Source organism: Serratia sp. BNK-4 (genome assembly GCF_048685115.1).
GTDB lineage: Bacteria > Pseudomonadota > Gammaproteobacteria > Enterobacterales > Enterobacteriaceae > Serratia > Serratia bockelmannii.
This window is the reverse complement of the sequence record NZ_JBLQTM010000001.1, coordinates 4,704,966-4,933,433: the sequence shown is the minus strand read 5'-3', so window position 1 is coordinate 4,933,433 and position 228,468 is coordinate 4,704,966. Positions and strand designations below refer to the sequence as shown.

At 58.5% G+C, this 228,468-nt stretch carries 206 protein-coding genes, 3 tRNA genes, 3 rRNA genes, 2 other RNA genes and 1 pseudogene (2 of these 215 running past the window's edge); 96 read left to right on the top strand and 119 right to left on the bottom strand.

What is annotated here, in order from left to right; translation table 11 throughout:
* From dppA to ACMGGW_RS23365, 11 genes are all read right to left on the bottom strand, one after another.
* Positions 1-1,158: the 5' portion of a dipeptide ABC transporter periplasmic-binding protein DppA gene (gene dppA, locus ACMGGW_RS23415; protein ID WP_025304836.1), read on the bottom strand. The gene continues 450 nt to the left of window position 1, outside the view; 1,158 of the gene's 1,608 nt are visible here — the first part of the coding sequence; it begins with the start codon at positions 1,156-1,158; its stop codon lies off the left edge, out of view.
* A 601-nt stretch (positions 1,159-1,759) separates the two neighbouring features.
* On the bottom strand, positions 1,760-3,451 hold the full coding sequence (locus ACMGGW_RS23410) for a glycosyl hydrolase family 18 protein (protein ID WP_043142281.1): 1,692 nt from the start codon (positions 3,449-3,451) through the stop codon (positions 1,760-1,762).
* Positions 3,452-3,875: 424 nt separating this feature from the next.
* A non-coding RNA gene (locus ACMGGW_RS23405) (RtT sRNA) lies at positions 3,876-4,004 on the bottom strand.
* 36 nt (positions 4,005-4,040) lie between these two features.
* A non-coding RNA gene (locus tag ACMGGW_RS23400) (RtT sRNA) lies at positions 4,041-4,169 on the bottom strand.
* 36 nt (positions 4,170-4,205) lie between these two features.
* Positions 4,206-4,282 (bottom strand) — tRNA-Pro (locus ACMGGW_RS23395).
* A 120-nt stretch (positions 4,283-4,402) separates the two neighbouring features.
* Positions 4,403-5,734: an MFS transporter gene (locus tag ACMGGW_RS23390; protein ID WP_049209000.1), complete on the bottom strand. Its 1,332-nt coding sequence runs from the start codon at positions 5,732-5,734 to the stop codon at positions 4,403-4,405.
* Positions 5,735-5,829: 95 nt separating this feature from the next.
* The gene (gene uhpB / locus ACMGGW_RS23385) at positions 5,830-7,374 is read right to left on the bottom strand and encodes a signal transduction histidine-protein kinase/phosphatase UhpB (RefSeq protein WP_147823436.1); all 1,545 of its coding nucleotides are present in this window, start codon (positions 7,372-7,374) and stop codon (positions 5,830-5,832) included.
* Entirely contained in the window at positions 7,371-7,961 is a 591-nt protein-coding gene (gene uhpA, locus ACMGGW_RS23380) for a transcriptional regulator UhpA (protein ID WP_033645065.1), read from the bottom strand. The genes uhpB and uhpA overlap by 4 nt, the downstream gene beginning before the upstream one ends.
* 123 nt (positions 7,962-8,084) lie before the next feature.
* Positions 8,085-9,779: a kdo(2)-lipid A phosphoethanolamine 7''-transferase gene (gene eptB, locus ACMGGW_RS23375; RefSeq protein ID WP_060434831.1), complete on the bottom strand. Its 1,695-nt coding sequence runs from the start codon at positions 9,777-9,779 to the stop codon at positions 8,085-8,087.
* A 225-nt stretch (positions 9,780-10,004) separates the two neighbouring features.
* Entirely contained in the window at positions 10,005-10,430 is a 426-nt protein-coding gene (locus ACMGGW_RS23370) for an organic hydroperoxide resistance protein (RefSeq protein ID WP_004934114.1), read from the bottom strand.
* A gap of 160 nt (positions 10,431-10,590) precedes the next feature.
* The gene (locus ACMGGW_RS23365; RefSeq protein WP_025304830.1) at positions 10,591-11,055 is read right to left on the bottom strand and encodes a MarR family winged helix-turn-helix transcriptional regulator; all 465 of its coding nucleotides are present in this window, start codon (positions 11,053-11,055) and stop codon (positions 10,591-10,593) included.
* Positions 11,056-11,151: 96 nt separating this feature from the next.
* Between ACMGGW_RS23365 and ACMGGW_RS23360 the strand changes: the two genes are divergently transcribed.
* Positions 11,152-11,751: an HD domain-containing protein gene (locus ACMGGW_RS23360; protein ID WP_025304829.1), complete on the top strand. Its 600-nt coding sequence runs from the start codon at positions 11,152-11,154 to the stop codon at positions 11,749-11,751.
* Here the strand turns inward: ACMGGW_RS23360 and ACMGGW_RS23355 are convergent, their stop codons facing one another.
* The 4 genes from ACMGGW_RS23355 to ACMGGW_RS23340 form a co-directional block, all read right to left on the bottom strand.
* Positions 11,752-13,122 (bottom strand): carbohydrate porin, encoded by a 1,371-nt coding sequence (locus ACMGGW_RS23355; protein ID WP_414711587.1) that lies wholly within the window; start codon positions 13,120-13,122, stop codon positions 11,752-11,754.
* Between the two features lie 151 nt (positions 13,123-13,273).
* Positions 13,274-14,677 carry a glycoside hydrolase family 1 protein gene (locus ACMGGW_RS23350; protein WP_049295046.1) on the bottom strand — a complete coding sequence of 468 codons (1,404 nt, stop codon included), beginning with the start codon at positions 14,675-14,677 and terminating at the stop codon, positions 13,274-13,276.
* Positions 14,678-14,691: 14 nt separating this feature from the next.
* Positions 14,692-16,554, bottom strand: a complete 1,863-nt coding sequence (bglF, locus tag ACMGGW_RS23345) for a PTS beta-glucoside transporter subunit IIABC (protein ID WP_043142315.1) — start codon at positions 16,552-16,554, stop codon at positions 14,692-14,694.
* Between the two features lie 260 nt (positions 16,555-16,814).
* Positions 16,815-17,573 carry an SDR family oxidoreductase gene (locus ACMGGW_RS23340; protein ID WP_197832510.1) on the bottom strand — a complete coding sequence of 253 codons (759 nt, stop codon included), beginning with the start codon at positions 17,571-17,573 and terminating at the stop codon, positions 16,815-16,817.
* A gap of 114 nt (positions 17,574-17,687) precedes the next feature.
* Here ACMGGW_RS23340 and ACMGGW_RS23335 point away from each other — a divergent pair, with 114 nt between their 5' ends.
* The gene (locus ACMGGW_RS23335) at positions 17,688-18,551 is read left to right on the top strand and encodes a LysR family transcriptional regulator (RefSeq protein WP_043142318.1); all 864 of its coding nucleotides are present in this window, start codon (positions 17,688-17,690) and stop codon (positions 18,549-18,551) included.
* A gap of 93 nt (positions 18,552-18,644) precedes the next feature.
* Complete coding sequence (locus ACMGGW_RS23330) at positions 18,645-19,394, top strand: NAD-dependent epimerase/dehydratase family protein (protein WP_043142321.1); 750 nt, start codon at positions 18,645-18,647, stop codon at positions 19,392-19,394.
* A 32-nt stretch (positions 19,395-19,426) separates the two neighbouring features.
* On the opposite strand, the gene ACMGGW_RS23325 is transcribed toward ACMGGW_RS23330, so the two are convergent.
* Entirely contained in the window at positions 19,427-20,593 is a 1,167-nt protein-coding gene (locus ACMGGW_RS23325) for an MFS transporter (RefSeq protein ID WP_149570503.1), read from the bottom strand.
* 379 nt (positions 20,594-20,972) lie between these two features.
* Here ACMGGW_RS23325 and ACMGGW_RS23320 point away from each other — a divergent pair, with 379 nt between their 5' ends.
* A complete protein-coding gene (locus ACMGGW_RS23320; RefSeq protein ID WP_025304821.1) occupies positions 20,973-22,073 on the top strand; it encodes an alkene reductase in 1,101 nt (366 codons plus the stop codon).
* 31 nt (positions 22,074-22,104) lie between these two features.
* Here the strand turns inward: ACMGGW_RS23320 and ACMGGW_RS23315 are convergent, their stop codons facing one another.
* Positions 22,105-22,848 (bottom strand): nucleotidyltransferase domain-containing protein, encoded by a 744-nt coding sequence (locus ACMGGW_RS23315; RefSeq protein WP_060434838.1) that lies wholly within the window; start codon positions 22,846-22,848, stop codon positions 22,105-22,107.
* Position 22,849: 1 nt separating this feature from the next.
* Positions 22,850-23,362, bottom strand: a complete 513-nt coding sequence (locus ACMGGW_RS23310) for a DUF962 domain-containing protein (protein ID WP_049205736.1) — start codon at positions 23,360-23,362, stop codon at positions 22,850-22,852.
* 409 nt (positions 23,363-23,771) lie between these two features.
* Between ACMGGW_RS23310 and ACMGGW_RS23305 the strand changes: the two genes are divergently transcribed.
* The 16 genes from ACMGGW_RS23305 (at position 23,772) to ACMGGW_RS23230 (ending at position 36,743) form a co-directional block, all read left to right on the top strand.
* Complete coding sequence (locus ACMGGW_RS23305; protein WP_197832509.1) at positions 23,772-24,497, top strand: winged helix-turn-helix domain-containing protein; 726 nt, start codon at positions 23,772-23,774, stop codon at positions 24,495-24,497.
* Positions 24,439-24,951, top strand: coding sequence for a hypothetical protein (locus ACMGGW_RS23300; protein ID WP_147823438.1), 513 nt, complete (start codon positions 24,439-24,441; stop codon positions 24,949-24,951). The genes ACMGGW_RS23305 and ACMGGW_RS23300 overlap by 59 nt, the downstream gene beginning before the upstream one ends.
* A 145-nt stretch (positions 24,952-25,096) precedes the next feature.
* Positions 25,097-25,327: a Flp family type IVb pilin gene (locus tag ACMGGW_RS23295; RefSeq protein WP_049205753.1), complete on the top strand. Its 231-nt coding sequence runs from the start codon at positions 25,097-25,099 to the stop codon at positions 25,325-25,327.
* Complete coding sequence (locus ACMGGW_RS23290; protein WP_080352627.1) at positions 25,276-25,827, top strand: A24 family peptidase; 552 nt, start codon at positions 25,276-25,278, stop codon at positions 25,825-25,827. Before ACMGGW_RS23295 ends, ACMGGW_RS23290 begins: the two co-directional genes overlap by 52 nt.
* Before the next feature lie 12 nt (positions 25,828-25,839).
* Entirely contained in the window at positions 25,840-26,799 is a 960-nt protein-coding gene (locus tag ACMGGW_RS23285; RefSeq protein ID WP_049205749.1) for a hypothetical protein, read from the top strand.
* Positions 26,780-28,051 (top strand): type II and III secretion system protein family protein, encoded by a 1,272-nt coding sequence (locus ACMGGW_RS23280; RefSeq protein WP_142105465.1) that lies wholly within the window; start codon positions 26,780-26,782, stop codon positions 28,049-28,051. Before ACMGGW_RS23285 ends, ACMGGW_RS23280 begins: the two co-directional genes overlap by 20 nt.
* Entirely contained in the window at positions 28,038-28,502 is a 465-nt protein-coding gene (locus ACMGGW_RS23275) for a hypothetical protein (protein WP_043140909.1), read from the top strand. The genes ACMGGW_RS23280 and ACMGGW_RS23275 overlap by 14 nt, the downstream gene beginning before the upstream one ends.
* Positions 28,502-29,644 (top strand): hypothetical protein, encoded by a 1,143-nt coding sequence (locus tag ACMGGW_RS23270; RefSeq protein WP_142105463.1) that lies wholly within the window; start codon positions 28,502-28,504, stop codon positions 29,642-29,644. The genes ACMGGW_RS23275 and ACMGGW_RS23270 overlap by 1 nt, the downstream gene beginning before the upstream one ends.
* Before the next feature lie 4 nt (positions 29,645-29,648).
* A complete protein-coding gene (locus ACMGGW_RS23265) occupies positions 29,649-30,902 on the top strand; it encodes a CpaF family protein (protein WP_043140903.1) in 1,254 nt (417 codons plus the stop codon).
* Positions 30,895-31,800 (top strand): type II secretion system F family protein, encoded by a 906-nt coding sequence (locus ACMGGW_RS23260; RefSeq protein ID WP_049205748.1) that lies wholly within the window; start codon positions 30,895-30,897, stop codon positions 31,798-31,800. Before ACMGGW_RS23265 ends, ACMGGW_RS23260 begins: the two co-directional genes overlap by 8 nt.
* Complete coding sequence (locus ACMGGW_RS23255) at positions 31,797-32,708, top strand: type II secretion system F family protein (protein ID WP_197832506.1); 912 nt, start codon at positions 31,797-31,799, stop codon at positions 32,706-32,708. The genes ACMGGW_RS23260 and ACMGGW_RS23255 overlap by 4 nt, the downstream gene beginning before the upstream one ends.
* Positions 32,708-33,466 carry a tetratricopeptide repeat protein gene (locus ACMGGW_RS23250; RefSeq protein WP_043140893.1) on the top strand — a complete coding sequence of 253 codons (759 nt, stop codon included), beginning with the start codon at positions 32,708-32,710 and terminating at the stop codon, positions 33,464-33,466. Before ACMGGW_RS23255 ends, ACMGGW_RS23250 begins: the two co-directional genes overlap by 1 nt.
* 59 nt (positions 33,467-33,525) lie before the next feature.
* A complete protein-coding gene (locus ACMGGW_RS23245) occupies positions 33,526-33,930 on the top strand; it encodes a hypothetical protein (protein ID WP_197832505.1) in 405 nt (134 codons plus the stop codon).
* Positions 33,914-34,441, top strand: a complete 528-nt coding sequence (gene tadF, locus ACMGGW_RS23240; protein ID WP_197832504.1) for a tight adherence pilus pseudopilin TadF — start codon at positions 33,914-33,916, stop codon at positions 34,439-34,441. The genes ACMGGW_RS23245 and tadF overlap by 17 nt, the downstream gene beginning before the upstream one ends.
* A 12-nt stretch (positions 34,442-34,453) precedes the next feature.
* Positions 34,454-36,121 carry a hypothetical protein gene (locus ACMGGW_RS23235; protein ID WP_049205744.1) on the top strand — a complete coding sequence of 556 codons (1,668 nt, stop codon included), beginning with the start codon at positions 34,454-34,456 and terminating at the stop codon, positions 36,119-36,121.
* A complete protein-coding gene (locus ACMGGW_RS23230; RefSeq protein WP_060434853.1) occupies positions 36,114-36,743 on the top strand; it encodes a hypothetical protein in 630 nt (209 codons plus the stop codon). The genes ACMGGW_RS23235 and ACMGGW_RS23230 overlap by 8 nt, the downstream gene beginning before the upstream one ends.
* A gap of 14 nt (positions 36,744-36,757) precedes the next feature.
* On the opposite strand, the gene ACMGGW_RS23225 is transcribed toward ACMGGW_RS23230, so the two are convergent.
* Genes ACMGGW_RS23225 through ACMGGW_RS23205 form a run of 5 tightly spaced genes read right to left on the bottom strand, consistent with a single transcriptional unit; the run spans position 36,758 to position 42,039 of the window.
* Positions 36,758-37,201 carry a universal stress protein gene (locus ACMGGW_RS23225; RefSeq protein WP_089181708.1) on the bottom strand — a complete coding sequence of 148 codons (444 nt, stop codon included), beginning with the start codon at positions 37,199-37,201 and terminating at the stop codon, positions 36,758-36,760.
* A 21-nt stretch (positions 37,202-37,222) separates the two neighbouring features.
* Complete coding sequence (locus ACMGGW_RS23220; protein WP_025304817.1) at positions 37,223-37,996, bottom strand: siderophore-interacting protein; 774 nt, start codon at positions 37,994-37,996, stop codon at positions 37,223-37,225.
* Positions 37,977-39,422 (bottom strand): efflux transporter outer membrane subunit, encoded by a 1,446-nt coding sequence (locus ACMGGW_RS23215; protein WP_049204730.1) that lies wholly within the window; start codon positions 39,420-39,422, stop codon positions 37,977-37,979. Before ACMGGW_RS23215 ends, ACMGGW_RS23220 begins: the two co-directional genes overlap by 20 nt.
* The gene (locus ACMGGW_RS23210; RefSeq protein ID WP_043140870.1) at positions 39,419-40,462 is read right to left on the bottom strand and encodes an HlyD family secretion protein; all 1,044 of its coding nucleotides are present in this window, start codon (positions 40,460-40,462) and stop codon (positions 39,419-39,421) included. Before ACMGGW_RS23210 ends, ACMGGW_RS23215 begins: the two co-directional genes overlap by 4 nt.
* 41 nt (positions 40,463-40,503) lie before the next feature.
* On the bottom strand, positions 40,504-42,039 hold the full coding sequence (locus ACMGGW_RS23205) for an MFS transporter (RefSeq protein ID WP_099816921.1): 1,536 nt from the start codon (positions 42,037-42,039) through the stop codon (positions 40,504-40,506).
* 141 nt (positions 42,040-42,180) lie between these two features.
* Here ACMGGW_RS23205 and ACMGGW_RS23200 point away from each other — a divergent pair, with 141 nt between their 5' ends.
* Positions 42,181-43,083, top strand: a complete 903-nt coding sequence (locus tag ACMGGW_RS23200) for a LysR family transcriptional regulator (protein WP_025304814.1) — start codon at positions 42,181-42,183, stop codon at positions 43,081-43,083.
* A 35-nt stretch (positions 43,084-43,118) separates the two neighbouring features.
* Here the strand turns inward: ACMGGW_RS23200 and ACMGGW_RS23195 are convergent, their stop codons facing one another.
* Positions 43,119-44,294: a sensor histidine kinase gene (locus ACMGGW_RS23195; protein WP_420279535.1), complete on the bottom strand. Its 1,176-nt coding sequence runs from the start codon at positions 44,292-44,294 to the stop codon at positions 43,119-43,121.
* Positions 44,291-44,989 carry a response regulator gene (locus ACMGGW_RS23190; protein WP_151428690.1) on the bottom strand — a complete coding sequence of 233 codons (699 nt, stop codon included), beginning with the start codon at positions 44,987-44,989 and terminating at the stop codon, positions 44,291-44,293. The genes ACMGGW_RS23195 and ACMGGW_RS23190 overlap by 4 nt, the downstream gene beginning before the upstream one ends.
* Positions 44,990-45,116: 127 nt before the next feature.
* Between ACMGGW_RS23190 and ACMGGW_RS23185 the strand changes: the two genes are divergently transcribed.
* The 3 genes from ACMGGW_RS23185 to ACMGGW_RS23175 all read left to right on the top strand — a co-directional run bounded on the left by ACMGGW_RS23185 (position 45,117) and on the right by ACMGGW_RS23175 (position 50,280).
* Positions 45,117-45,905 carry a MipA/OmpV family protein gene (locus tag ACMGGW_RS23185; RefSeq protein ID WP_197832503.1) on the top strand — a complete coding sequence of 263 codons (789 nt, stop codon included), beginning with the start codon at positions 45,117-45,119 and terminating at the stop codon, positions 45,903-45,905.
* Between the two features lie 1,577 nt (positions 45,906-47,482).
* A complete protein-coding gene (locus tag ACMGGW_RS23180; protein ID WP_197832502.1) occupies positions 47,483-50,011 on the top strand; it encodes a colicin-like bacteriocin tRNase domain-containing protein in 2,529 nt (842 codons plus the stop codon).
* Positions 50,012-50,022: 11 nt separating this feature from the next.
* Complete coding sequence (locus ACMGGW_RS23175) at positions 50,023-50,280, top strand: colicin E3-like toxin immunity protein (RefSeq protein WP_025304809.1); 258 nt, start codon at positions 50,023-50,025, stop codon at positions 50,278-50,280.
* Positions 50,281-50,475: 195 nt separating this feature from the next.
* On the opposite strand, the gene ACMGGW_RS23170 is transcribed toward ACMGGW_RS23175, so the two are convergent.
* The 5 genes from ACMGGW_RS23170 to ACMGGW_RS23150 all read right to left on the bottom strand — a co-directional run bounded on the left by ACMGGW_RS23170 (position 50,476) and on the right by ACMGGW_RS23150 (position 55,920).
* A complete protein-coding gene (locus tag ACMGGW_RS23170) occupies positions 50,476-51,792 on the bottom strand; it encodes an IS4 family transposase (protein WP_025304808.1) in 1,317 nt (438 codons plus the stop codon).
* Between the two features lie 103 nt (positions 51,793-51,895).
* Complete coding sequence (locus ACMGGW_RS23165) at positions 51,896-52,939, bottom strand: virulence RhuM family protein (protein ID WP_025304807.1); 1,044 nt, start codon at positions 52,937-52,939, stop codon at positions 51,896-51,898.
* A gap of 169 nt (positions 52,940-53,108) precedes the next feature.
* Positions 53,109-53,203, bottom strand: a tRNA-Sec gene (locus tag ACMGGW_RS23160).
* A gap of 98 nt (positions 53,204-53,301) precedes the next feature.
* Positions 53,302-54,645 (bottom strand): esterase-like activity of phytase family protein, encoded by a 1,344-nt coding sequence (locus ACMGGW_RS23155; RefSeq protein ID WP_141971770.1) that lies wholly within the window; start codon positions 54,643-54,645, stop codon positions 53,302-53,304.
* Between the two features lie 75 nt (positions 54,646-54,720).
* Complete coding sequence (locus ACMGGW_RS23150) at positions 54,721-55,920, bottom strand: cyanate transporter (RefSeq protein ID WP_197832573.1); 1,200 nt, start codon at positions 55,918-55,920, stop codon at positions 54,721-54,723.
* 126 nt (positions 55,921-56,046) lie between these two features.
* Here ACMGGW_RS23150 and ACMGGW_RS23145 point away from each other — a divergent pair, with 126 nt between their 5' ends.
* Positions 56,047-56,901: a LysR family transcriptional regulator gene (locus ACMGGW_RS23145; protein ID WP_089181502.1), complete on the top strand. Its 855-nt coding sequence runs from the start codon at positions 56,047-56,049 to the stop codon at positions 56,899-56,901.
* Between the two features lie 6 nt (positions 56,902-56,907).
* On the opposite strand, the gene ACMGGW_RS23140 is transcribed toward ACMGGW_RS23145, so the two are convergent.
* Together ACMGGW_RS23140 and ACMGGW_RS23135 are read right to left on the bottom strand one after the other, a co-directional pair.
* Positions 56,908-57,348 (bottom strand): hypothetical protein, encoded by a 441-nt coding sequence (locus ACMGGW_RS23140; protein ID WP_049204702.1) that lies wholly within the window; start codon positions 57,346-57,348, stop codon positions 56,908-56,910.
* Positions 57,299-57,871: a nucleotidyltransferase domain-containing protein gene (locus ACMGGW_RS23135; RefSeq protein ID WP_420279534.1), complete on the bottom strand. Its 573-nt coding sequence runs from the start codon at positions 57,869-57,871 to the stop codon at positions 57,299-57,301. Before ACMGGW_RS23135 ends, ACMGGW_RS23140 begins: the two co-directional genes overlap by 50 nt.
* Positions 57,872-58,125: 254 nt before the next feature.
* Here ACMGGW_RS23135 and ACMGGW_RS23130 point away from each other — a divergent pair, with 254 nt between their 5' ends.
* The 3 genes from ACMGGW_RS23130 to ACMGGW_RS23120 all read left to right on the top strand — a co-directional run bounded on the left by ACMGGW_RS23130 (position 58,126) and on the right by ACMGGW_RS23120 (position 61,092).
* Positions 58,126-59,514 carry an amidohydrolase gene (locus tag ACMGGW_RS23130; RefSeq protein ID WP_197832572.1) on the top strand — a complete coding sequence of 463 codons (1,389 nt, stop codon included), beginning with the start codon at positions 58,126-58,128 and terminating at the stop codon, positions 59,512-59,514.
* Between the two features lie 100 nt (positions 59,515-59,614).
* The gene (locus ACMGGW_RS23125) at positions 59,615-60,166 is read left to right on the top strand and encodes an isochorismatase family protein (protein WP_069100550.1); all 552 of its coding nucleotides are present in this window, start codon (positions 59,615-59,617) and stop codon (positions 60,164-60,166) included.
* A 2-nt stretch (positions 60,167-60,168) separates the two neighbouring features.
* Positions 60,169-61,092, top strand: a complete 924-nt coding sequence (locus ACMGGW_RS23120; RefSeq protein ID WP_197832571.1) for a helix-turn-helix domain-containing protein — start codon at positions 60,169-60,171, stop codon at positions 61,090-61,092.
* Here the strand turns inward: ACMGGW_RS23120 and ACMGGW_RS23115 are convergent.
* Positions 61,087-62,079 (bottom strand): acyltransferase, encoded by a 993-nt coding sequence (locus ACMGGW_RS23115; protein WP_141996941.1) that lies wholly within the window; start codon positions 62,077-62,079, stop codon positions 61,087-61,089. The two genes, ACMGGW_RS23120 and ACMGGW_RS23115, sit on opposite strands and share 6 nt — an antisense overlap.
* A gap of 217 nt (positions 62,080-62,296) precedes the next feature.
* Here ACMGGW_RS23115 and ACMGGW_RS23110 point away from each other — a divergent pair, with 217 nt between their 5' ends.
* Positions 62,297-63,544 carry an MFS transporter gene (locus ACMGGW_RS23110; protein WP_049204735.1) on the top strand — a complete coding sequence of 416 codons (1,248 nt, stop codon included), beginning with the start codon at positions 62,297-62,299 and terminating at the stop codon, positions 63,542-63,544.
* Between the two features lie 54 nt (positions 63,545-63,598).
* Here the strand turns inward: ACMGGW_RS23110 and ACMGGW_RS23105 are convergent, their stop codons facing one another.
* Positions 63,599-64,225, bottom strand: coding sequence for a LysE family translocator (locus ACMGGW_RS23105; RefSeq protein ID WP_089181480.1), 627 nt, complete (start codon positions 64,223-64,225; stop codon positions 63,599-63,601).
* A 121-nt stretch (positions 64,226-64,346) separates the two neighbouring features.
* Here ACMGGW_RS23105 and ACMGGW_RS23100 point away from each other — a divergent pair, with 121 nt between their 5' ends.
* On the top strand, positions 64,347-65,258 hold the full coding sequence (locus ACMGGW_RS23100; protein WP_164068297.1) for a LysR family transcriptional regulator: 912 nt from the start codon (positions 64,347-64,349) through the stop codon (positions 65,256-65,258).
* Here ACMGGW_RS23100 and selB read toward each other — a convergent pair.
* The 8 genes from selB to fdnG form a co-directional block, all read right to left on the bottom strand.
* Positions 65,248-67,104, bottom strand: a complete 1,857-nt coding sequence (selB, locus tag ACMGGW_RS23095) for a selenocysteine-specific translation elongation factor (protein ID WP_197832570.1) — start codon at positions 67,102-67,104, stop codon at positions 65,248-65,250. The genes ACMGGW_RS23100 and selB overlap by 11 nt on opposite strands.
* Positions 67,101-68,495 (bottom strand): L-seryl-tRNA(Sec) selenium transferase, encoded by a 1,395-nt coding sequence (gene selA, locus ACMGGW_RS23090; RefSeq protein WP_197765114.1) that lies wholly within the window; start codon positions 68,493-68,495, stop codon positions 67,101-67,103. The genes selB and selA overlap by 4 nt, the downstream gene beginning before the upstream one ends.
* 69 nt (positions 68,496-68,564) lie before the next feature.
* A complete protein-coding gene (locus tag ACMGGW_RS23085; RefSeq protein ID WP_025304792.1) occupies positions 68,565-69,170 on the bottom strand; it encodes a glutathione S-transferase in 606 nt (201 codons plus the stop codon).
* A 40-nt stretch (positions 69,171-69,210) separates the two neighbouring features.
* A complete protein-coding gene (locus ACMGGW_RS23080; protein WP_089181476.1) occupies positions 69,211-69,858 on the bottom strand; it encodes a DcrB-related protein in 648 nt (215 codons plus the stop codon).
* 114 nt (positions 69,859-69,972) lie between these two features.
* Positions 69,973-70,902, bottom strand: coding sequence for a formate dehydrogenase accessory protein FdhE (gene fdhE / locus ACMGGW_RS23075; RefSeq protein ID WP_043140774.1), 930 nt, complete (start codon positions 70,900-70,902; stop codon positions 69,973-69,975).
* Positions 70,902-71,537 carry a formate dehydrogenase cytochrome b556 subunit gene (fdoI, locus tag ACMGGW_RS23070; protein WP_004934017.1) on the bottom strand — a complete coding sequence of 212 codons (636 nt, stop codon included), beginning with the start codon at positions 71,535-71,537 and terminating at the stop codon, positions 70,902-70,904. Before fdoI ends, fdhE begins: the two co-directional genes overlap by 1 nt.
* Positions 71,534-72,436 carry a formate dehydrogenase subunit beta gene (gene fdxH / locus ACMGGW_RS23065; protein ID WP_004934014.1) on the bottom strand — a complete coding sequence of 301 codons (903 nt, stop codon included), beginning with the start codon at positions 72,434-72,436 and terminating at the stop codon, positions 71,534-71,536. The genes fdoI and fdxH overlap by 4 nt, the downstream gene beginning before the upstream one ends.
* Positions 72,437-72,448: 12 nt before the next feature.
* Entirely contained in the window at positions 72,449-75,496 is a 3,048-nt protein-coding gene (fdnG, locus tag ACMGGW_RS23060; protein WP_141971798.1) for a formate dehydrogenase-N subunit alpha, read from the bottom strand.
* Between the two features lie 417 nt (positions 75,497-75,913).
* Here fdnG and sodA point away from each other — a divergent pair, with 417 nt between their 5' ends.
* From sodA to ACMGGW_RS23040, 4 genes are all read left to right on the top strand, one after another.
* Positions 75,914-76,534, top strand: a complete 621-nt coding sequence (gene sodA, locus ACMGGW_RS23055) for a superoxide dismutase [Mn] (RefSeq protein ID WP_004934003.1) — start codon at positions 75,914-75,916, stop codon at positions 76,532-76,534.
* A gap of 125 nt (positions 76,535-76,659) precedes the next feature.
* A complete protein-coding gene (locus tag ACMGGW_RS23050) occupies positions 76,660-78,588 on the top strand; it encodes a methyl-accepting chemotaxis protein (protein ID WP_025304788.1) in 1,929 nt (642 codons plus the stop codon).
* 98 nt (positions 78,589-78,686) lie between these two features.
* Positions 78,687-79,358, top strand: a complete 672-nt coding sequence (gene yiiM, locus ACMGGW_RS23045) for a 6-hydroxyaminopurine reductase (protein WP_025304787.1) — start codon at positions 78,687-78,689, stop codon at positions 79,356-79,358.
* A gap of 101 nt (positions 79,359-79,459) precedes the next feature.
* Positions 79,460-80,239, top strand: coding sequence for a class I SAM-dependent methyltransferase (locus ACMGGW_RS23040; RefSeq protein ID WP_043140768.1), 780 nt, complete (start codon positions 79,460-79,462; stop codon positions 80,237-80,239).
* An 11-nt stretch (positions 80,240-80,250) separates the two neighbouring features.
* Here ACMGGW_RS23040 and ACMGGW_RS23035 read toward each other — a convergent pair whose 3' ends face one another.
* Entirely contained in the window at positions 80,251-80,613 is a 363-nt protein-coding gene (locus ACMGGW_RS23035; protein WP_025304785.1) for a YibL family ribosome-associated protein, read from the bottom strand.
* Positions 80,614-80,686: 73 nt separating this feature from the next.
* Positions 80,687-82,153, bottom strand: a complete 1,467-nt coding sequence (locus tag ACMGGW_RS23030; protein ID WP_025304784.1) for a PLP-dependent aminotransferase family protein — start codon at positions 82,151-82,153, stop codon at positions 80,687-80,689.
* A 142-nt stretch (positions 82,154-82,295) separates the two neighbouring features.
* On the opposite strand from ACMGGW_RS23030, the gene ACMGGW_RS23025 reads away from it, so the two are divergent.
* Complete coding sequence (locus tag ACMGGW_RS23025) at positions 82,296-82,904, top strand: LysE family translocator (RefSeq protein ID WP_025304783.1); 609 nt, start codon at positions 82,296-82,298, stop codon at positions 82,902-82,904.
* Here ACMGGW_RS23025 and ACMGGW_RS23020 read toward each other — a convergent pair.
* The 7 genes from ACMGGW_RS23020 to ACMGGW_RS22990 form a co-directional block, all read right to left on the bottom strand.
* Positions 82,901-83,452, bottom strand: coding sequence for an MltR family transcriptional regulator (locus ACMGGW_RS23020; RefSeq protein ID WP_016929575.1), 552 nt, complete (start codon positions 83,450-83,452; stop codon positions 82,901-82,903). The genes ACMGGW_RS23025 and ACMGGW_RS23020 overlap by 4 nt on opposite strands.
* 94 nt (positions 83,453-83,546) lie before the next feature.
* The gene (locus ACMGGW_RS23015) at positions 83,547-84,692 is read right to left on the bottom strand and encodes a mannitol-1-phosphate 5-dehydrogenase (protein ID WP_197828563.1); all 1,146 of its coding nucleotides are present in this window, start codon (positions 84,690-84,692) and stop codon (positions 83,547-83,549) included.
* A gap of 58 nt (positions 84,693-84,750) precedes the next feature.
* Positions 84,751-86,670, bottom strand: coding sequence for a PTS mannitol transporter subunit IICBA (locus tag ACMGGW_RS23010; RefSeq protein WP_025304781.1), 1,920 nt, complete (start codon positions 86,668-86,670; stop codon positions 84,751-84,753).
* A 542-nt stretch (positions 86,671-87,212) separates the two neighbouring features.
* Positions 87,213-87,932 (bottom strand): DUF3053 domain-containing protein, encoded by a 720-nt coding sequence (locus ACMGGW_RS23005; RefSeq protein WP_025304780.1) that lies wholly within the window; start codon positions 87,930-87,932, stop codon positions 87,213-87,215.
* A 331-nt stretch (positions 87,933-88,263) separates the two neighbouring features.
* Positions 88,264-90,333, bottom strand: a complete 2,070-nt coding sequence (gene glyS / locus ACMGGW_RS23000; RefSeq protein ID WP_049207117.1) for a glycine--tRNA ligase subunit beta — start codon at positions 90,331-90,333, stop codon at positions 88,264-88,266.
* Between the two features lie 9 nt (positions 90,334-90,342).
* Positions 90,343-91,260 carry a glycine--tRNA ligase subunit alpha gene (gene glyQ / locus ACMGGW_RS22995; RefSeq protein ID WP_043140757.1) on the bottom strand — a complete coding sequence of 306 codons (918 nt, stop codon included), beginning with the start codon at positions 91,258-91,260 and terminating at the stop codon, positions 90,343-90,345.
* Positions 91,261-91,991: 731 nt separating this feature from the next.
* Positions 91,992-93,980, bottom strand: coding sequence for an autotransporter outer membrane beta-barrel domain-containing protein (locus ACMGGW_RS22990; RefSeq protein ID WP_164099862.1), 1,989 nt, complete (start codon positions 93,978-93,980; stop codon positions 91,992-91,994).
* Positions 93,981-94,176: 196 nt separating this feature from the next.
* On the opposite strand from ACMGGW_RS22990, the gene ACMGGW_RS22985 reads away from it, so the two are divergent.
* The 8 genes from ACMGGW_RS22985 to ghrB all read left to right on the top strand — a co-directional run bounded on the left by ACMGGW_RS22985 (position 94,177) and on the right by ghrB (position 101,618).
* On the top strand, positions 94,177-94,743 hold the full coding sequence (locus ACMGGW_RS22985; RefSeq protein WP_141996917.1) for a DNA-3-methyladenine glycosylase I: 567 nt from the start codon (positions 94,177-94,179) through the stop codon (positions 94,741-94,743).
* Positions 94,740-95,192: an N-acetyltransferase gene (locus ACMGGW_RS22980; protein WP_025304775.1), complete on the top strand. Its 453-nt coding sequence runs from the start codon at positions 94,740-94,742 to the stop codon at positions 95,190-95,192. The genes ACMGGW_RS22985 and ACMGGW_RS22980 overlap by 4 nt, the downstream gene beginning before the upstream one ends.
* Before the next feature lie 246 nt (positions 95,193-95,438).
* Entirely contained in the window at positions 95,439-96,101 is a 663-nt protein-coding gene (locus tag ACMGGW_RS22975; protein WP_016929583.1) for an OmpA family lipoprotein, read from the top strand.
* A gap of 124 nt (positions 96,102-96,225) precedes the next feature.
* Entirely contained in the window at positions 96,226-97,260 is a 1,035-nt protein-coding gene (locus ACMGGW_RS22970; RefSeq protein WP_025304774.1) for a LacI family DNA-binding transcriptional regulator, read from the top strand.
* 172 nt (positions 97,261-97,432) lie between these two features.
* Positions 97,433-98,185 carry a sugar phosphate isomerase/epimerase family protein gene (locus tag ACMGGW_RS22965; protein WP_025304773.1) on the top strand — a complete coding sequence of 251 codons (753 nt, stop codon included), beginning with the start codon at positions 97,433-97,435 and terminating at the stop codon, positions 98,183-98,185.
* A 7-nt stretch (positions 98,186-98,192) separates the two neighbouring features.
* Positions 98,193-99,158, top strand: coding sequence for a sugar kinase (locus ACMGGW_RS22960; RefSeq protein ID WP_025304772.1), 966 nt, complete (start codon positions 98,193-98,195; stop codon positions 99,156-99,158).
* A gap of 140 nt (positions 99,159-99,298) precedes the next feature.
* Positions 99,299-100,567, top strand: coding sequence for an MFS transporter (locus tag ACMGGW_RS22955; protein ID WP_033639091.1), 1,269 nt, complete (start codon positions 99,299-99,301; stop codon positions 100,565-100,567).
* 73 nt (positions 100,568-100,640) lie between these two features.
* Entirely contained in the window at positions 100,641-101,618 is a 978-nt protein-coding gene (ghrB, locus tag ACMGGW_RS22950; RefSeq protein WP_049204664.1) for a glyoxylate/hydroxypyruvate reductase GhrB, read from the top strand.
* A gap of 1 nt (position 101,619) precedes the next feature.
* Here ghrB and ACMGGW_RS22945 read toward each other — a convergent pair whose 3' ends face one another.
* On the bottom strand, positions 101,620-101,772 hold the full coding sequence (locus ACMGGW_RS22945; RefSeq protein ID WP_162837931.1) for a hypothetical protein: 153 nt from the start codon (positions 101,770-101,772) through the stop codon (positions 101,620-101,622).
* 196 nt (positions 101,773-101,968) lie between these two features.
* Here ACMGGW_RS22945 and ACMGGW_RS22940 point away from each other — a divergent pair, with 196 nt between their 5' ends.
* The 4 genes from ACMGGW_RS22940 to ACMGGW_RS22925 all read left to right on the top strand — a co-directional run bounded on the left by ACMGGW_RS22940 (position 101,969) and on the right by ACMGGW_RS22925 (position 106,094).
* Positions 101,969-104,032, top strand: coding sequence for an alpha-amylase (locus tag ACMGGW_RS22940; protein ID WP_197833618.1), 2,064 nt, complete (start codon positions 101,969-101,971; stop codon positions 104,030-104,032).
* Positions 104,033-104,167: 135 nt separating this feature from the next.
* Positions 104,168-105,418, top strand: coding sequence for a valine--pyruvate transaminase (locus tag ACMGGW_RS22935; RefSeq protein ID WP_089181469.1), 1,251 nt, complete (start codon positions 104,168-104,170; stop codon positions 105,416-105,418).
* Between the two features lie 74 nt (positions 105,419-105,492).
* Positions 105,493-105,714 carry a ribbon-helix-helix domain-containing protein gene (locus ACMGGW_RS22930; RefSeq protein ID WP_025304767.1) on the top strand — a complete coding sequence of 74 codons (222 nt, stop codon included), beginning with the start codon at positions 105,493-105,495 and terminating at the stop codon, positions 105,712-105,714.
* The gene (locus tag ACMGGW_RS22925) at positions 105,714-106,094 is read left to right on the top strand and encodes a type II toxin-antitoxin system VapC family toxin (protein WP_025304766.1); all 381 of its coding nucleotides are present in this window, start codon (positions 105,714-105,716) and stop codon (positions 106,092-106,094) included. Before ACMGGW_RS22930 ends, ACMGGW_RS22925 begins: the two co-directional genes overlap by 1 nt.
* Before the next feature lie 10 nt (positions 106,095-106,104).
* Here the strand turns inward: ACMGGW_RS22925 and ACMGGW_RS22920 are convergent, their stop codons facing one another.
* The 3 genes from ACMGGW_RS22920 to ibpA all read right to left on the bottom strand — a co-directional run bounded on the left by ACMGGW_RS22920 (position 106,105) and on the right by ibpA (position 108,879).
* Entirely contained in the window at positions 106,105-107,763 is a 1,659-nt protein-coding gene (locus ACMGGW_RS22920; protein WP_049204658.1) for a putative transporter, read from the bottom strand.
* 167 nt (positions 107,764-107,930) lie between these two features.
* Positions 107,931-108,359: a small heat shock chaperone IbpB gene (ibpB, locus tag ACMGGW_RS22915; protein WP_004933922.1), complete on the bottom strand. Its 429-nt coding sequence runs from the start codon at positions 108,357-108,359 to the stop codon at positions 107,931-107,933.
* A gap of 106 nt (positions 108,360-108,465) precedes the next feature.
* A complete protein-coding gene (gene ibpA / locus ACMGGW_RS22910; protein WP_004933919.1) occupies positions 108,466-108,879 on the bottom strand; it encodes a small heat shock chaperone IbpA in 414 nt (137 codons plus the stop codon).
* 309 nt (positions 108,880-109,188) lie between these two features.
* Here ibpA and ACMGGW_RS22905 point away from each other — a divergent pair, with 309 nt between their 5' ends.
* A complete protein-coding gene (locus tag ACMGGW_RS22905) occupies positions 109,189-109,536 on the top strand; it encodes a YceK/YidQ family lipoprotein (protein ID WP_016929593.1) in 348 nt (115 codons plus the stop codon).
* 30 nt (positions 109,537-109,566) lie between these two features.
* On the opposite strand, the gene ACMGGW_RS22900 is transcribed toward ACMGGW_RS22905, so the two are convergent.
* On the bottom strand, positions 109,567-110,847 hold the full coding sequence (locus ACMGGW_RS22900) for a DUF3748 domain-containing protein (RefSeq protein ID WP_197832567.1): 1,281 nt from the start codon (positions 110,845-110,847) through the stop codon (positions 109,567-109,569).
* Between the two features lie 38 nt (positions 110,848-110,885).
* Entirely contained in the window at positions 110,886-111,287 is a 402-nt protein-coding gene (locus ACMGGW_RS22895; protein WP_197826758.1) for a hypothetical protein, read from the bottom strand.
* A gap of 36 nt (positions 111,288-111,323) precedes the next feature.
* Between ACMGGW_RS22895 and ACMGGW_RS22890 the strand changes: the two genes are divergently transcribed.
* Complete coding sequence (locus ACMGGW_RS22890; protein WP_089181466.1) at positions 111,324-112,292, top strand: threonine/serine dehydratase; 969 nt, start codon at positions 111,324-111,326, stop codon at positions 112,290-112,292.
* Positions 112,279-113,220 carry an ornithine cyclodeaminase family protein gene (locus tag ACMGGW_RS22885; protein ID WP_025304761.1) on the top strand — a complete coding sequence of 314 codons (942 nt, stop codon included), beginning with the start codon at positions 112,279-112,281 and terminating at the stop codon, positions 113,218-113,220. Before ACMGGW_RS22890 ends, ACMGGW_RS22885 begins: the two co-directional genes overlap by 14 nt.
* 26 nt (positions 113,221-113,246) lie before the next feature.
* Here the strand turns inward: ACMGGW_RS22885 and yidA are convergent, their stop codons facing one another.
* The 5 genes from yidA to dnaA form a co-directional block, all read right to left on the bottom strand.
* A complete protein-coding gene (yidA, locus tag ACMGGW_RS22880; RefSeq protein WP_025304760.1) occupies positions 113,247-114,062 on the bottom strand; it encodes a sugar-phosphatase in 816 nt (271 codons plus the stop codon).
* Between the two features lie 125 nt (positions 114,063-114,187).
* Positions 114,188-116,602: a DNA topoisomerase (ATP-hydrolyzing) subunit B gene (gene gyrB / locus ACMGGW_RS22875; protein WP_025304759.1), complete on the bottom strand. Its 2,415-nt coding sequence runs from the start codon at positions 116,600-116,602 to the stop codon at positions 114,188-114,190.
* An 18-nt stretch (positions 116,603-116,620) separates the two neighbouring features.
* Positions 116,621-117,706 (bottom strand): DNA replication/repair protein RecF, encoded by a 1,086-nt coding sequence (recF, locus tag ACMGGW_RS22870; protein ID WP_025304758.1) that lies wholly within the window; start codon positions 117,704-117,706, stop codon positions 116,621-116,623.
* Between the two features lie 45 nt (positions 117,707-117,751).
* Positions 117,752-118,852, bottom strand: a complete 1,101-nt coding sequence (dnaN, locus tag ACMGGW_RS22865; RefSeq protein ID WP_004933892.1) for a DNA polymerase III subunit beta — start codon at positions 118,850-118,852, stop codon at positions 117,752-117,754.
* A gap of 4 nt (positions 118,853-118,856) precedes the next feature.
* Positions 118,857-120,251, bottom strand: a complete 1,395-nt coding sequence (gene dnaA, locus ACMGGW_RS22860) for a chromosomal replication initiator protein DnaA (RefSeq protein ID WP_071826153.1) — start codon at positions 120,249-120,251, stop codon at positions 118,857-118,859.
* A 682-nt stretch (positions 120,252-120,933) separates the two neighbouring features.
* Here dnaA and rpmH point away from each other — a divergent pair.
* The 9 genes and pseudogenes from rpmH (at position 120,934) to ACMGGW_RS22815 (ending at position 128,876) form a co-directional block, all read left to right on the top strand.
* The gene (gene rpmH, locus ACMGGW_RS22855) at positions 120,934-121,074 is read left to right on the top strand and encodes a 50S ribosomal protein L34 (RefSeq protein WP_000831330.1); all 141 of its coding nucleotides are present in this window, start codon (positions 120,934-120,936) and stop codon (positions 121,072-121,074) included.
* Between the two features lie 17 nt (positions 121,075-121,091).
* Entirely contained in the window at positions 121,092-121,451 is a 360-nt protein-coding gene (rnpA, locus tag ACMGGW_RS22850; protein WP_004933883.1) for a ribonuclease P protein component, read from the top strand.
* Positions 121,415-121,672 carry a membrane protein insertion efficiency factor YidD gene (yidD, locus tag ACMGGW_RS22845; RefSeq protein WP_004933881.1) on the top strand — a complete coding sequence of 86 codons (258 nt, stop codon included), beginning with the start codon at positions 121,415-121,417 and terminating at the stop codon, positions 121,670-121,672. The genes rnpA and yidD overlap by 37 nt, the downstream gene beginning before the upstream one ends.
* Before the next feature lie 2 nt (positions 121,673-121,674).
* Positions 121,675-123,312 (top strand): membrane protein insertase YidC, encoded by a 1,638-nt coding sequence (gene yidC, locus ACMGGW_RS22840; RefSeq protein ID WP_025304756.1) that lies wholly within the window; start codon positions 121,675-121,677, stop codon positions 123,310-123,312.
* A gap of 96 nt (positions 123,313-123,408) precedes the next feature.
* Complete coding sequence (gene mnmE / locus ACMGGW_RS22835; RefSeq protein ID WP_197832566.1) at positions 123,409-124,773, top strand: tRNA uridine-5-carboxymethylaminomethyl(34) synthesis GTPase MnmE; 1,365 nt, start codon at positions 123,409-123,411, stop codon at positions 124,771-124,773.
* A 111-nt stretch (positions 124,774-124,884) separates the two neighbouring features.
* The gene (locus tag ACMGGW_RS22830) at positions 124,885-126,198 is read left to right on the top strand and encodes a lysine N(6)-hydroxylase/L-ornithine N(5)-oxygenase family protein (protein WP_025304754.1); all 1,314 of its coding nucleotides are present in this window, start codon (positions 124,885-124,887) and stop codon (positions 126,196-126,198) included.
* 95 nt (positions 126,199-126,293) lie between these two features.
* Positions 126,294-127,018 (top strand): annotated as a pseudogene (locus tag ACMGGW_RS22825) (4'-phosphopantetheinyl transferase family protein).
* A 161-nt stretch (positions 127,019-127,179) separates the two neighbouring features.
* Complete coding sequence (locus tag ACMGGW_RS22820) at positions 127,180-127,746, top strand: NADPH-dependent FMN reductase (protein ID WP_025304752.1); 567 nt, start codon at positions 127,180-127,182, stop codon at positions 127,744-127,746.
* A 77-nt stretch (positions 127,747-127,823) separates the two neighbouring features.
* Positions 127,824-128,876 (top strand): hypothetical protein, encoded by a 1,053-nt coding sequence (locus ACMGGW_RS22815; RefSeq protein ID WP_025304751.1) that lies wholly within the window; start codon positions 127,824-127,826, stop codon positions 128,874-128,876.
* A gap of 34 nt (positions 128,877-128,910) precedes the next feature.
* Here the strand turns inward: ACMGGW_RS22815 and ACMGGW_RS22810 are convergent, their stop codons facing one another.
* Positions 128,911-130,248: an NCS2 family permease gene (locus ACMGGW_RS22810; protein ID WP_004933851.1), complete on the bottom strand. Its 1,338-nt coding sequence runs from the start codon at positions 130,246-130,248 to the stop codon at positions 128,911-128,913.
* Between the two features lie 232 nt (positions 130,249-130,480).
* On the opposite strand from ACMGGW_RS22810, the gene ACMGGW_RS22805 reads away from it, so the two are divergent.
* Entirely contained in the window at positions 130,481-130,885 is a 405-nt protein-coding gene (locus tag ACMGGW_RS22805) for an NUDIX hydrolase (protein WP_016929609.1), read from the top strand.
* 46 nt (positions 130,886-130,931) lie between these two features.
* Positions 130,932-131,600 (top strand): 6-phosphogluconate phosphatase, encoded by a 669-nt coding sequence (yieH, locus tag ACMGGW_RS22800; RefSeq protein WP_060448294.1) that lies wholly within the window; start codon positions 130,932-130,934, stop codon positions 131,598-131,600.
* Here the strand turns inward: yieH and ACMGGW_RS22795 are convergent.
* The 23 genes from ACMGGW_RS22795 to asnC all read right to left on the bottom strand — a co-directional run bounded on the left by ACMGGW_RS22795 (position 131,597) and on the right by asnC (position 154,225).
* Positions 131,597-132,337, bottom strand: a complete 741-nt coding sequence (locus ACMGGW_RS22795; RefSeq protein ID WP_004933841.1) for an amino acid ABC transporter permease — start codon at positions 132,335-132,337, stop codon at positions 131,597-131,599. The genes yieH and ACMGGW_RS22795 overlap by 4 nt on opposite strands.
* Position 132,338: 1 nt before the next feature.
* Positions 132,339-133,052 (bottom strand): amino acid ABC transporter permease, encoded by a 714-nt coding sequence (locus ACMGGW_RS22790; protein WP_025304748.1) that lies wholly within the window; start codon positions 133,050-133,052, stop codon positions 132,339-132,341.
* An 81-nt stretch (positions 133,053-133,133) separates the two neighbouring features.
* Positions 133,134-133,973: an ABC transporter substrate-binding protein gene (locus tag ACMGGW_RS22785; protein WP_015376136.1), complete on the bottom strand. Its 840-nt coding sequence runs from the start codon at positions 133,971-133,973 to the stop codon at positions 133,134-133,136.
* A 168-nt stretch (positions 133,974-134,141) separates the two neighbouring features.
* Entirely contained in the window at positions 134,142-134,876 is a 735-nt protein-coding gene (gene phoU / locus ACMGGW_RS22780; RefSeq protein ID WP_004933833.1) for a phosphate signaling complex protein PhoU, read from the bottom strand.
* Positions 134,877-134,887: 11 nt separating this feature from the next.
* Positions 134,888-135,658, bottom strand: a complete 771-nt coding sequence (gene pstB / locus ACMGGW_RS22775; protein WP_016929614.1) for a phosphate ABC transporter ATP-binding protein PstB — start codon at positions 135,656-135,658, stop codon at positions 134,888-134,890.
* Positions 135,659-135,712: 54 nt separating this feature from the next.
* Positions 135,713-136,603, bottom strand: a complete 891-nt coding sequence (pstA, locus tag ACMGGW_RS22770) for a phosphate ABC transporter permease PstA (RefSeq protein ID WP_025304746.1) — start codon at positions 136,601-136,603, stop codon at positions 135,713-135,715.
* Between the two features lies 1 nt (position 136,604).
* Entirely contained in the window at positions 136,605-137,561 is a 957-nt protein-coding gene (gene pstC, locus ACMGGW_RS22765) for a phosphate ABC transporter permease PstC (RefSeq protein ID WP_016929615.1), read from the bottom strand.
* A 91-nt stretch (positions 137,562-137,652) separates the two neighbouring features.
* Positions 137,653-138,693, bottom strand: coding sequence for a phosphate ABC transporter substrate-binding protein PstS (gene pstS / locus ACMGGW_RS22760; protein ID WP_043140725.1), 1,041 nt, complete (start codon positions 138,691-138,693; stop codon positions 137,653-137,655).
* A 336-nt stretch (positions 138,694-139,029) separates the two neighbouring features.
* The gene (glmS, locus tag ACMGGW_RS22755; protein WP_043140722.1) at positions 139,030-140,859 is read right to left on the bottom strand and encodes a glutamine--fructose-6-phosphate transaminase (isomerizing); all 1,830 of its coding nucleotides are present in this window, start codon (positions 140,857-140,859) and stop codon (positions 139,030-139,032) included.
* Between the two features lie 152 nt (positions 140,860-141,011).
* Positions 141,012-142,385 (bottom strand): bifunctional UDP-N-acetylglucosamine diphosphorylase/glucosamine-1-phosphate N-acetyltransferase GlmU, encoded by a 1,374-nt coding sequence (glmU, locus tag ACMGGW_RS22750; protein WP_197832565.1) that lies wholly within the window; start codon positions 142,383-142,385, stop codon positions 141,012-141,014.
* A 289-nt stretch (positions 142,386-142,674) separates the two neighbouring features.
* The gene (locus tag ACMGGW_RS22745) at positions 142,675-143,094 is read right to left on the bottom strand and encodes a F0F1 ATP synthase subunit epsilon (RefSeq protein ID WP_004933814.1); all 420 of its coding nucleotides are present in this window, start codon (positions 143,092-143,094) and stop codon (positions 142,675-142,677) included.
* A gap of 20 nt (positions 143,095-143,114) precedes the next feature.
* Positions 143,115-144,497, bottom strand: coding sequence for a F0F1 ATP synthase subunit beta (atpD, locus tag ACMGGW_RS22740; protein WP_004933813.1), 1,383 nt, complete (start codon positions 144,495-144,497; stop codon positions 143,115-143,117).
* A 32-nt stretch (positions 144,498-144,529) separates the two neighbouring features.
* Complete coding sequence (atpG, locus tag ACMGGW_RS22735; RefSeq protein WP_004933811.1) at positions 144,530-145,393, bottom strand: F0F1 ATP synthase subunit gamma; 864 nt, start codon at positions 145,391-145,393, stop codon at positions 144,530-144,532.
* Between the two features lie 59 nt (positions 145,394-145,452).
* Positions 145,453-146,994 carry a F0F1 ATP synthase subunit alpha gene (atpA, locus tag ACMGGW_RS22730; RefSeq protein ID WP_025304742.1) on the bottom strand — a complete coding sequence of 514 codons (1,542 nt, stop codon included), beginning with the start codon at positions 146,992-146,994 and terminating at the stop codon, positions 145,453-145,455.
* A 12-nt stretch (positions 146,995-147,006) separates the two neighbouring features.
* Positions 147,007-147,540, bottom strand: coding sequence for a F0F1 ATP synthase subunit delta (atpH, locus tag ACMGGW_RS22725; protein WP_127146949.1), 534 nt, complete (start codon positions 147,538-147,540; stop codon positions 147,007-147,009).
* A 14-nt stretch (positions 147,541-147,554) separates the two neighbouring features.
* Complete coding sequence (atpF, locus tag ACMGGW_RS22720) at positions 147,555-148,025, bottom strand: F0F1 ATP synthase subunit B (RefSeq protein ID WP_004933804.1); 471 nt, start codon at positions 148,023-148,025, stop codon at positions 147,555-147,557.
* Positions 148,026-148,082: 57 nt separating this feature from the next.
* The gene (gene atpE, locus ACMGGW_RS22715; protein ID WP_004093904.1) at positions 148,083-148,322 is read right to left on the bottom strand and encodes a F0F1 ATP synthase subunit C; all 240 of its coding nucleotides are present in this window, start codon (positions 148,320-148,322) and stop codon (positions 148,083-148,085) included.
* Between the two features lie 49 nt (positions 148,323-148,371).
* Entirely contained in the window at positions 148,372-149,148 is a 777-nt protein-coding gene (atpB, locus tag ACMGGW_RS22710; RefSeq protein ID WP_025304740.1) for a F0F1 ATP synthase subunit A, read from the bottom strand.
* Between the two features lie 22 nt (positions 149,149-149,170).
* The gene (atpI, locus tag ACMGGW_RS22705; RefSeq protein WP_025304739.1) at positions 149,171-149,554 is read right to left on the bottom strand and encodes a F0F1 ATP synthase subunit I; all 384 of its coding nucleotides are present in this window, start codon (positions 149,552-149,554) and stop codon (positions 149,171-149,173) included.
* Between the two features lie 639 nt (positions 149,555-150,193).
* On the bottom strand, positions 150,194-150,814 hold the full coding sequence (rsmG, locus tag ACMGGW_RS22700) for a 16S rRNA (guanine(527)-N(7))-methyltransferase RsmG (protein ID WP_025304738.1): 621 nt from the start codon (positions 150,812-150,814) through the stop codon (positions 150,194-150,196).
* 138 nt (positions 150,815-150,952) lie between these two features.
* Positions 150,953-152,842: a tRNA uridine-5-carboxymethylaminomethyl(34) synthesis enzyme MnmG gene (mnmG, locus tag ACMGGW_RS22695; RefSeq protein ID WP_043140713.1), complete on the bottom strand. Its 1,890-nt coding sequence runs from the start codon at positions 152,840-152,842 to the stop codon at positions 150,953-150,955.
* A gap of 380 nt (positions 152,843-153,222) precedes the next feature.
* Positions 153,223-153,663 carry an FMN-binding protein MioC gene (gene mioC, locus ACMGGW_RS22690; RefSeq protein WP_049207101.1) on the bottom strand — a complete coding sequence of 147 codons (441 nt, stop codon included), beginning with the start codon at positions 153,661-153,663 and terminating at the stop codon, positions 153,223-153,225.
* 100 nt (positions 153,664-153,763) lie between these two features.
* Positions 153,764-154,225, bottom strand: a complete 462-nt coding sequence (gene asnC, locus ACMGGW_RS22685; RefSeq protein WP_004933786.1) for a transcriptional regulator AsnC — start codon at positions 154,223-154,225, stop codon at positions 153,764-153,766.
* Between the two features lie 155 nt (positions 154,226-154,380).
* Here asnC and asnA point away from each other — a divergent pair, with 155 nt between their 5' ends.
* Positions 154,381-155,373 (top strand): aspartate--ammonia ligase, encoded by a 993-nt coding sequence (gene asnA / locus ACMGGW_RS22680; RefSeq protein WP_060434930.1) that lies wholly within the window; start codon positions 154,381-154,383, stop codon positions 155,371-155,373.
* A gap of 4 nt (positions 155,374-155,377) precedes the next feature.
* Here the strand turns inward: asnA and viaA are convergent, their stop codons facing one another.
* On the bottom strand, positions 155,378-156,841 hold the full coding sequence (gene viaA, locus ACMGGW_RS22675) for an ATPase RavA stimulator ViaA (protein WP_004933781.1): 1,464 nt from the start codon (positions 156,839-156,841) through the stop codon (positions 155,378-155,380).
* 2 nt (positions 156,842-156,843) lie between these two features.
* Positions 156,844-158,352 carry an ATPase RavA gene (gene ravA, locus ACMGGW_RS22670; RefSeq protein WP_025304733.1) on the bottom strand — a complete coding sequence of 503 codons (1,509 nt, stop codon included), beginning with the start codon at positions 158,350-158,352 and terminating at the stop codon, positions 156,844-156,846.
* Between the two features lie 283 nt (positions 158,353-158,635).
* On the opposite strand from ravA, the gene kup reads away from it, so the two are divergent.
* From kup to rbsR, 7 genes are all read left to right on the top strand, one after another.
* Positions 158,636-160,504, top strand: a complete 1,869-nt coding sequence (gene kup / locus ACMGGW_RS22665; protein WP_089196370.1) for a low affinity potassium transporter Kup — start codon at positions 158,636-158,638, stop codon at positions 160,502-160,504.
* Positions 160,505-160,674: 170 nt separating this feature from the next.
* Entirely contained in the window at positions 160,675-161,094 is a 420-nt protein-coding gene (rbsD, locus tag ACMGGW_RS22660; RefSeq protein WP_147823466.1) for a D-ribose pyranase, read from the top strand.
* A 7-nt stretch (positions 161,095-161,101) separates the two neighbouring features.
* Positions 161,102-162,607: a ribose ABC transporter ATP-binding protein RbsA gene (rbsA, locus tag ACMGGW_RS22655; RefSeq protein ID WP_025304731.1), complete on the top strand. Its 1,506-nt coding sequence runs from the start codon at positions 161,102-161,104 to the stop codon at positions 162,605-162,607.
* A gap of 6 nt (positions 162,608-162,613) precedes the next feature.
* Positions 162,614-163,582: a ribose ABC transporter permease gene (rbsC, locus tag ACMGGW_RS22650; protein ID WP_025304730.1), complete on the top strand. Its 969-nt coding sequence runs from the start codon at positions 162,614-162,616 to the stop codon at positions 163,580-163,582.
* Positions 163,583-163,606: 24 nt separating this feature from the next.
* Positions 163,607-164,494, top strand: coding sequence for a ribose ABC transporter substrate-binding protein RbsB (rbsB, locus tag ACMGGW_RS22645; RefSeq protein WP_025304729.1), 888 nt, complete (start codon positions 163,607-163,609; stop codon positions 164,492-164,494).
* Between the two features lie 61 nt (positions 164,495-164,555).
* Complete coding sequence (gene rbsK / locus ACMGGW_RS22640; protein WP_089181458.1) at positions 164,556-165,482, top strand: ribokinase; 927 nt, start codon at positions 164,556-164,558, stop codon at positions 165,480-165,482.
* A 4-nt stretch (positions 165,483-165,486) separates the two neighbouring features.
* A complete protein-coding gene (rbsR, locus tag ACMGGW_RS22635; protein ID WP_025304727.1) occupies positions 165,487-166,488 on the top strand; it encodes a ribose operon transcriptional repressor RbsR in 1,002 nt (333 codons plus the stop codon).
* Here the strand turns inward: rbsR and mdtD are convergent.
* A complete protein-coding gene (gene mdtD, locus ACMGGW_RS22630) occupies positions 166,485-167,900 on the bottom strand; it encodes a multidrug transporter subunit MdtD (RefSeq protein WP_099816895.1) in 1,416 nt (471 codons plus the stop codon). The genes rbsR and mdtD overlap by 4 nt on opposite strands.
* A 67-nt stretch (positions 167,901-167,967) precedes the next feature.
* Positions 167,968-168,657 (bottom strand): FCD domain-containing protein, encoded by a 690-nt coding sequence (locus ACMGGW_RS22625; RefSeq protein ID WP_197832564.1) that lies wholly within the window; start codon positions 168,655-168,657, stop codon positions 167,968-167,970.
* A gap of 483 nt (positions 168,658-169,140) precedes the next feature.
* On the opposite strand from ACMGGW_RS22625, the gene ACMGGW_RS22620 reads away from it, so the two are divergent.
* The 4 genes from ACMGGW_RS22620 (at position 169,141) to rrf (ending at position 174,254) form a co-directional block, all read left to right on the top strand.
* A 16S ribosomal RNA gene (locus tag ACMGGW_RS22620) occupies positions 169,141-170,682 on the top strand.
* 139 nt (positions 170,683-170,821) lie between these two features.
* Positions 170,822-170,897: transfer RNA gene (locus tag ACMGGW_RS22615), tRNA-Glu, on the top strand.
* Between the two features lie 234 nt (positions 170,898-171,131).
* Positions 171,132-174,039: ribosomal RNA gene (locus ACMGGW_RS22610) — 23S ribosomal RNA — on the top strand.
* A gap of 99 nt (positions 174,040-174,138) precedes the next feature.
* Positions 174,139-174,254, top strand: a 5S ribosomal RNA gene (rrf, locus tag ACMGGW_RS22605).
* The 16S, 23S and 5S rRNA genes sit together here with 1 tRNA gene alongside, the layout of an rRNA operon.
* A gap of 72 nt (positions 174,255-174,326) precedes the next feature.
* On the opposite strand, the gene mobB is transcribed toward rrf, so the two are convergent.
* Together mobB and mobA are read right to left on the bottom strand one after the other, a co-directional pair.
* Positions 174,327-174,845, bottom strand: coding sequence for a molybdopterin-guanine dinucleotide biosynthesis protein MobB (mobB, locus tag ACMGGW_RS22600; RefSeq protein ID WP_167324688.1), 519 nt, complete (start codon positions 174,843-174,845; stop codon positions 174,327-174,329).
* On the bottom strand, positions 174,845-175,432 hold the full coding sequence (gene mobA, locus ACMGGW_RS22595) for a molybdenum cofactor guanylyltransferase MobA (RefSeq protein WP_025304724.1): 588 nt from the start codon (positions 175,430-175,432) through the stop codon (positions 174,845-174,847). Before mobA ends, mobB begins: the two co-directional genes overlap by 1 nt.
* A gap of 148 nt (positions 175,433-175,580) precedes the next feature.
* Here mobA and ACMGGW_RS22590 point away from each other — a divergent pair, with 148 nt between their 5' ends.
* From ACMGGW_RS22590 to dsbA, 3 genes are all read left to right on the top strand, one after another.
* Positions 175,581-175,850 (top strand): YihD family protein, encoded by a 270-nt coding sequence (locus ACMGGW_RS22590; protein WP_004931268.1) that lies wholly within the window; start codon positions 175,581-175,583, stop codon positions 175,848-175,850.
* A gap of 98 nt (positions 175,851-175,948) precedes the next feature.
* Positions 175,949-176,935 carry a serine/threonine protein kinase gene (locus tag ACMGGW_RS22585; protein WP_049295011.1) on the top strand — a complete coding sequence of 329 codons (987 nt, stop codon included), beginning with the start codon at positions 175,949-175,951 and terminating at the stop codon, positions 176,933-176,935.
* A 29-nt stretch (positions 176,936-176,964) separates the two neighbouring features.
* Positions 176,965-177,588, top strand: coding sequence for a thiol:disulfide interchange protein DsbA (dsbA, locus tag ACMGGW_RS22580; protein ID WP_025304721.1), 624 nt, complete (start codon positions 176,965-176,967; stop codon positions 177,586-177,588).
* Between the two features lie 43 nt (positions 177,589-177,631).
* Here dsbA and ACMGGW_RS22575 read toward each other — a convergent pair whose 3' ends face one another.
* Positions 177,632-178,528 carry an acyltransferase gene (locus ACMGGW_RS22575; RefSeq protein WP_025304720.1) on the bottom strand — a complete coding sequence of 299 codons (897 nt, stop codon included), beginning with the start codon at positions 178,526-178,528 and terminating at the stop codon, positions 177,632-177,634.
* Between the two features lie 497 nt (positions 178,529-179,025).
* On the opposite strand from ACMGGW_RS22575, the gene polA reads away from it, so the two are divergent.
* On the top strand, positions 179,026-181,824 hold the full coding sequence (gene polA, locus ACMGGW_RS22570) for a DNA polymerase I (RefSeq protein WP_038630023.1): 2,799 nt from the start codon (positions 179,026-179,028) through the stop codon (positions 181,822-181,824).
* A 517-nt stretch (positions 181,825-182,341) separates the two neighbouring features.
* On the opposite strand, the gene yihA is transcribed toward polA, so the two are convergent.
* Complete coding sequence (yihA, locus tag ACMGGW_RS22565) at positions 182,342-182,986, bottom strand: ribosome biogenesis GTP-binding protein YihA/YsxC (protein WP_019452177.1); 645 nt, start codon at positions 182,984-182,986, stop codon at positions 182,342-182,344.
* A gap of 733 nt (positions 182,987-183,719) precedes the next feature.
* Here yihA and yihI point away from each other — a divergent pair.
* Entirely contained in the window at positions 183,720-184,259 is a 540-nt protein-coding gene (gene yihI / locus ACMGGW_RS22560; RefSeq protein WP_072008264.1) for a Der GTPase-activating protein YihI, read from the top strand.
* Positions 184,260-184,441: 182 nt separating this feature from the next.
* Complete coding sequence (gene hemN, locus ACMGGW_RS22555; RefSeq protein ID WP_197832633.1) at positions 184,442-185,815, top strand: oxygen-independent coproporphyrinogen III oxidase; 1,374 nt, start codon at positions 184,442-184,444, stop codon at positions 185,813-185,815.
* A 34-nt stretch (positions 185,816-185,849) separates the two neighbouring features.
* Here the strand turns inward: hemN and ACMGGW_RS22550 are convergent, their stop codons facing one another.
* From ACMGGW_RS22550 to glnA, 4 genes are all read right to left on the bottom strand, one after another.
* On the bottom strand, positions 185,850-185,972 hold the full coding sequence (locus ACMGGW_RS22550) for a YshB family small membrane protein (RefSeq protein WP_015379453.1): 123 nt from the start codon (positions 185,970-185,972) through the stop codon (positions 185,850-185,852).
* A gap of 113 nt (positions 185,973-186,085) precedes the next feature.
* Positions 186,086-187,498 carry a nitrogen regulation protein NR(I) gene (gene glnG, locus ACMGGW_RS22545; protein WP_025304716.1) on the bottom strand — a complete coding sequence of 471 codons (1,413 nt, stop codon included), beginning with the start codon at positions 187,496-187,498 and terminating at the stop codon, positions 186,086-186,088.
* Positions 187,499-187,506: 8 nt separating this feature from the next.
* A complete protein-coding gene (gene glnL / locus ACMGGW_RS22540) occupies positions 187,507-188,556 on the bottom strand; it encodes a nitrogen regulation protein NR(II) (RefSeq protein ID WP_004931246.1) in 1,050 nt (349 codons plus the stop codon).
* A gap of 193 nt (positions 188,557-188,749) precedes the next feature.
* Positions 188,750-190,159 carry a glutamate--ammonia ligase gene (glnA, locus tag ACMGGW_RS22535; protein ID WP_025304715.1) on the bottom strand — a complete coding sequence of 470 codons (1,410 nt, stop codon included), beginning with the start codon at positions 190,157-190,159 and terminating at the stop codon, positions 188,750-188,752.
* 370 nt (positions 190,160-190,529) lie between these two features.
* On the opposite strand from glnA, the gene typA reads away from it, so the two are divergent.
* The 5 genes from typA to fabY all read left to right on the top strand — a co-directional run bounded on the left by typA (position 190,530) and on the right by fabY (position 195,457).
* A complete protein-coding gene (gene typA / locus ACMGGW_RS22530) occupies positions 190,530-192,353 on the top strand; it encodes a ribosome-dependent GTPase TypA (RefSeq protein ID WP_004931243.1) in 1,824 nt (607 codons plus the stop codon).
* Positions 192,354-192,518: 165 nt separating this feature from the next.
* Positions 192,519-193,109 (top strand): glucose-1-phosphatase, encoded by a 591-nt coding sequence (gene yihX, locus ACMGGW_RS22525; protein WP_025304714.1) that lies wholly within the window; start codon positions 192,519-192,521, stop codon positions 193,107-193,109.
* 51 nt (positions 193,110-193,160) lie between these two features.
* Positions 193,161-194,054: a virulence factor BrkB family protein gene (locus tag ACMGGW_RS22520; protein WP_025304713.1), complete on the top strand. Its 894-nt coding sequence runs from the start codon at positions 193,161-193,163 to the stop codon at positions 194,052-194,054.
* Positions 194,051-194,488 carry a D-aminoacyl-tRNA deacylase gene (gene dtd / locus ACMGGW_RS22515; protein WP_025304712.1) on the top strand — a complete coding sequence of 146 codons (438 nt, stop codon included), beginning with the start codon at positions 194,051-194,053 and terminating at the stop codon, positions 194,486-194,488. Before ACMGGW_RS22520 ends, dtd begins: the two co-directional genes overlap by 4 nt.
* A 21-nt stretch (positions 194,489-194,509) precedes the next feature.
* Complete coding sequence (gene fabY, locus ACMGGW_RS22510) at positions 194,510-195,457, top strand: fatty acid biosynthesis protein FabY (RefSeq protein WP_025304711.1); 948 nt, start codon at positions 194,510-194,512, stop codon at positions 195,455-195,457.
* 38 nt (positions 195,458-195,495) lie between these two features.
* On the opposite strand, the gene ACMGGW_RS22505 is transcribed toward fabY, so the two are convergent.
* Both ACMGGW_RS22505 and ACMGGW_RS22500 read right to left on the bottom strand, forming a co-directional pair.
* On the bottom strand, positions 195,496-197,157 hold the full coding sequence (locus tag ACMGGW_RS22505) for an AsmA family protein (protein WP_049295009.1): 1,662 nt from the start codon (positions 197,155-197,157) through the stop codon (positions 195,496-195,498).
* Between the two features lie 128 nt (positions 197,158-197,285).
* Positions 197,286-198,686, bottom strand: coding sequence for a solute carrier family 23 protein (locus ACMGGW_RS22500; RefSeq protein ID WP_197832634.1), 1,401 nt, complete (start codon positions 198,684-198,686; stop codon positions 197,286-197,288).
* Positions 198,687-198,926: 240 nt separating this feature from the next.
* Between ACMGGW_RS22500 and gltS the strand changes: the two genes are divergently transcribed.
* Complete coding sequence (gene gltS / locus ACMGGW_RS22495) at positions 198,927-200,138, top strand: sodium/glutamate symporter (protein ID WP_025304708.1); 1,212 nt, start codon at positions 198,927-198,929, stop codon at positions 200,136-200,138.
* Between the two features lie 42 nt (positions 200,139-200,180).
* Here the strand turns inward: gltS and recG are convergent, their stop codons facing one another.
* From recG to ACMGGW_RS22465, 6 genes are all read right to left on the bottom strand, one after another.
* Complete coding sequence (gene recG, locus ACMGGW_RS22490) at positions 200,181-202,262, bottom strand: ATP-dependent DNA helicase RecG (protein ID WP_043141057.1); 2,082 nt, start codon at positions 202,260-202,262, stop codon at positions 200,181-200,183.
* Complete coding sequence (gene trmH, locus ACMGGW_RS22485) at positions 202,259-202,954, bottom strand: tRNA (guanosine(18)-2'-O)-methyltransferase TrmH (RefSeq protein WP_033639122.1); 696 nt, start codon at positions 202,952-202,954, stop codon at positions 202,259-202,261. Before trmH ends, recG begins: the two co-directional genes overlap by 4 nt.
* Positions 202,955-202,959: 5 nt before the next feature.
* On the bottom strand, positions 202,960-205,071 hold the full coding sequence (gene spoT / locus ACMGGW_RS22480) for a bifunctional GTP diphosphokinase/guanosine-3',5'-bis pyrophosphate 3'-pyrophosphohydrolase (RefSeq protein ID WP_015379445.1): 2,112 nt from the start codon (positions 205,069-205,071) through the stop codon (positions 202,960-202,962).
* Positions 205,072-205,089: 18 nt separating this feature from the next.
* Positions 205,090-205,365, bottom strand: coding sequence for a DNA-directed RNA polymerase subunit omega (gene rpoZ / locus ACMGGW_RS22475; RefSeq protein ID WP_004931221.1), 276 nt, complete (start codon positions 205,363-205,365; stop codon positions 205,090-205,092).
* Positions 205,366-205,419: 54 nt separating this feature from the next.
* A complete protein-coding gene (gmk, locus tag ACMGGW_RS22470; RefSeq protein WP_164068503.1) occupies positions 205,420-206,043 on the bottom strand; it encodes a guanylate kinase in 624 nt (207 codons plus the stop codon).
* Positions 206,044-206,254: 211 nt separating this feature from the next.
* The gene (locus tag ACMGGW_RS22465) at positions 206,255-206,872 is read right to left on the bottom strand and encodes a trimeric intracellular cation channel family protein (RefSeq protein WP_025304704.1); all 618 of its coding nucleotides are present in this window, start codon (positions 206,870-206,872) and stop codon (positions 206,255-206,257) included.
* Positions 206,873-207,125: 253 nt separating this feature from the next.
* On the opposite strand from ACMGGW_RS22465, the gene ACMGGW_RS22460 reads away from it, so the two are divergent.
* A complete protein-coding gene (locus tag ACMGGW_RS22460) occupies positions 207,126-207,560 on the top strand; it encodes a DUF3574 domain-containing protein (RefSeq protein ID WP_197832635.1) in 435 nt (144 codons plus the stop codon).
* Between the two features lie 34 nt (positions 207,561-207,594).
* On the opposite strand, the gene ACMGGW_RS22455 is transcribed toward ACMGGW_RS22460, so the two are convergent.
* Positions 207,595-208,779, bottom strand: coding sequence for a NupC/NupG family nucleoside CNT transporter (locus ACMGGW_RS22455; RefSeq protein WP_004931212.1), 1,185 nt, complete (start codon positions 208,777-208,779; stop codon positions 207,595-207,597).
* A 361-nt stretch (positions 208,780-209,140) separates the two neighbouring features.
* Between ACMGGW_RS22455 and ACMGGW_RS22450 the strand changes: the two genes are divergently transcribed.
* Positions 209,141-209,530 (top strand): hypothetical protein, encoded by a 390-nt coding sequence (locus ACMGGW_RS22450; RefSeq protein ID WP_197832636.1) that lies wholly within the window; start codon positions 209,141-209,143, stop codon positions 209,528-209,530.
* Between the two features lie 55 nt (positions 209,531-209,585).
* On the opposite strand, the gene ACMGGW_RS22445 is transcribed toward ACMGGW_RS22450, so the two are convergent.
* Positions 209,586-210,449, bottom strand: a complete 864-nt coding sequence (locus ACMGGW_RS22445; RefSeq protein ID WP_025304701.1) for a YicC/YloC family endoribonuclease — start codon at positions 210,447-210,449, stop codon at positions 209,586-209,588.
* Positions 210,450-210,575: 126 nt separating this feature from the next.
* On the opposite strand from ACMGGW_RS22445, the gene rph reads away from it, so the two are divergent.
* Together rph and pyrE are read left to right on the top strand one after the other, a co-directional pair.
* Positions 210,576-211,292: a ribonuclease PH gene (rph, locus tag ACMGGW_RS22440; RefSeq protein ID WP_025160305.1), complete on the top strand. Its 717-nt coding sequence runs from the start codon at positions 210,576-210,578 to the stop codon at positions 211,290-211,292.
* 96 nt (positions 211,293-211,388) lie between these two features.
* Positions 211,389-212,030 carry an orotate phosphoribosyltransferase gene (gene pyrE / locus ACMGGW_RS22435; protein ID WP_004931204.1) on the top strand — a complete coding sequence of 214 codons (642 nt, stop codon included), beginning with the start codon at positions 211,389-211,391 and terminating at the stop codon, positions 212,028-212,030.
* A 31-nt stretch (positions 212,031-212,061) separates the two neighbouring features.
* Here the strand turns inward: pyrE and slmA are convergent, their stop codons facing one another.
* The 3 genes from slmA to coaBC all read right to left on the bottom strand — a co-directional run bounded on the left by slmA (position 212,062) and on the right by coaBC (position 214,563).
* Positions 212,062-212,658, bottom strand: coding sequence for a nucleoid occlusion factor SlmA (slmA, locus tag ACMGGW_RS22430; protein WP_025304700.1), 597 nt, complete (start codon positions 212,656-212,658; stop codon positions 212,062-212,064).
* Between the two features lie 251 nt (positions 212,659-212,909).
* Positions 212,910-213,368, bottom strand: coding sequence for a dUTP diphosphatase (gene dut / locus ACMGGW_RS22425; protein ID WP_016929680.1), 459 nt, complete (start codon positions 213,366-213,368; stop codon positions 212,910-212,912).
* Positions 213,346-214,563: a bifunctional phosphopantothenoylcysteine decarboxylase/phosphopantothenate--cysteine ligase CoaBC gene (coaBC, locus tag ACMGGW_RS22420; RefSeq protein ID WP_197832637.1), complete on the bottom strand. Its 1,218-nt coding sequence runs from the start codon at positions 214,561-214,563 to the stop codon at positions 213,346-213,348. Before coaBC ends, dut begins: the two co-directional genes overlap by 23 nt.
* 183 nt (positions 214,564-214,746) lie before the next feature.
* On the opposite strand from coaBC, the gene radC reads away from it, so the two are divergent.
* The 4 genes from radC (at position 214,747) to mutM (ending at position 217,005) form a co-directional block, all read left to right on the top strand.
* On the top strand, positions 214,747-215,430 hold the full coding sequence (gene radC / locus ACMGGW_RS22415) for a RadC family protein (protein ID WP_025304698.1): 684 nt from the start codon (positions 214,747-214,749) through the stop codon (positions 215,428-215,430).
* A gap of 262 nt (positions 215,431-215,692) precedes the next feature.
* Positions 215,693-215,929 (top strand): 50S ribosomal protein L28, encoded by a 237-nt coding sequence (rpmB, locus tag ACMGGW_RS22410; RefSeq protein WP_004931195.1) that lies wholly within the window; start codon positions 215,693-215,695, stop codon positions 215,927-215,929.
* A gap of 11 nt (positions 215,930-215,940) precedes the next feature.
* Complete coding sequence (rpmG, locus tag ACMGGW_RS22405; RefSeq protein WP_002442576.1) at positions 215,941-216,108, top strand: 50S ribosomal protein L33; 168 nt, start codon at positions 215,941-215,943, stop codon at positions 216,106-216,108.
* A gap of 81 nt (positions 216,109-216,189) precedes the next feature.
* Positions 216,190-217,005: a bifunctional DNA-formamidopyrimidine glycosylase/DNA-(apurinic or apyrimidinic site) lyase gene (mutM, locus tag ACMGGW_RS22400; protein ID WP_025304697.1), complete on the top strand. Its 816-nt coding sequence runs from the start codon at positions 216,190-216,192 to the stop codon at positions 217,003-217,005.
* A gap of 3 nt (positions 217,006-217,008) precedes the next feature.
* On the opposite strand, the gene coaD is transcribed toward mutM, so the two are convergent.
* Genes coaD through waaA form a run of 3 tightly spaced genes read right to left on the bottom strand, consistent with a single transcriptional unit; the run spans position 217,009 to position 219,549 of the window.
* A complete protein-coding gene (coaD, locus tag ACMGGW_RS22395) occupies positions 217,009-217,494 on the bottom strand; it encodes a pantetheine-phosphate adenylyltransferase (RefSeq protein ID WP_004931181.1) in 486 nt (161 codons plus the stop codon).
* A gap of 3 nt (positions 217,495-217,497) precedes the next feature.
* Complete coding sequence (locus ACMGGW_RS22390) at positions 217,498-218,271, bottom strand: glycosyltransferase (RefSeq protein WP_197832638.1); 774 nt, start codon at positions 218,269-218,271, stop codon at positions 217,498-217,500.
* Positions 218,272-219,549 (bottom strand): lipid IV(A) 3-deoxy-D-manno-octulosonic acid transferase, encoded by a 1,278-nt coding sequence (gene waaA, locus ACMGGW_RS22385; protein ID WP_025304695.1) that lies wholly within the window; start codon positions 219,547-219,549, stop codon positions 218,272-218,274.
* Positions 219,550-219,674: 125 nt separating this feature from the next.
* On the opposite strand from waaA, the gene ACMGGW_RS22380 reads away from it, so the two are divergent.
* Positions 219,675-220,688 carry a glycosyltransferase family 9 protein gene (locus tag ACMGGW_RS22380; RefSeq protein ID WP_043141040.1) on the top strand — a complete coding sequence of 338 codons (1,014 nt, stop codon included), beginning with the start codon at positions 219,675-219,677 and terminating at the stop codon, positions 220,686-220,688.
* A gap of 44 nt (positions 220,689-220,732) precedes the next feature.
* Here ACMGGW_RS22380 and ACMGGW_RS22375 read toward each other — a convergent pair whose 3' ends face one another.
* From ACMGGW_RS22375 to rfaQ, 3 genes are read right to left on the bottom strand one after another with little or no spacing between them, the layout of a single operon-like run.
* On the bottom strand, positions 220,733-221,833 hold the full coding sequence (locus ACMGGW_RS22375; protein WP_197832639.1) for a glycosyltransferase: 1,101 nt from the start codon (positions 221,831-221,833) through the stop codon (positions 220,733-220,735).
* A 2-nt stretch (positions 221,834-221,835) separates the two neighbouring features.
* The gene (locus ACMGGW_RS22370) at positions 221,836-222,963 is read right to left on the bottom strand and encodes a glycosyltransferase family 4 protein (protein WP_025304692.1); all 1,128 of its coding nucleotides are present in this window, start codon (positions 222,961-222,963) and stop codon (positions 221,836-221,838) included.
* Entirely contained in the window at positions 222,960-224,042 is a 1,083-nt protein-coding gene (rfaQ, locus tag ACMGGW_RS22365; RefSeq protein ID WP_420279533.1) for a putative lipopolysaccharide heptosyltransferase III, read from the bottom strand. Before rfaQ ends, ACMGGW_RS22370 begins: the two co-directional genes overlap by 4 nt.
* Positions 224,043-224,252: 210 nt before the next feature.
* On the opposite strand from rfaQ, the gene ACMGGW_RS22360 reads away from it, so the two are divergent.
* Positions 224,253-225,209, top strand: a complete 957-nt coding sequence (locus ACMGGW_RS22360) for a polysaccharide deacetylase family protein (protein WP_197770301.1) — start codon at positions 224,253-224,255, stop codon at positions 225,207-225,209.
* 8 nt (positions 225,210-225,217) lie between these two features.
* The gene (locus tag ACMGGW_RS22355; protein WP_149570926.1) at positions 225,218-226,312 is read left to right on the top strand and encodes a glycosyltransferase family 9 protein; all 1,095 of its coding nucleotides are present in this window, start codon (positions 225,218-225,220) and stop codon (positions 226,310-226,312) included.
* 36 nt (positions 226,313-226,348) lie between these two features.
* On the opposite strand, the gene ACMGGW_RS22350 is transcribed toward ACMGGW_RS22355, so the two are convergent.
* Positions 226,349-227,326 carry a glycosyltransferase gene (locus tag ACMGGW_RS22350; protein WP_197832605.1) on the bottom strand — a complete coding sequence of 326 codons (978 nt, stop codon included), beginning with the start codon at positions 227,324-227,326 and terminating at the stop codon, positions 226,349-226,351.
* Positions 227,323-228,468 carry the 3' portion of an O-antigen ligase family protein gene (locus ACMGGW_RS22345; RefSeq protein ID WP_043141024.1) on the bottom strand. It continues 96 nt past the right edge of the window, so only the last 1,146 of its 1,242 coding nucleotides appear in the window; its start codon lies beyond the right edge, outside the window; the stop codon is at positions 227,323-227,325. Before ACMGGW_RS22345 ends, ACMGGW_RS22350 begins: the two co-directional genes overlap by 4 nt.

Here is a 228,468-nt window from a genome sequence, read left to right as displayed (position 1 = left end):
GTTGTAAGGACGCTGTACCGGCATCGCCCACAGGTCGATGCTGAAACCGTCGGCCATGCCCGCTTCTTTCAGCAACTCTTTCGCCTTGGCCGGATCGTAAGCGTAATCCTGCACCGCGTCGTTATAGCCCCACATGGTTGGCGGGATCAGGTTCTTGGCCGCCTGGCCCGCGCCCTGATAAACCGCGTCGATGATCGCCTGCTTGTTGACCGCCATGGTCAACGCCTGGCGCACCTTCAGGTTATCCAGCGGCTTTTTCTCGACGTTGAACGACAGGTAACCCACGTTCAGGCCCGGCTGTTCCATCAGGTTGATGGACTTGTCTTGCTTCATGCGGGCGATATCGGCCGGGTTCGGGTACGGCATCACCTGACATTCGTTTTTCTGCAGTTTGGCGTAGCGCACGGAGGCGTCAGGCGTGATGGAGAACACCAGGCGATCGATCTTCGGCTTGGTGCCCCAGAAACCGTCGAATGCCTTGTACAGGATCTTGGAGTCTTTCTGGTATTGCAGCAGCTGGAACGGACCGGTGCCGATCGGATTCAGGTCGACTTTCTCCGGCGTGCCGGCTTTCATCATCACGTCGGCGTATTCGGCGGACAGGATGGACGCGAAGTCCATGCCCAGGTCAGCCAGGAACGGCGCCTCCGGGCGGTTCAGCACGAAGCGCACGGTGTTGTCGTCCACTTTTTCAATCTTGGCGATCAGCTTAGGCATGTCCATGCCTTCAAAGTATTCGTAGCTGCCGCCGGACACTTTGTGGTAGGCGTTGTTCGCATCCAACTGGCGCTCAAAGGAGAACACCACGTCGTCGGCGTTGAAATCGCGCGTCGGTTTGAAGTCTTTGTTGCTCTGCCACTTCACGCCTTTGCGCAGGTGGAAGGTGTAGGTTTTGCCGTCTTCGCTGACGTCCCACTTCTCAGCCAGGCCCGGCTGCAGTTCGGTGGTGCCGATTTTGAATTCGACCAAGCGGTTGTAGATCGGTACCGAGCTGGCGTCGTAGGTGGTGCCGGAGGTAAACAGCTGCGGGTTGAACCCTTCCGGGGAACCTTCAGAACAGTAAACCAACGTCTTGGCCTGTACGCTGGCCGCCACGGTCAGCGCGATCAGCCCAATACCGAATTTCAGAATCCCCGATTTACCCAAGGAACGTGTCATCGTTAGTGCTCCATTGTGTGATGTGATGTGTGTAATTGCCGCCAGACCTGTATTTTTTATTGCGTGGCCTGTGCGATCGGCGCCCGAAGGCAGAAGGCGTACGAGGAGAGAATGCCGGATGGAACGCATCGCGGCGGGGACGTCTGAGCGCGTGGAATTCACTCAAACAACTCTCGCTCTTACCCCTGAGGCTATCAAGTTGCCAACTGTTTGGGGTGTCGTCAATATAACCAGTGGGGATTTACGCAGACTGTGAGAAACAGCAAACAAACATAAAAAAAACCTTTTGTTAACAGTTACAGCATGAAAATTTATGCTAAGCGGCCATTTTTAGCGCATTGGTCTGACCCTAACAAAGTTACTGGTTTTTAACTCCGTTAAAAAACGCCAAAACTTTGTTGCTGAATGATGAATATCTGAACGGTTATTTTTGTGATCGCCGTTAAAGACAGGAGGAAATGCTGAAGGATTACCCAAAAGGGTGAGTCCGATGAGCGCGTTTTGCACCGGGCAGGCCCACAATCTGTGCGGCGTAAAAAAACTTTCGGCTGCGAAAAAGCCGGGGGCGAAAGGATATCCCCCGGCAACGCACTGCAACCGATTATTGAACGCCGGCGCTATTGCCCAGGCTGGCGTTCATGCTGTTAAGAATATCGCCATTGTCCGCGTCGATCTCCCAGGAGAACAGGCCACCTAACTGCTTATCCAACACGTACTTGCCTTTGGCCTGCACCGAGCGGGCATCGTCGAAGGTGATCAGATCGCCGGTGGAAGGTTTGAACACGTAAGGCGCTTCCGCCGTGGCGTCGTAGGTATACTGCCACTCGCCGCTCATGAACTGGCTGGCGATTTGGCGGTAGTCCACGATGCCATTCTCCCAGGTGCCTTTAACCGGCCCGGTGGCGGTACCGGTGAACGGAATGTTGTTCTGGTAGCCGTTCACCCCGGTCCAGCCGCGGCCATACATGGCGGTGCCGACGACGATCTTGCCCGGCTTGACGCCCTGCGTCAGCAGCGCATTCACGCCGTTCACCGTGGTGTAGGCGGTATCCGGTTTCCAGGCCGGCGCATTCAGCGCGGTCTGATGCCCCAGGTTCTTCAGATCGAAGGCGCCATAGAAGTCGTAGCTCATCAGGAAGATGTGATCCATCGAGTTCTGCGCAACGTTGTAAGCCACCTTGTCGATCTTGTCCTTGCCAGCGCTGATGGCGGAGGTCAGCTCATACTTGCGGCCGGTTTCCGCCGACAGCTGATCCAGCATCGCCCGCAGCTCCTTCATCAGCAGCACATAGGTTTCCCCGTCTTGCGGGCTGCCCAGGTTAGGGTTGGCGCCTTTGCCGCCCGGGAACTCCCAGTCGATATCCACGCCGTCGAAGAACTTCCAGGTTTGCAGGAACTCTTTTACCGAACCGACGAAGCGATCGCGCTTCACCTTGTCGCCCATGAAGAAGAACGGGTCGGACAGCGTCCAGCCGCCGATCGACGGCAGAATTTTCAGGTCAGGATGCGCCTGCTTCAGCGCCATCAGCTGGCCGAAGTTGCCCTTGTAAGGGTCATCCCAGGCGGTCACGCCCTTCTGCGCTTTTTGCAGCGCGGCGAACGGATCGTGGATCGAGACTTTGAAGTCCTCGCGGCCCTGACAGGAGCGCTGCAAGGCCTGGAAACTGCCTTCGATCTCTTTCAGGCTGTCGTTGATGCCATTGCCGCCGCAGATCGGGATAAAGCCGTACAGCAGGTGGGTCAGGTTTTGCGCCGGGATCTTGTCGACGGTGAAATTGCGCCCGTAAACGCCCCACTCGACGAAATAAGAACCGACCACTTTGCCGGAGTTCTGTTTATACGGTTTATTCTTTTCCAGCAGCGGCTCTTTCAACGGCGCCAAATGGCTGCCGTCGGTGTCGGCCACCACAATTTCGGTGGCGTCGCTGGCGGTGCAGCCGTCGGCATTGCACAATGCCACCTGCATTTGATAACGGCCGCCTTTATTCACTTTAAAATTCGCCGTACCGGAAGAACCGGTTGAAGGGCCGCTCCACGCCTCTTTGCCATTTAATAAAATTTTTGCCGTCGTGCCGGTGTCGCCATTCCATAAATTCCAGGAGACAGAAACGTCGGCGGCATTTTTTACCTTCACCAGATTATTATAAGCGGTGGCCGCCTGATCGACTTCGACAATGGCGAACTTGGTGTTGCCCCAGGCGATGGTCGGCTTGCCCGGTGCGGCGGCCTGCGCCGCGGAACACAGCGTACTGCCGATCAACAGCGCCAACAGCGGTTTATTAAATTTGCGCATAACTGATTCCTTTATTCCGAGAGGATAAACATAAAAGAGTTAATCGTCGCTACGCATTGCCGAAGCGAAAAAACTCCGCAATAATCCACGAAGATTAACGTTAATAAATAATCACGGTATTTCCCACGCGACGGGAATAAGAGTTCCCGCGTTGTCCATTTAGACTATAGGTAAAAAAAACGTGAAAACAAGAGCGCTATCAATCGGGTTTTATTTGGCAAGCATGAATTTATTTAAACATGAAAATAAGAACCTAATGGGAATAAGGAATGTGAATTAATTAAGCGTAAAGGATAAATATATTTCACGAGGACGGCAGATTGAGGCACGCCATAAAGCGAAGCCGGTCGTAGCGAGGAGGTACTCATCCTCATAAACGACAGGCGAAAAAAAACCTGCTTTAAAAAGCAGGTTTTTCGAATGGTGGTCGGCGAGAGAGGATTACGCGCATCTTTGATGCGCGCCCTGCGGGCCGTTGCTAAAGCAACGTTGTCTCGCTTCGCGAGGCTCGAACCTCCTGCGGAGGTACTCATCCTCATAAACTACGGGCGAAAAAAAACCTGCTTTAAAAAGCAGGTTTTTCGAATGGTGGTCGGCGAGAGAGGATTACGCGCATCTTTGATGCGCGCCCTGCGGGCCGTTGCTAAAGCAACGTTGTCTCGCTTCGCGAGGCTCGAACCTCCTGCGGAGGTACTCATCCTCATAAACGACAGGCGAAAAAAAACCTGCTTTAAAAAGCAGGTTTTTCGAATGGTGGTCGGCGAGAGAGGATTCGAACCTCCGACCCACTGGTCCCAAACCAGTTGCGCTACCAAGCTGCGCTACTCGCCGATGCGGGGCGCATCTTACTGCTGGCGGTTATAGGCGTCAATCACTTTTTTGCCCCTGCATTTCAAGTGGTGATAAAAGCGCCATAATGCGCTGCGCCGGGGGCTGCGCAGCAAATTTTACTCAGGCCTTGGCCGGTTTCAGCGCCGGCGTCTGCGCACGCAGGAACGGCAGCAGGAACAGCGCCGACAGGCAGGCGGCGATAGAAATCACCACGAAGAAGCCGTTCCAGTGCCAGACTTCCATCACTCGCGCAATCGGATAGCCGGACAGCGCTGCGCCCAGGTAGGCGAACAGGCCGACGAAACCGGTCGCCGCGCCCGCCGCATCCTTGTGCGAGCACTCCGCCGCCGCCATGCCGATCAGCATCTGCGGGCCAAAGATGAAGAAGCCGATGGCGAAGAAGCAGCAGGCCTGCAGCAGGTAGGTCACGCCCGGCATCAGCCACAGCGCCGCCACCGACAGGAAGATACCGATGGCGAAAATCAGGTTCATCGGGCCGCGGTTGCCGCGGAACAGCTTATCGGAACCCCAACCGGCCACCAGTGAACCGATAAAACCGCCCACTTCAAACAGCGAGATGGCTGAGTTGGCGGTCATCAGCGAATAGCCCTTTTCCTGCGTCAGATAGAGGTTGCCCCAGTCGTTGATCGCGGTACGCACGATGTACACCAGCACGTAAGAGACCGCCAACAGCCAGATGTACTTGTTGGTCAGCACGTAGCGTTTGATGATCTCGCGGTTGCTCAGCCCCTGGCCTTCCGATTCCTGCACCAGCTCCATGGCGTCGTTACGCCATTTGCCGACGCTCGGCAGCCCCAGGGTGGATGGCTTGTCGCGCAAGCGCCAGCACATCAGCAGGCCAAGCACCACGCCGATGATACCGGGAATGATCATGCCGTAACGCCAGCTGAAGTGCAGCGAGATAAAGCCCACCAGCAGCGGGATCAGCGCCCCACCGACGTTGTGCGAGGTGTTCCAGATCGCCCACCAACTGCCGCGCTCGGAACGCGAATACCAGCTGGTGAGGATTTTGGAGCACGGCGGCCAGCCCCAACCCTGGAAGAAGGCGTTGAGGATCCACAGCGTGCCCAGCATCAGCAGCGACGAGCTGAGGCCGAAGAAGATATTCAGCACCCCGGTCATGATCAGGCCCAACCCCATAAAGTAACGCGGGTTGGAGCGATCGCTGATCATGCCGGAAATGAATTTCGAGCAGCCGTAGGTGATGTAGAACAGCGTGCCGAGGATACCGACGTCGGACATCGTCAGACCCAGATCGCTCAGCATCGCCGGCATGATGAAGTTGAAGCTTTTGCGCGTGAAGTAAAACGCAGCGTAGCCGATGTACATGGTGCACATCAGCTGGATGCGCCAGTATTTGTAGCTGGCGTCGATCTGCCGTTGATCGGTGACCTGCGGCGCGTCCGAGCGGCTTTTAAGGAAAGACCACATGTGGAACCTCAGAGGATTGAATAAAGTGCCGCTATGATGCTCCCCGCGCGCGCGGGAGGCTTACGCCGGATTCCCGACGCAGTTAGGAGTTTTTCCTAGTTTTGCGCTTGCTCCGGTGAAACTGTGGGCAAGATCACACTCAAACAGGCGCCCCGCTCCGAGGTGAGCCGCAGGCTGCCGCCGAGGGCGCTGATGCGCTCCTGCATGCCGCGCAGGCCATACCCCGGCTGATGGTTTTCCGCCTCAAAGCCCACGCCGTTGTCGCGGATGGTCAGGGCGATCAGCGGCGCGGCGCCTTTGCGCGGCTGCAGGCGTGCGTCCAGCTCCAGGCGGCTGGCGCCGGCGTGGCGGCACACATTGGTCACCCCTTCCTGACACACCCGGTACAGCGTGATTTTCAGCGTTTCATCCAGCAGCTCGTCCGGTACCTGCCACTGCAGGCTGCTCACCAGCGACGCGTCCTGCGGCAGCGATTCCCGCAGCATCGCCGCCACCGCCGCCGACAGCGGCAGGTTGTTCAGCGCCGCCGGCCACAGCTGGGTCAGCACGTCGTGCACCCCGTCGTAGACCCGCAGCGCCAACGCATCGATGGTGTCGGCGCAGCCGATCACCGCCGGTTCCGGCGCCAGGCGTTTGACGATGCTGGCTTGGGTGCGGATCACGGTGATAGTCTGCCCCACTTCATCGTGCAGCTCGCGCGCCACCTCGCGCCGGGTTTGCTCCTCCGCCGTCACCAGCGCCCGCGCCAGCTGGCGGTTCTCCGCCAGCCGCAGCCGCAACTGTTGATTCAGTTCGCGCTGGCGCTGAATGCCGGCGCCCAGCAGCAGCCCGGTCAGGCTTTGAGCCAGCAGCGACAGCAGCAGATCGCGGTGCGACTCCGGCTGCGGCGGCTCGTTGACCATCAGCGCCACGCCGTTGAGCAGCGTCGCCAACAACGCGCCCTGCCAGCCATAGCGATAAGACATGAACACGATAGGAATGGCCAGGCAGAACGGTGCGAAACGCCGCAGCTCGGCGGCGTTCACCTGCTGCTGCAGCCAGATGCTGAATGCAAACAGCAGCAGATAGCTGGCCAGGTGGCCCAGACGCAGCTCCACCGGCTTGTGGATCAGTCCCGGCTCCAGCGGCACCCAGATTTGGCGTGCCAGATAGTGCCACAACAGCAGGCAGGTCGGCGCGATGGTGAAACCGCCGGTCAGGCCGAGCAGCAGCGCACGGGCGCCTTCGCCGCTCACCAGCTGCCACACCAGCGCCTGCAGCAAGGCGGCGGTGGCCACCACCGCGCCCTGCAACAGCGGCCATCGCCATTCGCTGTCGCTCTGCTGATGGCGCAACAGCCACGGCGAGGCCAGCAGGCTGAGCAGCACCGTCAGCACCAGCACCGCCACCGACGCCCACAGCGCCGGGCCGTAACCGAACTGGTCCGCCAGCAGCGCCATCAGCAGCAGGTCGGCCAGCAGGATCCCCGGCCAGAAACGGTACGGGCTCTGCAGCAAAATGCCCATGCGCAAGCCGAACGGGAACAACAGCAGCGCCTGCCAGGGCGGGTCGATCAGCGCGGTGCCGATGCCCCACAGGCAAAACGAGCTGGCGGCGTAGATGAAAAACAGCGCCAGCTGGGTGATCAGACGCTGCGTCACAGGTTCAGCATCCGTCTGGCCAGCTCAACGTTGTTGGTGATGCCCAGCTTGGCGAACAGGTTGGCGCGATGCACATGCACCGTCTTCGGCGACAGCCCCAAGGCGGCGGCGATCTCGCGCACCTCCTGGCCCTGCGCCAGCAATAGCGCGATCTCGCGCTCGCGGCGGGTCAATGGATCCACCTTCACCCGCGCCAACTGCTGCGCGATTTCCGGCATCAGGTAGACGCCGCCGCCGGCGACGGTGCGCACCGCGGTGATCAGATCTTCCGGTTTGCAACGCTTGGAGAGGAAACCGCTGGCGCCGCGTTCCAGCGCCATTTCCACCAGCGCCGGGTTATCGTGCATCGACAGCATCACCACGCGGATGCCGGAAGGAATGTCCGCCAGCAGATCCAGCCCGCTGCCGTCCGGCATCGAAATGTCGCAAATGCAGATTTCCGCCTCCAGCCCCGGCAGGCCGGCGCGCGCCTGCGCCGCGCTGCTGAACTCGCCCACCACCTGAATATCGGCCTCCAGCGACAGCAGCTGCACAAAGCCCGAACGCACAATGTCATGATCGTCGATAAACGCCACGCGCAGGGTCATGGAAATCTCCGGTTAGAAGGGGAAGTGCGCAAGTATACCGTATGCACACACCGGAATAATTGATGAAGAGAATGTATTGGGTGAAATTACCGGGTGCGCAAGGCAGGCACCCGGCGGGAGGGATCACAGACGGGCAGGCGCCGTTTTATCCTGCGGCAGATGGCACCAGTTGTTTTTATCCACGATGCCGCCATCGGGAGACGTGTAGCCGAGGCAGCCGAGGATGGTGTCGAACAGCTCGACGTGGCGATGCGTTTTGCCGATGCGCTGCTGCGCCTGCAGCTGCTCAAAGGCGCTGAGGTGCTGCGGGTTTTCGAGGAACTTGTCCGACGCCCACACGATCATCGGCACGCGGAACTGCTCCGGCGGCGCCATTTCGCGCGGCGTGCCGTGCAGGTGCGTATTCTCACCGATCGATTCGCCGTGATCGGCGGCATAGAACACGATGGCCTTCTTGTCCCGCACCTGGTCGATCACATTACTGATAAAGCTGTCGGTATACAGCACCGTATTGTCGAAGGCGTTGATCAACTGGGCCTTGGTGCACGAATCATCCACCCCCATGCACTCCGGCTGATAGCGCGCATAGCTGCGCGGATAGCGCTGCGAGTACAGGTAGTGCGAGCCTTTGGTATGCAGGATCACCAGGTGTTTGCCCTTCGGATAACGCGCCAGCGACTCCTTCATTTCGTCCACCAGCAGCATATCGTCGACCGCCTTACCGTCGTTGCGCTTCTCGGACGCGATCATCTCGCGGAACGAATAGTTGTTCACCTCGGTGTTGTTGTAGAACCACACCTCGCTCTGCATGGCGAACAGCTCGGAAGAGAAGCCCAGATCCTTCAGCACCGCGAACACGTTCTGCTCTTTCAGCGTGCGCTGCGGGTTGTCTTCGGTGCCGCCTTCGCGCACGAACATGCAGCGCAGCGACAGCTTGGTAGCGGTGTCACACGACTCGCCGCGGAACGCCACCAGATTCTTCTCTTTAGACAGCCGCGGCGTGGTATCACGCTCATAGCCCAGCATGCCCATGTGATCCCAGCGCGTGGTCTCACCGATGATGAACACCACGTAGGTATCGTCGATATCCGCCGGTGGTACATAAGTGAAGTGTTTGCCCGGATCGAACATCGTGCTCTGGTCCTGGCTTTCGTCATAGCGGGTGTAGGCAAACAGCCCCAGCGCCGACAGCCAGTTGGACGGCAGATACGAGTGCGCTACCACGCCGCCGTAGCTCGGCAGATCGACGTTGGAGAGCTTCTCTTGCACGCTTTGCTCATCGTCCAGCATGCGCAGCGGCAGCCAGACCAACGCCACCACCGCCAGCAACACCATCAGCGGTTTGATGCGATGGCCGGGGGTTTTCAGCTGTTCGATCAGGGTGTAACGCAGGCTGTTTTTCCAGATCAGCAGCAGCGGCAAGGCGCTGAGCGCCACCATCCACAGCACAAAGTGCAGGCCAACCACCTCTTTCGACAGATCGATGTCGGTGGTCATCACCGACACCACGATGCCGTAGCCAATCACCACGTTGAAAAACGTCATGTAGTAGCTGGCAGCCACCGAAATCAACACCAGCAGCGAGGCGACGATGCGATAAAACAGCCGGCCGCCGAGCGATACCAGCCGCATGATGAAGAATGTGAACAGGACGATAGCGATGACTTCCGTCACCGCCGAAATAAGCTTAATCCCCTGAATGCCATGCGCCAACGAATCAAAACGGCGATAGAAAACGGACAGGTTGAGAAAGATGCCGATATAGATCGCTAACAATAACGATAAATTCTGCTGCGATAGCGATTTAACTTTGTTCATGTAACGCGGTGGCTCCGGGGGCGGTGTAGCGGTTCTGACTCAGTCAGACACTGATTGCGGCTTCTGGTTCAGCCAACCGGCAATAAGCGTTATTTTGCGGGTAATAATCAAGAGAATTCTCACAAAACGGACAAAATTTACCGTTTTTTTGAACGATTTTCAGGCAGGGCACGCAAGAAAATGGAGGGACAAACCCTCCATTTTTTCCATATTTCGGCAAAAATCTTACTTAACGTTCAGAGTCACATCGATATTTCCACGGGTAGCGTTGGAGTATGGGCACACCACGTGCGCCTTTTTCACCAGATCTTCCGCCACGCTGCGCTCGATGCCCGGCAGCGAGATATCCAGCTGCACTTCGATGCCGAAGCCGTTCGGGATCTCACCGATGCCGACGGTGCCGTCGATCTTGGCTTCGGCCGGGATTTTGACCTTTTCCTTCGCCGCGACAAACTTCAACGCGCCGAGGAAACAGGCCGAGTAACCGGCAGCGAACAGCTGCTCGGGATTGGTAACTTCGCCGCCGGCGCCGCCCATCTCTTTCGGCACGCCCAATTTCACGTCCAACACGCCGTCGGAGGAGGTCGCACGGCCGTCGCGGCCGCCGGTTGCGGTGGCGTGAGCGCGGTAAACCACTTTCTCAATAGACATCGTTCATTCCTTCTTGCTGGTTGGCGAGATGACTACGGCTTCCACGAGGTAAAGCCGGTCACATATTTATCTTTTGCGATTAAATCGCGCACTACTTATTTTTGACACTTATTAACCAGTGTAGACCACCCGTGCCGTTCTTGCGTCCGGCGGCGGTGGGTCAAATCTGATCGATCAGGCTGCCGCGCAGCTTTTCCAGCTGCTGTTTGAGCGAGACGATCTCGTCCAGGCTGCAGTCGGTAGCGCACATCACCGCCTCGGGCACCGATTGCGCCCGCTCGCGCAGCGCGCGGCCGGCTTCGGTCAGGGCGATGATCACCTGCCGCTCGTCGGTGGTGGCGCGATAGCGCACCAGCAAACCGGCGGTTTCCAGCCGCTTCAGCAGCGGCGTCAGCGTGGCGGAATCGAGGAACAGCCGCTCGCCGATATCCGATACCGTCACCCGATCGCGTTCCCACAGCACCATCATCACCAGGTATTGCGGGTAGGTGAGTTCGAGCTGACTCAACAGCTTGCGGTAGACTTTGTGCAACGCCAGATTGGCGGAGTACAGCGCGAAACAGAGCTGCTGATCGAGCTGTAGCAGGTTCTTCGCCTTGGGTTGTTCGGTATCGGTGCTTTTCATGTGTACGAATATAGATAGCGCACGATGTAATCGCAAGCTATTTCTTGTGAGGTATGCTACCTTTTTTTATGCAGAGGATGCTCGGAGGGAAAGGAAATGACGAACACGCTTGTAGAACGCGCGCGCCGCTACGCCACCAAGGCGCATGCGGCCATCGATCAGCGCCGCAAATACACCGACGATCCGTATATCGTCCACCCGCAGGCGGTGATGGAGCTGGTGCGCAGCGTGCCGCACACCGAAGAGATGCTGGCGGCCGCCTGGCTGCATGATACGGTGGAAGACACACCCACCACCCTCGGCGATATCGACAGCCACTTTGGGCCAAAAGTGGCGGAACTGGTGCGGATGTTGACCAACGTCAGCCACGCCGAGGACGGCAACCGCTTCGAGCGTAAAAACCGCGATCGGCGCCACAGCGCCGGCGCGTCGCCGCAGGCCAAAACCATCAAGCTGGCGGATCTAATCGACAACACCCGCTCGCTGCTGGACTACGACAGCCACTTCGCCCAGACCTACCTGATCGAGAAACAGCGCCTGCTGGAGGTGCTGACCGAAGGCGACCCGACGCTGTGGCGCCAAGCCAGCCATATCGTTGAACAGGGGCTGCTCAGGTTGCAGCAGCCACCGCACAACGTGCCGGCCAGCTGGTTCGAACACGCCCGCCGGCGCTACCGCGAGAGCGACGCGGCCTGATCAGAAGGTCACCACCGTTTTCAACGCCGTCACCCAGGCGTCCTGCGTCTCGCTGACGCCCGCCGGGTGATGCCAGTACTGCAGGCCCGGCTGCAGCTGTAGCCACGGCGTGACGTTAACGCGGTAATACAGCTCCGCCGTCACCGAATGGCCCGGCACTGGCCGGTAGTTCGGATCGTGATAATCACTGATGCCGCTCATCTGGTTGAGATACCGCTGATTGTCTTTATAGCGGTCGCTCAGTTTCACCACCGAGACGCCGAGCCCCAGCCAGTCGTCCGGCCGCGCATCGAACAGCCCACGATAGCGAATGCCGGTCGAGGTAGACCAGTGCAGGTAGTTACTGCGCTGATCTCCCAGCCCCAGGCTGTAAAACACGCTCAAGCCGCGGTTGACGTTATCCGCATGGCGCGTCACCTGCTGGTTGAAACCGGTATACATGAACCAGGTGCGATCGTGGTTGCGATAGCCCTGCGGATCGCTGGCGCCCGGCCCGCCGGACACCCCTTCATAAAGATCGCTCTGGCGCGCGTTGGTGAACAGCACGCCCAGGTTATACACCCCCGGCAGCTGGTTGACGGCGTGGGTTTTCAGCTCCAGCTCCATCGGCAACAGGAAGCCTTTGCTGCCCTTGGTGGACCAACTCCAGGCGTGGCTGCGGCTGGGGGCGCTCGGGTTCTGCTCCATCACCCCGCCCTTGAGCGTCAGGCCATCGGTCAGCTTGTACTGCAGCGTGGTGCCCCAGTAATGCACGTTCCAGTTGTACCAGGTCAACGAGTTGGCGGACTTGCCGCCGCACAGCGTCAGCGTCTGAAAATCGCAGGGGATGATCTGATCGAAATCCTGCACCTTGTTCATCATGCCGATGCGCCACTGCAGCCGGCTGTCGAGGAAAGAACGGCTGAAGGTCAACCAACCCAGCCGGGTAATCGACTGCCCGCCATAGCTCTCCTGCGACAGATCGGTCAGGCCGACGCGCGGATCCTGCAGCCGATCGCGGGTCAGGTTGTTGTCATGGTTGCGGTTGACGATATTGCCTTCGATCGCCGCGTCCGGAATGCCGGTCAGCGCCTGCAAATCCTGGCTGAAGGTCAGCGAAAATTGGTCGATATACGACGCCTGTTTATCGTGGTTGTAACCGCCGCCGGCGTTATACGACAGCTGGCTGAGGTAGCCGAGGTTATAGTGGAAGCCATGATCCTCCAGGATCGGCCTGATCCCCAGCATATCCCCCAACAGCCCAGGCTGCGGCGGTTCAAAACCGAGCGCCACCCCTTCCCATTTAGCGGTGGGGGCTTCAACGTCCTTGCCGGTTTGCAGCGTTTCCGCCTGCGCCTGGCTGCACCACAGCGCCAGCGCCGCCAGGGTCATGGAACGAGGTAATAAGCTTTTCATCATTATTATATTTCTCCGCATAACGGCTGACTGCGGGCAACAGCATTCCCTGGGAGAGAATTTCCCATCATGAACAGCAGCGAATAACGTTAGGTTAACGCCCGGCGCTTGCCGCCGGGCTGAAGGGTTAGCGTCGGTCTTTCAGACTGGCGCCATTGCTGTGGATCACATCGCGGTACCAGTAGAAACTCTTCTTGCGGCGGCGCTCGAGGCTGCCGTTGCCGGCATCGTCTCTGTCGACGTGAATGAAGCCGTAGCGCTTCGACATTTCGGCCTTCGAGGCGCTGACCAGATCGATCGGCCCCCAGCTGGTGTAGCCCATCACCTCGACGCCGTCGTCGATGGCTTCCGCCACCTGCACCAGATGGTCATTGAGGTAGTTGATGCGGTAGTCGTCGTTGATACTGCCGTCCGCCTCGACGCGGTCTTTGGCGCCCAGCCCGTTCTCGACGATGAACAGCGGCTTCTGATAGCGGTCGTACAGCACGTTGAGCAGGTAGCGCAGCCCGATCGGGTCGATTTGCCACCCCCACTCCGAGCTGGCCAAGTGCGGGTTCGGCACCATATCGAGAATGTTGCCGCGCGCCGTCTCGTACTGCTCCGGGTCGGCGGTGACGCAGCCGCTCATGTAATAGCTGAACGAGATGAAGTCGATGGTTTCGCGCAGCGTTTGCCGATCTTCCTCGGTGATCGTCACCTGAATGCCGTTTTCACGGAAAAAGCGCTGCATATAGGCCGGGTAATAGCCGCGCGCCTGCACGTCGCCGAAAAACAGCCAGTCGCGGTTTTGCCGCTGGGTTTCCAGTAGATCTTCCGGCTTGCAGCTCAGCGGGTACAGAATGCCGCCCAGCAGCATGTTGCCGATTTGGCCCTCCGGCACGATCTCGTGACAGGCCTTCACCGCTTTGGCGCTGGCCACCAACTGATGGTGGATCGCCTGATAGACGGCGCTCTTGTCGCTCTCCTGCGGCAGGCCAACCCCGGTGAAGGGCGCGTGCAGCGACATGTTGATTTCGTTGAAGGTCAGCCAGCGTTTGACCTTGTGCTTATAACGTTCGAATACGGTGCGCGCATAGCGCTCGAAGAAATCGATGGTGCGCCGATCGCCCCAGCCGCCGTAGCGCTTCACCAGACCGTAAGGCATCTCATAGTGCGACAGCGTGATCAGCGGCTGAATGCCGTATTTCGCCATCTCGTCGAACAGCCGATCGTAAAACGCCAGCCCGGCTTCGTTCGGCGTCTCTTCGTCGCCCTGCGGGAAAATGCGCGTCCAGGCGATCGAGGTGCGCAGGCACTTGAAGCCCATTTCAGCGAACAGCGCGATGTCCTCCGGGTAACGATGATAGAAATCGATTGCCACGTCCTTGATGCCGCTGTCGCCCGCCGTGCGCGGCGTGATGGCGCCGAAGATGCCCTGCGGCTGCAGATCGGAGGTCGACAGCCCCTTGCCGTCGGCCTGATAAGCGCCTTCTACCTGGTTCGCCGCTACCGCGCCGCCCCACAGAAAATGTTGCGGAAACTTGCCGTTCATCGCTTGCTCCTCAATTAGCGTAGTAAAGTCAGCAGCGGCGCCTGTTCCTGCACCGGAGACAGGCCGCTGGTCAACACGTCCACGTAGTCATCGCTGTTGCTGATGATGATCGGCGTGGTGGTGTCATAGCCGGCGGCATGGATCGCCGCCTGGTCGAACTCGATCAGCAGATCGCCCGGGGCGACCCGCTCGCCTTCCCGCACGTGGGCGGTGAAATGCGCCCCGTCGAGCTTCACGGTATCGATGCCGACGTGGATAAGAATCTCCGCGCCGTCGTCCGATTCGATGCCGATGGCGTGTTTGGTTTTGAACAGCGACGCCACGCTGCCGCTGACCGGCGCCACTACGCGCCCCTGCTGCGGCGCAATCGCCACCCCTTTCCCCAGCAGGCCGCTGGCGAAGGTCGCGTCGTTCACCTGATCCAGCGGCACGATATCGCCGGCGATCGGGCTGAGAATGACCTGTTTGCGGTTAAGCGGCGCGGCGGCTTCAGGCTGTACCGTCTCTTCCGCCGGTGCGACGCCGAACAGATAGCTGGCCAGCGCGGCGAACACGAACGACAGCAGGGTGCCGCCGATCGCGCCCCATACCGTGGCGTCGATGCCGCCGCCGGGGATAATCTGCGCAAAGGTGAATACGCTCACCAGGCCGAACGAGTAGACCGAGGTATGGAAGTAGCCAATCACCGCACCGCCCAGCGCGCCGCCGATGCAGCCGAAGATGAATGGGCGTTTGTTCGGCAGCGTGACGCCGTACACCGCCGGTTCGGTGATGCCGAAGATCCCGGCGCCGATGGCTGAAGCGGACAGCGCCCGCAGCTTGGCGTCGCGGGTGCGCAGCATCACGCCCAGCGTGGCGCCGACCTGCCCCATCACCGCCGGCAACAGCAGCGGCACCATGGTGTCGCGCCCCAGCACACTCAGGTTGTTGATCATCAACGGCACCAGCCCCCAATGCAGGCCGAAGATCACGCACACCTGCCACATCGCCCCCATAAAGGCGCCGGCGATGATCGGGTTAAAGGCGTAAATGCTCTGATAGCCGTTGGCCAGCAGGTGGCTGAGCCAGGTTGCCGCCGGGCCGATCAGCAGGAAGGTCAAGGGAACGGTGATCGCCAGGCACAGCAGCGGCGTGATGAAATTGCGCAGCGCGCTGTGGATCACCCGGTTAAACAACGGCTCCAGGCGGCAGGACACCCAGGCCGCAAAGATGATAGGGATCACCGACGAGCTGTAGTTGATAAAAGTCAGCGGAATGCCGAAGAAATATTCGCGCACCGCGCCCGGCTGCTGCGCCGCTTCGAACGCCGCCATCATCAGCGGATGCGTCAATGCGCCGCCGATCGCCATGGTGACGAAGGGGTTGCCGCCGAATTTTTTCCCGGCGGTGTAGCCGAGCATGATCGGGAAGAAGTAGAACAGCGAGTCGCTGGCGGCGAACAGCATTTTGAAGGTGCCACCGCTCTCCAGCAGCCAGCCGCAGGCCAGGCTCAGCGCCAGGAAGCCTTTCAGGATCCCCGAAGCGGCCATCACCCCGAGCAGCGGGGTAAAAATGCCGGACACCAGATCGATAAAGCGGCTGAGCAGGTTGTCTTTTTTACCGCCCGCGTCGTCGCTCGGCGCGCCCTCGGCCAATCCGCCGACCCGATTGACCGCGTCGAACACCTCCGCCACGTGGTTGCCCACCACCACCTGGAACTGGCCGCCGCTCTCCACCACCATGATGACGCCCGGGTTTTTCTTCAGCGCTGCCGCGTTGGCACGATTGTCGTCGCGCAGCTTGAACCGCAGGCGGGTGGCGCAGTGCACCAAGCTTTTCACATTGTCGCGGCCACCGACGCCGGCCAAAATCTCACTGGCTAATGTGTCATATTTCATACGGTTATCCTTAGACTTCGTGTTCTGCCGCTCCTCTCCCCGCACTGGCCTGGCGCCGGGGCGAAATGCGGCGCAAAAAAAAACCTAAACCTCGCGGCCTCTGTCCCATCGGGGAACAGAAACGCGAGGTTTAGGTTTTGCCTGCCGCAGCAGTAACAACCCTAAATCGGTTGAGCTATGACGTTAACACCGTGGATTTTGCCGGGGCAAGGCTTTGCGCCGGCAAATTGCCGAACTGTGATCGCGAGGGCAAAACGGCCTCAATGCGCGAAATAATGCATGCCGCCATCTACCGGGATCACCGCGCCGGTGATATATCGCGCGAGCGGGGAACAAAGAAACGCCGCCAGATAGGCCATATCTTCCGGTTCGCCGAAGTAGCCAATCGGGATATGTTGCGCAATGAACGCCCGGCGCACTTCATCGCAAGCGTATAAGCGCTCGCGGATCTGTTCACTGTTGATGCGCCCCGGCTGTAACGTATTGACGGTAATCCCCTGCGCAGCCACGTCGCTGGCCAATCCTTTGGCCCACAGATGCAGCGCGCCCTTGGCGGCGCTGGCGGCGCTCAGGCTGCGCGGCTCCATCGATCCGCTGATATTGATCACCCGGCCCCAGCCTTGCGCCTGCATGGCCGGCAACAGCGCCTGAGTCAACCGCCGGGCCGGTGTGAAGTTCAAAGCAAAGGCGTCATCCCAGCTGCGATCGCTGTCGTTCAGCGTCGTGGGGTGAAACGCACCGACCGCGTTGATCAGAATATCGACTGTCCCCGCCTGGCGCAGCGCCTGCGCCGCCAGCTGGGTTATCGCGTCGGGGTCGGTCACGTCTGCAACGGCTACCCACGGGCGCACCGCCCCTTGCCGTTCAACCTCATCCGCCAGCGCCTGCAGCCGATCACCGCGTCGTGCGGTAGCCACCACCTTGACCCCTTGAGCAGCCAATACCCTGACCATGCCGGCACCGATCCCTTCGCTGGCGCCCGTGACCAATGCCGTACGGTGTTGCAACTGTAGATTCATAAGAAAACCTAACCTAATTTTTCGGTTTTAAAGGGAACGTTCACACATTGAATCACGGCGCGCTCTGTGTGAATATTCCTGAAAATTACGTCGATACCGTGCAGGAATTCACTGATGTTTGACTGGCAGGATTTAAAACACTTCGTGGCGCTGGCGCGTACCGGTTCCTTGTCGGCGGCAGCGCGGGAGCTGGGTTGCGATCACGCCACCGTCGGGCGACGCGTAGCGGCGCTGGAACAGGCGCTCGGCCTGCGTTTGATCGTGCGTCGGCCACGCAGCACGCCCTTGACCCAGGACGGGCAGGCGATTGCCGGGCTGGCGGCGGAGATCGAGGCGCAAAGCCAGGCTATTGCCCGCCATGCGCGCAGCGCCGGCGCAACGCCACAGGCCGGGGTGCGCATCAGTGCGCCGCCGTCGATCGCCGCGCATATTCTCGCGCCGCGCATTGCCGCATTTAACCAGGCTTTTCCACAGATCGTCGTCACGCTGTCGGGTGAATCGGCGCTCGCCGAGCTGGATCGCGGCGAAGCCGACATCGCCGTGCGCATGGTGCGCCCACAGCAACCGGAGCTGTTGACGCAGCGCATCGGCATGATGCGCTACGCGCTGTATGCCGCACCGGAGCACGCGGCTCTGCCCGACGCGGCGCGCCGCTTTCTCGCCTATGACCATCACTATCGGCAGCAGCCGCATCAGCAATGGTTGGTGCAGCTGTTGCAGGGGCGTCCGGTGGTCTTTCAGGCCAGCGATCTGTTTTCACTGCAACAGGCGGCGCGTTCAGGGCTGGGCGCCGCCGTTTTGCCGACGTTCGTCGCCGATGGCGATCCGGATCTGGTCGCATTGCCAACGGCCAACGCCGCGCCAACGCGTGAGCTTTGGCTGGTGACGTATCCCGATTTAGCGCGCACCGCAGCCGTGCGTGCGGTGATGAATTTCCTGGTCGAAACGCTCGGCACAACGTGCCCATTACCGGCATAAAGCATCAGAATGACTAATATAAATACTGGACAAAAGTCACGCAGGGGATTATTACTGGTCAACGCTTAATCGAGAGTAGGGATGGCAGTCACCATGGTGTTGCGTACTGATGTAGGACGGATTCTGATCACCGGCGCCGGCGGCCGGGTAGCCACGGCGTTTCGTCAGGCGATGGGCGATCGCTACCCGCTACGGTTGGCGGAACGGGATGTCAGCCTGCTGCGCGATCGGCAGCCCGGCGACGAAGTCATCAGCTTCAACATCGCCGATCTCGACGCCTGCCGCGCGGCCTGCGCCAATATCGACACCGTGTTGCATCTGGCGGCCGATCCCTCCCCCGATGCCGACTTCTGCGGTTCGTTGATGGACAACAACATTCTGGGCACCTTCAATATCTTCCGCGCGGCGAAAGACGCCGGCTGCCGCCGGGTGGTGTTCGCCAGCAGCGCGCAGGCGGTGGAAGGCTATCCGCTCGACTATCAAATCCGCCCGGATGACGCACCAAAGCCGAAAAACCTGTACGGCGCCAGCAAGGCCTTCGGCGAAGGCATCGCCGCCTACTTCGCCCATCAGGAAGGGCTTTCCGCCCTGTCGGTGCGCATCGCCAACTTCACCACCCTGAGCCGGGGCGAACAGCTTAGCGCCCGCGACATGAGCGCTTTTCTCAGCCATCGCGACGCCGCCGATCTGCTGGAGCGCTGCATTCGTGTCGAAGGGGTGCAATATGCGGTGGTGCACGGGGTTTCCAACAACCGCTACAAACGTTTATCGCTGGAAGAGACCCGACGCCTGCTCGGCTACGCCCCGCAGGACGATGCGTTCAGCCTGCTGGGCTTTGAGTGAGCGCGGCGGGGAACCCCGCCGCACGTTATCGTTTAACCGTTGACGTAGGCCACTTTTTCGGCCTGACGGTGGGTGAACAGCACCAGCAGCAACGCCAATCCGGCAATAATTGCACCCATCACCGGCACGAAGCTGTATCCCAGCCCGGCGGAGACGACCGCGCCACCGGCGGCGGCGCCCAGCGCATTGCCCAGGTTAAAGGCACCGATGTTGACCGAGGACGACAGGCCCGGCGCTTCGCTGGCGACACGCATCACGCGCATCTGCAGCGGCGGCACCACGGCAAAGGTCGCCGCGCCCCAAATCACCATGCTGACTGCCGCGCCGATTTCACTGCGCGCCAGGAACGGGATCACCAGCATAATGACCACCAACAGCAGCAAGAAGCCCTTCAGCGTCGCGCTCTCGGAACGGTCGGCGAATTTGCCGCCCAGGTAGTTGCCGATGGAGAAACCGACGCCGATCAACACCAGCATGGACGTCACGAACAGCGGCGTCGCATCGGTGATGTGCTGCAATACCGGCGAGATATAGGTATAGAGCGTGAACATCGCGCCCGCGCCCAGCACGGTCGTCAGCAAGGCGGACAGCACCTGCGGGCGTACCAATACCGACAGTTCGCGCTTCACATCCGGGCGCGCGCCGGCGCTGCCTTTCGGCAACGAGAACCACAGCCCCAACATGGCGATCACCCCTAACCCTGCGGTGGCCAGGAACGACATACGCCAGCCGATGGTTTCACCCAGCCAGGTCGCGGCAGGCACCCCGCCGATATTGGCGATGGTCAACCCCATAAACATGGTCGCCACGGCGCTAGCCTGTTTCTCCTTCGGCACCACGCTGGCGGCCACCACGGAACCGAGGCCAAAGAACGCGCCGTGGTTCAGGCTGGTGATGATGCGCGACAGCATCAGGGTGGTGTAGTCAGGCGCAATGGCCGACAGCACGTTACCCAGGGTAAAGATCGCCATCAGGAAGATCAGCGCGCTTCTGCGCGCCCGGTGCGAGAGCAGCAGCGTCATCAGCGGTGCGCCGACCATCACGCCAACGGCGTAGGCGCTGATCAACATGCCGGCCATCGGGATGGAGACATCCACCCCTTTGGCGATGGTCGGCAGCAACCCCATCGGGGAAAACTCGGTCGTGCCGATGCCGAACGCCCCCACCGCCAGGGCTAATAAGGGAAAGTTAATTTTCATTCAACAACTCCGGTTAACCGCTGCCGAAGCGCGGGAAAGTTAAGATGCCAAAAGTATGACATTGATCACACCAAAGATAAGCAGGCAGGAGGCTAAAAGACTTTTGCGATTTTGTTAAAAATCGTGGGGAAAAACAGCCGCCGACTCTATCTCAGCAATGCGCCGACAAGCAATAGCCGCCGTCGCCCGAGCGCACATCGGGTTCATTCTCACCACCTGTGCAAGCCGCCATACCGGCCCATCGGCGGCTGCCGCAACTATTGAACACAGAGCAAAAGTGTTTTGTTATTGTGCGCGTTTTTAGAATTAAACGACGAAATATAATGGCCTCAGTAAAACATCAATGCCCTACGACCTAATTCACATAGAGGGAAGCGCCATGCTTTTTGACTCGTATTCTTTAAACGGTTTATCGCTGAACAATCGCATCGTCATGCCGCCAATGACCCGCTCTCGGGCCGGCGCCGGCGACGTCGCCACCGACATGATGGCTGAATATTATGCCCAGCGCGCCAGCGCCGGGCTGATCGTCAGTGAAGGCACGCAGATCAGCCAGCAGGGCCAGGGTTATGCCTGGACACCCGGCATTTACTCCCCGGAACACATCGCCGGTTGGAAAAAAGTGACCGACGCCGTACATCAGGCCGGCGGCAAGATCTTCGCGCAGCTTTGGCACGTCGGCCGCGTGTCGCATACCATTTTACAGCCTGGCCACGCCGCGCCGGTCTCCTCCTCCGCCATCCAGGCCGACGGGGTCAAGGTGTTCGTGGATGTCGAAGGTCGCGGGCCGGAACATGGCGTGGGTGAAATGGTGCAGCACTCCGCACCGCGCGCCTTAACGCGGGAAGAAATTCCGGCGATCGTTAACGACTACGCTCAGGCGGCACGCAACGCCATCGCCGCCGGTTTCGACGGCGTAGAGCTGCACGGTGCGAATGGTTATCTGATCAATCAGTTTATCGACTCGCGGGAAAACCAGCGCGACGACGAATACGGCGGTTCACTGCAAAATCGCCTGCGTTTCCTGCGGGAAGTCGCGCAGGCGGTAGCGGATGCCATCGGCAAAGAGAAACTGGGCGTGCGCCTGGCGCCGCTGACCACCCTGATGGGCTCGCAGGACGATACCCCGGAAGCCACCTATCTGGCAGCGGCCAGCGTGCTGAACGATATCGGCGCCGCTTACATTCACATCGCCGAAGCGGACTGGGATGATGCCCCGGTGATGCCGGCAGCGTTCAAAGAATCGCTGCGCCTGATTTTCCGCGGCACGCTGATTTACTCCGGCAAATACACGCGTGAACGCGCTGAAGAAGCGCTGGCCAAAGGCTGGGCGGATCTGATCGGCTTCGGTCGCCCGTTCATCGCCAACCCGGATCTGCCCCACCGCCTGCAACACGGGCTGGCGCTGAATGCGCCAATCAAAGAGAAATTCTTCGGCGGCAGCCGGGAAGGCTACACCGATTACCCGACGGTCGGGTAACGATTGCCGACAACGCCGGCTCAAGCCGGCGTTATTTTTTCTGTGCTTCGATCCAGTCGAGAAATCGCATCATTCTGTCGCTAAAATCCGCGTCATTCGCCTCTCCCACCGCGTGCGCTAACCAATAGTCCATTTCACCTCGCTGCTCTGCATAAAGCGCCAACAGCTGTTCGGCATAGTCGGTTAACGTTATCGGCCAGAACGAGCTTCCCTCGGCGCGCAGCATATTGGTGGCTCGGATCAGTTTTCTGGCCGCTTCGCGCTTTAAGCGCCTCTCATCCGATACCGTCCTGGCCTGCAGCAGTTGCTCCCGATAACGCGCCAATACGCGGGGCAAATCGGCATTGACCGCCAACGCGATGCGCCGATCGGGCTGAAACAGCGGAAAAGCGGCGGACAGGTCTTCGCCCCACAGGCAGCGGCAGTGATGCTTCAGCCAAAATCCCCAGGAATCGTGATGCTCCGGCGCCAACGCCTCATCAACGCTGCCGATATCAAAGTCGACCTTGCTCACGATCCGCTGCTCCAGCTGAAAGGCTTGCCGCCACGCCTCAAGGCGCTGTAACGCCTCACTATCGGCTGGCTTGTTGAGCAACAGCGTGATGTCCAGATCGGACACGCCGGGAAGGGCTTCGCCACGCGCGACGCTGCCGTAGAGGTAAATGCTGTGGATGAGTGCCGGGAATTGGCGTGGCAGCCCCGCCGTCAGCGCTTCCAGCAGCGGGATAAAAGCCCGCTGCAGCGGAAATGCCGCCACCGTGGGAATCAGCGCCACCTCATGCCCTCCCGTTGCGCACTTTGCCCGAGCGCATTTCGATGTTCCGCTGCAGTTCGCGCAGCCCGCCGGCCAGGAAGCAAGCTTCCGCCAGCACGAACAGCGGGCCGATGATCAGGCCCGTCACGTCGTCCATAAACGCCGGTTTTCGTCCCTCCCAGAAATGCCCGACAAACTGAAACAGCCAGCCGATGACGAAGCCGCCGATGCCGACGCTCAGCCACGCCGCCGTCGACAGCGACGCCACCCAGGCGCCGACCCCGAGGCACAGCAGCAGCAACGCCAACATCATGACGCCAAGGCGCAGGCTCAGCCGCAGGTAATAGAGAGCCGAAACGATAACCACCGCGCAGGCCGGCGAGAACGGCAGCCACCCCGCACCCCATGCCGGCCGGGAGAGCAGCGTCAGCAGGCTGACGACGATCAGGGGGATGCCGATAAAGTGCGTGACGATATTGCGCGCATCACGATGATAGGCGGCGTAAGCGGCAAGTTGATCTTCCAGACTTCGCATGTTGACCTCCGGTATGTACGGCCTTCGTCGCCGAACGCGCGCAGCCGCATGCGGCTGCCCTTACCCATAGCTTAGCGCGGGATCACCAATACCGGTTGGCCAATCTCATCCAGCAGGCCGCGCCTATCTGCCAGAATTATAGAAAGCAATAGAGGTAGATGGATAATATAAAATATAAAATAAAACATCCAAAAACACTAACAAGAAAAAATATCCTCCAAGATAAAACACACCGCCCGCCTTGTTTTATCTTAAAAAAAATATTATTTATAATAATAATAAAATTAAAATGAAAAACATATCAAACATACCGATTAATATAAAATAAAATATAAATAAAAAACTTAAATTAGTATTTACAATAAAAAACAGGATTGTATTATAAGAAGTCACAGTCAAGGAAGGTGTCATGATGATCGTTTATTACCGGGAAAGAATGGCTATTTTAATACCAGAAAACAATCAGCAGATTATTTTAAGGAATAAAGAATTGAAGCTATGGCATTTTCTTATTGAACAAAGCCCTAATGTATCATCAAGAAAAGATCTCGGTATACATATATGGGAAGGGCGTTATGTGACAGATTTCGCCATCAACCAAACGATAAATTCATTGAGAAGAAAGATTGGTGATGCATCACGTGAAATTATCATTACCGTTCCTAAAAAAGGGTATACGATTAATGCAGAGAAGGTCATCATTAAAGTTGATGATGAAACCGAGTTAATACCCAATACGAGCACTGGCACAGAGGAACTGGGGAGCAATTCGGATAATGATTCAAAACATAAAGAAGAGATATCTCCTCACCGATTTAAGAAGACTCGTGAGGTTCACGAAACTGCATCAGAAAAAGCGACATCCAAACGTGATAAAGTAAAAAGAAGCATGCTGATGATAGCCGTATTGATATGCAGCTATATTATAGGCGTTTGGTTTTCCGTAAAAATAAATGAAGATAAAAATGAAGAAACCTTATACCTTGATGGATACAGGATTCACTCTACTGGCGATCGCATAGAATACGTTCACGGTGAAAAAAAAACCGTTTGTTATCGAATGAAGAGCAATATAAATGACAATAAAAAAAGAGACTACCTTACAGAAATCACGACTTGTAAAAATGAAGGTTAAGGGATTATTTTTAATTGCTTGCATATTACTTTTCATCTGTGGAACTCTAAGTTATAAACAATATATTTTAGAATCAATGAGCAATAGTTACCATGGGTTATTATTTCTGGACGGCGAAGAAAAAATAAAGCTAAACCTATACTTAAACAAAGATAGAGAAACCGCCTACATCAGATTGATTCAAAGTGATGGCAATCACTTACGTTATATCACTGCCGAAATGGAACTCAATGCATTGTTAACGCATTCAATAGCCACAGCAAAAGTGGATTGGCATGAGCGAAATATGACAGAGAGCGCATTCAGCTCCGACAGTCGCAATCGTCTGGTATCGGTTTTGTTGCACAAGAACAGCAAACAATATTTTTTGGTTATAAACAAGGATGACTTCTATATTCCAACAGGTAACAATGATATTAATGAACTGATTTTCCTCATTTTTCCTGATAAATGATGCAATTTTATATTTCATTATTAAATATGATATGACGTTTTTTTTATCACTGAGTAGGATACCCCCGGCCTAAACAACACGCTTCAATTAAAAGCGAGTTTTTAGCGTCATAACCATCCTACTAATATATTTAAAGGAATAAAAAATGTTGAAAAATGTAGCTCTGAAAGCGTATGTCTCTATGGCTTGCCGCAACGTCAAAAACGCAGAACAAAACGAGCGTGGCATCACCGCTATCGAATACGCCATCATCGGTGTAGCGATGGCCTCTGCCCTGTTCTTCATCTTTGACAAAGGCGGGTTCATTGAATCCCTGAGCGCGGCATGGAACACCATGGCCACGAAGATCACTGCTTCAGGCAACATCCTGAAGTAATAGTAAACTTTCGTCATATAGCCTTCGACTCTTCGAGGGCTATATTTAAAACCTATATGTTCATAGCGATAATAATCATATCTTTATACATATCACTTAAAGATATCACAGAAAGAAGAATACCTAACGTAGCGCATTTTATGATACTTACGGTGGCATACTGCTATATTTTTTCCCACCCAGGCATTATTGGTGCGGGCCAGGTGCTGATATGGCCGTTTGCCATGCTCTTGGTTGGTATCATTCTTTCGTCTTGCAACATACTGGGGTTTGGCGATACCAAACTGCTGTTCATCACCATGCTGGTGGTGCCGCCGGAACAATACGTTAACGTTATTTACCTGACTGTTTTTATGGGTGGCGTATGGGCAATCTTATGGACATATGCCCTGTCAAAAATTTCGCTGATCAAGCGCTATGATAAAGTAAGGAGCGGCGTACCCTACGCCATCCCTATTTTAATCAGTTTATGTACCTATACGTTTATCGGTGCAGTTTGATAAGGAGCATCTGTGCGCTTTAAATTTATTGCAATAGTCGCACTGCTAACCATGTTAGCCGGCGTAGTAGGTATATACAGCGATAAAGGCAACGAGGACGAGGAAAAGACTAAGAACCTCATAGTGAATAAAAGCCTTATCTATTATACCGCAAAGCATAATATTGATGTGGGTGCTATCGTCACCACGGATGACTTCGCCGAGAAAGAGATAAAATATCCACCAGGCTCGCCCCCCGCCTGGCTAGACACGATTTTTGGCGAAAAGGACTTTCGCGGACTAATGGCGTCCGGCGGCGTGGCATATCAAAATATTGCCTCCGGCGAACGGGCCTCGAAAGATAACCTTGGCAACCTGTTGCAGAAAATCGATTCGAGCTATTCGATATTGCCTATTTCTGTCACCACCGCCAGCCTGAAGAACCCTAACATCGCGGACTTTGGTTTTATCGATCTGTTCCTGGTCTCCAATGATAACAAAGCCTACCGGGACGATCTTTATCAAAAATCGCGCAGCGATAACGGTACCACGGGGAAAGACTACAAGGACACGCGGGTCAAACAGTTCGCCAGCAAGGTGTGGTTCTTTATGGGCAACGGCAACCTCAATAAGCTGCAAAAGTTCGATCAGTCGGGGCTGGTTTCCAGCCTGATGAAAACAACCAGCGGGGAGAATTCGCTGGCGAATGAGGTGCACAGCAACCGGGCCGTCAGCGATGACAAGTCCTCAACGACCATCGTCTATGCCTACTTCAAGCCCGAGGACGTGGATAAAGTCATTCAGGCGCAAATTATGGGGATGTTCTTCATCACGCCCACCAAGGTTCACAATATCAATGAGGGCATCGCCAAAATAAATAACAGCACAAGAGAGATTACCCCGTCAGACATTGTCTCTGGGGCGCCAATTTCGGAAAGGCAAAGCCGCGTGGTTGAAATCAGGGGAGCGCAAAGTGAAATTCGTAAATATTAACAGGCTGGCGGTTTTTCTTATTGTGATGTTAACCGCCAGCTTTAACGCTGCGGCGCTCGACGTGGACATCAATAAAACGACCGATCTTGAGATTGACTTCAGCGTGAAGTCAATCGTCGTTGGCTCACCGGAAATTGCCGACTTCCGGGTGGTCGATGAGAACCACATCTATGTCTTCGGTAAAAAAAGCGGGCAAACCAATCTCTCCGTTAATGGTACCAACGGTGAGAGTCAAACGCTGCTGATCACCGTGAACGATCTGCAAAAGAAATCCGTCATGTTGAATACCTTGCTGATCAGCGAGGGGTTTAAAGACGTGAAGGTCATCGACATGAGCGACTCGCTGCTGGTCAGCGGCCCGGTATTTTCCACTGAAGATGGCGCACGGATCAAGTCGCTGATCGAAGAGTACGTGGATAGCGATCAGGTCAGGTACTCCTTAGTAACCCAAAAAAATCAGCAAATTAAGATCAGGGTTACGGTCGCGGAAGTCTCGAAGGACGTGACGGAAACCCTGGGCATTGACTGGGGGCGGGGCAAGATCAGCACCGGCGTGAGTAACGATCTGACTATCAACAACGGCATCTACAGCAGCCTAGTTAAGGGGTTTAACTTCGACTCTCTGGGCGTAGCCATCAACGCCCTGGCGAAAAACAGCCTGGCTAACGTGCTGACCACGCCAAGTATCACGGTCACCAACGGGAAGACCGCATCATTTCACGGCGGCGGGCAGATACCTATTTTTCAGCGCAGTGAAAATGGCTCAACGGTTGAATGGAAAAACTATGGCGTCATGCTGAACTTTGCACCGGTGATCAATTCGGACTCCTCGATTAGCATGGACGTGAGCGTCGAATCATCTCAGATCGGCGGGTACTATAAATATGAGAACACCGAGCTGCCGACGATTAACGTGCGTAACGTGAAGACCTCAGTACGAATGCGGGATGGAGAGAGCTTCGTCCTCGGCGGACTGATCGACAACAGCCAAACGCAATATGTTAATAAAGTTCCAGGATTTGCCGACATTCCAGTGCTGGGCGCCTTGTTCAAGTCAACCGGGTTCACATCTGGGCGCAGTGAATTAGTCATCTTCGCCACCGTTGAGTATGTCAAACCCGTAGAGAGAAACTACATCAAGCTCCCCTACGCCAAATTCTCCAGCCCGTGGGAGGTCTTTTTCGATCTCGGGCACAGTGATAACAGCATTACCGATGTCTTTGTCAAAGGAGCCGACTATGTCATTAACTAATTCGCTGCTCCTTATTTTTATCTGCCTGGGCTTAAACGGCTGCGCGTTCGAAAGGCAGCCCGACGAAAGAAAGGCGTATTACGTTAAGTTTGTCGGCAACCCCGACCGCACCAAGATGGCAAAGCTTGAAAACTTTGTTTTAAGCAAGAAAATCGGCTCCATCAGCAGCTTGGCGATTATTTATAGCGATAACCACTATGACCGTGCGATCAGGCTGCAAGAAGAAATACAGAAACAGTATGGCATTAATGCTGTATTACAAGAGAGCGTGAACCAGCTTGACGCAAACTATATTGCCATCGGTAACCGGCATAAAACCGAGCGAGGTTGCTATCGGTTCCGGCTCTCTGATTTTAACTGGTACAGCTCCGACGAGCAGGCTCTGGATAACTATTCGGAGCGAGAAGTTTGCTCGACCAATGGTAATGATTTCGCTGAGAGAGCACGTTAATGTTCATAGAAAAACTAAAGAGAAAAAACGAGGCCAAAAAGAAAAAGGCCAGCGTGATTGTTTTAACCAAAACTGAGACTGATTTTTTATCACTCTCAGAACCACTCTCATTGTACGACGTCGATACGATGATCAAGCACATCCCCGCTGGCGACCTGCTGGAGTTTATTAATAACGCCCTGACGGGGAAAAATTATTTTGTGCTGGATGCCCAGAGCTACAGCGAGACTGAAATCGCGGACATCGCCATGATGCTGCGTGGTCGCTATCCCTCCATGCTGATCGGCAACGAGGATTCGATCCAGGCAACGTGGCAGGCTCGCGAGCTGGGGTTCAGCAGCTATTTTACCCGCACCAGTGAGATCCGCCTGCTGCTGCTGGGGATAGTGGAACACTTCGGCTATGTGCGCTCCAGAACTTCTCTGGTGATTGGGTTGTGCAATACCTCGCCTGATATCGACATTAATTATCGCGTTTTTCACGATCTCTGTAACAGCGAAATGATGAAAGGCTATTCAATGCTGTTTGTTAACTGCGACATCGCAAACATTTTCTTTGATGCCGCATTGGGGGTAAAGGCCAATAAAAACACCGTTGAGCACGTGCTGGGCTATGAGAATGAACTGGATACCACCTCGTCCCTGAAACTGGTGATGAAAATAAAAGATCACTTCGACTACGTTTCCTTCAACATTGCCAACGACGAGGCGCACGTTGACAACGTTGACGCCTTCCTCAACGGCGTTGAGAAATTCATCGAATCGCTGGCAAACTCCTATGGATTTATTTTTATTAATATCCCCTACTATTTTCTCACGCTGCACGGCGGAATTAATTTGCTCAATGAGAGCGACATCCGTGTGCTGATGACCAATGGGCAGATCGAGTCTATCTATAACCTTAACTATCTCAAGAACCGAATTGGCTTTAAGCAGGATAAAGGGGAGAAAAGAAGGGACAAGCTGATCTCCATCCGAAAACAGGCCGGTAAGCTGGCAACTGAAATCACGGATAAAGAAATCCACACCAAGCTGGGCATCAAGGTGGACTTCAACAATAACGCCAACCTGCTGGGGGGGTTGTTAACCGCTTTCAACCGTAAGAAAGAAAGCAAAAACATTATAGACAGCATATTTAGGTGATGACATGGATATAAAAACCTATGAAAAAATCAGAAACGCGCTGTTAGAGCAAATAAAAATAGAAAACTATGACAGCTCTGCCACTCATGAAGCGCTGATGAAAATTGAAGAACTGCTCATACCGGCGCTCGATCTGGAAAATATTATATTAACCAGAAGAAAGTTTGATGAGCTGATCAAAAGCTATTATGACGACATCTTCGGGCTGGGGCCCATCGAAGATCTGCTGGCCGATCCCAGCGTTAACGACATCATGGTTAACGGGTGTAAATCCATCTACATCGAACGGGCGGGCAAACTCATCAAGCAAGATTCTCAGTTTAAATCTAATGAGCAGATCCTGCGTATCGCGCAGCGTATTGTTGCGCCGATTGGGCGTCGGGTAGATGAAAGCTCGCCGATGGTCGATGCCCGCCTGGCCGACGGTAGCCGCGTCAACATCATCATTCCGCCCGTGGCCCTAGATGGCTGCACCATCTCCATCCGAAAGTTTAAAGAGGATAAATTAGACCTGATCGACCTGATCAACTTTGGCTCGATGAGTGAGGCGATGGGGCACTACCTGAGCCTGATGGTCAGGGCCAAGGCGAACATCATCATCTCGGGGGGGACGGGTTCAGGGAAAACCACCCTGCTCAATGCAATTTCGAACGAAATCGATGATGGCGACCGCATCGTCACAATCGAAGATGCCGCCGAGCTGCAGCTGCAAAAAGATCACGTCGTGCGCCTGGAGTCGCGCCCTAAGGGTGTTGACGGCGGCGGTGAAGTCTCGATTCGTGACCTGGTGATCAACGCGTTGCGTATGCGCCCAGACCGGATCATCGTGGGCGAGTGTCGTGGCGATGAAACCTTTGAAATGCTTCAGGCCATGAACACCGGCCACGAAGGTTCGCTCTCAACCATTCACGCCAATACGCCAAAAGACGCGCTGGTGCGCCTGGAAAGCATGCTCTCCATGGCGAACTCCAATATCTCGGCCAAAACCATTCGCGGCCAAATATCGCAGGCCGTTGATATTATTATTCAATGCGCAAGGTTGCCCTGCGGCTCGAGGAAGATTACCAACATTACGGAAATCGGCACGCTGGAGGGTGAGGTCATTCAAAGCCAGGACGTATTCCTGCTCGAAAGGCGAAAAGAGTCGGATACGGTCACGAAGTATGCGCATAAGCAGAATATCGCCTACTCCATTCTGGAATCAAAGGCCGCGTTCGCCGGGCTGCTCCCAGAGCTCAAAGGCATCCTGCATGACTAACCTGACGGGCTTCCTCATCACCCTGCTGCTTCTGCTGCTGATGTTCTCATACGTCAGGCAAAAGGCCGCGAAGAAGAAAAAGTGGGAGAACTTTTTCGGTAAAGCGAAGCCGGCTGAGAAAGAGAAAACCAAGGAAATAAAAAAGCTCATCGGCAAGTCTTACCTACCCGACTTCGTGTTTATTTTTGGCACCAAAAGCCTGGTGATGTCTCTGGTGGTCAGCGGCGGCTACATCCTGTTTTGGTGGTTCTGCTGCCTGACCTTCAGCGCCTCGTCGTTTGCCTATGTATTTGGCACCGTGATCCTGGTAGCTATTTCGTTTGCCGCGTTGTACGGCATCTACCAGAGCCGTTTCAGCGACTATTTCGAAGCACAGTTCCCCTATGCGCTGCGGCTTATCAGCCGCAACCTGGCCGTGGGCCAGACGATATACGCGGCCATTGATGCAGCGGCGGAGAACCTGAGCGATATCATGAAGCGAGAATTTACCCGCATCTCATTCCAACTGAAAAACGGCGTGTCCTTTGATGACATACTCAGCCGGGGTGAGAAAATCTACCCCTATAAAGGCTACTTTGTTTTTAGTTCGTATATTCGTATCTCCATACAAAAAGGCAGCAGTCTGAAAGATACCCTGCTGTCCCTGGCCAATGACCTGGTCGCCGCTCAAGTCATTAAGAAAAAAACCAAGGCGTTAACCTCAGAGGCACGCGGGGCGGCAAAGATCCTGGCGCTTTTACCGCTGCTGATGCTGGTCGTACTCTATAAGTTCGCCTTTTGGAACTTCGTTTACCTCTTCGATGAGCTTTATGGCCGCTACGTGGTGATTTACGTGGTCATTAGCGTCAGCATCGGGTTTTTCATTATTTCACGCATGATTAAGGGAGTTGAACTGTGATTTTCTTTATCTCAACCTCGCTCTTTATCGTCGGCGTTATTGTGTTTATCTGGGGATTAAAGAGCCACAAGAAAGAAGAAGAGTATTATGATAAATTTTACTTTATCGTTTCCTCACACGAGAACCTCGATGACTACCTCAGCCTGAAAAACAGGATTAAAGACCTGTTCTCTTTATTAATGAGAAAGCTATCATTCTACGTTGAAAACAACCTGTCCCATACGGAATACCATGCTCTCATTAATAAGGCAGGATATTACTCGCTGCAAGAAAGCACCCTATTTTATATTTATATCTCTAGCATATTTCTCTTTTCAACTCTGTCCCTAACGCTGTTAGCCTACCTGGGTAATCTGTCATTCTATGTCATTCCTGTTTTCATGATCGTGTACTACATTGGCTCAAAGATTTATCTCGAGAGAAAACATAAGAACGAGATCAAAAAGTTCAGGATCAACTTCGTCTACTTTCTCGATCTGTGCGCCACCTGTATCAAAACTGGCATGACGCTGACGGCCGCTTTAGAAACCGTTTCCCCGGTGCTCTATCGCTTCTCCGGTCTGTTAGGCAACAGCATGCAGAACTTTTCACGCACGCTGAAATACAGCGATATAAACATCGCCTGCGAAAAGCTCTATGAAGAGGTTCCCCTAAGCGAGGTCAAGGAGTTTATCGCAACCGTGCGTAACTCCGCCCAGTTCGGCGCTGGCATGCAGTCCGGTCTGCAAGAGTTATCTAAAGAGATCCGCCAGTTTCACTTTATAGAAACCGAAGAAAAAATTGGCTCCGTCAACGCCAAGATGGGGATACCGCTCATTCTCTTTATCATGTTCCCGGTTATTGTTGAAATCATTGCTCCTGGCCTGCTACGCGCCATGGGCAGCCTGTCATTGGAGATGATCTCGTAATGAAAAAGTTAGTCCTCACTTCGATAGTCTTTCTTGCTGCCTGCGTCAACGGCACGCCCGATATGTTGAGAAACGATCGGGAAACGGCTCAGCTGGCGGTCCGCGTCGGCGCCTTTGAAAAGGCCAGGGAGATCGCGGTAGATAGTCTGCAAGCGCAACCGGACAATATCGAGACACGCTTCTACCTGGCCGATATCTATTCCAAGATGAATAAATATGATATGGAGGGCCAGGAACTGGAGATTATTCAGGGAAAAATTAGCCGCGCAGATGAGAATTACCCAAGGGTGATTATCGAACTAATGAAGAACAGTCTGATGCGACATCAATATCAGGAAACTATCTCTCTGTATAAACAGAATTTTGCCGAAGGGAAAATGGCGCTTGCCCAAAGCGCTACTATGCGCGGCAAATCGCTGATGTATGCCGCCATTGCCTACTGTAAGCAGAATAAGTATGAAACCTGCATCGCCGAACTGAAGCGCGCCAGAACCTACCTGCCGGGAGACCCGGCGCTGGCCGACAACCTGAAGATTGCACAATACATGGCCAAGGCCAGCACAGGGGATATAGACCCTTCTCTGCTGTATGCCGGCTATAGCAATACGGAATCTAAAGAGATGTATGCCAACCTGATCATGGCGCTGATTCGCGGTGACCAAGAGACCCGCGCCTTTGAGCTGCTCAGCATGCGCTATTCCCGCGAGGATTCCATGACGATCATCAACGATCTTAACGGTATGAAAATCGCAAAATGATAAGTCTATTCACTAGAGTAGGGAGTGAGGAGCGAGGTATCTCAACCATCGAGGCCAGCGTGCTGCTGCCGATCCTCTTTATCATATTGATGATGATTTATGAGGTGCTGAGGTTTCAGAACGATATCTCAATCATTTATTTCAACGAAGAGTTTGCGTCACAGCGCGTCGATCTCTCGTTTTTAGACAACGATGTCGAAAAGATAAATGAAAACTTCCTGGCCGATTTAAAAAAGAGCGGCAGTGAGTTTTATTTCAGCGCGCTGATCTATTCGGAGCCAAAGATAACCTGCTATGAGGATGTCAATATCAAAGTCAGCAAAAAGTGCGGAAAGAAAACCAAGCTGATTAACATCGCCTATCAGATCCAACGTGAATACAGCAGCGATTGGATAAGCGACCTACTGTCTTTCCCACAACAATTTGATCGCGAGGTATTTATCGTCAATGATTACTTCCATTAACAGGCTTGTTGATAAGGAGGATGGCAGCGTCGCCGTTGAAGGCACCTTTGTTACCCTATTCTTGTCCGTGCTGCTGATTTATACCATGCAGCAGGCTTTGGTCATGTCAGTACAGTTTAGTATTAATAAACTGGCCGATCAAATGGTGAATATTATTTCCCATCGTGACAGCCTGTTTGGCAATGCCAATTTAAGCCAAGGCGACGTCGTTAACGTCGCTAAAATGTTTAGCCAGATCAAGAACGGCGGAGAAGCGCCGTTTTTCGACGTTTTCGTTGAGGAAATCGCCTACGCAACGGGGCAATACAGCATGTATAAGCTACCCGGGAGCAAAGAAGGCTGCCAGCTCACCAAGCGGCTGACTGACTATGGCATCGATATCAAAACCTCATTCGGCAAATCTAACTCGGTGTATCGGGTTTCCATCTGTAAAAAAACAGAACCGGGATTATTCTCTAAAAATAAAACGCTGCTGGCAGAAAGTGCCATCCAAATTGGCCATCATCATTAGAAGATAATAATCATGAAGAATAAATTCGAGCGTTTTTTAGGTGATGAACAGGGTGGATTAATGCCGCTGTGGGCGATTGGCGGCATGATGGTGGTGATCTCTATTTTTTGGGTCGAAAACTACTCCTCCACCATCATGGAAAAAACGCGAGAAATGCGGCTGACCTCCGTCGTGACCCGTACCTCGATGGTAGAAAGAGGAACGGTGACCGCCAATGCTGGGCGGCTAGCCGAAGCGACAGGCGCCAATATGAATCAGGCAACCCATGCCTTCTCAGCGGAGCTGCAAGAAACCACGCTGGAAAAGCTTCAGGAGCTAAAAGAAAATAAGCGGATCAGCGAACTGCTCGCGACCACTTCCAACGTCAGTCAAAACACTAACGTTCCCTTCGATGAAATAAACAAAACCATTGGCCTCGACCCAGAGGTCAGGATCTCCACGGCGGATAACGCCGTCAAAGTTTTCAGACCGTTACACGTGATTATCGCCGTCGAGGCCAGCAGTCTTAACCGTGCAAACGTGATGCAGGCGCGGGCGGCGCTAATGAGCTCACTATCCCGCCTGTATGCCGAAGCGCCGGCTACCCGAACGACGGTGATCCCATACTCTTTTCGCGTCAACTCCGGGGGCAAATGCTATACCGGGATCGCCCGGAGCGATGCCTTTTCATTTGTCTGGTGGGAAAGCTTCTTTGCGCAAGAAGATTACCTGGCTGAACTTGCAAATACATTAAGAATGGCCGAGGAATATCTCGGAAGATTAAACGCAGAGATTGATTATAGTAATCAGATGATAATATATTTGAATAATGAGCTTAGTCAACATGATCCCGGCACTCAGGAATATAAAGAGCTGACAGAACAAATAAGTTATTATCAACAAGAGATAAGACTTGCTGAGGCGATGCTGCCAATGGCTAATGAAAACATAAAGATTGCCAAAGAAAATGTCGATGCACAGAAAGAAGTTATAGACAACCTTAAGCAACAACAACAGTATATTGATTACTTTCCTCTGGCCAAGCATTACGCAAAAAGGTACGATAACTATTATCTTCTGGATGATTATACCGATAATTTTGCTAACTCTGGAATATTTTCAATTACGCAGAGTGATTTTGAACGCGCCGCAAAGACGACTTACCAAAGTGCGGAATATCTATCCTCCCTCGCGGTGAAACGCGGCGTTTATTTTGGCGATGCCGGCACCTGCCCCGCCAGCACCGTAAAGTATGGCCTGACCTCATCCCAAAATGTGAATAGCGCGCTTTCCGGCATCGACTTTAGCACCAATAAGATTAAAACGCTGGAAGGGCTACTGTGGGCGGGGCGCACCGCGTTTTCTGCCTCTCGCGGCATGGCACGCAACGTCATTATTCTGTTTGCGTCGGACACAAAAGAAGTTATCGATCCCGACGAGGTCACCGGCATCCGACAGAGCTGCGCAGCCATTAAGACCGGCTTTATCAATAATAAGTCGGCCAAGCTGATCGTCGTTACCCAGAATCAGGATGGCCGAGATAAGTTCGAAGAGCTGAGCTGCGCTACCCAGTGGTTCACCGATCCGGGCTATATCAACCTTGAAGATATAAACAACGAATCCACGCCAACGCTGGAAGAGCAATTCAACTTTATCTTCTCGCAAGAATCCACCACCAGGAACATTAACGCACATGAATAAAGTTATAACGATCGCGCTGATGCTGCTCTGCGCCCCTTTTTCCTATGCTAAAAGCAGCGACGAGCTCAATCAGTCCAGCTGCCAAACCGGCCCGATATATGAACGCTTCGGCGACGCAAAACGCCAGGCCGGCCTGCTCCGGTTCGACGGCCGCACCAACGCACGGCTGAGCCGTAGCCAGCTGGTGCAGTATCGATTCGTCACCGTGTTGCACGAGTACCTGGGCACACTGTGCCACCAGGAAAACGCTTACGACGCCAACAGCCTCGGCGCTTTGCTACTGACCAAGGAAAACATCGTCATGAGCCATGTCGGCACGGTGCATTTCGCAAGCGGTAGCGCCCTGGTTGATGAGGCGACGCTGGCGCGTTGCTGCTCGCACATCAGCCAGACGTCCGACTACGACGGCATATTTATTGTCAGCCGCACAGACTCAATAGGCAACGCGAGCCATAACCGAGCACTGTCATATCAACGCGGCTACCGTATCGCCGAGCGCTTACCTCAGGCCAGCCCCATTCACCTGATTGCGCTCGGCGCCAGGCCAGCGCGCAGCGGCCAGAGGCCGATCGCCAACCCCAACGATCGGCGCGCCGACATTTATCTCTATCAGCGCCAGTGAGATCCCCCTCCGGCTTAGCGCGGGATCACCAATACCGGTTGGCCAATCTCATCCAGCAGGCCGCGCGTGACGGAGGCGTTCAGCCAGCGCCCCAACGAAGACAGGTGGCGGTGCGAGATGATCAGCAAATCGCAGTTGAACAGCGCCATCTGTTCCGGGATCACCTCGATGGGCGTCCCCGCTGCCAGCAAGCCCTGGGCGTTGAAACCCTGCTGCTTCAGCGCCCGCGTCACCTGACCGACCTGCTTTTCCGCCAGCGCCTCTTCCCGTAGCGCGGCGGGGTACTCCTCGCGCTCATCGCTGTCGAAACGCAGGCCGCTGCGGCTGAGCGTAAAGGCATTGTCTACCACCGTCAGCACGATCACGTCGCCGATGCTGCCTTGCAGGCGCACCATAAAATCCAGGGCATTGCCGCTGTGTTCAAAGCAGTCCACCGCCAATAATACTCTCTCAATCATAACCATCCTCACTCGCCTGAGTTAAATCGCGCCCTTGAAGTTGGCTTCGCCCTTTTTCCAATACCCCTTGGCAAACAGCGCAGCGCGGGAGATACCCATTTCGTTGATAAAGCGCGCCTTCAGGTACGCGGCAATCTGGTGTTCGCAGGCCAGCCATACCTGCCCTTCGCCGGACGGCAGTTCGCAATGGCTGACGGCCTGCACCAGCGGGCTGTTCATCACGCTGTCAAAATGTCGGGTGCGAATTTGCCAGCTGTTCACCTGCAAAAAGGAATAATCGACATCCTGAATCTCCTGCGCATCGCCCACTTCGGCGAACCACAGCACCGGCAACGGGTCGGACAGCGAGGCGAGAATGGTGCGCATGGCGGGCAACGCGGTCTCATCGCCCAGCAACAGCAGCCAGCGAGTTTGCGGCAACAACCGGAAGCCGCCGGAGCAAGGGCCGGCGAACCCCAGCTTGTCGCCCGGCATCGCGTCGCGCGCCCAGTTCGACGCCGGGCCTTCGCCGTGCAGCACCATATCGATATCGAAAGTGCGGGCGAGTTTGTCGATGCCGCTCAGGGTGTAAGCCCGTCCGGCCAGCGTGTCGCGCCACGGGAAGAACACTTTGACCCAACTGGCCGGCTCCTGCGCGCGCGGATCGGCGATAAACTTATCCACATCGTCGCCGCTCAACGTGATGCGGCGGATCCGGGCGGTGACTTGCCGCACGGCGCTCACCCGGGCCTCCCGTTTGCGGCGGGTGTCTCTTTCCAGCATCTCGTCGACAATCTTATTCAGCGTGTTGTGCATCAGCCTTCTCCTGTGGCGCCGCCGACGGGTAGGTGTGTTCCCAGCCGCCGCCCAGCGCTCGATAGATATTCACCACGGCGATCGCCGTCTCCTCCTCTGAAACAATTTGCGCGGACTGCAGATCCAGCAGCGCACGCTGCGTGCTCAGAACGTGGATAAAATCGCTCGCACCGTTCAGATAGCTGTCGCGCGCCAGCGCAAACGCGTGTCGGTTGGCGGCCAGCGCCTCGGTCAGGTGCGTCTGGCGGCGCTGCTGGGCGCGATAGCCGGAAAGCGCGTCGTCGATCTCGTGCCAGGCGCGCAACACCGTTTGCTGGTAGGCGATGGCCATTTCCTGCTGCCGGTATTCGCTCAGGCGCACCCGTTGGGTGATTTTCCCCCCGTCGAACAGCGGCAAATACAGGGCGGGGCCGATGGCGAAGGTATGCGTGGACCAACTGCCCATATCCGCCAGTGCCAGTGCCTGATAGCCCGCATTGCCGGTCAGCGTGATGCGCGGATAGTAGTCGGCGGTGGCGATGCCGATCTCGGCGGTTGCCTGATGCAAACGCTCCGCCGCTTCGCGAATATCCGGCCTGCGCAGCGCCAGATCCGACGGCACGCCCATCGGCACCGCGCGCGCCAGCGTCGGCAGGGGCTTCGTCGGCGCCAACATCGCTTTCAGCGCGCCCGGCCGCTCGCCCAACAGCAGGCTGATGGCGTTGATCAAGCGTTCCTGCCGATCGAACAGCGCCGGCAGCAGGGCATCCACCTGCGCCAACTGCACCTGCGCCTGATCGACATCCAGTTCGTTGCCCGCGCCGCTCTGATAACGACTTTGCGTCAGCTGCAGCGTGCGCAGCGCCGTGGCGCGGTTTTCCTGCGCCACCGCCAGCTGTTGCTGCGTGGCGCGCAGGCGTAGATAGTCGCTCGCCACCTCCGCCGTCACCGACGTCAGCAGTGCGCGCCGGTTCTCCTGCGAAGCGGCAAAGCCGGCGCGCGCACTTTCCGACGCGCGACGCAGCTTGCCCCACATGTCCAGCTCCCAGGTGGCGCTGGATCCGCCGCGCCAGAGGTTATAATCCGCCTCTCCGCCGTTGCCGGACGGATCCATGCTGCCCACCGAGGTGGCGCGCTGGCGCTGATAGGCGCCGTCCAGGCTCAGATCCGGCATCAGCGCCGCCTCTGTCACGCCCAGCAAGGCGCGGCTTTGCTGCATGCGCGCCGTGGCGAGCTGCAGATCCAGGTTGCCGGCCGCCGCGCGCTGCACCAGTTGCGACAGCGACGCATCGTTGAATATCGACCACCAGGCCACCGGCAGCGCCCCGCCGCCGGCCTGCTCACCCCAGCTCTCGGGCAGCGCGTTCTGCGGCCGAGCGTAGTCCGGCCCCACCGCCCGGCAGCCGCTCAGCGCAATCAACAGCAGCGGGATCACGGCTCTGTTCATTGCAGGCCCCCGTCCAGCGTATTGATGCTGACGTCCGCAGACATGCCGACGCGCAGGGCGCTCAACAAAGCGGCGTGCTCTTTGTTGATATCAAATACAATTTTCACCGGGATGCGCTGAACGATCTTGGTGAAGTTGCCGGTGGCGTTCTCCGGCGCCACGGCCGCGAAACTGACGCCGGAAGCCGGCGCGATGCTGTCCACCTGCCCTTTCAGCGTTTGGCCGGGAAAGGTATCGATATGGATGTCCACCGACTGCCCGTGCGCAATGTTTTCCAACTGGGTTTCCTGGTAGTTGGCGATGATGTACAGCTTGTCCTGCGGCACGATGGCCAGCAGCGCATCGCCCGGTTTGACGAACTCCCCGACCCGCAGGCTTTTCTTGCCGATCACGCCGCCGATCGGCGCGGTGATGCGGGTGTAAGACAGGTTCAGCTCGGCCATCGCTTTCTTCGCCTGCGCCAGCATCAGCTCGGCATCGCTGTCCGCCAGCTTGGCTTGCAGCACCTGCTCCATGTTTCGCGCCGCTTTAAGCGTCGCCTCCGCCTGCGCCACATTGGCGGAAAGCGTGTGCACTCGCGTTGTCGCCTGCTGCGCCGCCTGCTGTGAACCCGCGCCGCTGCTGGCCATTCTCTGGTAGCGGTTCTGTTCCTGGCGCGCAAACGCCAGCTCCGCCTGCGCCGCCTGCCGCTCCGCCTGCGCGGCGGCGATCAGCGCGCTCTGTCGGGTCAGGTTGGCCCTGGCGTCGTCCTGGCGGGCGCGGGCGGATTGCTCCTGCGCCGTCGCCTGCGCCAATGCGACGTTGAATTCACGCGGATCGATCACCGCCAGCAATTCCCCCTGTTTGACCCACTGGTTGTCCCTGACCAACACCTGCGCAATTTCACCGGCAATCTGCGGAGAAATACGCGAGATATCGGCGCGAATATAGGCGTCGTTGGTATTCTGCTGTGTCTCTTTAATAAAGAACTTATTGATTAATAACCCCAGCGTAATGACGGCAACCGCCAATACGGCGACGGCGACTTTCTTGTTAGCCATAAAAGTGACTCCAATTAATATTTATTTCTGATGATAAAATGTCAGGCAGCGACCGAACGCGGCGGATAAATACGGGTCGGCATAACTAAAATCAGCGCGGTCAGTAATAACGCCAGGCCGGCAACCAACAGATAAAGATCGGCGCTGGCCAGCACGTGGCCCTGCCGGGCGGCAAGCTGCGCCAGCTGCTCCGCCGACCCCGATGCGCGGCTGTAGGCCGAGCCGAAGCCGTCGGCGATCGTACCGGCGTGATAATCCCCGCGCTGCCGGCTGAGCAGCGCGATGGCGCCGCCGGCAGCGGTGGCGGCGAAACCTTTCACCGCGTTGAACCAGGCCGCCGCAAACGGCCCGTCGGTCGGCAACAGCCCGCCGGTCGCCTGCATCAGCAACGGGATGATCGCCATCGGTTGAGCGACCGCCTGCAACAGCGCGATGACGCGGAACGTGTCGCCGTTCCATTCCGGCGTCAGCTGAGCCGCCAGCACGCAGGCGGTGGCCATCAACAGCAGGCTGATCGCCAGCACCCAGCGGCAATCCACCCGCGGCGTATTGCAAATTATGGCGACGATCGGCAGCGTAATTAATTGCGGCAATGCGACCCACAGCATTAAGTCGGAGGTTTGTTCCTGACGATAACCCTGAATCGCGGCTAAATATCCCGACGTGATATTAACCAGCGACACCATAATTAACAGCACGCCACCCAGCGTAATTAAGGAGAAAGACAAATTCCTTTTGCTTAATAGCTGCAAATTAAAAAAAGGCAGCGGGTGATACCATTCGTTAATCAGAAATAACGCCAATAATCCGCCGCCGCCCAATAATAAAACGTAGATCAGCGGCGAGTTCAGCCAGTCGAGGCGCTCCCCCTGTGAAATGCCCACCGTCAACATGCCGAGCGCCATGCCGCCGAGCAGCAGGCCGCGCCAGTTGAACTGCCGCAGGCGCTCCAGCCGCAACGGATCCTGCGGCAGGCCGTAACCGATGCACACGGCGGCGATCGCCATCAGCGGCAGGTTCCAGTAGAAATACCCGCTCCAGCCCCAGTGAAAGGCAAAGGCGGCGGCGGTAGCGCCCAACGTAGCGCTCCAGGCCGAGACCCAGCCGTAGGCACCCAGCCCCAGCACCTTGATCAGCGGCGGCATAAAACGCAGCACCACCGTCATCAGCATCGGCGGCAACGCGCCGCCGGCGAAGCCCTGCAGGCTGCGCACCGCCAGCAGCACGCCATACTGATCTCCCAACCAGGGCGTCAACAGCCCACCGGCCAGGTAAATGCCGCACATCGTCAACGCCACCCGGCGCAGCGAAAAGGTCGGCCAAAAACAGGGCGTGAACCCGGAACCGATCACAAAGCCGGTGACGTAGCATGTGGTCAGCCAGCTGCCGACATCGAAGCTCAGCAGCATGCCACCCTGTATATCCGCCAGCGCAAACTTGCTGGCGTTTTCCCCCACGCCGCTGGCCATCACCGCCAAAAACACGCCGAACAACCCCAGCCAGGTACGGCCGTTGATTTCACCGGCGCTGGCGAGCCATCGATTTTTGTGGTGCGGCGTAACAGACACCTCAACCATTCCCCACTCCTGCTGTTTCAGCCTCAATCTTTGTTGTCGTGGGCAGTATCCGGAGTTATTTCGATTGTTTAAAATGAAATGATGTAATTAACTAGTTGCACAAAACGCAACCCATTGAGCGCACCCCCCCCCGGAGAGGCCATGCCGCAAAAAATTGATTTCAACCTGATCTATGCGCTGAATCTGCTGCTGGAAGAAGGGAGCGTGAGCGGCGCCGCCGAGAAGATGAATCTGAGCGCGCCGGCAATGAGCCGCATTCTCGGGCGCATCCGCCGGCAGTTCGACGACCCGATCATGGTCAGAGCCGGTAAGCATCTGGTGCCGACGCCGCGTGCGCTGGAGTTGAAACGCCAGCTCGGCGACATCATCGAGCAGGCCACTGCGCTGATCGCACCGAGTGATGCGTTCGAACCCGGCAAGCTGACCAGAACCTTCACCATTCGCGCCAACGATATCTTTATCGGCGCGCTGGCGGGCGGATTGCTGGAGACGCTGCGGGAATCGGCGCCGCTGAGCGGCCTGAAATTCATCGCCGAAAGCGACGGCGAGGATGACGCGCTGCGCAGCGGCAAAGTGGATCTGGTGATCGGTTCCTCACGCGACTGGCACCCGGAAATCAAGACGCAGAGCCTGTTCACCAGCACCTTTCAGGCGCTGGTGCGCCCTGGGCACCCGATCATCGGCCGGGTAACGCCCGAAACCCTGACCCATTACCCGCATATCAGCGTTTCTCGCCGCGGACGCACGCAGGGGCCGATCGACGACGCGCTGCGCGATCTCGGCCTGCAGCGCAACGTCGCCCTGACCCTGCCGGGCTTTCATTCGGCGATGATGCTGACCATGAAATCGGACTTTATCCTGCCGCTGCCGCGCCACGTGCTGCAGGGGGTGAGCAACATCCACCTGCCGTTGGCGGAGCTCGAGCTGCCGCTCGAGCTGGAATCGGTGTTTATCGTCCAGGCCTGGCACCCGCGCCTGGATCGCGATCCGGCGCACCGCTGGCTGCGGCAGACCATCAAGCAGTTCTTTTTGCAGCGGGAGTGAGGGGGTTCGCCGCCCATAATGCCCCCTTCAGCGCATTATGACACTGCCGGCAGGGGCAAGTTTATCGTGATTAACAGCCCTTTGCCGGCCGGCAGACTGGCCTTTATCGTTCCATGATGGGCAGCGCAAATCGCTTTCGCAATGGAGAGCCCGAGCCCGCTGCCGCCGGAATCGCGCGCGCGGGAAGTCTCACCGCGAGTAAAACGCTCAAACATTTGCGGCAAATAATCCTGTGCAACGCCAGGCCCCGTATCTTGAAAAGCCAACACGATTTCCTGTGCGGTCTGTTCGAGACGAATGCACATTCGATCGCCCTGGCTACAATAACGAAGCATATTTTCGATAAGTATGCTGAATACCTGACCTAGTCTGAATTCATCCCCAATAAAATGAAGCGGCCCGCCCTCCTCGATAGAGATGGACATGCCCGCAGCCTCCAACTGAGGTTTAAGCCAGGCGACTCTCTCCTTTAACACGCTATTGATAGTAAAAACGTTTTTACTTAATTTCAGTTGGCCCGCACTGGCCAGAGAGAGGAAATACAGATCGTCAGTCAAATAACTCAGGTTTTTTAATTGCGTCATCACCATATTCAGCTGTGCCTGACTTGCAGGAAACACGTTGTCTATCATGCCCTGAAGGCGGCCCATAGCCCCGGTCAACGGTGAACGCAACTCATGGGCCAACGCCACATGCGACGCTTTTATTTCACGCTCGTATAAAGCGAGTTTATTGACCATCTCATTGAAATTTATTGAGAACCTTATTATTTCATCAGGACACGCCTGGACCAGCTCGGCTTGTTGCTTAAAATTTCCCTGAGCCACGGTTTCCGCAACGTCGGTGAGATTTCGGAATTGGGCGGTAAGAGGGCGTGCGATGCGCACGCACATTAACGTTATCAATGGAACGACAACGATCAGGAAAATAAGCAGCCATCCCCAATTTAAAGAAGTCAGCGAAGGTGTACTGTAATCCAGCCCCCAATACGTATCGACGATCTCATGAAACGCCTCTATGTCCAGGCTGGGGCTCTCGCGCAGCACCAAGAATCTTTCGTAAACCGATGCCGGCATTTCATGAATGACATAAAAATACTGGGCAGCAAAAATGCCCCACATCGCCAGAATAATGGTAAAAAGCGTCACGATGGCGACGATGACGATGCGAACAGACACCCAAAACAAAAGAGATTTATTTTTCCTTTTCATGATTTGCAAAACCTATAGCCGACGCCGCGCACATTAAAAATCACGTTATCAACGCCTGCCGCTTCAAGCTTTCGTCTTAGATTATAAACATGCGTATCCACCACTCTTTCGAGCGCATCGCTTTCAGGTAAACATTTTTCAAGTAATAGCTGACGACTCAGTGGCCGTGTCGACGCTTTCATTAACGTACTGAGAATGGAAAATTCGGTTAATGTTAAATCCAGAACATGGGCGCCGTCCTCGCTCGTGATGACTCTCGCTACCATATTAGCGATATCCAGTTCGAGCCTTTCCCAGCGCAATATTTCTTCGCCAGCCAGCTGACTTCCGCCGCTTCGTCTTAACACTGCCTGCACACGTGCCATAACTTCACCGGGGTTATAGGGTTTAACGATATAATCATCCGCACCATAGCGAAGAGCGCCAATTTTATCATGAGGTTCCCCCATGGCCGTGATCATGATAACCGGCGTATTCACCTTGCGCCTGAGCGCCGCCAATATTTCCGTTCCATTCATATCAGGCAACATCACATCTAGTAATATAAGATCGGGCTTCCAGGTTAAAGCCGTATTCAAACCCATCAGCCCATTCCCCACCACCGCGACATTATAGCCTTCACGCTTAAGGTAAGCCTCCAGTACATTTGCCGCATCGACATCGTCTTCAATGACTAGAACCCGTTTATTTTGCATCTCATTCCCCTGAAGGATCTTGGCTATTTATTGATTATTCATTGACGGTTAATTGACAAATCATCGGCATACTCCGCCTTGCGTGAACAGTCTTATCATACCGATACACATAATACCGAGGCTAATAATGTTAGAAAAGAAAATCATTAAAAATACGTTGGCTCTGCTGATAATATCCAGCATTCCACCCAGCCATGCAAGTAATAACGATAACAGCGGAACGGCATTTACCGTAAGCCTTGGCGCGGCATCATCGCCTAAATACAGCGGCTCAAATGAACAAACCTGGGGAGCCGCGCCGCAATTTCATTTCCAACAGGATAACTTTTTTGTCGATTCAATGAATGGTGCTGGTTTTCGTTTCCAAAGCAAGAACGGTTTATATTTCATTCCAACGATAGGCTATGATTCAGGGCGAACCGATGAAGATTCAGGTTGGCGTAAAGGATCTGACACGCTTAAAGGCATGGGAGATATTTCAGCTACCGTTAACACTGGCTTAGCTTTGGGATGGGCGGTAACGCCATGGTTGGTCTTAGAGGGAAAAGCCACCCTGCCGCTGAGTGATGGCCAGGGGATATCTTACGCGACCTCCGTCGATTTCATTCCTGTTCTGGATGAGGAGGATACCGTTGCGCTAAAAATCAGCGCATTATTTGCAGACTCTCGCTATATGAACACGTGGTACGGCGTTAATAGCACGCAAAGCGCTAACTCGGGTTACTCTCGTTATACCAGCTCAGGCGGTTATTACGGCACCGACGTGAGCCTGACGTGGGCGCATCAGTTTACCGAAACCTGGGGTGGATGGGTTGGCATTAACCATACCTGGCTGGGGGATAACGCCGCCAGTAGCCCTATCGTTAAACAAAAGGAGGGGACAACGGGAGTCGTGGCAATAAGCTACACGTTCTAAGCCAGTGCAAAAACCTGAAACCGCAAAGTGACGTTCAGAAGAGTAATGGGACTTTAAAGATCCTCCACTCAATAGCTTGCTGTAATTAAAGTTTCATTACTCTTCAACCGACGATTCAGGAAAATTTGACTGATGAAGTTAAAAACTGGGGTTTTAACGCGGTTTTCAAACGCTTTAGTAACGGTTTGAATATATAAAGCCTGGGGGCATTAACGCATTGCGGTACATCATGAGAAGAGCACGACTTGAAATCACAGGTTATTGCTCCTGCTCCGTTGCCGAGTATGGCAATACCGCTTTGAATGCCGGAACATGGGCTTTCATGACAATGAATCGCGGTGATGAATATTGATACCAGTAAAAAGATTAACGACATGGTTTTCACGATGACTTTCCTCATCACAGTTTAACTGTCTGAATGGTTTATTCACCCAAAATGAAAGCATGCCAAAAAATCATCAACCCAGTGTCAATCCACTGCAAAGAAACGCTCAACATGGCGCCAAAGTGAAAACACCCCGGTCTTCCAGACCCGGATAGCCGGATAGCCGGATTAAATATGCAGTTATTCATTTTCTACAAAATGAATCAGACGTTATCAAACCGAGAGTCGATACCGCAAAAACAGGATGAATTTATGTTTCTAAAGATTGCCTATTACCTTTTAACCCTATCATCAACGCTTGCGTTATCCGGCTGCGTTTCGCTTTTCTAATCGTCAGAGGCCTGAATGAAGTCACTCATTTACATTTCTATTCTGTCATCCATTTTTTTACTCAGCGGCTGTTTATCCATCGGCACGCACCTATTCAATAAGTAGCCGTAATAATCCCTCGCGCAGCCGGACAATCTCATTGTCTGGCTGCAAGATCTCATATCCATCTAGGTGGACGGTCATTTATGCTGCAGAGCTCGGCTAACACAGAAGAACAAGGGAGACGATGATTGGCGGAAGATCACAGGAGTCGCATTTGATAGCCAATTAATTTGAATTTACTCAGTTTTATCAATTTCGATTTTGAACCATGCCCCCTATTATGCCCCCAAATGATTTTGCTTGTAGGGTTTAAGGGGTCAGTTTGGATAACTTCCCATTTATGCTCCATAAAATCTCCTTTTTGATATCTGTCATTTTGCACACAAACACTGTGTTTATATAGTGTTTGATGCTAAACCATCCTCTCAAGCCCGCCAATCAAATGATAATTATTCTCGTCTATACCAAGCGTGACACAAAAAAGCAGCCGCCTGCGACAGCTGTCACACTGACAAATGTGGGTTAATCCCGGCTGCGCGTCCGTTCCCACTCCAGCTTCTGCAACCAGTCATACTCCCGGAGGATATTTTGAAGGGAGAGTAGGGAGCATTAATTTTCAAATTAAACAATTAATTATCTACTTGACGTACGTTTTCGTTCCATTGGCCCTCAAACCCCATTCACCCCAAACCTCCTCTCTGTTTTGTTTGATATACAGCACAACAACCAGCTGGGTTAATGACTTGTAAACTCCTTTAATTCTCGCTAAAAACTGGATATGCATACAGTATTTGTGTGCAATTTCAACAGGAGATGAGTTATGAGTGGTGGTGATGGTAAAGACAGCCGCGGTCCTGGCGGTGGGGTGAATGGTGGGCCGACGGGGCTGGGTGGGGGTGTGGATGCATCCGATCACTCTGGCTGGAGTTCAGAAAACAACCCATGGGGAGGCAAGGATAAGGACACTGGCGGGCATACTGGTGGTGGCAACAATGGTGGGGACAGGGATCCCGCCAACAGTGGCGGCAATGTTAACCTAAGCCTGTTTCCGGAAGCACAAGCGTCTGTCGCTGTGGGGGCACAGTTCAATCTTTCACTGTTCGATGGCGCATGGGGATTCAGCCTACTGAAATCCCAAAAGGTACAATCGTTTATCACAAAATCGATAACCAAAGTGAAAACGCTCGGTATTCCCACGGTAGGCACATTGTGGCGAACTAGTCTGTGGGGATTGGTCGTGGAAGGCATTACGCCAACCAAGATCGCTCCTGATGATATGTCTATGGTGCGACATATTGTGACGACACTCCCTGCGGATTTGGTCACTCAGACGCCGCCGGGCCAACTTCCCACTCAACCGGCAACCCTGGTCAGCGCTCGTATTGCTGACCTCGTTGATGAGGGGCAGCAAAAAGTAGCCGTTGTTCGTTCACCGTCGTTACCGATGAGCGTTCCGGTTGTGGAGGCCAAGCCCACCAAGCGACCGGACGTCTATACGGTAGGAATTGTACCGGGCATGCCTGATATTCATATTCGCGTCAATGCGCCGGCGCCGCCAACCACGGCGAAACCTGTGGACGGTGTTACCGAGATAAATAATGCTGAAGCCAAACCGTTGCCAGCGACGCAACCGGGTGGCAATACGCACGATGGTATCGTGGTGTTCCCTCCAGGCAGTAATCTGCCGCCGGCTTATGTGGCCGTGGTGGAGATCATTCCGCAAAATGAAGTCAATGCACGCGAAGCCGAACGCAAGGCATTTCTGACTTATCAGGATGCACGCCAACGTCGTGAGTCAGTTCAAACGGATGAGTACCGAAAGTCACACAGTTATCAATGGTTGCTGCCTGAACGGACTATCAACCAGCGACAGATTGAGGAAAAGCAGGCTCAAATCACCCTCAATCAGCGAATTGCTGAACGTCAATCTATCCAGGAAGCCAATGCGCGCGCTCGCCGTCAGGCGGGACGAGCCGAACAATTTCATCGTGACGTGGAAAGAACCAATGGCACCATTGCTGCATTAAACGAAGATCTTTCCCGGCTGCGTAAGGAAGAAAAGGATCTAGCGGCTCAGGTTGCTGAATTTGATCGCATTGCCAAAGACAATATGAGCAAAATTCGCGCACGGCAGCCGACCGATCCGGATATTGCTTCGTTGTCACCGCAAGCGCAAGCGGCGTTCTGGCGCAACCAGGCGAAGAAAGAATTCGTTCTTACGGTTGGCGATGGCGATTTGCCCAAATATCCGCCGGTCATGGGCAGCAAACCCAGTCCGCTGTTTCTGGAGCAGACTGCCTACTTCTGGCGTGAAAGCGGGTTTGCTATCAGCAACTATAATTCGGTGGCGACGACGGAGACACTGGAAGCCGGTATCCGTGGCGCGTTTGCCCGGGCCTCGGCGGCGTTGACGAGGACACCTGCGGAAAAACTGTATGCCAACGGGCAGGTCACCACGGCTGAGTTTGCTCAGCTCTCTTTTGTTTTTTCCGAGAGTTTGGACGTGCCGGCATTGACCGTCATGTCATCCCTGGGTGTTGGTCGGTTCGGATTGACGCGAGACGATGTGAGGAATTCGCTCGGCAACTATAATTCGGTGCGGTTACCTTATCGGCTGGTTTCTCGTGAGACGGGGGATGTCGGGGAAGAGAAAATCCACATCAACATCGTTCGCCCTGATGAGCGGAACGTAAAAGGTGCGGTGCCACTAAGGCCACTATCATGGGATGCGGTGAAAAGGGAGTTACGCTTTACCACTGATGACGGTGCTATCTCTCTGACCTGGACACCGGCGAATGACAAGAGCGTATCCGGTTATATTATTACCGTCACGCCGGTTGGTGCGCCTGCAGGCAAGCTTTCGACGGGGGGCAGTGTCGATGTGTCAGGGAAAGGAACGCTGACTGCATTGCCCAATGGTGATGTTCAGCAGATCCATGACTATATTTTGGTTCCACCGGTTGAAAGTGGTCTTGATCCGATTTATGTCATGTTCAACAAACCACGAAAAAAACCGGCCAAGGAGGATAAGCCTGAGCTTGTCAAACCCCGCAAAGGGCTAACAGAATTTGGGCATGATTATCATCGGCCTCCAAAAACAGAGGATATACACGGGCTGGGTGAACTCAAAAAAGGTGAGTCGAAGAATCCAGTTCAGGGGGGAGGAGGCCTTCGAGCACGCTGGTATGGCGACAAGGGCCGTAAATTCTATGAATGGGATTCACGGCACGGCGAGCTGGAGGGATATCGAGCCAGCGACGGTACGCACCTAGGTGCATTTGATCCCACCACCGGCGTACGTACTAAAGAGCCGAGACCTGAACGCAACATTAAAAAGAAATATCTGTAAGGAGAGTTATCATGGGACTAAAATTAAATCTTGTTTGGTTTGAAATTGATTCACGTCAATTTGTAGGGGAAGAATACTCTAAGGACTTTGGGGATGATGGCTCAGTTATCGAAGGCTTAGGGTTGCCATTGGAAGATAATATTAATAATGGTGGGTTCAATGTTGAACGTGGTTGGATTCCATTGCTTCAACCGTATTTCAAGACAAAAATTTCCCCTGAAAAATTTGCCTACCAGATCTCGTTCGATTATCAGGATGGCAATTGGTAATCTGACATTTTACCCATAACAAATAACGCCCAACAATTGCAATATTGTTGGGTTTTTTTGTTATTAAGATCAATCCCCTAAGAATACCGTATAGTGCAGGAGTGACCCTATTGCGATAACGGATTATGTTTAAAAAACATCCTTACCGTACAATAATTTCCGATCTCCAAACTCCCCCCTTTAAGGTAACACCGTTCACTTAAGATGTTTTGAGTGAACGGGGTACTGGGTTTTTGAGATACGAACGGTCCTCTTTTTGGGCCGTTTTCTCTTTTCTGGCAGGATGAACTGCTTCACATTCTCCCGCATTTTCTTCAGCTTCGTCGGGATTGTCCCCGGTTTTCCCAGTGAGCACCAGATGAGTTCATCCTGGATCAGTCTCATCGCCATCACGAAGCTTATTCGTAACGGAGACACCCTGGCTTCCCGTGCTATCTGGCTCATCTCCATTCTGATCAGATTATAGGCCGTCAACAGACCCCATATTTCCTGATATATTCCGCTCATTTTCTGACTGCGCAACAGCGTGGCTGTACTCAACTGGAACTGTTTCAGCTCGCCGTAGCCGTTTTCTATGCTCCAACGCGCTTGGTACACATAACGCAACGCGTCTGCCGGATACAGCTCCGGAGCGGTCAGAGAGCTGATAAAACCTTTGTAATCAACTGATTCATCTTCATATTCTATTAGTCGGACCTGCCAGTATTCAGGGAGCGAGCTGTCCTGTTTTCGGGCCTGTGGTGAGACCTGCATCTCCACAAGATGATCTCCTTTACCGAACGTTTCCACTACCCGGTATTTCGTGTTCCCTTTCAGGGGAACCAGCCAGTGCGCATCATTCTGTCTACGTTGCCAGTTAATCAGTAACTCTGCTGATAAATAGCAGCGGTCAAACAATGTCAGGCTCTTCGCCTGCGGCGATAACTGCTTCGCGTAGTTGACTTCGCCAGTGTTTGCCGGCCCGAATTTCACGTCATGGATCAACCGGCTGCGCAGCGACATCATGGCGCACAACCTGACCATCGGGTATTCAGTGTGTCTGTCTGGACGATGTTTTATGTACTCAAAATGGTCTGCAAGTTCGGGCGTATCGGGTGTGCGAAAAAGCGTGCCATCAACAGCGAACAGCCGTAGCCCGTGCCAGAGGTCATCCTTATCTTCCTGTTGAGTCCAGTGTCCGGCCGTCAGCGTAAAGAGTTCGCGAAGCGGTTCATCGCTAAGCCGCTGGCGGGCCTGGGCAATAGAGCTGGCAGCCAGAGTCTCACTTTCCTGCGAACCCAGGACGAGGTCGAGTTTTGTCACAACGTCCGTGATGGAGCGGTCGCGGTACAGGCCCATGCCGACAATGAGCCACACCACGAGTTCTGCGGGGAACTTACGCTTACGAATACTGGCTTTATTGGTAGAATCAAGCACCTGAGAAATCCACTCAAGGGGAATGGCACGCTGAAAACAGGAAAGTGAAGCGGGTTCAGCCCATGTCTGTGTATCGTCAAGCCAGGTCGAAAGCATAAAAAAGCCCCATCAGAGAATTGATGAGGCTATTGTCGTCTACCTACCGGATCGTTCAACCGATCATTTTGCTTAACCGATCGGTGTTACCCTTTAAGGGGCTTTATGGACGCTTTTTGGTGTCTGTTTTCCACTGCAGTAAACCGGCAATATCCTGTTCCCCCGCCGCTTCTTTTAAGCGGCGCTGCTGCTCGGCATACAGGACGTATTCAGCCTGCGCTTTTTCATCTGCCGCTTTCTTACTGACTGTGCCAGCCCCTTGTAGAACGTCACGGTCGTTAAATTGCAGAAACTGATCCAGCTTATCCTGCCAATCACGCAGGAACACCTGTTGACGACGCCGCGCCTGATCTTCAGCGAAATCTAACCACATGTTGACCACGCGATTGAGTTCGCTGACTTCGTCTTGATTGAGGTAATTTTTCGCCACCGTCACGTCGCTTTTGCGCACCTCTTCACCCTTATAGCTGCTCAAGCCCATATGGGGCTGGCTGGCGTCAGCCCGCTGATGGATAAGTTCGGCAGCGGTGTGGCCGGTGCAGGCAAAATGCAGCTTGTTTTGGATTGTTTGGAAAAACAACGTTGTCTCTTTAAGTGACGGCTGATAGTCGGCAGCTAATGCGAAGATCTCCCTAACCCGCAAATAAACCCGACGCTCACTGGCACGGATATCACGGATGCGCTCTAGCATCTCATCAAAGTAATCAGGCACAGCGGATGAACCTACGGGCGGATTTTTAAGCCGCTCGTCATCCATCACGAAGCCTTTGATTAGGTATTCCTGGAGCGTTTGGGTCGCCCACTGGCGAAATTGGGTGCCGCGAGCGGAACGAACACGATAACCGACGGCAAGAATAACGGGCAGACTATAGTGCAGGATATTGCGACTTACCTGACGGCCCCCTTCCTGCTGAACCTGTAAGTAAGACTTACAGGTTGCGTTTTGTTCAAGTTCCGCTTCTTCGTAGATCGCTTTGATGTGCTGCGTAATCGCCTGGGGAGTCACTTGATAAAGATTCGCGATGGTCGCCTGGGGCAGCCACAGCGTTTCTTGCTCAAAACGACATTCAACGCGCACTTCGCCGTCATCGCTGGCAAACATGACAAACTCACCTGCCGGTGATTGGGTTAAGTGCTTGTCTGTCATGTCGCCTCCGCTTTAATCTGACTTACAACGCTGTAATTCGCTTAGTATGCCAGAGAAGCCCATCGAAGCTCATTACTCGATCAACGGTTATTTTCCCAAAAAATGTCTGCGAGGTGAATCGCTCGGATAGGATTTTGTTGAATTCAAGAAAGTGTGGAAAACAGTAATTTGGCGGAAGATCACAGGAGTCGAACCTGCCCAGGACCGCTGGCGGCCCCAACCGGATTTGAAGTCCGGCCGCCCCACCGGGGACGAGGATCTTCCTTGGAGAAGAGAAGAAGCAAGGCGCTGATTATAGCGCAGTTTGTTCGCTGCGCTAAGCGGGAAATGGCGGCCGCCGGCGATTCGGCGGCCGGGGAGCGCTACTTCAGGAAATCCTTCACGTCCAGCAGGATGAACTCGTTGTCATCCGCCATATTGGGTTGGCGGCTGGAGGAGAACGGGAAGTTGTTGTCGTTGCCGACGATGATGTGGTTGGCGTCCACCACGTCCACGTTCTCGATGGTGAAGAACGGGAAGGTCAGCACGCCGTCGTTCAGCGGCTTGCGCGCCAGCTTGTTCGGATCCTGAATGTTCATCAGGTCGATATAGCCCAGTTTTTCGACCGGTTTGCCGACGTTGGCGTCCGAGAAGGCGATTTTATACACTCGCTTGAACTTGGCCACCTGGCTGAAGCAGTTGTCGGTCGGCGCACCGGCGGCGCAGGCCTTATCCGGCGTGCCTTCGCCGTTGTCGCGCTCGATCACCAGCCCGTGGGTGGCGTCGATCATGTTGAAGTCGCCGATGGCGTTCTGGTTGTCTTCCAGCACGTACTGCCAGCTGCGGCCGGTCCAGGCCTGCTGTTTCACGTCAAACTCCAGCACCCGCAGGTAGCGTTTGCCGCCGACGTTCTCGAACTGCTCGCCGTCCCACAGCGCCCCTTCCAGCAGCGGGTACAGCTTGCTGCCGTCCGGCGAGGCGGCCATGCCTTCAAAGCCTTTGGAACGCGCCACCTGGAAGTTCTGCTTGCCGTCCGGCGCGCCCGGCAGGGTCAGCGTCGGGTTGTCCGGCGATTTCACCACCTTGCCGTCTACCTGGGTGTCGAATACCGCCAGCACTTTGCCGTTCAGGTCGGCCTTGATCAGGTAAGGCCCGAACTCTTCACCGATCCATAAGGCATCGTCGGCAAACTGGAAGCTTTCCGGATCGAAATCGCTGCCGGTCAGATAACGCTTCTCGGTGCTCTCGTTGATGATGTGGAACGGCACCTTTTTATCCGGATCGTGCAGGAACACCGTCTTCAGCGGCGCGACCGTGCCGTCTTTGAAATCGATCTTGTAGTGATTGAGGTACAGCATGGCGTCCGGCGAATTGGCCTTGCTGCCGAAGCCGTTATCGGTCAGCACCCAGTAGGTGCCGTCGGGCATGTGTTTGATGCCGGAGTGGCCCTGCAGCGGCTGGCCGTCGATCGGCAGGCCGAGGCCGGTCAGGCGATCGGCGGATTTGCCCGCCACGCTGCCCAGCTCGGTGATGCGTTTGCCGCTGGTGTATTTGCCGCTCTGCTGCAGATCGCTCGGCGCGTCCTTCGGTGTGGAAACGGCGGATTTCACCGGCAGCAGCGCATGCCCGGCCAGCGTCGCTTGCACCGGCTGCGCGTCGGCCCACAGGTTGGCGCTCAGCGCCATGCAGCCGACCAGCAGCGCCAGCCGGGTTTTGGTGTTGTGCATGTCATTGTCCCTTTTCGTTGTTATCGCCCAGAAGTAAAAGCAACGTCACTATAGGGAGCGGCAATGACAGAAATATTATTCGGCGAACGCCCGTCGGTAGCTGTGCGGATGGAAGCGCCAGGTGATGGCGATCAACACCACCACCAGCAGCGCGTGGATCTGCCAGTCCAGCACGAAGCCGCCGCTGTAGTCGCGCAGCAGGCCGGAAAGGTAGGGCGTCACACCCGCCAGCAGGAAGCCGACGCCCTGCATAAAGGCCACCAGTCGCCCGGCCGCCGCCGGCTGGTGCAGGTGATCGAGCGCCAGCACCAGGCACAGCGGGAACGCGCCGCCCAGCCCCAGCCCGGAAACCAACACCCACAGCCACGGCAGCGTCTGCGGCAGATAAATCAGGCCGATAAAGCCGATCAGTTGCATCATCAGCGCCAGCAACAGCAGCGGCCGCCGGTCATGATTGCGCGCCAGCGCCGGCAGCAGCAGCGCCCCCACCACCTGGCCAAAGGTCATCAACGCCAGCAGCGAACCGCTGGCCTGCGGCTGCCAGCCGAGCTGCATGTAATACGGCGGCAGCCAGGCGATCAGGCTGGTATAGCCGCCGTTGATCAGGCCGAAATAGGCGCCGAGCAGCCAGGCGCGCCGGTTGCGCAGCAGGCCTGGCCCGCGGTGTTCTCCCGCCGCGCCCAGGCGAGACAGCCCGCGGCTGACCGGCCACCAGGCCACTAGCGCCACCAGGGCCGGCAACGCCCACCAGGCCAGCGCGCTGTGCCAGTCGTGCCCTACGCTCATCAGCCACGGGGTGATCGCCGCCCCCAACCCGCCGCCGCCCATCAGCGCCGCCGACCACAGCCCGGCCACCAGCGCCATGCTTTTAAGGAAGTGATGCTTGATGATGCCGGGCATCACCGCCTGGATCACCCCGATACCGAGCCCGCCCAGCACCGCGCTCATCAGCAGCTGCACGCTGCCGGGAGCCAGTTCGCGCCAAAGCGCGCCCAGCCCGATCGCCAGCAGGCTCAACGTCACGGCGCTGCGTTCGCTGAACAGCCGATTGATGGCGCCGCCCGCCAGCGCCATCAGCCCCATCATCAGCACCGGCAGCGTGGTCAACAGCGCCGCGCCGCCAAAACTCAGCCCGGTGGCCTGGCGCAACGTCGGCAGCAACGGACCAATCGAGGTCAACAGCGGCCGCATGTTCAGGCCGATCAACACCAGCGCCAGCAGTAGAGGATTGAGCCAGCGGCGCGGGGAAGGTGAATTAACAGAATGATTTAACACGGCATATTCCTGGTACTGCGAAATGAAGAGTGCGGCGTCACAGCGCGATCGCCGCAGCGTTGCGTTACTGTAGGCAACGCCGCTAGTATTGGGAAATTAAATAATAAAATAGCCAACAGTGGGAAAATGAATCGCTACCCGATGTTCAATCCGCAGCTGCTGCTCAGCTTCGTCGCCGTGTGCGACAGCAACAGCTTCACCCGCGCCGCAGAGCGGGTGTTTTTGTCGCAGTCCACCGTTAGCCAGCAGGTACGCCGGCTGGAAGAGATGCTGGGCAAGCCGCTGTTTGAGCGCTCCTCGCATCAGGTGCTGCTGACCGAAGAAGGCGTCAAGCTGTTGAGCTACGCGCGCCGCATTATCGCGCTAAATGAAGAAGCCCACGACGCGCTGACCGGCATCTGGCGCGACGGCGTGCTGCGGATCGGCATGCCGGAGGATTTCGCCGTGCCCACCACCGAGCTGCTGGCCGACTTCAGCCGTGAGCACCCGCACCTGCGGCTGGACGTCGCCAGCGGCCTGAGCGCCGATCTGCACAGCGCCTACGCGCGTGAAGAGCTGGATCTGATCCTGGTGAAACAGCGCCGCCGGCAACCGCCGCGCGCCGCGCGGCCGGAACCGCTGCTGTGGCTGGACAGCCTGGCCTTCCCGGCCATCGTGCAATCGCCGGTGCCGCTGGCGGTGTTCCCGCTCAACGGCCTGTACCGCGACGAGCTGTGCCAGGCGCTCGACAACCTCGGCAAACGCTGGCGCATCGGCTACAGCAGCGCCAGCCTGGCGGCGCTGACCGCCGCTTCGGCCGCCGGGCTGGGCGTCACCCTGCTGCCGGCCGGCTGCCGTCTGCCCGCGCACCGGGTGCTGGGCGAGGCCGAAGGATTGCCGCCGATAGACAGCTTCGAACTGGCGCTCTACTACCGCGACGGCGCCCCTGCCGCCACGCTGGCGCTGGCCCAGCGGCTAACGGTGTTTTGCGGGTTGAAATGAGGCCGCTTACGCCACTATCTGCGGATGTTCGCGCTGCAGCCAGTCGATAGTCCGTACCCATAGCGCTTCTGTCTGCTCAAGGCAAGCTTGTACCGCCGCGTCCGTCACCAAGTCGCCGGAATAATCCGCCACGTTGCGCTGTTTTCGCAATGCATCCAGGCAGATCATTGCCTCGCGCGGCAACCCTACAGTGAGCGGCAACGTTTGGATCATGGTCTGGTGATGGCCAGGCCTGCTGGCCAGCGTGCGGTATCTTTTGGCTTGCAAAGCGGCATTCGCCATTTGCATGACCGCTTTATATGCCGTGTCGAAACGGCTCTCATTGCTGAGCTGAGTGATACCCGCATCGCGTCGGTTGCGAGCGGCGGCGGCCAGCAAGTTTTTAATCGCCCCCGCGTCAGGCGTTATCACCTCCAGTCCCAGCCCGACCAGATTGTCCAGCGTCATCCTTGTCTCCCGCAATCCAGAGTTGGGGTTTCTGCATAATGTCCTGAATAAACGCGGAGTTCTCGGCCAAAGCCGCTCGCCACTCTTCCGGCGAGTACAGTTTGGGGTTAATTTCCCGACCCAGCGTTGCCTGCAGCGGATAAACCGCCTGAATTACATCCGCAAAAGACAGTTTACCGACGATCAGAACATCGATATCACTGGCCGCCGTCGCTTTGCCACTGGCGACGGAACCAAAGATGAAAGCCCGTTCAATGTCCTCCCCAAATCCTGCCAGCACCTGCCGTAAGCGCGCAGCCGGGCCGCAGGTCTTGCGGAAAATCGCCGCCAGCTCGGGAAAAATCAGGCAATCGGCGTTAGCCTGATAGCAAATTTGGTTGCCCTGCCGCTGCCTGAGCAAGATGCCGCCTTCAGCCAGCCGGCTCAACTCTTTATGTAAAGTCCCGGCCTGAGTTGCGGTGCGCCGCGCAATTTCTCGCACATGAAACGCCTGCCCGGCTTCAATAAACAGCAGGCTTAGCACTTTCTACGGTATTCGCTGAACAGTAATTCGAGCATCGGATCGTGCATCACGCTGACCTCAATGTAGCTTTAATGACTACAAATGTAGCCATTAAAGCTGCGAAAGAGCAAGCCAAGAGCACCATTCCGCCGGCAGACGCCGATCATTACCAAATCGAATAGTCACCAGTGGCAAATGTCGCTGCCAACCTGTCGGTTCCTCTCCTAAATTGGAGGATGTTTTCACTCCCTCACCTCTGGATTAAGGAACCGAACGTGGAAAACCCTCAGCAACCGGGCCGCAGAGCCTTCCTCAGCCAAACCGGCAAACTCACCACCGCCTGCGCGGTGATCGGCCTGACCGGCGGCATGGCGCAGGCCGCTTCGCCTGGCGGCGAGCCGTGTGCGCCAACGCCGATGACCCTGACCGATCGTCACTACTGCCTGAGTGAGGTGCGGCTGGAAGACGGCTTTGAATACGACGGCGAAACGGTGATCGGCACCCGCACCGCGCTGTATACGCTTGAGATCAAAGACGGCAAGATCGCCGCCATTCACGCCGCCAACGCCGCGTTGCCCGCCGGCGTGCCCCGCTATAAGGCACAGGGCCAGCTGCTGCTGCCGGCGTTTCGCGATATGCACATCCATCTGGACAAAACCTTCTACAGCGGCCCGTGGCAGGCACCGCGCCCGCGCCGGGGCAAGACCATCATGGACATGATCGCGCTGGAGCAGACGCTGATCCCGACACTGCTGCCCACCTCGCAGCAGCGGGCGGAAAACCTGATCGCCCTGCTGCAGTCCAAAGGCAGCACCGTGGCACGCAGCCACTGCAATATCGATCCGGTCAGCGGCCTGAAAAGCCTGGAACACCTGCAGCGCGCGCTGGAAAACCACCGGGCGGATTTTAGCTGTGAAATCGTCGCCTTCCCGCAGCACGGTCTGTTGCACTCCAAGGTCGATGCGCTGATGCGCGAAGCGATGCAGATGGGCGTGCAGTACGTCGGCGGTCTCGATCCGACCAACGTCGACGGTGCGATGGAGAAATCGCTCGACGCCATGTTCCAGATCGCCCTCGATACCGGCAAAGGCGTGGATATCCACCTGCATGAAACCAGCCCGGCTGGGGTCGCCGCCATTAACTACATGATCGCCACCGTGGAGAAAAACCCGGCGCTGCGCGGCAAGGTCACCATCAGCCACGCTTTCGCCCTGACCACGCTGACGCCGGGCGAACTGGCGGAAACCGCCACCCGGCTGGCGGCGCAGCAGATCGCCATCGCCTCCACGGTGCCGATCGGCGGCCTGATGATGCCGCTGCCACAGCTCAGTGAGAAAGGGGTATTCGTGATGACCGGCACCGACAGCGTAATCGACCACTGGTCGCCTTTCGGCACCGGCGACATCCTGGAGAAGGCCAATCTGTACGCCCAGCTGTACCGCGGTTCCGACGAGTATCACCTGTCGCGTGCCATGGCCATCTCCACCGGCGGCGTGCTGCCGCTGGACGATAAGGGGCTGCGCGCCTGGCCGAAAGCCGGCGATGCCGCCGAGTTCGTGCTGGTCAACGCCAGCTGTTCCGCCGAGGCGGTCGCCCGTCTGCCGGCGCGCAGCGCCACCTTCCATCAGGGGCGCCTGGTCGCCGGCCAGGTGAGCAAAGCCTAAGGTCGGTCCGTTGTTGTCATCATGATGGCCGTTTTTGGCCTTCTGCCAGAGTAAGGCGCGGCGCAAGATGGTCGCAACACACACTGGCGGAGGGCCGAAAATGTCACAGAGCGCGTTATTGATCATCGATGTCCAGCAATCATTCCAGCACCGTCCATTCTGGCAGGAGGACGATCTGCCGGCGTTTCAACAGGCGCTGACCCGCCTGATTGCGGGCTGCCGACAGCGCGGCGCGGCCCTGGTCGACGTGCTGCACGTTTCACCGCAGGGCCCGTTCTCACTGGCTTCGGGCCATGTGCAGCGCCTGCCGTTCCTCACCCACCAGGCGGATATCACCGTACACAAGCATGTGCACAATGCGCTGACCGAATCCGGCCTCAACGCCTGGCTGCGCGAGCGGGACATCAACCACCTGATCGTCTCCGGCATCCGCACCGAGCAGTGCTGCGAAACCACCACCCGGGTGGCGTCCGATCTCGGTTATCGGGTGACTTTCGTCACCGAGGCGACGTTAACCTTCCCGATGCGCCATCCCGACGGCGAAGTCTTTACCCCCGCGCAGTTGAAGCGGCATACTGAAACCGTACTGGTCGATCGTTTCGCCCGCATCGCCAGCGTGGATGAGGCGCTGGCGCAACTCGCACAGGAGTAATCATGTCGCAGGCCGTCTATTTTCTGCTGTTGCCCAACGTGCTGTCGCTGGACGTCAGCGGCCCGGCGGAAACCCTGCGCCTCGCCGGGCAGTTCAGCCTGCGTTACCTCAGCCCGGCGCCGCAGATCGTCTGCTCCATCGGCATGACGCTGAGCGGCCTGCAGCCGTTGCCCGAACGCCTGGAAGACGGCGCCATCCTGGTGCTGCCGGGCGTCGGCGATTCGCAGCGCTATTTCGCCGGAGAGGAGGCCGAGCAGGCGCGCCGCTGGCTGGCGACGCTGCGGCCCGATCTGCAACGGCAGCGCATCACCCTGGTGTGCATCTGTTCCGGCGCGCTGCTGGCGGCGCAGGCCGGGCTGCTCGACGGCTATCAGTGCACCACCCACCACGACGTCATCGAACGTATCCGTCTCCAGGCGCCGGCGGCGCAGGTGAAAGAGAACCGCATCTTCGTCGAAGACCGTGGCGTCTACACCAGCGCGGGCATCACCACCGGCATCGATTTGGCGCTGCACCTGGTCCACCGCCACTGCGGCTCCGGCCGGGCGCGCGACGTCGCACGCGACATGGTGGTTTATTTCCGCCGCGCCGGCGACGATCCGCAGCTGTCGCCCTGGCTGCGCTACCGCAACCACCTGCACCCGGCGGTGCACCGCGCGCAGGACGTGATGGCCGCCGAGCCGGAGGCCGACTGGTCAGTGCCGCAGATAGCGGAGAAAGCGCACGTCAGCAGCCGCCACCTGGCGCGGCTGTTTCGCAACCACGTTGGCATCAGCGTGCGGGAGTATCATGAGCAGCTGCGGCTGGCGGTGGCGCAACAGCGCCTGCAGCAAGGATATGGCTTGGAGAAGGCCGCGCTGGCGGCCGGTTTTTCCTCCGGGCGGCAGCTGCGCCGCGCCCAGCAGCGCCAGCACTCGCCGCTATGACACCAGCCGGCGGGTATCCAGCCGCTGCAGGCCGACAGACAGCAGCAGGCTGAGCCCCAGCGCCACGCCGAACACCCAGAAGATATCCAGCAGCGGGTGGCCGGTGAAGTCCAGGTGCCGGCTGCGCATCACGTTGACGATCAGGGCGTGAAAACCGTAGATCGCCAGCGAATGGCGGGAGAACGCGCTCAGCCAGCCGATCGGCTGCGGCAAACAGTGTTTCACCCACACCAGCAGCGCCACCGCCGCCATAAATACCAGCGGGCCGCTGTAGATGTAGTAGGTATCGGCGAAGTTGCCGTTGATGAACAATTGGTGTTTGGTGCCGCGAGCGATCAGCGCCACGCACAGCGCAAATCCCAATGCCGCCAGCCAGCCCACGGCGCGCCCGCGCGCCTCCATCATGCCAATCGCCCGCCCGGCCAGCGCATACAGCAGGTAGTAGAAGGTATCGCCGTAGATATACAGGTTAACCGGCAGCAGGTGCGCGTTGCCGAAGGTCAGCTTGTCGGTATTCGGGTTGGCGATCACCGCCAACACCACCAGCGCGGCGGCCAGGGCGTAGCGCGACACCGGTTTGACGCTGATCAGCGGCGACAGCAGGTAAATCACCGCGATGGCGTAGAAAAACCACAGATGATAGAACACCGGCTTTTGCAACATGCCGCGCAGCGATGGCCAGAAACCGATCTTGGTAAAGGCCGCGATATAGATCAGCGCGATGGCGCTGTAGAACAGAATGCAGCAGATGATGCGGGTGAAATGCCGGCGGCCGGCGCTCTTTTCGCCGAAGAACAGGTAGCCGGAAATCATAAAGAACAGCGGCACCGATACGCGCGACAGCGAGTTCAGCACGTTGGCGATATCCCAGTTGTGCAGCCCTATCGCCGCGCCGTTGGTGACGTAATAGGTGGTGGCGTGGATCATCACCACCATCATGCACGCCATCGCCCGCAGGTTGTCTATCCAGCCGATTTTCTCGCTCAAACGCTCGCCCGATCTTGTGTCATATTGATATGTTAAGAAGAGGTTATCGGGCACGGCGTTCGGCGACAACCCAAAAGCGAAATATCAGAATGCACTTAAACAACACCTTATGATTGCGAAGGTGAACAATTGGCGGCAAAATAGCCGCCATAACTCGCTCAGTTTGCGCTTCCCGCCCTGGCAGTTCCTTTTTCTCTTTTACTATCAGTACAATAATATGAAAACGACATTACCACCTGCGGCACGTTTGGGCCGGCAGGCGCTTTTATTCCCTCTTTGTCTGGTGCTGTTCGAGTTCGCCACCTATATCGGCAACGATATGATTCAGCCGGGCATGCTGGCCGTCGTGGCGGATTTCAACGCCGGCGAAGAGTGGGTACCGACCTCGATGACCGCCTATCTGGCCGGCGGCATCTTCCTGCAGTGGCTGCTCGGGCCGCTGTCGGATCGCCGCGGCCGTCGCCCAGTGATGCTGGCCGGGGTGGCGTTCTTTATCGTCTCCTGCCTGGCGATCCTGCTGGTCACCACCATCGAGCAGTTCATCGCCATGCGTTTCCTGCAGGGCATCGGCCTGTGCTTTATCGGCGCGGTCGGCTACGCCACCATCCAGGAGTCGTTTGAAGAATCGGTGTGCATCAAAATCACCGCCCTGATGGCCAACGTGGCGCTGATCGCCCCGCTGCTCGGGCCGCTGGCCGGCGCGGCGCTGATCCACGTCGCGCCGTGGCAGAGCATGTTCGTGCTGTTTGCGGCGCTGGCGGCCATCGCCTTCTACGGCCTGTGGAAAGCCATGCCGGAAACCGCCACGCTGCAGGGCGAGGCGTTTTCTGCCGCCAACCTATGGCGCGACTACCGCCAGGTGTTGGGCAACCGCCGCTTCCTGTGCGGCGCGCTGGCGATCGGTTTCGCCAGCCTGCCGCTGCTGGCCTGGATCGCCCAGTCACCGGTGATCCTGATCAGCGGGGAGTCGCTGTCGACCCTGGACTACGGCCTGCTGCAAATCCCGGTGTTCGGCGCGCTGATCCTCGGCAACCTGACGCTGGCGCGCCTGACCGGCAAGAACAGCGTGGAGCGCCTGATCAAGCTGGGCGCAGGCCCGATGCTGCTGGGGCTGCTGATCGCCGCGCTGGCAACCCAGTTCTCCAGCCACGCCTACCTGTGGATGACCGCCGGCCTGAGCCTGTACGCTTTCGGCATCGGCCTCGCCAACGCCGGGCTGTACCGCCTGACGCTGTTCTCCAGCAACGTCAGCAAAGGCACCGTGTCGGCCACTATGGGCATGCTGAGCATGATGGTATTCACCGTCGGCATCGAGCTGGCCAAGGTCGCCTACGTCTGGGGCGGCAGCGGGCTGTTCAACCTGTTCAACCTCATCAGCGGCCTGTGCTGGCTGACGCTGGTGGCGCTGTTCCTCGGCAAACGCCGCAACGGCGACCCCACACCGCAGCCGACCGGCGCGGTGTAAACGCGACGATAAAACGCCGGTCCGGTTTCCCGACCGGCGTTTTTTTATGCGGCCTCAGCCGAGCAGCTCCCACAGCGCATACCCCGCTCCCACTACCGCCACCCCCAACAGCAGCAACGCCGACAGGACAGAGATCGCCCGCCGCGCGCGCTGTAGCGCCGTTCCCGACAGCAGAGTGATATAGGCCAGCAAGATGGCGAAATCCGCCAGCACCCACAGCGCGGTCAGCAGCGTCAGGCTGGCGCCGATCGAGGGAGTGACGGCGATGAACTGCGGGAAAAAGGCGACGAAGAAGATGATGTCCTTGGGGTTAGCGATGCCTACCAGAAAACCGTTTGCGATCGCCGAGCGTTTTTGCGACGGTGCAACGGGCTGCGCATCGGGGGTTCGTGCGGATAAATCCTCATACAGCGAGACGATCGCCATGCGGCCGATAAACAGGCAACCCAGCAGGCCTATCCACTGCAGCAAGCGCATATCCACCGCGAACAGCCCGGTGACAACCAGCGCGGCAATACCGATCAGCAACAAAGAGGCCCCATTGCTGCCCAGCGCGGTCAACAGCGCGCGCCGGGCGCCAAAGCGCGCCGCGGTGTTGGCGACCATCATCACCACCGGCCCTGGCGTGGCGATCAGCAAGAAAATGGCGGCGAAATACGCCGCCAGCAACGACAGGTTCATCTTTATTTCACTCACATTCAGGCGGTTGGCGTCGGATCATTATGATGCCGTAGCCCCCGCCTTGAAAAAGGAGTAATCCTGTCGTTTACTGTGAGCCAGACTCATTCTTAGAGACGCCGCGATGGCCAGTTCCCTTCCGCCGCTTTACGCTCTGCGCGCCTTCGAGAGCGCCGCCCGCACCGGCTCGTTCACGCTGGCCGCCGACGAGCTGCATCTCACCCCCAGCGCCGTCAGCAAGCACATCAAAACGCTGGAGCAGCACTTCGGCTGTCGGCTGTTCCAGCGCAACGGCCCACGCATCGAGGTCACCCCGCAGGGAAAAATCTTCGCCGCCGAGCTGCAGCAAGGGTTTGGCCGCATCGAACAAGCCTGCGAGCTGTTCAGAAGCCACCGCGATCTGCTGCGGATGAAGGCGCCCTCCACCCTGACCCTACGCTGGCTGCTGGACTGCCTGAGCCGATTCCGGCAAACGGCGCAGGCGTTCGAGGTGCAGGCAGCCAGCGTGTGGATGGACATCGACAGCGTGGATTTTTTCAGCGAACCCTACGACTGCGCCATCCTGCTCGGCAACGGCCATTTCGGCGCCAATACCGCCGCCGCCAAGCTGTTCGACGAATGGCTGATCCCAATTTGCGCCCCCGCGCTGCTCGCCGACGCGCAGCGCGATCTCGCCACCTGCCCGCTGATCCATCCTTCGCCCGATCGGCGCGACTGGCGACGCTGGCTGCAAAAAAGCGGCATCGCAGCCCCGATCGATCTCACACGCGGCCAGGTATTTGATTCACTGGAACAGGGCAACGCGGCGGCCATCGCCGGGCACGGCGTCTCGATCGGCGATCTGGCGCTGAGCCTGCGGACGATTGAGGAGGGGTTATTGGCGCTGCCTTGTGACGCCGCCGTGCGTACCGGCGACGGTTACTATCTGGTATGGCCGGAAGAATCGGCAAAACGGCCGCTGATCGAACGTTTACAGGCGTTTCTCACCGCCCAAACGCCCGACATCAGCCGGGCCGCCGTCAGGTTTATCGGGTAGGGGACTCGCTACCGAACAGCCCGCCGTCGCGCAGCAGATGCTCGTTGCCCTTGCGCCGGGTAAAGCCGCTGCGATCGAAGAACTCCAGCACCTGGATCGCCAGCTTGCGCCCGACGCCGAGCCGATCGCGGAAGTCGGCGGCGTTGGCACCCCCGCGCTCCGCATCCAGCTCGCGGATCAGCGCCGCGAACTGATCGATGCGTCGGCTGAGGTAGTAGCGATCCACCACCACCGCCGTCACATGGCCCAGCTGAGCCGCCTTGCGCAGCAGCGCGCGCACCCGGCTCTCTTCCTCGCCCAGTTCGCTCGCCAGATCGCGCACCCACCACGGCTCGTCGCCGAACAGCGGTTCGATGCGCGCCCACAGCGGCGCCTCGTCGGCGCTGAACGCCAGGCCGTGTTCCGGCAAGTGCAGCCAGCCGCGCGTATTGCGCAGCACGCCGGCCTTCAGCAGCCGATCGATCATCATAAACACCAGCGCTTCCTGCTGCTGAGGCAGCGCCATGCGCCGCAGGCGGGCGCGTCCTAAGCCCAGCTGATCGGCGTGCTGTTGGTGATACTCCGCCAGCACCTGCAGCAGGCGGCTTTCCGCCTGTTGCACCTGATCCTGCGCCAGAGCCCGGTCACCGACGATCAGCAGATCGCGGTTCGCCAGCAGTGCCGCCAGGCCGTCGTCGGTCAACTGACGCGCCCAGGCGAACGCCGCCAGAGACAGCGCGCCCTGCGGCAACTCAAGCGCCAGCGCCCGCACGTCGTCTTGCGCCTGCGCCAAGGCCTGCAGCCATGCCAGATAGTCCGGCTGACGCTTGCCGCGCTTGGGCGCATTCAGCCTGAGCACCCGGGCCGCGCCCAGCGTTTGCCGCGCGCCGATATCGCGCAGCACCAGCCGATCGTTTTCCGCCAGCCACAGCGGGCGATCGAGGATCAGTTCCGCCAGTCCGTCGTTCAGCAGCGAAATGCGCCCGGTGATGTGGCTGGCGGCATGGTGCAGATGCAGCGGCTGCCAATGGCGGATCGGCCGATCCGTCTCAAGCGCCACCAGAATGCGTTCCGCCGCTTCGGGCGGACGCTGCGCCAGCAGCCAATCACCGCGCGCGATCCGCTCTTTATCGACATCGCCGCTGATGTTAAGCGCGATGCGTTGCCCGGCCAGCGCCTGTTCCACGGTTTGATTCTGGGCATGCAGGCCGCGCACCCGCACCGGCGCGTCGGCGCCAGTCAGCCACAGCGTATCCCCCACCTTCACCCGGCCGCCGAGCGCGGTGCCGGTCACCACCAGCCCCGCCCCTTTGACGCTGAACGCACGGTCTACCGCCAGGCGAAAACGGCGCGTCAGCGCGTGCTCGCCGGGCGACAACGCCAGCAAATGCGCGCGCAGCGCCTCGATGCCCTCTCCCGCCGCCGCCGCGGTGACAAACAGCGGCGCATCGGGCCAGCCCTGGCGCGCCAGCTCATCACGCACTTGGCGGCGTACCTCGTCAACACGCGCCGCCTCCACCCGGTCGGCCTTGGTCAGCGCCACCGTCAGCGCCGGGCGCCCGCTCAGGCGCAGGATCGCCAGATGCTCGCGGGTCTGCGCCATCACGCCATCATCGCAGGCCACCACCAGCAGCGCATGGTCAATGCCGCCGACACCCGCCAGCATATTGGCGAGGAATTTTTCGTGGCCGGGCACGTCGATAAAGCCCAGTACCCGGCCGTCCGGCTGCGGCCAGTAGGCGTAGCCCAGATCGATGGTCATGCCGCGGCGCTTCTCTTCCGGCAGGCGATCCGCATTGATCCCCGAGATCGCCTGCAGCAGGGTGGTTTTGCCATGATCGACATGGCCGGCGGTGGCGATGATCATGATGCGCTCAACGCGTCGATCAGCGCCCCTTCCTGTTCCAGACAGCGCAGATCCAGCCACAGCCGGCCGTCGCCGAGGCGGCCGATCACCGGCTGCGGCAGGCGGCGCCAGCGCTCAGCCAACGCTTCCAGCGTGGCGCCGCGGCCGTCGCGCGGCGTGAAGGTCAGCGCATAGCTGGGCAGGCGATCCACCGGCAGCGAACCGCTGCCAATCTGCGACCAGCACGGTTCGGCGCGCAGGTCGAAATCGGCGGTGAACCGTGGTCTCAGCGCCGCCAGCAGCCGCTCGGCCGCCTGTTGCATCTCCTGCTGCGGGCGGGTCAGCAGCCGCAGCGTCGGCAGCTGCTCAGCCAGTTTTTCCGGCTGCAGATAGAGCCGCAGCGTGGCCTCCAGGGCCGCCAGCGTCAGCTTGCCGACGCGCAGCGCGCGCTTGAGCGGGTGCTGCTGCAGGCGCGCGATCAGCGCCTTCTTGCCGACGATGATGCCGGCCTGCGGGCCACCCAGCAGCTTATCGCCGGAGAACGTCACCAGATCGACGCCGGCGGCCAGCAGCCGCTGCGGCATCGGTTCGGCGGGCAGGCCGTACTGCGCCATATCGATCAGTGAGCCGCTGCCCAGATCGGTGGCGGTCGGCACGCCCTGTTCGGCCCCGAGCAGCGCCAGTTCAGCCTCGTCGACCGCCGCGGTAAAGCCCTGAATGCTGTAGTTGCTGGTGTGCACTTTCATCAACAGGCCAGTCTGCTCGCTGATGGCCTGGCGGTAATCTTTCAGATGGGTGCGGTTGGTGGTGCCGACTTCCACCAATTGGCAGCCGGCCTGACGCATCACGTCGGGAATGCGAAACGCGCCGCCGATTTCCACCAGCTCGCCGCGCGACACCACTACCTCTTTGCCGGGGGCGATCGCCGCCAACATCAGCAATACCGCCGCCGCGTTGTTATTGACGATGCAGGCGTCTTCCGCGCCCGTCAGCCGGCACAGCAGATCCGCCACAGCCCGATCGCGATGACCGCGCCCGGCGCCGTCCAGATCGTACTCCAGCGTCACCGCCTCTCCCATCACCGCGCTGACCGCGTCCTTCACCGGCTGCGCCAGCAGGGCGCGCCCGAGGTTGGTGTGCAGCACGGTGCCGCTGAGGTTGAACACCGGCAGCAAAGCCGGGCGTTGCTGCCGGGCCAGCTCCGCCCGCAGCGCCTGCGGCCAGTCGCCGCACCAGGCCGGTAAACGTTGCTGTTGCTTGATAGCGTCGCGCGCCTGGGCCTGCAGCCGGCGCAACAGTTCGCCGATCAGCGTCTGGCCATGCTGAGCCACCAGCGGTTCAATCGCGGGTTCACGCAGCAGACGGTCGATGGCGGGCAGTTGACTGTAAAGAAGGTGGGATTCAGTGCTCATGGTCGCTCGGTTTTCAATTTAGACGTATCGGCATAGCAAAACCCCGCCGCGGCGGGGAGAAAAGAACGTTCAGGGCGGTGCCGTGCGGGCGAAACTTTCGCGGGCGAACAGGCGTTCGGCCAGCTTGACCAGCGCCGGACGTTGGACGCACCAGTTGGGCAGAATGTGGCGGAAATTGAGGTAGCCCAACGCGCAGCCGGTGGCGATATCCGCCAGCGTCAGCCGCTCGGCATTGAGCCACGTTTTTTCCTGCGCCAGCGCCTCCAATGCGTCCAGGCCCTGCGTCAGCTTGTCACGCTGGCGCAGCATCCAGTTTTCGTCCTGCTTTTCCGGCGCGCGCCGGCTTTCGCGGAACAACGTCGCCGCCGCTTCAGTCACGCCGTCCGCCAGTGCCGCCACCCGGCGGACGCGCAGCGCGGTGGCGCGATCGGCCGGCAAAAACGCCGGCTCCACTGTCAGCAGTTCGAGGTATTCGGCCACGATCGGCGAGTCGTAAAACACCTCGCCATCATCGGCGATCAGCACCGGTACTTTGCCGAGCGGGTTCAGTTCCTTCACCCGGCTGCCGGGCTCATACGGCGGATCGTTGACGAATTCAAACGCGATCCCCTTCTCCAGCAGCATCACGGAAATCTTGCGCACAAAGGGGCTGGTGTAACTGCCGATAAGCTTCATCCGGTCTCCTCCGCTTCGTCCTGGCCGCGGCGCAATGCCCTTACTTCACCGCCAGAGTATCGATAATCCGCTGCACCAGCGCCTGATGCACTTCCGGCGTTTTGGCCGGCGACAGCATTTGCAGCGTCACTACTCGCTTGTTGAACACCGTCAACACCAGGGTGGAAACCACCTTTTGCCCGTTGACGGTCTGCTCAGTATCCACCCGGCGAAACTTCTGTTTGCCGACGGTGAAGTTCTCTTCTTTGGTGGTCTGGATATTCTGATAGCGCTCGGCCAGCACCGTAATGGCGCTCTGCGTCAGCTCTTTCAGCATTTTGTCGCTGGTATTGATCTTCATGCCGTCCGGCGGGATCACTTCGGACGAAACCGCGCTCTGGCGCGACTTGCCGTCGAGGAAGCGCTGGATGGTGGAGGTACTGTCATTGACGATGCCGCTGTTCAGCGTTTGATCGCTAAAGCCTGGCGGCAACTCGAAGGTGATTTTGCCCTTCTGCAGCGACACGTTCAGCCCCGGCGGCGCGGGCGGGGTTTCTACCGGCGCAGGCGGCGGTGGCGCGGGCTGCGTCACGGTCGGTTTGGTATCCGGTGGCGGCACCGCCGGTTTGGTGTCGTCCTTGTTGTCGCAGGCCGCCAGCCCCATCGCCAGCACAGCGACCGCGGTCAGTTTTGCCAGGGTATTTAACATCGTGGTTCCTTTCGCTTGGCGCGTCATGGCCTAAACGTAGCAACTCGCCCGGGCGAATGCCAGAAGCCCGTTCTTAAATTGCGGGTCCGGCCCCGCGCGAACGGGGCCGGGCGGTTACTCCGCCGGGAACAGGAACGGATTGATGCTGCTGCGGCCGAAGCCTTCCTCTTCCATGCGGGCGTCCAGCACCAGCGAAGCCAGATCGTCAGCCACCGCTTCAACCTGCGGGTCTTTTTCCTGATAGAGGATCTTCAGGTAAGTGCCGCAGTCGCCGCAGCTTTCCGCCTTCACCGCCGCCTGTTCGCTGTCCAGCGACCAGTAGTTGAGATCGCGGGTCTGCTCACAGTTGCTGCACTTCACCCGCACCACGTGCCATTCGCTTTCGCACAGGTTGCAGTGCAGGTAGCGCAGGCCGTTGACGGTGCCGATATGCACCATGCTGGAGACCGGAATGCTGCCGCACACCGGGCAGAACTGACGCTGCTCGCCGTATTCGGCGCGCGCCTTGCCGGGGATCAGGCTGGCCATCTGCGCCCAATAGAGCGACAGCGCGGCCCAGAGGAACGGCGCCTTCTCGCTGCCCACCTTGCCGAATTCGCGGTTGAGCAAAGCGTCGGCCATCAGCTCCAGCTCGTGCGCCGAGGCTTTCTCCAGGTTGTCCAGCACCGTCAGAATGTGCTCCGGCGCCTGCGGGCGCAGCTCGGCGATCAGCGACGTCAGCAGCTTGCGCCAGTGCTCGCTGCGCGGGAACACGCTCAGATCGAGCGGCGGTTTGCCGCTGGCGGCGCCCTGCGCCAACGCTTCGCTCAGATCGAGCGCCAGCGGATTATCGTGCAGCGCATGCTGCTGCGCCTGCGCCAGTTCGGCGGCGAAGTTAAGGTAGTCGCCCAGCGGGTTGTCGACCGCCAGCTGACGCAGACGGTCGGCGCGGCGGCTGTACAGGCTTTTCAGGTTGGCGAAAAGTAACGGCGGGATGTTCTCCGCCGTTGTGGACTTCTCACGCTGTGCCCCTAACTGCTCTTTAGGAACGATGCGGATACTCATCAGGGTTTATCTTCCTGTCGTTTCTCGCGGACCTCACGGTACCAGCGCGGATGATGTTTCTTGGCCCAGGCCGCCGGCACCCAGCCTTCCACCATCGCGGTAATGGTGCCTTTTACCCACAATGCGGCGTAAATGTGCACCATAATCACGATGATAAGGCCGACCGCGGCCAGCGAATGCACCAGCAGCGCGATGCGGATCAGCGGGATGGAGAACGACGGCGCAAAATACGGCCGCCAGATCACCACGCCGCTGGCCAGCAACAGCACCAGGCTGATAATCGCCGCCCAGAACACGCACTTCTGGCCGAAATTATAGCGCCCGGTGTCACCCACTTCCTCGTTCATGGCGATTTTGTGGATATTCTTGGCCCAGACGATATCTTCCCGGTTGATCAGGTTATGCTTCCAGTAGCGCAGGAACATCAGCAGGAACGCGGCGAACATGATGACCCCGACAAACGGGTGCAGAATGCGCGCCAGCTGCGGCGTCCCGAAGATGTTCATCAGCCAGTTGAAGGAGGGGAAGAAGAACCCCAGCCCGCTGATGGCGGCGAACACGAAGCAGAACGCCACGATCCAGTGGTTGATGCGCTCCGGCGCGCTGTAACGCTGAATGGGCTTTTCCTTTCTCATTTGCGCGTCTCCTCGTCATGCGACTCGTCGTGCTCGTCCTCATCCTCGACGCGGTTAGGCCCGACGCCGACATAGTGGAACACGCTGGCCGCGAAGGTGGCGGCAAAGCCGATGGCCGCCAGGGGTTTCCACACGCCCTTCCAGAAGGTCACCGCCGGGCTGATGCTCGGGTTGTCCGGCAAACCGTGGTACAGCTGCGGTTTGTCGGCGTGGTGCAACACGTACATCACGTGCGTGCCGCCCACCCCTGCCGGATCGTACAGACCGGCGTTCTGGTAGCCGCGGGTGTTCAGCTCGCTGACGCGATCCGCCGCCACCTGCTTCATCGCTTCCTTGGTACCGAAGTGAATGGCGCCGGTCGGGCAGGTTTTCACGCAGGCCGGTTCCTGGCCGACGTCCACGCGGTCGACGCACAGGGTGCACTTGTACACCCGGTTGTCGTCCTTGTTCATGCGCGGCACGTCGAACGGGCAGCCGGCGATGCAGTAGCCGCAGCCGATGCAGTGCTCGGATTGGAAGTCGACGATGCCGTTGGCGTACTGAATGATCGCGCCTTCCGACGGACAGGCCTTCAGGCAGCCCGGATCGGCGCAGTGCATGCAGCCATCCTTGCGGATCAGCCATTCCAGCTTGCCGTTTTCCTCCACCTCGGAGAAGCGCATCACCGTCCACGACTTGGCGGTCAGATCGGCGGGGTTATCGTACACCCCGACGTTGTGCCCCACTTCGTCGCGGATGTCGTTCCATTCGGAACAGGCCACCTGACAGGCCTTGCAGCCGATACAGGTGGTGACATCGATCAGTTTGGCCACTTCTTCCTGGTGGTCACGGGCGCGCGGCGCCGGCGTGAAGCCATTGGTGGCGGATTTACGAATGATGTCTTGAGATTGCATGGCCATAATTCGTCTCCGTTACACCTTTTCCACGTTGACCAGGAACGCCTTGAACTCCGGCGTTTGCGTATTGGCGTCGCCGACGAACGGCGTCAGCGTGTTGGCGATAAAGCCTTTCTTCGCCACCCCTTCGTAACCCCAGTGAATCGGGATGCCGATGGTGTCGACTTCCTGGCCGTGCACCTGCAGCGTGCGAATACGCTTGGTCACCACCGCCTTGGCCTTGATGTAGCCGCGGTTGGAACTGACCTTCACGGTATCGCCCTGCTTGATGCCCTTCTTCTCCGCCAGCTTTTCGCCGATCTCCACAAACTGCTCCGGCTGCGCGATGGCGTTCAGCCGCGCGTGCTTGGTCCAGTAGTGGAAGTGCTCGGTCAGACGATAGGTGGTGCCGACGTACGGGAACTTGTCGGATTTGCCCATCGCCGCCAGATCGTCCTTGAACACGCGCGCCGCCGGGTTGGACACCACGTTCGGGTGCAGCGGGTTGGTGCCGAGCGGCGTTTCGAACGGCTCGTAGTGTTCAGGGAACGGCCCTTCCGCCATCTTGTCGGTGGCGAACAGGCGGCCCATGCCTTCCGGCTGCATGATGAACGGCCCGACGTCGCTGCCCGGCGCGGCGGTGCTGTAGTCCGGGATATCGGCCCCGACCCACTTGGCGCCGTCCCACTCCAGCAGCTGGCGTTTCGGATCCCACGGTTTCCCCTGCGGATCCGCCGAGGCGCGGTTGTACAGAATGCGGCGGTTGAGCGGCCATGCCCAGGCCCAGCCCAGCGTATTGCCGAGGCCGGACGGATCGGCGTTGTCGCGCCGCGCCATCTGGTTGCCGGCCGGCGTCCAGCTGCCGGCGAAGATCCAGCAACCGCTGGCGGTGGTGCCGTCGTCGCGCAGCTGCGCGAACGAGCTGAGCAGCTCGCCTTTTTTCACCAGCACTTTGCCGTCGGCATCCAGCAGATCCGCCAGCGCCTTGCCGTTGTTCTCCTGCGCCACCTCTTCCGGCGCCGGGTTGTCCGGCGTCAGGTAGTCCCAGGTCATGTTCAGCACCTGTTCAGGCACCGCACCGCCGTCGCGCGCATACATCTCGCGCAGGCGGCTGAAGATGCCCGCCAGGATCTCGCCGTCGTTCAGCGCTTCGCCCGGGGCGTCCGCGCCTTTCCAGTGCCACTGCAGCCAGCGGCCGGAGTTGACGATCGAACCGTTCTCTTCGGCGAAGCAGGTGGACGGCAGGCGGAACACTTCGGTCTGGATCTGCGAAGGATCCACCTCGTTGAACTCGCCGTGGTTCTGCCAGAAGTTGGAGGTCTCGGTGTTCAACGGATCGATGGTCACCAGGAACTTCAGCTTGGACAGCGAAGCCACTACCTTGTTTTTGTTCGGGAACGACGCCACGGGGTTAAAGCCCTGGCAGAAGTAGCCGTTGACCTTGCCCTGCGCCATCATCTCGAAGTACTGCAGCACGTCGTAGCCTTTGTCCCACTTCGGCAACCAGTCAAAGCCCCAGCTGTTGTCCTTCTGCGCCTTGTCGCCGTAGAAGGTCTTCATCATGCTGACGAAGAATTTCGGGTAGTTGCCCCAGTAGTTTACCTGGCCCGGCAGCAGCGCCTTCGGCGTGTTGGCCTTCAGGTAGGTGTCGAGATCGGTCTGTTTCTCCGACGGCAGCGTCATGTAGCCCGGCAGGCTCTGCGACAGCAGGCCGAGATCGGTCAGACCCTGGATGTTGGAGTGGCCGCGCAGCGCGTTGACGCCGCCGCCCGCCATGCCCATGTTGCCGAGCAGCAGCTGGATCATCGCCATGGTACGGATGTTCTGCGCGCCGACCGAGTGCTGAGTCCAGCCCAGGGCGTACAGGAACGAAGCGGTTTTATCCGCGACGCAGGTTTCGGCGATGTATTCGCACACCTTGAGGAAATCGTCCTTCGGCGTGCCGCAGATGTTGGTCACCACGTCAGGCGTGTAGCGGCTCACGTGCTGCTTCAGCATGTTCCACACGCAGCGCGGATCCTGCAGCGTGACGTCGCGCTTGGCGAAGCCGTTCTCGTCGAACTGGTAGTTCCAAGTGGTTTTGTCGTACTTGCGGTTTTCCGCGTCGTAGCCGCTGAACAAGCCGTCTTCGAAGGCAAAGTCTTCCCGCACCAGCAGGCTGGCGTTGGTGTAGGCCTCGACGTACTCGCGGTTAAACTTGTTGTTGGTCATCAGATACAGCAACACGCCCGACAGGAAAGCAATGTCGGTCCCGGAGCGGATCGGCGTGTAGAAGTCCGCCACCGATGCGGTTCGGGTAAAGCGCGGATCGATCACGATCAGCTTGGCATTGTTGTGTATTTTGGCTTCCATCGCCCAGCGGAACCCCACCGGATGCGCTTCCGCCGCATTACCGCCCATGACGATAATCAAATTCGCGTTCTTGATATCAACCCAGTGGTTGGTCATCGCACCGCGACCAAATGTTGGAGCAAGACTTGCTACCGTTGGTCCGTGTCAGACACGCGCCTGGTTGTCTACGGCAAGCATGCCGAGAGCGCGACTAAATTTTTGCGACAGAAAACCGGTTTCGTTGCTGGCGGCCGAGGCGCACAGCATGCCGGTGGTCAGCCAACGGTTGACGGTAACGCCCTGGTCGTTGGTTTTGATGAAGTTGGCATCGCGGTCTTCTTTCACCAGCTTGGCGATGCGGGTGAAGGCGTCGTCCCAGCTGATGCGTTGCCATTTGTCCGACCCCGGCGCCCGATATTCCGGGTACTTGAGGCGGCTTTCGCTGTGGATGAAGTCAACCAGGCCGGCGCCTTTCGGGCAAAGCGCGCCGCGGTTTACCGGGTGATCCGGATCCCCTTCGATATGGAAAATGCTTTCTTTGGCGTTCTTGGCGCCATCACCAAGGCTGTACATCAACAGCCCACAGCCGACGGAACAATACGTACAGGTATTACGGGTCTCACGGGCGCGCAGCAGTTTGTACTGCCGGGTTTCCGCCAACGCCACTTCGGGGGCAAAGCCCAGCGCGGCCACCGTCGTTCCTGCCATACCGCCAGCGCAGATCTTAAAGAACTGCCTTCTGCTGACCTGCATGGGGGTCTCCTTTACTCTCGATTGTCACATTGTTCAAATGCGCCTGCCCCGCTAGCGCGGCAAACGCGAATGTCACTGTTGTTATGCTTGCTACGAACGCCGGCCATATTACCACAGCGTGCTTGTGGTTGTTACACACTCGTGCTCATTCAGTGAACGCATTGGCACATTTCGATACATTTCGACCTTGGCGCTCTCTACAGTATAGAGAGTAACCCACGTGCCGGGGCGATGGCTTGACGCGGCCACCCGCCGCCCTCTCCTATCAGTATGTTAGCGCATCGATTTGTACATTAACCACACACTTCACAGGGCATTGATAATCATTTTCAATATCATTTAATTAACTATAATGATCCGACTGCTTACGCGGTGCTCGCCCTTTGCGCCGCCCATACACCACTGGAGATGATGATTATGAGTTATTCACTGCCATCCCTGCCGTACGCTTACGACGCACTGGAACCGCATTTCGACAAGCAGACGATGGAAATCCATCACACCAAACACCACCAGACCTACGTCAACAACGCCAACACCGTGCTGGAAGCCTACCCTGAGCTGGCCAAATACAGCGTTGAAGAGCTGATCCAGGATCTGGATAAAGTGCCTGCCGACAAACGCACCTTCATGCGCAACAACGCCGGCGGCCACGCCAACCACAGCTTCTTCTGGAAAAACCTGAAAACCGGCACCACGCTGGGCGGCGATCTGAAAGCGGCCATCGAGCGCGATTTCGGCAGCGTTGAGAAATTCCAGGAAGAGTTCGAGAAAGCCGCAGCCACCCGCTTCGGTTCCGGTTGGGCCTGGCTGGTGCTGAAAGACGGCAAGCTGGCCGTGGTGTCTACCGCCAACCAGGACAGCCCGCTGATGGGCGAAGCCGTCGCCGGCGCTTCCGGTTTCCCAATCATCGGCCTGGACGTGTGGGAACACGCTTACTACCTGAAATACCAGAACAAACGCCCTGACTACATCAAGGCGTTCTGGAACGTGGTCAACTGGGACGAAGCCGCCGCACGCTTCGCCGCGAAGAAGTAATTCGCCCCCGTTGATGAAGATGCCCGCCGCCGGCGGGTATTTTTTTGCCTGAAATCCGCTAAAGTTTGACCACTTCTTGCCGATGGTTTGTTCAATTGACGTTCGCCCGGAGAAGGAAAAACGCTATGGCGGCATTGCAAGCATTAGCAGGAAAGTTCACTCATCTCACCGTAGGTAAAAAGCTCGGCCTCGGCTTCGCGCTGTTGCTGCTGTTGGCGGTCGTCATCGCCGGCACCGGGGCGCAATACCTGCACATCATCGAATCCCGCGCCGATCGCATCGACTTCAGCAACCGGCTGAACGAGGAGATCAACCAGGCCAAATACAACCGCGCCATGTACGGCCAGACCTACCAGCCGGAGTATCTGCAGAACAATCGCGCCAATATCGATAACGCCGTCAAACTGATAGACCAGGGCCAGGCGTTGGACTGGGACGCCCAAAGCCGCAAGGATCTGCAGCGTCTGGTGACGCTGATTGGGGAATATCAGCAACAGCAAAAAATCTTTGAGCAGGCGGTCTCGGCGAAAGACGCGGTGCGCCAGAGCTGGAACATGTCGGAAGTGCAGGCCAGCCTGAGCCAGGTGGAGCGCCAGCTCACCAACGGCGATCTGCAGTTGGCCTTCATTCAACTGAACCAGAAGCTGACCCAGGTGCGCTACGGCGCGCGCGGTCTGCTGCTGAGCCTGAACAAGGAAACCGAAGCGCCGCTGATGGCGGCCATCGACGACGCGCGCGACGCGGCCAACGCCCTGAGCCGCCGGGTCAGCGACGCGCAGCGCCCGCAGCTGCAACCGCTGCTGGCCGCCCTGGACGATTACAAAAACCGCATCGCGGCCTACCTGCCGGCCTATGAGCACGAACAGCAGATCAGCCGGCAGCTCGGCGAACGCGCGCATGAGATCGGCACGCTGGTGAACGCCTTTATGCAGGACGAATTGGCGCAGACGCGCAGCAACATCAACCTGGCGCAGCTGCAGATGGGCATCACCACCCTGATCGCCATCATCGCCGGGATACTTATCGCCTGGCGTATCACGCTGCAGATCACCCGTCCGCTGCACAGCACGCTGGCGATGGCGGAACGCATCGCCAGCGGCGATCTGCGCCAGGCGCAGACCAGTACCCGCCGCGACGAGCTGGGACAACTGCTGAACGCGGTGGCGGCGATGAGCCAAAATCTGCGCACTATGATTGAGAAGATCCAGATGGGGGTCAGCCAGGTCTCCACCGCCTCCGCGGAAATCGCCGCCGGCAACACCGATCTCTCCTCCCGCACCGAACAGCAGGCGGCGGCGGTTGAAGAAACCGCGGCCAGCATGGAACAGCTGACCGCCACGGTGAAACAAAACGCCGACAATGCCCATCACGCCAATCAGCTGGCCACCGACGCTTCGCAGACCGCGCAACAGGGCGGCAAGCTGGTGGAGAACGTGGTCAGCACCATGCGCGATATCTCCAGCAGTTCGCAGCGTATCGCTGAAATTACCACCCTGATCAACGGTATTGCCTTCCAGACCAACATCCTGGCGCTCAACGCCGCGGTGGAAGCGGCGCGCGCCGGCGAACAGGGACGCGGCTTCTCGGTGGTCGCCAGCGAAGTGCGCAGCCTGGCGAGCCGCAGCGCCCAAGCGGCCAAGGAGATCGAAGGGCTGATCGCCGAGTCGGTCAGCCGGGTGAAAACCGGCACCGAACTGGTGGAAAGCACCGGCAACACCATGGAACAGATCGTCCGCTCGGTCACCCACGTGCGCGACATCATGGCTGAAATCGCCGCCGCCTCCGATGAGCAGACGCGCGGCATCGCCCAGATTGGCCAGGCGATCGTCGAGATGGATCACACCACCCAGCAGAACGCCGCGCTGGTGGAAGAGTCCGCCGCCGCCGCCGATTCGCTGGAAGAACAGGCCGACATGCTGCTGCAGAGCGTTTCGGTGTTCCGTTTGGCGGAGCAGACCGAACCCACCGCCGTGAAAACCGCCGCGCCGAAAGCGCCTGCCGTAAAAACCGCGGCCGCCAACGCCGCAGCGGAGGAGAACTGGACCACCTTCTGACGCCACGCCCCCGCTCGAGGATTTTCGGGCGGGTTGTTATGTCCCCCTGACACAACTCAGGCTATGCTGAGCCCTCGACGCGAGACACGGAGGCGCACATGCATCACCCAGACGTTTACATCGGCAATATTCAACCCTATGAAGGCGGGCGCCCCAGCGCCATCGCCAAACGCCAGGTGGATGGCGCCATCCGGCTCACGCCGCTCGGCCTGGAAGGCGACGAGCAAGCCGAGAAAAGCTACCACGGCGGGCCGGATCGCGCGCTGTGCCACTACCCGCGCGAGCATTATGCCCACTGGCGCGAACAGTTTCCGGCGCAGGCCGAGCAGTTTTGCGCCCCGGCCTTCGGCGAGAATATCTCCACCGAAGGACTGACCGAACACAATGTGTTTATGGGCGACATCTTCCGCTGGGGCGAAGCGCTGATCCAGGTCACCCAGCCGCGCTCGCCGTGCTTCAAGCTCAACTACCACTTCGCCATCGAGGATATTTCGGTGCTGATGCAGCAAAGCGGCCGCTGCGGCTGGCTGTATCGGGTGGTCTCGCCGGGTGCGGTCAGCGGCGATCGTCCGCTGGAGCTGGCGGCGCGCAACAGCGACGTGTCGGTGGCCGAAGCCATCGCCATCGCCTGGCACATGCCGTTCGACGCGGAACAATATCGCCGCCTGTTGGCGGTGGCCGGCCTCTCCGCCAGCTGGAGCAAGACCATGCTCACGCGGCTTGCCGAAGGGCGCCTCGAGGACTTCAACCGTCGCCTGCTCGGCCGTTGAAATCGCTGGCGGAAAGATGAAAAACGTGCGCCGAATGCCGCGTTAACCCTCTTCTTCCGCCTATACTGTAGCCGCGTGTTTTTCAGCCAGGAGCCAGGTATATGACCACCCCGACCCATTCGATTCATCACGCCGCCGCCGAGGGCTATCAGGCCAACGCCGATCGCTATGTGAAAGGCCGGCCGGATTACCCGCCAGAAATCGCCGCCTGGCTGCGTGAGTCTATCGGCCTGCACGCCGGCATGACGGTCATCGATCTCGGCGCTGGTACCGGCAAGTTCACTCCGCGCCTGCTGGAAACCGGCGCGCAGGTGATCGCCGTCGAACCGGTGCCGCAAATGCTGGAAAAACTGTCGGCGGCGCTGCCGCAGGTGAAAACGCTGGCGGGCACCGCCGACGCGATCCCGCTACCGGACGAGTCGGTCGATGCCGTGGTGTGCGCCCAGTCCTTCCACTGGTTCGCCACGCCGCAGGCGCTGGCGGAAATCCAGCGTATTCTCAAGCCCGGCGGCAAACTCGGTCTGGTGTGGAACATGCGCGATGCGCGCGTCGGTTGGGTGCGTAAACTGAATCAGATCGTCGACAGCCACGAAGGGGATGCGCCGCGTTTCTATACCGGCGAATGGCGCAAATTCTTCCCGTTCAAAGGCTTTGAACCGCTGCAGGAGCAGGTCTTTATGCTGGGCCACCGCGGCGCGGTGGAGGACGTGATCTACAACCGGGTACGTTCAACCAGCTTTATCGCCGCACTGCCACAGGCGCAACAGGAGCAGGTTATCGATCGGTTGCGCCAGCTGGTGGCGGAAGAAGAGGAGTTGCAGGGCCAGGACACGGTCACCGTGCCCTATCAGACCAAGGCGTATTTCACCACCAAGGTCTGACGCCCGGGGGTTCAGAACGCTTTCTTGGCGTAACCGGTGACCGCTTTCAGGCCCATCTCGCGGCCCAGCGCGGTCATCGGGTGCACCACAATCAGCCCGCGCGCGCTTTTCTTCAGCGCGCCCATATCGGCTTGCTCTTTCTTGGTGATCTCGCGGCTGAACGGCAGCTTGCTCAGCTTCTGCGCTTCGGCGCTCAGCTTCTCGCCACGCACGTCTTTCAGGCGCTCGATCTCCGTCGCCAGTTTCTCTTTTTCTTTGGTGTGCTGCGCGATCAACTCAGGGTTGCCCTGTTGGATCACGGTGGCGTCTTTGTGGTTCAAGGCGTCCAGCAGGTCGCTCAGGCGCTTGATCTCTGCCTTTTCTTTCTCTTTCATGGTCTCTGGCCCGTTGTGCCCAAAATGGCACGCTAATCAATGATACCGGCATTGTAGCAAAAGGCGCGCGCCGTTACCCGTCCTGCGCAATACCGGGCGGCAGGCCGCTCATCTCGCAGGCCTTGGCGCCGAGCCGGGCCAACGCCTGGGTGTAGCGCGCGTTGAACGGGTAGCAGCAGGAGAGCCGCAGCGCATTGCGGTAGCGCCCGCTGGGGGAATACAGGGTGCCCGGCGTCAAACAGATCTGCTCCTCCAACAGCTGGTGGAACAGCGCCACGCTGTCCACGCCGGGAGGGAATTCGACCCAGAACACGAAGCCGCCCGCCGGCTGCGTGGCCAGCGTGCCGCGTGGGAAATGCCGGGCGATCAGCGCCCGCGCCTCGTCGACCTGCGCCGCATAGCGCTTGCGCAGGTTGCGCAAATGGTGATCGTAGCCTCCGCTCTCCAGGAAGGTCGCCAGCGTTTCCGACAGCAGCTGCGACTCGGACATCGACGACACCGCCTTCAGCTTGCGCAACGCCTCGTGAAAACGGCCGCCGCAGATCCAGCCGACGCGAAAATCCGGCGCCAGCGTTTTGGTGAAGCTGGAGCAAAACAGCACCCAGCCGTCGCGATCGAACGCCTTCACCGCCGGCGACAGCGCGCCGCCGAACTGGATCTCGGCATACAGCCCGTCTTCAATCAACGGCACCTGATGATCGTTCATCAGCCGCGCCAGCCGCTTTTTCGCCGCCAGCGGCATGGTACAGCCCAACGGGTTTTGCACCGTCGGCATGGCGATCACCGCGTTCAGCCGCTTCTCGTTCAATAGCAACTCGAGCGCGTCCAGCGACAGCCCCAGCTGCGGATCGGTGGGGATTTCCAGCGCTTTCAGCCCCAGGCTGGCCAGCAGCGGCAGCAGATAGAAATAGGTTGGCGACTCCAGCCCGACGCAGTCACCCGGTTTGGTGGTGACGCGCAGCGCCAGCTGCAGCGCCTCCATGCAGCCATGGGTCAGCACTACGTCGCCCGGCTCCAGCAACATGCCCAGCGTCATCGAGCGGCGGGCGATCTGCTGGCGCAGCCGTAGGCTGCCGGGCGGCAACGGATACTGCCCGATCAGATCCGGCTGGCGGCGCAGCTGAGAAGACAACATACGCCCCAGCTTGCCGCCGGGATAGAAGTCGCTGGTCTGCGGGCAGGCCAGCGCAATGTTAGTGAAGGCCGGATTCTGCTGGGCGGCGAATACCGTATCGATCAGCGCCAGCACGTCGTCCGCCGGCGGCTCGATGCGGCCGCTGGGCGCCGAGGCCATCTTCAGCGCCGGCAGCGTGCTGCGGACATAAAACCCTGACTGCGGCCGCGCTTCGATCAGCCCGCGATCCTCCAGCGTGCGGTAAGCCGACACCACGGTATTGATGCTGACGCGGTGCGTTTGCGCACAGCGCCGCACCGAAGGCAAGCGGTCACCGGGCAGCAGCGTGCCGCGTCGAATGGCCTCGGCCAACGTATCCGCCAGCTGCAGGTAACGGGTATCCGGGGTTTCATCGAGCAAGGTCACAGTTTCTCTCCAAGTAATGGGTACAGTTTACATTTTGCACAACTGTAACCATGACAATATCCGATTTGTGGTTCTGTCACCATCCCATTGCAGCGATTATGCTGATCCTCTCGTTATCACCGTCATTTTCAAGGAACCTGCCATGCTGGACTCCGCCTTTGTCAGCTACGTCACCGTCATGTCGATCACCCCCGGCCCCAACAACCTGCTGCTGGCCTCGTCGGGCGTCAACTTCGGCCTGCGCCGCACCCTGCCGATGCTGTTTGGCATCTGTGTCGGTTGTGCGGTACAGCTGGCGATCATTATCCCGCTGCTGGCGCTGGCGCTGAGCTGGGCCGGCGTCATCCGCCTCCCGCTGGCGGTGATCGGCTGCGCCTATCTGCTGTGGCTGTCATGGAAGCTGTTTCAGGCGGCCTCGCCGGACGCCAAAGAGCAGGCGCAGCCGATGAGCCTGCTCAACGGCGCACTGTTTCAGGCGGTCAACCCCAAGGCCTGGCTGATGGTGATCAACGTGGCGATCCTGTTCACCCCACGCGAAGGCGCCACCTTCGTCCATACGCTGTCGGTCATCGCCGGCTTCGCGCTGCTGAACCTGCCCTGCGTGCTGCTGTGGGCGGTGCTGGGTGACCGGTTGCGCAACGCGCTGCGAGTGACCTGGAAACTGCGCGCCTTCAACGGCGTGATGTCCGGCCTGATGGCCGCCACCGCGCTGTGGTTGTTGTTCGACGAGTGGCGCGCGGCCTTTGCTTAGCCGCGGCCGAGAGGAGAGAGTCGGGAAGGTTGTTTGGCGCCGATGCCGGCGATCAGATCGGTAATGGACAGTACCATGGTGGAGCGCACCATCTGCTGATAGCGCTGGCGCTGCATGGCGATCAGCGCTTCATCCGCCTCGCCCGGCTGCAGGAAGGTCGGCACCGGCGGCAGCGCGGCCACGCAGTGCAGCTCGCCGAACGGCCCGAGAATTTCGTCATCGACGAAGCGGTATTCCGACCCGTCGTGGTTCAGCTCTTCGCGCATCGCCATCAGCAGTTCGGCGTCTTCATATTCGTGGCGGGAGATCACCCCCAGTCCGTACATCAGCTTCAGGCGCACCGACAGCTCCCCGAGCGGGCCGCTGCCGGACAATAGCGGTTCGACGGCATATTTCACCGCGTAATCGTCCTTGCGGAATACCTGCACCACCAGCACGTTGAGCGCTTCCGCCAGCAGCTCTACCGCTGCGATCAGGAAGCTGCGCACCGTTTTGCCCGCGTTCAGCTTTTCCAGAACCTGGTTTTCAAATGCCTGTGCTTCTTCCATCGTCGCTTTTCGAAAGGCGTGGGGAGGGCCGTCGATGCCGAACTCGGGTTGCAGGAGCGCAGCAAGCTGCGCTCGGGTGTTCATCATCACGATTCTACTTGTGCATGGCGTTATACACAGCAACGGCCTCTTCTACAACCTCGCTTTCCGCCGGCAGGCCGGAAATTTGCGCCAGCGCGGCTTTCGGCCCGAGCGTGTTCAGCAGTTCCGCCAGTTCCTGCGCCTGCGGATCCTGTTCGCTGCGGTAGCTCATGGCGGCGGCGATGCCCTGGATCAGGTTGGCATGCGGCAGGCCGTATTCCAGCGTGCCCAGCAGCGGTTTGATCAGGCGATCGCCGGCGCTCAGTTTGCGCAGCGGTTGGCGCCCTACGCGCTCGACGTCGTCGTGCAGATACGGATTTTCAAAGCGGCCGAGGATTTTGTTGATGTAGGCGGCATGCTTGTCGGCGTCGAAGCCGTAACGCTTGATCAGCACCGCGCCGCTCTCTTCCATCGCCCCTTTCACCACGCGGCGGATCACCAGGTCGAGAATGGCGTCGCGAATGGTTTGCAGCCCGGTCTGTTGGCCGAGGTAGGCGGTGATGGCGTGACCGGTGTTGAGGGTGAACAGCTTGCGCTCGACGAACGCCATCAGGTTATCGGTCAACTCCATGCCGGCGATCGCCGGGGGCTGGCCTTTGAACTGGGTCTGATCGACGATCCATTCGCTGAAGGTTTCCACCGTCACTTCCAACGGGTCGTTGCTGTCCGCCGGCGGCACAATGCGATCGACCGCCGAATCGACGAAGCCGACATGCTGCTCAGCCCATGCCTGCTCATCCTGCGGCAGCGCGGCGAACACATGCTGTTTCAGCTGGCTGGTGCCGCGCACCATGTTCTCGCAGGCGATGATGTTCAGCGGTTGCACATTGCCCTGCTGATGACGCAGCACCAGCCCTTTGGCGATCGTGCCGGCGATTTTGGCGAGAATTTGCGGGCCAACGGCGGTGGTCACCAGATCCGCTTCGGCGATCAGCGCCACCGCCGCCTCACTGCCGCTGTTGACGGCGCTGACGTTGTTGACGCGCTCCACGCGTTCTTGCTCGCCCACCACGTGCACCGCGTAGCTTTTACGGCTGTTCAGCAGATCCAGCACCGTTTGATTGACGTCGGCGAAGGTCAGTTCAACCCCGGCGTCCGCCAGCAGCTTGCCGATAAAACCGCGGCCGATATTCCCTGCGCCAAAATGTAATGCTTTCATAACTCTACCTTCTTAATGTCGAAGGGTGCAGCAAGCTGCACCCTTTAAAATGATTCTGTTATCCAGCTTTTTTGCCGCCGAGCAGGTCCAGCACTTCCTGGACGCTGGTGGTATTCGCCAGCCGCTCAATCACGCTCTCGTCATCCAGCGCGTTGGTCAGGCTGGTGATCACCTGAATATGCTCGTTGTTGCGCGCGGCGATGCCGATCACCAGGCGAGCCACTTCATCCTCTTCATCGCCGAAGCGCACGCCCTGCGGGTACTGGCAGAACACCACGCCGGTGCGCAGCACCCGGTCTTTGGCCTCGATGGTGCCGTGCGGCACGGCGATCGACTCGCCCAGGTAGGTGGAGGTGAGCTTTTCGCGCTCCAGCATCGCCGGCACGTACTCCGCCTCGACGTAGCCGCCTTTCACCAGCTGCTCGCCGGCGAAACGGATCGCCTGCTCTTTGTCGCTAGCCTGCAGGTTGAGGAACACATTGCTTTCGCTCAGCTTGAACAGGTTCGGTTCCCCGGCTTCGAAGCTGTCGTCCAGCGCGCCCAGCACCTTCTGCTGGTTGTCGGTGGTTTTGTTGACCGCTACCAAACGGTCGACCAGATCGCTGTACAGCTTGCTGTCGAGGAAGTTGGTCAGCGAGATGTGCTGGGCCTGCGGCGCGTGGCGCATCGCGCGCTCGGTCAGATCGCGGTGCGTGATGACCAGATCCACATCGTCCGGCAGGCTGTTGATGGCGCTGTTAGTCACCGAGATGTTCTTCAGCCCGGCGTCCGCCACTTTCTTGCGCAACACCCCGGCGCCCATGGCGCTGGAACCCATGCCCGCATCGCAGGCGACGATGATTTTGCGCACGGTGCTCAGATCGCCGTCGACCGACGCTGGCGCCGCTGCGCCGCCTTTGGACTGCGATTTCATCTCTTGCATGCGGCGGGTCGCGGCTTCCAGATCGTCATCCTCTTTCACTTTGGAGGTTTTCAGCAGGAAAGCGGACACCACGAAGGAGACGGCAAAGGCTGCGCACACCGCCGCAATGTTGGCGAAGTAGGCGCCTTTCGGCGTCATCGCCAGCACCGCCAGGATCGAACCCGGGGAAGCTGGAGAAACCAGGCCGCCGTTCAGCATCGTCAGGGTGAATACGCCGGTCATGCCGCCCAGGATCACCGCCAGCAGCAGACGTGGATTCATCAGCACGTAAGGGAAGTAGATTTCGTGGATGCCGCCCAGAAAGTGAATGATCGCCGCACCGCCGGCGGATTGCTTGGCGCTGCCGCGGCCGAAGAACATGTAGGCCATCAGCACGCCCATGCCCGGGCCTGGGTTGGCTTCAATCAGGAAGAACACCGACTTGCCGGCTTCCGTGGCCTGCTGGATACCCAGCGGCGAGAAGATGCCGTGGTTGATGGCGTTGTTCAGGAACAGGATTTTCGCCGGTTCAACGAAGATGGACGCCAGTGGCAGCAGGTTGTTCTTCACCATCACGTGCACGCCCGCCGCCAGCAGCTTGGAGAGCACCTCCACCAGCGGCCCGATGCCCAGGAAGGCCAGGATCGCCAGCAGCATGCCGATGATGCCGGCGGAGAAGTTGTTCACCAGCATTTCAAAGCCGCTTTTGATCTTGCCGTCCACCCAGCGGTCGAAATGCTTGATAGCCCAGCCACCCAGCGGGCCGGCGATCATCGAGCCGAGGAACATCGGCATGTCGGCACCGACGATGACGCCCATGGTGGTGATGGCACCCACGACGCCGCCGCGATCGCCGCCCACCAGCCGCCCGCCGGTATAACCGATCAGCAGCGGCAGCAGGTAGGTGATCATCGGGCCGACCAGCTTGGCTAAGGTTTCATTCGGCAGCCAGCCGGTTGGAATGAATAGCGCGGTGATAATCCCCCAGGCGATAAAGGCGCCGATGTTGGGCATCACCATGTTGCTCAGGAAGCGGCCAAAGTTTTGCACTTTAACCTTGATGTCTGGTGAAAACATAAAACACACCCCTATTGTTACGCGCTGACAATAGAGCGCGTGATTATTGTTGTGACGATCCAGCCGTGTTGCCGCTGTATGCGAAACGGACTCTATCACGCTGTTTTTGTCACGCGAACTTCACGAATTTTTTGTGATACAAGTCACACACAACACCCCAGCAAACCCTCATTTATAGTGATAAAGATCACATTTATGACGTGTAAAAAAAGCACAGTGAGAAAAAAGTCGCCACAAAACCCCCAATAAAGTGACTATGATCACATTTTTAAATTGGCGTTTTGTTTTTGAATTGTGACATTAGTCACAATTTATTTTTAGCTGCAGCGCCGATCGCAACGCTCTGTTTGATCTTCCCTGTGAGCACTCATCCCGCCGGGAACTAGCGAAGTGATGAATGAAAGAAAACTACATTGCCTAATGAATGGATTAATTGAAGTGTAGTACAGAAGCCTGCGCAATAAACCAGCAAGCTATTGGAAACGCTGAGGGGAAATAAAACAGGCCGGCAATGCCGGCCTGTTTCGCGCCTGGACGCGTTATTATTGCGTCACGCTTTGAATGGTCTTCTGCGCATTCATCAGGTTCTGCTGTTTGGCCACCAGATTCGACATCATGGTGTTGTACTGCGCCACCTGCTGCGCGGTGCGGAACTGCACGCCGTTGTTGTTGAAGCTGACCTGATTGCCCTGGCTCTGCAGGAAATCGCCGACCTGCACCAGATCCTGCACAAAGCTGGCGGTGGTCGGGATCGCCGGCATCAAGGCGTTGGCCGGTGCGGTGACGATTTTGTCATAGGCCTGGTTGTACACCGCCTTCAGATCGTCAGGCTGTTTCAGCGCCGCGTGGGCAGTATCCGCCTGCGACTTGGCGGACTGGATCTGCTGGCCCAGCAGGTTCAACGCCCCGACCGATTGCTGCAGCGCGTCGCGTTTGTTCAGGTAGTCCTGCGCGGTGCGGATCTGGTTAATCTGATCCAGCGCCGGGGTCAGGCTGGCGCCGACCGACTTGGACAACTGCTGTGAAAAGCCGACCAAAATCGCGTAATCGCCGGCATAGTTGCCGAACTTCTGCTTCTGGTCTTCGCTCAGCGTGGGGATATTCGCCCCGCTGCGCATCACGGTATTCTGTAAGTAATCGATAAATGCTTTGCGCTGTTCCGGCTCTTTATCGCCGCAGGCGGTCAATTGCATGACCACCAACAATGCCAATACCGGTGCCAACCAACGCGCGAAACCTCTGCTCTGGATCCCTACCGCCATGTGACATAACTCCTGTTATAAACCTGCTTTTTCATTGGACTCCGCCCCTTTTTCCGCACTCCGTGCGCCTATAAGAATAGATCAACTGGCGGCGTTCCGATACGCGATTCCGTTTGCGGTGAACATTGTCTCGGCCGGAGGCGGTTGAACATCGTGCGCAAAACGCACTGAGGTTCATTGCCGTCGGCGACCGGACGCTTCAATTTCCCCAAGTCGCCCCCCAAGTCGCCCCCCAAGTCGCCCCCCAAGTCGCCAGGCGACCTTGCCTTCGCACCCAGGAAACGGAAATAAAAAAGGCGCCCGCAGGCGCCTTTTCACAGCAGAGAATCGCTTACTGCAGTACGGAGATATCCGCCACCTGCAGGAACAGTTCGCGCAGCTTGCTCAGCAGCGTCAGGCGATTCACGCGCACTTCCGCATCGTCCGCCATTACCATCACGTTGTCGAAGAACGCATCCACCGGCTCACGCAGCGCGGCCAGTTCCACCAGCGCTTCCTGGTAGTTGCCCGCCGCGAAGTACGGCTGCAGCTTGTCGCGCAGCACCACCAGGTGAGTCGCCAGCTGGATCTCCGCCGCATCCTTCAGCACCGAGGCGCGCACGCTGTCGTTCAGCGTTTCGGTAGACTTCGCCAGAATGTTGGAGACGCGTTTGTTGGCCGCAGCCAGCGCCGCCGCCTCGTCCAGCGTGCGGAAGTGGGATACCGCCTTGACGCGCGCGTCGAAGTCGGCCGGCTTGGTCGGACGGCGCGCCAACACCGCCTGAATGGTATCGACCGCGTGGCCTTCTTCCTGATACCAGGCGCGGAAGCGGCCCAGCATGAATTCCACCACCTCGTCGACCACCTTGGCATTGGTCAGCTTGCTGCCGTACAGGCGCACGGCCTCTTCGGTCAGTGTCTGCAGATCCAGCGGCAGGTTTTTCTCGACGATGATACGCAACACGCCCAGCGCGGCACGGCGCAGCGCAAACGGGTCTTTATCGCCCTTCGGATGCTGACCGATGCCGAAGATGCCGGCCAGGGTGTCCATCTTGTCGGCGATCGCCAGGGAACAGGCCACCAGCGACTGCGGCAGCGCATCGCCGGCGTAGCGCGGCTGATACTGCTCGTTCAGCGCAACGGCGACGTCTTCCGCCTCACCGTCGTGGCGCGCGTAGTGCATGCCCATCACGCCCTGGGTGTCGGTGAATTCGAACACCATGTTGGTCATCAGGTCGCACTTCGACAGCAGGCCCGCGCGGGTGGCGTGGTTGACGTCAGCGCCGATCTGGCCGGCAACCCAGCCCGCCAGCGCCTGAATGCGGTCGGTCTTGTCGCGCAGGGTGCCCAGCTGCTGTTGGAACAGCACGGTTTCCAGGCGCGGCAGGTTGTCTTCCAGACGCTTCTTGCGGTCGGTGTTGAAGAAGAACTCGGCGTCGGCCAGACGCGGACGCACCACCTTCTCGTTACCGGAGATGATCTGCTGCGGGTCTTTCGACTCGATGTTGGCTACGAAGATAAAGTTCGGCAGCAGTTTGCCCGCGGCGTCGTACACCGGGAAATACTTCTGGTCTCCCTTCATGGTGTACACCAGCGCTTCCGCCGGCACCGCCAGGAATTTCTCTTCGAATTTGGCGGTCAGCACCACCGGCCATTCCACCAGCGAAGCCACTTCTTCCAGCAGGCTTTCACTCAGATCGGCCTTGCCGCCAATCTTCTGCGCCGCCAGTTCGGCATCGCGCTTGATGAGGGCTTTACGCGCTTCGTAGTCGGCGACCACTTTGCCGCGCTCCAGCAGGATCTGCGGGTATTGGTCGGCATTGTCGAGGGTGAACTCGGCTTCGCCCATGAAGCGGTGGCCGCGCACGGTGCGCGCGGATTCGATGCCCAGCACGGTGCCTGGGATCAGATCGGCGCCCAGCAGCATCGTGACGGTGTGCACCGGACGCACGAACTGCACGTCGGAATCGCCCCAGCGCATCAGTTTCGGGATCGGCAGCTTGCCGAGCGCGGTGCTGACCATGCCGGCCAGCAGTTGTTGCGCCGACTGACCTTTGACGTGGGCGCGGTACATCAACCACTCGCCCTTGTCGGTCACCAGGCGTTCAGCCTGATCGACGGTGATGCCGCAGCCGCGCGCCCAGCCTTCGGCCGCTTTGCTCGGTTTACCTTCGGCGTCGAACGCCTGGGCGATCGCCGGGCCGCGTTTTTCAATTTCGCGATCGGCCTGTGCCGCGCTCAGGTTGGCCACTTTCAGCGCCAGGCGGCGCGGTGCGGCGAACCAGCTCACGTCACCGTGTTCCAGGCCGGCGTTGTCCAGCTCGGCGGTGAAGTTGGCGGCGAAAGATTCCGCCAGGGAACGAAGCGCCTTCGGCGGCAGCTCTTCCGTGCCGATTTCCACCAGGAAAGTCTGTTGAGTCATGGCTGCCTCTTAGTTCTCGTTCTTCTTGTTGCACATCGGGAAGCCCAGCGCTTCGCGGGAAGCGTAGTAGGCTTCGGCAACGGCTTTGGTCAGCGTGCGGATGCGCAGAATGTAGCGTTGGCGCTCGGTTACCGAAATCGCCTTGCGCGCGTCCAGCAGGTTAAAGGTATGGCCCGCCTTCAGGATGCGTTCGTAGGCCGGCAGCGGCAGCGGCTTTTCCAGCGCCAGCAGCGATTGAGCTTCTTTCTCGTACTGCTCGAAGCAGGAGAACAGGAAGTCGACGTCGGCGTATTCGAAGTTGTAGGTGGATTGCTCCACTTCGTTCTGGTGGAACACGTCGCCGTAGGTGGTGACGCCCAGCGGGCCGTTGCTCCACACCAGATCGTATACGCTGTCCACGCCCTGGATATACATCGCCAGACGCTCCAGACCATAGGTGATCTCGCCGGTTACCGGCTTGCACTCCAGGCCGCCGACCTGCTGGAAGTAGGTGAACTGCGTCACTTCCATGCCGTTCAGCCACACTTCCCAACCCAGGCCCCAGGCGCCGAGCGTCGGGTTTTCCCAGTTGTCTTCCACGAAGCGAATGTCGTGGATGGTCGGATCCAGACCCAGCTCTTTCAGCGAGCCCAGGTAGAGTTCCTGAATGTTGTCCGGCGATGGCTTAATCACCACCTGGAACTGGTAGTAGTGCTGCAGACGGTTCGGGTTTTCGCCGTAGCGGCCGTCGGTCGGGCGACGGGATGGCTGCACATAGGCGGTCGCCATCGGCTCCGGCCCCAGTGCGCGCAGGCACGTCATCGGGTGTGAGGTTCCCGCGCCGACTTCCATGTCCAATGGTTGAACGATGGTGCAGCCCTGGCGCGCCCAATAATCCTGCAGTGTCAGGATCAGGCCCTGGAAGGTCTTGGTATCAAACTTTTGCATGTTGAATTCGCACGCGATACAAGTGGATTTAGATGGAATGCGCCAGTATACCCTTTGACCGTAAGATATACAGCCAGAATCCGGCAACAAGTGCGAATCGGGGTGAGAAGCGCTGGATTTTCACGCGGCGGGCACCGAGGGAAGGACAACGCGCCGGCCGGTCGCCTCGCCGTCCAGAAAGACACACCCGGCAAAAACATTAGAGTATCTAAACAAAAATATCACTCACCGCCGTTTAAATAGTCAATTAGCTGAACGCTATTTCTCCCCTCGCCGGTCAAATTCAGGCTGATTTCCGTGCGTGTATCTTTATATTTGCCACGAGATAAAGTTGCGACAATGTTATTTTTGTTAATTTTATCAACTAAAAAACTCCCCTCATCGAGAGATAATGTGATCAAGTGCCAGATTATTTCTTATTATCGTGAACAATAAGGCGATATCACGCGGCGTGCCGACGGTCGGGGCATGGGAGGAACGGCCAGGGATGAAAGACGGCGCTAACGGGCCACAGAAACAAATTGACAGTTAATCTTTGGTTATACAATAATAAATAAAATTTTCCCTGGTGTTGGCCAAGTGGCTACCTGATCCTTTCATAGGATCAGTTTTTTTTTGTATTTCCGCCAACGTCATTGCGGCCCGCATAATTCCCCCCAGGCCGCCTTCCTCATAAATCCCTTATCAGACCTTATGACTATCCTGCGCCCTTGAGCGCGCCGATGGCCAATTCAAAAACGCGCGCTGACGCCGACGTTATACATAAACTGCTCGCCGCTGCTCAGCCCGCCGGTTTGCGAAACGGTGGCGAAGGCCGATACCCTGTCCGTCAACGGCATGTTGGCCCCCAGCGTGACATCCACCCAGTTTTTGTCCTGGCCCGCACTGTCGCGGGTAAACGAGGTTTGCGTCGATTTCAGGCCGCCGCCGGCGCGGTAGACGTCGTCGCCGAACTGATGCTGATAACTCACTTCCGCATAAGGGTTAAACACGCCGAATTGCGTATCCAGCCGCCAACCCAGCGCGCCGATCTGCGAGTGATAGGTTTGATCGTTGAAGCGCATGGCGGTGCTGTCATCGCCGTCTTCACCGTAGCCGGAAACGCGGCTGTAATCCCAGGCGAACTGCGCCACCGGCCCGGTGGTCAGGTAAGAGGCGATCGGGAAGTCATAGCCGGCGGTCACGCGCGCGCCCCACTGCTTGCCGGTGGTCGACCCGGTTTCGGTACGCGTCAGCGGCCCCAGCCGCATGCTGCGGCGGATGTCGTCATAGTCCATCGTCGCATAGTGCAGATCGGCGTTGACCCAGCCCTGCTCGAATAGCGCCAGCGAACTGAAGGCTGACAGCAGCAGCCCACGCGCCTTGTAATCAAAACGGCTGGAAGGATGCTGATCGTCGTTGGAACCGGCGATCAACGCACCGATCAACCAGCTGTCGGTCAGTTGATAGTCCACGCCGACGGTCAGGTTGTGGGTGGTGGCGTTGCCGTCCCCCGCCGCCCGATTATCGGCATAGTCGTAGTGCTGGCCGGCGTAGCCGCCGAACACGCCCAGCGAGCCCTGCGGGTTGTCGCCGTTGCGCAGCTGCTGGAAACGGCTGTCGAGCGTGGCGCGGCTGTCACGCGCCATCGCCGCCGTCGCCTGATTCAGCGCCACCACCTGCGCCGGGCCATCCAACACCGCCTGAATATAATCCGCAATCAGCAGGTGCGCCTGCGGGCTGGGGTGGAAATGGTCTGAGAACAGATAGGACTGGCCGGCGTCGAAGCCGGGCATGTCGGAACGGCAAACCGCCGAGGAAACGCCCGCCGGGCAAGCCATGCCGGCCGTGTTGGCGAAGCCGAACTGCGCCGGATTGGCGATCGCTTCGGCGAACAGCTTGTTGACGTCCACCCGCACGATATTGCCGCCCCCCTGCGCCAGCAGACGGTCTTCACTTTGATTATAGAAATCGGTCAGCTGAGCGGCCTGCGCGCTCAGGCTGTCATACGCCGCGATAAGCTGCGCGGCGATCGCCTGCTGCACCTGAGGAATGGCGCTGCCCTGCTTCGCCGCGGCGGCCAACGCCGCGTGGATCGCCTGCGTGCGCGAAGCGTTGTCCGGGGTAGCCACCGAATTAAGCGTGGCATAGGCCGCCTGGATCGCCGCCCCCTGTACCGGCGGCAGCGCCTGCTGAATGATCAGTTCCATCAGCTGCGGCGTGGAGCCGATGTTCGGCACCGTCGGCACGATCACCGTGCCGGCACCGGCGTTCAGCAGCGAATGCACCTGCGCGGCGGCGGCCGCGGCACTGTTATAGGCCACGCCGGGCGCGGTAGCGGCATTCAGCGCCGCCGCCGCCAAATCGTTACCGCCGATCCAGTGAATATACAAACCGTCGCCATCGGCCTGGCCGTTAACCCGATTCAGGTAGCGCTGCACCTGATCCTGGGTGTTGTCGACCGGGTTCAGGCCCGGCACCGCCACGGCGCCGCCGGCGGCGTAGTTTTCACCGCCGTTGTCCGAGGCCACCAGCGCCGCGCCGATGCGTTGCGCCAACGCTTCGTCGTACAGCAGATGCTGACTGCCGTCATAGGTGAACCGGCCGTTGTTGCCGGTATCGCTCAGGCTATCGCCAAAGACGTACAGTTGATCGTACGCCTGAGCCGGAAGGGTCATACTGCAAAGCAACGCCACTGCAAGCGCCGCCGGGCGGGGCATGCACGTTATTTTTAGAGGCATGAATCGACTCCTGAGAGCCTGCAAATGAAGGCAATGTCGTTTTTATCGTTGGCCGGTTTTCCACCGGCCATGTAGTAACTATTGTCGGCTTTTTCACCACGTCAAGCGGGCTGATGACAAAACAATCAGAGGCTTGCCAAGTTCGGCGCTTCGAGCGATGATTACTGTTCATAAACACAGCATAAGGACAGTCAGGATGGCAGACGAACGTTGCGGTTGGGTGACGGCCGATCCGTTGTATCTCGAGTATCACGACAAGGAATGGGGCGTGCCCACCACCGACGCGCGCGAGCTGTTTGAAATGCTGTGCCTGGAGGGGCAGCAGGCCGGCCTTTCCTGGATCACCGTCCTGAAAAAGCGCGAGAATTACCGGCGTGCTTTCCATGGTTTCGATCCGCAGCGGGTCGCCGCCATGACCGAGCAGGACGTGGAAAACCTGCTGCAGGACAGCGGCATTATCCGCCACCGCGGCAAGATAGAAGCCATCATCACCAACGCCAAAGCCTATCTGGCGATGGAGGCGTCCGGCGAGAATTTCGTTACCTTCATCTGGGACTTCGTCGGCGGCCGGCCGCAGCTCAACCGCTGGCAGGCGCTGAGCCAGGTGCCGGCTAAAACCGAGCAGTCCGACGCCATGTCCAAAGCGTTGAAAAAGCGCGGCTTCAAGTTTATCGGCTCCACGATCTGTTACGCCTTCATGCAGGCCAGCGGGCTGGTGAACGATCATCTCACGGGGTGCATGTGCTACCCAAAGCCACGGTGATCCGCCCCTGTGGCCCGGAGGATATCGAACGGCTGATGGCGCTGTGGCTGCCCAGCACCATCGCCGCCCATCCGTTCGTGGCGGAAAAATACTGGCATGAGAGCGCCGCACTGGTGCGGGAAAACTACCTGCCGCGCGCGCAAAGCTGGGCCTGCTGGCATAACGACGAGATCGTCGGCTTTATCAGCGTGCTGGACGAGCAGTTCATCGGCGCGCTGTTCGTCGATCGGGCGTATCACGGCCGCGGCGTCGCCCAGGCGCTGATGACGCACGTGCAGCAGCGCTACCGCCGGCTCAGCCTGGAGGTGTATCAGCAGAACCTGCGAGCCTGCGCGTTCTACCACAAGCACGGTTTTCAGGTGACGCAACGCCTGTTTAACGACGAAACCCAGGCCTATACGCTGATCATGAGCTGGCCGGCAATCGAGAATTCAACCGGTTACGGTTAAAAAAGGCGCATTCGCGCCCTGGCGGCGCGCAATTAGGAATCCGCTGCATAGCGCCGCCCGGCGTTTTATCGCATAACTCCCCCAGCACTTACCCGCGCTCATCATTTGTCACGTTTTTCTCCGGAACTGCCGGCGAGCCAACGCGTCATAGTAGCGCGGTGATGCGGGCCCCACCTGCGTCGCCTACTTTTTGCGCCCCCGTGTTGGGCCGGCGCGTACAGAATTGATGCCATTAAGGACAAGAACATGAAAAAACGCATTGCAATTATTGCCGGCGCAGTGAGCGTCGCGCTCACGCTGTCGGCCTGTACCACCAACCCTTACACCGGCGAATCCGAAGTCGGTAAATCCGGCATCGGCGCGGGCCTCGGTGCCGCACTGGGCGCCGGCGTCGGCGTGCTGTCCTCTTCCAAGAAAGATCGCGGCAAGGGCGCGCTGATCGGCGCAGCGGCCGGTGCAGCCCTCGGCGGCGGCGCAGGCTATTACATGGACGTGCAGGAAGCCAAACTGCGCGACAAGATGAAAGGTACCGGCGTCAGCGTCACCCGCCAGGGCGACAACATCGTGCTGAACATGCCGAATAATGTGACCTTCGACAGCAGCAGCGCCACGCTCAAACCGGCGGGCGCCAACACCCTGACCGGCGTCGCCATGGTGCTGAAAGAGTATCCGAAAACCGCGGTCAACGTGGTCGGCTACACCGACAGCACCGGCTCCCGCTCGCTCAACATGAACCTGTCGCAGCAGCGCGCCGACGGCGTAGCCAGCGCGCTGATCACCCAGGGCGTGGCGGCGAACCGTATCCGCACCACCGGTGCCGGCCCGGACAACCCGATCGCCTCCAACAGCACCGCGGAAGGCAAGGCGCAAAACCGCCGCGTCGAGATCACCCTCAGCCCGCTGCAGTAATCCCGTGCGGGGCGCCACCGGTGCCCCGCCGCTTCCTCCCGACTTTCTCCTTATCCTTCAATATTCCCGCTCGCACATCGGGTATGGTAGTCTCCTTGGCAATTAACCGCAGGAGGGATCGGCTGTGAGCACAGGCAAGGCAACGCGCACCTCAGGACGTGCCACCATCAGCGATGTGGCCAGCATCGCCAAAACCGGCAAGACCAGCGTGTCGCGCTATCTGAATGGTGAACAGCACCTGCTTTCCGACGATCTCAAACAGCGCATCGAACAGGCTATCCAGCAGCTCGACTACCGGCCAAGCCAGATGGCGCGCAGCCTGAAGGGCGGCCAGACCCGCCTGATCGGCCTGATCCTCGCCGATATCACCAACCCCTATTCGGTGGACGTGATGCGCGGCATCGAGGCCGCCTGCCGTCAACACGGTTTTACCCTGCTGGTGTGTAACACCAACAACGAAGTCAATCAGGAACAGCACTACCTGCAGCTGCTCAGCAGTTACCGGGTAGAAGGCATCGTGGTCAACGCGGTCGGCATGCGCGAGGAAGCATTATCCACGCTGCAACAGTCGATGCTGCCGATGGTGCTGATCGATCGAAAAATCCCCGACTTCGCCTGCGACGTGGTGGGCCTGAACAACCGCGAAGCCGCCACCGTCGCCACCGAACACCTGCTGCAACAAGGTTTCGAAGCGATCCTGTTCCTCAGCGAGCCGCTCGGTACGGTCAATACCCGTCTCGAACGCCTGCACGCTTTCAGACATACCATGGCGCAGCACCCCGCGCTGTTGGCGGAGCAGGCCGAAACGCCGCTCAACGATCGGCAGAAGCTGGAGCAGGTGCTGAGCGATTTCAGCGGCCGTCATCGCGGCATGCGCAAGGCGGTGATCTCCGCCAACGGCGCCCTGACGCTGCAGGTGGCGCGCGCCATGCGCCGGCTCGGCATCCAGTGGGGCAACGACATCGGCCTGCTGGGCTTCGACGAGCTGGAGTGGGCGGAACTGGCGGGCGTCGGCATCACCACGCTGAAACAACCCACCTACCAAATGGGACACGCGGCGCTGGAGCGGCTGGTGCAGCGCATTCAGGGCCTGGCCACCCCCAGCGGCGAGCAGATGTTCTCCGGCGAGCTGATCGTCCGCGGCTCCACCACCCGCTAATCCACCTTCTCCGGGGCCGTTGACCGCCCCGCCTCTATCTGCATCGGCTGTTTTTTGCTCAGCTTCGTGATTGCGATCATATTTTTACACTCTGTCGCTTTTCGCTGGAACCGGTTCCATTTAACGTACCGGTAACAGCAGCGGCGGCGACAATGCCGCCTCAGGAGTCAAAATGAAAACAGAAATCATCGTGGTCACCGGCGCCTACGGCACCGATACCGTCAAACAACACGGCGGCCAGCGCGCGCTGTTGCCCATCATCGCCGGCGCGGGCGCCGACGGAGTGGAGATCCGCCGCGAACTGTTCACCGCCGGTGAACTGGACAGCCTGCCGGCGCTGGCGCAAGAGATCGATCGCCAGCAGCTGTTCGCCGTCTATTCCGCCCCTGAGGCGCTGTTCACACCGCAACATACGCTGAACCCCAACCTGTCGGCGCTGCTGGCGGAAGCGCAGGCGCTGAACGCGCGCCAGCTGAAGCTCTCCCTCGGCCATTTCCGCCCCGGCTTTGATTTTACCGAGTTGAAAGTGGCGCTGGAGCAACACCCGGTCAAGCTGGTGGTCGAGAACGACCAAACGCCGGACTGCGGCATTTTGTCGATGCTGAACGCCTTTTTCCACGCCGCGGAAGATAGCCACCTGCCGGTCAGCATGACCTTCGATATGGCCAACTGGCTGTGGGTGGGGCAAGACGCCTTCGCCGCCGCCGAACGCCTGGCCCGCCACGTCGGTTACGTGCACGTCAAAGCCGCCACCCAAGGCCCGCGCGGCTGGCGCGCCATCGCGCTGGACGAGACCGACGGCAGCTGGCGCGACCTGTTGGCCCGCCTGCCGCACGATGCGCCGCGCGGTATCGAATTCCCGTTGCAGGGCGATGACCTGGAAGCCGTCACCCGCCATTACGTCAATATCTTGCGTGCGGAGTAACCCCATGATGACAACGTTAACGGCAACGACGGCGCAGCAGGCGCCCCTGGATGTGGTCACGCTGGGTGAAGCCATGGCGATGTTCGTGGCGGCACAAACCGGCGATCTGGCGGAGGTGGAAACCTTCACCAAACGCATCGCCGGCGCCGAACTGAACGTGGCGATCGGCCTGGCGCGTCTGGGTATGAACGTCGGCTGGGTCAGCCGCGTCGGCAACGATTCGTTCGGGCGCTTCACCCTGCAGCAGTTGAAAAAAGAAGGCATCAATTACCGGCAGGTGACGGTCGACGGCCACTACCCCACCGGTTTTCAGGTGAAATCCAAAACCACCGATGGTACCGATCCCAGTGTGGAGTATTTCCGCAAGGGCTCGGCGGCCAGCCACCTGTCGATTGCCGATTTCAACCGCGAGTATTTCGGTTCCGCGCGCCACCTGCACCTGAGCGGCGTGGCGGCGGCGCTGTCCAGCGAGTCGCTGGCGCTGTGCCACCATGCGGCGCGCGAGATGCGTGCCATGGGTAAAACCATTTCGTTCGATCCCAATCTGCGCCCGGTGCTGTGGCCCAGCCGCGAGGTGATGATCGAGCAGCTGAACCAGCTGGCGTTCGCCGCCGACTGGGTTCTGCCGGGGTTGAAAGAGGGACAGATCCTCACCGGCCAGTCGACGCCGGAAGGCATCGCCGATTTCTATCTGGAGCGCGGCGTGCAGGCGGTGATCATCAAAACCGGCCCGGACGGCGCCTGGTTTAAAACCGCCGCCGGCGATAAAGCGGCAGTGGCCGCGGTCAAGGTCGACAACGTAGTGGATACCGTCGGCGCCGGTGACGGCTTTGCCGTCGGCACCCTCAGCGCCCTGCTGGAAGGCAAAACGCTAATACAGGCGGTGCAGCGCGGCAACAAAATCGGCTCGCTGGCGATCCAGGCCATCGGCGACAGCGAAGGCCTGCCGACCCGTGCGGCGCTGGCCGAATAACAATAAAAAAAACGACTTCTCCGCATGACGTCAGCCTCTGGCCCTACAACCGGGACGCGTCGGGAGAGCATCTGCCCCTTCGTCTTTCACGCCCAGCGTGCCGGGCGAAGGGGATGCAACACCACTGAAGGATACTGAACATGAACAAAGCGACTGTCGCGGCCAAACGCTGGTGGTACATCATGCCCATCGTGTTTATCACCTACAGCCTGGCCTATCTCGATCGCGCCAACTTCAGCTTCGCCTCTGCCGCCGGCATCAATGAAGATCTCGGCATCACCAAAGGCATGGCCTCGCTGCTGGGCGCGCTGTTTTTCCTCGGTTATTTCTTCTTCCAAATTCCCGGCGCCATCTACGCCGAACGTCGCAGCGTCAAAAAACTGATCTTCTGGTGCCTGATCCTGTGGGGCGGCTGCGCCTCGCTGACCGGCGTGGTCAGCAATATTCCGATGCTGGCCGCCATCCGCTTTATCCTCGGCGTGGTGGAAGCGGCGGTGATGCCGGCGATGCTGATCTACATCAGCAACTGGTTCACCAAATCGGAGCGGTCACGCGCCAATACCTTCCTGATCCTCGGCAACCCGGTGACGGTGCTGTGGATGTCGGTGGTATCCGGTTACCTGATCCACGCCTTCGGCTGGCGTGAAATGTTCATCATCGAGGGCATTCCGGCGGTTATCTGGGCGTTCTGCTGGTGGGTGCTGGCGAAAGACAAACCGGCGCAGGCCGGCTGGCTGAGCGCCGATGAGAAACAGGCGCTGCAGCAGCAGCTGGACGAAGAGCAAAAAGGCATCAAGGCCGTGCGCAACTACGGCGAAGCTTTCCGCTCACGCAACGTGATCCTGCTGTGCGTGCAGTACTTCGCCTGGAGCATCGGCGTGTACGGCTTCGTGCTGTGGCTGCCTTCCATCCTGCGCAGCGGCATGCAGATGGGCATGGTGGAAGCCGGCTGGCTGTCGGCGGTGCCTTACCTGGCGGCAACCATCGCCATGATCGTGGTCTCCTGGGCGTCGGACAAAATGCAAAACCGCAAGCTGTTCGTCTGGCCGCTGCTGCTGATCGGCGCGCTGGCGTTCTTCGGTTCTTACGCCGTCGGCGCCAACCACTTCTGGATCTCCTACGGCCTGCTGGTGGTCGCCGGCGCCGCGATGTACGCCCCCTACGGGCCGTTCTTCGCCATCATTCCGGAAATGCTGCCGAAAAACGTTGCCGGGGGCGCCATGGCGCTGATCAACAGCATGGGCGCGCTGGGTTCGTTCTTCGGTTCGTGGTTCGTCGGCTATCTGAATGGCGCCACCGGCAGCCCGGCGGCTTCCTACATGTTCATGGCCATCGCACTGGTGGTGGCGGTGGTGCTGACGCTGATCGTCAAGCCCGCCCGCAACGAGATCCAGCCGCAATTGGCTTGATCCAGTTATACTTTTTATCTGTTAACCCAACCGGGGGGGCACCATGCCCCCTTTGGCCCAGCTGGAGTTCGTGATGAAGCCTTCTATCGTATTGTACAAAAGCCTGCCCGCCGATCTGCTTGAACGTCTGGAACAGCACTTCACCGTGCACGCCTTCAACGGCCTGCAGCCGGAGAACCGCGACGAACTGCGCCAGGCGTTGCAGCAGGCCGAAGGGATCATCGGTTCCGGCGGTAAAATTGACGAAGCCTTCCTGCAGCAGGCGCCCAAACTGCGCGCGGCCTCGACCGTTTCCGTCGGCTACGACAACTTCGACGTCGAGGCGCTCAACGCCCATAACGTGCTGTTGATGCACACCCCGACGGTGTTGACCGAAACCGTCGCCGACACCATCATGAGCCTGGTGCTGGCGACCGCGCGCCGGGTGGTGGAAGTGGCGGAGCGGGTGAAGGCCGGCGAATGGCGCGGCAGCATCGGGCCGGACTGGTTCGGCGTCGACGTGCACCACAAAACCATCGGCATCCTCGGCATGGGCCGCATCGGCCTGGCGCTGGCGCAGCGCGCGCACTTCGGCTTCGGCATGCCGGTGCTCTACAACGCCCGCCGCACGCACGAAGAGGCGGAGCAACGCTTCAACGCCCGTCGCTGCGATCTGGATACCCTGCTGGCCGAGTCGGATTTCGTTTGCATCACGCTGCCGCTAACCGAACAAACCTTCCACATGATCGGCCGCGAACAGCTGGCGAAAATGAAGAAAAGCGGCATTCTGATCAACGCCGGCCGCGGGCCGGTAGTGGATGAGCAGGCGCTGATCGAAGCGCTGCAAAACGGCGTGATCCACGCCGCCGGGTTGGATGTGTTCGAGAAAGAGCCGCTGCCGGCCAACTCGCCGCTACTCAGCATGCCGAACGTGGTGGCGTTGCCGCACATCGGCTCCGCTACCCATGAAACGCGCTACGGCATGGCCGCCTGCGCGGTGGATAATTTGATCGCCGCGTTGACCGGCACGGTGAAAGAAAACTGCGTCAACCCGCAGCTGTTGCGGAAATAACTCAGCGCGGCCGGTGGTCTGAGGATAACCGGCCGTGTTGCTCTTCCTGCTGCGGCGCGAACAGCGCCTGCAGCTGATGTTCTTCGGCGAAGTGCTGCAATTCGGCATCCTGAATTGCCTGAACGATCTCTTCTCGCCAGTTTTTGTCCGTCATCGCTAACCTCCTTTGATGTTCACCGTTTAATCTGCCGCAGCGCGCGCACAAAGCCAAGCCGAATCAATCCGAAAACGCTCCGCCCTTCCTCTCCTCCTCGAAAAACCCTCGCAGGGAGGAGGCCATTTTTCCGTCGTTTGCCACACTGGGCGCTACCCTGCGAGAAAAACGCTTCCTGCCGCGCGTAAGGAGAGCCATGAAACTGTTACCCCTGCCCTTATTGATGCTGCTGTCGCCTTCGGCGCTGGCCAGCTGGACACTGCCGGGTTTCCCGGCCCTCGACGAAACGGCCGCCGGGCTGTTCACCAGCCAGGCCACGCTGCCCAAAGGCCAGCTGCCGCTGCGCCTGTATCAGGATAACCACTGCTGGCAACCGGCGGAGGCGATAAAACTTAACCAGACGCTGTCGCTGCACCCGTGCGGCGCCAACCCGCCGGTCAGCTGGCGGCAGTTCCGCGCCGGCGACTATCAGGTGCGCGTCGATACGCGCAGCGGCACGCCGACGCTGCAGCTCAGCCTGAGCAGCGTGCCGGAAAGCGCCGCCGTTGCCGTCCGCAGCTGCCCGCGCTGGGACGGTAAGCCGGTCACGGTCGACGTCACCTCCACCTTCGCCGAAGGCGAAACGCTGCGCGATTTCTATTCCGGCCAAACGGCGCAGGTGAGCCAGGGAAAAATCACGCTGCAGCCCGCCGCCGCCAGCGGCGGCCTGTTGCTGCTGGAATCCGCCGCCACGGCGAAACCGGCGGCGTTCAGCTGGCATAACGCCACGGTCTACTTCGTACTGACCGATCGCTTTGAGAACGGCAATCCGGCCAATGACCACAGCTACGGGCGCCGCAGCGACGGCCTGCAGGAAATAGGTACCTTTCACGGCGGCGATCTGGCCGGCCTGACGCAGAAGCTGGATTATCTGCAGCAGCTCGGCGTCAACGCCTTGTGGATCAGCTCGCCGCTGGAGCAAATCCACGGCTGGGTCGGCGGCGGCACCCAAGGCGATTTCCCGCATTACGCCTATCACGGCTATTATGCGCTGGACTGGACTCGCCTCGACGCCAACATGGGCACCGAACAGGAGCTGCGCACGCTGGTCGAGCAGGCGCATCGCCGCGGCATTCGCATTCTGTTCGACGTGGTGGTGAACCACGTCGGCTACGCCACGCTGGCGGATATGCAGACGTTCCACTTCGGCTCGCTGTATCTGCAAGGCGCAGAGGTGGAGAAAACCCTGGGGAAAAACTGGAGCGACTGGCGTCCCGGGCCAGGGCAAAACTGGCACAGCTTCAACGACTACATCAACTTCAGCGACAAGGCGGGCTGGCGCCCATGGTGGGGGAAAAATTGGATCCGCACCGACATCGGCGACTATGACGCGCCGGGCTATGACGATCTGACGATGTCACTGGCCTTCCTGCCGGACATCAAAACCGAAGCGCCCGGCGCCAGCGGCCTGCCGCTGTTCTACCGCCACAAACCCGACACCGCCGCGCGCGACATGCCCGGCGCCACCCCCCGCGATTACCTGACCGTCTGGCTCAGCCAGTGGGTGCGCGATTACGGCATCGACGGTTTTCGCGTCGATACCGCCAAGCACGTGGAAAAACCGACGCTGGCGCTGTTGAAACAGCGCGCCACGGCGGCATTGGCGGCATGGAAAGCGGAGCATCCGCAGCAGGCGTTGGATGATGCGCCGTTTTGGATGACCGGCGAGGCCTGGGGCCACGGGGTGATGAAAAGCGACTATTACCAAAACGGCTTCGACGCGATGATCAACTTCGATTTCCAGGACCAGGCGTCGCAGGCATTGGGCTGCTTCGCCGACATCGATGCCACCTACCGGCAGATGGCCGAGCGGCTGCAGGATTTCAACGTGCTGAGCTATCTCTCTTCACACGACACCCGGCTGTTCTTCGCCAGCGACGCCAAAGGCTCGCTGCCTCGCCAACAGCGGGCGGCGAACCTGCTGTTGCTGGCGCCGGGCGCGGTGCAGATTTACTACGGCGATGAAAGCGGCCGCCCGCTCGGCCCAACCGGTTCCGATCCGCTGCAGGGTACCCGCTCCGACATGAACTGGCGTGAGTTACAGGGGAAAAAAGCCCCGCTGCTGACCCACTGGCAACGGTTAGGGCAGTTCCGCGCTCGCCACCCGGCGATCGGCGGCGGCGTGCAAACCCCGCAGGCGCACGCCGCCTATTACGCCTTCAGCCGCCGGCTTGGCGACGATAAGGTGATGGTGGTGTGGGCCGGCGAACGGTCACAATAATCCAGCGTAATATGCTGCTAATCGGCCAATGAGCGAAGTTTGTGCCCATTGGCCGATTTGTCGGCCGCATTGCAGCGGGATTTGTCTGGCGGTATGGTGGGTGATTACCTGCTAAGAAACAGTACTGCTGCACCTATGACTTTCTCACTTTTCGGCGAAAAATTTACCCGTTATGCGGGCATTACCCGTTTGATGGACGACCTGAACGAAGGCCTGCGCACCCCCGGTGCCATCATGCTCGGCGGCGGCAATCCGGCGCAGATCCCAGAGATGGAAGCCTACTTCACACAGCTGTGCCAGGAGATGCTCGACCAGGGCAAACTGACCGAGGCGCTGTGCAACTACGACGGCCCGCAAGGCAAGGACGCGCTGCTGAAAGCGCTGGCCAATCTGCTGCGCGACGAGCTCGGCTGGGAGATTTCGCCACAGAATATTGCACTGACTAACGGCAGCCAAAGCGCGTTTTTCTACTTGTTCAACCTGTTCGCCGGCCGCTACGCCGACGGTTCGCGCCGCCGCGTGCTGTTCCCATTGGCGCCGGAATATATCGGCTATGCCGACGCCGGGCTGGACGAAGGGCTGTTCGTCTCCGCCAAACCGAACATCGAGCTGCTGCCGGACGGCCAGTTCAAGTATCACGTCGATTTCGAACATCTCACCATCGGCGATGACATCGGCATGATCTGCGTTTCACGGCCGACCAACCCGACCGGCAACGTGATCACCGACGAAGAGCTGATGAAGCTCGACCTGCTGGCGCAGCAGCGTGATATTCCGCTGGTGATCGACAACGCCTACGGCGTGCCGTTCCCCGGCATCATCTTCAGCGACGCCACGCCGCTGTGGAACCCGAACACCATCCTGTGCATGAGCCTGTCCAAGCTCGGCCTGCCGGGCTCGCGCTGCGGCATCGTGATCGCCGACGAGAAGGTGATCACCGCGCTAACCAACATGAACGGCATCATCAGCCTGTCGCCAGGCAGCATGGGGCCGGCGATGGCGACGGAAATGATCGCGCGCGGCGATCTGCTGCGCCTGTCGAACGAAGTGATTCGCCCGTTCTACAAACAGCGCGTCGAGCACACCATCGAGATTATTCGCCGCTACCTGTCGCCGGAGCGCTGCCTGATCCACAAACCGGAAGGGGCTATCTTCCTCTGGCTGTGGTTCAAGGATCTGCCGATCACCACCGAAGTGCTGTATCAGCGCCTGAAAAAGCGCGGCGTGCTGATGGTGCCGGGCCACTACTTCTTCCCGGGGTTGGAGCATGAATGGCCGCATACCCACCAGTGCATGCGCATGAACTACGTGCCCGATCCGGAGAAAATCGAGCGCGGCGTGGCTATTCTGGCGGAAGAGATCGAGCGCGCACATCAGAAAGGCTAACGCCGACTGATTGAAAATTGACCGACAAAGATATACGATGCATATATCGTATATCTTTTTTTGGAGGGCCAACGATGACTCGCATCGTGATCGATTTACCTGAAGAAGACCTGCGGCAGCTCGATAATCTGAAAAATATCCGCCACGTTCCGCGGGCCGAGATCATTCGTCAAGCAGTCTCCCGCTATCTGACGGAGAACCACGTGGAAGATCCCAGCAACGCTTTCGGGCTCTGGTCCGGGGCGATGGGAGATGGCGTGGAGTACGAAAATCGTCAGCGCGAGGAGTGGGAATAATGGTGGCTCAACGGGCGTTATTCGACACCAATATCCTGATCGATTATCTCAACGGCATTCCTCAAGCCAGGGACGTTCTGGTCGAGTATCACATCAATCCGGCCATCAGCGCCATCACCTGGATGGAAGTGATGGTAGGTGCTAAAAAACAGGGTCCGGCACTGGAGCTGAAAACACGTCAGTTTTTAGGGCAATTTCTGCTGCTGCCTATTACCGATGAAGTCGCTGAACGCGCCGTAGAACTGCGCCACTCACAGCATGTGAAACTGCCAGACGCCATTATCTGGGCCACAGCGCAGGTGGGATTCCGGATGCTCATCTCCCGCAACCCCAAAGATTTCGGCACTGACAATGGCGTGTTGATGCCTTATCGGCTGTAGACGATCCGCACTACAACGTCCAGAACAGCACCGCCAGCAGCTGCGGCGACATGATGCGCAGGAACATCGCCAACGGATACACGGTGGCGTAAGACAGCGCGGCAGCGCCGCTGGTGGGATGCAGACCGTTGGCGAAGGCCAGCGCCGGCGGATCGGTCATCGATCCCGCCAGCATGCCGGACAGCGTCAGGTAGTTCATCTTGCCCACCGTGCGTGCCAGAATACCGACGCTCAGCAGCGGAATGGCGGTGATTAACGCGCCATAACCAATCCATGTCAGCCCCTCGCCGTGCAGCAACGTATCGATAAAATTGCCGCCCGATTTTAAACCGACCACCGCCAGAAACAGCACGATGCCCAGTTCGCGCAGCGCCAGGTTGGCGCTCGGCGGCATAAACCAATACAGCTTGCCGATACTGCCGATGCGCCCCAGGATCAGCGCCGCCACCAACGGCCCGCCGGCCAGCCCCAGCCGCAATGCCGCCGGGAAGCCGGGCACAAACAGCGGAATGGAGCCCAGTAGCACCCCGAGACCGATGCCGATAAAGACCGGCAGCATCTGCACCTGCTGCAGTTTTTGTTGGGCGTTGCCGACGATTGCCGTCACCGCGTCGATGGCCTCCGGCCGGCCGACCAGGTTGAGAATGTCGCCAAACTGCAGCGTCACGTTGCTGCCGGCCACCAGCTCGACGCCGGCGCGGTTGAGGCGTGAAATTACCACGTCATACTTCTGCTTCAGGTTCAGATCGCGGATTTTCTTGCCCAGCACCTGCTCGTTGGTCACCACTGCCCTCACCACCTGCAGCGCGGTGCCGCGCGTCGACAGCGAGGCGTCCACCTCTTCGCCTATCACCAGCCGGGCGTTCTCCAGATCTTCACGCTTGCCCACCAGATGCAGGTAGTCGCCAAGTTCCAGCCGCTCGTGCGGCGCCGGCACCATCAGCAGCTCTCCGCGCTTGAGGCGCGAACAGACGATCGCTTCACCGTTGAGCAACGGCACCTGCTTAATCGCCATGCCCTGCAGGTTGGGATTGCGCACCGCCACGTTGATGGCGTGCAGCAGCTCACGCTGATTGCCCAGGCTGTTTTCAAACGCCTGCGCCTCGCGCTCGATGTTGATGCGGAAAACCAATCGGATCAGCCACATCACCAGCAAGATGCCGCAAATGCCGAACGGGTAGGCCATGGCGTAGCCCATCCCCATGCCGTCCACCAACGCCGGATCGGAACCGAGATCGGTCAGGATTTGTTGACCGGCGCCCAGCGCCGGGGTGTTGGTGACCGCGCCGGAGAACACGCCGAGGATGATCGGCAGCGGCACGTCGAACAGCTTGTGCACCGCCGCCGCCACTGCGCCGCCGGTCAGTACCAGCAGCACCGCGAAGGCGTTGAGGCGCAGACCAGAGACGCGCAGCGAAGAGAAGAAACCGGGACCGACCTGGATGCCGATGGTGTAAACGAACAGGATCAGGCCAAACTCCTGGATAAAGTGCAGCATGTCACCATTCAGGCTGATTTGCCCGCTCTGGGCAAAGTGGCCGACCAGAATGCCGCCGAACAGCACGCCGCCGATGCCCAGCCCGACGCCGTACAGTTTCCAGTTCCCCATCCACAGCCCAATGACGGCCGCCAGCGCCAACATGCTGACGGTCAGGGCGATATCGCTCATAGGTCACATCCTTGCCAAAGTTGAACATGGGATTTGCGGACAAAGACACACAATTAACAAGGATTATGGCATCGGGCAGACGGGGGGACTGTGGCGTGCGCCACATAACGCAACGGGGGAGATCCGTCTGGATCTCCCCCGCATGATGATGACCGTTTTTCAGTCGGTTATTTGGCTTCCAGCTCCGGCGTCGCGCCGATGGCAATGCGCTGAGGCTGCAAGGCTTCCGGCACCTGACGCACCAGATCGATGTGCAACAGGCCATTTTCAAATTTGGCCTCGGATACCTGCAGGTGTTCCGCCAGAGTGAAGGTCAGCTGGAACTCTTTGCACACCAACCCCTGATGCAGGTACTCGACCTGTTTTTCCGGCGGCGTGGGTTTACCGCTGACGGTCAGCCGCGGCCCTTCCACTTCGATATTCAGTTCGCTCTGCCGGAAACCGGCCAGCGCCAGAGAAATGCGGTAGTGATTGTCATCGCTTTTCTCGATGTTATACGGCGGGAACCCCTGGGGTTCCTGGCCGCCCATTGAACTGGCCAGTTTATCAAAACCAATCCATTGACGCAGAAGCGGGGATAGATCGTAATTACGCATAGGAACAACTCCTTTCATTAAGCGAGATGTGTTTATTCAGCCCCCTGACGGCAGGCGGATTATTACTGCATATTTGCCGACAGCGCTCCTGCCGGCGAAAACGGAATTATTTAATTTCGATACGGCGCGGTTTTAATGTTTCCGGCACGATGCGCTGCATATCGATATACAGCAGGCCGTTTTCCAGTTTGGCGCCTTTAATTTGAATATGTTCGGCCAGCTGGAATTTACGCTCGAAATTACGCTCAGCGATGCCCTGATATAAATAGGTTTTTTCTGCCGGTTCGTTATTGTGCGCACCGCGCACGATCAGCAGATTATCTTGCGTGGTGATCTCCAGCTCCTGCTCGGCAAACCCGGCTACCGCAATGGCGATGCGATAATGGTTTTCGTCCACCAGCTCGACATTATAAGGAGGATAACCGCCGTTGCCCTGGCTCTGGCCGGCCTCCAGCGCGTTGAACAGGCGATCGAAACCAATGGCGGAACGGTATAGTGGAGAAAGATCGAAATTACGCATAAAACAGCCTCCTAAGGCACTTCAGCGAGGTTGAAATAAATACGCCTTCCATTCTGGACAGGCTAATTAAGCCAGAATTCCCTTACGGCAAATTCTCAATCCGGCTCTGATGATAAAATGGGGGTTGATTTCATCAATTCAACGGGCGAGGATCAAAAAAAGCGCTTTTCGGTTAGGTGAAAGTTTTTTTACCACTTACACTAAAGTGAGAGAGCCGCCACAGAGCGGGATTTTGCTTCTTTTAAAGCAGCAACAGGATGTTATAAATCAGCTTAATTTAGGGGCACAGCAACCCTGCAGGATGGATTAATGACGACGATGAAAGCGATAGCGACGGGCTGCATGTTGTTGGCGACCAGCGGTTGCTCCAGCGTGATGAGCCATACCGGCCCGAATCAGGGTTACTATCCCGGCACCCGCGCCAGCGTGGACATGCTGAAGGACGACAACACCAGCTGGGCGATGATGCCGCTGGTGGCGCTGGATCTGCCGTTCTCCGCAGTGATGGATACCGTGCTGCTGCCTTACGACTATCTGCGTTCAGGCAATGACGCCACCGCAGACTCGCCAAAAGCGCGCATCCTGCGCAGCGAGCAGCAGAATCTGGCGGCAACCGGCAACCCCGGCGAGGGCAACGACAGCACCGCCACACACTAATCACGCACGCAGCGGGCCATCAGGCCCGCCTTACGCCTCAACCACAAAGATCTGGTTGAATCCGGCAATCTCGCGCATAAACGCCACTTTCTTGCCATCCGGCGAAAACACCACGGCATCCCCCGACGGCGGCTGCAGGCTGCGCTGCGTTAAACGCTGCAGGCGGCCGCTGGCGACCTCACACAGCATCACGCTGTTGTCACACACCAGGGCTATCGCCCCGCCCTGCGGGTGCCAGCTGAACGCCGACTGGATGTCATGCTCGGCGCGGCTGACCTGGCGCGGCTCACCGCCGTTCGGCGACACCGTCCACAGCTGTACCACGCCGCCGTCATCCTTCATCAAAAATGCGATTTGGCTGCCGTCCGGCGAGCTGCGCAGCCAATGGCGCGGTGCACCGGCGACGCCCGGAAAACGACGCTCCCCGGTAAAGGTTACCCGCCGCTGCCTGACGCCAAGCGGCGGCGCCGGCAGCTCGCTTTCCGTCCCCTGCAGCGGCAGAGCACCCTCCCTGGCGTAGTCGGCGTCGTTCTCCGGCAGATCGACGATAAACACCTCCGGCAGCTTCTCACCGGCGGCGGACAGCGTATCGCCGATAAATGCCAGCGCCCAGCGCTGCCGGCGGCCGTCGGCCTTACGGTAACCTTCGCGGCCAATCCAGCCCTCTTCGTAGGCGCGATTGATCTGATCGCTGCCCGGCTGCGGCTGCGGCACGGTCTCGCTGACCAGCACGCAATAGTGGCTGCCGTCATACTCACGGGGATGCTGTTTCGGCGGATTGACCCCGTGCAGCGGCACAGCCACGCCGACGTTGCGCAGATCGCGCGCCGGATCGCATTCATGCATCACGTGATCGTTGTAGGTAAAGCTGAGGCGGCTGCCGTCCGGGCTGAAAACGTGCACATGGCTGCCGCCGCGCAGCGCACCGGGCGTGTAGGGCGCCGTGATATCCAGCGCGTCGAGGGTAATGGCCAACTCGCGATCCGGTTCGCTGACGATCACCCCGCGGCGGTGGTGAAAATCATACTGCCAGGCGCTGTCCGGATGTTCCGGGCCGTGGATGAAGACGTAGCGCGCCGGCGCATCGGGGCTGACCGTAACCACACCGACGTGGGCACCGTGCTGGGCGCGATAAACCACCTCCACCGCGCCGCTGGTGACGTTGACCCGCTCGATGCTAAGGCCGGTGAAAGAGGCGCCGCGCGGGCGCACGTCATAAGCCAGCCATTGGCTATCCGGCGTCCAGACGTTGATATTGGTTAACTGATGCCCGCGTGGGTCGAAAGTCAGTTGTTTTTCCCGATGGCTCATGGCGGCTCTCCTGCGCATGCTGGCACTGAACGGCCATCTTACCGGATCGGCGGCAGCGTTTCATATGGCCAGCGAGAGGCGCCCGGGGGCATTTTGGCGCAATTATTTTTCAGCGTCTTATCATTTAAGCCGCTCGGCGGCGCCGGCAGGAAATAAACGCCCGGGTAGGCGGCCGTATTCCAGGCAGTGAAACTCAGCGGTGCCCATGCCGTATAGGCAGATGCCGCGAGCGCTATTTTTTCATTCTCATTTACTTGATCAAAATAATTCAGCGGCAGCGCCTTTCTTAACGCAAATAAATAAAAAATCGTGTCGCTAAACGACAGGTTAATGATTACTTTCACCGCCAACCCGATGCTCTTCTCCGGCCATTGCCGTTTGCTGGCCGGCTTACCCGCTGGTCGGATGGCAGGGTTTACAATCAATACAAAAAAGTACAAACTGGATTTTTAAGTCCAAGACATTCTGGAGCCGGTATGAATCCCCTCTTCGATGCCATTGTTTCTGCCCATCAGCAACTGCGCCCTCAGGTGCGGGTCACGCCATTGGAGCGCAGCGTACTGCTTTCTCAGCAATTGGGCTGCGAGCTGTATTTGAAATGCGATCACCTGCAGCACACCGGTTCCTTTAAATTTCGCGGCGCCAGCAACAAGCTGCGGCTGCTGGATAACGAGCAACGCCGGCGCGGCGTGATCGCCGCCTCAACCGGCAACCACGGCCAAGCGGTCGCCCTGGCGGGGTACCTGATGGGGGTTGGCGTCACGGTTTATGCGCCAGAGACGGCCGCGAGCATCAAGCTCGACACCATTCGTGCACTGGGCGGCACCGTGGAATTGGTGCCGGGCGATGCGCTGAACGCCGAACTGGCGGGGGAACAGGCCGCACGCGAACAGGGAAAAACCTATATCTCGCCGTATAACGACGAGCAGGTGATCGCCGGCCAGGGCACCTGCGGCATGGAGCTGGTTGAACAACTCACCGATCTGGACGCGGTGTTCGTGGCGGTGGGCGGCGGTGGCTATATCGCCGGCATCGGCACCGTTCTGCGGCAACTGTCGCCGAACACGCAGCTTATCGCCTGCTGGCCGGAAAACGCCACCAGCCTGTACAGCGCGTTGGAAGCGGGCCATATCTTCCCGGTGGAAGAGCAAGAAACCCTGTCCGACGGCACCGCCGGCGGCGTCGAGCCGGGCGCCGTGACCTTTCCGCTGTGCCAACAGCTGATCGACCGCAAAGTGCTGGTTAGCGAAGCAGAGATCAAACACGCGATGCGCCGGATCGCCGCCAGCGATCGCTGGATTATCGAAGGCGCGGCCGGCGTGGCGCTGGCGGCGGCGATCAAACTGGCGCCGGAATACCAGGGTAAAAAGGTAGCGGTGGTACTGTGCGGCAAGAACATCGTGCTGGAGAAATACCTCAAGGCCATCGCCGATGCACATCCTTAATCGGCAGCAAATCCTCGCCGCGTTCGACGCCGAGACCATAACGCCGCTGCTGAAGCAGGGTTTTATCGCCTACTCGCAACAGCGAGTGCAACAACCGCCGGTGCAGCATTTCCTGTTCGAGCGTGCCGCCGGCGACTGCTGCATCAAATCCGCCTGGCTGGAAGGTGACGAACTGTTCGTGGTCAAGATCTCCGCCGGTTTCTATCGCAACGCCGAACACGGCCTGCCGAGCAATCAAGGGCTGGTGATGGCGTTTTCCGCCCAGACCGGCGAACCACAGGCGCTGCTGCAAGATGAAGGCTGGCTGACCGCGCTGCGCACCGCCCTGGCCGGACGCATCGCCGCCGAGCTGTGCGCGCCGCCGCATATTCAGGCGATCGGCATGGTCGGCACGGGTCTGCAGGCGCGGCTGCAGCTGCAATGCCTGAAACCGGTGACCGATTGCCGAGACGTATGGGTGTGGGGACGAGACGAACAGGCGCTGGCGGCGTATCGGCGCGATGCCGAAGCCGAGGGTTTTCGGGTGCGGGTTACGCAGAATGCGGCGGAACTGGCAGCGCACTGTCGGCTGATCGTGACTACCACGCCCAGCCGCGAACCGATATTGCAGGCGGCGGATATTCGGCCCGGCACGCACATCACCGCCGTGGGCGCCGACGCGCCCGGCAAGCAGGAACTGGCGACCGATTTGGTGGCCAACGCAGACGCGCTGCTGGTCGATGCCCTGACGCAGTGCGCGGACTATGGCGAGATCGCGACGGCTTATCGGCAAAACAGGCTGATTTCAACGCCAATCGTCGAAATGGGCGCCGTCTTGGCGCAGGGAGGGCGGGTACGACGCGAGCCGCAGCACATCACCATCGCCGATCTCACCGGCTTGGCGATTCAGGATCTGCAGATCGCCAAAGGGGTGTTGGCGAAAGTATAAAGGGGCGCCGCAGCGCCCACGCGTTATCAGGCGTTGAGCACGAACTTCTCGATAGCGCGCGCCACGCCGTCCTCTGTATTGGCGCTGGTGACAAACTGCGCCACCGCTTTCAGTTCGGGAATGGCGTTGCCCATCGCTACGCCGACGCCGGCATATTCGATCATCGCCGTATCGTTGGCCTGATCCCCCAGCGTCATGATGTTTTCCCGCGCCACGCCCAAATGCTCGGCCAGCATTCTCACCCCGGCGCCCTTATCGACGTTCTTGTGCAGGATCTCGAGGAAATAAGGCGCGCTTTTCAGGATGGTATAACGCTCGCGCGTTTCCGCCGGGATGCGCGCGATAGCGCGGTCCAACAGCTCCGGCTCGTCGATCATCATCACTTTAGGGAAACGCATCTGGCGATCCATCTCTTCCACGCTGCGGTATTTCAGCGGAATACCGGTCATTTCCGCCTCGTGTATGGTGTACTTGCCGATATCCTTGTTCGGGGTATACAGGGTATCGAAATCAAACGCCTGGTAGTGAACGCCGAACTCGCGCGCCATCTGCTCAAAGTGCAGATAATCCTCAAAGCCCAGCGTTTCTTGCAGAATGCAGGCGCCGTCAACCGCACGCAGCACCAGCGCGCCGTTATAGGTGATACAGAAATCGCCGGGGCCCTGAATGTCCAACTGGCGCAGATAATCCTGCACGCCGACATAAGGCCGCCCGGTGGCCAACACCACGTGCACCCCTTTGCGCCGCGCCGCCGCGATAGCCTGCTTTACCGCCGGCGTGATTTGGTGCTGCGGATCCAGCAACGTGCCGTCCATGTCGATCGCAATCAGTTCAATAGCCATTCAACGCTTCTCCCAGTGGTTTTTTCCCATGCTAACGCGTTTCAGCCTCGGCTGTCAGCGCCAAAAAAGGCGCAAAAAAAATCCGCGCGGGTCGCCCGGCGCGGATTTTCACAGCCATTAACGCATCAGATATCGATGTTCGCCGCTTTCAGGGCGTTTTCTTCGATAAAGGCGCGGCGCGGTTCAACCGCATCGCCCATCAGCGTGGTGAACAGCTGATCGGCAGCGATGGCATCCTTGACGGTCACGCGCAGCATACGGCGGCTTTCAGGATCCATGGTGGTTTCCCACAGCTGCTCCGGGTTCATCTCGCCCAGACCTTTATAACGCTGCACCGACAGGCCGCGGCGCGACTCTTTCACCAGCCACTCCAACGCCTGCTCGAAGCTGTCTACCGGTTGACGGCGTTCGCCGCGCTCGATGAACGCGCCCTCTTCGACCAGCCCGCGCAGCTTCTCGCCCAGCTGACAGATCTTGCGGTATTCGCCGCCGTGGATGAAGTCGAAGTCCAGCTTATAGTCGGTATCCACGCCGTGGGTGCGGATGCGCAGCGCCGGCTCGAACATCTGGCGCTCGCGGTTCTCGAAGATAACGAAGTCATAGCTGCTGCCGTGCTGCTCTTTGTCGTTCAGCGCCTGCACCAGCGAAGCAATCCAGGTTTTCACCTTGGCTTCATCGCTGAGATCTCCTTCGTTCAGCGTCGGCTGATAGATCAGGCTGTTCAGCAGCGCGCGCGGGTAGCGGCGCTCCATGCGGCCGATCAGCTTCTGCACGCCATAGTGCTCAGCCACCAGTTTTTCCAGCTGTTCGCCACCCAGCGCCGGTGCGCTGGCATTGGTGTGCAGCGTAGCGCCGTCCATCGCAATAGCGATCTGGTACTGATCCATCGCCTCGTCATCTTTGATGTACTGCTCTTGCTTACCTTTCTTCACCTTGTACAGCGGCGGCTGTGCGATGAACACGTGGCCACGCTCGATGATTTCCGGCATCTGGCGATAGAAGAAGGTCAACAGCAGCGTACGGATGTGCGAACCGTCGACGTCGGCATCGGTCATGATAATGATGCTGTGATAACGCAGCTTGTCCGGGCTGTACTCGTCGCGGCCGATGCCGCAACCCAGCGCGGTGATCAGCGTCGCCACTTCCTGCGAGGAGAGCATTTTGTCGAAACGCGCTTTCTCGACGTTGAGGATTTTCCCCTTCAGCGGCAAGATAGCCTGGTTCTTGCGGTTGCGCCCCTGCTTGGCAGAGCCGCCCGCGGAGTCCCCTTCCACCAGGTACAGTTCGGACAACGCCGGGTCGCGTTCCTGGCAGTCCGCCAGCTTGCCCGGCAGGCCGGCCAGATCCAGTGCGCCTTTGCGGCGGGTCATCTCACGCGCTTTACGCGCCGCTTCGCGCGCGCGCGCCGCGTCGATGATTTTGCCGACCACGATTTTCGCGTCGCCTGGATTCTCCATCAGGTAATCCACCAGCTTCTCGTTCATCAGCGTTTCAACCGCGGTTTTCACCTCGGAAGAGACCAGCTTGTCCTTGGTCTGAGAAGAGAACTTCGGATCCGGCACCTTCACCGAGACCACGGCGATCAGGCCTTCACGTGCGTCATCGCCGGTGGCACTGACCTTGGCCTTCTTGCTGTAGCCTTCCTTCTCCATGTAGCTGTTCAGCGTACGGGTCATCGCGGTACGGAAACCGACCAGGTGCGTGCCGCCGTCGCGCTGCGGGATGTTGTTGGTGAAGCAGTAGATGTTTTCCTGGAAACCGTCGTTCCACTGCAGCGCCACTTCCACGCCGATGTCGTCTTTCACGGTCGAGAAGTAGAACACGTTCGGGTGGATCGGGGTTTTGTTCTTGTTCAGGTACTCGACAAACGCCTTGATGCCGCCTTCGTAATGGAAGTGGTCTTCACGGTCGGTACGCTTGTCCTTCAGGCGGATAGACACGCCGGAGTTGAGGAAGGACAGCTCGCGCAGACGCTTGGCCAGAATGTCATACTCGAATTCGGTCACATTGGTGAAGGTCTGGTGGCTCGGCCAGAAGCGCACCATGGTGCCGGTCTGCTCGGTTTCGCCCACCACGTTCAGCGGCGCCTGCGGCTCGCCGTGGCTGTAAGTTTGTTCGTGCACTTTGCCTTCGCGGCGGATCACCAGCTCCAGTTTCTCCGACAGGGCGTTAACCACCGAGACGCCCACGCCGTGCAGGCCGCCGGAAACTTTATAGGAGTTGTCGTCGAATTTACCGCCGGCGTGCAGCACGGTCATGATGACCTCTGCGGCTGAAACCCCTTCTTCAGGGTGAATGCCGGTCGGAATGCCGCGGCCGTCATCCTGCACCGATACCGAGTTGTCGGCATGGATGGTGACCTGAATGTCACTACAGTGGCCCGCGAGCGCTTCGTCGATAGCGTTGTCCACAACCTCGAATACCATGTGGTGCAGACCGGTGCCGTCATCGGTATCGCCGATATACATGCCCGGGCGCTTGCGCACCGCATCCAGCCCTTTTAATACCTTGATACTTGAGGAGTCATAAGAATTCGACATCAACGTTTCTCGCTCATTTTAGTCCTGTGGTTGAACCTCTATTTTACCCTGTTCCACGCGGAACATCTTGCCCTTTTCACCGGCCATGTCGGTCACTTGTTCAGCGCTGACTGCGCTGACAAAAACCTGGGCCTGGGTGGCTTTCAGGCGATCGGCCAGCAACCGGCGACGGCCGGTGTCCAGCTCGGAGGCAAAATCATCAATCAGATACAGGCAACGCCGCCCGCTCTGCCGGGTGAGAAACTCACCCTGCGCCAAGCGCAACGCGCACATCAGCAGCTTAAGCTGACCGCGCGATAACAAATCCTCTACCGGCGTGCCGTCGGCACGAATGCGAAAGTCCGCTTTATGCGGCCCCACCGCGGTATAGGTCAACGCCCTGTCGCGCTCAAACTGGCGCTCCAGCAGCTCGCCGTAGTCGCTCTCTTTGTCCCAGCCGCGTTGGAAGGAGAAGCTCAGGCCGAATTCAGGCAGAAACTGCGCACAGGTCGCGGTGATATCCGCGGCGATCGCGTCGCTGTATTCCGCCCGCCATTCGCTGATGCGCTCCGCGAGCGGGATCAGTTCCTGATCCCAAGCGCGGATCTGCGCATAGCGACTCACCTGGCGCAGCGCGGCATTGCGCTGCTTCAGTAACCGTTTCAGGTTGCTCCAGGCGGTGAAAAAACCGGGTTCGTTATGAAAACAGCCCCAGTCCAGGAAGGCGCGCCGGAATTTCGGCCCGCCGTTCAGCAGGGTAAAACCTTCGGGGGTGATCAACTGCATGGGCAGCAGCTGCGCCAGCTCGGCCACCTTGTGGCCGTCGCTGCCATCGATGCGTACTTTGCTGTCACCCTGACGGCTCTTACTCAATCCTACCGACAGCTCGCGCTCCGCACCTTCGATGCGGCCATGCAACACGAACTCCGGTTGGTCGTGGCGAATCACCCGACCAGCCTGCAGGCTGCGAAAGGCGCGGCCGTGGCCGAGCGTATACACCGCTTCCAGCACGCTGGTCTTGCCGCTGCCGTTGGCGCCAACCAGGAAGTTGAATCCCGGCGCTAGCGCCAAATCCGCCGCCTCGATATTGCGGAAGTCTTTAATCAATAAACGCGTCAGAGCCATGCAATCTCTTTACCGATGACGGTGCTGTAATTCAAGGTAACGAGACTACAACCGCATTGGCATGACAACGTAGGCCGCCGCCTGGCTGGCGCCGTCTTCGATCTGCACGCTGGAGACCGAGTCGGTCAACAGCAGGCGCACGTCTTCACACTTGAGCGCGTTCAACACGTCCAGCACGTAGCTGACGTTGAAACCGATCTCCATCTCCGCGCCGTCGTAGCTGACGTCGAGGATCTCTTCCGCCTCTTCCTGCTCCGGGTTGTTGGCGGTGATCTTCAGCTGGTTCTGGCTGACGTACAGCCGCACGCCGCGGAATTTCTCGTTCGAGAGAATGGCTGCGCGGGCAAACGCCTGCTTGAGCAGATCGCAGCCGGCTTCCAGCGTTTTATCCGGGTTCTTCGGCAAGACGCGACGATAGTCCGGGAAACGGCCGTCAACCAGCTTCGACGTGAAGATGAAATCGCCGACGTGGGCGCGAATGTTGTTGCTGCCGATCTGCAACTGCAGCAGCGAATCGCCGCCGTCCAGCAGGCGCACCAGCTCCATCACCCCTTTACGCGGCACGATCACCGAATGCGACGGCAGCTGCTGGCCGATCGGCATCGAGCACACCGCCAGGCGGTGGCCGTCGGTCGCGACGGTGCGCAGCTCTTCGCCTTCGGTTTCAAACAGCATGCCGTTCAGGTAGTAACGCACGTCCTGATGGGCCATCGAGAACTGGGTAGCTTCGATCAGGCGCTTCAGCGTCGCCTGCGGTAAGGTGAACTCCACCTCGCTCTGCCAGTCGTCCAGGTTCGGGAAGTCCGCCGCCGGCAGCGTAGACAGTGAGAAACGGCTGCGGCCGGACCGCACCAGCATGCGCTCGCTCTCCAGCGTGACGGCGATCTCCGCCCCTTCCGGCAGGCCACGGCAGATATCAAAGAATTTGCGCGCAGGCACGGTGGTCGCGCCCGGCTCATGCGGTTGGGACAGGGCGACGCGCGCCACCATCTCCATCTCCAGATCGGTGCCAGTCAGCAGCAGGGAGCCTTCCGTCACCTGCAACAGCAGGTTGCCCAGGATCGGCAAGGTCGGGCGGCCGCCCAGCGGGCTGCTCACCTGTTGCAGCGGTTTTAGCAGATGCTCACGTTCAACGATAAATTTCATAGCGCTATGAAGATAATGTTCTGATTAAATTGGAGAAATCTTCTTTGATGTCGTGACTTTCCTCACGCAGCTGCTCGATCTTCCGGCAGGCGTGCAACACCGTGGTATGGTCGCGGCCACCAAACGCATCGCCGATTTCCGGCAGACTGTGGTTGGTGAGTTCCTTCGCCAGCGCCATCGCCATCTGGCGCGGGCGGGCAACGGATCGCGAACGCCGCTTGGACAGCAAATCCGCGACTTTAATCTTGTAATACTCCGCCACCGTCTTTTGGATATTGTCGATGGTGACCAGCTTTTCCTGCAGCGCCAGCAGATCGCGCAGCGCTTCGCGCACGAAATCAATGGTGATAGCCCGGCCGGTAAAGTTGGCGTTGGCGATCACGCGGTTCAATGCCCCTTCGAGCTCACGCACGTTGGAACGCAGGCGCTTGGCGATGAAGAACGCCACTTCGCCCGGCAGGCGAATGTCGTTTTCGTCGGCCTTTTTCATCAGGATCGCCACGCGGGTTTCCAGCTCCGGCGGCTCGATCGCCACCGTCAGCCCCCAACCGAAGCGGGACTTCAAGCGATCTTCCACCCCGTTGATCTCTTTAGGGTAGCGATCCGAGGTCAGGATGATCTGCTGATTGCCTTCCAACAGGGCGTTAAAGGTATGGAAGAACTCTTCCTGCGAACGCTCCTTGTTGGCGAAAAATTGGATGTCATCGATAAGTAAGGCGTCGACCGAACGGTAGTAGCGCTTAAACTCTTCGATGGCATTATTTTGCAACGCTTTGACCATGTCCTGCACGAAGCGTTCCGAGTGCATGTAGACCACTTTGGCGTTGGCCTTGCGCGCCATGATGCCGTTGCCGACCGCGTGCAGCAGGTGAGTTTTACCCAGGCCGGTACCGCCATACAGGAACAAAGGGTTGTAGGCGCCGCCCGGATTGTCCGCCACCTGGCGAGCCGCCGCGCGCGCCAGCTGGTTGGACTTACCCTCGACGAAGTTGTCGAAGGTGTGTTTAGGATTGACGTTGGAGCGGTAAGAGAGCTCGGGCTGCGCTGCCGCGTTGTCCCAGCTCGGGCGCAAAGGTGCAGCCGTACGCGCCGCCGGGGCCGCAGGGGCGCTGCTGACGCTGGCGGTCACGGTCTGGCTGATCACCTGCGTGATCGGCTTGCTGCCGACTTCAAAACGCAGCAAAGGCGCATCCGTGCCGCAGAAATCATTCAGCAGACCATTGATGTTGTTTAAGTACTTATCGCGAACCCAATCCAGCACAAAACGGTTAGGCGCGTACAGCGCCAGGGTGTTGTCACTCAGTTCCGCCTGCAATGGGCGAATCCACATACTAAATTCTGTGGCAGGTAACTCATCCTGCAATCGGGCAAGACACTGCTGCCAAAGCGAAAGTGACACGGCGGACTCCACTCGAACAAGATCAATAAAGAAAAGAAACGGGCAACTTTTTTATAACTCATGATTTTTGACACATACCCGGCATCGGCTGTTTGCCTGTGGGGGATGCGAACCGCCTTTCACGGTTTGTGTCCCTCACGATCCCGGCATGAGGGATCGCGATCGGAATGACGGATCATAGCGCAATCCGAGCAAGAGATCCTCCCCTTCCTCACAGATTAGATCCATTTTATCCACAGGCCGCGGCCGGCGGCGATCTTTTCACCGCCAACGCCGAATGACCGCGCAGATCCCGGCCGCTGCGCCGCGTTTTTTACATTGTCAACCGGTTATACCCTGTTATCCACGTCGGATCCTGGGATCGCGCGCAAAGGATCTCACGGGGATCCTTGCGATTTCACCCCGAGTCCGTATAATCTTCGCCCTACGTGTGATACCTGGTTCCTTATGGTGCGTCATTAGCCAGACAGGATTCTGCGGTGACCACGGGCCAAGACCGGATTTTGTTCCGTTATTGGCAGACAACCAGGTAGGCTGGCGCGATGCGAATTGACTCAGGACTGTACAATTATTACAATCCCGCTTCTTTATGTATTGCGATTGAGGCGTCGGTCATCTTCACGCCGAGTAGCCAAACGCGTTTACTGATCAGTAATTATTTTAAGTTTAGGTAGAAATCGCTATGAAACGCACTTTCCAACCGTCCGTATTGAAGCGCAACCGTAGCCACGGTTTCCGTGCTCGTATGGCCACCAAAAATGGTCGTCAAGTTCTGGCCCGCCGTCGTGCGAAAGGCCGTGCTCGTCTGACTGTTTCTAAGTAATAAAGCTAACCCGCTGAGTGGTTAAGCTCGCTTTTCCCAGGGAGTTACGTTTGTTAACTCCCACTCATTTCACTTTCGTCTTCCAGCAGCCACAACGGGCTGGCACGCCGCAAATCACCATCCTCGGCCGCCTGAACCAGCTGGGGCATCCCCGCATCGGTCTTACCGTCGCCAAAAAACACGTCAAACGCGCGCACGAGCGTAATCGGATCAAACGCCTAACCCGCGAAAGCTTCCGCTTGCGTCAGCACGAATTACCGGCGATGGATTTTGTCGTGGTGGCCAAAAAGGGGATAGCGGATTTGGATAACCGCGCGCTGACGGAAGCTTTGGATAAATTATGGCGTCGCCACTGTCGCCAGGCTCCCGCATCCTGATCGGGCTGGTGCGGGCCTATCAGCTCGTCATCAGTCCGCTGCTAGGGCCTCGTTGTCGCTTCCAGCCGACATGCTCTCATTACGCAATTGAGGCATTAAGCAGGTTTGGCATGATAAAAGGCAGTTGGTTAGCATTGAAACGCGTATTAAAATGCCACCCTTTGAACCCAGGTGGCGATGATCCGGTGCCGCCAAAAACCGACGATAACAGAGAACACTAACGATGGATTCGCAACGCAATCTTCTCCTCATCGCTCTGCTGTTCGTGTCTTTCATGATCTGGCAGGCATGGCAAACGGACAATGCTCCGCAGCCGGCCGCACAGACCACGCAACAGACTTCGAACGCAGTAGCCGGTGATGCCGCCAGCCAGGCCGTGCCAGCCAGTGGTCAGGGTAAGCTGATTACCGTGAACACCGACGTGCTGTCACTGACCATCAACACCCGTGGTGGCGATATCGAGCAGGCTAAACTGTTGGCCTACCCGGATACCCTGGGTTCATCGACTCCGTTCCAACTGCTGGAAACCACTCCGTCGTTCGTCTATCAGGCACAAAGCGGCCTGACCGGTAAAAACGGCCCGGACAACCCGGCCAACGGCGAGCGCCCGCTGTATCAGGCGGCGCAGGACAGCTACACCCTGCCGGAAGGCCAGGACGAGCTGCGCATCCCGCTGACCTACACCGATAAAGACGGCGCGATCTACACCAAGACCTTCGTGCTCAAACGCAATCACTATGCGGTCGGCGTGGATTACAGCATCGACAACAAAGGCGCGACGCCGCTGGAGCTGACCCTGTTCGGCCAGCTGAAGCAGACCACCGAATTGCCTAAGCACCGCGACACCGGCAGCAGCAACTTCGCGCTGCACACCTTCCGCGGCGCGGCGTACTCGTCCAGCGAGGACAAGTACCAGAAATACGCGTTCGACAAAGACGAAAACCTGAGCGTCACCACCAAAGACGGTTGGGTCGCCATGCTGCAGCAGTACTTCGCCACCGCGTGGGTACCGGCGACCAAAGGTGACAACACCTTCTACACCGCCAAACCGGGTGACAACCTGTCCACCATCGGCTTCAAATCTACGCCGGTCGTGGTGCAGCCTGGCGCTCAGCAGCAGCTGAACGCGACCCTGTGGGTCGGCCCGGAGCTGCAGGACCAGATGGCCCAGTTGGCGCCGCACCTGGACCTGACCGTGGATTACGGCTGGCTGTGGTTCATCTCCCAGCCGCTGTTCAAACTGCTGAAGTTCATCCACGGCTTTATCGGTAACTGGGGCTTCTCCATCATCATCATCACCTTCATCGTGCGCGGCATCATGTACCCGCTGACCAAGGCGCAGTACACCTCGATGGCGAAAATGCGCATGCTGCAGCCGAAGCTGCAGGCGATGCGCGAGCGCATCGGCGATGACAAACAGCGCATGAGCCAAGAGATGATGGCGCTGTACAAGTCGGAGAAAGTGAACCCGCTCGGCGGCTGCCTGCCGCTGATCATTCAGATGCCGATCTTCCTGGCGCTGTACTACATGCTGATGGGCTCGGTCGAGCTGCGCCACGCGCCGTTCGCCCTGTGGATCCATGACCTGTCGGCGCAAGACCCGTACTACATCCTGCCAATCCTGATGGGCGTGACGATGTTCTTCATTCAGAAGATGTCGCCAACCACCGTGACTGACCCGATGCAGCAGAAAATCATGACCTTCATGCCGGTGATCTTCACAGTGTTCTTCCTGTGGTTCCCGTCCGGTCTGGTGCTGTATTACATCGTCAGTAACCTGGTGACCATCCTGCAGCAGCAGCTGATTTACCGTGGTCTGGAAAAACGCGGTCTGCACAGCCGCGACAAGAAAAAAAGCTAAGCGTATTGTAGGGGTTCGGCGCGCCGACCCTTGCAGTCACCCCAAAGGCGGTCATTAGACCGCCTTTTTGCATCTTAATCGTCAGAGAGAACCGTTATGAGCACCACCGATACCATCGTTGCCCAAGCCACCCCGCCGGGACGCGGCGGCGTCGGCATTCTGCGCATTTCCGGAAGCAAGGCCAAAGACGTCGCCCAGGCGTTGCTCGGCAAGCTGCCGAAGCCGCGCTACGCTGACTATCTGCCGTTCCGCGACGCCACGGGCGCCACCCTCGATCAGGGCATCGCGCTGTGGTTCCCGGGGCCGAACTCCTTTACCGGCGAAGACGTGCTGGAACTGCAGGGCCACGGCGGGCCGGTGATCCTCGATCTGTTGCTCAAGCGCGTGCTGGCGCTCCCTGACGTGCGCATCGCACGGCCCGGCGAGTTCTCCGAACGCGCGTTCCTCAACGACAAACTCGATTTGGCGCAGGCCGAAGCGATTGCCGATCTGATCGACGCCAGCTCCGAGCAGGCGGCGCGTTCGGCGATGAACTCGCTGCAGGGTGCGTTCTCCACCCGCATCCACCAGCTCGTGGAAGCGCTCACTCACTTGCGAATCTACGTGGAAGCGGCGATCGACTTCCCGGATGAGGAAATCGACTTCCTGTCCGACGGTAAAATCGAGGCGCAGCTTAACGACGTAATGGCGGATCTGGACAACGTGCGCGGTGAAGCGCGCCAGGGCAGCCTGCTGCGCGAAGGGATGAAGGTAGTGATAGCCGGGCGCCCCAATGCCGGTAAATCCAGCCTGCTCAATGCGTTGGCCGGGCGCGAGGCGGCGATCGTGACCGATATCGCCGGCACCACCCGCGACGTCTTGCGCGAACATATCCATATCGATGGCATGCCGCTGCACATCATCGACACCGCCGGCCTGCGCGATGCCAGCGACGAAGTAGAGCGTATCGGCATCGAACGTGCGTGGAACGAGATCGAACAGGCCGACAGGGTACTGTTTATGGTTGACGGCACCACCACCGCCGCCACCGAGCCGGCGGCGATCTGGCCGGAGTTTATGGCGCGCCTGCCAGGCACGCTGCCGATCACCGTGGTGCGCAACAAGGCCGACATCACCGGTGAAACGCTGGGTCTGACGGAAGTGAATAACCACTCACTTATTCGCCTGTCGGCCCGCACCGGCGAAGGCGTCGATGTGCTGCGCGATCATCTTAAACAGAGCATGGGCTTCACCAGCAATATGGAAGGCGGCTTTCTGGCGCGCCGTCGCCACCTGCAGGCGCTGGAATTGGCGGCACAGCACCTGGTGAAGGGTAAAGAACAGTTAGTGAGCGCTTACGCGGGGGAGCTGCTGGCCGAGGAACTGCGCCAGGCGCAGCTGGCCCTGAGTGAAATCACCGGCGAATTCACCTCCGACGATCTGCTGGGCCGTATCTTCTCAAGCTTCTGTATCGGGAAATAATCGACGGCGAGCGCCGTATCCTACTCGGCGCCCGCATGTTACTTCTCCCGGCGGCATCAAAACTCACCTAAGCTTATCTCATCAATTTTGCTGCGTGAGAGATAAGCTTACATGAACGAACCTTTAGACTTGATCGGCGTGGGATTGGGGCCTTTCAATCTCAGTCTGGCCGCTCTGGCCGCCGAAAGCGGCGCCGTCAATTATACCTTTCTCGATCGTAACGCCAGCTTCCGTTGGCATCCCGGTATGCTGCTGCCCTCAGCTTATATGCAAACCTATGTACTTCAAGATCTGGTTACCGCCGTCAGCCCACGCAGCCAATTTTCATTTATTAATTACTTGGTCGAACAGAAAAAAATTTATCGTTTTTTAATCACCGAGCAGCAAATTATCAGCCGGGAAGAATTTTCCGACTACCTGAGTTGGGCCTGCGAAAGGTTAGACGGACTACAGTTTTCACAGTCCGTAGAGCGTATTGATTTCGACGATGAAAAAGGTTTGTTCAAGGTATGTACCCACAACCAGACCCTGTGGGCGAAAAATATCTGTCTGGGTACCGGACATGACCCTTGGTTGCCGGAAGCATTTTACCCGGCGCTGGGTGAAAACTGCATGCATGCCGCCGAAATAGCCCTGCGCAATCCAGACTTCAGCGGCAAGCGGGTTATGGTGGTGGGCGGCGGACAAAGCGGCGCCGATGTTTTTTTGAACGCGTTGCAGGGACACTGGGGCGAGCCGGCACAGCTGGATTGGCTCTCGCGTCGTCCCAATTTTCAGCCGCTGGACGAGTCCCCCTTCACCAACGAATATTTCACTCCTGAATACGTCGACTATTTCTATACGCTGCCGGCCGAGATCCGCGCACGTGAAATCAAAACACAGAAATTGCCGGCAGACGGCATCAGCAATCATACGCTGCGAACCTTGTACCGTGAGCTTTATATGCGTTTTGACGTGATGCGCCAGACACGCAATGTGCGTTTACTGCCCCATCGTACTCTACTGACCGTCGAATCAATGGATGAGGCTTTTCATCTGCGCACGCTTCACGGTCTGGAAAATCGCCGGGAAAGTTTCAGGGCTGATATCGTCATTCTCGCCACCGGCTATCGCGCCTCTCTGCCCGCGTACCTGAAACCCTTGGTGCCACGCATCCCGCTCGATTCGAAGCAGCATCTACCGCTGCTGCCGAATTTTAATCTTGAATGGCTCGGGCCGGAGCAAAATCGAATTTATGCGGTAAATGCCGGGATACACAGCCACGGCAGCGCAGAAGGCGGACTGAGCCTGATGGCCTGGCGTTCAGCGCGCATCCTCAATCACTTGCTGGGCAAGCCATACTTTGATTTGGCACCGAACGCATCAATGATCCAATGGTGGAGCGATGCCGCGTCGGACGATACCTCTTCCATCGTTAATAAATAGGATAATCCGCATAGTGTTTTTTGATGATAAATCCTCAACTTAGTCTTAATCTAACACCCCTGCGTTCTTAGCGACCCTCTGTCATGGAGTGAACAATGGCGTGTCATTTTGCCCGATGGACCCCGGCCTCCGCTGTCCTGGATACCCAGAGACTCTCCGACGAAGTGATAGCCGCCACCCGCACCTTTTCCGTTAAGCGCCGCACGCGCTACCTGCAAGGGCGCATTCTGCTCGCCGAAATGATGTTCTACCTGTACGGCTTGCCGACGCTCCCCCTATAGCCACCACGCCGACCGGCCGCCCCTGTTTCGCCGATCATCAGCTGCCCGATTTTAGCCTCGCCTACGCCAGCAACACCGTGGGCGTACTGCTTAGCGACGAGGGCAAGGTCGGACTGGATATCGAAGTGATGCGGGCGCGCGGCACCCGGCAAAGCGCGCTGCAACACGCGCATCAGACACCGGCAGAAAGTGCCTGGATCGGTGCGCAGGACGATCGGCTGGAGGCAGAAACTCAGCTGTGGAGCATCCGGCAAAGCGTGCTGAAAATTTCCGGCCTCGGTAACAGCGGCCAGTCTACGCTGCGTCTGCATCCCTTCTCCGGCCACCTGCGCTCCAGTGCCACGCCGGACGTTCAGGTGATGAGCGACGCCGACGAATACCTGAGCTGGGCCTGCGCCGGCAGCCCTGGGCTGGATCGCCTGCTGTGCTGGCGCTACGAAGAGCGCGGTGGACTGCACAAAGACGGGGAAATCTCACCGCGCAGCCCGGCGGCGTCCTCGCGCTTCGTTAAACTGACGGGCCTGAAGACGCCCGGTTAACGCGGCGCAAAGCGGATAACGCTGTCTTTACCGCTCGAGTCGCTGGATTAAATTGTAAAGACAGCTAAATGTTGAGCAATCGCCTATTCTCGACCCGCGCTTTAGCCTACTATTCGCCCATGTTGTACGCTGAATCTGCTCATTCGAAAGGGAGAATCATCATGTCAGACCAAGCCTTAAAAATCGTCACTCTGCTCGGCAGCCTGCGTAAAGGCTCTTACAACGCCATGGTGGCCCGCGCCCTGCCAGGGCTGGCTCCGCAGGGCGTCACCATTGAAGCGCTACCATCCATCCGCGATATCCCACTGTACGACGCCGACATGCAACAGGGTGAAGGCTTCCCTGCCGCTGTCGAGGCGATCGCCGAACAGATCCGCCAGGCCGACGGCGTGATCATCGTCACCCCTGAATATAACTATTCCGTGCCCGGCGGGTTGAAGAACGCCATCGACTGGCTGTCTCGCTTGCCGAATCAGCCGCTGGCCGGCAAGCCGGTCGCCATTCAAACCAGCTCGATGGGGCCGATCGGCGGCGCGCGCTGCCAATACCATCTGCGCCAGATCCTGGTATTCCTCGATGCGATGGTAATGAACAAGCCTGAGTTTATGGGCGGCGTGATCCAGAGCAAGGTCGATGAACAGGCCGGTGAACTGAGCGATCAGGGAACGCTAGACTTCCTGACCGGCCAGCTGTCCGCGTTCAGCGATTTTATTCGCCGCGTGGAGTGACCGTCTCGCGGCGCCCACCGGGCGCCGCAACAGGACATGAAGTCCGTCAATTCATTGAAAATTAAAGCCATAGCATCATGTATTTTTTCATTTTAGCGTTATTTTTTGTTTCCATCACCAGTCCCGCTTTCGCCGCAGACATGCGTTATCCCGCCGGTGAAGAACCGCTGGAGCTGCCGGCACACAGTGCGCTCAACGCCCAGCTGTCGCGATCCGCGCAAAACCAGGAAGACAAAAAGCTGGGCGCCATGTCGCTGTACCTGACGCTGATGCGCGAAGACGGCCGCAATGTCTGGGCGCCCTACCAGTTGGCGGTGTCGTCGGCAGAGAAAGGGCAAACCGAGCTGGCGGAACGCTACCTGCAGCTGAGCGCCGACCGCGGCCTGTGGTACTACTACAACCTGCTGGAGGACGACGCCTTCAACAGCATTCAACATTCCGCCACCTACCAATCCATTTTGGCCGCCACCAAAGCGCGCTATCTGCAGCACGCTCGCCGCTATGAAGGCAAAGCCAGCTACGCGATGCCGGACGGCGAAGCACCGCCCGAAGGCTGGCCAACGGTGATCTTCCTGCATACCTACGGCAAAGCCGCCGCTATCAGCCCCGAAGAACGGCTGCTGTTCGGCGAAATGGGCGTAGCCTACATCGAGATCAACGGCACGCAGATGCTGTCGGAAAACAGCTTCCGCTGGTCAAATTACAGCGATGAGAGCACCCAAACCGCCATTCAGCGTACGCTGCAACAGCTGGCTCCGCAGCTAAAGCTGAATACCCAACGGATTTACCTCAGCGCCCGCGGCCAGGGTGCACTGCACGCCGCCAACCTGATCGCGAAGTACCCGCAGTTTTACGCCGGCGCGCTCCTGATCGCCCCCAACGGGGAGATCAAGCCGGCCCAGCAGTCGCTGGCGGCGCAAAAGAAAATCGTGATGGCGTATTACGATCGGCAGAACTTCAGTGAGCAGGCGCTGGCGTTGCACTTCGCCAATCTGTTTGGAGAGGATAACCAGGTAGAGACGCTGCACTTCGCCCAGGGCGAGGATGCCGCCGGCAGTTGGCAGGCGCGCTTCAGGCGGCCGTTGCAGTGGGTGTTGGACCAGGCGCCGGACGCGACGCCGGGCGTCTAGCGTTCAGGGCCGACAGACGTCGGCCCTTTGGCTGTCAATGGCCGTCGACAAAGACGATTTTCAGTACGAACAGCAGCGCCACCACCACCACGCACGGGCTGATTTCACGCCAGCGGCCGGTGCCGAGCTTCATCACGCAGTAGGAGATAAAGCCGAGCGCGATACCTTCGGTGATCGAGAAACTGAACGGCATCATCACCGCGGTGACAAATGCCGGTACCGCTTCGGTCAGATCGTCCCACTTCACCCGCGCCAGGCTGGAGGTCATCAGTACACCGACATAGATCAGCGCGCCGGCGGCAGCGTAAGCCGGCACCATACCCGCCAACGGCGACAGGAAGATCACCAGCAGGAACAGCAGGCCAGTGACCACCGCCGTCAAACCGGTGCGGCCGCCGACGGCGACGCCGGACGAGCTTTCGATGTAAGCGGTCACGGAAGAGGTACCCGCCAGCGAACCGGCCACTGAGCTGATGCTGTCAACGTACAACGCCTGCTTCATACGCGGGAATTTGCCCTGGTTGTCGGTCAGGCCGGCTTTATCGGTAACGCCGATCAGGGTGCCGGAAGAGTCGAACAGGTTCACCAGCATAAACGAGAAGATAACCCCGGCCAGCCCGATGTTCAGTGCGCCGGCCACGTCGACCTGGCCCACCACCGAGGTGATACTCGGCGGCAGGGAGAACAGGCCACCGTATTTCACGTCGCCCAGCATCCAGCCGATCAGGGTGGTGACCACGATCGACACCAGCACCGCCGCGTGGAAGTTACGCGAAGAGAGCACGGCGATGATGAAGAAGCCGAGCGCCCCCAGCAGCACGTTGTGCGAGGTCAGGCTGCCGATGGTCACCAGCGTGTCCGGGTTAGCCACTACGATGCCGGCGTTTTTCAGCCCCATCATGCCGATGAACAGACCGATGCCGCTGGTAATGCCGACCCGCAGGCTGACCGGAATGTTAGCGATCATCCAATAGCGAATGCGGAAAATGGTCAGCAACAGCAGGCCGACCGCCCCCCAGAAGATGGCGCCCATGCCCACCTGCCAGGAGATGCCCATCGCGCCGACCACCACGAAGGCGAAGAAGGCGTTCAGGCCCATCGCCGGCGCCAGCGCCACCGGCAGGTTCGCCAGCAGGCCCATAAAGATGCTGCCGAAGGCGGCGATCAAACAGGTGGTGACAAATACCGCCTGGGTATCCATGCCCGCCGCGCCCAAAATTTGCGGGTTAACGAACACGATATACACCATGGTGAGAAAGGTGGTGATACCGGCAATCGTTTCCGTACGCGCCGTCGTGCCATGTTGCTTGAGTTTAAACACGCGCCCAAGCAAGCCTTGCTCAGCGTCAAGGCCAGATACTGGTTTGGTCATTATCAGAATTCCGAAAATGGGAATGGACAGTCGCCGGCTATCCTATAACAAAAAGTGGGGCTTTTGATGTCGGTCACAGGTTTTTTTCGCCGTCTTTACGGCTAAACGCGTCAACGGCTTGTATTTACAGGCATTCATCCCCCTTGCCGCCCGCTGCGTTGCCGTTTGCCGGCACGGCCGATAAAATGGCCTATCGCCCCTCTATCCCTATCCGTTAAAAACAGGAATCCGCATGTCTTCGACCTTTATCGATAAGCTGGCGTTGATCGCGCTGAAAGATGACAAAGTGGCGCTGGTGCGCTCACACAATAAGACGCTGTTTTATATGCCGGGCGGAAAGCGCGAAGCGGGCGAAACCGACGAACAGGCGCTGTGCCGCGAAATCGACGAAGAGCTGACCGTTGCGCTGCTGTCGCAATCCATCGCGTTTTACGGCGAATTCACCGGCCCGGCGGACGGCAAGCAGGACGGCACCCAGGTGCGCATTCGCTGCTACCAGGCCGACTTTACCGGGCAGCTGCAGCCGGCCGCCGAAATCGCCGAGCTGAAGTGGTGCGACAGTCGCGATCTGCCGCAGTGCTCACACGTCGCCGCGCTGATTTTGCACGATCTCAAGGCGCGTAACCTGATCAAGTGATCGCTGAGCGGCCTCAGCGGCGTTAACCCGAAGGAACCTGTCCCGCATGAATCATATTGACTGCATTTTGTTCGACTGCGATGGCACGCTGGTAGACAGCGAAGTGCTGTGCAGCAAAGCCTATGTGCACATGTTCGCCCACTACGGCATTCATCTGTCGCTGGAAGAGGTATTCAAGAAATACAAAGGGGTGAAGCTGTACGAGATCATCGATCGGGTCAACGCCGAGCAGGGCACTGACCTGGCCAAAGAGACACTGGAGCCGCTGTATCGGCAGGAAGTGGCGCGGTTGTTCGACAGCGAACTGCAACAGATTGCCGGCGCCCGTGAGCTGCTGGCGCAGGTAACGGTGCCTGTCTGCACCGTCTCCAACGGGCCGGTCAGCAAGATGCAGCATTCGCTCGGCCTGACCGGCATGCTGCCTTATTTTGATGACCGGTTATTCAGCGGCTATGACATTCAGCGCTGGAAGCCGGATCCGGCGATCGTGTTTCACGCCGCCGAACAGATGCAGGTGCCTGTGACGCGCTGCATCCTGGTGGACGATTCGCCCGCCGGCGCGCAGGCCGGCATCGATGCCGGCATCCCGGTCTTTTACTTCTGCGCCGATCCGCATAACCCGCCGATTGACCACCCGCTGGTGACCACGTTTGACGACCTGGCCCAACTGCCCGCGCTGTGGCGCGAACGCGGCTGGCGGCTCACGGCCGATTAACTGGCCGGCAACGGCGGCTTGTTGCGCCACCAGCGCCAGGACCGTTTCAGCGCACGGGTTTGCGCGCCGAAGCGGCGGTTGACCGCGTTGGCCAGCAGATCGAGCGCCAGGCAGAACACGAAGTAGACCAGCGCCACGAACAGAAACACTTCCATCGGATAGACCATGCTGCGGTTGTTGACCTGGGTCGCCAGGAAGGTCAGTTCGCCAACGCCGACGATATAAGCCAGCGAGGTGTCCTTGATCAGAGAGATCCACTGGTTGATGAACGACGGCACCATCATGCGCAGCGCCTGCGGCAGCACGATCATGCGCAGCGTCTGCCAACGCGTCAGCCCCAGAGAAAGCCCAGCCTGCCACTGGCCGGGGCCGATCGCGGCGATGCCGGCCTTCACTGCATGGGCCAGATAGGCCGAGGCGATCAGCGCCAGCGCGCACACCACGGTAGTGATTTCCGGGATCTCGACGCCAAACACCATCGGCAGCAGGAAATAGGTCCAGAAGATCAGCATGATGACCGGAATGGCGCGGAAAAAGCCCAACACCGCCGCCAGCAGCCCGGCGGCGACGCCGCGCGACATCGCCAGCGCCACGCCGAGTAAGGTGCCGAGCACCGCCGAGGCCACGCCGGCCATCAGGCTGATCGCCAACGTCAGCGCCGCGCCACCCAGCGGCCCGTCCGGCCAGGTGCCCCACAGCAGGTAACCCAGGTTGTCGTGAATCACGCTGAAATCCATCTCAATGTCCTCCCAGCGGTTTACGCTGTTGTCGCCACATGCCCCAACCTTCCAGCAGCGCGATGATGGCGATATACAGCACCGTCGCCACGCCGAACGCCTGGAAGGTGCGCAGGGTTTCGGTTTCGACCTGACGCGAGGCGTAAGAGAGTTCGGCAACGCCGATCGCCATGGTCAGCGACGAGTTCTTGATCACGTTCATGTATTGCCCCAGCAGCGGCGGCAGCGCGATTTTCAGCGCCTGCGGCAACACCACGTAGCGCATCGCCTGCCAGCCGGTCAGTCCCAGCGCCTGAGCGGCATATTTCTGCCCGCCGGCGACGCCGCGAATGCCGGAGCGGATCTCTTCGGCGATAAAGGCGGTGGAGTAGAGCGTCAGGCCAAAGAAACCGGCGAGAAACTCGAACGACGGCCACTCAAGCGGGCCGACCTGATGTGAGCTGTTCAGCCACTGCATGGCGGCGGACGGCAGGATCTGCCCGGCGGCGAAGTACCAGAAGAACAGCTGCACCAGCAGCGGCGTATTGCGAAACAGCGAGCTGTACCCCATCGCCAGCCAACGCAACGGCCGCAGGCTGCTGTCGCGCATCGCCGCCAGCACAAAGCCCAGCAACGTGGCCGCCAGGCCCGCGCAGGCGGAAAGCCACAGCGTCAGCAGAAAGCCATGCCACAGCCAGCTCAGGTATTGCGGCGCCAGCAGCCAGTCCAGGTTCATGTTCAATCCTTGTCTTGCAGAATGCATCAGGGGCGCAGCAAGCTGCGCCCCTCCGTGCCTATCTCACCGCAAGCGGTTAAGTCAGGCTTTTGGTTGCTGATCCAAAGGCGCGATTTTGAAATCGCCGCGCGGTTGAGCGGATTGGGTTTCCGGCCCGAACCAGCGATCGTAAATCTTAACCGCTTCGCCGTCTTTTTCCAGCTTGATCAGCGTCTCGTTCACCGCGGCGGTCAGGCGATCTTCACCCTTGGGAATGCCGACGCCCTGATACTCTTTGGTCAGGCTGAACGGCGAAATTTCAAACTCCGCCTTTTGCGCCGCCGGCAGGTTGCCGAGCAGGCCGACCAGCTTGGCGTCGTCCTGAGTGATCGCCTGCACGTTGCCGTTACGCAGCGCCACGAACGCCAGCGGGGTATCATCGTAGGAGATCACTTTCGCCGTCGGGAAACGCTCGCGCAGGGTGATTTCCTGCACCGTGCCCTTATCCGCGCCGATGCGCAGTTTCTTGATGTCTTCCGGCGTTTTCAGCACGCCTTTGCGGGCGATGAATTTCTGCCCAGTGGCGAAGTACGGCACGCTGAAGTTCACTTCCTTGGCGCGCTCGTCGGTAATGGTGAAGTTGGCGGCAATCAGGTCAACCTTCTTCGACACCAGCAGCGGAATGCGGTTGGCCGGGTTGGTGGCGCGCAGCTCCACTTTCACCCCCAGCGCTTTGCCGATCGCGTCGGCGACGTCCACATCGTAGCCCACCAGCTTCTTGCTCTGCGGATCGATGTAGCCGAACGGCGGGTTACTGTCGAACACCGCGATGCGCACCACGCCGGCTTGCTTGATATCGTCAAGTTTGTCCGCGTGCGCGGCGCCGGCGGCGAAACCGGTCAGACTGGCTAACAACGTTAAGGCCAAAGCGCGATGTTTCATAGAAAGCTCCTAAGTGGTTGATGTCCTGCTGGCGGATAAGCTAGCAAGCGCCACATAGGTCAGGAAATAATATAAAAAGCTATATTTATAACCTTTTTATCTTTACGCGTTTAAGATGGAATAAAGGCGCGGGAAACCGCGCCTTGGAAGGATATTACCCGGAAAGGGTTAGTCATCTTTTTCGTCTTTACCGCCCGGAGACAGCAGCTTTTCCAGGGCGTCGCCGCCCAAATGACGGAAATCCTGTCCTTTGACGAAATAGAAGATAAATTCGCAGATGTTCTGGCAGCGGTCGCCGATACGTTCGATTGAACGGGCACAGAACAGCGCGGTCAGCACGCTCGGAATGGTGCGCGAATCCTCCATCATGTAGGTCATCAGCTGACGCACGATGCCTTCGTATTCCTGGTCGACCTTTTTATCTTCCCGGTAAATACGGATCGCTTCGTCCAGATCCATGCGCGCGAACGCGTCCAGCACGTCGTGCAGCATCTGCACGGTGTGGCGCCCCAGCGACTCCAGGCTGACCAGCAGCGGCTGGTGCTGGTGCGAGAACTTCTCCAGCGCGGTGCGGCAGATCTTGTCCGCCACGTCGCCGATGCGCTCCAGCTCGGAAATGGTTTTGATGATCGCCATCACCAGACGCAGATCGCTGGCGGTCGGCTGGCGCTTGGCGATAATGCGCACGCAGGCTTCGTCGATCGCCACTTCCATCATGTTGACCTTGGCGTCGCCTTCGATCACGCGCTTGGCCAGCTCGCCATCCTGATTGTGCATCGCGGTGATGGCGTCGGTCAGCTGCTGCTCCACCAGCCCGCCCATGGTCAGCACCTGAGTGCGGATATGCTCGAGCTCTGCGTTGAACTGGCCGGAAATGTGTTTGTTTAAATTCAGGTTATCCATGATGCTTCCTATCAACCATAACGGCCAGTGATGTAGTCTTCAGTCTGCTTTTTCTGCGGCGCAGTGAACAGGTTATCAGTATCACTGAACTCGATCAGCTCGCCCAGATACATAAATGCGGTAGAGTCGGAGCAGCGCGCCGCCTGCTGCATGTTGTGCGTCACGATCACCACGGTGTAATCAGCCTTCAGCTCGCTGATCAGCTCTTCAATCTTGCCGGTGGAGATCGGATCCAGCGCCGAGCAAGGCTCATCCAGCAACAACACTTCCGGACGAATGGCGATGCCGCGGGCGATGCACAGACGCTGCTGCTGGCCGCCGGAGAGGCTGTAGCCGCTCTGGTGCAGCTTGTCCTTGGTTTCATTCCACAGCGCCGCCTTGGTCAGCGCCCACTGCACGCGCTCGTCCATATCGGCGCGCGACAGCTTTTCAAACAGGCGAACGCCGAAGGCGATGTTGTCGTAAATCGACATCGGGAACGGCGTCGGCTTCTGGAACACCATGCCGACCTTGGCGCGCAGCAGTGCGATATCCGAGTTGTCGGTCAGGATGTTCTGGCCGTCCAGCAGGATGCCGCCTTCCGCACGCTGTTCCGGGTACAGCTGGTACATCTTGTTGAAGGTGCGCAGCAGGGTAGATTTGCCGCAGCCGGACGGGCCGATAAACGCGGTGACCTTGTTCTTGGCGATATCCAGCGTGATGTTCTTCAGCGCATGGAATTTGCCATAGTAGAAGTTCAGATCGCGTACCTGAATTTTGCTGCTGGAAGCGTCAGTAACCATACTCATCAAGACTTCTCTCTTTTCATCAGCGCCGCCAAAGCGGCGCTCAAAATTTTATGAATGCTTTTTCTTGGCGAAAACCACGCGCGCCAGAATATTCAGTAACAGTACGCACAGGGTGATCAACAGCACCCCGGCCCAGGCCAGCTGTTGCCATTCGGCGAACGGGCTCATGGCGAATTTGAAGATGGTCACCGGCAGGTTGGCGATCGGCTGCATCAGGTCGGTGCTCCAGAACTGGTTCGACAGCGAAGTGAACAGCAGCGGTGCGGTTTCCCCCGCGATGCGTGCAATCGCCAGCAGCACGCCGGTGATGATGCCGGACACCGACGCCTTCAGCGTGATGGCGGAAATCATGCGCCATTTCGGCGTACCCAGGGCATAAGCGGCCTCGCGCAGCGTATCCGGTACCAGTTTCAGCATGTTCTCGGTGGTACGAATGACGATCGGCACCTGCAGCAGCGCCAGCGCCACGATGCCGGCCCAGCCGGAGAAGTGTTCCATCTTCGCCACCACGATGGTGTAAACGAACAGGCCCACCACGATCGACGGTGCGGACAAAAGAATGTCGTTGATAAAGCGGATCACTTCCGCCAGCCAGGATTTACGGCCGTATTCCGCCAGGTAGATGCCGGCCATGATGCCCAGCGGCGTACCGAAAAGGGTCGCCCACAGGATCAACAGGCCGCTGCCGGCGATGGCGTTGGCCAGGCCGCCGCCCGCGGTATTCGGCGGTGGGGTCATCTCGGTGAACAGCGCCAGCGACATGCCGTCGAAGCCTTTGGTGACGGTAGCGATCAGGATCCAGATCAACCAGAACAGCCCGAACGCCATGGTCGCCATCGACAGGAACAGCGCGAGGCGGTTTTTCTGCCGGCGCCAGGCCTGCATTTTGCGGCGGCTTTCCGCCAGAACGACTGCGTTTTGCATATCCATCGTCGCCATGTTAACGCCCCTCATTCTTGGCCAGACGCATGATCATCAGTTTCGACAGCGCCAGCACGATAAAGGTGATAACAAACAGAATCAGGCCCAGCTCCATCAACGCGGCGGTGTGCACGCCGGACTCAGCTTCGGCGAATTCGTTGGCCAGCGCCGAGGTGATGCTGTTGCCCGGCATGTACAGCGAAGCGCTGTCGAGCTGGTAGGTGTTGCCGATGATAAAGGTCACCGCCATGGTTTCCCCCAGCGCACGGCCCAGGCCCAGCATCACGCCGCCGATGACGCCGTTTTTGGTGAACGGCAGCACGATGCGCCAGATGACTTCCCAAGTGGTGCAGCCGATGCCGTAGGCCGACTCTTTCATCATTACCGGCGTCTGTTCGAACACGTCGCGCATAACCGCAGCGATGTAAGGAATGATCATGATCGCCAGGATCACCCCGGCAGCCAGGATACCGATGCCGAAGGCCGGGCCGGAGAACAGCTCGCCGACGATAGGAATGCCCGACAGCACGTCGCCCACCGGCGTCTGGAAGTATTCGGCGAACAGCGGGGCGAACACAAACAGGCCCCACATGCCGTAGACGATGCTCGGGATGGCCGCCAGCAGCTCAATGGCGATGCCCAGCGGCCGCTTCAACCAGTTCGGCGCCAGTTCGGTCAGGAACAGCGCGATGCCGAAACTCACCGGCACGGCGATGATCAGCGCGATGAGCGAGGTGACCACGGTACCGTAGATAGGCACCAGCGCGCCGAACTGCTCCGCCGGCGCATCCCACTCTTTGGTCCACAGGAAGGCGAAGCCGAATTTCTGCATGCTTGGCCAGGAGGCGAAGATCAGCGAAACGATGATGCCGCCCAGCAACAATAGGGTAATCAGCGCAGCCAGTCTCACCAGCGCGCTGAAAATGATGTCACCGTTTTTGCCCGGTGCTTTGATGGTCGGCTTGTACTCAGCCATAGATTACTCTCTGTTTGAACCCTGGCAGCCCCAACCGGGATCGGAGCCTGAAGAACTGTGTGGGGCGCGGCGAACCCGCGCCCCTGCGTTGTTAGTACAGCGCTTTACCTGAACTGTCTTTTACGTTGGTTTTCCAGGCCGCGCGCACCTGCTCAACCACTTCTGTCGGCAGGGTGGCGTAATCCAGCTCGTTCGCCTGCTTGGCGCCGGTTTTATAAGCCCAGTCGAAGAACTTCAGCACTTCGGCACCCTGAGCAGGGTTTTTCTGCTCTTTGTGCACCAAAATGAAGGTGGTGGAGGTGATTGGCCACACGTTGTCGCCTTTCTGGTCAGTCAGATCCTGAGCGAAGGTCTTGCTCCAATCCACGCCTTTGGCCGCGTTGCTGAAGCTCTCTTCGGTCGGGCTAACCGGTTTGCCGTCGGCGGATACCAGCTTGGTGTAAGCCAGGTTGTTCTGTTTGGCGTAAGCGTATTCTACGTAGCCGATAGAGCCAGGCAGACGCTGAACGAAGGCGGCGATGCCGTCGTTGCCTTTGCCGCCCAGACCGGTCGGCCAGTTAACGGTAGAACCGGCGCCAATCTTCTCTTTCCACTGCGCGTTGGCCTTGGACAGGTAGCTGGTAAACACGAACGAGGTGCCGGAACCGTCGGCGCGGCGCACTACGGCGATGTTCTGGTCAGGCAGTTTCACGCCAGGGTTCAGCTTGGTGATAGCCGGATCGTTCCACTTTTTGACGTTGCCCAGGTAGATATCGCCCAGGGTTTTACCGTCCAGCGTCAGTTCGCCGGATTTGATGCCCGGGATATTCACCGCCAGTACCACGCCGCCGATCACGGTCGGGAACTGGAACAGGCCATCGGCCGCCAGTTTGTCGTCAGACAGCGGAGCATCGGAAGCGCCAAAGTCAACGGTGTTGGCCACGATTTGCTTCACGCCGCCAGAGGAGCCGATGCCCTGATAGTTAACTTTGTTGCCGGTTTCTTTCTGATAAGAATCTGCCCACTTGGCGTAAACCGGAGCGGGGAATGTCGCACCTGCACCGGTCAGGCTGGCAGCAGCGAACGCGGACACGGCGGTCAGGGAGAAGGTCGCTGCCACAATACTGGCGACGGTGGTACGCATCAGTTTCATAATCCCTCCTAATGGGATACTTAAAATCGACTTCGAGTCGTTTTAATCAGAGTAAGTATTGCTGCAGGAGGGAAAATAGGACAGTTTGGTGACAGAAAAATGTACGCAATATGACAGTTATATTACAGTGCATTTTAGGGGTATTGATTTATATTAAAATCAATTTGTTATATTGAAAACAGCGCAATTGCCAAGCAATAAAAAAACCGTTTTGGCGCGGCCTATCCGCTTGAATATGACAACGTTTATCGCCGAATCGGTCGCGCTGTCATCTTTAAGGCCGCTCATGAAAAAAGCCGGCGCGAAGGCCGGCTTTTGCAGTTTACCTGCGGCAAATTACTCTACGGTGACAGACTTCGCCAGGTTGCGTGGCTGGTCAACGTCGGTGCCTTTGATCAGCGCCACGTGGTAAGACAGCAGCTGCAACGGCACGGTGTAGAAGATCGGCGCGACGATTTCCTCGACGTGCGGCAGAGGAATGATGGTCATGCCTTCGCTGCTGACAAAGCCGGCGTCCTGATCGGCGAACACGTACAGCTGGCCGCCGCGCGCGCGTACTTCTTCAATGTTGGACTTCAGCTTTTCCAGCAGTTCGTTGTTTGGCGCCACCACGATCACCGGCATATCGGCGTCGATCAGCGCCAGCGGACCGTGTTTCAACTCGCCCGCCGCATAAGCTTCGGCGTGAATATAGGAGATCTCTTTCAGCTTCAGCGCCCCTTCCATGGCGATCGGATACTGATCGCCACGGCCGAGGAACAGCGCATGGTGCTTGTCGGAGAAGCCTTCCGCCAGCGCTTCGATCTCTTTATCCATCGACAGCATCTGCTCGATACGCGCCGGCAGCGCCTGCAGGCCGTGCACGATCTCCTGCTCCACGCTTTCCGCCATGCCTTTCAGGCGGCCCAGGCGCGCCACCAGCATCAACAGCACGGTAAGCTGGGTGGTGAAGGCTTTGGTCGAGGCTACGCCGATTTCCGTGCCCGCTTTGGTCATCAACGCCAGATCGGATTCACGCACCAGCGAAGAGCCCGCAACGTTACAAACGGCCAGCGAACCAAGATAACCCAGCTCTTTGGACAGGCGCAGCGCCGCTAACGTGTCGGCGGTTTCGCCGGACTGCGACAGGGTGATGATCAGGCTACCCGGACGCACCGCCGATTTGCGGTAACGGAATTCGGACGCGATCTCGACGTCGCACGGCACGCCGGCCAACGCTTCAAACCAGTAGCGCGCCACCATCCCGGAGTGGTAAGAAGTCCCACAGGCGATGATCTGCACGTGTTGCACCTTGGCCAGCAGCTCGTCGGCGTGCGGGCCCAGCTCGCTCAGGTTGATTTGGCCATGGCTGAAACGCCCTTCCAGGGTGTTTTTCAGCGCCAGCGGCTGTTCGTAGATCTCTTTTTGCATGTAGTGACGGTAAGCGCCCTTGTCGCCGGCGTCATACTGCACCTGGGATTCGATCTCAGGACGCTCGATGGCGTTGCCCTGCTTGTCGAAGATGTTGACGGTGCGGCGAGTCACTTCCACCACGTCGCCTTCTTCCAGGAAGATGAAGCGGCGGGTGACCGGCAGCAGCGCCAGCTGATCGGAGGCGATGAAGTTTTCCCCAACGCCGCGGCCGATAACCAGCGGGCTGCCGGAGCGCGCCGCAACCAATACGCTCGGATCGCGGCTGTCCATCACCACGGTGCCGTAAGCGCCGCGCAGCTGTGGGATCACGCGCTGAACCACTTCCAGCAGCGTACCGCCCTGCAACTGTTCCCAGTGCACCAGGTGCGCGATCACTTCGGTGTCGGTTTCGGAGCTGAAACGGTAACCACGTTCGATCAGCAACTCGCGCAGCGGTTCGTGGTTTTCGATGATGCCGTTATGCACCACGGTAATGTAGTCGGAAACATGCGGGTGCGCGTTCGCTTCGGTCGGTTCACCGTGCGTTGCCCAGCGGGTGTGAGCGATGCCGGTACCGCCGTGCAGATCGGTTTGCTCCGCCGCTTCGGCCAGTTTTTGTACCTTGCCTACGCGACGCAGGCGACTGACGTTGCCTTTTTCATCGACCACCGCCAGACCGGCGGAGTCATAACCGCGGTACTCAAGACGACGTAAACCTTCCAACAGGATTTCTGCGATATCACGTTGCGCTACTGCGCCTACAATTCCACACATCAGTTATATTCCTAATGAACGCCCTTCATGGGCGCTTTCGATGCCTTGACCTGATTTTTGCCGGTTTTTACCGTGCGTCCCCCGAGCCTGTAGATGGTGGGGGTTATTATGTTTTGTATTGGGCTCGTGAACAGAGCCCAACGCAAAACACACTATAGCTTCTTCTTCACCGGACGTTGCCAGCCCTGAATGTGCACCTGCTTGACGCGGCTCAGCACCAATTCGTTCTCGGCAATATCGCGCGTCACCGTGGTGCCTGCGGCGATGGTGGAGCCTTTGCCGACCGATACCGGCGCCACCAGCTGAGTATCGGAACCGACGAACACCCCATCGCCGATCAGCGTCTTGTGCTTGTTGGCGCCATCGTAGTTACAGGTGATGGTGCCGGCGCCGATATTCACGTCATCGCCGATTTCGGCATCGCCCAGGTAGCTGAGGTGGCCGGCCTTGGAGCCTTTGCCCAGACGCGCCTTTTTCATTTCCACGAAGTTGCCGACGTGGGCCCCTGCCGCCAGCTCCGCGCCTGGGCGCAGGCGGGCAAATGGCCCCACGGTGCAGCCGACTTCCAGCACGCTGTCTTCCAGCACGCTGTAAGGACTGATCTCGCAATCATCACCGATTACGCAGTTTTTCAGCACGCAGCCGGCGCCGATTTTCACCCGATCGCCCAACTTGACGTGACCTTCGATAATCACATTCGCATCAATAGTGATGTCGCGGCCGTGAACAAGTTCCCCGCGCAAATCGAAACGCGCCGGATCCAGCAGCATCACGCCGGCCAACAGCAGCTTTTCAGACTGTTCCGACTGGAATACGCGTTCCAGGGTCGCCAGTTGCAGGCGGTTGTTCACACCTTCCACTTCACTCAGGCGCGACGGGTGTACAGCCTCGATTTTCTTGCCGTCGGCATGGGCCAACGCAATGATATCGGTGATGTAAAACTCGCCCTGTGCGTTGTCGTTGTTCAGCATCCCCAGCCAGCGCTTCAGATCGCGCCCGTTCGCCACCAGGATGCCGGTATTGATCTCATTAATCTGACGCTGTGCCTCGCTGGCGTCCTTGTGTTCAACGATGCCCACCACGTTGCCCTGCTCGCGCACGATGCGGCCGTAACCGCTCGGATCGTCCAGTTTCACCGTCAGCAGACCGATGCCGCCCTGCGGCTTGGCCGCAATCAGACGTTGCAGCGTATCCACGGAAATCAAAGGCACGTCACCGTACAGCATCAGCACGTCTTCATCGTCGGCAAAATGCGGCGCCGCCTGCTGCATTGCATGACCGGTGCCCAATTGCTCCGCCTGCAGCACCCAGTTCAGCGCGCCGCCCGTCAGCGTGCTTTTCAATAAATCGCCGCCGTGGCCGTATACCAGGTGAACATGTTGCGCGCCCAGTTTCATCGCGGCATCAATGACGTGCTGCACCATCGGCTTACCGGCCAACGGATGCAACACTTTGGGAAGATCGGAATACATGCGCGTACCCTTGCCCGCGGCGAGGATGACCACGCTCATTGCGCTGTTCGACATAAGCAACCTGATAACTCCATTTTGATAGACGAAAGTAAAACCGTTTAGCGACGATATTACTACATATTTCTCATCACGAACCCGGCGCAGGCCGCGCGCCTCTTGGCCTGCCGCCATCATGGCCGATTCGGCTTCAGGACGAAAAAACTGTCGGCGTTCGGCGACGTTTCTTTCCCGATATCAGGGGTTATACACCACACCGCCCGCCGGGCTGAAATGCTTATTTTAAAGTAAAAAAAAGCGACCCTATAGGCCGCTTTCTTAAAGTTGGGTGCAGAGCACCCAAACATTACATCGCTTTTCTGGTGAGCTCGATAACGCGCAGTTTTGCGATCGCTTTCGCCAGTTCAGCGGATGCCTGAGCATAGTCGACATCGCCATGAGAGCTGCGAATGTGTTCTTCAGCTTTACGCTTAGCTTCCAACGCTCTCGCTTCGTCGAGGTCAGTACCACGGATAGCAGTGTCCGCCAGCACGGTAACCACGCTCGGCTGCACCTCGAGGATGCCGCCGGACAGGTAGATGAACTCTTCTTCACCGTGCTGCTTAACAATACGCACCATGCCAGGCTTGATGGCAGTCAGCAGCGGCGCATGGCCAGGGAAGATCCCCAGTTCACCTTCGCTGCCTGTCACCTGGATCTTCTGCACCAGGCCGGAAAACATCTGTTTTTCCGCGCTGACTACATCCAGATGGTAAGTCATAGCCATATCACCCTCCTCTCAAGGCGTTACAGTTTCTTGGCTTTTTCCACTGCTTCTTCAATGGTGCCAACCATGTAGAACGCCTGCTCCGGCAGGTGGTCATAGTCGCCGTCCATAATGCCTTTGAAACCACGGATGGTGTCTTTCAGCGATACGAACTTGCCCGGAGAACCGGTGAAGACTTCTGCCACGAAGAACGGCTGAGACAGGAAGCGTTGGATCTTACGCGCACGGGATACGACCAGTTTGTCTTCTTCAGACAGCTCGTCCATACCCAGGATCGCGATGATATCTTTCAGTTCCTGGTAGCGTTGCAGAATGGACTGCACGCCACGCGCTACGTCGTAGTGCTCCTGGCCAACAACCAGCGGATCCAGCTGACGGCTGGTAGAATCCAGCGGGTCAACGGCCGGGTAGATACCCAGAGAAGCGATGTTACGGCTCAGTACCACGGTTGCGTCCAAGTGCGCAAAGGTGGTGGCTGGTGACGGGTCAGTCAAGTCATCCGCAGGAACGTAAACGGCCTGTACGGAAGTGATGGAACCGGTCTTGGTCGAGGTGATACGTTCTTGCAGAACGCCCATCTCTTCCGCCAGCGTTGGCTGATAACCTACCGCGGATGGCATACGGCCCAGAAGTGCGGACACTTCGGTACCGGCCAGGGTGTAACGGTAGATGTTGTCAACGAACAGCAGAACGTCACGGCCTTCGTCACGGAATTTCTCCGCCATGGTCAGACCGGTCAGCGCAACGCGCAGACGGTTACCTGGTGGCTCGTTCATCTGGCCGTAAACCAGGGATACTTTGTCCAGAACGTTGGAGTCGGTCATTTCGTGGTAGAAGTCGTTACCCTCACGAGTACGCTCGCCCACGCCCGCAAACACGGAATAACCGGAGTGCTCGATCGCGATGTTACGGATCAGCTCCATCATGTTTACGGTTTTACCTACGCCCGCACCGCCGAACAGACCAACTTTACCGCCCTTGGCGAACGGACAAATCAGGTCCATTACCTTGATACCGGTTTCCAGCAGTTCCTGGGAGCTGGACAGCTCTTCGTAGCTTGGCGCCGCGCGGTGAATAGCCCAACGCTCTTCTTCGCCGATGTCGCCTTTCATGTCGATCGGTTGGCCCAATACGTTCATGATACGGCCCAGGGTAGCTTTACCCACCGGCACTTCAATCGGGTGGTCCAGGTTGTTCACTTTCAGACCGCGACGCAGACCGTCGGAGGTCCCCATTGCGATACAGCGAACCACGCCACCGCCCAGCTGTTGCTGAACTTCCAACACCAGTTTTTCGGTGCCGTTTTCTACCTCAAGGGCATCGTACACTTTTGGTACGGCATCCTGAGGGAACTCGACGTCCACCACGGCGCCGATTACCTGGATAATCTTTCCAGTAGCCATCTTGAATCCTCTACGTAATTCGTAAACCTAGCTTAAACCGCGGAGGCTCCCGAAACGATCTCGGTGAGTTCCTGAGTGATGCTGGCCTGACGCGCCTTGTTGTATACCAACTGCAGCTCTTTGATCAGGCTACCGCCGTTATCGGTTGCGGCTTTCATCGCGACCATTCGTGCGGCCTGCTCGCTGGCCAGGTTTTCCACGACGCCCTGATAAACCTGCGACTCCACATAGCGGCGCAGCAAGGTATCAAGCAGCACTTTTGGATCGGGTTCATACAGGTAATCCCAAGGCGTTTTCTTCAGCTCTTCGTCATCGGCTGGCGGTAACGGCAGCAGCTGAAGCACCTGTGGCTCTTGGGACATCGTATTAACAAATTTGTTGCTGACAATGTACAGCTTGTCCAAACGACCTTCGTCGTAGGCCTGCAGCATCACTTTCACCGGCCCGATCAGATCCGACAGGGAAGGTTTGTCCCCCATGCCGGTCACCTGGGCAACCACGTTGCCGCCCACGGAACCAAAGAAAGAGGCCGCTTTAGAGCCAATCAGCGCCAAATCGGTTTCGACGCCTTTTTCGGACCAGGCTTTCATCTCCGCCAGCAGCTTTTTGAACAGGTTGATGTTCAAGCCGCCGCAGAGACCACGGTCAGTAGACACCACCAGATACCCGACGCGCTTAACGTCACGCTCATCCAGGTACGGGTGCTTGTACTCCAGATTCCCTAACGCAAGGTGACCAATCACTTTGCGCATGGTCTCTGCATAAGGACGGCTGGCCGCCATGCGATCCTGCGATTTACGCATTTTGGAGGCGGCGACCATTTCCATCGCTTTAGTGATCTTTTGCGTGTTTTGCACGCTAGCGATCTTACTACGTATCTCTTTTGCGCCGGCCATCTCTGCTTCTCCTCAGTGCCAGACGGCCTGCTGTCTTTCAACAGCAGGACCGTTCGGCGTTACCAGGACTGGGTTTTCTTGAAGGTCTCGAGGACGTCTTTCAACTTGCCCTCGATCTCATCATTGAAGTTGCCAGTTTGGTTGATGTGGTTCAGCAGTTCGGCGTGCTCGCGGTCCGCATAGGCGACCAGCGCGGCTTCGAAGCTCACCACTTTGGCGACTTCGACGTCGTTCAGGTAACCGCGTTCTGCGGCAAACAGCACCAGAGACTGTTGTGCAACCGACATCGGCGCATACTGTTTCTGTTTCAGCAGCTCGGTCACTTTCTGACCGTGGCTCAGCTGTTTGCGGGTCGCGTCGTCCAGATCGGAGGCGAACTGGGAGAACGCAGCCAGCTCACGATACTGTGCCAGCGCGGTACGGATACCACCGGACAGTTTCTTCATGATCTTGGTCTGCGCGGCGCCACCAACACGGGATACGGAGATACCCGGGTTAACTGCCGGACGAATACCGGAGTTGAACAGGTTGGATTCCAGGAAGATCTGACCATCGGTAATCGAGATTACGTTGGTCGGAACGAACGCGGAAACGTCACCCGCCTGGGTTTCAATGATCGGCAGAGCGGTCAGTGAACCGGTTTGGCCTTTAACTTCACCTTTGGTGAAGGCTTCAACGTATTCGGCGTTAACGCGCGCTGCACGCTCCAGCAAGCGGGAGTGCAGGTAGAATACGTCGCCTGGGTAAGCTTCACGACCTGGCGGACGACGAAGCAGCAGGGAAATCTGGCGGTAAGCAACGGCCTGTTTGGACAGGTCATCGTACACGATCAGCGCATCTTCACCGCGGTCACGGAAGTATTCACCCATTGCGCAACCGGCATATGGTGCCAGGTATTGCAGTGCAGCGGATTCGGAAGCGGTCGCCACCACCACGATGGTGTTGGCCAGTGCGCCGTGCTCTTCCAGTTTGCGCACCACGTTAGCGATGGTGGACGCTTTCTGGCCGATAGCCACGTAAACGCATTTGATGCCGGAGTCGCGTTGGTTGATGATCGCATCGATCGCCAGCGCGGTTTTACCGGTCTGACGGTCACCGATCACCAGCTCACGCTGGCCACGGCCGATTGGAATCATGGCGTCAACGGATTTGTAGCCAGTTTGAACCGGCTGATCAACGGACTGACGCTCGATAACGCCTGGCGCGATAGCTTCTACCGGAGAGAAGCCGTCGTTTTCAATCGGGCCTTTGCCGTCGATAGGTGCGCCCAGGGTGTTAACTACGCGGCCCAGCAGACCACGACCGACTGGAACTTCCAGGATACGGCCAGTACATTTAACCTTCATGCCTTCGGCCAGATCCGAGTACGGACCCATGACCACGGCACCGACAGAGTCGCGCTCCAGGTTCAATGCGATTGCGTAACGGTTGCCAGGCAGCGCGATCATTTCGCCCTGCATAACTTCGGCCAGGCCGTGTACGCGGATGATCCCGTCGCTGACGGAAACGATAGTACCTTCATTGTGAGCTTCGCTCACTACATTGAACTGAGCAATGCGCTGCTTGATCAGTTCGCTGATTTCGGTGGAATTCAGTTGCATGCTCCAGTCCCCTTAAGACTGCAAGACGTCTGTCAGGCGTTCAAGACGACCGCGAACGCTGCCATCAATCACCATATCGCCGGCGCGAACAACGATGCCGGCCAGTACAGACTTGTCAATTTTGCAATTCAGCTTAACTTTGCGTGACAGACGTTTTTCCATCGCAGCGGCGATTTTCGCCTGCTGTTCGTCGCTCAGCGCGCTCGCAGAGAGCACTTCGACTTCGACGGTGGATTCCAGCGAGGCGCGCAGTTCGATGAACTGCTGCAGCACGGCAGGAAGAACCAGTAAACGTCCATTTTCGGCCATTACACGGATAAAGTTCTGGCCATGTTCGTCGAGCCGATCGCCACAAACCGCGATGAACGTCTTGGACAGCGTGTCTGGCGCAACCGCGCCAGACAGCAGTTCAGAAATCTGTTCATTGCGAGTGACTTCAGCCGTAAACGCCAGCATCTCCTGCCAGCGCTCTACGCTTTGGTGCTCAACGGCAAAGTCAAAAGCTGCTTTGGCGTAGGGGCGAGCTACAGTTACAAATTCAGACATCAGCCCCTCCCTCCTTACAGTTCAGCGACCAGTTTATCAACGATGTCGCTGTTAGCAGCTTCATCCACGGAACGTTCGATGATCTTCTCGGCGCCGGCAATTGCCAGCATCGCGACTTGCTTACGCAACTCTTCACGAGCGCGCTTACGTTCGGCTTCGATCTCAGCCTGAGCCTGCGCCACGATTTTGTTACGTTCCTGCTCGGCTTCGGCTTTCGCTTCATCCATGATCTGAGCTTTGCGTTTGTTCGCTTGCTCGATGATCACCTGAGCTTCTGCTTTAGCAGTTTTCAGCTGGTCGGTCGCATTGGCTTGCGCTAAGTCCAGATCTTTTTTGGCACGCTCTGCAGAAGCGAGGCCGTCAGCGATTTCTTTCTGACGTTTCTCGATGGCAGCCATGATCGGCGGCCATACGTACTTCATGCAGAACCAGACAAACAGAACGAACGCGATGGCCTGGCCGAGGATTGTTGCGTTAAGATTCACAGCACAATGCCTCTTTAAAAGTTAATAGTTTGGTTACGTCGTAGAGGGTTACTCTACTTACGCGACGGCGAACATCACGTACAGACCCAGACCTACAGCGATCATCGGGATGGCGTCGACCAGACCCATAACGATAAAGAACTGTGTACGCAGCAGAGGAATCAGGTCAGGCTGACGAGCAGCGCCTTCCAAGAATTTACCACCCAGGATGCCGATACCGATCGCAGCACCGATTGCCGCTAAACCCATCATCACAGCGGCAGCCATGTACAGCAGATCCATACTCAGGTTTTCCATGACAGTCTCCAGTTTGTTTCAGTTTAAAAGTGCAAGTGTTTTAAGAAAATCAGTGCTCTTCAGACGCCATCGACAGATAGACGATCGTCAGAACCATGAAAATAAAGGCTTGAAGCGTAATGATCAGGATGTGGAAGATAGCCCAAGGCAAGCTCAGGACCCACTGTGACCACCACGGCAACAGGCCGGCAATCAGGATGAAGATCAACTCACCCGCATACATGTTGCCGAACAGTCGCAGACCCAGTGAAACAGGTTTGGACAGCAGGCTGACACCTTCAAGAATCAGGTTGATAGGAATGAATACAGGGTGGTTGAACGGCTGCATGGTCAACTCTTTAACGAACCCGCCAACGCCTTTCATTTTGATGCTATAGAACAGAATCAGGATAAACACGCCCAGCGCCATAGACAGCGTGACGTTCACGTCAGCGGTAGGCACCACGCGCAGCGCAGGCAGACCGAGATGCGCCCCGATGAACGGCAGGAAGTCTACCGGAATCAGGTCCATCAGGTTCATCAGGAACACCCAGACGAACACGGTCAGCGCCAACGGCGCAATCACCTTGCTCTTGCCGTGGTACATGTCGCGCACGCTGCTGTCGACGAAACCAACCACCAGCTCCACGGCGGTTTGCAGTTTACCCGGCACGCCGCTGGTGGCGTTTTTAGCCACTTTGCGGAAAATCACCAGGAACAAAACCCCGAGGACGACGGAGAAAAACATCGAGTCGAGGTTAATCGACCAAAACCCAGTCCCGACCTGAAGCTGCGTCAGGTGGTGACCGATATACTCCTGTGGACTGTTGTATCCCTCTGCAGACATGATGCCTCTACCCTTTATTTAGTTAATTTCGGTAACTGTTAATCACGGCCGGTGCCACTATCTGCACCACTAACACCGCTAAATAGGTCAGGCCAAGCGGTATAAACTCCGCCTTGAACACCCCCAGCGCCACGATCAGCAAAACGATGGTGATCACGACCTTTAGCCCCTCGCCGATGGCGAACGACCAGGCAACCCTACCGGGCGCCGGCGTTTGCGCCTGATGGCGCAAGGCAAACAGCATAAACATTGCACTCGGCAACCAGGCGGCGAGACCGCCTGCCAGCGCCGAAGCGCTCCATTCCGGGCTTTTCAGCCAGAAAGCAACGCTGATCAGAACAAAAGTCATTAACTGCAAAAACAGCAGTTTGCGTGCGACTTTCCCGCTGTAAAGGGACACAGACATGACGTTTGTTCTCTCCGTACCCCTGAGGGGGTATGCTGAGTGACGTATACAACTGTTTTTGCTGTCCTGAGTCAAGCAGCAAAAAACGAGCAAATTATACGGGGCATACCAACGAATTCAATCGATAAGTAGCGAAAAGGTGAACAATTATTTAAATTTCCCTATTCCAGCCTATTTTCACAAGAAAACGGTCGGAATAATAGGACGCATTTAATTGTCTGATTATTCCAGCGTTGCGTTTAGAAACGCGAAGCCGATCACAGTAATACCCCTTCCTGATTTATAGCCGATGGTCAACCAAACCGTCTTTAGCAATTTGAGCGATCAAAAGATTATATAAATCAAAACATTATCAGTTAACTGTTCAAAAACAATCCGTATACCCGACGAAAACCTTTTATTGACAAGCAGCGAGGCAATATTCCAACAGCCAATTAACATTAGCAGCAAAGGCCAATCTTTCGCACATGATTGCTAACGTGACTATTTCAAAATGCAATTACTCTATTGTCGCTAATTAGCCGCGTTTTTTGTGTTAATAGAAAGTAAATTAACTAAAAAAAGCGACCAATTAATTAGCCTGCTTATCTTTACGCTTAGTACTACCTTTAATTCACGCTTGTTTGATCAAAAACAAACTCAGTTTGCCTTAAGCACCACCAGATGGCGTTCACCTTCCAATTCAGGCACCTGAAGCCGCACAATGGATTCCAGGCTGACGCCTTCCGGCAAGTGCGCCAATTCTTCATCCGGGCGCACGCCTTTCAATGCGTAAAAACGCCCCTGCCCTTTCGCCGGCAGGTGATGACACCAGGACAGCATATCCTGCAACGAAGCGAACGCCCGGCTTATCACGCCGTCGAACGGCGGCTCGGCGGGGAACGCTTCGACGCGGCTCTGCACCGGCTCGATATTGTTCAGACCCAGCTCATGCTGCACCTGGCGCAGGAAACGCACGCGCTTGCCCAGGCTGTCGAGCAGCGTGAAATGCGCGTCCGGGCGCACGATCGCCAGCGGAATGCCCGGTAAACCGGGGCCGGTGCCGACATCGATGAAACGCGAGCCTTGCAGATGCGGGTTGACCACGATGCTGTCGAGAATGTGGCGCACCAGCATTTGCTGCGGATCGCGCACCGACGTGAGGTTATAAGCCTTGTTCCACTTATCCAGCATGCCGACATAGCCCAGCAGTTGCTGTTTCTGCTGATCGGGCAGCTCAATGCCAGCTGCCGCAAGCAGCGAGTCTAATTTTTTTTGCACAACGGATCCTCTGGCAGGCGCTGAACGACCAGCGGATGGTTAGCTGGCGCAATGAGGCGACTATGATAATTCAGGGCGCAAGTGATGTCAGCGGCCGTTTGGCTACGGGATGAACAAACGGCCGCCTGGATGCGGGATTTATGCGCTGCGGCGCAGCAGTCCCTGCTTTTTCAGCCAGATCAGCAAAATCGAGATCGCCGCCGGCGTAATGCCGGAGATGCGCGAAGCCTGGCCGATGGAGTTCGGTTTGTGATCGTTCAGTTTGGCGATCACTTCGTTCGACAGCCCCGAAACCTGACGGTAGTCGAGATCCAACGGCAGCACGGTATTCTCGTTGCGCTGCTGTTTTTCGATCTCTTCCTGTTGGCGAGCGATGTAGCCCTCGTATTTGACCTGGATCTCGACCTGTTCGGCCGCTTGTACGTCGTCCAGCGGCGGTGCGAAGGCGTCGGTGCCGGTCAACTGCGCGTAATCCATCTCCGGGCGGCGCAGCAGCTCTTCGCCGTTCGCTTCGCGCGACAGCGGTGCTTTCAGCAAGGCATTGACCTGTTCGACGTTCTCGGCGTGCGGGTGCATCCAGATGTCGCGCAGGCGTTGACGTTCGCGTTCGATTCGCTCCAGCTTCTCGCTGTAACGCGCCCAACGCACATCGTCCACCAGACCCAGCTCGCGGCCTTTTTCCGTCAGGCGGAGATCGGCGTTGTCTTCGCGCAGCATCAGACGATACTCGGCGCGTGAGGTAAACATGCGGTACGGTTCTTTGGTGCCGAGGGTGCTGAGGTCGTCCACCAGCACGCCGAGATAAGCCTGATCGCGACGTGGCGCCCAGCCTTCTTGTTCGGCGGCGAAGCGACCGGCGTTCAGACCGGCCAGCAGACCCTGTGCGGCGGCTTCTTCATACCCGGTGGTGCCGTTAATCTGGCCGGCGAAGAACAGCCCCTGAATGAATTTGCTTTCCAGCGTCGGTTTCAGGTCGCGCGGATCGAAGAAATCGTACTCGATAGCATAACCAGGGCGAATAATACGCGCGTTCTGCATTCCTTCCATCGAACGGACGATCTGCATCTGTACGTCGAACGGCAGGCTGGTGGAGATCCCGTTAGGGTAAATCTCGTTGCTGGTCAGACCTTCCGGCTCGAGGAAGATCTGGTGCGCATTGCGATCGGCAAAGCGCATGACCTTGTCTTCGATCGACGGGCAGTAACGTGGGCCGATCCCTTCGATGATCCCGGCATACATCGGGCTGCGATCGAGGTTGTTGCGGATCACGTCATGCGTTTTTTCGTTGGTATGGGTGATGTAGCACGCCATTTGTTCCGGGTGTTGGCTGGCATCGCCCAGGAACGAGAATACCGGCACCGGCGTATCGCCGTGTTGTGGCGCCAGTACGCTGAAATCGATAGTACGGGCGTCAATGCGCGGCGGCGTACCGGTTTTCAAGCGGTTAACGCGCAGCGGCAGTTCTCGCAAACGTTGCGACAGCGAGATCGAAGGAGGATCCCCGGCGCGGCCGCCGCTGTAATTTTCCAGACCGATATGGATCTTGCCGTCCAGGAAGGTGCCTACGGTCAATACCACCGCTTTGGCGCGGAATTTCAGACCCATTTGGGTGACGGCGCCCACGACGCGATCGTTTTCGACGATCAGATCTTCAACCGGCTGTTGGAAGATCATCAGATTGGGTTGGTTCTCCAACGCGGTACGGATCGCCTGGCGATACAGCACGCGATCCGCCTGAGCGCGTGTGGCGCGAACGGCTGGGCCTTTGCTGGCGTTTAGTATCCTAAACTGGATGCCGGCGTGGTCGATCGCCGTCGCCATCAGGCCGCCGAGTGCATCAATTTCCTTAACCAGATGCCCTTTACCAATACCGCCAATCGCCGGGTTACAGGACATCTGTCCCAGCGTATCGATATTGTGTGTCAATAATAAAGTCTGACGTCCCATGCGCGCCGCGGCCATGGCGGCCTCGGTACCTGCATGGCCACCACCGATGATGATGACGTCAAATTGATCTGGATAAAACATGGAACTGCACCTCGCCGTATTGCGAACGATCGTATTTGCCCTGGGGTCGGGGATTCTACTCAAGTTTAGACGATCGACCAAGTGGTCAGGATCGTCGGTAATTAAAAGAAGATCTTTTTTATTTAAAGATCTCTTTATTAGATCTCTTATTAGGATCGCGATCCTCTGTGGATAAGTGACTATTCACGATGAAGATCAGCAGATTAAGGAGGATCGTTTGCTGTGAATGATCGGTGATCCCGACGCAGATAAGCTGGGATCTAAAAGGCTTGTTATGCACAGGACAAAAAGCGCACTACGGTTGTTATTGGGATAACTACGGCTTTTACCCTGCTTTTAAGCTTAGTTATCCACAATCGTTCGCGCGATCTTTAGACGAATTAGAGTAAGTTAATCCAGTTTTTTACCCATTCCTCGGCCGGATCCTCGGGAATTTCATGCTCGGTCACGTCGATCTCGAGACGATCGCCGATCCTTTTAGCGCCTCTGGCGATCAACAGATCGTCGATCTGTTTGATCGCGCCGCAGAAGGTATCGTATTCCGAACTGCCCAAACCGACGGCGCCGAACTGCACCTCGGAAAGATCCGGCTGCTGCTCAGCGATCTGTTCCAACAGCGGCTGAAGGTTATCCGGCAGCTCGCCGGCGCCGTGCGTGGAAGAGACCACCAGCCAGCGGCCATTCAACGACAGTTCATCCAGTTCAGGGCCGTGCAGCATCTCGGTAGAGAAACCCGCGTCTTCCAGCTTTTCAGCCAAATGTTCAGCCACGTATTCGGCGCTGCCAAGCGTACTGCCACTGATCAGAGTAATGTCTGCCATGAACCAACGATCCCAACCTTCTCACTCAAAGTGGCTGCATTGTACGCTGTGAATCGGCTGGGATCTACCTGTGGATAATGTGGGTATGCAATTTGGCGGGTTACGGCACGATGGTGCGCATAATGGGGTTCTGCAGCGAGATCAGCGTTTCGGTTGACTGGATCTCGTCGATGGTCTGGATCTTGTTGATAAGTACCTGTTGCAACGCGTCGATCGATCGACACATTACCTTAATAAAGACGCTGTAGTGGCCGGTGGTGTAATAGGCCTCCACCACTTCTTCCAGGCTTTCCAGCTTCTTCAGCGCCGAAGGGTAGTCCTTGGCGCTCTTCAATATAATGCCGATAAAGCAGCACACGTCGTAGCCCAGCTGTTTGGGGCTGACGTCGATGCGCGCGCCGGTGATGATCCCGGCCTGTTTCATCTTCTCCACCCGCACATGAATGGTGCCGGGGCTGACGGCGAAGTTTTTCGCCAGTTCAGCGTACGGTGTGCGCGCATTGTCCATCAGGGCGTTGAGGATGCCGCGATCGAGATTATCGATCTGATAAATTTCCGCCATTTAATCCCCCATTAATTAACGATTGTTGAATTCTGTCCGGGTAAAAATGAACGATTAAAAGTGAAAAGGCAATATTGATTAATGGATATTGAATTGACGTGTCATTTTGTTGCTTAATCGATGTCAACAGAGACAGGTTTACAAGAGATACGGCAATGAAAAAACAGTTTATCCAAAAACAACAACAAATCAGCCAGGTCAAATCCTTCTTCTCCCGCCAGCTGGAGCAACAGCTCGGCCTGATCGAAGTGCAAGCGCCGATCCTCAGCCGTCTGGGCGACGGCACGCAGGATAACCTTTCCGGCAGCGAGAAAGCGGTGCAGGTTAAGGTCAAAACTCTGCCTGACGCCACCTTCGAAGTGGTGCATTCGCTGGCGAAATGGAAACGCAAAACCCTGGGCAGCTACGATTTCGGCGCCGGCGAGGGCCTGTATACCCATATGAAGGCGCTGCGCCCGGATGAGGACCGCCTGACGCCAATCCACTCGGTGTACGTCGATCAGTGGGACTGGGAGCGGGTGATGGGCGACGGTGAGCGCAGCCTGGACTACCTGAAAAGCACCGTGCGCAGCATTTACGCCGCGATCAAGGCGACGGAAGCGGAAGTCAGCCGTGAGCATGGCCTGACCCCGTTCCTGCCGGAACAGATCCACTTCGTACACAGCGAAACCCTGCTGCAGCGCTATCCGGATCTGGACGCCAAAGGGCGTGAGCGGGCGATCGCCAAAGAATTGGGCGCGGTGTTCCTGATCGGCATCGGCGGCAAGCTGTCGCACGGCAAATCGCACGATGTGCGTGCGCCGGATTATGATGACTGGACCACCCCGACGGCGGATGGCCTGGCGGGCCTGAACGGCGATATCGTGGTGTGGAACCCGGTGCTGCAGGACGCTTTCGAGCTGTCTTCCATGGGCATCCGCGTCGACGCCACGGCGCTGAAACATCAGCTGGCGCTGACCGGCGATGAAGAACGCATGAAGCTGGAATGGCACCAGTCGCTGTTGCGCGGCGATATGCCGCAGACCATCGGCGGCGGCATCGGTCAGTCGCGTTTGGTGATGCTGCTGTTGCAGCTGTCGCATATCGGCCAGGTGCAGTGCGGCGTGTGGTCGCCGGAAGTGCGCGGGGCGGTCGAAGGCCTGCTCTAACCGCCTAGCGCCGCCATCGGCGCATTAAACGGCTTTTCAGCCCGGTATCAAAGCGCCAGATATGATCGAAGATGCGCATGATGCCGGGTTTGCCGTAGGCGGACATCGCCACCGCATGGAAACGCTGCTGGTGGCTTTGCTGCTGTTGTTTCACCTTCTTTATTACCTCCTCCGGCAACCGCTGGGCGATAAAATCGGAAATGATCACCGCATCGGCGTCGAACCAGCCGCTCTCCGCCATTTTGGTGACGGTGGCGTTCAAGCAGGCCGCCAGATCGGTGCCGCCGCGAAACTGCTGACCGAGAAAACGCACGGCCTGCTCGATGCCGCTGGCGGCGGTGAGTTCGTAATGCACGATCTGGTTGGCGAACAGCATGATGTAGCAGCGGCGGTTGTCCGCCAGCGCAATGCGCAGCAGCGCCAGACAGAACGCCTTGGCGCACTGTTCGTTGAAGCCGCCCATCGATCCTGAGGTGTCCACGCAGACGATAAACGGCCCGCGCGGCTGCTGATCCTGCTGCTGGTGGGTGACCTGACGGATCAGGATCTGTTCCTGCCAGACGTCGCCCTGCAGACGGTAGCTCAGCAGTCGCTTTTCCAACAGACGGCGATAAAACTCGAATTCCAGCTCTTCAATCCCCAGCGTCGCCAGCTCCGGCGGCAGCAGACGCAGGATGTCGTCGCTCTGATGAATGCCGCTCACTTCTTCCGGCAGCGTGGCCGGCACCTGCACCATGACCCTGAACGGCTCCGGCTGCGCGTCCTGTTGCTGCACCGCCTTGGCCTGATAGCTGCGGCCCAGCTGCTGCGCCAGCTTTTTCAGCTCCGGCTGCTGCTGCAAAAAGTTGCCATACTCCACCAGCCGCTGGTAATCGCCGCGCTGCAGCTGGCCTTTGCTCATGTCCCACAGCCTGCCGGCGGCGGTGTCGTTTTCCGACAGCAGCGGCTCCAGCGCGCCGCTCAGCGCCAGGCGCTCCTGCAGTTCCGCCATCAGCTGCTCGCGCTCTTGTTCCAGCAACTGGTGGTGCAGCATAGTGGCCTGCAGCGTCAGGCTGATGCGCCAGCGCTGCAAGAACAGGGTTTGGAAGCTGTCGTCCAGCGGGTGATTGGGCAGATCGGCGGCGTCCACCAGAGCGCGTGCCTGTTCATAAAACGGCGAGACCAGCTGACGCAGAAGCTCCATCGTGTCATTGAGGTTGTGATAGAACTGGGTGTTGTTCTCCAGCTGGCACTGTTGGTAGCGGTAAAATTCCTGCGCCAGCGCCGGCGGCACCATGGCCTCCTGCAGACGCTCCTTGAGCTGCAGTTTCCAGCGTGGCAGATCGCGATCCAGCGCCCGGCGAAGGGCCGGAAACTTTTTAAAGAACACCGACAGCTGCGGCGCCGCCAGCATGCCGACGATCATCTCCTCGATCATCTCGCCTTCGGTGATCGCCAGAAGCAGATCGAGCGTCTCCAGACTGAGCATGGTTACTGGCCGCGCATTTGCTGCTGTTGCTGTTTAACCTGTTCCGCGACCTGCAGCAGACTGGCTTCGATCTTGGCCAGGCCAGCGGCAGGCGTGAACAGACAGGGCTGATGTTGGCTGAAGGCGCGGCGCTGCTCCGCCAGGCGCTGGGCCAACGCGTCCATTTCATCCAGCAGCGCCTGCGGCGTGGCGGTGGCCTGTTTGCCCGGCAGCGCCAGCAGCGAAGGCTGGCGGCTGACGTCCAGCACCGTCAGGTGCAGTTGGTCATCGACGTCCAAATCGATCGGCTGCGCGAAGCCAATGCCGTTCAGCTTGGCGCGCACGTCGCCGCCTTTTTGCAGCCAGTTATCCAGCACGCTGCTCTCAATGCTCAGATGGTTGACCTGAATGTCATGCAGCTGCAGCGGTTTTTGCAGCAGCAGGGTGAGGGTGCCGCCGGCGAACGGCGTGGCCGGCGCATATTGCGGTTTGCGGCTGAACATGCCGCCCTTTTTCACCAGGCTGATGGCCTGCCGATCGCTTTGCTGCTGCTGGTCCTGCAGCCAGCGGGTATGGATCTGTTGCAACTGGATCAGCATCGACTGCTGCTGATAGGCCGACTCGGTCAGCAGCTGATCGATCTGCTGTTGCAGCAGCTTCAGCGAGGTGAGATCGTGCCACAGGCAGTCTTTCAATAGCATCAGGTCGAGCGGGGCGATGGCATCGCGCCCGCTGAAGAAGGCGCAGGCCTGCAGCAGACGCAGGGCTTTTTTCCAGCGCCGATCGGAGACGTATGGCGCCTGCTCCAGCGCGTCCAGCCGCTGACGCAGCTGGAAAATCAGCTCAAAGCAGGCTTCCGGCAGCGCCACCTTGTCGATCTGCGGCTGCCACTGCAGAAACTCTTCGTCGCTGATGCTCAGCGCCGCCGGCACCGGGTTTTGGCTTTCGCTCTGGCGGTTGACCAGCAGCGAGCGGAAATTCTGTTTATCCTGCACCTTGTCCAGCCACAGGCGGATAAGCATACGGTCATATAAGGCTTCGAGGCTGTTGTCCGCTTCGGGCAGTTCGTTGGAGGCGGTGACCAGCAGGCGCAGCGGGATCGGTTCTTCGCTGTTGCCGTTGCGAAAGCGCCGTTCGTTGATCGCCGTCAGCAGGGTGTTGAGGATCGCCGGGCCGGCCTTCCAGATCTCGTCCAGAAACACGATCTCCGCTTCCGGCAGATAGCCGGCGGTCAGGCGCTGATAGCGCCCTTCGTCTTTCAGCGCCTGAATCGAGAGCGGGCCGAAGACCTCTTCCGGCGTGGAAAAGCGCGTCATCAGGTATTCAAAGGAGCGGGCGTTGCGGAAGGCAAACTTCAGCCGGCGCGCGATCAGGCTCTTGGCGATGCCGGGCGGGCCGAGCAAGAATACGCTTTCGCCGCTCAGCGCCGCCAGCAGGCACAGGCGGATTGCCTCTTGCCGCTCATAGAGGCCGCTCTCCAGCGCGCTGCTGAGGCGGGAAATTCGTTCTGCCAGAAGGGATGATGGCGTCATATAATCGTCGTATTGTCCGAGAGTTAGCCAATCTTGGTCGATAATTCGATGATAAACCACCATTATTTTTAATGGTATAGCTTATTGATTAGTAAAATTTTTCTCAGTTGAGTCGGATATCCGGTTCACATTTTGTTTATTTTTCGGCTCTGATATAAGGGTAGGCAAGCCGTATAAATGGTGCATACTGTGCGGCTTTCTGGTGGGCGTGACGGATCTTTGAGCCCGTATTTTGCCTGATGCGGATGCATCGCTAACGGATGTTCTGATAAAGAAACGAATTATGAGCGCAGAGCATAAGCAGTCCCTATCGGCGGTAACCCTGGCTGCCATCGGCGTGGTCTACGGTGATATCGGCACCAGTCCTCTCTATACGTTGAGAGAGTGTTTCTCCGGCCATTACGGCTTCGATGTTCGTCCAGACGTGGTTTTCGGCTTCCTGTCGCTGATTTTCTGGATGCTGATCGTGATCGTTTCCCTCAAATATCTTACCTACGTGATGCGGGCGGACAACGCCGGCGAAGGCGGCATTTTGACGCTGATGTCGCTGGCCGGGCGAAATACCTCGGCGCGCACCACCGCAGTGCTGGTGATACTGGGCCTGATCGGCGGCAGCTTCTTCTATGGCGAGGTGGTGATCACCCCGGCGATCTCGGTGATGTCGGCGATAGAGGGGTTGGAAATCGCCGCGCCTGCGCTCGACGCCTATATCGTCCCGCTCTCGATTCTGGTGCTGACCCTGCTGTTCGTTATCCAAAAACACGGCACCGGCAGCGTCGGCAAGCTGTTCGCCCCGGTAATGCTGCTGTGGTTCATCGTGTTGGCGGTGCTGGGCGCGCGCAGCATCATTTCGAACCCGGAAGTGCTGCAGGCGCTGAATCCCAAATGGGCGCTCAACTTCTTTATGGAATATAAGAAGGTGTCGTTCTTCGCGCTGGGGGCGGTGGTGCTGTCTATCACCGGCGTTGAGGCGCTGTATGCCGACATGGGGCACTTCGGCAAGTTCCCGATCCGCCTGGCCTGGTTCACCGTGGTGCTGCCTTCGCTGGTGCTCAACTACTTCGGCCAGGGGGCGCTGCTGCTGAAAAACCCTGAGGCGATCAAAAACCCGTTCTTCCTGCTGGCGCCCGACTGGGCGCTGATCCCGCTGCTGATTTTGGCGACCCTGGCGACGGTTATCGCTTCGCAGGCGGTGATTTCCGGCGTCTTCTCGCTGACCCGCCAGGCGGTGCGCCTGGGGTATTTGTCGCCGATGCGCATCATTCACACCTCGGAAATGGAATCCGGCCAGATCTACATTCCGGTGATCAACTGGACGCTGTATCTCTCGGTGGTGCTGGTGATCATAGGTTTCGAGCACTCCAGCAACCTGGCGGCGGCTTATGGTATCGCCGTCACCGGCACCATGGTGCTGACCAGCATTCTGGTCACCTCGGTGGCGATCAACAACTGGCACTGGAACCGCTTCCTGGCGATCGGCATCGTGACCATATTGCTGATCATTGACGTGCCGATGTTCTCCGCCAACGCCCTGAAGCTGTTCTCTGGCGGTTGGTTGCCGCTGACCTTGGCGCTGGTGATGTTCATCATTATGACCACCTGGAAGAGCGAGCGCTTCCGCCTGCTGCGCCGCCTGCACGAACACGGCAACTCGCTGGAGGCGATGATCGCCTCGCTGGAGAAATCGCCGCCGGTGCGGGTGCCGGGTACCGCGGTGTTCCTGTCGCGCGCCACCAACGTCATTCCTTTTGCGCTGCTGCACAACCTGAAGCACAACAAGGTGCTGCATGAACGCGTGGTGCTGCTGACGCTGCGCACCGAGGATGCGCCTTACGTGCACAACGTGCGCCGGGTGACCATCGAACAGCTGTCGCCGACCTTCTGGCGGGTGGTGGCCAGCTACGGCTGGCGCGAAACGCCGAACGTCGAGGAAGTGTTCCACCGCTGCGGGCTGGAAGGGTTGCCGTGCCGCATGTCGGAGACGTCGTTCTTCATGTCCCATGAGTCGCTGATCCTCACCAAGCGGCCATGGTACCTCTACCTGCGCGGCAAGCTGTTCGTCGCTCTGAGCCGCAACGCGCTGCGCGCGCCGGATCAGTTTGAGATCCCGCCGAACCGGGTCATCGAGCTCGGCACGCAGGTCGAGATCTAACCCGCCTGACAGGGGCTCAGCATGGCTGAGCCCCTTTTGTTTGCGCTTTTTCCACGCGCGAACGAAACGTTTCGATAGCGATCACACTTCTGCATTGTCCCGGTTGCCTTCCCCTGCCGTTTTTTTAAACTCCTCCAGAGAGCGAAACGTTTCGCTAGCGGAGTGAGAAGATGAAAAAAGGCGTATTACTGAATTCCGACGTGTCTGCCGTGATTGCCCGGCTGGGGCACACCGATCAGCTCACCTTGTGCGATGCGGGCCTGCCGATACCGGCGGCGACGCAGCGCATCGATCTGGCGCTGACGCAGGGCGTGCCGACCTTCATGCAGGTGTTCGCGGCGGTCACGCAAGAGATGCAGGTAGAAAACGCCATCCTGGCGGAAGAGATCGTGAAACAAAATCCGTCGCTCCACGAGGCATTGTTGGCTGAACTGACCGCACTGGGCCAACGCCAGGGTAATACCATCAGCGTGCGCTATATCAGCCATCAGGCGTTTAAAGCGCAAACCGAGCACAGCCGGGCGGTGATCCGCAGCGGAGAGTGTTCGCCTTACGCGAACGTGATCCTGTGCGCCGGCGTAACTTTCTGAGGCGCGTATGCAACCTTTACTGCAACTGAAAGGGATTGATAAAGCCTTTCCCGGCGTGAAGGCGCTTTCCGGCGCCGCCCTCAGTGTTTATCCCGGCAAGGTGATGGCGCTGGTGGGGGAAAACGGCGCCGGGAAGTCCACCATGATGAAAGTGCTGACCGGCATCTACCAGAAAGACGCCGGCAGTCAGTATTTTCTCGGTAAAGAGGTGGTATTCAACGGGCCTAAGGATTCGCAGGAAGCGGGCATCGGCATTATCCATCAGGAGCTGAACCTGATCCCGCAGCTGACGATTGCGGAAAACATCTTCCTCGGCCGCGAGTTCGTCAACCGTTTCGGCCGCATTGACTGGAAGCGCATGTACGCCGAGGCCGATCGCTTGTTGGCGCGTCTCAACCTGCGTTACAGCAGCCACCGGCTGGTGGGTGAGCTGTCGATTGGCGATCAGCAGATGGTGGAGATCGCCAAGGTGCTGAGCTTCGAATCGAAAGTGATCATCATGGACGAACCGACCGATGCGCTGACCGACACCGAAACCGCCTCGCTGTTCAAGGTGATCAATGAACTGAAGGCCGAAGGGCGCGGCATCGTGTATATCTCGCACCGCCTGAAAGAGATTTTTGAAATCTGCGACGACGTGACCGTGTTCCGCGACGGGCAGTTCATCGCTGAGCGGCCGGTGAGCGAGCTGCAGGAAGATTCGCTGATAGAGATGATGGTCGGCCGCAAGCTGGAAGAACAATACCCGCGCCTTGATTTGCCGCGCGGGGAAAAGCGGCTGGACGTCAGCCACCTTTCCGGACCCGGCGTTGAAGACGTCAGCTTTACGCTGTACCGCGGCGAGATCCTCGGCGTGGCCGGGCTGATGGGCGCCGGGCGCACTGAATTGATGAAGATCCTGTACGGCGCCGCGCCGCGTAAGGCCGGCACCGTCAGCCTGGACGGCCGCGACGTGGTCACCCACTCGCCGCAGGACGGGTTGGCGAACGGCATCGTCTATATCTCGGAAGACCGCAAGCGCGACGGCCTGGTGCTGGGCATGTCGGTGAAGGAAAACATGTCGCTGACCGCGCTGCGCTACTTCAGCCGCGCCGACGGCAGCCTGAAACAGGCCGACGAGCGGCAGGCGGTGGGGGATTTCATCCGCCTGTTCAATATCAAAACGCCGTCGATGGAGCAGCCGATCGGCCTGCTTTCCGGCGGCAACCAGCAAAAAGTGGCGATCGCCCGTGGTTTGATGACCCGGCCGAAAGTGCTGATCCTCGATGAGCCGACGCGCGGTGTCGACGTCGGCGCCAAAAAAGAGATCTATCAGTTAATCAACCAGTTCAAGCAGGAAGGGCTGAGCATCATTCTGGTGTCTTCGGAAATGCCGGAGGTGATGGGCATGAGCGATCGCATTCTGGTGATGCACGAAGGGCATCTCAGCGGCGAGTTCCCGATTGAACAGGCCACCCAGGAAGCGTTGATGGCGGCAGCCGTCGGCAAGCAATACGGCGTAAAGCAGGAGTAATCAGATATGAGTTCCCAGACTATCGCAGCCAAGCGCTGGTTCAGTAAAGAGTGGCTGTTAGAGCAGAAGTCGTTGATTGCGCTGCTGGTGCTGATCGCCGTGGTCTCTTCCATGAGCCCGAACTTCTTCACCCTGAACAACCTGTTCAATATTCTGCAGCAGACTTCGGTGAACGCCATCATGGCGGTGGGGATGACGCTGGTGATCCTCACGTCCGGCATCGATCTGTCGGTAGGATCGCTGTTGGCCCTGACCGGCGCGGTGGCGGCGTCGATCGTCGGCTTTGAGGTCAACGCGCTGGTGGCGGTGGCGGCGGCATTGGCGCTGGGCGCTGCGATTGGCGCCTGCACCGGGGTGATCGTCGCCAAAGGCAAAGTGCAGGCCTTTATCGCCACGCTGGTGATGATGCTGCTGCTGCGCGGCGTCACCATGGTGTACACCAACGGTAGCCCGGTCAACACCGGTTTCACCGACGTGGCCGACACCTTCGGCTGGTTCGGCATCGGCCGCCCGCTGGGCGTGCCTACACCGATCTGGATCATGGCGATCGTGTTCATCGCCGCCTGGTATATGCTGCACCATACGCGCCTGGGCCGCTATATTTATGCCCTGGGCGGCAACGAAGCGGCGACCCGCCTGTCCGGCATTAGCGTCGATAAAGTGAAGATTATCGTCTACTCGCTGTGCGGCCTGCTGGCGGCGCTGGCCGGGGTGATCGAAGTGGCGCGCCTGTCGTCGGCGCAGCCGACCGCCGGCACCGGCTATGAGCTGGACGCCATCGCCGCCGTGGTGCTGGGCGGCACCAGCCTGGCCGGCGGCAAGGGGCGCATCGTCGGCACGCTGATCGGGGCGCTGATCCTCGGCTTCCTGAACAACGGCCTGAATTTATTGGGTGTTTCTTCCTACTACCAAATGATCGTGAAGGCAGTGGTGATACTGCTGGCGGTTCTGGTAGATAACAAAAGCAACAAGTAACCTCCCCCTACAGGAATCACGATGATGAAAATGAAAAAACTGGCAACCTTAGCTTCCGCCATCGCGCTGAGCGCCACCCTGAGCGCCAATGCCATGGCCAAAGACACCATCGCGCTGGTGGTGTCCACCCTCAACAACCCGTTCTTCGTCTCGATGAAGGATGGGGCGCAGCAAGAGGCCAACAAGCTGGGCTACAACCTGGTGGTGCTGGATTCCCAGAACAACCCAGCGAAAGAGCTGGCCAACGTGCAGGATCTGATGGTGCGGGCGCCCAAGCTGCTGTTGATCAACCCGACCGACTCCGATGCGGTGGGTAACGCCATCAAGATGGCCAACCAGGCTAAGATCCCGGTCATCACGCTGGACCGCGTGGCGAGCAAGGGTGACGTGGTGAGCCACATCGCTTCGGATAACCGCGTGGGCGGCAAAATGGCCGGTGATTTCATCGCCAAGAAAGCGGGCGCCGATGCCAAGGTGATTCAGCTGGAAGGCATCGCCGGCACCTCTGCCGCGCGTGAACGCGGTGAAGGCTTCAAGCAGTCGCTGGATCAGAATAAATTCAAACTGTTGGCCAGTCAGCCGGCCGATTTCGATCGCACCAAGGGCCTGAACGTGATGCAGAACCTGCTGACCGCGCACCCGGATGTGCAGGCGGTGTTCGCCCAGAACGATGAAATGGCGCTGGGTGCGCTGCGCGCGCTGCAAACCGCCGGTAAAACCGACGTGATCGTGGTAGGCTTCGACGGCACCGCTGACGGCGTGAAAGCGGTCGAAGGCGGCAAGCTGGCGGCGACGGTGGCGCAGCGTCCCGATCAGATCGGCGTGATCGGCGTGGAAACCGCCGATAAAGTGCTGAAAGGCGAAAAAGTGCCGGCGACTATCCCGGTCGATTTGAAACTGGTCACTCAGTAAGTCATACCAGCGCCATCGGAACGGGGCGTTTACGATGGCGCGCAATTCAGGAATCAATGCGATGGAAACAGGTAAGCTGGTGGTTCTTGGCAGCATCAATGCCGACCATATCCTCAATATTGAACAGTTCCCCCACCCGGGCGAGACGGTGATCGGGAAACAGTATAAGGTGGCGTTTGGCGGCAAGGGTGCGAATCAGGCGGTGGCGGCCGGGCGCAGCGGGGCGGAGATCGCCTTTATCGCCTGCGTAGGCGCCGATGATATCGGCGAGCGTATCCGCCGGCAGCTGGCGAGCGATCGCATTGATACCCAACCGATTGAAGCCATCGCCGACAGCACCACCGGCGTGGCGCTGATCTTCGTCAACGCCGAAGGCGAGAACGTGATCGGCATCGATGCCGGCGCCAACGCCGCGGTGACGCCGGATTATCTGGCGCGCTACCAACAAAAAGTGATCGACGCCGATGCCCTGCTGATGCAGCTCGAGTCGCCGCTGGAGACGGTGATCGCCGCCGCCCGCCTGGCGAAACAACATCAAACGCAGGTGATCCTCAACCCGGCCCCGGCGCGTGAGCTGCCGGACGAGCTGCTGGGCATGATCGATATGATCACCCCGAATGAAACCGAAGCCCAGCGCCTGACCGGCATCGCCGTGGACAACGAAGCGGATGCGGCGCGTGCGGCGCAGGCGCTGCACGACAAGGGCATCGCGACGGTGATCATCACCCTCGGTAGCCGCGGCGTGTGGCTGAGCGAAAACGGCAACGGCAAACGGGTGCCCGGTTTTAAGGTGCAAGCGGTGGATACCATCGCCGCCGGCGATACCTTTAACGGTGCGCTGGTGACCGCCCTGTTGGAAGGCAAGATCATGGCTGATGCGGTGCGTTTCGCCCATGCGGCGGCGGCGATCGCCGTGACCCGCCCCGGCGCGCAACCTTCGGTGCCCTGGCGTGAAGAGATCGACGCCTTCTTGCAGCAGCAGGGGTGATCCTTTGGCCACCATGAAAGATGTCGCCCGCCTGGCGGGCGTTTCAACCTCTACCGTGTCGCATGTGGTCAACAATAATCGTTTTGTCAGCGACAGCGTGCGCGACAAGGTCATGGCGGCCGTGGAACAGCTGAACTATGCGCCTTCTGCGCTGGCGCGCAGCCTGAAGCTCAATCAGACGCGCACTATCGGCATGCTGGTGACCGCCAGCAACAACCCGTTTTATGCCGAAGTGGTGCGCGGCGTGGAGCGCAGCTGCTATGAACGTGGCTACAGTTTAATCCTGTGCAATACCGAAGAAGACGCCGCGCGCATGAACCGCAGCATGGAGACGCTGCTGCAAAAGCGCGTCGACGGTTTGTTGTTGATGTGCACCGAAAACCACCGGCCATCGCAAGATGCCCTGAGCCGCTACCCGTCATTGCCGATCGTGATGATGGACTGGGCGCCGTTCGAGGGCGCCAACGACATTATTCAGGATAACTCGCTGCTGGGCGGCGAGATGGCGACCGATCATTTGATCGCCCGCGGCTACCGCAAGATTGCCTGCATTGCTGGCCCGGAGGATAAAACCACCGCTCGTCACCGACTGGAAGGCTATCGCAACGCAATGCGTCGCGCCGGATTGCCGGTTTCGCCAGGGTATGAAGTGCATTGCGATTTTGAGTTTGAGGGCGGGGTAAACGCCATGCGCCAACTGCTGGCGCTGGACGAGCCGCCGCATGCGGTGTTCGCTGGCAACGACGCGGTGGCGGTAGGCGTTTATCAGGCGCTGTATCAGGCCGGGCTTTCCGTGCCGCAGGATATGGCGGTGATGGGCTACGATGACATTGAGTTGGCCCGTTATCTGGCGCCGCCGCTGAGCACCATTCATCAGCCGAAGGATTCGCTGGGCGAACTGGCGATCGATGCGCTGATCAACCGCCTGCAAAACCCGGAGCGCGCGCCCCAGGTGCTGGTGCTGACGCCCGAGCTGGTGGAACGCGCCTCGGTGGGCCGCCGTTAGCTCGCCACCTTCGCTTCTTTCTTGCTTTCCTGGCCGCTGATCAAATTGCGGCCATCTTTCCTTCTCAGCAACATAAACACCAGCGCCGACGCCACGGTGACGATCCCCATGGTGATAAAGGTGTAATGGAAGTGGTCGATCATGGTGCCTAACGACAGGGATTCGTAAAAACGCAGCACCGCTGCGCTGATCGCCACGCCGAAGCTGATGGACAGCTGCTGGGTGACCGCCAGGACGCTGTTGCCGGCGCTGGCGTTGGCGTCGTTCAAATCCGCCAGGCTGATGGTGTTCATGGCGGTAAACTGGGTGGACATCGCCATGCCCAGCACGAACAGCGGCAGGATCATTAGCCACAGCGGCATGCCCGGGCTTTGCAGGGCGAACTGGGCGATCAGCACTCCGATGATAACGGTAATGCCGACCAGCGTTTTACGGTAGCCGAACCAGCGCAGCACCTGAGTGACGGTGGATTTCGCCATCAGCGAGCCGATGGCGGTTGGCGCCATCATGCAACCGGCGACGATCGCCGTATAGCCGAATCCCACCTGCAGCATGAGCGGCATTAAAAATGGCACGCAGCCGGTGCCCAGCCTGGAGGCGACGTTGCCAGCGATACCGACCGAGAAGGTACGGGTTTTGAACAGGTCGAGACCGATCAGCGGCTGAGGGTGACGGCGGGCGTGCGCGATGTAGCCGAACAGCATCACAAAGCCGCTGAGCAGAATACCCAGCGAAACGTAGCTTGCCAGTACCCGCTCGCCAAACAGCTCCAGCCCGGTGGAGATCAGCACCAGGCTCAGGCCGAACAGCATGAAGCCAAGAAAATCGAAGCGGCGTTTGGGCGTAGTGAAGTCCGGCATGTATTTGCGCGCATAGAAGATGCCGAGCAGGCCGATAGGGATATTGATCAGGAAAATCCAGTGCCAGGTGGCGTAGGTGACCAGCCACCCGCCCAGCAGCGGCCCCAGAATCGGCCCGACCAGGCCGGGCATGGTGACGAAGTTCAGCACCGGCAGCAGTTCGCTGCGCGGGTAGGCGCGCAGCAGCGCCAACCGCGCGACCGGCATCATCATCGCGCCGCCGATGCCCTGCAGCACGCGAGAGGCGACCAGCGCGCTCAACGTGGGGGAGAGGGCGCACAGCAGCGAGCCGAGGGTGAATAGCGTGACGGCGAAGATGAACACGCGCCGGGTGCCGAAGCGGTCCGCCAGCCAGCCGCTGACCGGGATCAGCATCGCCACCGTCAGCGTATAGCTGATGACGGCCGATTGCATCGCCAGCGGCGATCGCCCCAGGCTTTGGGCGATCGCCGGCAGCGCGGTGTTGAGGATAGTGGCGTCCAGCGCCTGCATAAAGAACGCCATTGCGGCGATCCACGGTAGTCCTGCCATACTGCGCGCGGATTGGGTCATGGTCGGTCCTGGTTAAATGGTCGTCTGTCCCTCGTCTCTTTCTTCTATATATAAGCGGGGAGCGTGTCTAGTCTTTCTCTTTCAGCAGTACCTGGCAGGCGACGAGCGCGCCGGCGCTGTCCCCGGCGAGTATCGCATCGACGATAGTCTGATGATGGCGCAGCTTGATCACTTCATTACCGGTGATGGCGCGGAAGTAGCTTTGGTACACCGAACTGAACAGGTTGGCGAACGAGGTCAGGAACGGGTTGCCGCTGGCCTCATAGATGAGCTGGTGGAATTGGGTATCGACCTGGATCCAGCGCTCGCGGTCAAACTGGGTATGCAGCGCGCGCATTTCCGCCATCAGCTCCGCCAGCAGCTTGGTTTGCTGTGGGCTGGCGTGGTTTGCTGCCAACGCACAGGCCTGTGGCTCCAGCGAGGTGCGCAAGATAAGGAAGTGTTGCATCACCTGATCGAAGTTTTCCCGCGTCATCCACCAGGTCAGTAAATCCTGATCGAGGAAATTCCATTGGCTCTGCGGCATCACGCGGGTGCCGATGCGCGGGCGCGGTAGCAACATGCCTTTGGCGGCTAACATCTTTACCGCTTCGCGTACTGCGGTGCGGCTGACGCCGAATTGCTCGCCCAGTTCCATTTCACCGGGCAGGATGCTACCGGCCTGATAATCGCCCGCCAGAATTTGTTGGCCGAGTTTCTCTGCAAGCAGATAAGAAAGATTGCGTTGGGCGGCCTGTTGTTGTGCATTTAGCGGCATGGCTGCGGATCCTTACTGACATCGTTACTTCTATTTTACTCCAGCGATCGCCAGCTTTTATGGCTGTTTGCCTGAAAAAGTGACATAAATTCGTCGCTTTTTCGCCCTTTTGCCGAAAAAATCCGCGCTTGAAAAGTTTTTTGCATTTAGGGGTTGCGGCCTGCCGAGAACTCCCTATAATGCGCCTCCACTGACCGGGAACAACGACTGACAAGCCGCCGGGTCAGCGAGAGAAAAGCGAAATAAACGCTTGACTCTCCGGGTGAAAAGCGTAATATACGCCACCTCGAGTTAGCAAGCGAAAGCGACTAACTCACTGCTCTTTAACAATTTATCAGACAATCTGTGTGGGCACTCCACAAGACGATATCCAGCATCTTCGGATGCAAAAAAATATCAAGTCTTGAAGAGTGACTAACTGAAGTAAAATTCATGCAGTAAATCTTTGAGCATCGCTTCTCGAGTGGAAGCAAATCAAGCTTTTAATTGAAGAGTTTGATCATGGCTCAGATTGAACGCTGGCGGCAGGCTTAACACATGCAAGTCGAGCGGTAGCACAAGGGAGCTTGCTCCCTGGGTGACGAGCGGCGGACGGGTGAGTAATGTCTGGGAAACTGCCTGATGGAGGGGGATAACTACTGGAAACGGTAGCTAATACCGCATAACGTCGCAAGACCAAAGAGGGGGACCTTCGGGCCTCTTGCCATCAGATGTGCCCAGATGGGATTAGCTAGTAGGTGGGGTAATGGCTCACCTAGGCGACGATCCCTAGCTGGTCTGAGAGGATGACCAGCCACACTGGAACTGAGACACGGTCCAGACTCCTACGGGAGGCAGCAGTGGGGAATATTGCACAATGGGCGCAAGCCTGATGCAGCCATGCCGCGTGTGTGAAGAAGGCCTTCGGGTTGTAAAGCACTTTCAGCGAGGAGGAAGGTGGTGAACTTAATACGTTCATCAATTGACGTTACTCGCAGAAGAAGCACCGGCTAACTCCGTGCCAGCAGCCGCGGTAATACGGAGGGTGCAAGCGTTAATCGGAATTACTGGGCGTAAAGCGCACGCAGGCGGTTTGTTAAGTCAGATGTGAAATCCCCGGGCTCAACCTGGGAACTGCATTTGAAACTGGCAAGCTAGAGTCTCGTAGAGGGGGGTAGAATTCCAGGTGTAGCGGTGAAATGCGTAGAGATCTGGAGGAATACCGGTGGCGAAGGCGGCCCCCTGGACGAAGACTGACGCTCAGGTGCGAAAGCGTGGGGAGCAAACAGGATTAGATACCCTGGTAGTCCACGCTGTAAACGATGTCGATTTGGAGGTTGTGCCCTTGAGGCGTGGCTTCCGGAGCTAACGCGTTAAATCGACCGCCTGGGGAGTACGGCCGCAAGGTTAAAACTCAAATGAATTGACGGGGGCCCGCACAAGCGGTGGAGCATGTGGTTTAATTCGATGCAACGCGAAGAACCTTACCTACTCTTGACATCCAGAGAACTTTCCAGAGATGGATTGGTGCCTTCGGGAACTCTGAGACAGGTGCTGCATGGCTGTCGTCAGCTCGTGTTGTGAAATGTTGGGTTAAGTCCCGCAACGAGCGCAACCCTTATCCTTTGTTGCCAGCGGTTCGGCCGGGAACTCAAAGGAGACTGCCAGTGATAAACTGGAGGAAGGTGGGGATGACGTCAAGTCATCATGGCCCTTACGAGTAGGGCTACACACGTGCTACAATGGCATATACAAAGAGAAGCGACCTCGCGAGAGCAAGCGGACCTCATAAAGTATGTCGTAGTCCGGATTGGAGTCTGCAACTCGACTCCATGAAGTCGGAATCGCTAGTAATCGTAGATCAGAATGCTACGGTGAATACGTTCCCGGGCCTTGTACACACCGCCCGTCACACCATGGGAGTGGGTTGCAAAAGAAGTAGGTAGCTTAACCTTCGGGAGGGCGCTTACCACTTTGTGATTCATGACTGGGGTGAAGTCGTAACAAGGTAACCGTAGGGGAACCTGCGGTTGGATCACCTCCTTACCTAAAGATATTGATTCGAGTGGCGTGCTCACACAGATTGTCTGATGAAAAGTAACGAGCAAAGCGCTACCTGTTGATGCCATGAGTCATTCATGCTGATACGAACCGATTAAGTTATTCAGTTTAATCGGATTTTCGTGTCCCCATCGTCTAGAGGCCTAGGACACTGCCCTTTCACGGCTGTAACAGGGGTTCGAATCCCCTTGGGGACGCCATTCCGATAATGAGTGAAAGACATTATCACCGGTTAGCGATAACCGAAAAAATCTTAAAGATGACTTGCGAGTCATGTTTAAGATATTGCTCTTTAACAATCTGGAACAAGCTGAAAATTGAAACATGACGGCTGAAATTTATCCCTCCGTAGACGTATTGGGATAAAGAGTAACCTGTCATAGAGTCTCTCAAATGTTTGCAGCACGAACGATGGAAACATCTTCGGGTTGTGAGGTTAAGTGACTAAGCGTACACGGTGGATGCCTAGGCAGTCAGAGGCGATGAAGGGCGTGCTAATCTGCGAAAAGCGTCGGTAAGGTGATATGAACCGTTATAACCGGCGATACCCGAATGGGGAAACCCAGTGTGTTTCGACACACTATCATGTCATGAATACATAGTGGCATGAGGCGAACCGGGGGAACTGAAACATCTAAGTACCCCGAGGAAAAGAAATCAACCGAGATTCCCCCAGTAGCGGCGAGCGAACGGGGAGGAGCCCAGAACCTGAATCGGCTTGTGTGTTAGTGGAAGCGTCTGGAAAGTCGCGCAGCAAAGGGTGATAGCCCCGTACACTAAAATGCACAGGTCGTGAGTTCGATGAGTAGGGCGGGACACGTGACATCCTGTCTGAATATGGGGGGACCATCCTCCAAGGCTAAATACTCCTGACTGACCGATAGTGAACCAGTACCGTGAGGGAAAGGCGAAAAGAACCCCGGCGAGGGGAGTGAAATAGAACCTGAAACCGTGTACGTACAAGCAGTGGGAGCACCTTCGTGGTGTGACTGCGTACCTTTTGTATAATGGGTCAGCGACTTATATTTTGTAGCAAGGTTAACCGTATAGGGGAGCCGTAGGGAAACCGAGTCTTAACTGGGCGATTAGTTGCAAGGTATAGACCCGAAACCCGGTGATCTAGCCATGGGCAGGTTGAAGGTTGGGTAACACTAACTGGAGGACCGAACCGACTAATGTTGAAAAATTAGCGGATGACTTGTGGCTGGGGGTGAAAGGCCAATCAAACCGGGAGATAGCTGGTTCTCCCCGAAAGCTATTTAGGTAGCGCCTCGTGAACTCATCTTCGGGGGTAGAGCACTGTTTCGGCTAGGGGGCCATCCCGGCTTACCAAACCGATGCAAACTCCGAATACCGAAGAATGTTATCACGGGAGACACACGGCGGGTGCTAACGTCCGTCGTGAAGAGGGAAACAACCCAGACCGCCAGCTAAGGTCCCAAAGTCATGGTTAAGTGGGAAACGATGTGGGAAGGCATAGACAGCCAGGATGTTGGCTTAGAAGCAGCCATCATTTAAAGAAAGCGTAATAGCTCACTGGTCGAGTCGGCCTGCGCGGAAGATGTAACGGGGCTAAACCATGCACCGAAGCTGCGGCAGCGACGCTTAGGCGTTGTTGGGTAGGGGAGCGTTCTGTAAGCCGTTGAAGGTGGCCTGTGAGGGTTGCTGGAGGTATCAGAAGTGCGAATGCTGACATAAGTAACGATAAAGCGGGTGAAAAGCCCGCTCGCCGGAAGACCAAGGGTTCCTGTCCAACGTTAATCGGGGCAGGGTGAGTCGACCCCTAAGGCGAGGCTGAAAAGCGTAGTCGATGGGAAACAGGTTAATATTCCTGTACTTGGTGTTACTGCGAAGGGGGGACGGAGAAGGCTAGGCTAGCCGGGCGACGGTTGTCCCGGTTTAAGCGTGTAGGGGGTGTGACCTGGTAAATCCGGTTGCATACTAACCCTGAGGCGTGATGACGATGCACTACGGTGCAGAAGTAGTTGATGCCCTGCTTCCAGGAAAATCCTCTAAGCTCCAGGTAACATTAAATCGTACCCCAAACCGACACAGGTGGTCAGGTAGAGAATACCAAGGCGCTTGAGAGAACTCGGGTGAAGGAACTAGGCAAAATGGTGCCGTAACTTCGGGAGAAGGCACGCTGGCATGTAGGTGAAGTCCCTCGCGGATGGAGCTGAAGCCAGTCGAAGATACCAGCTGGCTGCAACTGTTTAATAAAAACACAGCACTGTGCAAACACGAAAGTGGACGTATACGGTGTGACGCCTGCCCGGTGCTGGAAGGTTAATTGATGGGGTCAGCCGCAAGGCGAAGCTCTTGATCGAAGCCCCAGTAAACGGCGGCCGTAACTATAACGGTCCTAAGGTAGCGAAATTCCTTGTCGGGTAAGTTCCGACCTGCACGAATGGCGTAATGATGGCCAGGCTGTCTCCACCCGAGACTCAGTGAAATTGAACTCGCTGTGAAGATGCAGTGTACCCGCGGCAAGACGGAAAGACCCCGTGAACCTTTACTATAGCTTGACACTGAACATTGAGCCTTGATGTGTAGGATAGGTGGGAGGCTTTGAAGCGTGGACGCCAGTCTGCGTGGAGCCATCCTTGAAATACCACCCTTTAATGTTTGATGTTCTAACTCGGCCCCGTAATCCGGGGTGAGGACAGTGTCTGGTGGGTAGTTTGACTGGGGCGGTCTCCTCCCAAAGAGTAACGGAGGAGCACGAAGGTTAGCTAATCACGGTCGGACATCGTGAGGTTAGTGCAAAGGCATAAGCTAGCTTGACTGCGAGAGTGACGGCTCGAGCAGGTACGAAAGTAGGTCTTAGTGATCCGGTGGTTCTGAATGGAAGGGCCATCGCTCAACGGATAAAAGGTACTCCGGGGATAACAGGCTGATACCGCCCAAGAGTTCATATCGACGGCGGTGTTTGGCACCTCGATGTCGGCTCATCACATCCTGGGGCTGAAGTAGGTCCCAAGGGTATGGCTGTTCGCCATTTAAAGTGGTACGCGAGCTGGGTTTAGAACGTCGTGAGACAGTTCGGTCCCTATCTGCCGTGGGCGTTGGAAGATTGAGAGGGGTTGCTCCTAGTACGAGAGGACCGGAGTGAACGCACCACTGGTGTTCGGGTTGTCATGCCAATGGCATTGCCCGGTAGCTAAGTGCGGAAAAGATAAGCGCTGAAAGCATCTAAGCGCGAAACTTGCCTCAAGATGAGTCTTCCCTGGGCCTTTAAGGCCCCTGAAGGAACGTTTAAGACTAAGACGTTGATAGGCTGGGTGTGTAAGTGCAGCGATGCATTGAGCTAACCAGTACTAATGATCCGTGAGGCTTAACCTTACAACACCGAAGGTGTTTTTAGAGAGATTTTCAGCGAAGTTCCGAGATTGGTTCTGATGGCTTCATGGAAGTGAGGCGGTTGGAATGAAACAGAATTTGCCTGGCGGCAATAGCGCGGTGGTCCCACCTGACCCCATGCCGAACTCAGAAGTGAAACGCCGTAGCGCCGATGGTAGTGTGGGGTCTCCCCATGCGAGAGTAGGACACTGCCAGGCATCAAATAAAGCCGAAAGCCCTGAACGTCAGTTCAGGGCTTTTTGCTATGCGTAAAACGTAAAAAAGCGCAGCTACGCTGCGCCTTTCAACCACTCGACAATAAAATCGGCGATGCTTTCCGGCTGATTGAGATCCAACGGCTTAGCCGTGATGGATAGCGGTCGGTCGCTGGCTACCGCCACGACAAACTGATCCAGCATGTCTTCTAGCGGCCTACCGATCTCGGCCCGATAAAGCAGGATCTTGCTGACCGGCTCATGTTTGAACCCTTCCACCAGAATCAAGTCGACCTTATCGGCATCAAAACGCTCTGCCAGGTAGCGTAGATCCAAAGGTTGTTGCTCCGGCGTTTCGGTCATCAATGCCCAGCGGCGACCGCTGGCGACCAACGTTTGGTCGGCACCCGCTTTGCGCAGCTCATAGCTGTCTTTACCCGGTGTATCCACATCCATATCGTGGTGCGTATGCTTTATCAGCCCAACCCGCACCTGGCGCTGTTTCAGCAGCGGGATCAGCTGTTTGAGCAAGGTGGTTTTTCCCGTTCCGCTATAGGCAGCGATGGCCAGCAAAGGGGGCAATGAACGATTCATTACTTTAGCTCTCGTGCTTGCTGCCAATTCCGACAGTCTTCCGGCGTATTCAGGTTATGAAATGCCGCTTGTTGTCCGCAGAACGCCACGCGTTGTGCCCCAATTTGATGCAGGAACAGCATCAGCTTGCGTTCACCTCGGGCCAGATAGTCAGCCAGCTGCGGTGCTATTTGGCTATGCAATAACGCCAGCGTAGGGTGATCTCGTTCACCATCGCTGGCAAAGGCCGCCTGCGCCGCGCCTTTTTGCCGCCAGAGTTGTGCGACTAAGTCGGCGGGAAAGTCGGGGACATCACAGGGGACAAAGACCACCCATTCGCTGTGAGCCTGTGTGAGCCCGGCGAGCATCCCGGCCAACGGCCCGGCGAAGTCGGGCGTCAGATCGCCAATCACCGGCAAACCGCTCGCCTGGTAACGTGCCTGATTGCGATTGGCGCTGATGGCGACGGAGGCCACCTGCGGGCGTAACCGAGCCAATACGTGTTGATAGAGTGCGATCCCGCCAATCGACACTAGGCCTTTGTCTTCACCGCCCATGCGCGTGGCCCGTCCGCCGGCCAAAATGACGCCGCTGATTTCTTTATGCATCTCGTTTATCCCGCCTTGTCGATGCGCTGATTGTAGCGCTAAAGCCCGCGCGACATCAGGATTTACCTTTATTGACAAGCCGGTTCTTTCACTGCGTGGGTAAGCCTGTTACTTTGTGAGTTTATTCATGCTATTGGACGATATTGAGATGAAAACGCATCGCGTAAACGAGTTGATCGAGCTGTTGCACCCGGCCTGGCAGGAAGATCCCGATCTCAATTTGATGCAGTTTTTGCAAAAGCTGGCGAAGGAAGCGGGCTTCCAGGGCGAGTTGTCCGAATTGAGCGATGATATTCTTATTTACCACCTGAAAATGCGCGGTAGCGCCGGCACGGATCAGATCCCGGGTCTGAAGAAAGATTACGAAGAAGATTTTAAAACGGCGCTGTTGCGCGCTCGCGGCGTTATCAAGGACTGATCCTCGTGCGGTGCGAGAAAGCATAGCGCGTGAAATGCGTCATTAATGCTACTATTTCTCATTCCCGGCACCATGCTGTCAGCGATCAAACGAACGTTATGAATAACTCTGCTTTTAATTTCGACACCCTGTCGCCCGATTTGATTATGGACGCGCTAGAAGGGATTGGCCTGCGCGTTGATTCCGGCCTGACGGCGCTGAACAGCTATGAGAACCGCGTCTATCAGTTTATGGACGAAGATCGCCGACGCTACGTGGTGAAGTTTTACCGTCCGGAGCGCTGGAGTGCCGCACAAATCGGTGAGGAACATCAGTTCGCTCTGGATCTGGCCGGCGCGGAGATCCCGGCGGTGGCGCCGCTGGCGCTGCAAGGCACTACGCTGCATATGCACGGCGGTTTTTTCTTTACGCTATTCCCCAGCGTGGGGGGCCGGCAATATGAGATAGACAATCTGGATCAGTTGGAATGGGTAGGCCGTTTTCTGGGGCGTATCCATCAGGTCGGCGGTGAGCGTTTGTTTGCTGAGCGGCCGACCATGGGGATTGAAGAGTATCTTATTGCCCCGCGTCAGGCGCTGGCCGATTGCGAGCTGTTGCCGGCAGCGCAGCGTGAAGCGTTCCTGCAGGCGACGGATAAGCTGATCGCGGCGATCAAGCCGCATTGGCATCTGAACTGGCAGCCGCGTCGTTTGCACGGCGATTGCCATCCGGGCAATATTCTGTGGCGCGACGGCCCGCTGTTTGTCGATCTTGATGACGCGCGCAACGGCCCGGCGGTGCAGGATTTGTGGATGCTGCTGCACGGTGAACGTCGCGATCAACTGATGCAGCTGGATGTCTTGCTGGAGGCGTACGGCGAATTTGCCGAGTTCGATCAGCGCGAGCTGGCGTTGATTGAACCCCTGCGGGCGATGCGTATGGTGTATTACCTGGCCTGGGTCGCTCGCCGTTGGCAGGATCCGGCCTTCCCTAAGAGTTTTCCGTGGATGGCGGAGTCTGATTTCTGGTTGTCTCAGACTGCGGCCTTCACCGAACAGGTTAAGCTGTTGCAGGAGCCTCCTCTGCAGCTGACGCCAATGTATTGAAGCTTTAACACAATGGAGAGTTTAGTCTTATGAAAAAAATATGGTTGGCGCTCGTTGGCATGGTGATGGCATTCAGTGCCTCGGCGGCACAGTTTAGCGATGGCACTCAGTATGTGACCTTGGACAAGCCGGTGACCGGCGAGCCGCAGGTACTGGAGTTCTTCTCCTTCTACTGCCCGCACTGCTACCAATTTGAGCAGGTCTATCACGTGTCCGAAAACGTGAAAAAGGCGCTGCCTGCCGGCACCAAAATGACCAAGTACCACGTGGAGTTCCTGGGGCCACTGGGCAAACAGCTGACTCAGGCGTGGGCGGTGGCGATGGCGCTGGGCGTGGAAGACAAGGTGAGCCCGCTGATGTTTGAAGCAGTGCAGAAAACCCAGACCGTGCAAACGCCGGACGATATCCGTAACGTTTTCGTGAAAGCGGGCGTGACCGCCGCAGATTATGACGCGGCTTGGAACAGCTTCGTGGTGAAATCTCTGGTGGTTCAACAGGAGAAAGCCGCGGAAGATCTGCAGCTGCGCGGCGTGCCGGCGGTATTTGTGAACGGCAAATACATGGTTAAAAACGATGGCCTGGATACCAGCTCGATGGACGCTTACGTGAAGCAGTTCGCCGACGTGGTTAAATTTCTCAGCCAGCAGAAATAAGCCTGATTCAACATGAAAAACGCCGGCATTGCCGGCGTTTTTTTTATCCATATTGCCGCTTCAATTTATCCAGCAACCGGTCTTTTTCCTGCCACAGCGTATTCAGCCATAGCTGGAAGCGCCGCTTGAACAGCTTGTCGTTGAAGTAGTCCCCGTGCAGGGTTTCATCGATCGGCAACGTCTCAATTCTTACTACGATACGCGTCAGACGACCGCACAGCATGTCCAGAAAAGGCCGTTGGTTATTTTCCGGATAGAGCAGGGTAACGTTCAGCACTTTGTCGAACTGATTGCCCAGCGCGCTAAGGGTAAACGCGATGCCGGCGGCTTTGGGCGCCAGCAAATTGCGGTAGGGTGAATTGCTTTTAATTTTCTTGGCTTCGGTGAAGCGCGAACCTTCGACGAAATTGACGATGGTGGTTGGGCGCTGGCGGAATTTTTCGCAGGAACGGCGCGTCGTTTCGATATCCTTGCCGCGTTTCTCCGGGTGCTTGAGCAAATAGGCACGGGAGTAACGTTTCATGAATGGCATATCCAGCGCCCAGCAGGCCAGGCCGACGAAAGGTACCCAGGCGAGCTGTTGCTTGAGGAAATACTTATTCATTGGAATATGATTTCTGAACAGCACGCACAACACGACAATGTCTGACCAACTTTCGTGATTGCTGATCAGCAGATACCAGTTTTTACGATCCAGCCCTTCCAGCCCTTCAATATCCCAACGCAATTGCCCGTTAATACGCAATAACAGCGCCAGCCCCTGACACCAACACCACATCATGAAATCGGCGAAAGCCGAGATATATCGCCAGACGGCGGGAATGGGCACCAGGAGTTTCACGATGCCGGCCAACGTGATGGGGATGGAACACAACACCGTCACCAGAATGGTGAGTATGACGGAAATGATAAAGATAACAGGCGTTAACAATCTTGGCATGGTTATGGGCTGACGGTTGTTGGGAACATCGTTGCATGCCAAAGCGCATGAACAAAAGCCTATTTTAACAGAGATCGTCGGGGTAAAGCGCCGCTAAAAATCACTGTTTTTCGTCTCATCGGATAACCATTTGCTGAGTTTTCGTGCAACTTTCCCAGCTTGTGCTAGGGTAATTGAGGCGCCGAATTTGATTAATAGTGCGATTAAAATCCGGCGAAAGTTATATCCACAAATTCAATAAAAGCCAGTAATAAAGCGTCGCCGGAATTCGTTCTTTTAACGCGGTGATTTAAATAGGAATTTTATTCGCCGTTATAACGATAATCACAGCGTTATAATTCGGTCTCTTTTCTATGCACAAAGTTATCCACAGGTAAGATCTTGCGGATCCTCGCGCACCATCACATCATTTTCGTCCGCAATGCACGCTAAGGTTCGTCTCCGGCGGCCAGCTATGGCATGCTTACCCCTATGTCCGATCACGATAAAGAAACGCTATGGCCCAGATTGCAGAAAACCCACTAATCCTGGTTGACGGTTCCTCCTACCTCTACCGCGCTTATCACGCCTTCCCGCCGCTGACCAACTCGGCGGGCGAGCCAACCGGCGCGATGTATGGCGTGCTGAATATGCTGCGCAGCCTGCTGCTGCAGTATCAACCGAGCCACGTTGCCGTGGTGTTTGATGCTAAAGGGAAGACCTTCCGCGACGATCTGTTCGCTGAATACAAGTCACACCGGCCACCGATGCCGGACGATTTGCGTGCGCAGATCGAGCCGCTGCACAGCATGGTCAAGGCGATGGGCCTGCCGCTGCTGGTGACGCCCGGCGTTGAGGCGGACGACGTCATCGGTACGCTGGCGCTGGAGGCCGAAAAGGCCGGCCACGCGGTGCTGATCAGCACCGGCGACAAAGACATGGCGCAGTTGGTGACGCCGAACGTCACCCTGATCAATACCATGAACAACACGATCCTCGGCCCGCAGGAAGTGTGCGATAAATATGGTATTCCGCCGGAGCTGATCATCGACTTCCTGGCGTTGATGGGCGATTCATCGGACAACATTCCCGGCGTGCCGGGCGTGGGCGAGAAAACCGCCCAGGCGTTGCTGCAGGGGATCGGCGGGCTGGATGCGCTGTACGGCAATCTGGAGAATATCGCCACGCTGAGCTTCCGCGGCGCCAAAACCATGGCGGCCAAGCTGGAACAGAACAAAGAGGTCGCGTATCTCTCCTATAAGCTGGCGACGATCAAAACCGACGTCGAGTTGGATCTGACCTGTGCGGACCTGACGGTCTCCGCGCCGGATGTCGACACGTTGCAACAGCTGTTCAAACAGTACGAGTTCAAACGCTGGCTGGCGGACGTGGAGGCCGGCGTCTGGCTGGAAAACAAGAAAGGCGCGGGCGCGAAAGCTGCCGGCGCCGCCAAATCGGCCATCGCTGCGGAAACGCCGAAAGCGCTGGCGGAGGCCAAGCTGTCTCAGGACGGTTATGTCACCATCCTGGACGAAACGACCTTTACCGACTGGCTGGCGCGGCTGAAAAAGGCCGACGTATTTGCCTTCGATACCGAAACCGATGGCCTGGATACGCTGACCGCCAACCTGATCGGCCTGTCCTTCGCGATCGCGCCGGGTGAAGCGGCTTATTTGCCGGTGGCACACGATTATCTGGATGCACCGCCACAGCTGGATCGCACCTACGTGCTGGAAGCGCTCAAGCCGCTGCTGGAGGACGAGAAGGCGCTCAAGGTCGGGCAAAACCTGAAGTTCGACATGAGCCTGCTGGCGCGCTACGGCATCGAGATGCGCGGTATCGCCTATGACACCATGTTGGAGTCCTATGTGCTGGACAGCGTCGGTGGCCGTCATGATATGGACAGCCTGGCCGATCGTTATCTGGGCCACAAAACCATCACCTTCGAAGAGATCGCCGGCAAGGGTAAAAACCAGCTGACGTTCAACCAGATCGCGCTGGAGCAGGCGGCGCCTTACGCCGCCGAAGACGCGGATGTCACGCTGCAGCTGCACCTGGCGATGTGGCCGCAGCTGAAACAGAGCGCGGAGCTGCTGACGGTATTCAATGAGATTGAAATGCCGCTGCTGCCGGTGCTGTCGCATATCGAACGCACCGGGGTGCTGATCGATCCGGCCATTTTGTCGGCCCACTCTCAGGAGCTGGCCAAGCGTTTGGCGGAACTGGAGGTGCAGGCCCATGAGCTGGCGGAAGAGCCGTTCAACCTGGCGTCGACCAAGCAGCTGCAGGCTATCTTGTACGAAAAACAAAAGCTGCCGGTGCTGAAGAAAACCCCGGGCGGGGCGCCGTCCACTAACGAAGAGGTGCTGGCCGAGCTGGCGCTGGACTACCCGCTGCCGAAGGTGATCCTGGAATACCGCGGCCTGGCGAAGCTGAAGACCACCTATACCGACAAGCTGCCGCTGATGATCAATCCGGTCAGCGGCCGGGTGCATACCTCGTACCATCAGGCGGTGACCGCTACCGGCCGTCTCTCCTCGAGCGATCCGAACCTGCAGAACATCCCGGTGCGCAACGATGAAGGGCGACGCATTCGCCAGGCCTTTATCGCGCCGGAAGGCTACCGCATCGTCGCGGCCGACTACTCGCAAATCGAGCTGCGCATCATGGCGCATTTGTCACAGGATGAAGGGCTGCTGAAGGCCTTCGCCGAAGGGAAAGACATTCACCGCGCCACGGCGTCGGAAGTTTTCGGCGTGCCGTTGGATAAAGTGACCGGCGAGCAGCGCCGCAGCGCCAAGGCGATTAACTTCGGCCTGATTTACGGCATGAGCGCCTTCGGCCTGGCGCGTCAGCTGGGGATCCCGCGTGGGGAAGCTCAGCGCTATATGGATCTCTACTTCGAGCGTTACCCAGGCGTGCTGGACTACATGGAGCGTACCCGCCAGCAGGCCTCAGAACAGGGCTATGTCAGCACGTTGGATGGTCGCCGTCTGTACCTGCCGGACGTCCGCTCCAGCAATGGCATGCGCCGCAAGGCGGCCGAGCGCGCCGCTATCAACGCCCCGATGCAGGGCACGGCAGCTGATATCATCAAGCGTGCGATGATTGAGGTCGACGCCTGGCTGCAAGGGCAGGAGAAGCCGTTGGTGCGCGCAATCATGCAGGTGCACGATGAATTGGTGTTTGAGGTGCACGAGTCGGTGCTCGAAGAAGCCAGCCAACGTATCCGCCAATTGATGGAAGGCAGCATGACCCTGGCGGTGCCGCTGAAGGTTGACGTGGGCGTCGGTATGAACTGGGATGAGGCGCACTGATCGTCGGGTTATCGCCGGATGCGCTAACTGGCGATAACCTAAGCACTTTTCGTAATTAAGCTACAAGATTCGGCGATAGTTTCCCCAACTTCGCCGTTCTTGCGCCGCAAATTGTGTAAGTAAACTACAAAAAATTCTTTTTCCCTGCGAAAAAATGATGTAGAGTTACAGGCGTAGGGTACAGAGGTAAGATGTTCTATCTTTCAGACCTTTTACTTCACGTAATCGGATTTGGCTGAATATTTAGCCGCCCCAGTCAGTATTGACTGGGGCGTTTTTTATTGTAAAAACAGCAGCAAACCATACGTTTTTCCTATCGCTCCGCACCGCTTTTCGTTCCTGCTTCCATCCTTTCGACTCGCGTAATCCGGCGAGATAAGCCAGCCCTGGCGATAAGTTTTTATGATGGCTTTATTTCAAAACTGTAATTAGATAACAAAAAATTTCGTCTGCGGCCGTTCGACGGGGATAAAAAAGCCGATGCGGTGAGGCATCGGCTCTGGCGTTAGGCCTGGGCTTATTCGCCGGCTTCGTCTTCCGGCAGCACTTCCGGCGGGATCTCGTTAAACCAGGTGTCCAGCTTCTGGCGCAGTTTGTCGACGCCGATCTTTTTCAGCGATGAGAAGGCTTCGACCTGGATATCCCCCATAAACGGCAGCACCGCTTCACGCACCATGTTGAGCTGCGCCTTGCGTGCGCCGGAGGCCAGCTTGTCGGCCTTGGTCAGCAGCACCAGCACCGGCGTGCCGACGTCGACCGCCCACTGGATCATCTGCTGGTCGAGATCTTTCAGCGGATGGCGAATATCCATCAGCACCACCAGGCCTTTCAGGCTGTTGCGCATCTGCAGATATTCGCCCAGCGCGCGCTGCCATTTGCGCTTCATCTCTTCCGGCACTTCGGCGTAGCCATAGCCCGGCAGGTCGACCAGGCGGATGCCGTCTTCCACTTCGAACAGGTTGATCAGCTGGGTGCGCCCCGGCGTTTTACTGGTGCGCGCCAGGCTTTTTTGGTTGGTCAGCGTATTCAGCGCGCTGGATTTACCGGCGTTGGAACGGCCGGCAAAGGCGACTTCAATTCCTGCATCCCCCGGCAGATGGCGAATATCGGGTGCGCTGGTGACGAAATGGGTCACATGATAGTTGTAGTTCTTGCTGGTCAAAATTTTTCGTCTCCGTGAGGATGGCTAACTGGTTGGCGATTATAACTGCATCAGCGGTAAAAATGGCGTGTTTCTCCGTTTTTAAGCGGCGGGACGCGATAAAACGGCAGTTATGCCGCGCGTGCGTTGTGAGACATTTGCCATTCGAATCGCGGGTAATGTCGCTTTATTCGAAAGTGATATTTTTGTTTTTGTTTTAAAAACAAAGCGTTGTTTTTTCGTTGTAGGGAAATGTCGTTCAAATTGGCGTCAGGTGCCTTGAGCCTTCGCAACAATAACGTAAAGTAGTCGTTAACGCAGGGTTGCGCAGGATTAGGGAACATCCGGGAAGGATGACAAATCTCAGGGAATGCACAGGGCGTGCAATGAGTGCCAGGATGAACGCAAAAGGAAGTGACCCTTTCGCACCGGAACAGGCGGCAGGCACATCGGATGGTGAAGTATCGGCAGTTTGGATGCCCGCAGGAAGCGCGCTCGGGAAGAGCGGATGCGAATGGATTGCGCCATGGACGATTTTCCTTTCAGGATGAAGGACGTAGTGGCAGGGAATGCGGTTATAGCAGAAGGAAAAACCGGGATGTTGCATGTACGCAAGGAGCGCGTAACAGGAATACCCTTCGCAAGAAGGTGCGAAATAGGCGGCAGGTTTAACCTGCCGCCTTTTTCTTTGTCCGCTTTCTGCTAGATTCCGCCGCAATTCTATACTGAATCTACATACCTAAGAGCACACGCTATGAACCAGCCATCAAAAGCACCTCGCGGCAGCGCGGCGAAGTCAAAAACGAAAAAGAAAAGCCGTATGGAGCTCGATCAGGAAGCGCGTGAGCGCAAACGCTTGAAAAAGCGCCGCGGCCTCGCTTCCGGTTCGCGCACCCAGGTCGAGTCCGGCAGTCAGAAGAACAAATCGGCGGCAGAAGCCAAAGATCCACGTATCGGCAGTAAAGTGCCGGTTGCGCTGGTGGTCGACGAAACCAAAGTGAAGGCCAAACCGCAGCCGAAGCCGAAGGCCGAAGCGAAACCACGCCTGTCGCCGGAAGAAGAGTTGGCGAAGCTGGAAAATGACGAGCGCCTGAACGCGCTGCTGGATCGCATCGACGACGGCGAAACGCTGAACGCGGAAGAGCAGACCTATGTCGACAAAACGCTGGATCGCATCGATGTGCTGATGGACGTGTTGGGTATCGAACTGGGTGAAGACGACGACGAAGAAGAAGAGAAGCAGGAAGATATTCTGAAGCTGCTGAAAGGCGGCAATCCGAAAGACGCCTTTTAACGCGCCATGTGGCTAATCCCGATAATAGCCCTACTCTTGATGTGTTATCTGCTGTGGTTATTCGGTAAACTATGGCGGCTGTCTAAGCGCAAAGCGCGTTTTCGCAGTGCTTCCGTGGCCAGACAGCGCAGACAACCGCCTCTCTCCCGGCCCGGTAGAAAAAGATATCGGAAGGAGTGAGCATGTCAGAGCAGACGATTGTCTGGGATTTGGCCCTGATCCAAAAATATAACTACTCAGGGCCGCGTTATACCTCATACCCCACGGCGCTGGAGTTTAACCAGTGCTACGACGAAGCGGCGTTTCAACGCGCCGCTGCGCGCTATCCTGAGCGACCGCTGTCGCTGTACGTGCATATCCCCTTCTGCCATAAGCTGTGCTACTTCTGCGGCTGCAACAAGCTGGTGACGCGCCAGACGCACAAGGCCGACGAATACCTGAACGTTTTGGCGCAAGAGATCGCCAGCCGTGCGCCGCTGTTCGCCGGCCGTAAAGTCGGCCAGATGCACTGGGGCGGCGGTACGCCGACCTACCTGGATAAAGCGCAAATCAGCCGGCTGGTGGCGTTGCTGCGCGAACACTTTGATTTCCTGCCCGATGCGGAGATGTCGATCGAGGTCGATCCGCGCGAGATAGAGCTGGATGTGCTCGATCATTTACGTGCAGAAGGCTTTAACCGTCTGAGCATGGGGGTGCAGGATTTCAACAAGCAGGTGCAGCAGCTGGTCAATCGCGAGCAGGACGAAGCCTTTATTTTCGCCCTGATTGAGCGGGCCAAAGCGCTGGGCTTCCGCTCGACCAATATCGATCTGATCTACGGCCTGCCGAAACAGACGCCGGAAAGCTTCGCTTTCACGCTGCAGCGGGTGGCTGAACTGAATCCCGATCGCCTCAGCGTGTTCAACTACGCGCATATGCCGAACTTGTTCGCCGCCCAGCGCAAAATCAAAGACGCCGATCTGCCGGGCGCGCAGCAGAAGCTGGATATCCTCCAGCAGAGCATCGCGTTCCTGACCGACGCCGGCTATCAGTTCATCGGCATGGATCACTTTGCCCGCCCGGACGACGAGCTGGCGATCGCGCAGCGCGAAGGCAAGCTGCACCGCAATTTCCAGGGCTACACCACTCAGGGCGACAGCGATCTGCTGGGGCTGGGCGTGTCGGCCATCAGCATGCTCGGCGACAGCTATGCGCAGAACCAGAAAGAGCTGAAGCGTTACTATGACAGCGTGCAGGCGAAGGGCAACGCGCTGTGGCGCGGGCTGGCGCTGACGGACGACGATTGCCTGCGGCGCGATCTGATCAAAACGCTGATCTGTAACTTCCGATTGGCGTATCAGCCGCTTGAACGGCAATACGGCATCGATTTCACCGCTTACTTCGCCGAAGACCTGCAGCTGCTGGCGCCGTTTGAACGCGATGGGCTGGTGGAGCGCGACGAGCAAGGCATTCGCGTCACGCCGCGCGGGCGCTTGCTGATCCGCAATATCTGCATGTGCTTCGACCGCTATCTGCGGCAACAGGCGCGCAGCCAGCAGTTCTCTCGGGTGATCTGAGGATGAAAAAACAGCCGCTGATGCGGCTGTTTTTTTAACTGAAGAAGTTAATCAGCGCGGCGCACAACACCGCGGCGACCGCCGCCTGCGGGGTGTGGCTGGCGGCGGAGCCCAGCTCCGCGCCCTGAGAAATGAACACGATGAATGAGTCCAGCATCGTCAACCTCCAGAGTGTGCGACACGATCATACTGCGCCCGCTCCGGCTGTAAAGCCTGAGGTTGGCGTTTTTTTGTGCGCCGGACTGCGTTTTTCATCATCCACCCACGCTCCTATTCCATGCCCAGCTCTTTGAGCTTGCGGGTCAGGGTATTGCGCCCCCAGCCCAGCAGGCGTGCGGCTTCCTGTTTGTGCCCCTGGGTGTGGCGTAGGGCGGTGGTGAGCAGCGTACGCTCCATCTCCGGCTGCGCTTCCGACAGCAGGTTTTGATGACCGGAACGCAGCGCGCGATCGGCCCACTGAGCCAGCAGCGTGGCCCAGCTGTCCGGCAGGCTGTGGCTGGGGCTCTCCGGCGCGGCGGTTTCGAACAGTTCGCTCGGCAGATCCTGAATCAGCACCTCTTGCCCGGCGGCCATCACCGTCAGCCAGCGGCAGGTATTCTCCAGCTGGCGCACGTTGCCCGGCCAGGGCAGGCGGGTCAGCGCGGTTTCGGTTTCCGGATGCAGGTTCTTGGCCTCGACGCCTAACTCTTTGGCGGCGATCTGCAGGAAGTGGCGCGCCAGCCGCGGGATGTCTTCCCGGCGCTCGCGCAGCGGCGGCAGGTGTACGCGGATCACGTTCAGGCGATGGAACAGGTCTTCGCGGAACTTGCCTTCCTGTACCCGCAGCTCCAGGTTTTGGTGCGTGGCGGCGATAATGCGCACGTCGACCTTCACCGGCGCATAGCCGCCGACCCGGTAGAACTGGCCGTCCGCCAGCACCCGCAGCAGGCGCGTTTGCACGTCGAGCGGCATATCGCCGATCTCGTCGAGGAACAGCGTGCCGCCGTCGGCCTGTTCAAAGCGCCCCTGACGGATTTGGTTCGCACCGGTGAAGGCGCCTTTCTCGTGGCCAAACAGCTCCGACTCGATCAGGTCTTTGGGGATGGCTGCCATGTTCAGGGCGATGAACGGCGACTTGGCGCGCGGGCTGTGGCGGTGCAGCGCATGCGCCACCAGCTCTTTGCCGGTGCCGGATTCGCCGTTGATCAGCACGCTGATCGACGAACGCGACAGCCGGCCGATGATGCGAAATACGTCCTGCATCGCCGGCGCTTCGCCGATGATGTCCGCCGCCGGATCGCTGGCCGGCTGGCTGCGCACCGGCTGCTGCTGCTCCTGATAATGGCTGATGGCGCGCTCGACCAGCGCCACTGCTTCGTCGATGTCGAACGGCTTCGGCAGGTAGTCGAAGGCCCCTTGCTGATAGGCGCTGACGGCGGCGTCCAAATCCGAATGCGCGGTCATGATAATCACCGGCAGCATCGGATGGCGCTGTTTGATCTGTTTGAGCAGCGCCAGACCGTCTATACCCGGCATGCGGATATCGGATAGCAGCACGTCGGGGGTTTGCGTGGCCAAGGCTTCCAGCACGTCATTGCCGCCTTCGAAGGTGGCGCAGCTCAGGCCCGCGCCGGTGAGCGCGCGCTCAAGCACCCAGCGGATGGAGCTATCGTCATCGACGATCCAGACTATCCCTCGTTGCATAGCAAACCTCACTGACGAATGGGCAGGTAGACCGAGAATTCGGTATGACCTGGCCAACTGTTGAATTCAATTTTTCCGCAATGCTGATCGATCAGATTGCGGGCGATGGATAATCCCAAGCCGGTACCGCCTTCACGGCCGCTGACCATCGGGTAGAACAGCGTGTCCTGCAGCTGCGCCGGCACGCCGGGGCCGTCGTCTTCGACGTCGATACGTGCCGCCAGGCGGTAGCGGGTACCGTGCAACGTAATCTGAAACGCGGTGCGGGTGCGCAGCGTGATGGTGCCGCCCGCCTCGCCCAGCGCCTGCAGCGCATTGCGGGTGATGTTCAGCAGCACCTGTTCTATCTGATCCGGGTCATGAGCCATTTCCGGCAGACTCGGATCGTAGTCGCGCACCAGCGTGACGTTATCCGGCATTTCCAGGGACACCAGTTGGCAGACGCGCTCCGCGACCTGATGAATGCTCTGGGTAATATGCTGGCCGGGCCGCTGCGGCCCGAGCAGACGATCCACCAGATTACGCAGCCGATCGGCCTGCTCAATGATCACCTTGGTGTATTCGGTCAGCGCCGGATCGGGCAGCGCTTTGGCCAGCAGCTGCGCTGCGCCGCGCAGGCCGCCCAGCGGGTTTTTAATTTCGTGCGCCAAACCGCGCACCAGATCGCGGGCTGCCACCTGTTGGGCATGTTGCAGCTGTTCCTGGCTCAGGCGGCGCTGATTGTCCATCGGCGCCAGCTCGACCAGGATATAGCCTTCCGGCAGCGCCTGAGCGGTCAGGGAAAGGATATGCGCGCGGCCGTCGACCACCAGGGTCACTTCGTTGTCCGTGAAGCCCTGCCCGGCGCGCAGGCTTTCACGCATCAGAGAGACGTTCAGCGAAAAATAACCGAGCAAATCGGGCAGCGGCGTGCCGAACAGCTTGCGGGAGCTTTGCGCCAGCAGCTGCTGTGCCGCCGGGTTGGCGTAGTGAACCGCCAGAGAGTCATCCAACAGCAGGATGCTGTTGATGAGTGAATTGAGGATCTGCCCAGCATCGGGCAGCTTGCCAGTTGCCATACAGCAGACTCCTGCACCTTTTTAGTGCATCTATCCTACTCCATCCGGGATCGGCGCGGTATGGAATAGTTTTGCAGAAAATACGGTGGAGAAAAAAACCCATCCGAAGATGGGCTGAAAGTTTCCACGGCAACAAAAAAGCGATAACAAAAATATGGGCGCCGTCCGCCTGCGCAGACGGCGCGGGTAGGGCTTAGACGCTGTAGTACAGTTCGAACTCAACCGGGTGTGGCGTCATACGAACGCGGTCCATCTCTTCTTTGCGCAGTTCGATGTAGGCATCGATCGCATCGTCGGTGAACACGCCGCCGCGGGTCAGGAACTCGCGGTCTTCGTTCAGTGCGGCCATCGCCTCGTCCAGCGAGCCGGCCACTTTTGGGATCTCGGCTTCTTCTTCCGGCGGCAGGTCGTACAGGTTTTTGTCCATGGCGTCGCCAGGGTGGATCTTGTTGATGATGCCGTCCAGGCCGGCCATCAGCAGTGCGGCGAAGCACAGGTATGGGTTAGCCGCCGGATCCGGGAAGCGGGCTTCGATGCGGCGCGCTTTCGGGCTGGCGACCACCGGGATACGGATGGACGCGGAGCGGTTACGGGCGGAGTAAGCCAGCATCACCGGCGCTTCGTAGCCCGGCACCAGACGTTTGTACGAGTTGGTGGTCGGGTTGGCCAGCGCGTTGATCGCCTTGGCGTGCTTGATGATGCCGCCGATGTAGAACAGCGCGGTTTCAGACAGGCCGCCGTATTTGTCGCCGGCGAACAGGTTGGTGCCGTTCTTGGACAGCGACATGTGGCAGTGCATGCCGGAACCGTTGTCACCGAACATAGGCTTCGGCATGAAGGTCGCGGTTTTACCGAAGGCGTGCGCCACGTTATGCACCACGTATTTGTAGATCTGAATTTCGTCGGCTTTCTTGGTCATGGTGTTGAAGCGGGTTGCCACTTCGTTCTGACCGGCGGTCGCCACTTCGTGGTGGTGCGCTTCAACCACCAGGCCCATCTCTTCCATGGTCAAACACATGGTGGAACGCAGATCCTGCGAAGAGTCGACCGGTGGAACCGGGAAGTAACCGCCTTTCACCGCCGGACGGTGGCCTTTGTTGCCGCCGTCGTATTTTGTGCCGGAGTTCCAGGCGCCTTCGATGTCGTCGATGGCCACGTGGGAACCGCGGATGCTGCTGCCGAAGCGAATGTCGTCGAACAGGAAGAATTCAGGCTCTGGCCCGAACAGGACGGTGTCCGCGATGCCGGAGGAGCGCAGGAAATCTTCGGCGCGTTTGGAGATGGAACGCGGGTCGCGATCGTAGCCTTGCATGGTGCCCGGCTCGAGAATGTCGCAGCGAATGATCAGCGTTGGTTCTTCGAAGAACGGATCCAGAACCGCCGTGCTGGCATCCGGCATCAGTACCATGTCAGATTCGTTGATGCCCTTCCAACCACCGATAGAGGAGCCGTCAAACATTTTGCCTTCTTCGAAGAAGTCGGCGTTTACCTGATGAGCCGGGATAGTCACGTGCTGTTCCTTACCCTTGGTGTCAGTGAAACGCAGGTCTACGAATTTCACTTCATGCTCATTCAGCATCGTCAAAACGTGTTCAGCGGACATACTTAACTCTCCCGGTTTATCATTGTCGTCGTCGTGGAACGAATCTGTGGAACTGGCTTTTTTTCGCCTTGAAAAGACTAAAGCGAAAAGCGTGCCAACTTTTTAAAAAGGCTTTCATCGCCTTTCTGCGCGGGTTTTACCCAGCCACAGTATGCACCATCAGCGATAAATTGCACCGTCATGGTGCAATTGGGGTGAGCGTGGGCACCGAAATGGTGCAAAAGTGCAACGATTGCGGCTTTTTGCACCGTGAAAGGGATCACAAACTGACCGGTACGCGGTTGTTTATAAGAGATGGTTGTGATCTTGTTTAGTCCCTCGCTTAATACGTGTACAATAGCGCGCTATTTCTAATGCCCGAGGCAAAGCTGTGATCGAAAATTTGCGTAACATCGCCATTATTGCCCACGTTGACCATGGTAAAACCACCCTGGTTGACAAGCTGCTGCAACAATCCGGTACTTTCGGAGAGCGTGCGGAAGCCACCGAACGCGTAATGGACTCCAACGATTTGGAGAAAGAGCGTGGGATTACCATCCTCGCAAAAAACACCGCCATTAATTGGAATGGTTACCGTATCAACATCGTGGATACCCCAGGACACGCCGACTTCGGCGGTGAGGTAGAGCGCGTGATGTCGATGGTTGACTCGGTGCTGCTGGTTGTGGATGCAATGGATGGCCCTATGCCGCAAACCCGCTTCGTGACCAAGAAGGCCTTCGCCAACGGTCTGAAGCCGATCGTGGTCATCAACAAGGTTGACCGCCCTGGCGCGCGCCCTGACTGGGTTGTGGATCAGGTGTTCGACCTGTTCGTGAACCTCGACGCGACCGACGAGCAGCTCGACTTCCCGATCATCTACGCTTCTGCGCTGAACGGCATCGCCGGCGTCGATCACACCGACATGGCGGAAGACATGACCCCGCTGTATCAGGCGATCGTCGACCACGTGTCTGCGCCGCAGGTTGAGCTGGAAGCGCCATTCCAGATGCAGATCTCCCAGTTGGACTACAACAACTACCTGGGCGTTATCGGCATCGGCCGCATCAAGCGCGGTAAAGTGAAGCCGAACCAGCAGGTCACCATCATCGACAGCGAAGGTAAAACTCGCAACGGTAAAGTGGGTAAAGTGCTGGGTCACCTGGGTCTGGAGCGTATCGACAGCACCCTGGCGGAAGCGGGCGACATCATCGCCATCACCGGCCTGGGCGAGCTGAACATCTCCGACACCATCTGCGACACCAATGCCGTAGAAGCGCTGCCGGCGCTGTCTGTCGACGAACCGACCGTCACCATGTTCTTCAACGTCAACACCTCGCCGTTCTGCGGTAAAGAAGGTAAGTACGTGACGTCGCGTCAGATCCTTGACCGTCTGAACAAAGAGCTGGTGCACAACGTGGCGCTGCGCGTTGAAGAAACCGACGATGCGGACGCCTTCCGCGTCTCCGGCCGTGGCGAGCTGCACCTGTCGGTGCTGATCGAAAACATGCGCCGTGAAGGTTTCGAGCTGGCGGTTTCCCGTCCGAAAGTTATCTTCCGCGAAATCGATGGCCGCAAGCAGGAGCCATTCGAGAACGTAACGCTGGATATCGAAGAGCAGCATCAGGGTTCCGTGATGCAGGCGATGGGCGAGCGTAAAGCTGACCTGAAAAACATGGATCCGGACGGTAAGGGCCGCGTACGTCTCGACTACGTGATCCCAAGCCGCGGTCTGATCGGCTTCCGTAACGAATTCATGACCATGACTTCGGGTACCGGTCTGCTGTACTCCACCTTCAGCCACTACGACGACGTGCGTCCGGGCGAAGTGGGCCAGCGTCAGAACGGCGTGCTGATTTCCAACGGCCAGGGCAAAGCGGTCGCGTTCGCGCTGTTCGGCCTGCAGGATCGCGGCAAGCTGTTCCTGGGCCACGGTGCGGAAGTGTATGAAGGCCAGATCATCGGTATTCACTCACGTTCCAACGACTTGACCGTAAACTGCCTGACCGGTAAGAAGCTGACCAACATGCGTGCTTCCGGTACTGACGAAGCGACTACCCTGGTTCCGGCCATCAAAATGACCCTGGAGCAAGCTCTGGAGTTCATCGATGACGACGAACTGGTAGAAGTGACGCCAACCTCGATCCGTATCCGTAAGCGTCACCTGACGGAAAACGATCGTAAGCGTGCCAGCCGCGGTCCTAAAGACGCTTAATCGCTGATTGAGTGTCCCCTGCTTAGGGCGCGGTTCTCGCGCCCTGAGTTTTTTCCTCTGTTGTTCCCCGTTTGTGCGGCGCGCTATGCGCTTTTCCGTTCGCTCCCTGTTCAGCTGTTCCTTTTCCCGCTACAGTGAAATCTCACCGGCCCATAGGAGAGGACTATGCTGTATATCTTTGATTTAGGTAATGTGATCGTCGATATCGATTTCAAGCGTGTGCTGGGCGTGTGGAGCAATTTGAGCGGCACGCCGTTGGCGGTGCTGTCCGATCGTTTCACCATGGGTGAGGTGTTCCAGCAGCATGAGCGCGGTGAAATCAGCGATGAAGACTTCGCCGGCAAACTGTGCGATGAAATGGGCATCGCGCTCAGCTTTGAGCAGTTCGCCACCGGTTGGCAGGCGGTATTCGTCGCGCTGCGCCCGGAGGTGATCGACATCATGCAGCGCCTGCGCAACGAAGGTCACCGGGTGGTGGTGCTGTCGAACACCAACCGTCTGCACTGCAACTACTGGCCGCAGCATTACCCTGAAGTGGCTGCCGCCGCCGATCATCTCTATTTGTCGCAAGATCTCGGCATGCGCAAACCGGAAGCCAACATCTACCAGCATGTGCTGGCCGCGGAAAACACCGCTGCCGCCGACGCGGTGTTCTTTGACGATCACCCGGCGAACGTCCTCGCCGCGCAGGCGCTGGGGATCAAGACTGTGCACGTCACCGATCGCGACGTGGTGCCGGCCTATTTTGCTCAATGAGCACAGGGCGCGTTAAGCTTAAGGCGTATCAACGGACATCAAGGAGTGACCATGTCGTTTTTCCGCCGCAAGAAGCTACCCTCTGCGATTAAGCCAAGCGTCACCTTCGGACGGCTCCTGTACCAACGCATCGACCACGATGGCCTGACGATGTTGGCGGGCCATCTCGCCTACGTTTCCCTGCTGTCGCTGGTGCCGCTGGTCACCGTGGTGTTCGCCCTGTTCGCCGCTTTCCCGATGTTTTCCGACATCAGCGAACAGCTGAAGAGCTTTATCTTTTCCAATTTCGTGCCGGCCGCCGGCAATGTGATCCAGAACTACCTGGAACAGTTCGTCGCCAATTCCAACAAGATGACCGCCGTCGGCACCTGCGGGCTGATCGTTACCGCGCTGCTGTTGATTTCCTCGGTGGACAGCGTGCTGAACACTATCTGGCGCAGCAAGAACAAGCGGCCGATCGTCTTCTCCTTCGCCGTGTACTGGATGGTGCTGACGCTGGGGCCGCTGCTGGTGGGCGCCAGCATGGCCATCAGTTCTTACCTGCTGTCGCTCAACTGGTTGGCGCAGACCGGCGTCAATGGCCTGGTGGATCAGGTGCTGCGCATCTTCCCGCTGATTTTGTCGTGCATCTCCTTCTGGCTGCTGTATTGCATCGTGCCGACGGTGCGCGTGCCGCCCAAAGATGCACTGATTGGCGCGGTGGTGGCCGGATTGCTGTTCGAACTGGGCAAGAAGGGATTCGCGCTGTACGTCACCATGTTCCCCTCCTATCAGCTGATTTACGGCGTGCTGGCGGTGATCCCGATTTTATTCCTGTGGGTCTATTGGAGCTGGTGTATCGTGTTACTCGGTGCGGAAATCACCGTGACCATCGGCGAATACCGCGACTACCGTCGGCAGAAGGCGGAGCAACAGGAACAAAAACCAGAAGGGCAGCAGGAATGATTGCGTTGATTCAACGGGTGTTAAACGCCAGCGTCACGGTGGGTGGCGAGACAGTAGGCAAGATTGGCCCCGGTTTGTTAGTGTTATTGGGCGTGGAGCAGGGCGATAACGAGCAAAAAGCGCAGCGCCTGTGCGAACGCGTGTTGGGATACCGCATTTTCGGCGACGAAAACGACAAGATGAATCTCAACGTCCAGCAGGCCGGGGGCAGCGTGCTGGTCGTTTCGCAGTTCACCCTGGCGGCGGACACCCAGAAGGGCATGCGGCCCAGCTTTTCGCGCGGCGCCGCGCCGCAGGAAGCCGATCGGTTGTATCAATATTTTGTAGGCCAATGCCGTGAACGCGGCGTAGAGACCCAGACCGGCGAGTTCGCCGCCGACATGCAGGTGGCGCTGGTCAACGATGGTCCGGTGACATTCTGGCTACAGGTCTAAGCATTCGGAGAACAGGCGTCTATGTATCACCTACGAGTACCCGTAACAGAGCAAGAACTGAAGGAGTATTACCAGTTTCGCTGGGAAATGCTGCGCAAGCCGCTGCACCAGCCGGTGGGTTCGGAAAAGGATGCCTATGACGCCATGGCCCATCACCAAATGGTGGTGGACGAGGCCGGTAAAATTGTCGCCATCGGGCGGCTGTATATCAATGCCGACAACGAGGCGGCGATCCGTTTTCTAGCGGTAGACCCGACGTTGCAGGATAAAGGGTTGGGAACGCTGGTGGCGATAACGCTGGAGTCCGTCGCACGGCAGGAAGGCGTGAAGCGGGTGGTGTGCAGTGCCCGTGAAGACGCGGTGGATTTCTTCGCCAAGCTGGGCTTCGTCAATCAGGGCGAGATCACCGCGCCGCAGACCACCCCGATCCGTCACTTTTTAATGATCAAACCGGTGGCGACGCTGGACGATATCCTGCATCGCCCTGATTGGTGCGGCCAATTGCAGCAGGCCTGGTATGAACACATTCCGCTGAGCGAAAAGATGGGCGTGCGCATCAGCCAATACACCGGCCAGCGCTTCGTCACCACCATGCCGGAGATCGGCAACCAGAATCCGCACCACACGCTGTTCGCCGGCAGCCTGTTCTCGCTGGCGACGCTGACCGCCTGGGGGCTGATTTGGCTGCTGCTGCGCGAGCGCCATCTCGGCGGCACCATCATTCTGGCGGACGCGCACATTCGCTACAGCAAACCGATTACCGGCAGGCCGCGTGCGGTGGCGGATCTGGGCTCGCTGAGCGGCGATTTGGCGCGTCTGGCGCGCGGCCGCCGCGCGCGCGTGCACGCCGAAGTGCATCTGTTCGGCGACGAGGATAAGGGCGCGGTATTCGAAGGCACCTACATGGTGTTGCCGGCCGAGCCGGATGTGCCGCTGGATCAGGGTGGCTCTGAAGCGCTGGAAGAGTAGGGTGGCGGCCCTGCCCTGAGGGCGGGCCGCGCAGTGCATTACGGCAGTTGTTGGTTCACCGCTTGGCCGTCGCCGGCGGTGGCCTGCAGATTGCCTTTCAATGAGGCCTTGAACGGCCCGTCGCTGTTCAGCAGCCCTTTCAACTGCAGCTCAAGGTTGCCGTCTCCCGTCAGCGGCACCGGCTGCCATCCCCATTGCTGCAAGGTGTTGATCGGTACCGAACGGCCGTGCAGCGTCAGCTGGAACGGCTTGCCCGGCAGCTGATCGACGGTCGCTTTGGCCTCCAGCAACCCATTGGGCATAAAGGCGCTGAGCTCGGTGACGGTGATCTGGTTGGCGTCGGCGTTCAGCGCCAGCGAAGGGCGCCGCACGTCGATTTTGTTGAAGGTGGCCTCGCTGCCGTTCAGGTTTAGCGAACCGGACCAAATGCCCCACTGGTGGTCGCGCGCCAGCAGCAGGTTGCTGCCGTAACCGTCCAGCGCGGTGATCTGGAACGGGAATGCCGGGTTGATATCGATGATCAGATTGCGGTTGGTGGTCAGCTTGGTGACGTACACCTCCGCCAGCCAGTCCGGCAGCGGTTTCAGCCACAGCTCGCGCCAGTCGATAGGCAGGGTGTACTCCAGCGCCGCCATGGCCACTTCATCCAGCTGCAGGCGTTTACCGGCGCGCAGCCAGTTGCCGGAGGTGCGCAGCAGCCCGCCTTCCCAGCGGGTGGTGAACTGCTGAATGGCGATGCCGGCGGAAGAGAGCCGCAGGGTGGCGATCGGATCGATCAGGTGGAAACCGCCGTTGACCACGTCGCCGGCGTTGAAGTTGAGCGAGCCGTCTTCACTGCGCCAGTCGCCTTTTTCGACGCTGACGTTTTGCAGCGACAAATCGAGATCGTTAACCGCCCACGCCTTGCCTTCCAGGCGCGCATCGATCAGATCGAAACGCTTGAGGGTGACCGGCGGCAGAGCGGTGAAGCGCCGCATGAATTCCGCCAACGTCATCGGGGTCTGCATGCGCACGCCGCTCAGCCGCAGGCGATCCACCTGCCAGCTGCCGTCGGTGGCGCGGCTGGCCACGCCGGTCAGGTCGCCCTGCGCCAGATCGGCGCCGAAGTTGTTCAACAGCAACTGGCCCTGTTTTTGCTCCCCCTGCACTAACACCTTCGAGGCGGGGATGCCGTTCAGCGTCATCGAACCGGCGCTGAACTGGAACTGGTTGTTGTCCCCCAGCAGATGGCCGGCCAGCGGGCGCCACGGCGTGATGCCGGCAGTGACCTGCTGCGCGTTGAGCTGCCACTCGTTATCGTTGGACTGCAGCGCCATGTTGCTCAACTGCAGCACGTCGGCCTGTACAGGCAACGCCGCCGCCTGTGGCTGCACGTTCAGCGTGCCGTCGCGCAGCGTGACGCTGTGAAAATAGCGCGGCTCGGTGATTTGGCGCAGGCTGAGGCCGAGATCGACGCGTTTGGCAACCAGCGCCTGCGGCTGGCCGCTGCGCGCCAGCTGCACGTCTTCCAGACCGATCTGGTCCGGTTGGCTCCACGAATGGGTGATTTTTCCTATCGACAGGCGGTATTCGCTGTTGTCGCTGATCCAGGCACTCAAGCGGCCTGCCGCCCAGCGGGTTTGCCCGACCAGGTACAGCACCACCACCGCCAGCACGATCAGCAGCAGCAACGTCAGCAACAGCTTTCCGATAAATTTCATCGTCTACATCCGCATCGGTCAAAAAAGATACCCTGTTTATGCCGCAATTGGCCGGGCATCTCAAGGGCAATGGTCTGATAGACAATAAAAAACGGCCGCAAGCGGCCGTTTGAACGCCAATGGGCGGGTTACTTTTTCTCGTGTTCCTGCGGGAACACCAGGTTCAGCACGATGGCGGTAATGCCGCCGGCGGCGATGCCGGAAGAGAGCAGGGTTTTCAGCCAGTCCGGCGCGAACTGCAGGATCAGCGGCTGCTGGGAGACGCCCATGCCGACGGCCAGCGACAGCGCCATGATCATGATGGCGCGGCGGTTCAGGCGCTCGCGCGACACGATGCGCACGCCGGAGGCGGCGATGGTGCCGAACATCACGATGGTCGCGCCGCCCAGTACCGGCTCGGGGATGTGCTGCACGAAGCCGGCCACCGCCGGGAACAGCCCCAGCGCGATCAGCATCAGCGCCACCACAAAGCCGACATAGCGGCTGGCGACGCCGGTCAGCTGGATCACGCCGTTGTTCTGGCCGAAGCAGGAGTTGGGGAAGGTATTGAACACCGCCGACAGCATCGAGTTCAGGCCGTTGGCCAGTACGCCCCCTTTTAGACGCTTCATGTACAGCGGCCCGCTGACCGGCTGTTCGGAGACATCAGAGGTGGCGGTGATGTCGCCGATGGTTTCCAGCGAGGTGACCATAAAGATCAGCATCAGCGGCAGCAGCAGGTTCCAGTCGAAGCCCAGGCCGTAATAGAGCGGCGTGGGAATAGTGATCGCCGCCGTGGGTGCCGCCGGAGCGTCGGCGGGCAGCATGTCCATCGCCCAGGCCAACAGATAGCCGACCGCCATGGCGATCACCAATGAAGCGACGCGCAGGTAAGGGTTGCGCTGGCGGTTCAGCAGGATGATGACCGCCAGCACCGCGCCGGCCAGCAGCAGGTTTTTCGGTGAGCCGAAGCTGTGATCGTTCATCGCGGCATAACCGCCGCCGATCGAGGTCAAACCGACCTGAATCAGCGACAGGCCAATGATCATCACCACGATGCCGGAAACCAGCGGGGTGATGATGCGGCGCGCCAGATGCAGCACGCGCGACAGCAAAATTTCGGTGCAAGAAGCGACCATCAGGGTGCCGAACAGCGCGGCCATCATGGTCGGCACGTCGGCGCCGCCGTTTTTCAGCGCCAGACCGCCCATGATCAGCGGCGAAACGAAGTTGAAGCTGGTGCCCTGAATCGACAGTAGCCCGGAACCCACCGGCCCCCAGGTTTTGATTTGCAGAATGGAAGCCAGGCCGGAGGCGAACAGCGACATGCTGATGATGTGCTGGGTATCCTGCGCCGGCAGGCCCAGCGCCTGGCAGATCAGCAGCGCCGGAGTGATCACCGCAACGAACATCGCCAACAGATGCTGGCCGGCGGCAAACAGCGTTTGCGGCAGCGGCGGGCGGTCTTCGAGGCGATAAATCAGTTCACTGGCGCGGGGTTCAGAGGCGGCTTGGCGTGTGGCATCAAGCTCGGAGGATGACATGCTCATGGTGTGGCGTTTCCAGATACGGCAAAGCAGGCATTTTAATGCGCCGCCCCGCAAAAGCAAACGGTTGCGCCTAAATATTATATTGTCAACTTTCCTGTTTATGTCGCATTTTCATTCATTTTTTCTTGTCATCTTAGCGTTTTTTACTTCTAATCCTGGACTCATCAAGTTTAAAAACTCAGTGGTTTTCTATAACTTATTATTTTTATTTGGATCTTTTCCCTTACATGGAGTACCTGGATGTTTCATCTTGATACTTATGGCACGTTAGTCGCCGCGACGCTGGTTTTGCTCCTCGGGGGCAAGTGCGTCAGAAGCATTCCTCTGCTGCGAAAATATACCATTCCTGCCCCCGTCGCCGGCGGTTTGCTGGTGGCCCTTCTGTTGTTAGCCCTGAAAAAGTTCGCCAACTGGGAAATCAGCTTTGACATGTCGCTGAAGGATCCGCTGATGCTGGCCTTTTTCGCCACTATCGGGCTGAATGCCAACCTGGCGCGGTTGCGCGCCGGCGGCAAGGCGCTGATGGTATTCCTGTTCGTGGTGCTGGGGCTGCTGTTGGTGCAGAACGCCATCGGCATCGGCATGGCGAAAATGCTGGGGTTGGATCCGTTGATGGGCCTGATCGCCGGGTCGATCACCCTGTCGGGCGGCCACGGCACCGGGGCGGCCTGGAGCAAGCTGTTCATCGAGCGCTACGGCTTTGAAAACGCGACGGAAGTCGCCATGGCCTGTGCCACCTTCGGCCTGGTGCTGGGCGGCCTGATCGGCGGCCCGGTGGCGCGCTATCTGGTCAAACACTCCTCTACGCCGGAAGGCACGCCGGAAGACAGCGTGCAGCCGAGCGGTTTCGAGAAGCCGGAAAGCGGCCGCCTGATCACCTCGCTGGTGATGATCGAAACCATCGCCATGATCGCCATCTGTCTGAGCCTGGGGCAGCTGATTGCCGGCCTGCTGAACGGCACGGTGTTTGAGCTGCCTAACTTCGTTTGCGTGCTGTTCGTCGGGGTGATCCTCAGCAACACGCTGGCCTTCACCGGTTTCTATACCGTGTTCGAGCGGGCGGTATCGGTGCTGGGTAACGTCAGCCTGTCGCTGTTCCTGGCGATGGCGTTGATGAGCCTGCGCCTGTGGGAGCTGGCTTCGCTGGCGTTACCGATGCTGGCGATCCTGGCGGTGCAGACGCTGGTGATGGCGCTGTACGCGATCTTTGTTACCTACCGGGTGATGGGCAAGAACTACGACGCGGCGGTGCTGGCCGCCGGCCACTGCGGTTTCGGCATGGGTGCCACGCCGACGGCGATCGCCAACATGCAGGCGATCACCGATCGCTTCGGCCCGTCGCATCTGGCGTTTCTGGTGGTGCCGATGGTGGGAGCGTTCTTTATCGATATCGCCAACGCCATCGTTATCAAGCTGTATCTGCTGCTGCCGGTGTTCCCGGCGGTGGGGTGATATCGCGAGTCATCATGAGAAGGGCGCCTGCGGCGCCCTTTTTTATGCGTTGGAGTAGCGCGCCTTCTCCGGCAGCCAGCGTTCGATCAGCGCCTGGGCGTGTTCCGGGTAGTGCTGATGGAGATGGCGGGCGACGCGTTGCACTTCGGGGATCATCGCCTGGTCGCGCAACAGGTCCGCCACCTTGAATTCGGCGCTGCCGGTCTGGCGGGTGCCCAGCAGCTCGCCCGGGCCGCGGATCTCCAGATCGCGCTGGGCGATGACAAAGCCGTCGTTGCTGTCGCGCAGCACTTGCAGGCGCGTTTGCGCGGTTTTGCTCAGCGGCGTTTTGTACAGCAGCACGCAGTGTGAAGCCACCGCGCCGCGCCCTACGCGGCCGCGCAGCTGGTGCAGCTGCGCCAGGCCCAGCCGTTCCGGGTTTTCGATGATCATCAGGCTGGCGTTGGGCACGTCGACGCCGACCTCGATCACCGTGGTGGCGACCAACAGCTGCAGCTCGCCCTGTTTAAACGCCTGCATCACCGCCTGCTTTTCCTGCGCTTTCATGCGGCCGTGCACCAGCGCCACCTTCAGCTCCGGCAGCGCGGCTTTCAATTCTTCCCAGGTGGCTTCCGCCGCCTGCGCTTCCAGCAGCTCGGACTCTTCGATCAGCGTACATACCCAGTAAGCCTGCCGTCCTTCTTCCAGACAGGCGCTTTTCACCCGTTGAATGATGTCGGCGCGGCGGGTATCGGGAATGGCGACGGTGGTCACCGGCGTGCGGCCCGGCGGCAGCTCGTCGATGACCGAGGTATCGAGATCGGCATAGGCGGTCATCGCCAGCGTGCGCGGGATCGGCGTGGCGGTCATGATCAGCTGATGGGCGTGGAAGCCTTGCTCTTCGCCTTTCTCCCACAGCGCCAGCCGCTGATGCACCCCGAAGCGGTGCTGCTCATCAATGATCACCAGCGCCAGGCCGTTGAACTGCACCTGCTCCTGGAAGATGGCGTGGGTACCGACCACCATCGATACCTGGCCGCTGGCGATGGCTTCCTGCTGCGCGATGCGCGCCTTGCCTTTCTGTTTGCCCGCCAGCCAGCCGACCTGCAGCCCCAGCGGTTCGAACCACTGGCGGAAGTTGTTGGCATGCTGTTCGGCCAGCAGCTCGGTCGGCGCCATCAGCGCCACCTGCTTGCCGTGCGCGATGGCGCGCAGCGCCGCCAGCGCCGCCACCAGCGTTTTGCCGGAACCGACGTCGCCCTGTACCAGCCGCATCATCGGGAAGTCTTTTTGCATGTCGGCTTCGATGTCGGCCACCACGCGCGTTTGCGCGCCGGTCGGCGAGAACGGCAACTGTGCGAGAAAACGGTTTTTCAGCCGATCGTCCGGCAGCAGCGGTTGCGCCTGATAACTCTGCGCGCCGGCGCGCACCGCCAGCATGCTGAGGTTATGCGCCAGCAGCTCTTCGAGGATCAGGCGTTTTTGCGCCGGGTGTTTGCCCAGTTCCAGATCCGCCAGCTGAATGTCCGGCGGCGGGCGATGCAGGGTGTGCAGCGCCTGCGGCAGGCTCATCAGGCCGCCGCTCAGCTCCGGCGGCAGCAGTTCGGCGATGGCGCAGGTATCCAGCAGCGCCAGCGCCTGGTCGGTCAGCTTGCGCAGCGTGGCCTGCCGCACCCCCTCGGTGGTGGGGTAGACCGGCGTCAGCGACTCCTGCAGCTCGACCTCGCTGGCTTCGCCCTGAATACGGTATTCCGGATGAATGATCTCCGCGCCGTGGTTGCCGCGTTTGATCTCGCCGTAGGCGGTCACGCGGCGGCCGGTGGCCAGGCTGTTCTTCATTGCGGCGTTGAAGTTGAAGAAGCGCATGGTGAGGATGCCGGTGCCGTCGCTGATCTGGCAGGTCAGCATGCGGCGGCGGCCGAAGCTGATGTCGCTGCGCAGCACTTCCCCTTCTACCGTGGCGTAGATGCCCGGCAGCAGATCGTTGATCGGATAGAGGCGGGTGCGGTCTTCGTAGCGCAGCGGCAGGTGCAGCAGCAGATCCTGAATGGTCTCGAGGCCAAGCTTGGCCAGTTTGCCCGCCTGGCTGGCGCCAACCCCGGAAAGCGTGGTGAGTGGGACAGCATCCAGCAGGCGGCCTTTCATTTGCGCACCGTCGCCTGCATGGCCGCCCACCATTCGGCGCTGGCGACCACCTGACCCTGTTCGTCGATCTGCGGACGCGGCAGCCCCTTGCGTTTGGCCACGTTGGCCAGCACCGGATAGCCGCCTTCGAACAGCAGACGCTGCTGCTCTTCTTCGTCCAGCATGCTGTTGTCGCGGCGGTACAGGCCGGCGTTTTGCCGCTGGCGCTGCGCCTCATACAGGATCAGCGCCGAAGCCACGGAGACGTTGAGCGATTGCACCATGCCGATCATCGGAATGACGATGTCTTGATCGGCGAGCGCCAGCGCTTCTTCGGTGATGCCGGTTTTTTCCTGGCCGAGCAGCACGCAGGTTGGCCGGGTGTAGTCCACCTCGCGGAAATCGACCGCGCGCGCAGACAGGTTGGTGGCCAGAATTTGCATGCCCTGCGCTTTCAGGTGACCGACCGCGTCGCCGATGGTGGGATGGGTTTTAACGCTGACCCAGCTGTTGCTGCCGGCGGCGGAGGAAACCAGGGTGCGCATGCGGGTGGTGGGCCACACGGCGTGGACCTGATGCACGCCGACGGCGTCGGCGGTGCGGATAATGGCGGAGACGTTATGCGGCTTGTGCACTTGCTCCAGGCAGACCGTCAAATCCGGCTGCCGGGTCGCGAGCATTTCACAAATCCGCGCATAGCGTTCAGGACTCATAAGCGCTAGTTTCGGTTGCGGTTAACTTTGATCACATCCGGCATGATACGGATTTTACGCATAATGTTTGCCAAATGGATGCGATCGCGGGTGGTCAAGCGGATAAAGGCGCTATAAACCCGACCGTCTTTCTCTTCGGTGTTCAGGCTCTGAATATTGGACTCGGCCGCGTTGATCGCTGCCGTCAGGTTGGCCAGCGCGCCCTGGTGGTTAAACATATCCACCTTGATCTCGGCGATGAACTCCTGCTCGGTCTCTTTATCCCACTCGACCGCCATGAACTTCTCAGGCTCTTTCTGATAGCCGCGAATATTGCGGCAAGATTCATGGTGGATCACCAGCCCTTTGCCCGGGCTGACGTGAGCGATAATCGGGTCGCCCGGAATCGGACGGCAGCACTTGGCGAAGGTGATCAACACGCCGTCGGCGCCCTTGATGGCCAGGTTACGCACGCCGGAGGTGGTACCCAGGCTGGACTGATCGCCCTGCAGATTCTTCGCCACCACCACGCTCATGGCGTTGCCGAGGCCGATTTCCGCCAGCAGATCGTCCAGCGTCGCCAGCTTCATGCGGTCCAGCTCGTGCTGAATGTTTTCCTGCGGGATTTCGGCCAGCTTGCGGCTGCCGCCCAACGCATGGTTGAGCAGTCGGCGGCCGAGGCCGACGGAGTCGTCGCGCTTGAGGTTCTTCAACATCTGGCGAATTTTGGCACGTGCTTTCGAGCTGACCACGAAGTTCAGCCAGGCGGCGTTGGGCCGCGCGCCCGGTGCGGTGATGATCTCGACGGTCTGGCCGCTGGTCAGCGACTGTGACAGCGGGTATGGCTGACGATCGACGCGCGCGCCGACGCAGGCATGGCCGATATCGGTATGCACCGCATAGGCGAAGTCGACCGGCGTGGCGCCGGCGGGCAGCTCGACGATGCGGCCTTCCGGGGTGAAAACGTAAATCTCATCCGGGAACAGATCGGATTTGACGCTCTCGATAAATTCAAACGAACTGCCAGCGCTTTGCTGCAGCTCCAGCAGGCTTTGCATCCAGCGTTGGGCGCGGATCTGCGCCGTGGTGCCGGTTTCGCCCTGTTCTCTTTCCTTGTAAGCCCAGTGCGCGGCCACCCCCATCTCAGCCATCTGGTCCATGTCTTCGGTGCGGATCTGCACTTCGACCGGTACGCCGTGCGGGCCGATCAGCGAGGTATGGAGCGATTGATAGCCGTTGGCCTTGGGAATGGCGATGTAATCTTTCACCCGCCCTGGGCGCGGTTTATACAGGCTGTGCACCTGGCCGAGTACGCGGTAGCAGGTATCGACCTCTTTCACGATCACCCGGAACGCGTAGATATCCATGATGGAATGGAAACGCTGTTCTTTCAGGTGCATCTTGAGGTAGATGGAGTAGAGGTGTTTTTCCCTTCCGCTGACGCGGCAGGCGATGCCGGCCTCGGTCAGCCGCCCTTCGATCTCGGAGAGGATTTTTTGAATCATCTCTTTGCGGTTGCCGCGCGCGGCTTTCACCACTTCCTTGATCACGCGATAACGGTTTGGGTACAGCGCCTCGAAGCCCAGCTCTTCCAGCTCGGTTTTCAGGTGATGAATACCCAGACGGTGGGCGAGGGGGCTGTAGATTTCCAGGGTTTCACGCGCGATGCGCCGGCGTTTGTCGGGGCGCAGCGAACCGAGGGTGCGCATGTTGTGCGTACGGTCGGCCAGCTTGATCAGCACGACGCGGATATCCTGCACCATCGCCATGATCATCTTGCGGAAGTTTTCCGCCTGCGCTTCTTTCTTGTCCTGGAACTTCAGCTTGTCGAGCTTGGAGACGCCCTCAACCAGTTCGGCGACGCTCTTGCCGAACAGCTGTTCCATATCTTGATAGGTGGCTGGGGTATCTTCGATGACGTCGTGCAGCAACGCCGCCATCAGCGTCTCGTGATCGAGACGCATTTCCGCCAGGATGCAGGCCACGGCGACCGGGTGAGTAATGTAGGGCTCACCGCTGGAGCGTGTCTGGCCCTCGTGCGCGTCGCGCGCGACGAGGTATGCCTGTTTGAGGCGCTTAATCTGCTCCTCGGGCAGGTAACGTTGAATCAGCAGATTCAGGCTTTCAAACAGGTACAAGGCGGACTCGCAGTCTAATTAACGACGACCTTCAGCAATCGCGGTAACCGCTTGAATCTCTGCGGCTTCCTGCTCTTGCTGTTCCTGGCGCTCACGCACGTCGAGGATCTGGCTGGTGATCAGGCCTTCTTCGATTTCGCGCAGGGCGATAACGGTGTACTTGTCGTTCTCTTCCGGAACCAGTGCATCTTTGCCGCCGGTCTGGATCTGACGCGCCCGACGAGCAGCGACCAACACCAGGTCAAAACGGTTACCAATTTTCTCTACAGCGTCTTGAACAGTTACGCGTGCCATATTTGTGCTACTCCACAGGTGACGAAAAGACTGGGCATGATACTGAAACTGCCTTCAGTCTGCCAATAGTTTGCTGATTAAAGCGTCATGCCGCAGCAACTGGCGGCCCAAACGCAGGCGTTCGGCGCGAATGATGGTCTTCAGATCGGACAGCGCCAGATCGAAATCATCGTTCACGATCAGGTAATCGTACTCCGCGTAATGCGTCATTTCCGCCACGGCCTGAGCCATGCGTTTGGCGATCACCTCGTCGGAATCCTGCCCGCGCCCGCGCAGGCGGCGGCCCAGTTCTTCCTTCGACGGCGGCAGAATGAAGATGCTGCGCGCCTGCGGCATTTTGGCGCGGATTTGCTGCGCGCCCTGCCAGTCGATATCCAGAAACACATCCACGCCGGTCGACAAGACTTGTTCGATGGCGGCGCGCGAAGTGCCGTAATAGTTGCCGAACACTTCGGCGTGCTCAAGAAACGCGTCCTGCTCGATCATCCGGCGGAATTCGTCTTTCGAGACGAAGAAATAATGCTCGCCGTGATTTTCACCCGGGCGACTGTCGCGCGTGGTGTGCGAAACCGAAACCTGCGTGTCGTACAGCGGTTGCGTCTTTAACAAAGCCTGAATCAGACTTGATTTACCTGCGCCACTGGGAGCAGAGACAATATAAAGCGTGCCTTGAGCCATGATGATGTTCGTTGATAACGGTTGATATGCCAAAAACAGCGGATGTGTATTTTCTCCGCACAGTATACACGGCTAACGCGCCGGGTGCAGCGTTAGCTCGCATTTTGCCCGCGGCTTTGCGTGGAAAAAGCGTCGAAAGGGCGAATTTGCGCGCCGAAGGGCGACATTTTTGCAGTTTTGGCCTCGGCGGCGGCGCGTTGCCGCCCCGAGATCAGTGATCCGGATGCTGGTAGTTGAACACCGGCAGGCCGAGGCGGAAGCGCAGGGCGATAAGACGCGCGCTCAGGCCGGCGACCAAGGTGAGGATCACCACCAGATTGTGCGGCAGGCTGAGGTGCTGCAGGCCGATATACAGCCAGGCGGCGCTGAAGGAGATGCCGGCGTAGATCTCTTTCTGGAAAACCAGCGGGATGCGGTTGCAGAACATATCGCGCAGCACCCCGCCGAAGACGCCGGTGATCACCGCGGCGATGGCGGCGATAATGGCGCTGTGCCCCATATCCAGGGCCACCTGCGCGCCGATGATGGAGAAGACGATCAGGCCGACGGCGTCGAGCACCAGGAACAGGCGGCGCAGATGGCGCATCAGAGGAGCCACCCAGGTGGTGACGATCGCCGCTATCGCGACGATGACGATGTATTCCGGGTGTTTGACCCAGCCCAACGGAAAATGCCCGAGCAACATATCGCGCACCGACCCGCCGCCGATTGCGGTGACAGAGGCGATGATGATCACGCCGAACATGTCCATTTGACGGCGGCCGGCGGCCAGCGCGCCGGTCATGGCTTCGGCGGTGATGCCGATGATATAAAGGATGCTCAGTAACATAAGGGGTTCACAGCGTACTTGCCTCAGAATGATGGCCGGCAGGGTAATCGCCGCCGAGGACGCGCGCCACTGAGTTTTTTTCACCGATGGTGTTTCGGATTAATATAGCTAATCCAAAATCCGTTTTTATTGCCGATAAACAGCTTTTATTAACATCTTGATGTTAATAAAAGCATTAGAAATTTAGCGCTGATTTCCATTGCTGACTATGCTTTTTGCAGCGAATTCTTCAACCGAGAAACCGAGACTGCTGATGAAAAACTCCTCGAAACTGGCCGCCGGCGCCGTGATGGCCGCCCTGCTGCTGAGCGGCTGCGTGGCGCCAGGCCACCAGGCAACGTCACCCGCCCCGGCTTGTCGCACCGGTGATCCGCTGGTGCAGACAACGCTCTACTTCGGCCTGAACCGCCCTGCGGGGCCGGCGATCACCGCCGCCGAGTGGCAAACCTTCGTCGATAGCCAGGTAACGCCGCGCTTTAAAGACGGGCTGACGGTCTTTGATGCCAAAGGCCAGTGGCTGGGCCACGACGGCAAACTGGCGCGCGAGAACAGCAAGGCGCTGCTGCTGATCCATGCGCCGGACAAAGAGAGCGAGGCGAATATCGAGGCGCTGCGCAGCGGCTATAAGCAGCAGTTTGCGCAGGATTCGGTGATGCGGGTGGATGCGCCGGTGTGCGTGGCGTTTTAAAGCGAACTCCCGGCCCTGCGGCCGGGAGTGGGGATTACAGCACCAGGCCCGCGATGGCCGCCGACAACAGGCTCACCAGCGTCGAGCCGTAAACCAGCTTCAGGCCAAAACGGGAAACCACGTTGCCTTGCTGCTCGTTCAGCCCTTTGATGGCGCCGGCGACGATGCCGATGGAGGCGAAGTTGGCGAACGACACCAGGAACACCGACAGAATGCCCAGCCCGCGCGGCGACAGCTCCGCCGCGATCTTCTTCAGTTCAATCATCGCCACGAATTCGTTGGCTACCAGTTTGGTCGCCATGATGCTGCCCGCCTTCAGGGCCTCTTCCGCCGGGATGCCGATCAGCCAGGCCAGCGGATAGAACACGTAGCCGAGGATCTGCTGGAAGCTGATGCCGAGCACCGCAGAGAACAGCGCATTGACGGCGGAGATCAGCGCGATAAAGCCGATCAGCATCGCCGCGATGATCATCGCAATCTTGAAGCCGGCCAGAATGTACTCGCCCAACATTTCGAAGAAGCTCTGATCTTCATGCAGTTTGTTCAGCTTCAGCTCCGGCTCGTCTTCAACCTGATACGGGTTGATGATCGACAGGATGATGAAGGTGCTGAACATATTAAGGATCAACGCCGCCACCACGTATTGCGCGTCGATCATCGACATGTAGGCGCCGACGATGGAGAGCGAAACCGTCGACATGGCGGTCGCGGCCATGGTGTACATGCGGCGCGGCGAGATATCGCCGATGATGCCTTTATAGGCGATAAAGTTCTCCGACTGCCCCAGCACCAGCGTGCTGACGGCGTTGAACGATTCCAGCTTGCCCATGCCGTTGACCTTGGACAGCAGGGTGCCGACCAGGCGGATGATCAGCGGCAGGATGCGGAAATGCTGCAAAATGCCGATCAGGGCGGAAATAAAGATGATAGGGCACAAAACGCCGAGGAAGATGAACGCCAGACCATCCTTGCTCATGCCGCCGAACACGAACTCCGATCCTTGGGCAGCGTAGGCGAGCAGAGTGTCGAAGAAGCCGGCGACGTGTTTGATCACGCTGAGCCCGCTGGCGGAGTGCAGGAAGAAATAGGCCAGCGCGCCTTCGATCACCAACAACTGGATGATATAGCGCAGGCGGATTTTCTTGCGATTATTGCTGACCAGCAGCGCCAGGGCGATGATCACCACCAGGGCCATAATAAATTGCAGAATTTGTGGCATAAACGGTCCGTACGGTTCACGGGCAGGAAAAAAACACATTTAGCCACAGCATCGCCATCCTTTCATTACCTTGCGTGATAATTAGAACAAAATACTTATGGCATGCGGGATATCTTGCCGATTGTCATCCGCACGCGCTGCTCGGCAGTTTTTCATAAGCCCCCGGTGAGCCGTCTCCCCAGAGGCCTGCCGGCTCGCAACTTGATGTAATCCCCGTTACTTATGTGCAAACGCCTGGAATCTGGTTCGCAATCGGCGATTTTTCCCGACGTAAAGCGTGGTTTTCTTGGCTGAGGAAGAGAAACATGTTTGGAACAGGCGCCGTGACCGGCGCGCATTTTCTCGGACAAGGAGGCGAACGATGAATATTGGCACTTTGCTCAGGGCGCTGGCCAACGGCGTTAATCCCGACACCGGCGAGCTGTTGAAACCGGCTTCAGCGGCCTGCGCACCGGAGGCTATCCGGCTGCTGTTCGCGTTAGCCAACGAGTTTGGAGGTGAGGCCGAACTGCAGAAAAAAGCCCGGTTGACGCCGGAGGAGAAACGGCAGAAGAATCTGGTCGAGGGCCGACCTGCCAATGCCTACTTCCCCTGGCCGGAAGAGGAAAAACTGCGGCTGCGCGAGAGCCATGCGGCCGGGGCGACGCTGGAAGCGCTGAGCGATGAGTTCGAGCGCTCAACCTGGAGCATTGCGGTGCAGCTGCAGAAAATGGGGTTGATCGGTGAGGAGCAGGTGGCCGCCTATCGCTGATTTGCAGCCATAAAAAAGCCCGCGTGGCGCGGGCTTGATGACATTAGGGGCAGGATCACTCGATATTCTGGATCTGCTCGCGCATTTGCTCGATCAGCACTTTCAGCTCGATGGCGGAAGCAGTGACGTCGGCATTGATCGACTTGGAGGCCAGGGTGTTCGATTCGCGGTTGAACTCCTGCATCATAAAGTCGAGGCGGCGGCCGACGGCTTCTTTCTTTTTCAGGATGTTGTGCGTCTCTTTCACGTGCGCTTCCAGACGGTCCAGCTCTTCGGCGACGTCGATACGCTGCGCCATCAGCACCAGCTCTTGCTCCAGGCGGGTGTTTTCCAGCTGTACCTGCGCCTCTTCCAGCTTGCTGACCAGGCGCTCGCGCTGCCATTGCAGGATGTTCGGCATCTGGGCGCGCACTTTGACCACTTCGGCGCTGACGCCGTCGAGGCGTTGTTCGATCAGCGTCTTCAGCGCGGCGCCTTCGCTCTCGCGTGCGACGATAAAGTCATCCAGCGCGCCGTCCAGCGCCTGCATCAGCTCGACGCTGATGGCGTCCAGATCCTGCTCCTGCGCGGACATCACGCCCGGCCAGCGCAGCACGTCGATCGGGTTGATTTCCCCTTCGTCGCTCTGCATTTTCACCCAGTTGGCGGCTTCGACCAGCTGTTTGGCCAGTTTTTCGTTCAGGATCAGCGAGCTTTGCGCGCTTGGATCCAGTTCGAAACGCAGGTTGCATTCGACTTTGCCGCGGGTCAGGCGGCCACGGATACGTTCACGGATCACCGGCTCCAGGCTGCGGAATTGCTCCGGCAGACGGATGTAGGTTTCTAAGTAGCGCTGGTTAACGGAACGCAGCTCCCAGGCTGCGCTGCCCCATTCACCCTTGATTTCACGCCGGGCGTAGGCGGTCATGCTGCGGATCATTGATGCGTACCCGTAATAGGAAAAGATGGGGCGATTATAGCGTCGCGACTGCGGGCAGGATAGGCATTACGTCACGAAGCCCGTATAATGCGCAGCCAATAGTTGATTTGAAGCCGGAGAGAGCCCATGCGTCCTGCAGGCAGAGCACCACAGCAAGTTCGCCCCCTGACACTGACCCGTCACTATACCAAACACGCTGAAGGCTCAGTGCTGGTTGAGTTTGGCGATACCAAAGTCTTGTGCACCGCCACGGTAGAAGAGGGCGTTCCGCGCTTCCTGAAAGGCCAGGGGCAAGGTTGGATCACCGCCGAGTACGGCATGCTGCCGCGCTCCACCCACAGCCGCAACGCACGTGAAGCCGCCAAAGGCAAACAAGGTGGCCGCACGCTGGAGATCCAGCGCCTGATCGCGCGCTCGCTGCGCGCCGCGGTGGATCTGAAAAAGCTCGGTGAATTCACCATCACCCTCGACTGCGACGTACTGCAGGCCGACGGCGGTACCCGCACCGCCTCCATCTCCGGCGCCTGCGTGGCGCTGGCCGATGCGCTGAACACCCTGGTGGCCAACGGCAAGCTGAAAGCCAACCCGATGAAGGGCATGGTAGCGGCGGTTTCCGTCGGCATCGTCAACGGCGAAGCGCTGTGCGATCTGGAGTATGTGGAAGATTCCGCGGCGGAAACCGACATGAACGTGGTGATGATGGAAGACGGCCGCATGATTGAAGTGCAGGGCACCGCCGAAGGCGAGCCGTTCAGCCACGATGAGCTGTTGGCGCTATTGGCGCTGGCCCGAGGGGGCATCGAAACCATCTTCCAGGCGCAGAAAGCGGCGCTGGCGGACTGATTTTTTAAGGCGACTGAGAAGTCGCCTTTTTTATGCCCGACGATCGGGCGGCAGTAATGACAAGACCCAAGCAGATTCAGACGAGGAGAAGCAGTAATGAAAGCCTATCAGCGCCAGTTTATCGAGTTCGCGCTTAACAAGCAGGTATTGAAATTCGGCGAGTTCACCCTGAAATCCGGCCGCACCAGCCCGTATTTCTTCAACGCCGGCCTGTTTAATACCGGGCGCGATCTTGCGCTGTTGGGGCGCTTCTACGCCGAAGCCCTGATGGACTCCGGCATCGATTTCGATCTGCTGTTTGGCCCGGCCTATAAAGGCATTCCTATCGCCACCACCACGGCGGTTGCGCTGGCGGAACACCATGAGCGCGACGTGCCTTACTGCTTTAACCGCAAGGAAGCCAAGACCCACGGCGAGGGTGGTTCGCTGGTCGGCAGCCCGCTGCAGGGGCGTGTGATGCTGGTGGATGATGTGATCACCGCCGGCACCGCGATCCGCGAGTCGATGGAAATCATCGGCGCCAGCGGCGCTTCGCTGGCGGGGGTGCTGATCTCCCTCGACCGTCAGGAACGCGGCCGCGCGGATATCTCCGCCATTCAGGAAGTGGAACGCGACTATCACTGCAAGGTGATTTCGATCGTGACGCTGAAGGACCTGATCGCTTATCTGGAAGAGAAACCGGAAATGGCGGACCACCTGGCGGCGGTGCGCGCTTACCGCGAGCAGTACGGGGTATAAATAAAAACGCCGGGCATGCCCGGCGTTTTCGTTATTGCAGCTGTGCCGCCAATAGCGGCCAGCGGGCGTCGAATTCCTGCGTTGGACGATAGCGGAATTCCGAACGCACATAGCGCGACAACATGCCTTCGCAGAAGGCCAGCAGTTGGCTGGCCAACAGCGTTTCATCGACGATGAAGCCTTTGCCTTCGCGCAATTTGCGCTCTTTCAGCACCTGACGCAGCTGCGCCTCGATACGTTCGAACAGCTGGTTGATGCGGCCCTGCAGGCGATCCTGTTCAAACATCAGCGCGTGGCCGGTCATGATGCGCGTCAGCCCTGGGTTACGTTCCGCAAAGCCCAGAATCAGCAGTAAAATCAGGCGCAGACGATTAAACGTCTCTTTCTCGTCCTGCAAGATCAGGTTGATGCGGGTGATCAGGCTGTCTTCGATAAACTCGATCAGACTGTCGAACATCCGTGTCTTGCTGGGGAAATGCCGGTACAGCGCAGCTTCAGAAACACCCACGTTTGCGGCGAGCTTGGCGGTGGTAATGCGCTGGCTGCCGTCGCTGGATTCCAGCATCTGGGCTAACGCCTGCAATATTTCCTCGCGCCGATTCCTTTTCGTATTTTCTTTTTCTGCCATGTCTGATTAGACCCTTGCTAAAACTTAACTGACGGAAACCCGGGCACCGGCCGCTGCAGAGCAGGCTCTGTGCGGCTTATGTGATAGCTTTTTTACGATACTGGGGTCAGCGGCCTTAACGGCCTTTTTCCGCGCTGCCTGGTGTGCGCTGCAATTGTCGCGGTAAAACCTTGCCGCAGAGACATCCTTCTCCCCGGAAAGGCAAGGTTCAGGCGACGTTTCCCTGCCGGCCATCGTGCATTGGGTGGCGCTTAGTGGCGCCCCGAGTGGCCGAAGCCGCCTTCGCCGCGCTCGCTACTGTCGAACTCTTCCACCAGGTTGAATTCGGCCTGCACCACCGGCACGAAGACCATCTGCGCGATGCGTTCGCCCGGCTCGATGGTGAAGTGCTTCTGGCCGCGGTTCCAAACGGACACCATCAGCTGGCCCTGGTAATCGGAGTCGATCAGGCCGACCAGGTTGCCCAGCACGACGCCGTGCTTATGGCCCAGGCCGGAGCGCGGCAGGATCACTGCCGCCAGGCCGGCGTCGGCGATGTGGATCGCGAGGCCGGTGGGCAGCAGCGTGGTTTCACCCGGCGCCAGCTCTACCGCGCTGTCCAGGCAGGCGCGCAGGTCGAGACCGGCGGAGCCCGGCGTGGCGTAGGTCGGTAGCGGGAAATCCTGACCGATACGCGGGTCGAGGATCTTAACGTCGATTTTTTTCATCATAACGGCTGACTATCTCGTCTATTAAACGTTGGCCAAGGAGTGCCTTGTCGCTCAGCGCCAGGCGCTTTTCTCCATCCTGCCAAAAAAGGTGCAGGGCATTGGTGTCGCTGTTGAACCCGTGCTCTGCAAGCGATACATCGTTAGCGCAAATCAAATCCAGCTTCTTACGCGCCAGTTTTTGCCGCGCGTATTCTTCCACATTCTGGGTTTCGGCGGCAAACCCCACGACAAACGGTCGATTTTTGGTCATCGCGGCCACGCCGGCGACGATATCGGGGTTTTTTACCATCTTGAGGACGATTTCATCACCCTGTTTTTTTATTTTTTCATCGGCGATCTGCTCGGGGCGGTAGTCGGCCACGGCGGCGCAGGAGATGAAAATCTGCTGCTGCGCCGCGCGCTGTTGCACCGCCTGCTCCATCTCCAGCGCGCTGGTGACGTCCACTCGGGTGACCGATGGCGGCGTCGGCAGGCTGACCGGCCCGGCGATCAGCGTCACCTGCGCGCCGCGGGCGGCGGCGGCGCGGGCGATGGCGAAGCCCATTTTGCCGGAGCTGTGATTGCTGATGAAACGTACCGGATCCAGCGCTTCACGCGTTGGGCCGGCGGTGATCATAACCTGCAAATGTTGCAGATCCTGCGGGGCGGAGAAATGCGCGTTCGCCAGGTCGACGATGTCCAGCGGATCCAGCATGCGGCCCGGGCCAACGTCGCCGCAGGCCTGGCTGCCGCTGTCCGGCCCCCAGAGCAGTATGCCGCGCGTCTGCAGCGTTTGCAGGTTGGCCTGCGTGGCGGCGGCGCGATACATCTGCTGGTTCATGGCGGGGGCGGCGGCGATAGGGGCGTCGGTCGCCAGGCAGACGGTAGTCAGCAGATCGTTGGCCATGCCGGCGGCGACGCGCGCCAGCAGATCGGCGGTCGCCGGCGCCAGAATCACCAGATCCGCCCACTTGCCCAGTTCGATGTGGCCCATGGCGGCTTCGGCGGCGGGATCCAACAGATCGTCGGACACCGGGTAGCCGGAAACGGCCTGCAGCGTCAGTGGCGTAATGAACGCCTTGGCGGCGTGGGTCATCACCACGCGCACTTCTGCACCCCTGTCGCGCAGGCGGCGCACCAGCTCTGGGCATTTGTAGGCGGCGATGCCGCCGCTGATGCCAAGCACAATATGTTTGCCGGAAAGTCCCGTCATCATCATTGTCCGATTGAAAGCCGAAAGATGCGCCATTTTAGCATATCCGCCGTTCAGGTGAGTGATTCCGCAATGGCTGCAGGGCGTTACATTGTGCTTTGCGAAACACTTCGCAATGTTATCAAACACCTGTCGAACGCGCCGGGCAGCACATGGCATGCTGTAGCCCTTTCAGGGAGGAACACGATGAGCAACCCGATTGTGGCGTGCTGGCCGGGCGCGCTGGCGCCGCGTGAAAAGCTGTTGATGCAGGGGGCGGCGGCGCTGTCCGACGCAGAGCTGTTGGCCATTTTCTTGCGCACCGGATTGCCCGGCGTGCACGTGATGCAGCTGGCGGAGCAGCTGCTGCGCCGGTTCGGCTCGCTTTATCACCTGATGTCGGCCGATCATCAGGCTTTTTGTAGCCAAAAAGGCCTGGGGGATGCCAGCTATACGCAGCTGCAGGCGATTGCCGAGCTGGCGCTGCGCTTCTTTTCCAGCCATTTGTCGCAGGAAAACGCCATGCTCAATCCGCGCGTCACCCAGCATTATCTGCAAAGCCTGCTGGCCCATCGCGAGCGAGAGGTCTTTTTGGTATTGTTTTTAGACAATCAGCACCGGGTTATTCGCCATCAGGAGATGTTTGCTGGTACCATCAGCAGCGTCGTCGTCTACCCGAGAGAAATTGTGCGTGAAGCGTTGAAGGCTAATGCCGCCGCGCTGATTCTCGCGCATAATCACCCCTCGGGTAAGGCTGAACCCAGTCATGCCGACCGTTTGATAACGGAACAGGTGGTGAAAGCCTGTCAGTTATTGGAGATCCGAGTGCTCGATCATTTGGTGATCGGTCGGGGTGAATGCGTCTCTTTTGCCGAGCGCGGATGGCTTTAAGCGATTTTTTCGCGATCCTTGTGGGATCTTTAGCTGTTCGGGACTTGAGCACTTACGCTTCAGAGCGTATACTACGCCACCTTTGAGAATCTTGGGTTTGGCGCAAGAGCCTATCTCAGCAGGTTTCTGACCTGATGTGTGGTTTCTACCTGATGACGAGAGTCTCCTCAGTATGAAGTTTGCTGAGATGGGCTCTAAAAGCCTGACGAGGCGGCCATACCCTATACGAAGCTCGAGCTGATTTGATTTTTGGAGAATAGACATGTCCCGAGTCTGCCAAGTTACTGGCAAGCGCCCGGTGAGCGGTAACAACCGTTCCCACGCAATGAACGCGACCAAACGCCGTTTTCTGCCTAACCTGCACTCACACCGTTTTTGGGTTGAGGCTGAGAAGCGCTTTGTAACTCTGCGTGTATCTGCTAAAGGTATGCGTGTTATCGATAAGAAGGGTATTGAGACGGTTCTGGCCGATCTGCGTGCCCGTGGTGAGAAGTATTAAGGAACTGAATCATGGCTAAAGGTGTTCGCGAGAAGATCAAGCTGGTTTCTTCTGCTGGTACTGGTCACTTCTATACCACCACGAAGAACAAGCGTACTAAGCCGGAAAAATTGGAACTGAAGAAATTCGATCCAGTTGTCCGTCAGCACGTAGTATACAAAGAAGCTAAAATTAAATAATTTTAGTGGATTAATGAAAAACCCGGCCTTGGCCGGGTTTTTTGTTTTATAAAGGGTAGAAAACGTCGGAGGGGAAGCCAGATGCCTGAATTACCGGAAGTTGAGACGAGCAGACGCGGTATAGAGCCTTATCTTGTTGGCCACAGCATTCAGTATGCGGTGGTGCGCAACGCGCGCCTGCGCTGGCCGGTTTCCGAGCAGATCCTGACGCTGAGCGATAGGCCGGTGCTCAGCGTGCAGCGCCGAGCCAAATACCTGCTGATCGAGCTGGAGAACGGTTGGATTATCGTGCACCTGGGCATGTCGGGCAGCCTGCGCATGCTGCGCGAGGAGAACGAAGATGAAGCGGGCAAACACGACCACGTCGATTTGGTGATCAGCAACGGCATGATCCTGCGCTATACCGATCCGCGCCGTTTCGGCGCCTGGCTGTGGTGCGAAGACCTGGCGACCAGCAGCGTGTTGGCGCATCTGGGGCCGGAACCGCTGAGTGAAGCGTTCAACGGCGACTACCTGTATGAAAAATCACGCAATAAGCGCACGCTGATCAAACCGTGGCTGATGGATAACAAGCTGGTGGTCGGCGTCGGTAACATTTACGCCAGTGAATCGCTGTTCAGCGCCGGGATCCTGCCCGATCGTCCGGCGGGATCGTTGAGCAAAGCCGAAGCGGAACGGCTGGTGAAGACCATCAAGGCGGTGTTGCAGCGCTCCATCGAGCAGGGCGGTACGACATTGCGCGACTTTTTGCAGTCGGACGGCAAACCGGGGTATTTCGCGCAGGAGTTGCAGGTTTACGGGCGGGCGGGAGAACCTTGCCGCGCGTGCGGCACGCCGATCGAATCCGCCAAGCACGGGCAGCGCAGCACCTTCTTTTGCCGGCGCTGTCAGCGCTGAGCATCACTCGGCGGCGAGCTTCGCCATCAGCGCCTGCGTAACCACGTCAGGCAGGAAAGGCGCGATATCGCCGCCGTGACGCGCGACCTCTTTCACCAGTGAAGAGGAGATGAACGACCACTCTTCGGAAGGCATCAGGAACACGCTTTCCAGCGTCGGCATCAAATGGCGGTTCATGTTCGCCAGCTGCAATTCGTACTCAAAGTCAGACACCGCCCGCAGGCCGCGCACCAGGATATTGGCATTCTGGTGAGCGGCAAAGTGCGCCATCAGCTCGCTGAAACCCAGCACTTCCACATTGTCCAGATGCGAGGTGACCTGCGTCGCCAGCGCCACGCGCTCATCCAGGCTGAACAGCGGCTTTTTGCTCGGGCTGGCGGCGATGGCCAGAATCACGTGATCGAACATCAGCGACGCGCGCGTCACTAAATCCAGGTGGCCGTTGGTCATGGGATCGAAGGTCCCGGGATAGATGGCTTTGCTGGTCATGATTCACTTCTCTGAGTAGTTGCGGCCCAATGCCCATAATGCGGCATATTTATTGAAGGTATATTGCGCGTTGACCACCGCTAACAGCAACCCCTGTTTACCGTCAAGGAAACCGGCCCGCAGCAGCCAGGTTTTGACGAAGGCACCGAGCGTGTGGGTCAGGATGGACAGATAGCCGCAACGCTTGCCGGCCCGGTGGCGTTGCGTGGCCCACTCTTCGGCATAGCGCAGCTGTTTGCGCTGGAAGGCGAAGAAGTCGCGGCAGGTCAGGTGCAGCATATCGCCGCTGAGGGGGATCACTTTGGCGTCGCCGATGTTCAGCGATTCGTGCACCAGATCGTCGTTATAGCGATAGCGTTGGTTGGCGTACAGGCGGTTGACGCGGTCGGGATACCAGCCGCTGTGGCGCATGAAACGGCCAAGGAACAGGTTGCGCCGCGCACAGCTGTAGACGGCGCCGTCGTCCGGTGCGTTCAACACCCGCTCGATGGATTGCCGCAGCTCGGGGGTGACGCGTTCGTCGGCGTCGATCATCAAAACGTAGTCATGACTGGCGTAGCTTTGCGCCAGCTGACGCTGCTTGCCGAATCCTTGCCAGTCGGTGTGCGTGAAGACTTTGGCGCCCAGACTTTCGGCGACGGCGACGCTGTCGTCCTCGCTGCCGGAGTCCAGCACGATGATTTCATCGGCCCAGGCGACAGAGCGCAGGCACTCCGGCAACAGCCCGGCTTCGTTTTTGGCGATCATCACCACCGACAGGCTTTTGCGGCTGCTCATTCAGTGGCTCCGGGGCGGCAGGTGCGGTTCAAGCAGCTGCAGCAGGCGCTGCAACGCTCCCTGATTCTGATACAGCACTTCCACCGCATGGCGGCCGTAGTAGCGACGGTAGTCTTCGTCGGTCAACAGGGTTTCCACTTCCTTCACCAGCGAATCCACGTCGGTCACGGTGATCAGGCCTTCGGCCTGCGAGAGCTTGGCGCAGATGTCTTTAAAGTTGAAGGTATGTGGGCCCATCAGCACCGGGATGGCGTGCGCGGCGGCTTCCAGCGGGTTGTGCCCGCCGCGTTCCACCAGGCTGCCGCCGACAAAGGCCAGATCGGCGATGCCGTACAGCAGCATCAGTTCGCCCATGGTATCGCCGATCACCACCTGGGTGCTGCCGGACGGGATTTCGCCGCTGCTGCGCAGGGTGTAGCTGAAGCCGGCCTTCTGCACCAGCTCTTTGGCGGTCGGGAAGCGCTCCGGGTGACGCGGCACCAGGATCAGCAGCAGGTCGGGGTGTTTTTCCAGCAGTTTGCGGTGCGCTTCCAGCAGGATGGTTTCTTCACCGTCATGGGTGCTGGTGGCGATCCACACCGGGCGGCGCGGCGCCCATTGGCGGCGCAATGTAACGGCGCGGGCGGCCAGCTCCGGGGTGACGGAGATATCGAATTTCAGGCTGCCGGTTACGGCCAGCTGCGAGCGTTTCAGGCCCAGTTCGATAAACCGATCGCCGTCTTCCTGGTTCTGTGCGGCGATCAGCGTAATGCGGCGCAGCATATCGCGCATGAATCCGCCAATTTTCTTGTAGCCAGCGGCGGAGCGAGCCGACAGGCGCGCATTGGCGATCACCAGGGGGATTTGCCGCTGATGCAGTGCGTTGATCAGGTTAGGCCATAGCTCGGTTTCCATGATGATCACCAGCTTGGGATTCACCTGGTCGAGGAAGCGGTTCATGGAACCGGGCAGATCGTAGGGCAGATAGACATGATGCACGTCTTTGCCGAAAGCGGACTGGACGCGTTCTGAACCTGTCGGGGTCATTGTGGTCACAGTTATCGGCAAAGCGGGGTAACGATGGCGCAGCGCCCGCACCAGCGGGATGGCCGCCAGCGTTTCGCCGACGGAGACGGAATGCAGCATAATGCCGCCCGGCACGACTTTCCCGGCGCAGAAGCCATAGCGTTCCGCCCAGCGTTTACGGTAGGCTGGAGCTTTGCGGCTGCGCAGCAGTAAGCGGAGCCAGATCAGGGGTTGGATGAGGTAGAGTAGTACCTGATATAAACGCAGCAACATTCTATCAATTTCATTTATATGGGTTATTCGGAATAGTACCATAACTGGAAGGGAAAGGCGCTAATTTGGTAACCTTGGGTGTCAGTTTCAGACAACCGGCGAGCGATTTCGCCGATAGGCTCGGAATGAAGAATATTTTAATTATTCGCCGCGACAACATCGGCGATCTTGTTTGCACTACGCCCTTGATTGAAGGGGTGAAAATTGCCTATCCAGACGCAAAAGTTTATCTGCTGATCAATAAAGTCAGCCAGGACGTTGTTAAAAACAACCCTCATCTCGAGAAAGTCTTTGTCTATAAAAAGGCCAAGCACAAGGCGAAAAATGAAACGACGTTGGGCGTTTATTTCGAACGTCTGATGATCTTCCTGAAGCTGCGCAAAATAAAGTTCGATGCGGTCATTCTGGCCAACCCGGTGCCTTGCAAATACAGCCTGCGTTTAGCAAAAATGGCCGGCGCCACCCATATCATCGGTGCCGATCTGGGCACGAAAGAGATTCAGCGCCCGTTCCGCAAGGACGATTTCCGCGGCCTCCATCAGGTCGAACACACCTACAGCTATTTATCGGCGATCACCGATCAAGCCATTCCGATCCCGCCGGTGCGGGTATTCCTGACGCCGGAAGAGCGGCAATTGGCGGTGCAGCGGCTGCAGGAACGTCTACCGTCGGTCGAACGGGTATGCGCCGTGCATATCAGCAGCCGCAGCCCGAAAAGACGCTGGCCGGTTGAACGCTATGCCGAAATCATCAACCGTCTGACCGCCGATCCCCACACCGGCGTGCTGATCTTCTGGTCGCCGCAGGGCACGCTGGCGCCGGACGACATCGGCGATCGGCAGCGCGCCGAACAGCTGCTGGCGCTGTGCCAAAACGAACGCGTCGCGCTTTATCCGACGGCGTCGGTGCGCGAGCTGTTGGGCGGGTTTGATTTATGCGACCGGGTGCTGTGCAGCGACGGCGGGCAGATGCATCTTGCCGCCGCGTTGAATAAGGACATGGTGGTGTTCTTTGGCGATACCGATAAAACGTCCTGGCATCCATGGACTGGCCGCCATCATATTTTGCAGAGTGAGTCGGGGCACTGTGAAGATGTTTCTGTCGATGAGGTTTGGCAGAAAATGCAGGCACTCAGCTAACGAAGAAAATAAGGCAGGTATCACCTGCCTTATTTATTTTTTTATTATTTTTCTTTCAGCTCAATATATTGACGGCAAATAGGGTCCAGCCCATAGTTCAGCAATTGCTGTTGATTTATCTGTGGCGGATTGGCGTAAATTTCCGCCATTTTTTCTGCCAGCGACGCTTCGTTTAATTCCGCCAACGCGTTAGCCATGCCGGCTTTTTCCAGAATTTCCGCAGGGCCGCCCGGACAGCGGGTGCTAACCACCGGCGTGCCGCACAACAGCGATTCTACCAGCACATTGCCAAACCCTTCGCTATCGGAGCTGAGCACCAACAGCGAGGCATGGCGGATAAACGGATAGGGATTGGCCTGGAAACCGAGGAATAGCACGCGCTCTGCGATACCCAAGTCTGCCGCCAGACGCTTGACCTCGGCGACGCGGGCGTCATCCCCGGTGCCGATCAAAGCCAGCGGCGCCTGAATACCGGATTGCACATAGGCTTTCAGCAGGCGGTCATGCCGCTTGGTGGCGTGAAAGCGGCCGACGTGCACCAGATAGTCCTGACCGGCCAGTTCGCAAGGTGCCGCCGCCTGTTGCCGGATGGCGTCGATGTCGAACGGGTTATTGATGACCGCCAGCCGACGCGGGCGGATCGGCAAATTCTGCTGCAGATCGCCGCCGACCGCCTGTGAAACGGCGACGATATTTCTCCCCTGGTAAACGTTGGCGATTTTACGTTGCTTGAGCCAGCGATCCAGGCCTTTGCGGTGGCCGAGGTAGGAAGTGGAGAGAATGCCGTGAATGCAGAACCACAGGCGATCCGCGGCCAACCGCTTGCTGCGGCTGACGATGCGATCGGTTTTATGCAGATTCGAGAACACCAGATCGAACGTGCCGTGTTGGCGCTCGTGTTCAGCTATTGCCCGATCCAGCGCGGCGGCGCGGCGTGAGAGCTCGGTCAGCTTGCGCCAGGGGGCACGGCTGCGATCGGCCACCACCTGATAATCAATGCCCGGCGGGATAGGGTAATTGCAGACGTCGCGCAGCGAGATCAGACTAACTTTATGCCCCTGTTGCTGCATGCCCTGGCACAGGGTCAACACCACTTTTTCCGCGCCGCCTCCCGGCAGGCCATCGATGATCATCAGAATACGCATAGCTAATCCAGTAACCGGTTATAGAGGGAAATGAGCTGTTCGGACAGATGCGCCGGCGTGGCCGTCATAATGCGCAATCTCGCCGCTTCGCCCATGGATGATCCCAATGCCTGGCGCGGCAGCGCCCGAATGGCCTCCGTGATGGCCGGTACGTCGAGCGCGTCCGTCACAAAGCCGTTCTGGCCAGGGGTGATAAACTCGGCGCCGCCGCAGGTGGTGCTGGTGACAACCGGCAGGCCGCAGGACATGGCCTCCAGAATCACATTCGGGAACGGATCGTACAGCGTCGGCAGCAGCAGCGCGTCCGCGGCCTGATAGAACGGCAAGGTCTGTTTCTGCACGCCCATAAAGTGAATGCGATCGCCGCAGCCCAGCGACTGCGCCAGCGCCCGGTAGCGTTTTTCGGCCTTGTCTTTGCCGACCACCAGGAGGTGGCTGTCGGTCACCGCCACGGCGCGGATGGCGGCGGCCAGCCCTTTGCGCTCGAAACCGGAGCCGACGAAGACCAGGCAGTGCGCCTGTTGCGGGATCTGATATTGCTCGCGCAGACGCCGGCGCTGGGCCTCGTCGGCGGGCGGGAACTTTTGGTTGTCGATGGCGTTATAGATCACCGTGATTTTGTCGGCGGGCACGCCAAAGTCGGCGATGATTTCCTGCTTGATCATCTCGGCGTTGCAGATGACGGCTTTCAGCTCCGGCGCGGCGTACATGGCGCGTTCGGCGCACATCACATAGCGGTGATAGCGGTTGGAGAACAGCCACTTGCGGCGCCACTCTGGCAGCAGACGCGCGCGTTGCAGCAGCCAGCGGCGGTGTACGCCGTCGCCGGCGCGGTAGATGTCGCAGCCGGGAATGCGTTCGTGGCTTTGCACCAGATCGAAGCGCTCTTTCTGCCACAGCGCCCTGGCCGCCACGGCGAAGCCCCGTTCGCGGCTGATGCGGCCGAGCTTTAACGGATTGCACAGGTGAATGTGCCAGTTGGGATTGGCGTCACCTTGCCATTCGCGGGTGATGACGTTCAGATCGAGATCCTGTTGTTCCAGCGCTTCCAGGGCGCGGGAAACGAAACGTTCGGCTCCGCCGTCCGGGCGGTATTTTTGGCGAACGATCGCCAAACGAAATGCTTTCATGCCAGCGTGCTCCGCGCGGCTGCAATCACCGCGTCTGTAGGAATAAGGTCGAGATACCGTTCGTCTGTGCCGGTATCAATGGCGTCCGGATCGGGCAGTTCGCCGAAGTCGCCGGCCCAGATCACGGCGCCGGTAGCCTGCCACGGCCGCCAGAAAGTCAGCTTGGAAGGGCCGAACAGCGCCACGCACGGCGTTTGCAGCGCGGCGGCCATGTGCATCGGCACTGAATCCACGCCGATAAACAGCTTGGCGTGATCAATCAGGGCGGCCAGTTGGCGCAGCGTCAGCTGGCCGGCCAACGAGATTACGCCCTGCGGCGGGCAGAGCGCCAAAATGCGCTCTACCATGGCTTGTTCTCTGGCGTCGGGGCCGGAGGTGATCACCAACTGGTGTCCGTCGGCCTGCAAGGCGGTGAGGGTGGCGGCCATTTTCTCTTCGCTCCAGCATTTGAAGAACCAGCGCGAGGTGGGCTGCACCACAATATAACTGCCGGCGACGCCCTGTTTCTGCAACCGTTGCTCACAGGTCTGCCAATTCTGCGGATCGTAACTCATGGTGACATGCTCATTGAGCGTGGGCAGGTTCAGCGGCGCCAGCAACGAGAGATTTTGTTCGACGGTATGCAGGTGGGCGTGATTGTCCACCGGCACCAGCTGCGTGTGACAGTGGCGCCACAGGAAGCCGCGGCGTTTGGGGAAATCGAAGCCCAAACGGATGCGCGCGCCGGTCAGGCGCGTGATGATGGCGCTGCGCCACTGATCGGCCAGATTGACCACCAGATCGTAGCGCTGCGCCTTCAGGCGGCGCAGCAGCGCCAGCTCGTGCCCCAGATGCGCGCGGACGCCCTGTTTCTTCCATTGGCGGTCGATGGCGAACAGCGTCGACAATTCCGGATTACTGGCCAGCATCTCCTGCGTTTCCTGATACAGCAGCACATCGATCTGCGCCTGCGGGTAGTTTTGCCGCAGGCTGCTGATGACCGGCGTGACCAGCAGCATATCGCCGTGATGGCGCAGTTTTATGATCAAAATACGCTGTACGGATGGGGCGGAAGTTAGTGCTGGCGCGTCGTTCATCATGAGTCGCTTTCTGGGAAACCAATCTTTGATTCTAAATGACCCGATCGCATGTGGCTACTGTTGCACGGTTTTCTTGCCGGGCCGCAAAAAAATCGCCGAGCCGGGGACGAATGCGCTTCAACGTTGTCCAAACCAGGCAGCAAAGTCGTTTGCCCTGGCGAAACGGCCTGCGTAACATAGTGCATTCTGTTGATATCAGGCTCGATATTCATGACTAAACCGGCGTTTCTCATCACCATTGATACCGAAGGCGATAATCTGTGGCAAAACCACGATCGCATCGCGACCGAAAACACACGTTTCTTGCCGCGCTTTCAGGCGCTGTGCGAGAAATACGCCTTCAAGCCGGTTTATCTCACCAACTATGAAATGGCGATGGACCCGACCTACGTCGAGTTCGCGCGCGACGTGATCGCCCGCGACGCCGGCGAGGTCGGCATGCACCTGCACGCCTGGAACAGCCCGCCGTTGACGCCGCTGACCGACGATGACTGGCGCCACAAGCCTTATTTGATCGAGTATCCCGCCGATCAGATCCGCGCCAAGGTCGATCACATGACCAAGCTGCTGGAAGATGCCTTCCAGACCAAAATGCTTAGCCATCGCGCCGGCCGTTGGGCGTTCAACGAATACTATGCCTCACTGCTGCTGGAATACGGCTATCAGGTGGACTGTTCTGTGACGCCGCGGGTCAACTGGCAGTTTTCGCCGGGTAACCCGCAGGGCAACGGCGGTACCGATTACAGCCGGTTCCCGTCGCAGGCCTATTTCATCGATCCGCAGAACATCGCCAAGCCGGGCGCTTCGGCGCTGCTGGAAGTGCCGATGAGCATCCAGTACAAGCATTCGGCGCTGATGAATGCGTTCAAGCAGGGCTATGATCGGCTGCGCGGCAAGCGCCGTTCGCCGTCCGTCAACTGGCTGCGGCCGAGTGGCGGCAACGTGGCCAAGATGATCAGCGTGGCCGAGACCTCGCTGGCGCAGGGGCATGACTACGTCGAGTTTATGCTGCACTCCTCCGAGTTTATGCCGGGCGGCAGCCCGACGTTCAAAACTGAACAGGATATCGAAGTGCTGTACCGCGATCTGGAGCAGCTGTTTGACTGGCTGCAGCAGCGCACGGTGGGCATGACGCTGGCCGAGTATTATCAACTTAAAGCGAACTAAGCACGCACATGTCGAAGAAATGGAAAATCAAGGTTGCCGACTGGTTCTTGCGGCGCTATACGGCGAAGTACGGCCGTTTTCAGGACAAGGCGACGTTCGACGGCGCCCAGCAGTTTGACAATATCGTCATCTATTCCACCACGGCGTTGGGCGACTTCATGTTCAACACGCCGGCATTGAGGGCGATGCGGGAACGCTACCCCAACGCGCACATCACGCTGGTGGTGCACAAGAAAAACCGCGAGCTGGTGGAAAACGGCCGCTATTACGATCGCGTGGTGTATTGGGACAGCAAGATCAAGACGATACGCCCGTTGCTGAAATCGCTGCGCGAACATCAGCCGGATTTGGCGCTGATCCTGCACTCCCATCTGCCTTATGACATCATCAGCGCCGTACTGGCCGGGGCGAAGTACATTATCCGCGATAACTACAGCTCGGGCATTTGCGGGCTGGAGCCTTGGCTGACCAACTATGTCTTCCATTATTACGGCCACTTCGTGCGCCGCAAGCTGGAGCTGATTTCCATTTTAGGTTGCCGCAGCGACGATCCGACGATGGAAATTCCCGTGGATTATCAGCGCGGCGTCAAAAGCAGCGACCACCCCACCATCGGGTTTCAATTGGGGGCATCGACGGAGTCGCGTTGCTGGCCGGTTTCACACTATGCACGGCTGGCCGATGAGCTGGTGGCGAAGCACCCCAATGTACGCATCGTGCTGATTGGCGCACCGTTTGATGACGGCAAGGCCAAACAGTTTATGAGCCTGATCGGCTCGCAAACGCAGGCCTGCGTGGATAACCAGATCGGCAAAACGGGGCTGCAAGGCTTGCTGACGTTGCTCGACAGTTTCCATGTTCTTGTCACCGGCGACACCGGGCCGCTGCATCTGGCGGTGGCGTTGAAGGTGAAAACCATCAGCCTGTTCGTGACCGCCGATTCACGCTCCACCGGGCCGATTCAGGATCCTGAACTGCACCGCATCATTCAGGTGTCTCGTACCGGCTATACGATGCCGCTGGAGGCGGAAAGCCCGATGGGGGTTATCCAGCCGCAGCGGATTTATGACGAGTTGGTCGCGCACGTGCCTTTAGCGCGCTAAAGGCGAGACGACGCATCGGCCGCCCGGCCGATGCGGTTAGTGCGGCCTGCGCCCGCGCAGCTTCGAAAGAAAGGTATCCACTCGCGCATAGCGCATCTGACGGACTTTTTTGCCCGGCACGTCGCTGTTGCGGCAGATATCGGCGGCGCGGCGCAGGATATGCAGCGTTGCCGGCGCGTAATGGTAATAGCCGTACACCGCCTTCGACATGCTTTTCACCTCGGAAAAGCAGTTGGCCAGCATCAGGGCGGCCAACCGGCGCAGCGGCTCATCCCCAGAATGCTGCGCCACAAAGCGCAGCATTTTCTCCATAGCGAACAACAGATCGTCAATATCTTTGGGTTTGATATTGCGGGTGATGCCCTGGTTGTTGTCCCGATAGAAGTAGAGTTCGCACTCAAGATGGGCGATGCGGCGAGTTTTGAAATACTGAAAAGGCGTGAAAATCACGTCTTCATAGCGCCTGCCGTCTTCGAACGCTTCCCCTGCCAGCAGCGTGCGTTTATATACCCGGCTCCAGAGATGCCACATTGAGCGCGCGAACAGCGGTTGCAGGCAGCTCAGCCCCAACTGTGAAAAGTCGTAGGCTACGGGCTGCGTCGCGCGGTTCTCGGATTTCGGCGGTTGTTCGGTGAACTTCTGATAATTAAAATCGATCAGGTCATACTCACCGGCGATCAGCAGGGGATGCAGGATCGCCAGATAGTCGTCGCTCAGCAGATCGTCGCCGTCGAGAAAGGTGACGTAGCGCCCGGTGGCTTGCTGCAGGCCGACATTGCGGGCGTGTGCAATACCGCCGTTGGCCTGAGAAATAAAAGCCACCTGCGGATGCTGCCGCTGCGCCAGATACCGGCTGACCAGCGCCCCCGACGCATCGGTAGAGCCATCGTCGATGATCACCACCTCAATATCATCAGAAATCTGCGTAAATAACGAATCCAGCGCAGCGATGATGAACGCTTCGTTATTATAAAACGGCACGATAACGCTGAGCAGCGGTGGTTGAATGTTCACGCGGCCTGCTCCTGTGTGGAAGTCTGTCTCGCCACGGAGAGCACTCCGGCGATCAGCGCCAGACAGAACATGGCGGTGCCTTCCGTGCTGAAGAAGATGACGTCGCTCAGCCCGTAAACGAACAGGCTGGCGCTCACGCTCAGCAACAGCGCGTTGCGCTGCGGCCGGAACGAAGAGAAGAACAGGCAGACATAGAGTGCCAGCAGCAGCAGTACGCCCCAGACGCCCTTGAGCGAATAGGTTTCCAGCAGCTCGTTGTGCAGGTGGACGTTGATATAGGGCATAACGCCAGACAGGCGAGGTTGCTGTGCGACCATCGCACGGATCTCTTCGCCGCGCTGTTCGGCGGATTGGCCCCAGGGGGCTTGTGAGCCGGTACGCCATGCCAGCGTTTGCATCGACAGCCGTGAAATGATCGAGTTTTCAGTCTGTGGCTGATCCATCAGACGCATATCGGTCTCAAAGGCCTGAATGCGTTCTTCTATCTGCGGTTTAAACACCAGGCCGCAGGCTACGAGCAGCAGCGGTACCGAGGCCATCAACGCGAGTTTGTGTTTTCTGGAAACCAGTTGCTTGGTGGCCAGCAGCGACAGACAAATCGCCACCGGGTAGACCAGCATCGCCGCGCGGGTGCCGGTGAGCACCAGCGCAGAGAAGGACAGCAGGAATGCCGCAATGTATAACACCAGACGGTAGCGGGTGCGCAGCATCAGGATGGCTTGCATCATGACCAGATCGATGGCGGTCATCAGGTAGGCGGCGACCGTGGCGCGATCGAAGTTGAGCTCTACGCGCGGGATATCCAGACGCAGCCCTTGATAGAGGGAATAACCGTTGATCGCCAGACCGGTGACGAGAGCCACAACGATCAACAGGCGCTGCACGCACAACCGCTCATTGAGCGCAATCAGCAAGATGAAAGCGGTCGCGAGCTGCAGTTTGCCGGTCGACATATAAGAGCGATAGATATTGATGTAGTCACCCGGCTGTTTGAAGTGATGCATCCAGAGGATGGTTCCCATACCTACGCTGAACATCAACGCGGGCAGCAGCAGATTTCTAACGTTGCTGAAGTAGTAGCGCGGATACAGGCAAACGGCGATAAAGGCGATGTAGCTGGAAACGTAAAACAGATTGCGTCC

Excerpts from the sequence above, each read along its gene's own strand:
- ACMGGW_RS23410 (WP_043142281.1), bottom strand. The coding sequence starts at position 3,451 with ATGCGCAAATTTAATAAACCGCTGTTGGCGCTGTTGATCGGCAGTACG.
- ACMGGW_RS23390 (WP_049209000.1), bottom strand. The coding sequence starts at position 5,734 with ATGTGGTCTTTCCTTAAAAGCCGCTCGGACGCGCCGCAGGTCACCGAT.
- uhpA (WP_033645065.1), bottom strand. The coding sequence starts at position 7,961 with ATGACCCTGCGCGTGGCGTTTATCGACGATCATGACATTGTGCGTTCG.
- eptB (WP_060434831.1), bottom strand. The coding sequence starts at position 9,779 with ATGAACAAAGTTAAATCGCTATCGCAGCAGAATTTATCGTTATTGTTA.
- ACMGGW_RS23370 (WP_004934114.1), bottom strand. The coding sequence starts at position 10,430 with ATGTCTATTGAGAAAGTGGTTTACCGCGCTCACGCCACCGCAACCGGC.
- ACMGGW_RS23365 (WP_025304830.1), bottom strand. The coding sequence starts at position 11,055 with ATGAAAAGCACCGATACCGAACAACCCAAGGCGAAGAACCTGCTACAG.
- ACMGGW_RS23360 (WP_025304829.1), top strand. The coding sequence starts at position 11,152 with ATGACGAACACGCTTGTAGAACGCGCGCGCCGCTACGCCACCAAGGCG.
- ACMGGW_RS23355 (WP_414711587.1), bottom strand. The coding sequence starts at position 13,122 with ATGACCCTGGCGGCGCTGGCGCTGTGGTGCAGCCAGGCGCAGGCGGAA.
- ACMGGW_RS23350 (WP_049295046.1), bottom strand. The coding sequence starts at position 14,677 with ATGAACGGCAAGTTTCCGCAACATTTTCTGTGGGGCGGCGCGGTAGCG.
- bglF (WP_043142315.1), bottom strand. The coding sequence starts at position 16,554 with ATGAAATATGACACATTAGCCAGTGAGATTTTGGCCGGCGTCGGTGGC.
- ACMGGW_RS23340 (WP_197832510.1), bottom strand. The coding sequence starts at position 17,573 with ATGAATCTACAGTTGCAACACCGTACGGCATTGGTCACGGGCGCCAGC.
- ACMGGW_RS23335 (WP_043142318.1), top strand. The coding sequence starts at position 17,688 with ATGTTTGACTGGCAGGATTTAAAACACTTCGTGGCGCTGGCGCGTACC.
- ACMGGW_RS23330 (WP_043142321.1), top strand. The coding sequence starts at position 18,645 with ATGGTGTTGCGTACTGATGTAGGACGGATTCTGATCACCGGCGCCGGC.
- ACMGGW_RS23325 (WP_149570503.1), bottom strand. The coding sequence starts at position 20,593 with ATGAAAATTAACTTTCCCTTATTAGCCCTGGCGGTGGGGGCGTTCGGC.
- ACMGGW_RS23320 (WP_025304821.1), top strand. The coding sequence starts at position 20,973 with ATGCTTTTTGACTCGTATTCTTTAAACGGTTTATCGCTGAACAATCGC.
- ACMGGW_RS23310 (WP_049205736.1), bottom strand. The coding sequence starts at position 23,362 with ATGCGAAGTCTGGAAGATCAACTTGCCGCTTACGCCGCCTATCATCGT.
- ACMGGW_RS23305 (WP_197832509.1), top strand. The coding sequence starts at position 23,772 with ATGATGATCGTTTATTACCGGGAAAGAATGGCTATTTTAATACCAGAA.
- ACMGGW_RS23300 (WP_147823438.1), top strand. The coding sequence starts at position 24,439 with ATGACAATAAAAAAAGAGACTACCTTACAGAAATCACGACTTGTAAAA.
- ACMGGW_RS23295 (WP_049205753.1), top strand. The coding sequence starts at position 25,097 with ATGTTGAAAAATGTAGCTCTGAAAGCGTATGTCTCTATGGCTTGCCGC.
- ACMGGW_RS23290 (WP_080352627.1), top strand. The coding sequence starts at position 25,276 with ATGGAACACCATGGCCACGAAGATCACTGCTTCAGGCAACATCCTGAA.
- ACMGGW_RS23275 (WP_043140909.1), top strand. The coding sequence starts at position 28,038 with ATGTCATTAACTAATTCGCTGCTCCTTATTTTTATCTGCCTGGGCTTA.
- ACMGGW_RS23270 (WP_142105463.1), top strand. The coding sequence starts at position 28,502 with ATGTTCATAGAAAAACTAAAGAGAAAAAACGAGGCCAAAAAGAAAAAG.
- ACMGGW_RS23265 (WP_043140903.1), top strand. The coding sequence starts at position 29,649 with ATGGATATAAAAACCTATGAAAAAATCAGAAACGCGCTGTTAGAGCAA.
- ACMGGW_RS23260 (WP_049205748.1), top strand. The coding sequence starts at position 30,895 with ATGACTAACCTGACGGGCTTCCTCATCACCCTGCTGCTTCTGCTGCTG.
- ACMGGW_RS23250 (WP_043140893.1), top strand. The coding sequence starts at position 32,708 with ATGAAAAAGTTAGTCCTCACTTCGATAGTCTTTCTTGCTGCCTGCGTC.
- tadF (WP_197832504.1), top strand. The coding sequence starts at position 33,914 with ATGATTACTTCCATTAACAGGCTTGTTGATAAGGAGGATGGCAGCGTC.
- ACMGGW_RS23235 (WP_049205744.1), top strand. The coding sequence starts at position 34,454 with ATGAAGAATAAATTCGAGCGTTTTTTAGGTGATGAACAGGGTGGATTA.
- ACMGGW_RS23230 (WP_060434853.1), top strand. The coding sequence starts at position 36,114 with ATGAATAAAGTTATAACGATCGCGCTGATGCTGCTCTGCGCCCCTTTT.
- ACMGGW_RS23225 (WP_089181708.1), bottom strand. The coding sequence starts at position 37,201 with ATGATTGAGAGAGTATTATTGGCGGTGGACTGCTTTGAACACAGCGGC.
- ACMGGW_RS23220 (WP_025304817.1), bottom strand. The coding sequence starts at position 37,996 with ATGCACAACACGCTGAATAAGATTGTCGACGAGATGCTGGAAAGAGAC.
- ACMGGW_RS23215 (WP_049204730.1), bottom strand. The coding sequence starts at position 39,422 with ATGAACAGAGCCGTGATCCCGCTGCTGTTGATTGCGCTGAGCGGCTGC.
- ACMGGW_RS23210 (WP_043140870.1), bottom strand. The coding sequence starts at position 40,462 with ATGGCTAACAAGAAAGTCGCCGTCGCCGTATTGGCGGTTGCCGTCATT.
- ACMGGW_RS23205 (WP_099816921.1), bottom strand. The coding sequence starts at position 42,039 with ATGGTTGAGGTGTCTGTTACGCCGCACCACAAAAATCGATGGCTCGCC.
- ACMGGW_RS23200 (WP_025304814.1), top strand. The coding sequence starts at position 42,181 with ATGCCGCAAAAAATTGATTTCAACCTGATCTATGCGCTGAATCTGCTG.
- ACMGGW_RS23195 (WP_420279535.1), bottom strand. The coding sequence starts at position 44,294 with ATGAAAAGGAAAAATAAATCTCTTTTGTTTTGGGTGTCTGTTCGCATC.
- ACMGGW_RS23190 (WP_151428690.1), bottom strand. The coding sequence starts at position 44,989 with ATGCAAAATAAACGGGTTCTAGTCATTGAAGACGATGTCGATGCGGCA.
- ACMGGW_RS23185 (WP_197832503.1), top strand. The coding sequence starts at position 45,117 with ATGTTAGAAAAGAAAATCATTAAAAATACGTTGGCTCTGCTGATAATA.
- ACMGGW_RS23180 (WP_197832502.1), top strand. The coding sequence starts at position 47,483 with ATGAGTGGTGGTGATGGTAAAGACAGCCGCGGTCCTGGCGGTGGGGTG.
- ACMGGW_RS23175 (WP_025304809.1), top strand. The coding sequence starts at position 50,023 with ATGGGACTAAAATTAAATCTTGTTTGGTTTGAAATTGATTCACGTCAA.
- ACMGGW_RS23170 (WP_025304808.1), bottom strand. The coding sequence starts at position 51,792 with ATGCTTTCGACCTGGCTTGACGATACACAGACATGGGCTGAACCCGCT.
- ACMGGW_RS23165 (WP_025304807.1), bottom strand. The coding sequence starts at position 52,939 with ATGACAGACAAGCACTTAACCCAATCACCGGCAGGTGAGTTTGTCATG.
- ACMGGW_RS23155 (WP_141971770.1), bottom strand. The coding sequence starts at position 54,645 with ATGCACAACACCAAAACCCGGCTGGCGCTGCTGGTCGGCTGCATGGCG.
- ACMGGW_RS23145 (WP_089181502.1), top strand. The coding sequence starts at position 56,047 with ATGAATCGCTACCCGATGTTCAATCCGCAGCTGCTGCTCAGCTTCGTC.
- ACMGGW_RS23140 (WP_049204702.1), bottom strand. The coding sequence starts at position 57,348 with ATGACGCTGGACAATCTGGTCGGGCTGGGACTGGAGGTGATAACGCCT.
- ACMGGW_RS23125 (WP_069100550.1), top strand. The coding sequence starts at position 59,615 with ATGTCACAGAGCGCGTTATTGATCATCGATGTCCAGCAATCATTCCAG.
- ACMGGW_RS23120 (WP_197832571.1), top strand. The coding sequence starts at position 60,169 with ATGTCGCAGGCCGTCTATTTTCTGCTGTTGCCCAACGTGCTGTCGCTG.
- ACMGGW_RS23110 (WP_049204735.1), top strand. The coding sequence starts at position 62,297 with ATGAAAACGACATTACCACCTGCGGCACGTTTGGGCCGGCAGGCGCTT.
- ACMGGW_RS23105 (WP_089181480.1), bottom strand. The coding sequence starts at position 64,225 with ATGAACCTGTCGTTGCTGGCGGCGTATTTCGCCGCCATTTTCTTGCTG.
- ACMGGW_RS23100 (WP_164068297.1), top strand. The coding sequence starts at position 64,347 with ATGGCCAGTTCCCTTCCGCCGCTTTACGCTCTGCGCGCCTTCGAGAGC.
- selB (WP_197832570.1), bottom strand. The coding sequence starts at position 67,104 with ATGATCATCGCCACCGCCGGCCATGTCGATCATGGCAAAACCACCCTG.
- selA (WP_197765114.1), bottom strand. The coding sequence starts at position 68,495 with ATGAGCACTGAATCCCACCTTCTTTACAGTCAACTGCCCGCCATCGAC.
- ACMGGW_RS23085 (WP_025304792.1), bottom strand. The coding sequence starts at position 69,170 with ATGAAGCTTATCGGCAGTTACACCAGCCCCTTTGTGCGCAAGATTTCC.
- ACMGGW_RS23080 (WP_089181476.1), bottom strand. The coding sequence starts at position 69,858 with ATGTTAAATACCCTGGCAAAACTGACCGCGGTCGCTGTGCTGGCGATG.
- fdhE (WP_043140774.1), bottom strand. The coding sequence starts at position 70,902 with ATGAGTATCCGCATCGTTCCTAAAGAGCAGTTAGGGGCACAGCGTGAG.
- fdoI (WP_004934017.1), bottom strand. The coding sequence starts at position 71,537 with ATGAGAAAGGAAAAGCCCATTCAGCGTTACAGCGCGCCGGAGCGCATC.
- fdxH (WP_004934014.1), bottom strand. The coding sequence starts at position 72,436 with ATGGCCATGCAATCTCAAGACATCATTCGTAAATCCGCCACCAATGGC.
- sodA (WP_004934003.1), top strand. The coding sequence starts at position 75,914 with ATGAGTTATTCACTGCCATCCCTGCCGTACGCTTACGACGCACTGGAA.
- ACMGGW_RS23050 (WP_025304788.1), top strand. The coding sequence starts at position 76,660 with ATGGCGGCATTGCAAGCATTAGCAGGAAAGTTCACTCATCTCACCGTA.
- yiiM (WP_025304787.1), top strand. The coding sequence starts at position 78,687 with ATGCATCACCCAGACGTTTACATCGGCAATATTCAACCCTATGAAGGC.
- ACMGGW_RS23040 (WP_043140768.1), top strand. The coding sequence starts at position 79,460 with ATGACCACCCCGACCCATTCGATTCATCACGCCGCCGCCGAGGGCTAT.
- ACMGGW_RS23035 (WP_025304785.1), bottom strand. The coding sequence starts at position 80,613 with ATGAAAGAGAAAGAAAAGGCAGAGATCAAGCGCCTGAGCGACCTGCTG.
- ACMGGW_RS23025 (WP_025304783.1), top strand. The coding sequence starts at position 82,296 with ATGCTGGACTCCGCCTTTGTCAGCTACGTCACCGTCATGTCGATCACC.
- ACMGGW_RS23020 (WP_016929575.1), bottom strand. The coding sequence starts at position 83,452 with ATGGAAGAAGCACAGGCATTTGAAAACCAGGTTCTGGAAAAGCTGAAC.
- ACMGGW_RS23015 (WP_197828563.1), bottom strand. The coding sequence starts at position 84,692 with ATGAAAGCATTACATTTTGGCGCAGGGAATATCGGCCGCGGTTTTATC.
- ACMGGW_RS23010 (WP_025304781.1), bottom strand. The coding sequence starts at position 86,670 with ATGTTTTCACCAGACATCAAGGTTAAAGTGCAAAACTTTGGCCGCTTC.
- ACMGGW_RS23005 (WP_025304780.1), bottom strand. The coding sequence starts at position 87,932 with ATGGCGGTAGGGATCCAGAGCAGAGGTTTCGCGCGTTGGTTGGCACCG.
- glyS (WP_049207117.1), bottom strand. The coding sequence starts at position 90,333 with ATGACTCAACAGACTTTCCTGGTGGAAATCGGCACGGAAGAGCTGCCG.
- glyQ (WP_043140757.1), bottom strand. The coding sequence starts at position 91,260 with ATGCAAAAGTTTGATACCAAGACCTTCCAGGGCCTGATCCTGACACTG.
- ACMGGW_RS22990 (WP_164099862.1), bottom strand. The coding sequence starts at position 93,980 with ATGCCTCTAAAAATAACGTGCATGCCCCGCCCGGCGGCGCTTGCAGTG.
- ACMGGW_RS22985 (WP_141996917.1), top strand. The coding sequence starts at position 94,177 with ATGGCAGACGAACGTTGCGGTTGGGTGACGGCCGATCCGTTGTATCTC.
- ACMGGW_RS22975 (WP_016929583.1), top strand. The coding sequence starts at position 95,439 with ATGAAAAAACGCATTGCAATTATTGCCGGCGCAGTGAGCGTCGCGCTC.
- ACMGGW_RS22965 (WP_025304773.1), top strand. The coding sequence starts at position 97,433 with ATGAAAACAGAAATCATCGTGGTCACCGGCGCCTACGGCACCGATACC.
- ACMGGW_RS22960 (WP_025304772.1), top strand. The coding sequence starts at position 98,193 with ATGACAACGTTAACGGCAACGACGGCGCAGCAGGCGCCCCTGGATGTG.
- ACMGGW_RS22955 (WP_033639091.1), top strand. The coding sequence starts at position 99,299 with ATGAACAAAGCGACTGTCGCGGCCAAACGCTGGTGGTACATCATGCCC.
- ghrB (WP_049204664.1), top strand. The coding sequence starts at position 100,641 with ATGAAGCCTTCTATCGTATTGTACAAAAGCCTGCCCGCCGATCTGCTT.
- ACMGGW_RS22945 (WP_162837931.1), bottom strand. The coding sequence starts at position 101,772 with ATGACGGACAAAAACTGGCGAGAAGAGATCGTTCAGGCAATTCAGGAT.
- ACMGGW_RS22940 (WP_197833618.1), top strand. The coding sequence starts at position 101,969 with ATGAAACTGTTACCCCTGCCCTTATTGATGCTGCTGTCGCCTTCGGCG.
- ACMGGW_RS22935 (WP_089181469.1), top strand. The coding sequence starts at position 104,168 with ATGACTTTCTCACTTTTCGGCGAAAAATTTACCCGTTATGCGGGCATT.
- ACMGGW_RS22930 (WP_025304767.1), top strand. The coding sequence starts at position 105,493 with ATGACTCGCATCGTGATCGATTTACCTGAAGAAGACCTGCGGCAGCTC.
- ACMGGW_RS22925 (WP_025304766.1), top strand. The coding sequence starts at position 105,714 with ATGGTGGCTCAACGGGCGTTATTCGACACCAATATCCTGATCGATTAT.
- ACMGGW_RS22920 (WP_049204658.1), bottom strand. The coding sequence starts at position 107,763 with ATGAGCGATATCGCCCTGACCGTCAGCATGTTGGCGCTGGCGGCCGTC.
- ibpB (WP_004933922.1), bottom strand. The coding sequence starts at position 108,359 with ATGCGTAATTACGATCTATCCCCGCTTCTGCGTCAATGGATTGGTTTT.
- ibpA (WP_004933919.1), bottom strand. The coding sequence starts at position 108,879 with ATGCGTAATTTCGATCTTTCTCCACTATACCGTTCCGCCATTGGTTTC.
- ACMGGW_RS22905 (WP_016929593.1), top strand. The coding sequence starts at position 109,189 with ATGACGACGATGAAAGCGATAGCGACGGGCTGCATGTTGTTGGCGACC.
- ACMGGW_RS22900 (WP_197832567.1), bottom strand. The coding sequence starts at position 110,847 with ATGAGCCATCGGGAAAAACAACTGACTTTCGACCCACGCGGGCATCAG.
- ACMGGW_RS22890 (WP_089181466.1), top strand. The coding sequence starts at position 111,324 with ATGAATCCCCTCTTCGATGCCATTGTTTCTGCCCATCAGCAACTGCGC.
- ACMGGW_RS22885 (WP_025304761.1), top strand. The coding sequence starts at position 112,279 with ATGCACATCCTTAATCGGCAGCAAATCCTCGCCGCGTTCGACGCCGAG.
- yidA (WP_025304760.1), bottom strand. The coding sequence starts at position 114,062 with ATGGCTATTGAACTGATTGCGATCGACATGGACGGCACGTTGCTGGAT.
- gyrB (WP_025304759.1), bottom strand. The coding sequence starts at position 116,602 with ATGTCGAATTCTTATGACTCCTCAAGTATCAAGGTATTAAAAGGGCTG.
- recF (WP_025304758.1), bottom strand. The coding sequence starts at position 117,706 with ATGGCTCTGACGCGTTTATTGATTAAAGACTTCCGCAATATCGAGGCG.
- dnaN (WP_004933892.1), bottom strand. The coding sequence starts at position 118,852 with ATGAAATTTATCGTTGAACGTGAGCATCTGCTAAAACCGCTGCAACAG.
- rpmH (WP_000831330.1), top strand. The coding sequence starts at position 120,934 with ATGAAACGCACTTTCCAACCGTCCGTATTGAAGCGCAACCGTAGCCAC.
- yidD (WP_004933881.1), top strand. The coding sequence starts at position 121,415 with ATGGCGTCGCCACTGTCGCCAGGCTCCCGCATCCTGATCGGGCTGGTG.
- yidC (WP_025304756.1), top strand. The coding sequence starts at position 121,675 with ATGGATTCGCAACGCAATCTTCTCCTCATCGCTCTGCTGTTCGTGTCT.
- mnmE (WP_197832566.1), top strand. The coding sequence starts at position 123,409 with ATGAGCACCACCGATACCATCGTTGCCCAAGCCACCCCGCCGGGACGC.
- ACMGGW_RS22830 (WP_025304754.1), top strand. The coding sequence starts at position 124,885 with ATGAACGAACCTTTAGACTTGATCGGCGTGGGATTGGGGCCTTTCAAT.
- ACMGGW_RS22820 (WP_025304752.1), top strand. The coding sequence starts at position 127,180 with ATGTCAGACCAAGCCTTAAAAATCGTCACTCTGCTCGGCAGCCTGCGT.
- ACMGGW_RS22815 (WP_025304751.1), top strand. The coding sequence starts at position 127,824 with ATGTATTTTTTCATTTTAGCGTTATTTTTTGTTTCCATCACCAGTCCC.
- ACMGGW_RS22810 (WP_004933851.1), bottom strand. The coding sequence starts at position 130,248 with ATGACCAAACCAGTATCTGGCCTTGACGCTGAGCAAGGCTTGCTTGGG.
- ACMGGW_RS22805 (WP_016929609.1), top strand. The coding sequence starts at position 130,481 with ATGTCTTCGACCTTTATCGATAAGCTGGCGTTGATCGCGCTGAAAGAT.
- yieH (WP_060448294.1), top strand. The coding sequence starts at position 130,932 with ATGAATCATATTGACTGCATTTTGTTCGACTGCGATGGCACGCTGGTA.
- ACMGGW_RS22795 (WP_004933841.1), bottom strand. The coding sequence starts at position 132,337 with ATGGATTTCAGCGTGATTCACGACAACCTGGGTTACCTGCTGTGGGGC.
- ACMGGW_RS22790 (WP_025304748.1), bottom strand. The coding sequence starts at position 133,052 with ATGAACCTGGACTGGCTGCTGGCGCCGCAATACCTGAGCTGGCTGTGG.
- ACMGGW_RS22785 (WP_015376136.1), bottom strand. The coding sequence starts at position 133,973 with ATGAAACATCGCGCTTTGGCCTTAACGTTGTTAGCCAGTCTGACCGGT.
- phoU (WP_004933833.1), bottom strand. The coding sequence starts at position 134,876 with ATGGATAACCTGAATTTAAACAAACACATTTCCGGCCAGTTCAACGCA.
- pstB (WP_016929614.1), bottom strand. The coding sequence starts at position 135,658 with ATGGTTACTGACGCTTCCAGCAGCAAAATTCAGGTACGCGATCTGAAC.
- pstA (WP_025304746.1), bottom strand. The coding sequence starts at position 136,603 with ATGGCGACGATGGATATGCAAAACGCAGTCGTTCTGGCGGAAAGCCGC.
- pstC (WP_016929615.1), bottom strand. The coding sequence starts at position 137,561 with ATGGCTGAGTACAAGCCGACCATCAAAGCACCGGGCAAAAACGGTGAC.
- pstS (WP_043140725.1), bottom strand. The coding sequence starts at position 138,693 with ATGAAACTGATGCGTACCACCGTCGCCAGTATTGTGGCAGCGACCTTC.
- glmS (WP_043140722.1), bottom strand. The coding sequence starts at position 140,859 with ATGTGTGGAATTGTAGGCGCAGTAGCGCAACGTGATATCGCAGAAATC.
- glmU (WP_197832565.1), bottom strand. The coding sequence starts at position 142,385 with ATGTCGAACAGCGCAATGAGCGTGGTCATCCTCGCCGCGGGCAAGGGT.
- ACMGGW_RS22745 (WP_004933814.1), bottom strand. The coding sequence starts at position 143,094 with ATGGCTATGACTTACCATCTGGATGTAGTCAGCGCGGAAAAACAGATG.
- atpD (WP_004933813.1), bottom strand. The coding sequence starts at position 144,497 with ATGGCTACTGGAAAGATTATCCAGGTAATCGGCGCCGTGGTGGACGTC.
- atpG (WP_004933811.1), bottom strand. The coding sequence starts at position 145,393 with ATGGCCGGCGCAAAAGAGATACGTAGTAAGATCGCTAGCGTGCAAAAC.
- atpA (WP_025304742.1), bottom strand. The coding sequence starts at position 146,994 with ATGCAACTGAATTCCACCGAAATCAGCGAACTGATCAAGCAGCGCATT.
- atpH (WP_127146949.1), bottom strand. The coding sequence starts at position 147,540 with ATGTCTGAATTTGTAACTGTAGCTCGCCCCTACGCCAAAGCAGCTTTT.
- atpE (WP_004093904.1), bottom strand. The coding sequence starts at position 148,322 with ATGGAAAACCTGAGTATGGATCTGCTGTACATGGCTGCCGCTGTGATG.
- atpB (WP_025304740.1), bottom strand. The coding sequence starts at position 149,148 with ATGTCTGCAGAGGGATACAACAGTCCACAGGAGTATATCGGTCACCAC.
- atpI (WP_025304739.1), bottom strand. The coding sequence starts at position 149,554 with ATGTCTGTGTCCCTTTACAGCGGGAAAGTCGCACGCAAACTGCTGTTT.
- mnmG (WP_043140713.1), bottom strand. The coding sequence starts at position 152,842 with ATGTTTTATCCAGATCAATTTGACGTCATCATCATCGGTGGTGGCCAT.
- mioC (WP_049207101.1), bottom strand. The coding sequence starts at position 153,663 with ATGGCAGACATTACTCTGATCAGTGGCAGTACGCTTGGCAGCGCCGAA.
- asnC (WP_004933786.1), bottom strand. The coding sequence starts at position 154,225 with ATGGCGGAAATTTATCAGATCGATAATCTCGATCGCGGCATCCTCAAC.
- asnA (WP_060434930.1), top strand. The coding sequence starts at position 154,381 with ATGAAAAAACAGTTTATCCAAAAACAACAACAAATCAGCCAGGTCAAA.
- viaA (WP_004933781.1), bottom strand. The coding sequence starts at position 156,841 with ATGCTCAGTCTGGAGACGCTCGATCTGCTTCTGGCGATCACCGAAGGC.
- ravA (WP_025304733.1), bottom strand. The coding sequence starts at position 158,352 with ATGACGCCATCATCCCTTCTGGCAGAACGAATTTCCCGCCTCAGCAGC.
- kup (WP_089196370.1), top strand. The coding sequence starts at position 158,636 with ATGAGCGCAGAGCATAAGCAGTCCCTATCGGCGGTAACCCTGGCTGCC.
- rbsD (WP_147823466.1), top strand. The coding sequence starts at position 160,675 with ATGAAAAAAGGCGTATTACTGAATTCCGACGTGTCTGCCGTGATTGCC.
- rbsA (WP_025304731.1), top strand. The coding sequence starts at position 161,102 with ATGCAACCTTTACTGCAACTGAAAGGGATTGATAAAGCCTTTCCCGGC.
- rbsC (WP_025304730.1), top strand. The coding sequence starts at position 162,614 with ATGAGTTCCCAGACTATCGCAGCCAAGCGCTGGTTCAGTAAAGAGTGG.
- rbsB (WP_025304729.1), top strand. The coding sequence starts at position 163,607 with ATGAAAATGAAAAAACTGGCAACCTTAGCTTCCGCCATCGCGCTGAGC.
- rbsK (WP_089181458.1), top strand. The coding sequence starts at position 164,556 with ATGGAAACAGGTAAGCTGGTGGTTCTTGGCAGCATCAATGCCGACCAT.
- mdtD (WP_099816895.1), bottom strand. The coding sequence starts at position 167,900 with ATGACCCAATCCGCGCGCAGTATGGCAGGACTACCGTGGATCGCCGCA.
- ACMGGW_RS22625 (WP_197832564.1), bottom strand. The coding sequence starts at position 168,657 with ATGCCGCTAAATGCACAACAACAGGCCGCCCAACGCAATCTTTCTTAT.
- mobB (WP_167324688.1), bottom strand. The coding sequence starts at position 174,845 with ATGAATCGTTCATTGCCCCCTTTGCTGGCCATCGCTGCCTATAGCGGA.
- mobA (WP_025304724.1), bottom strand. The coding sequence starts at position 175,432 with ATGCATAAAGAAATCAGCGGCGTCATTTTGGCCGGCGGACGGGCCACG.
- ACMGGW_RS22590 (WP_004931268.1), top strand. The coding sequence starts at position 175,581 with ATGAAAACGCATCGCGTAAACGAGTTGATCGAGCTGTTGCACCCGGCC.
- ACMGGW_RS22585 (WP_049295011.1), top strand. The coding sequence starts at position 175,949 with ATGAATAACTCTGCTTTTAATTTCGACACCCTGTCGCCCGATTTGATT.
- dsbA (WP_025304721.1), top strand. The coding sequence starts at position 176,965 with ATGAAAAAAATATGGTTGGCGCTCGTTGGCATGGTGATGGCATTCAGT.
- ACMGGW_RS22575 (WP_025304720.1), bottom strand. The coding sequence starts at position 178,528 with ATGCCAAGATTGTTAACGCCTGTTATCTTTATCATTTCCGTCATACTC.
- polA (WP_038630023.1), top strand. The coding sequence starts at position 179,026 with ATGGCCCAGATTGCAGAAAACCCACTAATCCTGGTTGACGGTTCCTCC.
- yihI (WP_072008264.1), top strand. The coding sequence starts at position 183,720 with ATGAACCAGCCATCAAAAGCACCTCGCGGCAGCGCGGCGAAGTCAAAA.
- hemN (WP_197832633.1), top strand. The coding sequence starts at position 184,442 with ATGTCAGAGCAGACGATTGTCTGGGATTTGGCCCTGATCCAAAAATAT.
- ACMGGW_RS22550 (WP_015379453.1), bottom strand. The coding sequence starts at position 185,972 with ATGCTGGACTCATTCATCGTGTTCATTTCTCAGGGCGCGGAGCTGGGC.
- glnG (WP_025304716.1), bottom strand. The coding sequence starts at position 187,498 with ATGCAACGAGGGATAGTCTGGATCGTCGATGACGATAGCTCCATCCGC.
- glnL (WP_004931246.1), bottom strand. The coding sequence starts at position 188,556 with ATGGCAACTGGCAAGCTGCCCGATGCTGGGCAGATCCTCAATTCACTC.
- glnA (WP_025304715.1), bottom strand. The coding sequence starts at position 190,159 with ATGTCCGCTGAACACGTTTTGACGATGCTGAATGAGCATGAAGTGAAA.
- yihX (WP_025304714.1), top strand. The coding sequence starts at position 192,519 with ATGCTGTATATCTTTGATTTAGGTAATGTGATCGTCGATATCGATTTC.
- ACMGGW_RS22520 (WP_025304713.1), top strand. The coding sequence starts at position 193,161 with ATGTCGTTTTTCCGCCGCAAGAAGCTACCCTCTGCGATTAAGCCAAGC.
- dtd (WP_025304712.1), top strand. The coding sequence starts at position 194,051 with ATGATTGCGTTGATTCAACGGGTGTTAAACGCCAGCGTCACGGTGGGT.
- fabY (WP_025304711.1), top strand. The coding sequence starts at position 194,510 with ATGTATCACCTACGAGTACCCGTAACAGAGCAAGAACTGAAGGAGTAT.
- ACMGGW_RS22505 (WP_049295009.1), bottom strand. The coding sequence starts at position 197,157 with ATGAAATTTATCGGAAAGCTGTTGCTGACGTTGCTGCTGCTGATCGTG.
- ACMGGW_RS22500 (WP_197832634.1), bottom strand. The coding sequence starts at position 198,686 with ATGAGCATGTCATCCTCCGAGCTTGATGCCACACGCCAAGCCGCCTCT.
- gltS (WP_025304708.1), top strand. The coding sequence starts at position 198,927 with ATGTTTCATCTTGATACTTATGGCACGTTAGTCGCCGCGACGCTGGTT.
- recG (WP_043141057.1), bottom strand. The coding sequence starts at position 202,262 with ATGAAAGGCCGCCTGCTGGATGCTGTCCCACTCACCACGCTTTCCGGG.
- trmH (WP_033639122.1), bottom strand. The coding sequence starts at position 202,954 with ATGAGTCCTGAACGCTATGCGCGGATTTGTGAAATGCTCGCGACCCGG.
- rpoZ (WP_004931221.1), bottom strand. The coding sequence starts at position 205,365 with ATGGCACGCGTAACTGTTCAAGACGCTGTAGAGAAAATTGGTAACCGT.
- gmk (WP_164068503.1), bottom strand. The coding sequence starts at position 206,043 with ATGGCTCAAGGCACGCTTTATATTGTCTCTGCTCCCAGTGGCGCAGGT.
- ACMGGW_RS22465 (WP_025304704.1), bottom strand. The coding sequence starts at position 206,872 with ATGTTACTGAGCATCCTTTATATCATCGGCATCACCGCCGAAGCCATG.
- ACMGGW_RS22460 (WP_197832635.1), top strand. The coding sequence starts at position 207,126 with ATGAAAAACTCCTCGAAACTGGCCGCCGGCGCCGTGATGGCCGCCCTG.
- ACMGGW_RS22455 (WP_004931212.1), bottom strand. The coding sequence starts at position 208,779 with ATGCCACAAATTCTGCAATTTATTATGGCCCTGGTGGTGATCATCGCC.
- ACMGGW_RS22450 (WP_197832636.1), top strand. The coding sequence starts at position 209,141 with ATGAATATTGGCACTTTGCTCAGGGCGCTGGCCAACGGCGTTAATCCC.
- ACMGGW_RS22445 (WP_025304701.1), bottom strand. The coding sequence starts at position 210,449 with ATGATCCGCAGCATGACCGCCTACGCCCGGCGTGAAATCAAGGGTGAA.
- rph (WP_025160305.1), top strand. The coding sequence starts at position 210,576 with ATGCGTCCTGCAGGCAGAGCACCACAGCAAGTTCGCCCCCTGACACTG.
- pyrE (WP_004931204.1), top strand. The coding sequence starts at position 211,389 with ATGAAAGCCTATCAGCGCCAGTTTATCGAGTTCGCGCTTAACAAGCAG.
- slmA (WP_025304700.1), bottom strand. The coding sequence starts at position 212,658 with ATGGCAGAAAAAGAAAATACGAAAAGGAATCGGCGCGAGGAAATATTG.
- dut (WP_016929680.1), bottom strand. The coding sequence starts at position 213,368 with ATGATGAAAAAAATCGACGTTAAGATCCTCGACCCGCGTATCGGTCAG.
- coaBC (WP_197832637.1), bottom strand. The coding sequence starts at position 214,563 with ATGATGACGGGACTTTCCGGCAAACATATTGTGCTTGGCATCAGCGGC.
- radC (WP_025304698.1), top strand. The coding sequence starts at position 214,747 with ATGAGCAACCCGATTGTGGCGTGCTGGCCGGGCGCGCTGGCGCCGCGT.
- rpmB (WP_004931195.1), top strand. The coding sequence starts at position 215,693 with ATGTCCCGAGTCTGCCAAGTTACTGGCAAGCGCCCGGTGAGCGGTAAC.
- rpmG (WP_002442576.1), top strand. The coding sequence starts at position 215,941 with ATGGCTAAAGGTGTTCGCGAGAAGATCAAGCTGGTTTCTTCTGCTGGT.
- mutM (WP_025304697.1), top strand. The coding sequence starts at position 216,190 with ATGCCTGAATTACCGGAAGTTGAGACGAGCAGACGCGGTATAGAGCCT.
- coaD (WP_004931181.1), bottom strand. The coding sequence starts at position 217,494 with ATGACCAGCAAAGCCATCTATCCCGGGACCTTCGATCCCATGACCAAC.
- ACMGGW_RS22390 (WP_197832638.1), bottom strand. The coding sequence starts at position 218,271 with ATGAGCAGCCGCAAAAGCCTGTCGGTGGTGATGATCGCCAAAAACGAA.
- waaA (WP_025304695.1), bottom strand. The coding sequence starts at position 219,549 with ATGTTGCTGCGTTTATATCAGGTACTACTCTACCTCATCCAACCCCTG.
- ACMGGW_RS22380 (WP_043141040.1), top strand. The coding sequence starts at position 219,675 with ATGAAGAATATTTTAATTATTCGCCGCGACAACATCGGCGATCTTGTT.
- ACMGGW_RS22375 (WP_197832639.1), bottom strand. The coding sequence starts at position 221,833 with ATGCGTATTCTGATGATCATCGATGGCCTGCCGGGAGGCGGCGCGGAA.
- ACMGGW_RS22370 (WP_025304692.1), bottom strand. The coding sequence starts at position 222,963 with ATGAAAGCATTTCGTTTGGCGATCGTTCGCCAAAAATACCGCCCGGAC.
- rfaQ (WP_420279533.1), bottom strand. The coding sequence starts at position 224,042 with ATGATGAACGACGCGCCAGCACTAACTTCCGCCCCATCCGTACAGCGT.
- ACMGGW_RS22360 (WP_197770301.1), top strand. The coding sequence starts at position 224,253 with ATGACTAAACCGGCGTTTCTCATCACCATTGATACCGAAGGCGATAAT.
- ACMGGW_RS22355 (WP_149570926.1), top strand. The coding sequence starts at position 225,218 with ATGTCGAAGAAATGGAAAATCAAGGTTGCCGACTGGTTCTTGCGGCGC.